Source organism: Amycolatopsis sp. WAC 01375 (genome assembly GCF_003947325.1).
GTDB lineage: Bacteria > Actinomycetota > Actinomycetes > Mycobacteriales > Pseudonocardiaceae > Amycolatopsis.
In genome coordinates this window covers 1-167,390 of record NZ_QHHW01000008.1, presented here as the reverse complement: position 1 = coordinate 167,390, position 167,390 = coordinate 1, and the positions used below count along the sequence as shown (strand labels likewise).

The 167,390-nt window shown below is 67.6% G+C and carries 170 protein-coding genes, 1 tRNA gene and 1 pseudogene; 80 read left to right on the top strand and 92 right to left on the bottom strand.

Features of this window, described 5'->3' with window-relative positions:
- Positions 1 to 244 precede the first annotated feature (244 nt).
- A complete protein-coding gene (locus tag DL991_RS01285; protein ID WP_199746192.1) occupies positions 245 to 1,438 on the bottom strand; it encodes an ROK family transcriptional regulator in 1,194 nt (397 codons plus the stop codon).
- A 91-nt stretch (positions 1,439 to 1,529) separates the two neighbouring features.
- On the opposite strand from DL991_RS01285, the gene DL991_RS01280 reads away from it, so the two are divergent.
- The gene (locus DL991_RS01280) at positions 1,530 to 2,696 is read left to right on the top strand and encodes an MFS transporter (protein ID WP_125780058.1); all 1,167 of its coding nucleotides are present in this window, start codon (positions 1,530 to 1,532) and stop codon (positions 2,694 to 2,696) included.
- Here the strand turns inward: DL991_RS01280 and DL991_RS01275 are convergent.
- Together DL991_RS01275 and DL991_RS01270 are read right to left on the bottom strand one after the other, a co-directional pair.
- A complete protein-coding gene (locus tag DL991_RS01275) occupies positions 2,693 to 3,499 on the bottom strand; it encodes a dioxygenase (protein WP_125780056.1) in 807 nt (268 codons plus the stop codon). The genes DL991_RS01280 and DL991_RS01275 overlap by 4 nt on opposite strands.
- A gap of 60 nt (positions 3,500 to 3,559) precedes the next feature.
- Positions 3,560 to 3,928, bottom strand: coding sequence for a MarR family transcriptional regulator (locus DL991_RS01270; RefSeq protein ID WP_125780054.1), 369 nt, complete (start codon positions 3,926 to 3,928; stop codon positions 3,560 to 3,562).
- A gap of 62 nt (positions 3,929 to 3,990) precedes the next feature.
- Here DL991_RS01270 and DL991_RS01265 point away from each other — a divergent pair, with 62 nt between their 5' ends.
- Positions 3,991 to 4,452, top strand: coding sequence for a MarR family winged helix-turn-helix transcriptional regulator (locus DL991_RS01265; protein ID WP_125780052.1), 462 nt, complete (start codon positions 3,991 to 3,993; stop codon positions 4,450 to 4,452).
- On the opposite strand, the gene DL991_RS01260 is transcribed toward DL991_RS01265, so the two are convergent.
- A complete protein-coding gene (locus tag DL991_RS01260) occupies positions 4,428 to 4,799 on the bottom strand; it encodes a VOC family protein (RefSeq protein WP_125780050.1) in 372 nt (123 codons plus the stop codon). The genes DL991_RS01265 and DL991_RS01260 overlap by 25 nt on opposite strands.
- A gap of 84 nt (positions 4,800 to 4,883) precedes the next feature.
- Between DL991_RS01260 and DL991_RS01255 the strand changes: the two genes are divergently transcribed.
- Entirely contained in the window at positions 4,884 to 5,837 is a 954-nt protein-coding gene (locus tag DL991_RS01255) for a YafY family protein (protein WP_125780048.1), read from the top strand.
- 9 nt (positions 5,838 to 5,846) lie between these two features.
- Here the strand turns inward: DL991_RS01255 and DL991_RS01250 are convergent, their stop codons facing one another.
- Together DL991_RS01250 and DL991_RS01245 are read right to left on the bottom strand one after the other, a co-directional pair.
- Positions 5,847 to 7,025: a serine hydrolase gene (locus DL991_RS01250; protein WP_125780045.1), complete on the bottom strand. Its 1,179-nt coding sequence runs from the start codon at positions 7,023 to 7,025 to the stop codon at positions 5,847 to 5,849.
- 63 nt (positions 7,026 to 7,088) lie between these two features.
- Positions 7,089 to 7,769 carry a TetR/AcrR family transcriptional regulator gene (locus DL991_RS01245; protein ID WP_125780043.1) on the bottom strand — a complete coding sequence of 227 codons (681 nt, stop codon included), beginning with the start codon at positions 7,767 to 7,769 and terminating at the stop codon, positions 7,089 to 7,091.
- Between the two features lie 75 nt (positions 7,770 to 7,844).
- On the opposite strand from DL991_RS01245, the gene DL991_RS01240 reads away from it, so the two are divergent.
- On the top strand, positions 7,845 to 8,975 hold the full coding sequence (locus tag DL991_RS01240) for an NAD(P)/FAD-dependent oxidoreductase (protein ID WP_125780092.1): 1,131 nt from the start codon (positions 7,845 to 7,847) through the stop codon (positions 8,973 to 8,975).
- A 3-nt stretch (positions 8,976 to 8,978) separates the two neighbouring features.
- On the opposite strand, the gene DL991_RS01235 is transcribed toward DL991_RS01240, so the two are convergent.
- Positions 8,979 to 9,368 (bottom strand): RidA family protein, encoded by a 390-nt coding sequence (locus DL991_RS01235; RefSeq protein WP_125780041.1) that lies wholly within the window; start codon positions 9,366 to 9,368, stop codon positions 8,979 to 8,981.
- 71 nt (positions 9,369 to 9,439) lie between these two features.
- On the opposite strand from DL991_RS01235, the gene DL991_RS01230 reads away from it, so the two are divergent.
- Complete coding sequence (locus tag DL991_RS01230) at positions 9,440 to 10,327, top strand: LysR family transcriptional regulator (RefSeq protein WP_125780039.1); 888 nt, start codon at positions 9,440 to 9,442, stop codon at positions 10,325 to 10,327.
- 10 nt (positions 10,328 to 10,337) lie between these two features.
- Here the strand turns inward: DL991_RS01230 and dnaB are convergent, their stop codons facing one another.
- The 12 genes from dnaB to DL991_RS01170 form a co-directional block, all read right to left on the bottom strand.
- Entirely contained in the window at positions 10,338 to 11,747 is a 1,410-nt protein-coding gene (gene dnaB, locus DL991_RS01225) for a replicative DNA helicase (protein ID WP_125780090.1), read from the bottom strand.
- Positions 11,748 to 12,222: 475 nt separating this feature from the next.
- Positions 12,223 to 13,020 carry an ESX secretion-associated protein EspG gene (locus DL991_RS01220; RefSeq protein WP_125780037.1) on the bottom strand — a complete coding sequence of 266 codons (798 nt, stop codon included), beginning with the start codon at positions 13,018 to 13,020 and terminating at the stop codon, positions 12,223 to 12,225.
- Positions 13,021 to 13,117: 97 nt separating this feature from the next.
- Complete coding sequence (locus DL991_RS01215) at positions 13,118 to 14,464, bottom strand: PPE domain-containing protein (RefSeq protein WP_125780035.1); 1,347 nt, start codon at positions 14,462 to 14,464, stop codon at positions 13,118 to 13,120.
- 3 nt (positions 14,465 to 14,467) lie between these two features.
- Positions 14,468 to 15,061 carry a DUF3558 domain-containing protein gene (locus DL991_RS01210; protein WP_125780032.1) on the bottom strand — a complete coding sequence of 198 codons (594 nt, stop codon included), beginning with the start codon at positions 15,059 to 15,061 and terminating at the stop codon, positions 14,468 to 14,470.
- Positions 15,061 to 15,465, bottom strand: coding sequence for a hypothetical protein (locus tag DL991_RS01205; protein ID WP_199746191.1), 405 nt, complete (start codon positions 15,463 to 15,465; stop codon positions 15,061 to 15,063). The genes DL991_RS01210 and DL991_RS01205 overlap by 1 nt, the downstream gene beginning before the upstream one ends.
- Positions 15,466 to 15,607: 142 nt before the next feature.
- Positions 15,608 to 16,063, bottom strand: coding sequence for a 50S ribosomal protein L9 (rplI, locus tag DL991_RS01200; RefSeq protein ID WP_005168124.1), 456 nt, complete (start codon positions 16,061 to 16,063; stop codon positions 15,608 to 15,610).
- 12 nt (positions 16,064 to 16,075) lie between these two features.
- Complete coding sequence (gene rpsR / locus DL991_RS01195; RefSeq protein ID WP_005168122.1) at positions 16,076 to 16,324, bottom strand: 30S ribosomal protein S18; 249 nt, start codon at positions 16,322 to 16,324, stop codon at positions 16,076 to 16,078.
- 77 nt (positions 16,325 to 16,401) lie between these two features.
- Positions 16,402 to 16,914 (bottom strand): single-stranded DNA-binding protein, encoded by a 513-nt coding sequence (locus DL991_RS01190; RefSeq protein ID WP_101611516.1) that lies wholly within the window; start codon positions 16,912 to 16,914, stop codon positions 16,402 to 16,404.
- Between the two features lie 17 nt (positions 16,915 to 16,931).
- Positions 16,932 to 17,252: a 30S ribosomal protein S6 gene (rpsF, locus tag DL991_RS01185; protein WP_177242327.1), complete on the bottom strand. Its 321-nt coding sequence runs from the start codon at positions 17,250 to 17,252 to the stop codon at positions 16,932 to 16,934.
- Positions 17,253 to 17,354: 102 nt separating this feature from the next.
- On the bottom strand, positions 17,355 to 18,242 hold the full coding sequence (locus DL991_RS01180) for a hypothetical protein (protein WP_125780030.1): 888 nt from the start codon (positions 18,240 to 18,242) through the stop codon (positions 17,355 to 17,357).
- Between the two features lie 101 nt (positions 18,243 to 18,343).
- The gene (locus tag DL991_RS01175) at positions 18,344 to 19,231 is read right to left on the bottom strand and encodes a hypothetical protein (protein WP_125780028.1); all 888 of its coding nucleotides are present in this window, start codon (positions 19,229 to 19,231) and stop codon (positions 18,344 to 18,346) included.
- Between the two features lie 124 nt (positions 19,232 to 19,355).
- A complete protein-coding gene (locus DL991_RS01170) occupies positions 19,356 to 20,159 on the bottom strand; it encodes a hypothetical protein (RefSeq protein ID WP_125780026.1) in 804 nt (267 codons plus the stop codon).
- Between the two features lie 119 nt (positions 20,160 to 20,278).
- Between DL991_RS01170 and DL991_RS01165 the strand changes: the two genes are divergently transcribed.
- Together DL991_RS01165 and DL991_RS01160 are read left to right on the top strand one after the other, a co-directional pair.
- Positions 20,279 to 21,058 (top strand): deoxyribonuclease IV, encoded by a 780-nt coding sequence (locus tag DL991_RS01165; protein WP_125780024.1) that lies wholly within the window; start codon positions 20,279 to 20,281, stop codon positions 21,056 to 21,058.
- A gap of 183 nt (positions 21,059 to 21,241) precedes the next feature.
- Positions 21,242 to 21,751 carry a hypothetical protein gene (locus DL991_RS01160; protein ID WP_125780022.1) on the top strand — a complete coding sequence of 170 codons (510 nt, stop codon included), beginning with the start codon at positions 21,242 to 21,244 and terminating at the stop codon, positions 21,749 to 21,751.
- Positions 21,752 to 21,884: 133 nt separating this feature from the next.
- Here the strand turns inward: DL991_RS01160 and DL991_RS01150 are convergent, their stop codons facing one another.
- Positions 21,885 to 23,462, bottom strand: coding sequence for a glycosyltransferase family 87 protein (locus DL991_RS01150; protein ID WP_233598631.1), 1,578 nt, complete (start codon positions 23,460 to 23,462; stop codon positions 21,885 to 21,887).
- Positions 23,463 to 23,591: 129 nt separating this feature from the next.
- Entirely contained in the window at positions 23,592 to 24,671 is a 1,080-nt protein-coding gene (locus tag DL991_RS01145; RefSeq protein WP_125780018.1) for an ROK family transcriptional regulator, read from the bottom strand.
- A 55-nt stretch (positions 24,672 to 24,726) separates the two neighbouring features.
- Between DL991_RS01145 and DL991_RS01140 the strand changes: the two genes are divergently transcribed.
- Positions 24,727 to 25,776: a Gfo/Idh/MocA family oxidoreductase gene (locus DL991_RS01140; protein ID WP_125780016.1), complete on the top strand. Its 1,050-nt coding sequence runs from the start codon at positions 24,727 to 24,729 to the stop codon at positions 25,774 to 25,776.
- A 360-nt stretch (positions 25,777 to 26,136) separates the two neighbouring features.
- Here DL991_RS01140 and DL991_RS01135 read toward each other — a convergent pair whose 3' ends face one another.
- The 3 genes from DL991_RS01135 to DL991_RS01125 form a co-directional block, all read right to left on the bottom strand.
- Positions 26,137 to 28,680 (bottom strand): transglycosylase domain-containing protein, encoded by a 2,544-nt coding sequence (locus tag DL991_RS01135; protein ID WP_125780014.1) that lies wholly within the window; start codon positions 28,678 to 28,680, stop codon positions 26,137 to 26,139.
- Positions 28,681 to 28,841: 161 nt separating this feature from the next.
- Positions 28,842 to 31,226, bottom strand: coding sequence for a transglycosylase domain-containing protein (locus DL991_RS01130; protein WP_125780086.1), 2,385 nt, complete (start codon positions 31,224 to 31,226; stop codon positions 28,842 to 28,844).
- Between the two features lie 508 nt (positions 31,227 to 31,734).
- Positions 31,735 to 32,148, bottom strand: coding sequence for a DUF5318 domain-containing protein (locus tag DL991_RS01125; protein ID WP_125780012.1), 414 nt, complete (start codon positions 32,146 to 32,148; stop codon positions 31,735 to 31,737).
- Positions 32,149 to 32,396: 248 nt separating this feature from the next.
- Between DL991_RS01125 and DL991_RS01120 the strand changes: the two genes are divergently transcribed.
- Together DL991_RS01120 and DL991_RS01115 are read left to right on the top strand one after the other, a co-directional pair.
- Complete coding sequence (locus tag DL991_RS01120) at positions 32,397 to 32,942, top strand: PadR family transcriptional regulator (protein WP_005168208.1); 546 nt, start codon at positions 32,397 to 32,399, stop codon at positions 32,940 to 32,942.
- Positions 32,943 to 33,005: 63 nt separating this feature from the next.
- Positions 33,006 to 34,088: an inositol-3-phosphate synthase gene (locus DL991_RS01115; RefSeq protein ID WP_125780011.1), complete on the top strand. Its 1,083-nt coding sequence runs from the start codon at positions 33,006 to 33,008 to the stop codon at positions 34,086 to 34,088.
- A gap of 105 nt (positions 34,089 to 34,193) precedes the next feature.
- Here DL991_RS01115 and DL991_RS01110 read toward each other — a convergent pair whose 3' ends face one another.
- Positions 34,194 to 34,835 carry an HAD family phosphatase gene (locus DL991_RS01110; RefSeq protein WP_125780009.1) on the bottom strand — a complete coding sequence of 214 codons (642 nt, stop codon included), beginning with the start codon at positions 34,833 to 34,835 and terminating at the stop codon, positions 34,194 to 34,196.
- A gap of 77 nt (positions 34,836 to 34,912) precedes the next feature.
- Here DL991_RS01110 and DL991_RS01105 point away from each other — a divergent pair, with 77 nt between their 5' ends.
- The 8 genes from DL991_RS01105 (at position 34,913) to DL991_RS01070 (ending at position 46,052) form a co-directional block, all read left to right on the top strand.
- Positions 34,913 to 35,371: a MarR family winged helix-turn-helix transcriptional regulator gene (locus DL991_RS01105; protein ID WP_125780007.1), complete on the top strand. Its 459-nt coding sequence runs from the start codon at positions 34,913 to 34,915 to the stop codon at positions 35,369 to 35,371.
- Complete coding sequence (locus DL991_RS01100; RefSeq protein WP_125780005.1) at positions 35,361 to 36,578, top strand: MFS transporter; 1,218 nt, start codon at positions 35,361 to 35,363, stop codon at positions 36,576 to 36,578. Before DL991_RS01105 ends, DL991_RS01100 begins: the two co-directional genes overlap by 11 nt.
- Positions 36,579 to 36,676: 98 nt before the next feature.
- Positions 36,677 to 38,719 carry a PhoX family phosphatase gene (locus DL991_RS01095; RefSeq protein ID WP_125780003.1) on the top strand — a complete coding sequence of 681 codons (2,043 nt, stop codon included), beginning with the start codon at positions 36,677 to 36,679 and terminating at the stop codon, positions 38,717 to 38,719.
- A 178-nt stretch (positions 38,720 to 38,897) separates the two neighbouring features.
- Entirely contained in the window at positions 38,898 to 41,000 is a 2,103-nt protein-coding gene (locus DL991_RS01090) for a PhoX family phosphatase (protein WP_125780001.1), read from the top strand.
- A gap of 125 nt (positions 41,001 to 41,125) precedes the next feature.
- Positions 41,126 to 42,730: an SdrD B-like domain-containing protein gene (locus tag DL991_RS01085; protein WP_125780084.1), complete on the top strand. Its 1,605-nt coding sequence runs from the start codon at positions 41,126 to 41,128 to the stop codon at positions 42,728 to 42,730.
- A gap of 188 nt (positions 42,731 to 42,918) precedes the next feature.
- Positions 42,919 to 43,542 (top strand): class I SAM-dependent methyltransferase, encoded by a 624-nt coding sequence (locus DL991_RS01080; RefSeq protein WP_233598629.1) that lies wholly within the window; start codon positions 42,919 to 42,921, stop codon positions 43,540 to 43,542.
- 53 nt (positions 43,543 to 43,595) lie between these two features.
- The gene (locus DL991_RS01075; RefSeq protein ID WP_125779997.1) at positions 43,596 to 45,323 is read left to right on the top strand and encodes a hypothetical protein; all 1,728 of its coding nucleotides are present in this window, start codon (positions 43,596 to 43,598) and stop codon (positions 45,321 to 45,323) included.
- 42 nt (positions 45,324 to 45,365) lie between these two features.
- On the top strand, positions 45,366 to 46,052 hold the full coding sequence (locus DL991_RS01070; protein WP_125779995.1) for an SDR family oxidoreductase: 687 nt from the start codon (positions 45,366 to 45,368) through the stop codon (positions 46,050 to 46,052).
- 294 nt (positions 46,053 to 46,346) lie between these two features.
- Here the strand turns inward: DL991_RS01070 and DL991_RS01065 are convergent, their stop codons facing one another.
- The 3 genes from DL991_RS01065 to DL991_RS01055 are packed head-to-tail and all read right to left on the bottom strand — an operon-like array spanning position 46,347 to position 50,091.
- Positions 46,347 to 47,654: an amidohydrolase family protein gene (locus tag DL991_RS01065; protein ID WP_125779993.1), complete on the bottom strand. Its 1,308-nt coding sequence runs from the start codon at positions 47,652 to 47,654 to the stop codon at positions 46,347 to 46,349.
- Between the two features lie 14 nt (positions 47,655 to 47,668).
- Positions 47,669 to 48,319, bottom strand: a complete 651-nt coding sequence (locus tag DL991_RS01060; RefSeq protein WP_125731249.1) for a response regulator transcription factor — start codon at positions 48,317 to 48,319, stop codon at positions 47,669 to 47,671.
- A complete protein-coding gene (locus DL991_RS01055) occupies positions 48,316 to 50,091 on the bottom strand; it encodes a sensor histidine kinase (protein WP_125779991.1) in 1,776 nt (591 codons plus the stop codon). Before DL991_RS01055 ends, DL991_RS01060 begins: the two co-directional genes overlap by 4 nt.
- Positions 50,092 to 50,271: 180 nt before the next feature.
- On the opposite strand from DL991_RS01055, the gene DL991_RS01050 reads away from it, so the two are divergent.
- Entirely contained in the window at positions 50,272 to 50,967 is a 696-nt protein-coding gene (locus DL991_RS01050; protein WP_125779989.1) for an ABC transporter ATP-binding protein, read from the top strand.
- Positions 50,967 to 53,216 (top strand): FtsX-like permease family protein, encoded by a 2,250-nt coding sequence (locus tag DL991_RS01045; RefSeq protein WP_125779987.1) that lies wholly within the window; start codon positions 50,967 to 50,969, stop codon positions 53,214 to 53,216. The genes DL991_RS01050 and DL991_RS01045 overlap by 1 nt, the downstream gene beginning before the upstream one ends.
- Positions 53,217 to 53,432: 216 nt before the next feature.
- Here DL991_RS01045 and trmB read toward each other — a convergent pair whose 3' ends face one another.
- The 6 genes from trmB to DL991_RS01015 all read right to left on the bottom strand — a co-directional run bounded on the left by trmB (position 53,433) and on the right by DL991_RS01015 (position 58,393).
- Complete coding sequence (trmB, locus tag DL991_RS01040; RefSeq protein ID WP_233598634.1) at positions 53,433 to 54,116, bottom strand: tRNA (guanosine(46)-N7)-methyltransferase TrmB; 684 nt, start codon at positions 54,114 to 54,116, stop codon at positions 53,433 to 53,435.
- Between the two features lie 44 nt (positions 54,117 to 54,160).
- Positions 54,161 to 54,676 carry a hypothetical protein gene (locus DL991_RS01035; protein WP_370305303.1) on the bottom strand — a complete coding sequence of 172 codons (516 nt, stop codon included), beginning with the start codon at positions 54,674 to 54,676 and terminating at the stop codon, positions 54,161 to 54,163.
- A 196-nt stretch (positions 54,677 to 54,872) separates the two neighbouring features.
- Positions 54,873 to 55,625, bottom strand: coding sequence for a hypothetical protein (locus DL991_RS01030; protein WP_125779983.1), 753 nt, complete (start codon positions 55,623 to 55,625; stop codon positions 54,873 to 54,875).
- On the bottom strand, positions 55,622 to 56,542 hold the full coding sequence (locus tag DL991_RS01025) for an ABC transporter ATP-binding protein (RefSeq protein ID WP_125779981.1): 921 nt from the start codon (positions 56,540 to 56,542) through the stop codon (positions 55,622 to 55,624). Before DL991_RS01025 ends, DL991_RS01030 begins: the two co-directional genes overlap by 4 nt.
- Before the next feature lie 149 nt (positions 56,543 to 56,691).
- Positions 56,692 to 57,423, bottom strand: a complete 732-nt coding sequence (locus tag DL991_RS01020) for an ABC transporter permease (RefSeq protein ID WP_125779979.1) — start codon at positions 57,421 to 57,423, stop codon at positions 56,692 to 56,694.
- Between the two features lie 28 nt (positions 57,424 to 57,451).
- Entirely contained in the window at positions 57,452 to 58,393 is a 942-nt protein-coding gene (locus DL991_RS01015) for an ABC transporter ATP-binding protein (protein WP_125779977.1), read from the bottom strand.
- A 190-nt stretch (positions 58,394 to 58,583) separates the two neighbouring features.
- Between DL991_RS01015 and DL991_RS01010 the strand changes: the two genes are divergently transcribed.
- A complete protein-coding gene (locus DL991_RS01010; protein ID WP_125779975.1) occupies positions 58,584 to 59,162 on the top strand; it encodes a TetR/AcrR family transcriptional regulator in 579 nt (192 codons plus the stop codon).
- Complete coding sequence (locus tag DL991_RS01005) at positions 59,163 to 60,074, top strand: SDR family NAD(P)-dependent oxidoreductase (protein ID WP_125779973.1); 912 nt, start codon at positions 59,163 to 59,165, stop codon at positions 60,072 to 60,074.
- A 232-nt stretch (positions 60,075 to 60,306) separates the two neighbouring features.
- Here DL991_RS01005 and DL991_RS01000 read toward each other — a convergent pair whose 3' ends face one another.
- The 3 genes from DL991_RS01000 to DL991_RS00990 all read right to left on the bottom strand — a co-directional run bounded on the left by DL991_RS01000 (position 60,307) and on the right by DL991_RS00990 (position 62,695).
- Positions 60,307 to 60,729 carry a VOC family protein gene (locus DL991_RS01000; protein WP_125779971.1) on the bottom strand — a complete coding sequence of 141 codons (423 nt, stop codon included), beginning with the start codon at positions 60,727 to 60,729 and terminating at the stop codon, positions 60,307 to 60,309.
- A gap of 116 nt (positions 60,730 to 60,845) precedes the next feature.
- On the bottom strand, positions 60,846 to 61,502 hold the full coding sequence (locus DL991_RS00995) for a response regulator transcription factor (protein ID WP_005167029.1): 657 nt from the start codon (positions 61,500 to 61,502) through the stop codon (positions 60,846 to 60,848).
- Positions 61,499 to 62,695, bottom strand: coding sequence for a sensor histidine kinase (locus DL991_RS00990; RefSeq protein WP_125780080.1), 1,197 nt, complete (start codon positions 62,693 to 62,695; stop codon positions 61,499 to 61,501). Before DL991_RS00990 ends, DL991_RS00995 begins: the two co-directional genes overlap by 4 nt.
- A gap of 165 nt (positions 62,696 to 62,860) precedes the next feature.
- On the opposite strand from DL991_RS00990, the gene DL991_RS00985 reads away from it, so the two are divergent.
- The 11 genes from DL991_RS00985 (at position 62,861) to DL991_RS00935 (ending at position 74,771) form a co-directional block, all read left to right on the top strand.
- On the top strand, positions 62,861 to 64,435 hold the full coding sequence (locus DL991_RS00985) for a dynamin family protein (RefSeq protein ID WP_125780078.1): 1,575 nt from the start codon (positions 62,861 to 62,863) through the stop codon (positions 64,433 to 64,435).
- Between the two features lie 125 nt (positions 64,436 to 64,560).
- On the top strand, positions 64,561 to 65,040 hold the full coding sequence (locus DL991_RS00980; protein ID WP_125779969.1) for a hypothetical protein: 480 nt from the start codon (positions 64,561 to 64,563) through the stop codon (positions 65,038 to 65,040).
- The gene (locus DL991_RS00975) at positions 65,037 to 65,693 is read left to right on the top strand and encodes a TetR/AcrR family transcriptional regulator (RefSeq protein WP_125779967.1); all 657 of its coding nucleotides are present in this window, start codon (positions 65,037 to 65,039) and stop codon (positions 65,691 to 65,693) included. The genes DL991_RS00980 and DL991_RS00975 overlap by 4 nt, the downstream gene beginning before the upstream one ends.
- A 39-nt stretch (positions 65,694 to 65,732) precedes the next feature.
- Positions 65,733 to 66,218: a nucleotide exchange factor GrpE gene (gene grpE, locus DL991_RS00970; protein ID WP_125779965.1), complete on the top strand. Its 486-nt coding sequence runs from the start codon at positions 65,733 to 65,735 to the stop codon at positions 66,216 to 66,218.
- The gene (locus tag DL991_RS00965; RefSeq protein WP_125779963.1) at positions 66,215 to 68,050 is read left to right on the top strand and encodes a dynamin family protein; all 1,836 of its coding nucleotides are present in this window, start codon (positions 66,215 to 66,217) and stop codon (positions 68,048 to 68,050) included. The genes grpE and DL991_RS00965 overlap by 4 nt, the downstream gene beginning before the upstream one ends.
- Positions 68,051 to 68,141: 91 nt before the next feature.
- Entirely contained in the window at positions 68,142 to 68,864 is a 723-nt protein-coding gene (locus DL991_RS00960) for a DUF6802 family protein (RefSeq protein ID WP_125779961.1), read from the top strand.
- A 396-nt stretch (positions 68,865 to 69,260) separates the two neighbouring features.
- Positions 69,261 to 71,087, top strand: coding sequence for a phosphoenolpyruvate carboxykinase (GTP) (locus tag DL991_RS00955; protein ID WP_125779959.1), 1,827 nt, complete (start codon positions 69,261 to 69,263; stop codon positions 71,085 to 71,087).
- 278 nt (positions 71,088 to 71,365) lie between these two features.
- Positions 71,366 to 72,238 carry a TIGR03621 family F420-dependent LLM class oxidoreductase gene (locus tag DL991_RS00950; protein ID WP_125779957.1) on the top strand — a complete coding sequence of 291 codons (873 nt, stop codon included), beginning with the start codon at positions 71,366 to 71,368 and terminating at the stop codon, positions 72,236 to 72,238.
- Positions 72,235 to 72,840: an ABC transporter ATP-binding protein gene (locus tag DL991_RS00945; protein WP_125779955.1), complete on the top strand. Its 606-nt coding sequence runs from the start codon at positions 72,235 to 72,237 to the stop codon at positions 72,838 to 72,840. Before DL991_RS00950 ends, DL991_RS00945 begins: the two co-directional genes overlap by 4 nt.
- 31 nt (positions 72,841 to 72,871) lie before the next feature.
- Positions 72,872 to 74,119, top strand: coding sequence for a DUF6297 family protein (locus DL991_RS00940; protein ID WP_125779953.1), 1,248 nt, complete (start codon positions 72,872 to 72,874; stop codon positions 74,117 to 74,119).
- Between the two features lie 76 nt (positions 74,120 to 74,195).
- Positions 74,196 to 74,771, top strand: a complete 576-nt coding sequence (locus DL991_RS00935; RefSeq protein WP_233598628.1) for an EndoU domain-containing protein — start codon at positions 74,196 to 74,198, stop codon at positions 74,769 to 74,771.
- Between the two features lie 4 nt (positions 74,772 to 74,775).
- Here the strand turns inward: DL991_RS00935 and DL991_RS00930 are convergent, their stop codons facing one another.
- Both DL991_RS00930 and DL991_RS00925 read right to left on the bottom strand, forming a co-directional pair.
- Positions 74,776 to 75,051, bottom strand: a complete 276-nt coding sequence (locus DL991_RS00930; RefSeq protein WP_125779950.1) for a helix-turn-helix domain-containing protein — start codon at positions 75,049 to 75,051, stop codon at positions 74,776 to 74,778.
- A gap of 420 nt (positions 75,052 to 75,471) precedes the next feature.
- Positions 75,472 to 77,088, bottom strand: a complete 1,617-nt coding sequence (locus DL991_RS00925; RefSeq protein ID WP_125779948.1) for an alpha/beta hydrolase — start codon at positions 77,086 to 77,088, stop codon at positions 75,472 to 75,474.
- Positions 77,089 to 77,293: 205 nt separating this feature from the next.
- On the opposite strand from DL991_RS00925, the gene DL991_RS00920 reads away from it, so the two are divergent.
- Positions 77,294 to 77,572 carry a DUF3311 domain-containing protein gene (locus DL991_RS00920; RefSeq protein ID WP_199746190.1) on the top strand — a complete coding sequence of 93 codons (279 nt, stop codon included), beginning with the start codon at positions 77,294 to 77,296 and terminating at the stop codon, positions 77,570 to 77,572.
- A complete protein-coding gene (gene mctP, locus DL991_RS00915) occupies positions 77,569 to 79,212 on the top strand; it encodes a monocarboxylate uptake permease MctP (RefSeq protein ID WP_125779944.1) in 1,644 nt (547 codons plus the stop codon). Before DL991_RS00920 ends, mctP begins: the two co-directional genes overlap by 4 nt.
- A 1-nt stretch (position 79,213) precedes the next feature.
- On the opposite strand, the gene DL991_RS00910 is transcribed toward mctP, so the two are convergent.
- From DL991_RS00910 to DL991_RS00885, 7 genes are all read right to left on the bottom strand, one after another.
- Positions 79,214 to 79,834, bottom strand: a complete 621-nt coding sequence (locus DL991_RS00910) for a hypothetical protein (RefSeq protein ID WP_125779942.1) — start codon at positions 79,832 to 79,834, stop codon at positions 79,214 to 79,216.
- A 43-nt stretch (positions 79,835 to 79,877) separates the two neighbouring features.
- Positions 79,878 to 81,083, bottom strand: coding sequence for an RNA polymerase sigma factor (locus DL991_RS00905; protein WP_125779940.1), 1,206 nt, complete (start codon positions 81,081 to 81,083; stop codon positions 79,878 to 79,880).
- Between the two features lie 19 nt (positions 81,084 to 81,102).
- Positions 81,103 to 81,459 carry a YciI family protein gene (locus tag DL991_RS00900; protein ID WP_125779938.1) on the bottom strand — a complete coding sequence of 119 codons (357 nt, stop codon included), beginning with the start codon at positions 81,457 to 81,459 and terminating at the stop codon, positions 81,103 to 81,105.
- 69 nt (positions 81,460 to 81,528) lie between these two features.
- Positions 81,529 to 82,452: a helix-turn-helix domain-containing GNAT family N-acetyltransferase gene (locus DL991_RS00895; RefSeq protein WP_125779936.1), complete on the bottom strand. Its 924-nt coding sequence runs from the start codon at positions 82,450 to 82,452 to the stop codon at positions 81,529 to 81,531.
- Positions 82,453 to 82,687: 235 nt separating this feature from the next.
- Positions 82,688 to 82,837, bottom strand: a complete 150-nt coding sequence (locus DL991_RS42850) for a hypothetical protein (RefSeq protein WP_007032374.1) — start codon at positions 82,835 to 82,837, stop codon at positions 82,688 to 82,690.
- A 586-nt stretch (positions 82,838 to 83,423) separates the two neighbouring features.
- A complete protein-coding gene (locus DL991_RS00890; protein ID WP_125779934.1) occupies positions 83,424 to 84,614 on the bottom strand; it encodes an ATP-binding protein in 1,191 nt (396 codons plus the stop codon).
- Positions 84,615 to 84,803: 189 nt separating this feature from the next.
- Positions 84,804 to 85,565: a MerR family transcriptional regulator gene (locus DL991_RS00885; RefSeq protein ID WP_199753779.1), complete on the bottom strand. Its 762-nt coding sequence runs from the start codon at positions 85,563 to 85,565 to the stop codon at positions 84,804 to 84,806.
- Positions 85,566 to 85,636: 71 nt separating this feature from the next.
- On the opposite strand from DL991_RS00885, the gene DL991_RS00880 reads away from it, so the two are divergent.
- Both DL991_RS00880 and DL991_RS00875 read left to right on the top strand, forming a co-directional pair.
- Positions 85,637 to 86,668, top strand: coding sequence for a glycerophosphodiester phosphodiesterase family protein (locus DL991_RS00880; RefSeq protein WP_125779930.1), 1,032 nt, complete (start codon positions 85,637 to 85,639; stop codon positions 86,666 to 86,668).
- Between the two features lie 129 nt (positions 86,669 to 86,797).
- Positions 86,798 to 87,304 (top strand): DoxX family membrane protein, encoded by a 507-nt coding sequence (locus DL991_RS00875; protein ID WP_125779928.1) that lies wholly within the window; start codon positions 86,798 to 86,800, stop codon positions 87,302 to 87,304.
- A 66-nt stretch (positions 87,305 to 87,370) separates the two neighbouring features.
- Here DL991_RS00875 and DL991_RS00870 read toward each other — a convergent pair whose 3' ends face one another.
- The 4 genes from DL991_RS00870 to DL991_RS00855 form a co-directional block, all read right to left on the bottom strand.
- Entirely contained in the window at positions 87,371 to 87,742 is a 372-nt protein-coding gene (locus tag DL991_RS00870) for a YciI family protein (protein WP_125779926.1), read from the bottom strand.
- Between the two features lie 119 nt (positions 87,743 to 87,861).
- Positions 87,862 to 88,665, bottom strand: a complete 804-nt coding sequence (locus DL991_RS00865) for an ABC transporter permease (RefSeq protein ID WP_125779924.1) — start codon at positions 88,663 to 88,665, stop codon at positions 87,862 to 87,864.
- Positions 88,662 to 89,615: an ATP-binding cassette domain-containing protein gene (locus DL991_RS00860; protein ID WP_125779922.1), complete on the bottom strand. Its 954-nt coding sequence runs from the start codon at positions 89,613 to 89,615 to the stop codon at positions 88,662 to 88,664. Before DL991_RS00860 ends, DL991_RS00865 begins: the two co-directional genes overlap by 4 nt.
- Before the next feature lie 69 nt (positions 89,616 to 89,684).
- Positions 89,685 to 90,974: an acetyl-CoA C-acetyltransferase gene (locus DL991_RS00855; protein ID WP_125779920.1), complete on the bottom strand. Its 1,290-nt coding sequence runs from the start codon at positions 90,972 to 90,974 to the stop codon at positions 89,685 to 89,687.
- 92 nt (positions 90,975 to 91,066) lie between these two features.
- On the opposite strand from DL991_RS00855, the gene DL991_RS00850 reads away from it, so the two are divergent.
- Entirely contained in the window at positions 91,067 to 92,401 is a 1,335-nt protein-coding gene (locus tag DL991_RS00850) for a 3-oxoacyl-ACP reductase (protein ID WP_125779918.1), read from the top strand.
- Between the two features lie 2 nt (positions 92,402 to 92,403).
- Positions 92,404 to 93,249, top strand: coding sequence for a MaoC/PaaZ C-terminal domain-containing protein (locus DL991_RS00845; protein WP_125779916.1), 846 nt, complete (start codon positions 92,404 to 92,406; stop codon positions 93,247 to 93,249).
- Here the strand turns inward: DL991_RS00845 and DL991_RS00840 are convergent.
- Positions 93,232 to 93,897: a TetR/AcrR family transcriptional regulator gene (locus DL991_RS00840; RefSeq protein WP_125779914.1), complete on the bottom strand. Its 666-nt coding sequence runs from the start codon at positions 93,895 to 93,897 to the stop codon at positions 93,232 to 93,234. The genes DL991_RS00845 and DL991_RS00840 overlap by 18 nt on opposite strands.
- A gap of 126 nt (positions 93,898 to 94,023) precedes the next feature.
- Between DL991_RS00840 and DL991_RS00835 the strand changes: the two genes are divergently transcribed.
- Both DL991_RS00835 and DL991_RS00830 read left to right on the top strand, forming a co-directional pair.
- On the top strand, positions 94,024 to 94,695 hold the full coding sequence (locus DL991_RS00835; RefSeq protein WP_125779912.1) for an SCP2 sterol-binding domain-containing protein: 672 nt from the start codon (positions 94,024 to 94,026) through the stop codon (positions 94,693 to 94,695).
- Positions 94,696 to 94,781: 86 nt separating this feature from the next.
- Positions 94,782 to 95,372 carry an SCP2 sterol-binding domain-containing protein gene (locus DL991_RS00830; RefSeq protein ID WP_125780076.1) on the top strand — a complete coding sequence of 197 codons (591 nt, stop codon included), beginning with the start codon at positions 94,782 to 94,784 and terminating at the stop codon, positions 95,370 to 95,372.
- 357 nt (positions 95,373 to 95,729) lie between these two features.
- Here DL991_RS00830 and DL991_RS00825 read toward each other — a convergent pair whose 3' ends face one another.
- From DL991_RS00825 to DL991_RS00810, 4 genes are read right to left on the bottom strand one after another with little or no spacing between them, the layout of a single operon-like run.
- Positions 95,730 to 96,212 (bottom strand): FxsA family protein, encoded by a 483-nt coding sequence (locus DL991_RS00825; RefSeq protein ID WP_125779909.1) that lies wholly within the window; start codon positions 96,210 to 96,212, stop codon positions 95,730 to 95,732.
- Positions 96,213 to 96,270: 58 nt separating this feature from the next.
- Entirely contained in the window at positions 96,271 to 96,771 is a 501-nt protein-coding gene (locus DL991_RS00820) for a DNA topology modulation protein FlaR (RefSeq protein WP_125779907.1), read from the bottom strand.
- A 2-nt stretch (positions 96,772 to 96,773) separates the two neighbouring features.
- Positions 96,774 to 98,717 (bottom strand): ABC transporter ATP-binding protein, encoded by a 1,944-nt coding sequence (locus tag DL991_RS00815; protein WP_125780074.1) that lies wholly within the window; start codon positions 98,715 to 98,717, stop codon positions 96,774 to 96,776.
- Positions 98,718 to 98,743: 26 nt separating this feature from the next.
- Positions 98,744 to 99,322 (bottom strand): TetR/AcrR family transcriptional regulator, encoded by a 579-nt coding sequence (locus tag DL991_RS00810; protein ID WP_125780072.1) that lies wholly within the window; start codon positions 99,320 to 99,322, stop codon positions 98,744 to 98,746.
- 215 nt (positions 99,323 to 99,537) lie between these two features.
- On the opposite strand from DL991_RS00810, the gene DL991_RS43175 reads away from it, so the two are divergent.
- On the top strand, positions 99,538 to 99,660 hold the full coding sequence (locus tag DL991_RS43175) for a DUF6191 domain-containing protein (RefSeq protein WP_255433218.1): 123 nt from the start codon (positions 99,538 to 99,540) through the stop codon (positions 99,658 to 99,660).
- A gap of 8 nt (positions 99,661 to 99,668) precedes the next feature.
- Here the strand turns inward: DL991_RS43175 and DL991_RS00805 are convergent, their stop codons facing one another.
- The 5 genes from DL991_RS00805 to pdhA form a co-directional block, all read right to left on the bottom strand.
- Complete coding sequence (locus DL991_RS00805) at positions 99,669 to 99,947, bottom strand: hypothetical protein (protein ID WP_125779905.1); 279 nt, start codon at positions 99,945 to 99,947, stop codon at positions 99,669 to 99,671.
- Between the two features lie 23 nt (positions 99,948 to 99,970).
- Positions 99,971 to 101,557 (bottom strand): hypothetical protein, encoded by a 1,587-nt coding sequence (locus tag DL991_RS00800; protein WP_125779903.1) that lies wholly within the window; start codon positions 101,555 to 101,557, stop codon positions 99,971 to 99,973.
- A gap of 243 nt (positions 101,558 to 101,800) precedes the next feature.
- The gene (locus tag DL991_RS00795; RefSeq protein WP_125779901.1) at positions 101,801 to 103,162 is read right to left on the bottom strand and encodes a dihydrolipoamide acetyltransferase family protein; all 1,362 of its coding nucleotides are present in this window, start codon (positions 103,160 to 103,162) and stop codon (positions 101,801 to 101,803) included.
- Positions 103,163 to 103,178: 16 nt separating this feature from the next.
- Complete coding sequence (locus DL991_RS00790) at positions 103,179 to 104,171, bottom strand: alpha-ketoacid dehydrogenase subunit beta (protein ID WP_125780070.1); 993 nt, start codon at positions 104,169 to 104,171, stop codon at positions 103,179 to 103,181.
- Position 104,172: 1 nt separating this feature from the next.
- The gene (gene pdhA, locus DL991_RS00785; protein ID WP_125779899.1) at positions 104,173 to 105,378 is read right to left on the bottom strand and encodes a pyruvate dehydrogenase (acetyl-transferring) E1 component subunit alpha; all 1,206 of its coding nucleotides are present in this window, start codon (positions 105,376 to 105,378) and stop codon (positions 104,173 to 104,175) included.
- Between the two features lie 373 nt (positions 105,379 to 105,751).
- Here pdhA and DL991_RS00780 point away from each other — a divergent pair, with 373 nt between their 5' ends.
- The gene (locus tag DL991_RS00780; RefSeq protein WP_199753777.1) at positions 105,752 to 107,164 is read left to right on the top strand and encodes a M20/M25/M40 family metallo-hydrolase; all 1,413 of its coding nucleotides are present in this window, start codon (positions 105,752 to 105,754) and stop codon (positions 107,162 to 107,164) included.
- 231 nt (positions 107,165 to 107,395) lie between these two features.
- On the opposite strand, the gene DL991_RS00775 is transcribed toward DL991_RS00780, so the two are convergent.
- A complete protein-coding gene (locus DL991_RS00775; protein WP_125779895.1) occupies positions 107,396 to 108,394 on the bottom strand; it encodes an ABC transporter substrate-binding protein in 999 nt (332 codons plus the stop codon).
- Positions 108,395 to 108,508: 114 nt separating this feature from the next.
- Here DL991_RS00775 and DL991_RS00770 point away from each other — a divergent pair, with 114 nt between their 5' ends.
- Positions 108,509 to 109,492 (top strand): iron ABC transporter permease, encoded by a 984-nt coding sequence (locus tag DL991_RS00770; protein ID WP_125779893.1) that lies wholly within the window; start codon positions 108,509 to 108,511, stop codon positions 109,490 to 109,492.
- Positions 109,489 to 110,493, top strand: a complete 1,005-nt coding sequence (locus DL991_RS00765) for an iron chelate uptake ABC transporter family permease subunit (RefSeq protein WP_125779891.1) — start codon at positions 109,489 to 109,491, stop codon at positions 110,491 to 110,493. The genes DL991_RS00770 and DL991_RS00765 overlap by 4 nt, the downstream gene beginning before the upstream one ends.
- Before the next feature lie 4 nt (positions 110,494 to 110,497).
- Here the strand turns inward: DL991_RS00765 and DL991_RS00760 are convergent, their stop codons facing one another.
- The 3 genes from DL991_RS00760 to DL991_RS00750 are packed head-to-tail and all read right to left on the bottom strand — an operon-like array spanning position 110,498 to position 113,958.
- Positions 110,498 to 111,340 (bottom strand): transglutaminase family protein, encoded by an 843-nt coding sequence (locus DL991_RS00760; RefSeq protein ID WP_125779889.1) that lies wholly within the window; start codon positions 111,338 to 111,340, stop codon positions 110,498 to 110,500.
- Entirely contained in the window at positions 111,337 to 112,284 is a 948-nt protein-coding gene (locus DL991_RS00755) for an alpha-E domain-containing protein (protein WP_125779887.1), read from the bottom strand. The genes DL991_RS00760 and DL991_RS00755 overlap by 4 nt, the downstream gene beginning before the upstream one ends.
- Before the next feature lie 12 nt (positions 112,285 to 112,296).
- Complete coding sequence (locus DL991_RS00750; RefSeq protein ID WP_125779885.1) at positions 112,297 to 113,958, bottom strand: circularly permuted type 2 ATP-grasp protein; 1,662 nt, start codon at positions 113,956 to 113,958, stop codon at positions 112,297 to 112,299.
- A 116-nt stretch (positions 113,959 to 114,074) separates the two neighbouring features.
- On the opposite strand from DL991_RS00750, the gene DL991_RS00745 reads away from it, so the two are divergent.
- The 4 genes from DL991_RS00745 to DL991_RS00730 all read left to right on the top strand — a co-directional run bounded on the left by DL991_RS00745 (position 114,075) and on the right by DL991_RS00730 (position 117,114).
- Positions 114,075 to 114,446 carry a hypothetical protein gene (locus DL991_RS00745; protein ID WP_125779883.1) on the top strand — a complete coding sequence of 124 codons (372 nt, stop codon included), beginning with the start codon at positions 114,075 to 114,077 and terminating at the stop codon, positions 114,444 to 114,446.
- Between the two features lie 217 nt (positions 114,447 to 114,663).
- Positions 114,664 to 115,485 (top strand): transporter substrate-binding domain-containing protein, encoded by an 822-nt coding sequence (locus DL991_RS00740; RefSeq protein ID WP_125779881.1) that lies wholly within the window; start codon positions 114,664 to 114,666, stop codon positions 115,483 to 115,485.
- 70 nt (positions 115,486 to 115,555) lie between these two features.
- Entirely contained in the window at positions 115,556 to 116,362 is an 807-nt protein-coding gene (locus DL991_RS00735) for an amino acid ABC transporter permease (protein ID WP_125779879.1), read from the top strand.
- The gene (locus DL991_RS00730; protein ID WP_125779877.1) at positions 116,359 to 117,114 is read left to right on the top strand and encodes an amino acid ABC transporter ATP-binding protein; all 756 of its coding nucleotides are present in this window, start codon (positions 116,359 to 116,361) and stop codon (positions 117,112 to 117,114) included. The genes DL991_RS00735 and DL991_RS00730 overlap by 4 nt, the downstream gene beginning before the upstream one ends.
- Here DL991_RS00730 and DL991_RS00725 read toward each other — a convergent pair.
- From DL991_RS00725 to DL991_RS00705, 5 genes are all read right to left on the bottom strand, one after another.
- Positions 117,111 to 117,854 carry an ESX secretion-associated protein EspG gene (locus DL991_RS00725; RefSeq protein WP_125779875.1) on the bottom strand — a complete coding sequence of 248 codons (744 nt, stop codon included), beginning with the start codon at positions 117,852 to 117,854 and terminating at the stop codon, positions 117,111 to 117,113. The two genes, DL991_RS00730 and DL991_RS00725, sit on opposite strands and share 4 nt — an antisense overlap.
- Position 117,855: 1 nt before the next feature.
- Positions 117,856 to 119,046 (bottom strand): hypothetical protein, encoded by a 1,191-nt coding sequence (locus DL991_RS00720; protein ID WP_125779873.1) that lies wholly within the window; start codon positions 119,044 to 119,046, stop codon positions 117,856 to 117,858.
- Positions 119,047 to 119,049: 3 nt separating this feature from the next.
- Positions 119,050 to 119,625: a DUF3558 domain-containing protein gene (locus DL991_RS00715; RefSeq protein ID WP_233598626.1), complete on the bottom strand. Its 576-nt coding sequence runs from the start codon at positions 119,623 to 119,625 to the stop codon at positions 119,050 to 119,052.
- Positions 119,626 to 119,660: 35 nt separating this feature from the next.
- Positions 119,661 to 120,164, bottom strand: coding sequence for a hypothetical protein (locus tag DL991_RS00710; RefSeq protein ID WP_125779869.1), 504 nt, complete (start codon positions 120,162 to 120,164; stop codon positions 119,661 to 119,663).
- A 172-nt stretch (positions 120,165 to 120,336) separates the two neighbouring features.
- A complete protein-coding gene (locus tag DL991_RS00705; RefSeq protein WP_125779867.1) occupies positions 120,337 to 120,927 on the bottom strand; it encodes a DUF3558 domain-containing protein in 591 nt (196 codons plus the stop codon).
- A gap of 276 nt (positions 120,928 to 121,203) precedes the next feature.
- Here DL991_RS00705 and DL991_RS00700 point away from each other — a divergent pair, with 276 nt between their 5' ends.
- Positions 121,204 to 123,549, top strand: coding sequence for an oxidoreductase (locus tag DL991_RS00700; protein WP_125779865.1), 2,346 nt, complete (start codon positions 121,204 to 121,206; stop codon positions 123,547 to 123,549).
- Positions 123,550 to 123,584: 35 nt separating this feature from the next.
- The gene (locus DL991_RS00695; RefSeq protein ID WP_125779863.1) at positions 123,585 to 124,082 is read left to right on the top strand and encodes an SRPBCC family protein; all 498 of its coding nucleotides are present in this window, start codon (positions 123,585 to 123,587) and stop codon (positions 124,080 to 124,082) included.
- Here the strand turns inward: DL991_RS00695 and DL991_RS00690 are convergent.
- Positions 124,049 to 124,618: a hypothetical protein gene (locus DL991_RS00690; protein ID WP_125779860.1), complete on the bottom strand. Its 570-nt coding sequence runs from the start codon at positions 124,616 to 124,618 to the stop codon at positions 124,049 to 124,051. The genes DL991_RS00695 and DL991_RS00690 overlap by 34 nt on opposite strands.
- 179 nt (positions 124,619 to 124,797) lie before the next feature.
- On the opposite strand from DL991_RS00690, the gene DL991_RS00685 reads away from it, so the two are divergent.
- The 3 genes from DL991_RS00685 to DL991_RS00675 are packed head-to-tail and all read left to right on the top strand — an operon-like array spanning position 124,798 to position 128,815.
- Complete coding sequence (locus tag DL991_RS00685; RefSeq protein WP_125780068.1) at positions 124,798 to 126,606, top strand: NHL domain-containing thioredoxin family protein; 1,809 nt, start codon at positions 124,798 to 124,800, stop codon at positions 126,604 to 126,606.
- Between the two features lie 40 nt (positions 126,607 to 126,646).
- The gene (locus DL991_RS00680) at positions 126,647 to 126,940 is read left to right on the top strand and encodes a co-chaperone GroES (protein ID WP_007032412.1); all 294 of its coding nucleotides are present in this window, start codon (positions 126,647 to 126,649) and stop codon (positions 126,938 to 126,940) included.
- A gap of 30 nt (positions 126,941 to 126,970) precedes the next feature.
- Positions 126,971 to 128,815, top strand: a complete 1,845-nt coding sequence (locus tag DL991_RS00675) for a VanW family protein (RefSeq protein WP_125779858.1) — start codon at positions 126,971 to 126,973, stop codon at positions 128,813 to 128,815.
- A 108-nt stretch (positions 128,816 to 128,923) separates the two neighbouring features.
- On the opposite strand, the gene DL991_RS00670 is transcribed toward DL991_RS00675, so the two are convergent.
- From DL991_RS00670 to mug, 6 genes are all read right to left on the bottom strand, one after another.
- A complete protein-coding gene (locus DL991_RS00670; protein WP_125779857.1) occupies positions 128,924 to 129,640 on the bottom strand; it encodes a leucine-rich repeat domain-containing protein in 717 nt (238 codons plus the stop codon).
- 32 nt (positions 129,641 to 129,672) lie between these two features.
- Entirely contained in the window at positions 129,673 to 129,972 is a 300-nt protein-coding gene (locus DL991_RS00665; RefSeq protein ID WP_125779855.1) for a GlsB/YeaQ/YmgE family stress response membrane protein, read from the bottom strand.
- Positions 129,973 to 130,043: 71 nt separating this feature from the next.
- Positions 130,044 to 130,319 (bottom strand): GlsB/YeaQ/YmgE family stress response membrane protein, encoded by a 276-nt coding sequence (locus tag DL991_RS00660; protein WP_125779853.1) that lies wholly within the window; start codon positions 130,317 to 130,319, stop codon positions 130,044 to 130,046.
- 123 nt (positions 130,320 to 130,442) lie between these two features.
- A complete protein-coding gene (locus tag DL991_RS00655) occupies positions 130,443 to 132,287 on the bottom strand; it encodes an acyl-CoA dehydrogenase (protein WP_125779851.1) in 1,845 nt (614 codons plus the stop codon).
- Positions 132,288 to 132,470: 183 nt separating this feature from the next.
- Positions 132,471 to 133,271, bottom strand: coding sequence for a response regulator transcription factor (locus tag DL991_RS00650; protein WP_125779849.1), 801 nt, complete (start codon positions 133,269 to 133,271; stop codon positions 132,471 to 132,473).
- Positions 133,272 to 133,553: 282 nt separating this feature from the next.
- Positions 133,554 to 134,120: a G/U mismatch-specific DNA glycosylase gene (gene mug, locus DL991_RS00645; RefSeq protein ID WP_125779847.1), complete on the bottom strand. Its 567-nt coding sequence runs from the start codon at positions 134,118 to 134,120 to the stop codon at positions 133,554 to 133,556.
- A 28-nt stretch (positions 134,121 to 134,148) separates the two neighbouring features.
- Between mug and DL991_RS00640 the strand changes: the two genes are divergently transcribed.
- Both DL991_RS00640 and DL991_RS42845 read left to right on the top strand, forming a co-directional pair.
- Positions 134,149 to 134,802, top strand: coding sequence for a bifunctional 2-polyprenyl-6-hydroxyphenol methylase/3-demethylubiquinol 3-O-methyltransferase UbiG (locus DL991_RS00640; RefSeq protein WP_125779845.1), 654 nt, complete (start codon positions 134,149 to 134,151; stop codon positions 134,800 to 134,802).
- Between the two features lie 97 nt (positions 134,803 to 134,899).
- Positions 134,900 to 135,076 (top strand): hypothetical protein, encoded by a 177-nt coding sequence (locus DL991_RS42845; protein ID WP_199753775.1) that lies wholly within the window; start codon positions 134,900 to 134,902, stop codon positions 135,074 to 135,076.
- Here DL991_RS42845 and DL991_RS00635 read toward each other — a convergent pair.
- On the bottom strand, positions 135,017 to 135,664 hold the full coding sequence (locus DL991_RS00635) for a VanZ family protein (RefSeq protein ID WP_125779843.1): 648 nt from the start codon (positions 135,662 to 135,664) through the stop codon (positions 135,017 to 135,019). The genes DL991_RS42845 and DL991_RS00635 overlap by 60 nt on opposite strands.
- Before the next feature lie 150 nt (positions 135,665 to 135,814).
- Between DL991_RS00635 and DL991_RS00630 the strand changes: the two genes are divergently transcribed.
- From DL991_RS00630 to DL991_RS00615, 4 genes are all read left to right on the top strand, one after another.
- Positions 135,815 to 136,300 (top strand): GNAT family N-acetyltransferase, encoded by a 486-nt coding sequence (locus tag DL991_RS00630; protein WP_125779842.1) that lies wholly within the window; start codon positions 135,815 to 135,817, stop codon positions 136,298 to 136,300.
- Positions 136,301 to 136,318: 18 nt separating this feature from the next.
- Positions 136,319 to 137,104, top strand: a complete 786-nt coding sequence (locus DL991_RS00625; protein ID WP_125779840.1) for an alpha/beta fold hydrolase — start codon at positions 136,319 to 136,321, stop codon at positions 137,102 to 137,104.
- Positions 137,105 to 137,210: 106 nt separating this feature from the next.
- The gene (locus DL991_RS00620) at positions 137,211 to 138,896 is read left to right on the top strand and encodes a bifunctional UDP-sugar hydrolase/5'-nucleotidase (RefSeq protein ID WP_125779838.1); all 1,686 of its coding nucleotides are present in this window, start codon (positions 137,211 to 137,213) and stop codon (positions 138,894 to 138,896) included.
- A 110-nt stretch (positions 138,897 to 139,006) separates the two neighbouring features.
- On the top strand, positions 139,007 to 139,345 hold the full coding sequence (locus tag DL991_RS00615; RefSeq protein ID WP_125779836.1) for an MmcQ/YjbR family DNA-binding protein: 339 nt from the start codon (positions 139,007 to 139,009) through the stop codon (positions 139,343 to 139,345).
- Here DL991_RS00615 and DL991_RS00610 read toward each other — a convergent pair.
- Positions 139,342 to 139,869: a GNAT family N-acetyltransferase gene (locus DL991_RS00610; RefSeq protein ID WP_125779834.1), complete on the bottom strand. Its 528-nt coding sequence runs from the start codon at positions 139,867 to 139,869 to the stop codon at positions 139,342 to 139,344. The two genes, DL991_RS00615 and DL991_RS00610, sit on opposite strands and share 4 nt — an antisense overlap.
- Positions 139,870 to 139,904: 35 nt before the next feature.
- Positions 139,905 to 140,297 carry a pyridoxamine 5'-phosphate oxidase family protein gene (locus tag DL991_RS00605; RefSeq protein ID WP_125779832.1) on the bottom strand — a complete coding sequence of 131 codons (393 nt, stop codon included), beginning with the start codon at positions 140,295 to 140,297 and terminating at the stop codon, positions 139,905 to 139,907.
- Positions 140,298 to 140,333: 36 nt separating this feature from the next.
- On the opposite strand from DL991_RS00605, the gene DL991_RS00600 reads away from it, so the two are divergent.
- From DL991_RS00600 to DL991_RS00590, 3 genes are all read left to right on the top strand, one after another.
- Entirely contained in the window at positions 140,334 to 140,735 is a 402-nt protein-coding gene (locus DL991_RS00600; RefSeq protein ID WP_125779830.1) for a DUF4279 domain-containing protein, read from the top strand.
- Positions 140,732 to 141,166: a GNAT family N-acetyltransferase gene (locus DL991_RS00595; RefSeq protein ID WP_125779828.1), complete on the top strand. Its 435-nt coding sequence runs from the start codon at positions 140,732 to 140,734 to the stop codon at positions 141,164 to 141,166. Before DL991_RS00600 ends, DL991_RS00595 begins: the two co-directional genes overlap by 4 nt.
- 74 nt (positions 141,167 to 141,240) lie before the next feature.
- Positions 141,241 to 141,894: a hypothetical protein gene (locus DL991_RS00590; RefSeq protein ID WP_125779826.1), complete on the top strand. Its 654-nt coding sequence runs from the start codon at positions 141,241 to 141,243 to the stop codon at positions 141,892 to 141,894.
- Here the strand turns inward: DL991_RS00590 and DL991_RS00585 are convergent.
- The 5 genes from DL991_RS00585 to DL991_RS00560 form a co-directional block, all read right to left on the bottom strand.
- A complete protein-coding gene (locus DL991_RS00585) occupies positions 141,891 to 142,256 on the bottom strand; it encodes a hypothetical protein (RefSeq protein WP_125779825.1) in 366 nt (121 codons plus the stop codon). The two genes, DL991_RS00590 and DL991_RS00585, sit on opposite strands and share 4 nt — an antisense overlap.
- Positions 142,257 to 142,273: 17 nt before the next feature.
- Positions 142,274 to 142,762, bottom strand: coding sequence for a GNAT family N-acetyltransferase (locus DL991_RS00580; RefSeq protein ID WP_125779822.1), 489 nt, complete (start codon positions 142,760 to 142,762; stop codon positions 142,274 to 142,276).
- A 14-nt stretch (positions 142,763 to 142,776) separates the two neighbouring features.
- Entirely contained in the window at positions 142,777 to 143,292 is a 516-nt protein-coding gene (locus DL991_RS00575; RefSeq protein WP_233598625.1) for a hypothetical protein, read from the bottom strand.
- Positions 143,293 to 144,000: 708 nt separating this feature from the next.
- Positions 144,001 to 144,228 carry a hypothetical protein gene (locus DL991_RS00565; RefSeq protein WP_125779820.1) on the bottom strand — a complete coding sequence of 76 codons (228 nt, stop codon included), beginning with the start codon at positions 144,226 to 144,228 and terminating at the stop codon, positions 144,001 to 144,003.
- Positions 144,229 to 144,461: 233 nt separating this feature from the next.
- Positions 144,462 to 145,778 carry a DNA cytosine methyltransferase gene (locus tag DL991_RS00560; RefSeq protein ID WP_125779818.1) on the bottom strand — a complete coding sequence of 439 codons (1,317 nt, stop codon included), beginning with the start codon at positions 145,776 to 145,778 and terminating at the stop codon, positions 144,462 to 144,464.
- A 171-nt stretch (positions 145,779 to 145,949) separates the two neighbouring features.
- Here DL991_RS00560 and DL991_RS00555 point away from each other — a divergent pair, with 171 nt between their 5' ends.
- Positions 145,950 to 147,335: an ATP-binding protein gene (locus DL991_RS00555; protein WP_233598632.1), complete on the top strand. Its 1,386-nt coding sequence runs from the start codon at positions 145,950 to 145,952 to the stop codon at positions 147,333 to 147,335.
- Complete coding sequence (locus DL991_RS00550; protein WP_125779814.1) at positions 147,332 to 148,237, top strand: O-methyltransferase; 906 nt, start codon at positions 147,332 to 147,334, stop codon at positions 148,235 to 148,237. The genes DL991_RS00555 and DL991_RS00550 overlap by 4 nt, the downstream gene beginning before the upstream one ends.
- Before the next feature lie 56 nt (positions 148,238 to 148,293).
- On the opposite strand, the gene DL991_RS00545 is transcribed toward DL991_RS00550, so the two are convergent.
- Both DL991_RS00545 and DL991_RS00540 read right to left on the bottom strand, forming a co-directional pair.
- Positions 148,294 to 148,956 (bottom strand): YdcF family protein, encoded by a 663-nt coding sequence (locus DL991_RS00545; protein ID WP_125779812.1) that lies wholly within the window; start codon positions 148,954 to 148,956, stop codon positions 148,294 to 148,296.
- A gap of 14 nt (positions 148,957 to 148,970) precedes the next feature.
- The gene (locus DL991_RS00540) at positions 148,971 to 149,738 is read right to left on the bottom strand and encodes a GntR family transcriptional regulator (RefSeq protein WP_125779809.1); all 768 of its coding nucleotides are present in this window, start codon (positions 149,736 to 149,738) and stop codon (positions 148,971 to 148,973) included.
- Positions 149,739 to 149,906: 168 nt separating this feature from the next.
- Here DL991_RS00540 and DL991_RS00535 point away from each other — a divergent pair, with 168 nt between their 5' ends.
- From DL991_RS00535 to DL991_RS00500, 8 genes and pseudogenes are all read left to right on the top strand, one after another.
- The gene (locus DL991_RS00535; protein ID WP_125779807.1) at positions 149,907 to 150,368 is read left to right on the top strand and encodes a hypothetical protein; all 462 of its coding nucleotides are present in this window, start codon (positions 149,907 to 149,909) and stop codon (positions 150,366 to 150,368) included.
- 303 nt (positions 150,369 to 150,671) lie between these two features.
- Entirely contained in the window at positions 150,672 to 150,920 is a 249-nt protein-coding gene (locus DL991_RS00530) for a hypothetical protein (protein ID WP_125779805.1), read from the top strand.
- On the top strand, positions 150,898 to 151,152 hold the full coding sequence (locus DL991_RS00525; RefSeq protein WP_199753773.1) for an AMED_5909 family protein: 255 nt from the start codon (positions 150,898 to 150,900) through the stop codon (positions 151,150 to 151,152). The genes DL991_RS00530 and DL991_RS00525 overlap by 23 nt, the downstream gene beginning before the upstream one ends.
- Positions 151,153 to 151,463: 311 nt before the next feature.
- Positions 151,464 to 153,038, top strand: coding sequence for an FtsK/SpoIIIE domain-containing protein (locus DL991_RS00520; protein ID WP_125779803.1), 1,575 nt, complete (start codon positions 151,464 to 151,466; stop codon positions 153,036 to 153,038).
- Complete coding sequence (locus DL991_RS00515; RefSeq protein ID WP_125779801.1) at positions 153,035 to 153,421, top strand: hypothetical protein; 387 nt, start codon at positions 153,035 to 153,037, stop codon at positions 153,419 to 153,421. The genes DL991_RS00520 and DL991_RS00515 overlap by 4 nt, the downstream gene beginning before the upstream one ends.
- Positions 153,421 to 155,042 (top strand): annotated as a pseudogene (locus tag DL991_RS00510) (replication initiator). Before DL991_RS00515 ends, DL991_RS00510 begins: the two are co-directional and overlap by 1 nt.
- 25 nt (positions 155,043 to 155,067) lie before the next feature.
- Positions 155,068 to 155,286 (top strand): excisionase family DNA-binding protein, encoded by a 219-nt coding sequence (locus DL991_RS00505; RefSeq protein WP_125779799.1) that lies wholly within the window; start codon positions 155,068 to 155,070, stop codon positions 155,284 to 155,286.
- A complete protein-coding gene (locus DL991_RS00500; RefSeq protein WP_233598624.1) occupies positions 155,264 to 156,466 on the top strand; it encodes a tyrosine-type recombinase/integrase in 1,203 nt (400 codons plus the stop codon). The genes DL991_RS00505 and DL991_RS00500 overlap by 23 nt, the downstream gene beginning before the upstream one ends.
- 94 nt (positions 156,467 to 156,560) lie before the next feature.
- Here DL991_RS00500 and DL991_RS00495 read toward each other — a convergent pair.
- A tRNA-Gly gene (locus DL991_RS00495) sits at positions 156,561 to 156,631 on the bottom strand.
- A 110-nt stretch (positions 156,632 to 156,741) separates the two neighbouring features.
- Here DL991_RS00495 and DL991_RS00490 point away from each other — a divergent pair.
- Positions 156,742 to 157,947: an oxygenase MpaB family protein gene (locus tag DL991_RS00490; protein ID WP_125779797.1), complete on the top strand. Its 1,206-nt coding sequence runs from the start codon at positions 156,742 to 156,744 to the stop codon at positions 157,945 to 157,947.
- 13 nt (positions 157,948 to 157,960) lie between these two features.
- Positions 157,961 to 158,542: a dCTP deaminase gene (gene dcd / locus DL991_RS00485; protein ID WP_125679521.1), complete on the top strand. Its 582-nt coding sequence runs from the start codon at positions 157,961 to 157,963 to the stop codon at positions 158,540 to 158,542.
- On the opposite strand, the gene DL991_RS00480 is transcribed toward dcd, so the two are convergent.
- A complete protein-coding gene (locus DL991_RS00480; RefSeq protein ID WP_125779795.1) occupies positions 158,539 to 159,723 on the bottom strand; it encodes an NAD(P)/FAD-dependent oxidoreductase in 1,185 nt (394 codons plus the stop codon). The two genes, dcd and DL991_RS00480, sit on opposite strands and share 4 nt — an antisense overlap.
- A 73-nt stretch (positions 159,724 to 159,796) precedes the next feature.
- On the opposite strand from DL991_RS00480, the gene DL991_RS00475 reads away from it, so the two are divergent.
- The gene (locus DL991_RS00475; RefSeq protein ID WP_125779793.1) at positions 159,797 to 160,264 is read left to right on the top strand and encodes a MarR family winged helix-turn-helix transcriptional regulator; all 468 of its coding nucleotides are present in this window, start codon (positions 159,797 to 159,799) and stop codon (positions 160,262 to 160,264) included.
- Positions 160,265 to 160,385: 121 nt separating this feature from the next.
- Positions 160,386 to 161,078, top strand: a complete 693-nt coding sequence (locus tag DL991_RS00470) for a CAP domain-containing protein (RefSeq protein ID WP_125780060.1) — start codon at positions 160,386 to 160,388, stop codon at positions 161,076 to 161,078.
- Here DL991_RS00470 and DL991_RS00465 read toward each other — a convergent pair.
- From DL991_RS00465 to DL991_RS00455, 3 genes are all read right to left on the bottom strand, one after another.
- On the bottom strand, positions 161,072 to 162,055 hold the full coding sequence (locus DL991_RS00465) for a cation diffusion facilitator family transporter (RefSeq protein WP_125779791.1): 984 nt from the start codon (positions 162,053 to 162,055) through the stop codon (positions 161,072 to 161,074). The two genes, DL991_RS00470 and DL991_RS00465, sit on opposite strands and share 7 nt — an antisense overlap.
- Positions 162,056 to 162,085: 30 nt before the next feature.
- Positions 162,086 to 162,487 carry a DUF742 domain-containing protein gene (locus tag DL991_RS00460; protein ID WP_233598623.1) on the bottom strand — a complete coding sequence of 134 codons (402 nt, stop codon included), beginning with the start codon at positions 162,485 to 162,487 and terminating at the stop codon, positions 162,086 to 162,088.
- A gap of 332 nt (positions 162,488 to 162,819) precedes the next feature.
- Complete coding sequence (locus tag DL991_RS00455; RefSeq protein ID WP_125779787.1) at positions 162,820 to 165,114, bottom strand: (Fe-S)-binding protein; 2,295 nt, start codon at positions 165,112 to 165,114, stop codon at positions 162,820 to 162,822.
- Between the two features lie 152 nt (positions 165,115 to 165,266).
- Here DL991_RS00455 and DL991_RS00450 point away from each other — a divergent pair, with 152 nt between their 5' ends.
- From DL991_RS00450 to DL991_RS00440, 3 genes are read left to right on the top strand one after another with little or no spacing between them, the layout of a single operon-like run.
- Positions 165,267 to 165,593 carry a multidrug efflux SMR transporter gene (locus DL991_RS00450; RefSeq protein WP_125779785.1) on the top strand — a complete coding sequence of 109 codons (327 nt, stop codon included), beginning with the start codon at positions 165,267 to 165,269 and terminating at the stop codon, positions 165,591 to 165,593.
- The gene (locus tag DL991_RS00445; RefSeq protein WP_125779783.1) at positions 165,594 to 166,154 is read left to right on the top strand and encodes a TetR/AcrR family transcriptional regulator; all 561 of its coding nucleotides are present in this window, start codon (positions 165,594 to 165,596) and stop codon (positions 166,152 to 166,154) included. It begins immediately after the preceding gene.
- A gap of 22 nt (positions 166,155 to 166,176) precedes the next feature.
- Positions 166,177 to 166,611: a GNAT family N-acetyltransferase gene (locus tag DL991_RS00440; protein WP_125779781.1), complete on the top strand. Its 435-nt coding sequence runs from the start codon at positions 166,177 to 166,179 to the stop codon at positions 166,609 to 166,611.
- Positions 166,612 to 166,692: 81 nt separating this feature from the next.
- Here DL991_RS00440 and DL991_RS00435 read toward each other — a convergent pair whose 3' ends face one another.
- Positions 166,693 to 167,232, bottom strand: a complete 540-nt coding sequence (locus DL991_RS00435) for a YbhB/YbcL family Raf kinase inhibitor-like protein (RefSeq protein ID WP_125779779.1) — start codon at positions 167,230 to 167,232, stop codon at positions 166,693 to 166,695.
- Positions 167,233 to 167,390 lie beyond the last annotated feature (158 nt).

Below are 167,390 nucleotides of genomic sequence, written 5' to 3'. Positions count from 1 at the left end.
CCTTTGAGACCTTCACCGTCTCAAAGGGGCCCTTCACGACATCCCCGCCGACCGGCGACTTCACGGACCGGGGCCTGGCATCAACCGCAGCCTGAACCACGTGGGTACCTAAGACACCCTTCGGGTTCTAACCGTCATTGCCACTCACGACCCCCACGCGAAACCGTGCCGGAAGTGATCCAGAGACACGGCACGAAGGCCTCCTGCCCACTCACGGCCACCTGTGCCGACGCCTCGCCGCGGCTCACTCGGAACCCGGGGTGAACAGCGCGTCCTGGGCGGCGCCCATCGCGGTGAGCACCGCGCCTTCCAGTACGCCGCTCCCGCCGACGGTCCCCGCCCGCACCTCGGTCCGCAGCGGTGAGATCTCCGCGAGCCGACGGCTCACCCGTGTGGCGAACGCATCGCCACCGGCACGGCCGATCTCCCCGCCCAGCACGAGACAACCCGGGTCCAGTACCGCCGTGACCGCGGCGGCGCCGATCGCGATCCGCTCCGCGGCGATCTCCAGAAACTCTTCGGACTCGGCGTCGATCGCGTAACCGACAGCCGCTGCGGCCGCTTCGGCGTTGTCGGCCGACGAAGCCGGGATGCCGTGTTCGCGGGCGAGTTCGCAGATCGCGCCGCTGCCCGCGAGGGTGTGGAAGCCGCCGTCGCAGTCGGTCGCCGTCGGGAGCCGTCCCGGGCCCAGCATCGGCAGGAACCCGATCTCCCCCGCGCCGCCCGACGCGCCCCGCCGCAGCGAACCGTCGAGGACGACGGCCGCGCCGACGCCGAAACCCAGCCACAGCAGGACGAACGTGTCCCGATCGCGGGCGGCGCCGAGCCGTTGCTCGGCGGCGGCCGCGAGGTTGACCTCGTTCTCCAGCAGCACCGGGACACCCAGCCGTCGCCGGAGTTCGTCGACGAGTTTCCCGTGCCACGCGGGCAAACCCCCGGCGGGCCGCAGACCGCCGGTCGCCGGGTCGACCAGGCCGGGAGCGCCGACGGCGATCGTGTGCAGCGCCGTCGCACCCGCTTCGGCGGTGGTGGCCGCCAGCAGGGCGATCGCGCGCTCCACGGCCACGTCGGTGTCGATGTCCAGTTCGAACGGCAGCGAGGCTTCCGCGCGGGTCCGGCCAAGGAGGTCCGCGACCGAAACGGCCATGCCGTGGGTGCGGACGTCGAGTCCGGCGAGGTACGCGCGTTCGGCGACGATGCCGTACAGCTTCGCGTTCGGGCCGCGGCGTTCCGCGCCCGCCTCGCCGACGATCTCGATCAGCCCCGCGTCCCGCAGGCGTTCGACGAGGTCGGCCACCGTCGGCCGGGAAAGCCCGGTCAACGTCTTGAGCTGGGCGGCCGTCAGCGAGCCCTCGCGTTGGAGCAGGTCGAGCGCGAGGCGGTCGTTGATGGCACGCGCGGTGGTCGGGGAGGCGGACGGCATCCGGATGACACTCACCGGCAGATCCTCCCAGAATTAATTATCAGGTTCCCTTCCTGATAGTTTACGCTGACGCCCGTCGAGTCGTTTCACGGACCTTGGGGGCCCAGTGACCAACACAGTGGAAACCGTCGGCGGGCCGACGCGGCGGGTGCGGCAGGCGCGGATCGCCATCGCCGCCGTCTTCGCCGTGCACGGCGCGGTGACCGGCAGTTTCGCCACCCGGATCCCGTGGATCCAGGAACACGCGGGGATCAGCGCGGGCCAGCTCGGGCTCGCACTCGCCTTCCCCGCCATCGGTGCCTCGCTCACCATGCCGCTCGCCGCGCGGATCGGACACCGGCTCGGCGGCAGGCTGGGGCTCCGGTTGCTTCTCGCCTACTGGACGCTGGCGCTGATCCTGCCGTCCCTGGCGGGAAACCTCTTCACCCTGTGCCTCGCACTGTTCGTCATGGGCACCGCGGCGGGCACCTCGGACGTGCTGATGAACGCCCTCGGCGTCGACGTCGAGGAGAAGATGGGCAAGTCGGTCATGTCGGGACTGCACGGCATGTGGACCACAGGTGCGCTCGTCGGTTCCGCGGCGGGCACGCTCGCCGCACACACGGCGCTGGACGCACGGATCCACTTCGCGATCGTGTCCGCCGTGCTCACCGTCGCCGGTGCCCTCATCTGCCAGGGCGTGTTCGACGTCCGCAGCGCACCCGACGAGCATCCGCCGCCGAGGTTCGCGCTGCCGCCGAAGTCGGCCGTGATCATCGGTGCCGTCGCGTTCTGCGCCGTTTTCGCCGAGGGCGCGAGCCTCGACTGGTCCGCCGTCTACCTGCGTGACGTCCTCGGCACCTCGCCGGGGATCGCGGCCGCGTCGACCACCGCGTTCACCTGCACGATGGCGGTTGCCCGCCTCTCGGGCGACGCGCTGGTGCGGCGCTTCGGCTCGGTCAAGACCGTCCGCGCGGGCGGTGTCTTCGCGACGGCGGGCGGTCTGCTGGTCGTCTTCGCCGCCCATCCGGTGATGGCGATGGGCGGCTTCGCGTTGATCGGGCTCGGCGTCTCCGTCGTCGTTCCGCTCGCCTTCGCGGCGGCCGGACGCAGCGGGCCGACGCCGAGTCAGTCGATCGCCGGCGTCGCGACCATCACCTACTCGTCGGGTCTCGTCGCGCCGTCGCTGATCGGCGGGATCGCCGACCTGACCTCGCTGACCGTGTCGTTCGGGGTGGTCACGCTGCTGGCGCTCGGCCTGGTGGCGGGCGCCGGAGTGCTCCGGTCCCGCTAATCGAACTGGAGGGAACGCTTGGCGAGGCCGTGCCAGTAGCCGTCGATGACAGTCCGAGGTACGTATTCCCGCCGAGGACTCATCGGCGGGGCCTCGCCATTTCCTGAAGAGCTCGCGCCGAGCGAGACGAACAGGGGCGCGAAGTGTTCGATCCTGGGGTGCGCGATGGCCGCGGCGGGGGCCTTGTGCTGGAAGTCCAGCAACGCGTCGAGGTCGCCCTCGCGCAGCGTTTCCGCACCCCAGTGGTCGAATTCGCTCGACCACGACGGCGGCGCCCCGTCGGTGCCGTCGGTCTGGCTCATCGCGCTCAGGTTGTGGGTGAAGAAGCCGCTGCCGATGATCAGCACGCCTTCGTCGCGCAGCGGCGCGAGCTTCCGGCCGAGGTCGAACAGTTCGCGCGGGTCCAGCGACGGCATGGACACCTGGAGCACGGGGATGTCGGCGTCCGGATACATCTCCACAAGCGGGACGTACGCGCCGTGGTCGAGGCCGCGGTCGGGGGCGTCGTGGACCGGCGTCTGGGACGAGCGCAGGAGTTTGCGCACCTTGTCCGCCAGCTCCGGAGCGCCGGGAGCGGCGTATTTCACCTGGTAGTAGCGATCCGGGAAGCCCCAGAAGTCGTAGACCAGTGGCACCGTGGTGGTGGCGCCGAGGGTCAGCGGTGCCTCTTCCCAGTGCGCGGAGACGACGAGGATCGCCTTCGGTTTTTCGAGGTCCGTGGACCAGCCGGCGAGCTGGCTGGTCCAGGTGGCGTCGTCGGCGAGCGGCGGCGCGCCGTGGCTGAGGTAGAGCACCGGCGTCATGTCAGCTCCAAGTGTTTGAACTTTCAACTACCAGGATAGACGACGCCGCCGGGTTCCGCCTTATTCCCGCGCGAGGTTCGCCGCCATGCGTTCGAGCACGCCGACCGCCGTCCGGTAGTCGTCGTCGCCGATGCCTTCGGTCGCGCGTGAGCGGAACTCGCCGACCTTGGCCTTCAGCCGGAGATGTGTCTCCCTGCCGGCTTCGGTCAAGGCGTCTTCGGCGTCGATCAAACCGCGAGCGCGCAGGTCGGCGACGGTTTTCCGCAGTTCTCCGAACGGTGACAGTGCCTCGTCGACAGAGGCTCCGCTGTCGATCGTGTTCAGAACCTGCCAGTGGCGACGGGTCAGCGCTTCGGCGGCGAGGACCTGTTCCAAGGAAGATTCGAGTGCCTGGTGAAGGTGGGCGAACCAGAATCCGATGGGCTTCATGGATACTCCTCATGTAGACGGCAACTACATGTAAAAGTACATGCATTTGGTGAGGACGGGCAATGACGGACGCCGTGGCCGAAGTGGAACGCGCGATGATCGCCATCCGGCGGAGCCAGGCGAGGCGATCGCTGTCGAAACTCGCGCGCGACCGCGCCGAAACGATGCCGGACCAGGCGATACAAGGACTCCTCGACGCCGTCGAAGCGGCCGAAGAGAGTGGTGAACCCGGCACCGTCACCAGCCTTGCCGCGGCGCTGGCCATCGACCAGCCGCGCGCGAGCCGTCTGGTCGCGCGCGCGGTCGAGGACGGTTTTCTCCGGCGTGAAGCCGATCAGCGCGACGGCCGCCGCGCCGTCCTCGTGCTCACCGAGGCAGGCCGCGCCGAAGTGACGCGCATGCACGAATTCCGCCGCTCGGTGTTCGCCGAGGCGATGGCGGACTGGCCGGACGAAGACCGCCGCGAGTTCGCCCGGCTGCTGACCGCGTTCGTCCGGAACTACGGCGCGCTCGGCGCGAAGTAGTTGACCAGGTTGCCGTCGGGGTCGCGGAACAGCATCGACCGGTTCCCCCACGGCATCGTGGTCGGCTTCTGCACGATCTCGGCCAGGTCCGCCAGCCGGTCGTACTCCCGGTCGACGTCCTCGACCCGGAACTCGAGGATCGCGGTCCGGTTCGACTCCGGCACCGCGGCGCCCGCGCCGAACAAGGTCATCGTCTCGGCGCTGCCGATCGCCAAGGTGCACGACGGGCCGACGAGTTCGGCGAACTGCTCGGAGCGCCACCGCGCTTCGATGCCGGTCGCCTTCTCGTAGAACCCGGCGAGGCGGGCGACGTCGTGGGTGATCACGCGGACGGATACGAACTGCACGATGGATCCTTTCGGTACCGGAAAGCGGAACACCGGCCACGCTAGGAGCGATACCGGACAGGATCCGCCCGGTATTCTCCGGCTGTGACCAGGCCCATCGCCCGCGTGCTCGCGTTGCTCGAGATCCTCCAGAGCGGCGGGACGCATACGGTCGCCGAGCTCGCCGGACGGCTCGACGTGGACGAACGCACCGTCCGCCGCTACGCCGAACACCTCGTCGACCTGGACATCCCGGTCCGTTCGGTGCGCGGCCGGTACGGCGGCTACCGGTTGGCACCCGGCTACCGCATGCCGCCGCTGATGCTGACCGACGAAGAGGCGCTGGCGGTCCTGCTCGGCCTGGTCGCGGGACGGCGGGCCGGGTTGATCACCACTTCGGTCGCGGCCGTCGAGAGCGCGGCCGCGAAGGTCCGCCGTGTCCTTCCCGAAGCACTGGGCCGGCGGCTGGACGCGCTGCTGGAGACCGCCGACTTCACCTCACCCGCCCGGAAAGCCCTCTCGGCCGAGGCCGAAGTGCTGCTCACCGTCGCGGAGGCGGCACGGGATCGGCATCCGGTCGGACTCGCGTACCTCGCCGGGCACGGCGGAGCCAGCGAACGTGTCGTCCATCCGTACGGCGTGGTGGCGCACTCCGGGCGGTGGTACCTGACCGGGTTCGACTCGGCCAGCGGCGAGGTGCGTACCTTCCGCGTCGACCGGATCAAGTCGGCCGAGGCGCGGGCCGGGACGTTCGAGGCGCCCGACGGCTTCGACCCGGCCGAGCGAGTGCTGACCGCGCTGGCCGAGACACCGCACCGGCACGACGTTTCCGTGCGGATCCAGGCGACACCCGACCAGATCCGCGTCGTCTTCCCGCCGTCCGTGGCCACCCTCGAGCCCGACGGCGACTGGGTGCGCACCCGGATCCGGGCACAGCGGCTCGACTGGATCCCACCGCTGCTCGCCGCGCTCGACCGGCCGTTCGTCATCGAACGGCCGGCCGAACTCCGCGACCTGGTCAGCGCGCTTGCGGCGCGGCTGACGGAGCGGGCGCGCTGACCAGGACGCTCACTTGCCGCAGAACGCCGTCTTGAGCAGCTTGTTCAGCGCTGCCGGGAACGAAGGCAGCGGGTCGGTCTCGGAGTCGCCCGCGGTGACCGACGCGGTCAGGGTCTTGCTGCCGTCGGGCGTGCTGTACATCAGTGCCGCGTAGCCGTTGAGGCCGCCGTTGTGGTTCAGGATGGGTCCGGCGCAGCCCGGCCCCAAGTCCTGCGTGAACTGTCCGAGACCGTAGAAGCCGTAGAGGCTTTCGCTGCCGGGGTGCGTCTTGCGCATCTCGGCCATCAGCCAGGCCGGGAGGAGCTTTCCGCTCTGCAGCGCGGAAAAGTACGTCTGGAGATCCTTGGTCGTCGAGATCATGTCGCCGGCGCTGGAGATCCAGGACGGGTTCTGGTGCGTGACGTCGATCGTCTTCCACTGGCCGGCGTCTTCGTAGCGGTAGTAGGCGTGGGCGTACGGCTTGGGCATCCCGGCCCACGCTCCCGGCGACAAGGTGTCGCGCAGCTTGAGCGGCCGCAGGATCCGCCGGTCCAGCTCCTCGGCGAAGGCGCGTCCGGTGAGCTTTTCGACCAGCAGCCTGGCCACCACGTAGTTGGTGTTGGAATAGCTCCAGCCCGCCCCCGGCTCGAAGACCGCGGGCTTGGACACCGCCAGCCGGACCAGGTCCTCCGGCTGGTAGGTGTGGAATCGCTTGTCCACCCACTCCTGGCCCGCCCACGGGATTCCCGGCGTGACCGTCCCGTCCGGGTTGACCTGGCCGGTGTGGTTGAACAGCCCGCTGGTGTGCTGCAACAGCATCCGCACGGTGATCCGCGAGTCCAGCCCGAGCCCGGGAAGGAGACCGGCGACCGGGGTGTCGAGCCCGATCCTGCCCTCGGCCACGAGCTGCAGCACCAGGGTCGCGGTGAAGTTCTTCGACGTGCTGCCGACGCGGAAGTGACCGTTGGTCGGCGGTTTCGCGGTTCCGCCCAGCTCACGCACCCCGGCGCTGCCGGTCCATTCGCCTCGCTCGTCGCGGACGCGCAGCTGCATCCCGCCGAACCCGGCGTCGACGAATTCCTGGACGGCTTGCCGCAGCTCCGGCCGGTCCTGCCCGGCGGAAGCCGTCGGCACGGCCACGCCCGTCAGCAGTGCGGCCGCCAGCGCGGTGAGGCCGATGCGGCGGAAGGTCTTCGATGTCTTGTTCATGGTGACCACGTTCGCGGGCCGCGCTGACACGGGACGGTCACGGCGCTGACACGGGAGTCTCGATCAGCTTGAGAGGCGGGCTTCGATGCCGTCGAGCAGGAAATCGAGGCCGATCCGAAAGGTCTCGTCGGCGTCCAGGTGGACGGCGTCGCGCACGACCGTGGCCAGCGCGGGGAGCTCGCCGGTCGCGAGAGTTCGCCGCAGGTAGGGCCCGAGCTCGGCCTGCCAGCGCTTCTCGTCCATCCCGGTGGCGCGTTCCGCGCGCCACTCGGCGATCTCCCGGCGCACCGCGCCGATCGTGTACGCGTTGACCGCGGAGACCACCGGCATCACGGCGTCCACGCCGAGCTCGCCGAGCTCGGCCATCACGGCCTCCCCGCCTGCCAGCGCGTTCGGCCCGAGCTGAGGGCGGCCACCGAGGAGGTCGGCGAGCCATTCGTGCTCGTGAACGGTGTGCCGCATGGCTTCGGCGAACGACCGCAGCGCTTCCCGCCAGCCGGTTCCGGTGGGCCGGATCCCGGCGTGGGCGGCGTCGACCATCAGGTCGAGCAGCTCCTCCTTGCTCGCGATGTAGCCGTACAGCCGCATCGGGCCGACGTCGAGCGCGGTGGCGATCTTGCGCAGCGACACCGCGTCCAGGCCGTCCGCGTCGGCGAGTTCGATCGCCGCCCGCACGATCCGCTCGCGGCTCAGCGGGGCCAGGGCGGGCCGATCCGGCGGCTCCGGCCGCTCCCACACCACCATGCCGCTGACAATACAACGCATCGTTCGATACAGTGTATCGATCAATACGGTGTATCGAAGGAGGACGACATGACCATGACCATCGCCATCGTCGGAGCAGGCCTCGGCGGGTTGGCGCTCGCTCGCGTTCTGCACGTCAACGGCATCGACGCCGTCGTCTACGAACGCGAACCGTCGCGCGACGCACGCGGCCAGGGCGGCATGCTCGACATCCACGCCGACACCGGTCAGCGGGCGTTGCGCGAAGCCGGGCTGATCGACGGGTTCCACGCGATCGCCCGCGGCGAGGGCCAGGACATGAAGCTTCTGGAGCCCGACGGCACCTTGCTGTTGCAGGAGGACACGCCCGAAGACGCGCCGTTCGCGCGGCCCGAGGTCGACCGAGCCGATCTGCGCGACCTGCTGTTGAGCTCGCTGCCCGAAGACACCGTGCGCTGGGGGCACGCGTTCGCTTCCGCCGCCGACGGCGTCCTGCACTTTGTTGATGGACGCAGCGTCGATGGGAGCAGTGCGGCGTACGACCTGCTGGTCGGCGCCGACGGGGCGAACTCCCGGGTCCGCGCGCTGCTCACCGACGCCAGCCCGGTGCATCTCGGCCACAACCTCGTCGAGCTCTGCGTTTCCGACATCGATCGCACACATCCCGATCTCGCGGAGATGGTCGGACGTGGCACCTATTGGGCGCTCGGCGACGGGAAATCCCTGGCCGCGCAGCGCAACGGTGACGGCCGCGTCCGTGTCGGCCTGAGCTTCTACAACACCGCCGAGGACTGGCTCGCCACGAGCGGGATCCCCTTCGACGACCCGGCCGCCGCCCGGACAAGGCTGATCGAGGAACTCGACGGCTGGGACGCCCGTTTCACCGCGCTCATCGCGGCCTGCGACGACACGGTCGTGCCCCGGCCCATCGCCGCTCTCCCGGTAGGCCTGACCTGGCAGGCGAATCCCGGTGTCACGCTGCTGGGCGATGCCGCGCACCTGATGCCCGCGGTGGGGGAAGGCGCCAACATGGCCCTGCTGGACGGCGCCCTGCTCGGCCTCGCGCTGGCCGTGCACCCCGGCGACTTCCCGACCGCCGTCAAGGAGTACGAACGCGAGATGTTCGAGCGCACGAGCGCCGCCGCCAGGATGTCCGCACGGGTCCACGAACTCATGACGGCGCCGGACGGCGCGCGGAAGATGCTCGCGTTCTTCCAGCCGGACTGAAACTCACGCGGTGGCCCGTCGCGCGTACACCTCGATCTCGATCTTCATCCGGGGGTCGGCGAGGCCGCACACGAGCATCGTGGCGGCGGGCCGGACCGCACCGAACGCTCGGCGCAGAACCGGCCAGCATGGCTCGAAATCCTCCCGGTCCGGCAGCAGGTAGCGCACTCGCACCACATCGGCGAAGCTGCATTCAGCCTCGTCCAGCGCGGCCTCGATGTTGCGCAGGCATTGCTCGGCCTGCGCCACGACGTCGTCGGAGATCGTCATGGCGCGGTAGTCGAACCCCGTCGTCCCGGACACGTGCACCCAGTCGCCGTCGACCACGGCCCGCGCGTACCCGATCTGTTCCTCGAACGTCGAGCCGCTGAGGATCGCGCGTCTTGCTGTCATACGCCGAACCTAAGTGGCCGACAACGATACGTCTAATACAGCTTTGAGCATCATCTGATATCTCTGGAAATATGGATCGCCCCGAGCTTCCCCTCGCCCAGCTGCACGCCTTCGTCGTGCTCGCCGAGGAGCTCCACTTCGGTCACGCGGCCACGCGCCTCGGCATCGCGCAACCGCCGCTGAGCCAGCAGATCCGCCGTCTGGAGGAGAAGGTCGGCCACGCGCTCTTCGACCGCGCCCCCGGACGCGTCGCCCTCACCCCGGCAGGCCGGGAACTGCTGCCCGCCGCCCGGCACGCCCTCGCCGGCCTCGCGGACGGCCTGGCCGCGGCTCGGGCCGTGGGCGGCGGTCTCGCCGGAAGTCTGCGGATCGGCTTCGCGGCCTCCCTCGCCCTGACCGTCCTTCCCGGTCTGCTGCGGACTTTTCGTGACCGGTTTTCCGACGTGCACCTGGACATCCACGAGATGACCACGGCGCCCCAGATCGCCGCCCTGCACGAAAGGAATATCGACATCGGCCTGCTGCGGGAACCACCCGCGGACGAGGCGGAGCTCGGGTTCAAGACCGTGTTGACCGAGCCCTTCGTGGCCGTCCTGCCGTCGGCCCATCCGCTCGCGGCACATCGGACGATCCGGGTCGAGCAGCTGGCGGGCTTGCCCTTCGTGCTCCTGCCCCGCGTTGTCGGTCCGGGGCTGCACGACCGGATCATCGACCTGTGCGGCGAGGCGGGCTTCACACCCCAGGTGGCTCAACGAGCGGTGGAATGGCAGACCGTCTGCGCACTGGTCGGTGCCGGACTCGGCGTTTCACTGGCCCCGGAAAGCATCCGGCGCATCCGCCTCGAAGAGGTCGCCTTCCGCACGATCACGCCCGCCACCGCGCGCACGCGAGTCGCCGTCGCCTGGCGGGTCGACGACCAGAATCCCCTGGTCGCCCGCTTCCTCGCGACGCTCGCGTAGGAGACACGCCCTAGTCGTGCGAAAGGTCCACGAAGCGGCTGTAGTGCAGCTGGTGCGCGACGGTGATGGTCGCCGTCGGCCCGGCACGGTGCTTCGCGATGATCAGGTCCGCCTCGCCGGCACGCGGGTCGTCCCGCTCCCAGGCGTCGGGGCGGTTCACCAGGATGACGAGGTCGGCGTCCTGCTCCAGTGAGCCGGACTCACGGAGGTCGGACAGCATCGGGCGTTTGTCGGTCCGCTGCTCGGGACCACGGTTCAGCTGGCTGATCGCGATCACCGGGACCTCGATCTCCTTGGCCAGCAGCTTCATCTGCCGCGAGAACTCCGAGACCTCCTGCTGCCGCGATTCGACGCGTTTGCCCGAGGTCATCAGCTGGAGGTAGTCGAGGACGACGAGTTTGAGATCGTTGCGCTGCTTGAGCCGCCGGGCCTTCGCGCGGATCTCCATCATCGTCATGTTCGGCGAGTCGTCGACGAACAGCGGCGCCTCGGAGACCTCGCTCATCCGGCGCGCGAGGCGCGTCCAGTCGTCGTCGGACATCTTGCCACCGCGCATATCCGCCAGCCGGATCCGAGCCTCGGCCGAGAGCATGCGCATGACGATCTCGGTCCTGCTCATTTCCAGCGAGAAGATCACGCTGGTCAGGCCGTGTTTGATGGACGCCGAACGCGCGAAATCCAATCCCAGGGTCGACTTCCCTACACCGGGACGCGCGGCGACGATGATCATCTGGCCGGGGTGCAGGCCGTTGGTCAGATCGTCGAAGTCGGCGAACCCGGTCGGGATGCCCTGCGACTGCCCGCCGCGGGAAGCGATCGCGTCGATTTCGTCCATGGTCGGCTGGAGCAGTTCTTCCAGCGCGACGTAGTCCTCGCTGGTGCGCCGCTCGGTGACGTCGTAGATCGCGGCCTGCGCGCGGTCGACGACCTCGTCGATGTTCGCGCCGTCGGCCGCGGCCGCGCCGTAGCCGTACTGCACGATCCGCGTGCCCGCCTCGACCAGTCGCCGCAGCACCGCCTTCTCGGAGACGATTTCGGCGTAGTACCCGGCGTTCGCCGCCGTGGGCACCGTCGCGATCAGGGTGTGCAGGTACGGGGCGCCGCCGACGCGGCCCAGTTCGCCGCGGCGTTCCAGTTCGGCGGAGACGGTGATCGGGTCGGCGGGTTCGCCGCGTCCGTAGAGGTCGAGGACGACGTCGTAGATGGCCTGGTGTGCGGGCCGGTAGAAGTCGTCGGGCCCGAGGGCTTCGATGACGTCGGCGACGGCGTCCTTCGACAACAGCATGCCGCCGAGCACGGACTGCTCGGCCGCGATGTCCTGCGGAGGCTGGCGGTCGTATTCGCCGCCACGCGGACCGGGGTCGCCGGGACCCGGGTCGGACTCCGCGTACATCGGATTGCGGTCGTCGGTCAGCGCCACCGCTGCTGCCACCTCCTCAAGACATCGAACACGCGTTCGATTATGCCAGAATTTCCCCGGTCGGTCCGCCCGTGTCCACCGGCCGCCCTCCCTCGGCTCCCGGTGCTCCCCTGCGCTCTTCCCCTGCCGGACGGCCACCACGGTGTGTACCGGCCCGACGGGCACGGTAGGCCCCCCGAAAGGACCAGCGCAATTTCGCCTGGGGACTGCCCTGTGGATAACCTGGGGATGACTGCGGGCATCCCTTCACAGGTGACCGAAAGCCTGTGTACAACTTGTGGGCAACGAGCGAATGGTCTGACAAAAGTGCTGGTCAGGGCCTGTGGAGACACTGTGGAGAACTTGATTCAACTCCGTCCGGCGTGTCGGGCGAAACTCGTCGTTCGGCGTGTCGCACGCGGGCGCACAGGGGTGCCCTGTGGATGAATACCACGGAGAGTAGAGGGGCCGCCCGCCCGGCTGACCGGAGCGGAATTCAGGACGCGAACAACCTGCCCTGTGCGCTCCGTAGTCGTTCCGCGAGAACCTGCTGGTCGGCGGGTGCGAAGGCGATCCTCGGCTCGCCACTCCCCGGTACCTCTTCGGTCAGCCACCGGCCCTCGGTCGTATCGATGTAGTTCACCGGGCGTTCGATCCGCTGCCGCGCGCCGCTCCGGCCGCGAGCCGCGACGTAGAGGCTGCCGCTCCCCAAACGGCGTAACGCGAGGATGCGGCGAAGCTCGTCGGCCTCCTGGCTGCCCGCGCTCTGCCGTCCGCTGCGAAGCACCTCGAAGCCCTCGTCCTGCGCCGTCGACGACGACCTCGGGGCCTCGACCTGACTCTTCGGCACGGCGATCGGGCGGCCGCGTCCCGGAGCGAGCTTCGGGATCTGGTCGAGGAACTCGGTGAGCAGTTCTTCGGGCCGCACCGACGCGAGCGCGATGCCGTCGTGCTCGCTGTGCCGGGCGAGGACGAAGCCCTCGCCGCCGGCGCTCCCCGCGAGCAGGCTGAAGCTCAGTGCCTTGCCCTCGAAGCCGCCGTCGACCCAGCCGTAGTACTCGAGTGACGGCCTGGCGATCGCTTCGAGCGCCGCCTTGAAGCCGGGGTGCAGCCCCCGCGCGCCGAAGAGGCCCTGGCTCGCCAGCTCCTCGTTGGTCCGCTCGTCCTCGGTCCGCTGCGCGTCCTCGTCGTACCAGGTCGGCGTTTCCGACAGGATCGTGTGCGGCTCGCCGCCCCGTCGGCGGATCAGCGTGATGAGGGTGCCGGTCGTGATCGTGACCTGCTTGTCCAGCACCGGAACTGCCCCCTAGTCGTTCTTGTTCGTCCAGCCCGGAACAAGACAAGCCGGGCGCCGCCCCAATCTTGGCACGCGCCCGGCCCGCTCGTGACGACTACTCGCCGATCACCGGCGGTGCGGTCAGTTCGTCGGTTCCGAAGATCTCGTTGGGATCGTCGCCGACGAGGAACTTGGCGCTGCGCTCCTCGTCCTCGCCGCCCTTCCCCTTGGCGCCACCGGCTCCCATACCGCCCATGCCGCCCATCATGCCGCCGGCGCCACGGCCCGCTCCGGAACCGGAACCGGAACCGGCCGCGCCGCCACCCATGCCGGCGCCGCCCATCGCACCCGCGTTGCCGGGCAAGGCCGCTCCGCTGCTGCCACCGGGACCGAACCCGGCGCCGAAACCACCGTCCGGACCGAAGCCGCCCGCACCGGGGATGTCGGTGCCGCCGAAGCCACCGCCACCGCCTCCCCCGCCGCCGGGGCCGAAGCCGCCTGCACCGGGGATCTTCGGCGGGGTGTAGCCGGACGCGCTCGTCCCGTCGTCCCAGGACGGCGGCTTGTAGTTGCTGCCGGGGATGTTCGGGTTGTACTGCCCGCCGGGCAGGTTGGACCCCGGCAGGTTCGATCCGGGAATGTTCGACCCGGGCATGTTGCTGCCCGGCAGGTTCGACCCTGGCAGGTTCGAACCCGGCGTGCCGATGCCCGGCATGTTCGAACCGGGGACGCTCGGCATCCCGCCGGGCGGCATCGAACCGGGCGGCGTCGAGATGCCCGGCATGCCGTTGTGCCCGTTCCGGTCGCCCTGACCGTTCCCGTTGCCGTCCTTGTCCTTGTCCTTGCCGTTGCCGCCGCCGTTGACGTCGACGTTCGTGTTCTGCCCCTCCATCTTGCTGTAGGTGGGCAGCTTCTTGCCGTTCTCGGAACTGGCCTTGAAGTACTCGTTGAACGCGTCGACGTTCGCTTGACCCTTTTGGTTGTAGTCCCGGATCGCGCGGTCGGTGTCGGTGGTCCACGGGGTGATGGAGTTGAGCAGGTTGTTCTTCGGCGGGTCCTTCGGGACCTGCTGCACCTTCGCCTTCACCGTGGTGAACGCGGTGTTCTGCTCGCCGAGGTACTTGTCGGAGTCCACCAGCTTCTTGCCGGAGTCCTCCATCCACGCCCGCAGCGGATGCGCGCCGGACTGCTGCGCGGCTTCGGCGCTCTTACCGGTCCAGGCGGCGTCCATCTCCTTCGACAGGGTGTCGATGGTGGTCAGCCTGTCCTGGTAGCCGGACTTGAGCCGGGTCGCCGCGGCCTGGCCCTCCTGGATCGACCCGGTGCCCGGACCGGTGACGATCTTCTCCCAGATGTTGTAGCAGTCGATCTTGCGATCGCCGCCCGACGCTTCGTAGTCGCCGGATTTCGTGGTCGCCAGGTTGTAGGCCGAATATCCGGCGATGATCGGCAGCAGGAACACGCGTCAGCCCTCCTTCAACGTCTCGATCATCGCTTCCCCCACTTTGAGCGCGACCGGACACGGCGCGCTCGCGCCGGGCCCGTTGTCGTACTGCACCAGGATGTTGACGGCCAGCTGGTCGGTCACGCCGACGAAGAGGCCGCATTTGCCCTTGTCACGGGCGTCGAGCGACGCGGCGTACACCGCCGGATACCCGGCGACCTCGGTCGGCTCGAAGTACTCGTTGTTGGCCTTCGTGTCGTAGACGTCGCTGAGGCCGTTCTTGTTCGCGAGCACCGGGCTGATCTCGATCTGGTTCAGCCGGTCGTCCGCGGCGAAGATCGAGCAGCCAGGCCCGACGCTCGTCGTGCGCTGCTCACCTTCGCCGAGGCCGAGCTCGGTGCGCTTCGCGGCGGAAAGCGCGGAGCAAGCGTTGCTCTCGATCGAGGCGGTGTTCACCGGGTTCGACACCTTGGGCGCGGAGCCGGACGAGCCGCTCGACGCGCCGGGGGAACCGGTCGTGTAGGTCGGCTCCGAGGAGGCCGTGCCGCTCTTGGGGCTCGAACAGCCCGCGACCAGCGCGGCGGCGGCGAAAACGAGTACGAGGGAACGTCGCATCACACGGCCTTGTGCTTGTTGAGCGAAGACTGCGTTTCGGCCTCGTTCGTGGCGATCTTCTGCTTCGCGGCGGTCAGCTGGTCGATGTAGTTCTTGACGTAGTCCTGCATCTTCTGGTTCTGCTCCAGAAACGCCTTGCCCGACGGGTTGGCCAGCTTCTCCCAGTCGCCGCTCGCGAACTCCTTGCCGGGCGCCTTGACGTTCGCCATCAGGTTCGCGTCGTTGTAGTCCCGCTTGAGCTCGGCCTGCAGGTCGGTCCACTTCTTGATGATGCCGTCGATCTTGTCCTTGTCGAAGGTGAACCCGCCACCGCCCCCGCCCGACGACGGCTTGTCAGGATTGGCAGGCGCGGACACCGTGACCTTCTCCTGCCGGTTCTGCTCGGCGTTGCTGTCGTAAGCCATTGGTTCCAGATCCCCTTTTTGAGTCCCCGTGCCTCGACGTCGAGTCAATCCTAAGACGTGACCCGGCGGGGTGGGGTTCCGCGCAAAGCAAAGGGCGGGACTTCTCCGCGATGGAGACGTCCCGCCCTCTGTCGAAGCGGTGCTACTTGGCCTTGACCTCGAGCCGCACGTCGACGCGGACGTCGGGGTGCAGACGGGCGCCGACCGAGTGCTTGCCCACGGTCTTGATGTGGTCCTTCAGCTCGATGACGCGCTTGTCGAGCAGCGGGCCACCCGCGGCCTTGATCGCGTCCACGATCTCGGCGGTGGTGATCGAACCGAAGAGCTTCTTCGAGCCCTCGGCCGCCTTGCCGCTCAGCTGGATGGCGCCGAGGCCTTCCAGGGTCGCCTTGATCTCCTTGGCGTGGTCGAGGTCGCGGATGCGACGGCTCTCCTGCGCCCGCTTGATCGTGCGCACGTTCTTCTCCGCGCCCTTGGTGGCCACGATGGCGTAGCCGCGGGGGAGCAGGTAGTTGCGCGCGTAGCCGTCCTTGACCTCGACGATGTCGCCGGGCCCACCGAGGTTGGCGACGTCGGTGGTGAGAATGATCTTCGCCATTGACGTGCCTCCTTAGCGTGCGGTCGAGGTGTAGGGCAGCAGCGCCATTTCGCGGGAGTTCTTGACCGCGATGGCGATGTCACGCTGGTGCTGGCTGCAGTTGCCGGTCACCCGGCGGGCACGGATCTTCCCGCGGTCGGAGATGTACTTCCGAAGCAGGTTGGTGTCCTTGTAGTCGATGTTCTCCGGGCGGCCCTTCTTCTCGGCCTTGCAGAACACGCAGACCTTCTTCTTGGGCTTGCGGATGGGTGGCTTGGCCACGGTATTTCTCCTGGATTTCTACGTAGTGGTTGTCACGAGGCGTCTCGCGGAGCTCTCGCCCGCGGTGGAGCGCCTGATCAGAAGGGCGGCTCGTCGGAGAAGCCGCCGCCACCGCCGCCGCCACCGGCGGGCGGGGCGGAGCCCCACGGGTCGTCGGCGGGCGGGCCGGACTGGCCGCCACCGCCGCCGCCACCGAAGCCGCCGCCTCCACCGCCACCGGTGCCACGGCTGACCTTGTTCACCTTGGCGGTGGCGTAGCGCAGCGACGGGCCGATCTCATCGACCTCGAGCTCGACGACCGTGCGCTTCTCGCCTTCCTTGGTCTCGAAAGACCGCTGCTTGAGGCGCCCCTGCACGACGACACGCGCGCCACGCGTCAGCGACTCGGCGACGTTCTCGGCCGCCTGACGCCAGATGTTGCAGCGCAGGAACAGGGCCTCGCCGTCCTTCCACTCACCGGACTGCTTGTCCAGTGTGCGCGGGGTGGACGCGACCGTGAAGTTCGCGACCGCCGCACCGGAAGGGGTGAAGCGAAGCTCCGGGTCGGACGTGAGGTTGCCGATCACCGTGATGACGGTGTCTCCAGCCATCGGAAAAGTCCTTCGGCTCAGGCCTTGGCGGCGACGGGCTTGGCCGGCTTGATCTCGCGGCGCATGACCTTGGTGCGGAGCACGGTCTCCTGCAGCGAGAGCTGACGGTCCAGCTCCTTGACCGCTTCCGAAGTCGAGTTCAGGTCGAGGAGCGCGTAGATGCCCTCGGCGTGCTTCTTGATCTCGTAGGACAGCCGGCGGCGTCCCCAGACGTCGACCTTCTCCACGCTTCCGCCAGAAGTGCGGATCACGTTGAGGAAGGTGTCCAGGGTCGGGGCCACCGTACGCTCGTCGAGCGTGGGGTCCAGGATGACCATTACCTCGTAATGGCGTGACACAACCACTCACCTCCTATGGGCTCGCGGCCACGGACTGTCCGTGGCAGGAGGGTTTGTCCAGGTAAGCGTACCTGGCGGCTTCGGCCGGGTCCCGGACGGGCGTCAGGAGACGCGGCGCAGGACCCAGGTGCGGACCAGCGCGGCGGTCACACCGGCGAGCACGAGCACCGCGAGCAGCATCGGCAGCTGGACGTCGCCGCCGGGCATGCCGTCGGTCGCGAGCGCTTCGGCGTTGCCCGCGTTGCGGACGTCGGGGCCACCCTGTCCGGCCTGGCCGTCGGTGCCGTACTGCGGGGCACCCTCGCCGGGAAGCGGGCTGTTGGCCGGGTACCGCACGCCCGGAGCCACCGCGACACCCGGCTGCGCGACCGGGAGGTTGCCGTAGTCGCGCGGCGGGGCGTAGCCGGTGCCGTTGCTGCCGCCGGGCAGCAGGCTCGGCGAGGACGGCAGCCCGTTGGTGCCGCCGCCGTTGCCGCCCTGCTGCGGGGCGTTGGTGCCCGGCGTCGGCAGGGTGGGTGCGACGTAGTTCGTCGCGACCGTGGTCAGGCCGCAGCTGCCGGTGACCTTGTGCTCGATGGAGTCGAGGGTCTTCTCGGGGTTGAGCCCGAGGCCCCAGGACTTCGTGTTCTTGACCGCCTGCCGCACGGCCGCGCCGATCGCCTTGCCCTCGACCGCGCCGCCCGCGGCGTTCGGGACCGCGCCGACGCTGATGGTGTTGACCTTGGCGATGTCGTTCGCGGCGACGTCGTAGAGGGCCAGCGTGCCCGCTTCCTTCGCACCGGCGCGCACCAGTTCCTTGACCGAGGTGCCGGTGATCGCGACGGTGTCGCCCATCCCGCCGTTGACGGTGCCGCTGCACGCGTTCGCCAGCGTGGTGGCCGCCGCCGATGCGGTGCCCGCCGTCAGGAGCGCGCCACCGGTGACCATGGTCGCGAGTGCGGTGACGGTGAGCGCCTTGCGGGTGGTCTGCCAGATGGTGGTCTTCCGCACGAGCGCGATCCTCCGGGTCGGTGGGGGCGTGTGGCAGTGCATGAGGAAGCACCGCAACGGGGATAACGAGGGAGTGACCAGAAAGATACTAGGCGGTAGGACTAACTTGTAGCGGCCATTCGGCGTAGGACCCAGGTGCGCACAAGGCCCGCGCTGACTCCGGAGAGTGCCAAAACGGCGATCAGCAGCGGCAGTTTCCCGTCCTGAGTGAATCCGTCGCTCACGTTCGGTAATGCCTCGGCCTGTCCCGCGGTTTGGACGTCGGGATTTCCGTTCTGGTTTTCGGTCGCGACGCCGAACTGCGGCGCGTAACCCGGGATCTGCCCGCCGTACCGGAGGCCGGGCGACGGGCTGAAGAGACCGGCGGTCGCCATCGGGATGGAGCTGTAGTCACGCATCGGGGCGTAGCCGGTGTTGACGCCCCACGGCAGGCCGCCGAAGTTCGGGGTGAAGGTGCCGGGCAGCAGCGGGCTGTTCGCCGCCGGGATACCGCCTTCCGGCGTGCCGCCCTGCGCCGGAGCACCGGGTCCGCCCGTCTGCGGGCCGCCGCTGCCGGGCGTTCCGGGGGCGGGTTTCCCGGGCTGGGGCTGGGTTCCAGGGGCGGGCTTGCCGCCGCCGGTCAACGCGTCGTGGGTGCCGGAGACGGCGCCGTTCAGCGCTTCCGCGGCGGGTTCGCCGATGACCGGGACCGGCGCGACGACGGCGTTCACCACGGTCACCGTCACCTTGCAGACCGTGCCGAGCAGCGCGTTGATCGTGCCCGTGAGTACCCCGGAGACCGGACCGGCCTGGCCGAGGTTGAGGGGAATGCCGAGCAGTGGCGTCTTGCCGAGGATCGTGTCACCGGTCTTCGCGGTCACCGATCCGCCGCAGGTAGCGGTCTTGGTCTCGGCGGCGGCGGCCGTGCCGGGCATGGCGAGGGCGGCCGAGCCCGCGAGAATGAAGGCCGACGCACCCAGGGCGGTCGCCCTCCGTGTCCGTTCGCGCATGCCTTCGACTCCTCCGTCGTCGGGGTCACCTACCGACATAACGACGCTAATGGAGACGAGTAACGCCCGCTCACTCGAAGAGGTCAGGCATTCGAGTGGAAGCGGGCGTCACTGAGGGTGAAGATCAGGCGGGCTTACCCCGCAGCCAAGCACGGACCAGAGCCGCGGCGACGACGGCCAGCGCCAGCACCGCGAGCAGCAGCGGCAGCTTGGCCGGGGCCACCGGCGACTGCACGGCCTGCGCGTTGCCGGTGTCCTTCTCGTCGACGGTGGGCGGCGGCACCTCGCCGGGGACGATCTCGGTGATCACCGGCGCTTGGACGAAGCTGCCGGGGAGCAGCGCCGCGTTGCTGATCACGCCGGCGATCGAGTCGCCGCCGATGCCGGTGGAGGAACCCGGGCCGGTCTGGACCGGGAGTTCGCTGCCCGGGCCGCCGGGCTGACCCGGCTTCGGGGGCTCAGGCTTCGGGGGTTCCGGGTTCGGCGGTTCGGGCTTGGGCGGTTTGGGGATTTCGGGGACTCCCGGAACCTCCTCGACGACGCCCTGCGTCAGGTTGCCGACGGCGTTCACCGCACCCTGCGCGGGCTTGCAGACACCCTGCGCGGCGAGGTCGCCGACCGCGTTGTCGGTCAGGCCGGTCGCCTTGACCACGTCGCCGACCGGAAGCGAAAGCAGCGGCTTCCGGCCTTCGGCTGTCCTGGCCTTCGAGTCCAAGCCGACCGTCACCACCTCGGATGAACCGAGTGGTGCCGCCGCGTCGAGGACGAGGCCGTCGCCGGACTTTCCGTTCTGCAGCGTCGAATCGCATTCGCCGGAAAGGGTCGGGCTCGGTTCCTCGGCGGCCGTCGCGGTCATCGGGAACGCTAATCCGGCCGTGACCGAAAGCGCGAATCCCCAAGCCGTGATCCGCCCGGCAGTCTTCCCCATCGAGTTCGTCCTCCGCCCCTCAAGACCCAACGCGGTTTAACGGAACGCGCTCACGCTACCCCACGAGCGTGACCGGCTGGGGCGCGCCGGGGAAAAACCGGCAAGGGTACTTTGCTGGCATGAAAATCGGTGCCCATGTCCGCGACGACGATCCGCTGGCCGCGGTCGCCGAGCGCGAAGCCGAAGTACTCCAGTTCTTCCTTTCCGACCCGCAGGGCTGGAAGGCTCCCAAACCCCACCCGCACGGCGAAGCGATCAAAGAATCGCCGGTCGAGGTGTTCATCCACTCGCCGTATCTGATCAATGTGGCGTCGATGAACAACCGCATCCGCATCCCGTCGCGGAAGAACGTGACGCAGCACGCGAACGGCGCCGCCGAAATCGGCGCGAAAGGGCTCGTCGTACACGGCGGCCACGTCGGTTCCGCGGACGACGTCGAAGAAGGCCTCGTCAACTGGCGCAAGCTTTTCGAGCGTGAACAGGAAAAGGGCGGCTTCGCCGTGCCGATCCTGATCGAGAACACCGCGGGCGGCGACAACGCCATGACCCGCGACCTCGACACGATCGCCCGGCTCTGGGACAAGGTCGGCGAATTCGGCGCGGGCTTCTGTTTCGACACCTGCCACGCGTACGCGGCGGGCTGGGACTTGACCGAGGCGGTCAAGAAGGTCAAGGCCATCACCGGCCGGATCGACCTGGTGCACCTCAACAACTCGCGCGACGAGTTCGGCTCCACGCGGGACCGGCACGCGAACGTCGTCGGCGGCGACGGCACGATCGATCCCGAGGTGCTGGCCGCCGTCGCGGCGGAGGCCGGCGCGCCCGTGATCGTCGAGACCCCGGCCGACGGCCAGGCCGCGGACATCGCCTACCTCCGGGAGCGCGTCGCCTCCGCCTGACTCCCCCCTTTCGCAATTCGTCACCTACTTGCCCGGACGACGGGCGCAAGTAGGTGACGAATTGCGTTTTCGGACCTGGGCTACCTGGGCGGGAGGTCGTTCCCTCTCGGGAGGGAGGGCCGGGCTCGCCGATCGCGAAAGGCTCGACCTCGACCGGGAAGCACCCGGTTCTGGAGGGAAGCCATGAACATCAAGTCGAAGATCGCCGCGGTCGCCGTGCTCGCCGTCGCGGCGGGAACGCTGGGGGCGACGCAGGCGAACGCGGCGTCGGGGCCGGGAGCGACCGTCATCGGGTCGGCGGGCGGACCGCTGACGTTCCCCGGCTACGGGGCCGACCCGGTCCGATTCGACTTCGCCGCCTTCGGGGAACCGGGGAAATCGTCGGGCCGGTTCCACGTGAATCACCTGACCGAGGACGGGAAGCTCGTCGCCGATTTCGACGGCAAGGTCGACTGCGTCTCGCGTGAAGGCGACCTCGCCATCTTGACCGGCGTGATCGAACGCGCCGACATCCCCGGGTTCCCGGTGAACGTGGTCGGCCGCCGCGTCGGCTTCTCGGTACGGGACGTGCCGCGCGGCCACGACCGGATCGGCTGGAGCTGGGCGTTCGGCTCGTTCGAGCACGACGTCCTGCCCTGCACCGGACCGATTCCGTTCTTCGAAACGAGCACGGGCGGCTACCTCGTACGCTGAATTCGCTTGACCCTCACACCACGGGAGGGTCGAGCCTGGGCCGTATGAAGAAGCGGACCGGGTACCGGGCGGAGGACGGCGTGCACGTCGTCCCCGCGCCGGAAACCCGTTGGCAGGTACTGACCGTTTTCGGCTACCCGCTCGGCGGGCCCGCCGCTTTCGACGGCTCCGCCGCCCTGCTGGAGGCCGAGAGGCTCGCCGAGCGCCGGTCGGCCGGATCGGGGGCGCCGTCGAGGAAACCGCCGATCGGATCGTCGTCCCCGGCGGCGCGGACCGGATCCCTGCGCGGCTGGTAGATCTCCCGGATCACCAACGCGCAGAGGCCGACCACCGCGAGGTCGCGGACGACGACGGCGCCGAGGAACCAGTCTTCGGGCAGTCCTTTGTTGTCGACGCCGAGGTAGTACATCATCCGCGGCGCCCAGACGAACGCGTCGAGGATCATCCAGCCGAGCAGCAGCCGCCAGCGCGGGATCGCGAGCACCGCCAGCGGCACCAGCCACAGCGAGTACTGCGGGCTCCACACCTTGTTGGTCAGCAGGAACGCGGCCACCACGAGGAACGCGAGCTGCCCGAGCCGCGGACGGCGCGGCGCCTTCAGCGCGACGTACCCGATGCCGGCGCAGGCGGCGAGGAACAGCACCGCGACGACGGTGTTGAGCACGACCGGTGTCTGGCCCGCGGTGAGTTTCCCGTCGAACCCGGCCCAGCCGGAAAGGTGGGAGATCACGTTGTAGAGCGAGTCCGGATCCATCGGGCGCATCGTGTTGAGCCGGAAGAACTCCCACCAGCCGGTCGGCGCCGCGAGCGCGAACGGGACGTTGACCACCACGAACGTCGCCGCGGCGAGTCCGGCGGTGAGCGCCCACTGTCTGACCTTGCCCGCGCGCAGGCACAGGAAGAACAGCGGGATCAGCAGGAACAACGGATACAGCTTCGCCGCCGCGCCGAGACCGAGCAGGAACCCCGCGACCTCGGGCCGCCGCCGGGCCCAGGCGAGCAGTGCGGTCGCGGTGAACGCGGTCGCGATGGCGTCGAAGTTCGTGAAGACGTGCACCAGCGCCAGCGGCGAGATCGCGACCAGCGCGGCGTCCCACGGACGGCGTTTCAGTGATCGGCCGGTCGCCCACACCGTGACGAGCCACGCCAGCGCGAGCCAGAGCGCAGAGATGTTGAAATAGACGGCCACCGGCAGCGCGCCGGGCAGCCAGCCCGCTTCCGCGACCGAAAGCCACGCTTCGGTGAGCTTCGCGTTGATCCACTGGAACAGCCCGGTCGCGACCGGGTACTCCATGTACCGCGTGGTCTCCTTCGCCGTCCCCGCGTCTTCGGTCCACGAAGTCACGTACGGGAAGGTGTCCGGATCGTTCAGCCGCTCGGAACTGTAGAGCGGGACGATGTCCGAGTAACACATCGCGACGAACGGGCGGCCCGCCCGCCAGTCGAGCTGATGGGTCCCGGAGTCGTCGGTGTACTGCTGAATGCAGGACGCCTTGCCGAACCATGAGAGCAGCAACGCGAGGCAGGCGAGCAGCAGCCCGACCCGTTGCGGTGACCAGAACCAGTGCCGTCCCACGGCGGCGTGCTCGCCGAGCGGGCCGCCGATCGGCCTCGTGGCCGCGGCCACGAGCGGTTCGTTCCAGCTCGGGATGACCCGCTCGCCGGGGGTGAGGGAGAGCGGAGCCTCGGGCTGGGTCGTCTGGTCGGACACGTGGCGGATGTTAGCGCCTATCCGGGTGACCACCCGGTGATGTCGCCGCTCGGCCATTCGGGCCTCTGCCGCGAGTCGTCCGTCTGGACACGCGAGTCGGCCGGCCAATCACGCGTGTCGTCCACTCGATCACGCGAAAGCGACGTCGCCGCTGTCGTAGAACCCGGCCAGCACCTCCGCGGCCGCGCCGAACGCGACGACGTCGTCGCCCATCTCGTCGAGGTCGACCTGGATCCGTTGCCAGTGCGGCAAAGGCAGGAGCTCCCGCAGTCGCGCGGCGACGGTGTCGCGGTACACCTCGGGTTCCGCGCGGACCGAACGGCCGGTCAGCACGACACGTTCGAGGTCGAGCACCTGGACGAGGTCGGCGAGCCCGATCCCCAGCAGGCCCGCCGCCTCCTCGGTGGTCGCCGCCGCGTTGTGCAGCACCTCGACGCAGCCGCGCCGGCCGCACGCGCAACGCGGTCCGTCGAAGGCGAGCGTGGTGTGCCCGAATTCGCCGGCGTTGGTCCGCGGCCCGCGGTACAGCCTGCCGTCGATCAGCAGGCCGACGCCGATCCCGGTGCCGACGAGGACGACGGCGGTCGCGGTCTGGTCGCCGCCGGTCCATTGCTGGGCGAAGGCGGCGGCGTTGGTGTTCTTGTCGAGCCGCACGGGCAGTCCGGTGCGTTTCGCGAGCAGGTCGCGCAGGGGGACGTGGTGCCAGCCCGGCATGTTGGTGGCGTCCCGGACCACTCCTTCGCGGTGGTCGAGCGGGCCGACGGAGCCGACGCCGAGGCCGAGGACGCGTTCACGCTCGACACTCTTCAGCAGCTCTTCGGTCGCCTCGCCCAGGGCGGAAACCGCCTGGTCTGGAGTGAAGCCGGGTGACAGCGGCCCGCCGCGCGACGCGGTGATCTTCCCGGTCAGGTCGGTCATGAGCACCCGGAACGAGTCCCGGTCGAGCTGGGCGCCGAGCGCGTGCCGGGCGTTCGCGCGGACGCGCAGGAGTGTGCGCGGTTTGCCGACGCCGGACGCGGGCTGGCGTTCTTCGTCCAGCAGGCCGGTTTCGAGCAGGTCGGGGACGATCTTCGAGACGGCCTGCTGCGTGAGCCGGGTGCGTTCGGCGAGTTCGACGCGGCTGAGGCCGCCCGCGCGCAGGATGTGCGTGAGCAGCAGCGCCCGGTTGTGCTGGCGCAGGCCACGCAGATTGACCCCGGTCTCCGGCATAGCGCGCATCCTGCCATGACTGGCTGATTACGCAACACTGTTGTTTAATGGGCGTATGGCTGACTTGCGAGTGGGGATCTTCGGATACGGCACCGGCGGGCGCGTCTTCCACGCCCCGCTGGTCAACGCGACGCCCGGGCTGACCCCGGCCGCCATCGTCACCTCGAACCCGGACCGGGTGGCGCAGGCAGGCGCCGACTATCCGGGCGCCGACGTGCTGCCGGACGCGGACGCGTTGTTCGCGAAGGCCGGCGAGCTGGACCTGGTCGTCGTCAGCACGCCGAACCGCACGCACGTCCCGCTCGCGCTTCGGGCGATCGAGGCAGGGCTGCCCGTCGTCGTCGACAAGCCCTTCGCGCCGACAGCGGCCGAGGCAGCGAAGGTCGTCGAAGCGGCGAAGGCCAAGGGCGTCGGCCTGACGGTGTTCCAGAACCGGCGGTTCGACTCGGACTTCCTCACCGTCCGGAAGATCCTCGACGCGGGCCGCCTCGGGGACGTCTTCCGCTTCGAGTCGCGCTACGACCGCTGGGTGCCGAAGCCGCGGGAAAACTGGCGCGAGTTCGGCGATCCCGCCGAGGCGGGCGGGCTCCTGTACGACCTCGGCGCGCATATCGTCGACCAGGCGCTCCAGCTGTTCGGCCCGGTCACCGAGGTCTACGCGGAGGTCGACAGGCGCCGTGCCGGGGTGTCGGTCGACGACGACGTCTTCGTCGCCCTCCAGCACGCGAACGGCGTGCGCTCGCACCTGTGGGCGTCCGCGCTCGCGGGAACCCGGAACCCGCGGTTCCGCGTGCTCGGCGACAAGGCGACCTTCACCAAATACGGCCTCGACGTGCAGGAACCCCAGATCAAGGACGGACTGCGGCCGGGCGACCCCGGCTGGGGCATCGAACCGTCGTCGGACGCCGGCGTGCTCGGCGTGAACGACGACGTCGAAACCGTGCCCACCGAGGTCGGCCGCTACGAGGACTTCTACGCGCAGGTGCGCGACGCGCTGCTCGGCAAGGGCGATTTCCCGGTCGATCCCGCCTCCTCCGTCGAGGCGCTCCGGGTCATCGAAGCCGCTCACCTTTCGGGTGCCGAACGGCGCGTGGTCACCCTCTAGCTCCGGGAGCTGAAGGGGACTTTCCCCGCATCAGATGAAGCGAAGGGGCCCTTCACCGCGTGCCATGCCAGGGTCCCGGCAAGTGGACCCGACGGGAGCAGGCTCCCGCAAGGAGCCTCACCCGGCTCTTGACTGTCCACAAGGGACACTTTGCGAGACAAAGGTGCCCGATGTGGGTGACTTGCGCGGTTTTGCGAGGGGGTCGTGAGTGATTTTTGTTGTTCTAACCCTCATTGCCACTCACGACCCCCGCCGGCGCCCGGAATCCGGCCTGCCGACAGTGCAGGAATAGTCGCCTGACGTGCAAGATCTCGACTTTGCCGGGACCCTGGCATGCCATGCGGTGAAGGGCCCCTTCAGCTACTCGTTGTCGCCTCTGCCGCCCCCGCGGCCGGGACCGTTGTTGCCGCCGCCTTCTTCGCCTTCGTTGTTCTCACTGGACGAAGGCGGGTTCCGCGAGCTGGACGGCGGTTCCTCCTCGTTGCGCGAAGACGATGGCCCGGTCGACGGTCCGGTCGACGGCGTGCCGGTCTCGGTCGAACCCTCGTCCTCGCCCGGCGGGGTCTGCGTCGACGGGACGGTGTTGTTGTCGTCCCCGCCGATGATCTTGACCTTGTCGAAGCGCTCCCCCGGTTTCCCGTTCAGGTACAGGGAAAGGAACTTCTGCCAGATCGGCCCGGCGATCGTCGAACCGAAGATCGCCTTGCCGTTCTTGCCCTTCAGCGGCTTGTCACCGTCGCCACCGACCCAGACCGCGGCCGAGATCGACGGTGTGTAGCCGACCATCCAGGTCTGCGAGTTGGAGTCCTTCGCCGACGCGGGCTCGCCCGGCCGGTAGGTGTGCTGCTGGGTTCCCGTCTTGCCCGCGCACTCATGGCCGTTGGGGCACTTGAGCTTCGAGAACGGGATGACACCCTTGAGCGACTCGGTGACGTTGCCGGCGATCTGCTTGCTCTTGTCGGAGTTGTCGGAGAACGCGGGCTTCGCCTCTTCCGGGGCCGAGTAAGCGGCCTCGTCCTGCGAGTTGGTCACCTTGGCGACGAAGTGCCTGGTCCGCCGCTGGCCATCGCCCGCGAACGTCGCATACGCGGCGGCCATGTCCTCCGGGCTCACGGCCGTCTTGCCACCGCCGAGCGCGATGTTGTTGTCGGCGAACAGTTCGGAGGCGCCCTCGGGGGCGGGTTTGATCCCGGCGTCCTTGGCGGCCTGCGCCACCGGCCCGGGCTTGGTCACGTTCACGACCATGTCGTAGAACACCGTGTTCGCGGAGCGCTGCATCGCTTCGGAAACCGTGCACTGCGCCGAACACGAGCTGCCGGGCCCCGCGTTCCGGATCGTCCACTTCCCGAACTGCCGGTTGTTGGACCCGTCGAACGTCGAGTTGATGCCGCCCTTGCCCATCTGCAGGTACGCGGTGAGGTCGAACGGCTTCATCGACGACCCGGGGTTCTGCGGCGTATTCGCCCAGTCCCGGCCCTTCTGGTCTTTGCCGTCGGGCCCCTTCACGATGGACGGCCCGCCGTAGTACGCCTTCACCCCGCCGGTCTTCGGGTCGATCGCGACGAGCGCGTTGAGCAGGTTCTCGTCGGTCTGGCCCTTCATCCCCTCGGCGACCGCTTGCTCGGCCGCGGCCTGCGCCTTCTGGTCGATGGTCGTGTAGACCTTGTAGCCGCCCCGGTAGTAGACGTCGTCGGTGATGCCGTTCGCGGCGAGCTCTTCCTTGACCTTGTCGCGGATGAACGGGTTGACCACGCCTGCCTGCTGCTTGTCCTCCTGCGGGATCGGCGTCGGGAACTGGAGGTTCGCGCGATCCGCGGCGGAGAGGAAACCGTTCTGCACCATGCGGTTCAGCGCGACGGTCCAGCGTTCGTTCGCGACCTTCGGGTTCTCCGAGCGGCCCGGCTGCTGGATGAGGCCGGCGAGGAGCGCCGCCTCGGAGGCGTTGAGCTCACCGGCGGGCTTGCCGAAGAACGCCTGTGCGGCCGACTCGATCCCGTACGCGCCACGCCCGAAGTAGATGATGTTCAGGTACGCCGAGATGATGTCCTTCTTCTCGTACGTTTGGTTCATCTTGAAGGATTTGGCGAGCTCGGTCCACTTACGGGCGAGCGACGATTCGTCGTCCCCGCTGGCGACCTTGATGTACTGCTGGGAGATGGTCGAACCACCGCCCTTGCCCGCGGTCACCTGGTTGTAGACCGCGCGCAGGATGCCGCCGATGTCGAAGCCCGAGTTCGTCTCGAACGAGGCGTCCTCGGTGGCGATGACGGCCTTCTTGACGATGTCCGGGATCTGCTCCGGCGTCAGGATCTGCCGGTTGCCACCCTTGGGGACGTCCTTGCCCATCTCGGTGTTGTCGGCGTAGTAGTACGTCACCGCCTGGCCCTGCGTGGCCGCGATGGCCTGCGGCGACGGGACGTCGACGGCGAAGTAGGTGATCACGAACGCGATCGCCGGGATGACGACGAACAGGCCGAACAGCGCGAGCAGCACTCGCCGGATGCGTCTCCACCGGCGCTTCTTGCGCTGCGCCGGGGTGAGGATCGGCTTCCCGTTCTCGTCGGTCTCCGGGGCGTACTGCTCGTCCTCGTACGGCTCTTCGTATTCACGACCGCCACGATCGACGGTGCCGTTGTGCTCGTGATGCGTGATGAGGTCCGGCTCGTGCTGCGGCGCGACCGGCGGCCGCTGCGAACGCCGCGGTGGCTGTTGGGGCGGCGGCTGCTGAGGCCCGCCCTGCCGCTGCCACGGTGCCTGCCCTTGGCCCTGCCTGCCGGGGCCCTGCTGCTGCCCGTATCCCGGAGGCGGTCCGGCGGGGCGGCGGGGTGGTCCGGCCGGGCGCTGCGGACGACGTGCGGGGTCAGGGTCCTGACCTGGCCATCCGCCGTGGGGATCGTCGTTCACTGGGACGTCCTCCGAACCTTCCGTGGGTGAGCGCGGTCCTGCGGTCGCAGGTCTCCTTCTAGTTAAGACGTATCGGATCGGTTCAGGTTCACCGGCGTGAAGAAAAAAGGTGTGCCGGGCGACCGCCCGGCACACCTTCCTTCATGCGTTTCGCCCGGTCATCACGGGTCTTCGGCGTTCGGGAACAACGGATCCGAAGTCCCCGGCCCCGGCCTTGTCGGTTTGGTGGGCTTGGTCGGCTTCGTCGGCCAGCCGCCGGTCTCCGTCGTCTCCGTCGGCGAGGTGGGCGTCGACGGTGTCGGGGTGGTCGACGGCGTCGAGGGCGGTGTCGACGTCTCCGGCGGCTTCTGTGCCGTCGTGGACGGCACGTACCGCGCGTCCTTGCCGATCGGTTTGACGCTCTCGAACTTCTCCGAAGGCTTGCCGGTCATGTACCGGGACATGAAGTCTTCCCAGATCGGACCGGCGATGGTCCGGCCGTAGATCGGCTTGCCGCTCTTGTCGTGCAGCGGCCTGTTGCCGTCGCCGCCGACCCACACCGACGTCGAGATGCTCGGCGTGTAGCCCACCATCCAGGTCTGCGCGTTGCGGTCGTTGTAGCTCGCGGGGTCCTTGCCTTGAGGGTCGTACTGGTGCGTCCCTGTCTTGCCCGCGCACTCGTGGCCCTTCGGGCACTTGAGCTTCGAGTACGGGATGACCTCTTCGAGCGCGTCGGTGACGTTGCCCGCGATCTGCTTGCTCTTGCCGGCGTCGTCACTGAAGGCGGGGGCTCCCTTGGGAGCCGTCTCGTCGAACTCGACCTCGTCCTGCGAGTTGGTCAGCTTGGCGACGAAGTGCTGCTTCTGCCGGACGCCGTCACCGGCGAAGGTGGCGAAACCGGCCGCCATGTCCTCCGCGGTGGTGACCGTGCCACCACCGCCGAGCGCGATGTTGATGTCGGGGCTCAGCTTCGCCTTGCCGCCGTCGGCCTCCACCATCACGCCGGCTTCCTTCGCGGCCTTCGCCACCGGGTCGATCTTCGTCTCGTTGCGGACCATGTCGTAGAACACGGTGTTCGCGGAGACCTTCATCGCCTCGGCGACCGTGCACTGCGCGCCGCAGCTGGAACTCTCGCCCGCGTTCCGGATCGTGCGACCGTCGAACTTCCGGTTGTTGGAGCCGTCGAAGGTCTCGCCGAGTCCCTTGCCCATCTTGAGGAACGCGGCGAGGTCGAAGGCCTTGAACGCCGAACCGGGGTTGTGCGGCACGTTCGCCCAGTCGATGGCCTGGACCTTCTGGCCCTGCGCGTTCTCGGTCCAGTCCGGACCGCCCCAGTACGCGACCACGCCGCCGGTCTTGGGGTCTATCGCGACCAGTGCGTTCAGGATGTTCTCGTCCGTCTGGCCCTTCATCCCCTCGGCGACGGACTCCTCGGCCATCTTCTGCGCCTTGGGGTCGATCGTCGTGGTGATCTTGAAGCCGCCCTGGTGTAACCGGTCCTGGTCGTAGCCGCGGGCTTCGAGTTCGTCGATCACCCGGTTGCGGATGTGCAGGCTCAGCGTTCCGGCGTCGTCGGCCTTCGCCTGCGCCTTCGGGATCGGCTTCGGGAACTGCGCGGCGGCGCGCTCACCCGGATCGAGCCACTTGTTCGCCACCATCTGGTCCATCACGAAGTTCCAGCGTCGCTGCGCGTACGCGTCGTTCTCGGACTTGCTCGGGCCCTGGATCAGCCCGGCGAGCAGAGCCGCCTCGGACGCGCCGAGCTCCTTGGCCGGCTTCTTGAAGTAGGCCTGCGCGGCCGCTTCGATGCCGTTCGCGCCGCGGCCGAAGTAGATGGTGTTGAGGTAGGCGGTGATGATCTCCTCTTTGGACATCTGGTTGTTCATCTTGAAGGACTTCGCCAGCTCGGTCCATTTACGCGTGAGCGTCGGTGCCTCGTTGGCCGTGGCCTTCTTGATGTACTGCTGGGAGATCGTCGAACCGCCGCCCTGACCGCCGGTGACGTTGTTGTAGACCGCGCGCAGGATGCCGCCGACGTCGAAGCCGGAGTTGGTCTCGAACGACGAGTCCTCGGCCGCGTACACGGCCTTCTTGACGGTGTCCGGGATATCGCCGGGCTGCAGCAGGTACCGGCTGCCGCCACTGGCGGGCGCGATCTTGCCCATCGGGCTGCCGTCGGCGTACATCAGCGTGATCGGCTGGCTCTGCAGGCTCGCGACGCTTTCCTGCGACGGGACGTCCACGAAGAAATAGGTGATGACGAACGCGATCGCGGGCACCACGACGAAGAGGCCGAACATCGCGTAGAGGACGCGGCGGATGATCCGCCAGCGTCGCTTTTTGCGCTGCTTCGGCGTGAGGACCTTCTTCTTGCCGTCCTCTTCGTCTTCGGCGGGCTCGTCGTACGGGTCTTCGCCCTCGGCGCCGAGCGCGGTGCTTTCGTGACGATCGTCATAGCGATCGTCGTACGGGTCGTAGCCGTACGGGTCTTCGGTGCCGTTGTGCGCGTGATGCGTGATGAGATCCGGCTCACGCTCGTACGGCTCCGGTTCGACCGGCCGGACCAGCGCGGTCGCCTGGTCGGCGGGAGCCGGGGGACGGCGGTTGCCGGGCGGAGGCGGCGGCGGGCGGTGGCCGGCGGCGCCCTGACGGACACGCTGGTCACCGGCGGGCCCACGGGCGGGCACCGGCGGCGGGGGCCCCTGCCTGCGCGGCGGCATGCCGTTGGGGCGGCGCGGGGCCGCGGGACGGCGCGGTTCGCCTGTGTCGTTGTCGGACGGCCACTCTGGGCCGCCACTGTCACCGCCAGGCCACTGCGGATTCGGCGGAGTCGCCGAGCGTGGCGGCGGAGTCGAGCGGGGAGTGCCGTTCGGAGGCGTCCGGCGCTGGGGGCGGCGCGGGGGTTCTTCGCTCGGCCAGCCGGGTTCGTCGGCTTCACCCGGCCACTGGGCACGGCGAGGTGCATCAGGCTCCTGGCCTGGCCAGGAGCGGTTGCGGTCGTCGTTCACGAATGGGCCTCCCAGACCGGCGCTTCGGGGGACGCCGCTCTGTGCTCAACTGCGTTTTCGATACCTGTCACTGACCCGCTGTCCTCTGCGAACGGGTCCGTGGCCGGGTGGTTCCCGGATCTCCTGTTCCGAGGACGTAGGAGCGCACCAGGTGGTTCCAGTGACAGCTCCCGCAGACCTCGACCTCGTAGACGGTGAACTCCGCGAAGAGCCCGTCCATCCGCACCAGTTCTTCCGGCGTCTTGGCCGATCCGGCGGCGTGCTTGAGCTCGTCGCCGTACACCCAGGACACCAGGGTCAGTTCCTCCCGGTGGCAGACCGGGCAGTCCTGCTCACCTGGTCGTCCGTGGAATTTCGCGGCCCGCAGGAGGTACGGGCCAGCGTCGCAGACGTCGTACGTGCCGACGCGTCCGGAGTGGACGCCCTTGAGCAGCGAGCGCCGCTGTAAGGCGTAGTCCACGACCTGCCGCTGGTTTCGCACGCCAACAGAGTACGGGCTATTGCTGTGTGGTCCACGCCCCGTTCGCGAGGGGACGGTCCGTGCGCGGTCGGACACGCCGAAGATTCGATAACTGTCCGATGAATTTCGGCCGGATTTCCGGGTGCTCGATCGGGGTTAGCTACACCACTTCGATGTATCGGCGCGATATAGTGGGCCGGTAGGTTGACCGAGCCGGTCTCGGTGGCCAACGCGACCGGTCGCGGTTTGTTCCCGGAAGGGGGTGCGGTGTGCTCGAGCTCGCGATCTTGGGGCTGCTGCACGAGACCCCCATGCACGGTTACGTGCTGCGCAAACGTTTGCATGAGACGCTCGGGATGTTCCGGACGTTCTCGTACGGCTCGCTGTACCCGACCTTGCGCCGGCTGCTTCGCGCCGGTTACCTCGTCGAGGAACTCGAAGAGGTGGAAGACCGGGCATGGGCACGCCGGGGCAAGCGCGTGTACAAGCTCACCGCCGAGGGCAAGGAACGGTTCGCCGAACTGCTCGGCGACGCCGGGCCGCAGACGTGGGACGACGAAGGCTTCGGCGTCCACCTGGCGTTCTTTTCGAGGACACCGGCCGACGTCAGGATGCGAATCCTGGAAGGCCGTCGTCGTCGGGTCGAGGAGCGCCGAGAAGGGCTTCGGACGGCAATGGCGCGGGCCGAGGAGAAGATCGACCGCTACACCCGTGAACTGCACCGGCTCGGGCTGGAGTCCAGTGAGCGGGAGGTGCGCTGGCTCAACGAGCTCATCGCGCACGAACAGGCCGAGCAGCGTGGACCGGAGACCTGAGGCGCTCCGGAGTGCTCGCTGCGCACCACCTACAACTGTTGAACTAATGAAGGAGAAACCGGCATGGGCGAGAACCGCCGCGTTCGGGTGGCCATCGTGGGCGTCGGCAACTGTGCGGCCTCGCTGGTCCAGGGCGTTCAGTACTACCGCGACGCAGATGCCGGCACTCGCGTGCCCGGTTTGATGCACGTCGTGTTCGGCGAGTACCACGTCCGCGACATCGAGTTCGTCGCCGCGTTCGACGTGGACGCCAAGAAGGTCAGCCGCGACCTGTCCGAGGCGATCTTCGCCTCCGAGAACAACACCATCAAGATCGCCGACGTGCCGCCGCTGGGCGTCACCGTGCAGCGCGGTCACACCTACGACGGACTCGGCCGCTTCTATCGCGAGACCATCGAGGAGTCCGACGAGACCCCGGTCGACATCGTCGCGGCACTGCGCGAGGCCGAGGTCGACGTGCTCGTCTCGTACTTGCCGGTGGGCTCCGAAGAGGCCGACAAGTTCTACGCGCAGGCGTGCATCGACGCCGGCGTGGCGTTCGTCAACGCGCTGCCGGTGTTCATCGCCTCCGACCCCGAGTGGGCGGAGAAGTTCCGCGCGGCCGGCGTCCCGATCGTCGGTGACGACATCAAGTCGCAGGTCGGCGCCACCATCACGCACCGTGTGCTGGCGAAGCTGTTCGAAGACCGCGGCGTCCAGCTCGACCGGACGATGCAGCTCAACGTGGGCGGGAACATGGACTTCCTGAACATGAAGGAGCTGGAGCGGCTCGAGTCGAAGAAGATCTCGAAGACCCAGTCGGTCACGTCGCAGGTCGACCGCGAGCTCGGCAAGGGCAACGTCCACATCGGGCCGTCCGACTACGTGCAGTGGCTCGACGACCGCAAGTGGGCCTACGTCCGGCTCGAGGGCCGCGCCTTCGGTGACGTGCCGCTGAACCTGGAGTACAAGCTCGAGGTGTGGGACTCGCCGAACTCGGCGGGCATCATCATCGACGCCGTGCGCGCCGCGAAGATCGCGCTGGACCGCGGCATCGGCGGCCCGATCCTGTCGGCTTCCTCGTACTTCATGAAGTCGCCGCCGGAGCAGTACGACGACGCCACCGCGCGTGACGAGGTGGAGAAGTTCATCGCCGGCGAGGCGTGACCCTCCCGTAGCGCGCTATGAAGGGGCCTTTCATTGCAAAATTTGCAATGAAAGGCCCCTTCATAGCATCGGGAGGCAGGGCGACCCCGCGTGACCGACCCGACTTCAGTCCTTCGCGTCCTGAAGCGCCGCAGGCAGGTCTGTGATCTTCCCGACCACCGTCGTCTCCGCCAGTACCGCCGGATCCGGCGGGAAGTGCGGATTCGGCACCGCGTACACCTTCATCCCCGCGGCCAGCGCCGCGCGCAGCCCGTTCGTCGTGTCCTCCACGGCCGCGCAGTTCTTGGGCTCCGCGCCCAGCAACTCTGCCGCCTTCAGGTACACGTCGGGCGCCGGTTTCCCCGCGCCGACCTGCTCCGAAGACACCGCCGTCGGCACCGGCAGCCGCGTGATGTCGAGGAACGCCTTGATCAGCAGCGGCGGTGAAGAGCTCGCGATCGCCACCGGCCAGTGCTTCGCGACTTCGCGGACGACACCCGGCGCGCCCGGGATGATCGGCGGTTTCTCCGCGTACCGCCGCGCCATCCGCTCGATCACCACCTGCGCGACGTCCGACGGCCGGAGTCGCACGCCGAGGTCGTGCGCCAGGTAGGCGGCCCATTCGGGGGTGCTCATCCCCTGCATCGCCCTGGTCGATTCCTCCCGCCAGGTGCCGTGGAACTCGTGGACGACGGATCGCCGGACCTCGTCCCACATCGTTTCCGAATCCACCAGGACACCGTCGAGATCGAAAATCACCGCTTCCACGCTTCCAAGCCTAGGCGGTGGAAACCTGTGCGGCATATTACTTAGCCATGCTCAGTAATATTAGTTAGCATGGCTAAGTGACCACGAAAGTCGCCGACCTCGCCCACCGGCTCCGCCCGCTGGTGTTCCGGCTGTACTACCTCGTCCGCCGGGAGACGCCGCAAGTTCAGCTCACCCTCACCCAGGGATCGGTGCTGTCGGAGCTGCTGAACGGCGGTCCGCGCCGGATGAGCACGCTCGCCGACCTGGAACGGGTCCGGATGCCGACGATGACCGACGTCGTCCGCCGTCTCGAACGGCTCGGCCTGGTCAGCCGTCGTCGCGATCCCGCCGACGGCCGGGCGGTGCTCGTCGAGGTCACCGAACAGGGGCAGCGCTTCCATCGGCGGTTGATCGTCGCCAGAGAGGAATTCCTCCGCGAGCGGCTCTTCGAGCTGGACGAGACCGACCGCACCGCGATCGAAGCCGCGCTCCCCGCTCTCACCAGGTTGCTGCACGAAGACAAGAAGGAGGAACTGATCCGCGATGAGCGCTGAGCACCACTCAAGCCTGTTGGACGCCGTCAAGGGACAGCCCAAACAGGTATGGATCACCGCGTTCGCCGCGGTCATCGCGTTCATGGGCATCGGGCTCGTCGACCCGATCCTGCTGTCGATCGCGGAGGGCCTGAAGGCGACGCCGTCCGAAGTGACGCTGCTGTTCTCCAGCTACCTCGGCGTCCAGGCGGTCGCCATGCTGGTGACCGGCGCGATGAGTGCCCGGTTCGGGGCCAAGCGGACCGTGATCGTCGGGCTGACGCTGGTCGTCGTCGCCACCGCGCTGTGCGCCGCGTCCGGGTCGATCGAGCAGCTCATCGGGCTGCGCGCGGTCTGGGGACTCGGCAACGCCTTCTTCATCGCGACCGCGCTTTCGGTCATCGTCGGCGCCGCGACCGGCGGCCAGGCGGGCGCGATCCTGCTGTACGAAGCCGCGCTCGGTGTCGGCCTCGCGGTCGGTCCGCTGCTGGGCGCCCTGCTCGGCAGCATCTCGTGGCGCGGCCCGTTCTTCGGTACTTCGCTGCTGATGCTGTGCGGTCTCGTGCTGTGCTCGATCTTCCTGACCGCCGACGCGAAGGAGCAGCGGCCCAAGATCCGCCTGCTCGACCCGTTCCGCGCGCTGAAGCACGGCGGCCTGCTGCGTACCTCGATCGGTTCCGCGCTCTACACCGCCGCGTTCTTCGTGGTGCTGGCCTGGTCGCCGTTCGTGCTGGAGTGGAGTGCCGTCGCCGTCGGCCTGATCTTCTGCGGCTGGGGCCTTTCGGTCGCCGTCGCGGGGGTGGTGCTGGCGCCGAAGCTCGCCGCGAAGCTCGGTGAGCGGCACGCGACCGTGGTCGCCGTCTTCGGCTACGCCGTGCTGCTGCTGATCATGGCGATCCCGAGCAAGCCGGTGCTGGTGGTCGGCATCATCCTGTCGGGGCTGGTGTCCGGTCTGCTCAACACGCTCTTCACCGGCACGGCCATGTCGATCAGCGGCGCCCCGCGTCCGGTCGCGAGCGCGGGCTACAACTTCTGCCGCTGGCTCGGTGGCGCGGTCGCCGCGACCGTCGTCGGTCACCTGGGCGAGTGGTTCGGCGCGAAGCAGGCGCCGTTCGTCATCGCCGCGATCCTGTGCGTGCTCGCCGGTGCCCTGCTGACGATCCGCGAGAAGACCGCCGATCCGCACACGATCCCGGCCGAAGCGGTCCTCGTGGGCGAAGAGATGTGAATCGGAACAAAAGGTGAACGCCGGACCAACGAGGGGTTTCCTCTCGTCGGTCCGGTGCCTTAGCGTCGACCTCCCGAACTGCCTGACCGGAGGTCCGAGTGAAGTTCCTTCCGTTGCTGGCCGGCCACTCACCAAGCCGGGCGTCAGTGACCTGTACCTACCGCTGTGGCGACGCGTGCTTCCACGACGCGCCGAACACTTCGGACAACCCCACCTTCGCCGACGTGCTCGGCGCGGTGAGCCGCCGCGGCGCGTTGAAGGCGACCGCCGTCGTCGCACTGGCCGCCGGTACGCCGCTCGCGCTCGCCGCGCCCGCGTCGGCCGCTCCCGAGGGGCGTCCGAAACCACCACCCGGCACCGACTACAAGCGGGTCAGCCCGAACACGCTCGACGCCGTTGTCGTGCCAGAGGGCTACGAGCAGGGCATCGTGATCCGCTGGGGTGACGCGGTGCTGCCCGGCGCGCCCGAGTTCGACTTCGACCACCAGACCGCCGAAGCGCAGGCGAAGCAGTTCGGCTACAACTGCGACTTCGCCGCGCTGCTGCCGCTCGACCACTGGGGGCTCTCCTCGCTGCTGGTCACGAACCACGAGTACACGTCGGAAGAGTTCATGTTCCGCGGTTACGACCGGGACAACCCGACCGAGGAACAGGTCAAGATCGCCTGGGCCGCCCACGGGCTGACCGTCGTCCAGGTGTCGCGCGGACGCGACACCGGGCATCTGCGGCCAAGGATGTCCCGCTACAACCGGCGGATCACGCTGCACACGCCGTTCAAGGTGACGGGTCCGGCGGCGGGCAGCGACCTGCTCAAGACCGCCGCCGACCCCACCGGAACTGTCGTGCTCGGCACGATGAACAACTGCGCGGGCGGCGTCACGCCCTGGGGCACGATCCTGTCGGGCGAAGAGAACATCAACCAGTACTTCGGCAACGCGGACACGGTGGCCGACCCCGTGAAGCGCAAGCGATACGCGCGCTACGGCATCAAGGGCACCGCGACCACCCGCAAGTGGGAGCGGTTCGACGCGCGCTGGGACATCGCCAGGGAGCCGAACGAGGCCCACCGCTTCGGCTGGGTGATCGAACTGGACCCGAACGATCCGGACAGCACCCCGGTCAAGCACACGCATCTGGGCCGGTTCAAACACGAGACGGCGAACATCCGGGTCGCCAAGGACGGCCGGGTGGTCGCCTACTCCGGCGACGACGAGCGCTTCGAGTACATCTACAAGTTCATCTCGAAGGGCCGCATGAAGCCGGGCGACAGCGCGCATGCCCGGCGGCACAACATGACCCTGCTCGACGACGGCACGCTCTACGTCGGCCGGTTCACTGGCGACAGCCCGGCCGCCGAGATCGACGGCACCGGGAAACTGCCCAGTGACGGCGAATTCGACGGCAGCGGCGAGTGGATCCCGCTGGCGTCGGGCAACAAGTCCTTTGTGGATGGAATGACCGCCGAAGAGGTGTACGTCTTCACCCGCGAGGCGGCCGACAAGGTGGGCGCCACCAAGATGGACCGCCCGGAGGACATCCAGGCGCATCCGCGCACCGGCCGCATCTACTGCGCGCTCAGCAACAACGTCGAACGAGGCAACCCCGGCAAGGAAGGTGCCACCGAGCCCAACCCGCGGCTGAACAACAAGCACGGTCAGGTGCTGGAGTTCGAGGAACGGCGCGGCGACGCGCTCGCGCTGACGTTCAGCTGGCGGCTGTTCCTGGTGTGCGGCGATCCCGCGTCGCCGGACACCTACTTCGCCGGTTTCCCCAAGGACCAGGTCTCGCCGATCTCCAGCCCGGACAACGTGGCCTTCGACGACCACGGCAACCTGTGGATCTCCACCGACTCGGCGGGCGCGCTCGGCATCAACGACGGCCTCTACTCGGTGCCGCTGGAGGGCCGCAACCGCGGGGAGCTGAAGCTGTTCCTCACCGTGCCCCGCGGCGCGGAGACCTGCGGGCCGATCGTCGAGCGGAAGATCGTCACGGTCTGTGTCCAGCATCCGGGTGAAGTCGACGGCGCGAACGCCGACAAACCGGCCTCCCATTGGCCGGACGGCGGGGAAACCCAGCCGCGTCCCTCGGTGGTGGCGGTCTGGAAACCCGGCAGGCATGGCCTGTCCGACATCGGTTCCTAGTCGAAAAGCAACGATCTAGCAGTGCTTTTGGTCGATGGCGCGCTGCCACTCCGGCAGCGCGCCATCGCTCGTTCGCGCGCTGTTCATCTTCTGGCCAGTGCCGGATCTCTTTGGTCGCTTACCGTCACGACGTTCCCCCGACTGGACTACGTGTACCCACCGCGACCATGGAGGCCCTGTGTCCTTCGAGCCTCAGCGGCTGCTGCCGTTGATCACCTCCCACCCCGGTGGCCGCTCCGCGGTCACCTGCGAGTACCGCTGCGGCAACGCGTGCGCCCACCCCGAGCCCAACACGTCGGACAACGAATACTTCGGCGACGTCGTCAAGAACATGCTGTCCCGCCGTGGCGCGCTGAAGGCCGGTGCCGTGATGGCCGCGGCCGCCGGTGGTTTCGCCGCGCTGTCCGGCACGGCCGCCGCCGAAACCCCGGCTGACGTCTCCGCCGCGGGGCACGGCAAGCCGGGCCGCCCCGGGCGTCCGGTGCCCGGCACCGACTTCGAAGCGGTGCCGCCGAACACGCTCGACGCGATCACCATCCCCGAGGGTTACGAGCAGCGCGTCGTCATCCGCTGGGGCGACGCCGTCGAGTGGGGCGCGCCGAAGTTCGATTTCCACAAGCAGACCGCGGCCGCGCAGGCGAAGCAGTTCGGCTACAACTGCGACTTCGTCGGCCTGATCCCGCAGGATCCGCTGGGCATCCGCAACCTCATGGTGGTGAACCACGAGTACACCACCGAGGTCCACATGTTCCCGGCCGACCAGTACGACCCGAAGAACCCGACCGAGGAGCAGGTCAAGATCGCGTGGGCCGCGCACGGCCTTTCGGTCGTCCAGGCCTTCCGCGACCCGATCGGTGGCGCGCTGCGCGTGACGCCGAGCCCGTTCAACCGCCGCATCACGCTGAACACCGCCTTCGAGGTGCGTGGCCCGGCCGCCGGTTCGAAGTACCTCAAGACCTCCGCGGACCCGACCGGCCGCAAGGTCTTCGGCACGCAGAACAACTGCGCCGGCGGCGTGACCCCTTGGGGCACCGTGCTTTCCGGTGAGGAGAACGTCAACCAGTACTTCGCCAACGCGGCCAAGGTCACCGACCCGGTCGCGGCGGCACGCCTGAAGCGATACGGCTTCTCCGGCACCGAAAGCACCCGCAGGTGGGAGCGGTTCGACAAGCGCTGGGACCTCGCGCAGGAGCCCAACGAGGCCAACCGGTTCGGCTGGGTCGTCGAAATCGACCCGAACGACCCGAACTCGACGCCGATCAAGCACACCGCGCTCGGCCGGTTCAAGCACGAGGCCGCGAACATCAAGATCACCAAGGACGGCCGCGTCGCCGTCTACTCCGGTGACGACGAGCGCTTCGAGTACATCTACAAGTTCGTCTCCAAGGGCAAGTACAAGCCGGGTAAGAGCGCGCACGCGCGTCGCCACAACTCCGCGCTGCTCGACGACGGCACGCTCTACGTCGGCCGGTTCACCGGCGACAGCCCGGCCGCCGAGATCGACGGCACCGGGAAACTGCCCAGCGACGGCGAATTCGACGGCGTCGGCGAGTGGATCCCGCTGGCCGCGGGCAACAAGTCCTTTGTGGACGGTTTCACCGCCGAAGAGGTCTACGTGTTCACCCGCGAGGCCGCGGACAAGGTCCAGCCGACCAAGATGGACCGGCCGGAGGACATCGAGGCGAACCCGGTCAACGGCCGGATCTACGCGGCGCTGACCAACAACAGCCAGCGTGGCCCCGCCGGCAAGGCCAACGTCGACGAGGCGAACCCGCGGCCGAACAACCGCAACGGGCACGTCCTCGAATGGGAGGAGAACGGCGGCGACGCCGCGGCCACGAAGTTCTCCTGGCGGTTGCTGCTCGTCTGCGGTGACCCGAAGACGGCGGACACCTACTTCGGCGGCTTCCCGAAGGAGCAGGTCAGCCCGATCTCCTGCCCGGACAACGTCGCGTTCGACCGGCACGGGAACCTGTGGATCTCCACCGACGGCAACGCGCTCGGCGCCCACGACGGCCTGTTCTCGGTGCCGGTCGACGGTCCGGAACGCGGGCACGTCAAGCAGTTCCTGTCGGTCCCGGTCGGCGCGGAATGCTGTGGCCCGGTGGTGACCGACCACCTGGTGCTCGTCGCCGTGCAGCACCCCGGTGAGGACGCGGCCAGCTCCGCGAACCCGACGTCGCACTGGCCGGACGGCGGCACGACGCAGCCGCGGCCGTCGATCGTGTCGGTGTGGAAGAAGGGCCGCTGGGGCCAGGTCGGCCGCATCGGCGTCAAGTAGTGCCTCCGGCGCCCCGATCACTCTCGGCGAGACTCTTCTGCCTGATCGGGGCGCCGGACGACACCGTTCGGTGATGACGGAACGGTGTCGCGCTCATTAGCTTCAGCCCTGTGAAAAGGGCACTGGTGTTCATGGCGGCAGGCGCACTCGTGGCGGGCATCGTTCCCGTGTCCGCGCAGGCCGCGACCGTTCCGTCCGGCTGCACCGGCGGCGCCGCGCCGAATCCGAGCGTGGAACAGGGCAGCCCGCCCGCCGGGTACACGTTCAACCCGGCCGCCCCGGTGCCCAACGGAACGCCGAGGAGCAAGCAGCCTCGGCTGTCGACGGCCGGCGGCTACCAGTCCGACGGCGGCAAATACGCCCTGATCTCGACGCCGGACAAGATGATCAGCACCGCTTACGCGGGGATGAAGTTCGTGCCCGGCGCCGTCTACACGCTGACCGACTGGACCGGCACGAACGACGGCAACCTCCGGCGCGCGGACGCCGTCCAGGAGACGGGGCTGCGGTTCTACGACGGCTCCGGCAAGGTCGTCCTGGAGAACAAGCTCAAGGTCGTGCACGCCGTCGAAACCGACGGCGAACTGGCCCGGCAGGACTTCCCGCCGTCGACCGCCCCGCCGTCGGCGAATTCGGTGAAGTTCTTCGCCGCCACCGACCGCAACTGGGTCATGTGGGACTGCGTCCACCTGCAGGTCGCCTCGTTCTCGGCCAAGGCCGAGGTGCGGGATCCGGCGAGCGGGGCCTGGGGCGCCACGGCCACCCTGGAGGCGGGCACCACCGCGAACTACCGGTTCACGGTCACCAACGACGGCACCACGACGCTGACCGACATCAAGGTCGAAGACCCGTATTGCGACGTGAAACCCGCCCCGATCGCGACCCTCGAAGGCGGCAAGTCCGCGACCGTCACCTGCGACCACAAGAACGTCACCGAAGCGGACAACGGCCACGTCAGCACCGTGACCGTCTCCAGCGGCACGGTGCCGAAGAAGACCGCGACCACGACCATCAAGGTCACCCCGCCGCCCGCCATCGACGAGATCGGCGAGTTCGTCTGGAACGACCTCGACCGCAACGGGCTGCAGGACTCCGGGGAACCGGGCGTTCAGGGCGTGAAAGTGACTTTGAAGGACGCGTCAGGCACTGCGCTCGGCACCCTCACGACGGACGCCGGCGGCAAGTACCGCTTCACCAAGCTGAAAGACGGCATCTACCAGGTCTGCTTCGACATCAGCGGGCTTCCCTTCATGTACACGGCGAAGGACGCGGGCGACGACGCGAAGGACTCGGACGCCGATCCGGCGACCGGATGCACGGCGACCACCACGGTCGGGCCTCGTAAACGCCTGGACTTGACGCTCGCGGCGGGGTTGACCGCGCCGACGAGCAAACTGGGCGACCTCGTGTGGCTGGACAAGGACAAAGACGGCCTCCAGAGCCGCGACGAGCTCGGTGTCCCGGACGTGAAGGTGACGCTGAAGGACGCTTCGGGCAAGGAAGCAGGCTCGACCTTGACCGGGCCCGACGGGCGATACGCCTTCGAAAGCCTGCGTCCGGGCTCGTACCAGGTGTGCTTCGGCGTCGGCTCCCGTCAGCTGACCCGGCCCGGTGCGGCGCGGTACAACGGCACCGATTCGGCGGCGGATCCCGCGACCGGCTGCACACTGGTGGCCGAACCGGCGGCGCCGGAGGACCTGACCAGGGACGCCGGACTGCTCGACCCGTGATCGCCGCCCAATCACGCGAGTTACGCCTCCAATCACGTGAGTTACGCCTCCAATCACGCGTGATCGTCGCCCAATCACGCGTGTTGCGCCTCCAATCACACGAGTGCGCCGTCTGATCACGCGAGTCGCCTCATCCCTCGCCGCTCACGAGCGCGAATTGTCGGTGGGTGCCGCTAACGTCGCCCATCGTGACCGAACCTTCGTTCCTGACCACCACCCGCGAGTCCTACGACACCGTCGCCGAGGACTACGTGGCGCGGATCGGCTCGCTCTTCGAGCAGGAGCCGATCAGTCGCGCGATGCTCGCCGCGTTCGCCGAGCAGGTGCGCGGCCCGGTCGCCGACGTCGGTTGCGGCCCTGGCCATGTCACCGCCCATCTGGCGTCGCTCGGCCTCGAGGTCACCGGTGTCGACTTGTCGCCGAAGATGATCGAGGTCGCTCGCCGTCAGCACCCTGAGCTGCGGTTCTTCGTCGGCTCGATGACCGCCCTCGATCTACCGGACGGCGAACTGGGCGGTCTCGTCGCCTGGTGGTCGATCTTCCATCTGCCGCCGGAGGTGCTGCCGGCGGTGTTCGCGGAGTTCCGCCGCGTGCTCGCGCCGGGCGGGCGGTTGCTGCTCGGGTTCCACGTCGGCGACGAGCGCCTGAGCCCGGAGACGGCGTACGGCCACCCGGTCACCTATGACGCGTACCTGCTGGAGCCCGGCAAGGTCGCCGACCTGCTGGGGAGGGCAGGCTTCGAGGTCACCGCGCGGCTGGCCATGGAAGGGAGGAAGCTGCCACAGTCCTGCCTCGCCGCCCGGGCGGTTTGACTCTTGGGCCGCGGACCTGATCTCCTGCGCACGCAACCGAGGCGGGCGGGGCCATGACGCAGACGAATACGACGACGGGTGAGAACACGCCCGACTGGCCTTCGCGCACCTGGTTCCGGCGGCCGTCGACCTGGACGTGGTTCGGGTTCGGCCTGGTGCTGATGGTCTACGCCGATCTGGCCTGGCGTCGCCGCTGGATGAGCGACGACGGGCTGATCGTGCTGCGGACGGTCCGCCAGATCCTGGCGGGCAACGGGCCGGTGTTCAACATCGGCGAGCGGGTCGAGGCGAACACCAGTCCTTTGTGGACAGCGGTGCTGAGCGTGCTCGGGCTGATCCCGGGAGTGCCGCTGGAGTGGATCTCCGTGGTCACCGGGCTGCTCTTCTCGGTCGCCGGGCTGTTCTTCGGTCTGGACGGCGCCCGGCGGCTCTATCAGCCGCTGGCGTTCCACGGGCTCGCACCCGCCGGCGCGCTGGTGGTGTGCGCGTTGCCGCCGTTCCGCGACTTCGCGACGTCCGGGCTCGAGACCGGCCTGATCACGTTGTGGCTGGGCGGTACCTGGTGGCTGCTCGTCCGCCGTACGTCCACAATGGACGATCTGCGCATCTGGCCGGTCGCGCTGGTCGCCGGGCTGGGGCCGTTGGTGCGGCCCGATCTCGCGCTCTTCAGCGCCGTCGCCTTGGCCGCGCTGTTCGTGCTCGCGCGACCGGGACGGCGTCGCGCGCTGGGTCTGCTGGTGGTGGCGGCCGCGCTCCCGTTGGTCTATCAGGTGTTCCGGATGGGCTACTACGGTCTGCTGACGCCGAACACCGCGCTGGTCAAAGAGGCGTCGGAGGCGAACTGGGCTCGCGGCTGGTCGTACCTGACCGACCTCGTCCAGCCGTACTGGCTGTGGCTCCCGTTGCTGGCGCTCGCCGCCGCCGTGGTCACCGTCGCGTCCACTGTGGACAAGACGTTCGCGGTGCTCACCGCGGTCCCGGTGGTCGGCGCGGTGCTGCTCGCGCTGTACGTGATCCGGGTCGGCGGGGATTTCATGCACGGGCGCATGCTGATCCCGGCGCTGTTCTGCCTGCTGTTGCCCGTGCTGGCCTTGCCGGTGACGAGGGTGACCGTGGTGCTTCTCGCCGTCGTAGGGATCTGGGCGGTCGTGGCCGCCGGGTCGCTTCGCCCGTCGTACTCGGCTTCTCCGCGCGCTGTCGGCGTCACGGATGAGCGCTCGTTCTGGTCGCGAGCGACCGGCCACGAGTACCCGATCCTGGCGGAGGATTACGCCGGCCATCCGTTGATGCCGTCGACGCTGGAAGCGATCCGCGGCGTGAGCGGTCCCGCGGTGCTGATTCAGGACTACGCGACCAGACGCTGGTACGCGTACCCGACGGACCGGCCGTACGTGACCGTCGCCGCGGACAGCATGGGCGCACTCGGCCTGCTGATCCCGCTCGACATGCGACTGCGTGACGGATACGGCCTCGCCAACCCGTTCGCCGCGCATTCGACTTCGCTCGTCAACGGCAGGCCCGGCCACCAGAAGTGGCTGCCCCCGGTGTGGGAGCTGGCGAATTCGGCGCGGCTCCCGATCGCCGAGGGCGGCCCGGCCCGCGGCGAGGACGTCGCCGCCGCACGAGCGGCGCTCGACTGCCCGGACATCGTGGAGATCGACGCGTCGGTGCGGGATCCGCTGACGGCCGGACGGCTCGCGGACAACTTCATCGGGTCGTTCACGCGCGGTTCCCTCCGGTTCCCCCGGGTGGCGACGCCGCCCGTCGTGTGCGGCGACTGAACACGCGTCAGTGGTTCAGACCCGAACCACTAGCGTGGCGTTATGGCTGATCTCCCCTTGGCTCTCGTCACCGGCGCCACCCGCGGTATCGGCGCCGCGGTCGCCCGCGCGCTCGCCCCGACACACCGGCTGCTGCTCGGCGGTCGCGACGCCGACGCGCTCGGCGCGCTGGCGGGCACGCTGCCCGACGCCCGGCCGTGGCCGATCGACCTGACCGACGTCGAGACGCTGGAGGCGGCGACCGCCGAATTCGGCGAGTTGGACGTGCTGGTGCACTCGGCGGGCGTCGCGCGGCTCGGCACGGTCGAGGCCGCGACCGACGCCGACTGGCGAGCGAACTTCGAGGTCAACGTCCTCGGAGTCGTCACGCTGACCAGGCAGTTGCTGCCCGCGCTGCGTGCCGCCAAGGGGCACGTCGTCGTGATCAACTCGGGTGCCGGGCAGAACGCACGCCCGGGCTGGGGTCCGTACGCGGCCAGCAAGTTCGCCGTCCGCGCCTTCGCCGACGCGCTGCGGGAGGAGGAGTCCGCGCTGCGGGTGACGTCGGTCTACCCCGGCCGCACGGACACCGAAATGCAGCAGGCGATCGTCGCCGACGAGGGCCGCGCGTACGAGCCGGAACGCTTCCTGCGCCCCGAATCCGTCGCGGCCGCCGTACTCGCCGCGGTCTCCGCCACCGATGACGCGCACCCCACCGAGGTGACCCTTCGGCCGCGCGGCCTGGTCTAGCCGCTCGCGCTTGCTTCGCCCTGCTCGCATGTTCCCCAAGGTCGCATTCGAGACACTCGGAACCCCGGACTCGGGTTCCACCGCCAGCCGCGTTCGCGCCCAATGTGGCATTGGGGTCGCTCAACGTCCCCAATGCCGCATTGGGCGCCCAGGCCCAGCGGCGAGTTGTCCACAGCCTCGCACCGTTGTGGACACCAGGCCCTGATCAGCGCTTTTACGCAGGTCCCAGCCCCAACCCCCGATAGACTGGCCTCGGGGTCGCCCCCCGGGATGGGCGGGGGCTGCGTAGGTGAGTTAAGAGCGCAGCCGCGCCGAGGTTTCCGCTACTTCGGCCTGCACCTTCGCGCGGTCGACGCGCAGGGATTCGCCGTCGCCGACGACCTGCTCGCCCGCCACCCACACGTCGCGGACACGCCGCGAGCCCGCGGCCCAGACGAGGTTCGAGAGCAGCTGCTCGTCCGGGACGTCGATGCCCGCCGCGAACGCCGGGTCGTCGAGGTCGACGTGCACCATGTCCGCCCATCGGCCGGTTTCCAGCGCGCCGATGTCGGTCCGGCCCAGCGCGTCCGCGCCGCCGCGGGTGCCGAGCAGGAACGCGTCGGCCGCGGTCAGCACGGTCGATTCGCCGGTCGCGAGCCGCGCGAACATCGCCGAGAGCTGCAGTTCCTCCCACAGGTCGATGTCGTCGTTAGACGCCGGGCCGTCCGTGCCGAGCCCGACGGCGACGCCTGCTTTCCGCAGCTCCGTCACGCGCGCGATGCCCGAAGCGAGCTTCGCGTTCGAGCCGGGGCAATGCGCCATTCCGACGCCGCGCGCGGCGAACAGCGCGATGTCCTCGTCGGACAGGTGGATGGCGTGCGCGGCGAGCGTCCGGCCCCGCAGCATCCCGACCTTCTCCAGCAGCGCGGGCACCGAGCCGTGCTCTTCACGCTGTTTGACGTCTTCGAGCGCCGCCTCGGCCACGTGGATCTGCACCAGCGCGCCGCGTTCGGCCGCCGATTCCGCGGTCGCGCGCAGGGCTTCGGCGTTCAGCATGTACGCCGAGTGCGGCCCGTAGCCGACCTCGATCCGCTCGCCGGGCCCGAACCGGAGGCCGTCGGTGTCGATCCAGCGTTCGATGCTCGTCAGCATCGCGCGCCAGTCCATCCCCGGCAGTTCCATGATCGGCGGACCCAGCACCACCCGGCCGCCGGTGGTGAGTACGGCGTCGGCGAGCTGCTCGCCTTCGAAGTACATCTCCGCGCTGGTCGTGACGCCGTGCCGCAGCATTTCCACCGAGCCCAGCATCATGCCGGTGCGGATGTCGGCGGGCTTCAACTTCGCCTCGGTCGGCCAGATGATCTCGGTCAGCCACCGCAGCAGCGGCAGGTCGCCGCCCATCCCGCGTAGCAGCGTCATCGGGCTGTGCGCGTGTGCGTTGACCAGGCCGGGCAGGAGAAGACCGCTCAACCGGGTCACGGGAGCGGACGTCTCGGGAGCCCCGGACGCGGGACCGACATGGGTGATACGCCCTGTTTCGTCCACGTCGACCACGGCGTCACGCAGCAACGAGCAACCGGGGTCGGCGGGGAGTACGACGGGAGCGTGGAAACGGCGTTGCATGTAAGGAGCTTAGGTCAGTCCACGACACCGCTCCGCCACGCCCAGGCCGCGATCTCCACCCGGTTCCGCGCGCCGACCTTGCCCTGCACCGACGCCAGATGTGTCTTCACCGTGGACAGCGAAAGGAACAGCTCGGCACCGATCTCGGTGTTCGTCAGCCCCTTCGCGGCGGCCTTGACCACGTCCAGCTCCCGCGCGGTCAACGGTTCCGAAGGCGGGCTGACGTCGCGTTTCACCGTCCCGCCGTCGAAATGCTTCAGCAGCCGGACGGTGATCTGCGGCGAGACCAGCGCGTCCCCGCGCGCGGCCGCGCGCACCGCCTCGATCAGCAGCGCGGGCCCGGCGTCCTTCAGCAGGAACCCGCTCGCGCCGTTCCGCAGCGCGGTGTGCACGTACTCGTCGAGATCGAACGTCGTGACCACCACCACCTTGAGCGGATCGGCGACGTCCGGCCCCGCCAGCTGTTTGGTGACCTCGAGCCCGTCGATCCCCGGCATGCGGATGTCCAGCAGGCAGACGTCCGGCCGCAGCTCGCGCGCCTTCGCGACCGCCGAGACGCCGTCCGCCACGTCGGCGACCACCTCGATGTCGTCCTGCGCGTCCAGGATCATCCGGAAGCCGATCCGCACCATGTCCTGGTCGTCGGCGATCAATACCCGGATCACTCTTCTCCTTCAAGTGGTAGCCACGCTTCGACGCGCCATCCGCCGCCCGGCGCCCGTCCGGCGGAGAGCCGGCCGTGCAGCAGGGCGACCCGTTCGCGCATGCCGATCAGACCGTAGCCGCCCGACCCGCCGGCCGGACGGCCGTGGGGCTCGCGTCCGTCATCGGTCACCTGGAGGTGCAGTTCGTTCTCGCTCACCTCGGCGATGACCAGCGCCTCCTTCGCGCCGGACGCGTGCTTGCCGACATTCGTCAGCGACTCCTGCACCAGCCGCAACGCCGACCGCCCGACCTCGTGCGGCACGTTCGGCGGCAGTTCGAGCTTCATCGACGTCTTCACGCCGTGGTTCGACCGTTCGATCAGCGTCCGCAGGTCGGCGGCGAGATCGGTGGTGGCCTGTTCGCTGAACTCGCTGCTCCCAGCAGGCGCGTCGCCGCGCATGCTCCGCACGAGCCGCCGCATCGCCGCGAGCGCCTCCACCCCGGCGTCCTCGATCCGGCCCATCGCCTCGACCGCGACCTGCGGATTCTTCTCACCCATCATCTTCGCCGCCTGCGCCTGCACGACGATCCCGGTGACGTGGTGGGCGACGACGTCGTGCAGTTCCCGCGCCAGCGCCATCCGCTCCGACGTCTGCGCGTCGCTGATCGCCGACTGGATGACCTGCGTGCGCTCCGAATCCCGCGACCGCAACGCCAGGCCGACCGCCACCGAGATACCGAGCAGTAGCAGCGCGATGACGGCGAAACCGGCGAGGTCGTCCGGGTCGGTCGTCAGGTTGGGGGTCGGCCGCCTGGCGTTGAGGACGCAGGCCAGGGCGACCACGACGGACAGTCCGGCGATCCGGGGCACAGCCTTGCTCAGCCCGACCGCGCGGACCAGGGTGACGACCAGGCCCATCCCCGCGACGACCTGTGTTCCCGGCACTCCGCCAGGTGTCGGGTAGTCGTAGCGGAGCCGGAGGAACGGCGTCACCAGCGCGGAAAGCAGCATGACCGCGGTGAGCGCGACCATCGCGTCGGCAGGTCGGCGCGGCGCGGCGACCGCGATGACCGCGGCCACGATCGAGCAGACCACGATGGGGAAGCCGTGTGCCCCGCTCTCGTAGGTGAAGCCGAATTCCAGGATCAGCGCGATGCCAAGCAAGCCGATGAGCGGCCATTGGCCCATCACCAGCTTGTTGAGCTTCTGCAGCTTCTCGTAGCGGTTCGGGTGCGCCGTGCGGTCGCGTCCCGGGATCGCGAAGACCAGCGTGCAACCCAGCAGGATGCCACCGAACAGCATCGCCTGCGCCATGGTGCCGTTCGAGTTGTCGCCGTAGTAGTAGCGGCCGGACACCGCGGTCAGCGTGGCCAGCACCAGACCGGAGATCACGGCGAACGCGACACCGGGCCGCGTCCGGCGCGCGGCGTAGAACAGGACCTCGACCCCCGCCACCACCTCGGTGATGGACAGATGGGCGAGCACACTCGAGTAGGTCGGGATGTCGAAGTACCGGACGACCAGCGTGTACGCCACCAGCACGACCGAGGCCGCGATGGCGGCGACGGCGGCCCGCTTCTGCGCCCAGAGCGCGCAGAACACCATCGCGAAGATGCCGGGGAAGAGCAGGAGATCGATCCCGCGGCGGCCTGTGTCGTCGAAAGCGGCGTCGGTCACGAAGACCAGGTCGAAGGCGAGCGCGGCCAGCAGGACGACGGCGGGCATGCCGATCCGGCGCGCGAGCGCACTCACCCGCGCGGAGAACCTGTTCTGGGAGGGACCTGCTGTCACACCGTGACGGTAGAGGATCCGGCGCCGTCCGCACCTTGGCCGACCGGCCCGAGCCGGGTCGGCCGATCGGCCGATGCGCGCGTGATCAGCACTGGCCGTCTGCCCGAAGTGGACACAGGTGGTCCACGGCGAAGCTCTTCCCCGAAGCCGAACACAAGTGACTGACTAGGGAGACTCGCGGTGGTAGATCCACAGTGGACAGGGCAGCCGGTACTCGCCGGGCGTGGACTGGTGAAGCGATACGGCACGCAGCACGCGCTGGCCGGGATCGACATCGACATCCAGGCGGGGGACGCGGTCGCCATCGTCGGGCCTTCCGGCTCCGGCAAGACCTCGCTGCTGCACGTGCTCGCCGGGATCCTCCGCGCCGACTCCGGGCAGATCTTCCTTGCCGGACAGCGGGTCGACCAGCTCAACGAACGTAAGCGCAGCGAACTGCGGCGCACCGAGTTCGGTTTCGTGTTCCAGTCCGGGATGCTCGTCGCCGAGCTGAGCGCCGAGGAGAACGTCGCGCTGCCTTCGCTGCTGAGCGGCAAGGGGCGCAAGGAATCCATCGAGGCCGGCCGCGAATGGCTGGCGAAGCTCGGCCTCGCGGGCAAAGAGAAGCGCCGCCCCGGCGAGCTCTCCGGCGGTGAGGCGCAGCGTGTCGCGATCGCGCGGGCGCTGACGCACCGGCCGAAGGTGATCTTCGCCGACGAGCCGACCGGCGCCCTCGACACCCGCACCGGCCGCGCCACCATGGACGCGCTGCTCGCCGCGGCCGCCGACAGCGGTGCCGCGGTGATCGTGGTGACCCACGACCGCGAGCTCGCCGAAGCCATGCCGCGCACCGTCTCCATCCGCGACGGCCTGATCGCGACGAGGCTGGCCGCGTAATGAACAGTTTCCAGCTGGCCATGCGGGTGCTCCGGGTCGACCGCCGGACCCGCACGTCGGCCATCCTCACCGCGGTCGGGGTCGCCGTCGCGACCAGTCTGGTGATCCTGCTCGCCTCTCTCCCGGGGGCCACGCAGGCCCGCGCCCAGCGCGCGATCTGGCAGGACATCCACAGCTACTACTCCGAGTCCGATCAGCCCCAGCGCGCGGCGCCGCTGCTGATGGCCGCGAACAAGGACTACTCGGGTGACCGCGAGATCACCCGAGTCGACATCGCCCAGACCGGCACGTCGCCGATGCTCAGCCTGCCGCCGGGCATCCCGCGGCTGCCCGCGCCCGGCGAGGCGATCGTCTCCCCGGCGCTCGGGAAACTGATCCAGTCGACGCCGCAGGCGCAGCTCGGGGACCGGTTCGGCAAACTCGTCGACTCGCTCGGACCCGATTCCCTGCTGTACCCGGAGCAGCTGGTCGCCGTCGTCGGCCACACCCCGGAGTCGATGCCGACCTCGGCGATGGCCGCGGACGGCTTCCCCGTCAAGGAAGCGAAGCCCGACCCGCTGCTCGCGCTGCTCGCCTGGGTCGGTGTCATCGTCCTGCTCGTGCCGAGCCTGGTACTCGTCGCGTCTTCGGCCCGGCTGACCGCCGCCCGGCGTGAGCTGCGGATGGCCGCGTTGCGGCTGGCGGGGGCGACCCCCGGCCAGGTGACGAAGATCGTCGCCGCCGAAACGGCGTTGTCCGCCAGTGTCGGTGCCCTGCTCGGCATCCTCGTGGCACCGGCGTTGCAAGGTCTCTCGACGTTCGTCCCGTGGGGCGGCGGCACGTGGCTCGCGTCGGACTTCAGTCTTTCGATCGGCTCGACCATCGCGATCGCCGTGGCGATTCCGCTGCTGGTCGTCTTCGCCGGGGTCCTCGGCATCCGCCGGGTGCTGAAGACGCCGCTGTTCGCTGCTTCGGCGCACGCTCGCAAACCGCTGCACTGGTGGCGTCTGCTCGCGGTGCCCGTGGCCGGTGCGTTCTTCCTCTTCGCGGTCAGCCAGGACAACGCCAGCTTGCCGATGGTGATGCTCGGACTGTTCCTGCTGGTCGGGTCGGCGGCCATCGTCGGACCGTGGGTCACCTCGGCGGTCGGCGGCACGTTCGTCCGGATCTGGCGCAAACCGGCGTCGCTGCTGGCCGGGCGCAGGCTCCGCGACGACCCGAAGAGCGCCTACCGCGCCACCGCCGGTGTCGTGCTCGCCGTCTTCACCGGCTCCATGGCGCTCACCCTGCTGCCCTCGTTCGAGTCGATGGCGGGTGGCGGCCGGACCTTCAAGGACAACGTCCTCTACGCCGAGTCGGACGCGGCCCACGCGGGGCAGGCCGTCGAGCAGACCAACGCCTCCCTCGCCCGCAACGGGATCACCGACAAGGCCATCGCGGTCGGTGAGGTCTACCTGGCCACCGGCGAGACGGGGACCCGCTCACAGACGTTGAACCGGGCGTTCGTGATGACCTGCGAGGACGCCACGAAACTGCTGCGGGTGAACATCGGCGGCTCCTGCGCGCAGGGCCCCGCGATCTACAGCAGGCAGAAGATCGACCCGGCGGTGTACCGCGTGACGTCGGAGTACGACAAGGCGGGCACGGCGCTGGATCCGAAGGCACCGGTGCAGCTCTTCCCGAACGGCGACGAGGACACGTCCAGCACGATCGTGCTCGACCCGGCCCTCCTGCCCGCGGGTGTCGAGCCGAAATACGTCAACGTGGTCGTGCCGACCACCCCGGCGAACGCCGAGGTCGTCCGGACCGCGCTGGTCGGCGCGGCCCCCGGCCAGGAGGTCGGTAGCCGCGGCCTGCACCTGATCGGCCAGCAGCAGGAACTCGGCGACCTGCGCCGGGTCACCGTGATCGGCCTGATCGCCGCCGGTGTGCTCGCCGGATGCAGCGCGGCCGTGGCGACCGCGGGTTCGGTGATGGACCGCCGCCGCACCTTCGGGGCACTCATCGCGGCCGGGACACCGGTCCGGGTGCTGGCGAGGGCGCTGCGGATGGAAGCGGCCCTGCCCGCGATGGTGGCCACCATCGGCGCGGGTGTGGTCGGGATCGGAGTCGGCATGGGGCTCTACAGCATGGTCGAGAAGGACGCGGTCGTGCTGAGCCCCTGGCTGCTGGCACCCGTGGTGCTGGGAATCGGGGTGGCGTTGCTCGGGGCATCCGTCTCGACCCCGGCGCTCAAGCGGGTGCAGTCGGAGCCACTGGCCGACGAGTGAGAAAAGTTCGCCCGAATGGCGTCATGGCATCCGGGCGGGCAGGTCTCGTGGGTGGAGTCGGTGGTGATCCACCCACGGGCCGGGTGCCCGGTCGTCCCTCTGTCGGGGGAGGGATGAACGGGCACCGGGGATACGCAGGGGGTATCCCGAGGTGCGGGGTGTGAGAAAGGGCCGGTCAGGGACGTGGGGACGTCCTGACCGGCCCTTTCTGTCGGGCTAGACCCGCTCGAAGATCAGGTCGTGCGAGATCCGGCCTTCGACGTCGGCGCGGTTCTCGAACTTCGTGACCGGCCGCCACTCCGGACGCGGCGCCCAGCCACCGGGCTCGCCGGCGTGACGGTTGCGCAGGAGCGGCTCGGCCGAGCAGACCTCCATCATCTGTTCGGCGTAGTTCTCCCAGTCGGTCGCCATGTGGAAGGTTCCGCCCGGCGCGAGCCGTGAGGCGACCAGCGACACGAACTCCGGCTGCACGATCCGCCGCTTGTGGTGCCGCTTCTTCGGCCACGGGTCCGGGAAGAACAGCCGGACCCCGGACAGCGAGCCCGGTTCGACGTGCGAGGTCAGCAGCACGACGGCGTCACCGTGCATCAGCCGCAGGTTCTTCACCCCGAGCTTCTCGGCACGCAACATCAGCTGGCCGAGGCCCGGTTCGTACACCTCGACCGCGACGTAGTTGAGCTCCGGGGCGGCGGCCGCGAGCTGGGACGTGGTCTCGCCCATGCCCGAACCGATCTCCACCATGACCGGGGCCCGCCTGCCGAACCACTCCTCGAAGTCCACCTGGCCCTCGGGCAGTTCGCCGACGGTGCGGCCGAGCGACGGCCAGAGTTCGTCCCAGGCTCGCTGCTGCCCGACGGTCATCCGGCCGCCGCGGTTGACATAACTGACCACGCTGCGCATCCGTGGCTGGTCCTCGTTTTCCACCCACCCATTAAACGTGGGGGTTACCGGACCGCTTCGAACTCCCCCAGTCGCGAGCGCAGGCCCGCGAATCCGGCGACCGGGATCGGCGACGGCGTCGTACTGGAATGGGCGGGGAGGACGTCGATCCAGCCGTCGTGACGGCTGGTGTTCAGCACGGTGGTCGGGATCGAATGTCCGGACGCTCCGCGTTCGGAAGGCATGAACTCCCAGTAACCGGATTCTCCGTCCGCGGCCCACGGGACGAATTCCCAACCTGGACGCCTGCCGAGCAAGCCCGCGATGCGATCTTCGATGCGGAAACCGAGTTCTCGCGATTCGAGCCTGCCGTCCACGACGGCGCGGAGCCACCACGGCGCGGGAATTTCGCCGTGCATTCCACTGGACGCGCGGTACAGCGCGACAACGAGATCTTCGGGTGCGCGGTGCACCCACGCGCGGCGGATATCGGATGGCCGCGTCGCGGACGCGACCGTGCGGGGCAGTTCGATCGCCTGTGACCATTCCAGGTCGAGCATGGGCTCGAGCCGGGGCTGCATACTTTCCGTGCGGGCTTGCGGGATCTTGCGTTCCACTCCCTGACCGGAATCCACCGTCAAGGATCACCTCCGGGGCCGACGAGCCGAAATAGGCTCACTCCCGAGCATCGCCCGGTCGGGAACAGTATGTCCGCTTCCTGTGAGAGAAGCCACAGCCTCTTAACGTGGACTTAACTCCTTTGGAGGCGGTAAAAGCTCACGCGTCCCGTCGGTGGGTGATCATCAGCCCGGCCGCATACACAATCACGCAGATGCCGCCGAAATAAGCCAAATATCCCCACGGCCCCAACGGCGGCTCGAGTTTCAACATCGCCACCGTGAGATCCGGCCCGGAAAACTGATTGGCCGCGAAGAACGGCATCCACTGGTAGATGTCGCCGCCCACTTTCGGAATCAGCACGACCAGGCCCTCGATCAACTGCGTCCAGACCAGCGCGAACCCGAGGGCGAACGCGGGGTTGCGGAACAGCAGCCCCAGACCGACGCCGAGCAACCCGGTCAGGAGGAAGGTCAGGCCCTGGCTCGCCACCGCGCGCCAGTCGGCTCCCGAGGCGATGCCCAGGCCGGCGGCCGGTTCGATCAGATACGCGACCGCCCACGAGCCGAAGCCCACCAGCAGCCCGATCAGCCCCGAGAACACCCCGACGACGGCGCCCTTCGCCAGCAGCGCGGGCACCCGCGAGGGCACCGCCTGGAAGGTGAGCTTCATCGTGCCCCAGTTGAACTCCGTCGCCGCCGCGAGGATGGCGAGGACCAGCACCACGGTGCGGCCGAGCGCGCTGGCGACCTGGGTCGAGTTGACGCCCGTCTGGCCTTCGAGCGGCACGAAGCCGAAGAAGAGCGCGGTGTAGGCGAGCGCGACCGCGACCGCGATACCCGCGCACCACCAGGGCGCGCGGGTGCTCAGCAGTTTGATCCGCTCCGCGCGGAGCATGTTCGCCGCGGTCATCGGACGACCTCCGGAACCGGGCCGGTGCCGTATTCGACGGCTCCGGCGGTGAGCTGCATGTACGCCTGTTCGAGCGAGCCGGTGAGCGGCTTCAGCTCGTGGAGGGTCGCGCCGGCGGCGAACGCGAGTTCGCCGATGTCGTCGCTGTCCATTTCGGACACGATGAGCGCGCCGTCCTCCTCGCGGAATCCGGCGCCCTTCTCGGTCAGCGCCGTCCGCAGTTCGGGCAGATGCGGGCTGCGGACCCGGACGCCGAGGCCCTTCGCGCGGCCGATGAAGTCCTCCATCGTGCCCTGGTAGATCAGCTTTCCGCGGCCGATCACGACGAGGTCCTGCGCGGTCTGCGCCATCTCCGGCAGCAGATGGCTGGACACGAACACGGTGCGGCCCTCGGCGGCGAGCGCGTGCATCAGCTTCCGGATCCACACGATGCCCTCGGGGTCGAGCCCGTTGACCGGCTCGTCGAACAGCAGCACGCGAGGGTCGCCCAGCAACGCCGTGGCGATCCCGAGCCGTTGCGACATCCCGAGCGAGAACTGCCCGGCCCGTTTGCGGGCGACCGATTCCAGCCCGACCAGCCGGAGCACCTCGTCGACGCGCTTGTCGGGCAGGCCGTTGGTCGCGGCGATCCACCGGAGGTGCTCGCGCGCGGTGCGGCCGGGATGCCGCCAGGTGGCGTCGATCATGCCGCCGACCGTCCGAAGTGGATCACGCAGTTCGCGGTAGGCCTTGCCGTCGATCGTCACCGTGCCCGACGTCGGGTTGTCGAGCCCGAGCATCATCCGCATGGTGGTGGACTTCCCCGCCCCGTTGGGGCCGAGGAATCCCGTCACGCGCCCCGCTTCGGCGGTGAAGGAAAGGTCGTCGACGGCGAGCTTGTCGCCGTAGCGTTTCGTGAGTCCGGTGGCCTCGATCATCAGCCCTCCCTCCGGTGGATTCCGACATTACGCGGGAAAGGACCGGGCTGCCCCCCGATTAGGCGGCCCGGTCCTTGTTCCCCTTTTTCTCCCCGGCCGGACGTCTCGCTCCCCCGAGTGAGGCGTCCGGCTTTCCCCTGTGGAAGTCCTTACGCGTCGCGTTTGTTCGCGACGACCAGCGAGATGACCAGCAGCACCAGCGCGAAGCCCGCGAAGTAGGCCAGCGAACCGGCCTGGCTCAACGGTGCGTTCGCCGCGGCGGGGCCCGAACCGCCGAGGAACCTGTCGGCGACGTGGAACGGCATCCAGTCGTAGATGTCCTTGCCGATCTTCGGGATGAGCTGGATCAGGTTCTCCACCGCGAGGGCGTAGATCAGCACGAGCGAGATGGCGCCGGCACTGTGCCGGATCAGGATGCCGATGGCGATCGCGATCACCGAGGCGAGTGCGAACACCACGCCCACCCCGGCGACACTGGTCCACTCCGCGGCGGTGTTCAGTGCGAGGTCTTCCGGCCGCATGACCGAAGCGAGGCCCCAGGCGCCGAACGCGGCGACTTCGCCGATCACGAGCGACAGGGTCGCGACCACGCCGGTCTTGGCCAGCAGCGCCGCGGTGCGATTCGGGACGGCCTGGAAGGTGGTCCGGATGGTGCTGAAGCGGTATTCGGTGGTCACCGAAAGCGCGGCGAGCACCATGATCACGGCCATGCCGAAGCCGTAACCGAACTGGGTCAGGCTGACGTCGGTGAGTTCCCCTTCGGGTGCGGCACCGGAGACGATGGCGGCGAAACCGATCACGACAGCGAGTGCGGCCAGCGCGCACCACCAGGGTGAGCGTGTGGTGAACAGCTTGATGCGTTCCACGGCGAGCAGAGTCATGGCTTTTCTTTCCTCGGAAGGTGAGCGGCTACTGGGCGGCGGAGAACGCGGCTTCGGCAGTGTCGTCCCTGAGACCCGTGTGGTACTCGACCGAATCGCCGGTGATCTGCATGAAGGCCTGCTCCAGGGAGCCGGTCTGCGGGCTGAGCTCGTGCAGCACGATCTGGTTGGCCGCGGCGATCTCGCCGATCTTGTCACTGTCCAAACCGGACACGACGAGCGATCGGTCGGCGTCGGTGACCTGTGCGCTCGCCTGAGTCAGCGCGGCGCGCAGGGCGGGCAGCTGAGGCGAGCGGACCTTGACCGTGTTCTCGGCCGCCCGCGAGACGAAGTCCTCGGTGGAGGACTGGGAGATCAGCTGCCCCTTGCCGATCACGACCAGGTGGCTCGCGGTCAGCGCCATCTCCGAAAGCAGGTGCGAGGAAACGAATACCGTGCGGCCTTCGTCGGCGAGCCGGTGCATGAACTTCCGGATCCAGAGGATGCCCTCGGGGTCGAGGCCGTTCACGGGCTCGTCGAAGAGGAGGACCTCCGGGTCGCCAAGCAGTGCCGCCGCGATCCCCAGCCGCTGCGACATGCCGAGGGAGAAACCACCGGCGCGCTTTCCGGCGACGCTGGTGAGCCCGACGGTCTCGAGCACCTCGTCGACCCGGCTCTCCGCGATCTTGTTGGACTTCGCCATCCACCGCAGATGCGCTCGCGCCGACCGGTTGGGGTGCACCCACTTGGCGTCCAGCAGCGCGCCGACCGTCCGCAGCGGTTCCTTCAGCTCGCGGTACAGCTTGCCCCCGATGCGCACCTGGCCCGCGGTCGGATTGTCCAGGCCGAGGATCATCCGCATGGTCGTCGACTTCCCCGCCCCGTTGGGGCCGAGGAATCCGGTGACCTCCCCGCCCGCGACGGAAAAGGACAGGTCGTTCACCGCCAGTGTCCTGCCGTACCGCTTGGTGAGGCCCACTGCCTCGATCATGTCTGCTCCCCTCGGCGACTGCGAGAACAATCGTCGTCCATGTGGGTGGTCGAGCGCGTCATCCTGAGGTGCCAACCTGATACCCGACCTGAGACGTAGCTTGCCGTCTCCGGGCGGCGTACGCGATCGGTGATACCCCTGAGAACGACCCTGATTCGCCAGGGTTAATGAACCGTGGTTCAATAATCGCATGGCGAGGCCTCGCACCATCACCGACGAACGACTGCTGACCGCGGCGGAGACCGTGATCGGCATGGTGGGCCCGGGTTTCACGCTCGCCCAGGTGGCGGCCGAAGCCGGGGTCGCGGTCGGCACCGTCGCCCAGCGATTCGGTTCGAAGAACGGCCTCTTGCAGGCATTGAGCCGGTTGAACACGCGGTCGGTCGTAGGGCGGATGCGGGAGTGCGGCGAGCTCGCCGATCCTGTCGAGGCGCTGCGGGCGGCGATCGTCGTGGTCTACGAGGGGTTGGGCACCCCGGCGACGGCGGCGAACCATCTCGGGCAGCTGGGGGTGGACATCGGGGATCCGGAACTCCGCGCCCTGCTGGGTGAACATTTCACCGCCGTGGAGGCGGAATTGCGGCGGCTGACGCGCGTCGCGGCACAGGACCTGCCGGGCGCGCCCGGGGTCGTCAGTGCGGCGCGGGTGCTGCTGGGGGTGGCGAACGGGGCCGCGCTGGACTGGTCGATCCGGCCGAAGGGCCGATTCGTCGACCGGATGGGGCAAGACGTGGACGCGGTGCTGACCGCGTGGAAAGGAGTGTCCTGAATGGACCGGAAAGTGGCCGTGGTCGCGGGGGCGACCAGGGGATGTGGCCGCGCGATCGCGGTGGAGCTCGGCAGGCTCGGCTGGACGGTGTTCGTCACCGGCCGTACGACGCGCGAGCACCAGTCGCCGATGAAGCGGTCGGAGACGATCGAAGACACCGCGGAGCTCGTGGACGCGGCGGGCGGCAGGGGGATCGCCGTCCGGACCGACTTCACCAAAGTGTCCGATGTGGACGCCTTGCGAGCGCGGATCGAGTCCGAAGTGGACGGCCGGATCGACGTACTGGTCGACGACGTCTGGGGCGGCGACCAGTACGCGGACTTCGAGGGGGCGTACTGGGACTCCAGCCTCGACGACGCGCTCACGCTGGTGCACAACGCGATCGACACGCACCTGATCGCGCTGCACCGGCTTCTCCCGCTGGTCGTGCGGCGGGAAGGCGGTCTCGTCATCGAGGTCACCGACGGCGACCACGACGAGTACGTCGGCGCGGGGATCCCGTACTTCCTCGCGAAATGCGGCATCCGCGCGATCGGCAGGGCGCTCGGCGCCGAACTGAAGAAGTACGGCTGTGTCGGCATGACCGTCACGCCGGGCTTCCTGCGTTCGGAAGCCATGCTCGACCACTTCGGGGTCACCGAGGAGACGTGGCGGGACGCGGTCGGCAAGTCCGCTCCGGTCGACTTCGCCATCTCGGAGACCCCGGCGCTGCTCGGGCGGGGTGTCGCGAAGCTGGCGACCGACCCGGAGGTCGAGCGGTTCGCGGGCAAAACGCTGGCCTCGTGGACGTTGATGAACGAGTACGGCCTGATCGACGTCGATGGCTCACGTCCCGACTTCGGCAAGTGGATGGCCGAAGTCCGGGACGCGGGCAAGGATGCCGAGACGGCGGACCACGCCCTGTACCGCTGAGAGCAGGCAGGCCGCGCCCTCAAGTGTCCACAAGGGACGCTTGAGGAAGTGATCGTGCCCGATTGGGCAGTTTGCGCGGTGTTGCGGGGTCGTGAGTGGCGATTCGGGTTAGAACACGAATCGCCACTCACGACCGGTGCGCCTCACCCCGCCACCATCCCCATCCCCCGAAAGCGTCCCTTGTGGACTCTCGGGCACGTCTGGCTACCGTCGACCGTCCGGAACCAGGCCTTCACGGACGCGCCACGTTCCCGGCCAACACGTCCAGGTAGTGCTGGTTGAACATGACGCCGAGGACATTGCCGAACGGGTCGACGACGGCCGCGGTCACAAAGCCCGGCCCGCGCTCGATGATCGGCTCGTACTCCTTCGCGCCCTTCGCGAGCAGCTTCGCGAAGGCGTCCTCGACGTTGTCGACGGCCCAGTTCACGATGGCGCCACCGGGGCCGGGCTGGGCCATCGACGGCCGGAAGTCGCCGCGGACCAGGCCGAACTCGTGCTGGTAGTCGCCGATCCGGAACTCGACGTAGGCCGGCGCGCCGTCGGGACCGTTGCGGACGAAGTACGGCTCGATCCCGAAGAGATCGGAGTACCACTCGATCGCGGCGGCCATGTCGTCGGCGTAGAACGTGGTGGTGGTGAGACCTCGCAGCATTTCCTTCTCCTCCATCAAGTGGTTCTGGAGGCAAGGATCCACCGCAAAGTGCTCACCGAATGACCACTTTTCCGGCCCGGTTCCGCAAGTAGTCACCTACTTGCGTCGATCCGGCCTCAGGTGACCCCGGGGCGCGCCAGCCCGGTTTCGTAGGCGAGCACCACGGCCTGCACCCGGTCGCGCAGGTCGAGCTTCGACAGGATCCGCCCGACGTGCGTTTTCACCGTCGCCTCGGACAGGAACAGCGTCTCGGCGATCTCCAGGTTCGAGAGGCCCTTCGCGATCAGCACGAGCACCTCGCGCTCGCGTTCGGTGAGGACGTCGAGTTCGGCCGCGTCCCGCATCGGCTTCCCGCCGCCGCCGACAAAACGGTCGAGCAGCCGCCTGGTCACCGAAGGCGAGACCACGGCGTCGCCCGAAGCGACCGCTCGCAGCGCGGACACCAGGTGATCCGGCTGGGTGTCCTTCAGCAGGAACCCGCTCGCGCCGCCCTGCAACGCCGAATAGACGTACTCGTCCAGGTCGAACGTCGTCATCACGAGCACCCGCGCCGTCCCGGCCTCGACGATCCGTTTCGTCGCCTCGACCCCGTCCAGCACCGGCATCCGGACGTCCATCAGCACGACGTCCGGCCGCAGTTCCTCGGCGAGGCGGATGGCCTGCGCCCCGTCGCCCGCCTCGCCGACGACATCGATGTCGGCCTGCGCGCCCAGGACCATCCGGAACCCGACGCGCATCAATTCCTGGTCGTCGACGACCACCACCCGTATCACGTCGCCAACCTAACCGGGAGCCTCGCGTGCACCTGCCACCCTCCACCGGGAGCGGGTCCGACCTCCAGCGTGCCGCCGAAGACGTTCGCCCGTTCCTTCATTCCGATCAATCCGTTCCCACCGGGGACGGTGAGTCTCCGCGGCCCCGACGGAGCGCCGTGCGACCCCGTCTTCGTCGCGGCGGGCACCAGCTGTTTCGCGCGGCCGGCGCCGTCGTCGGTGATCCGGACGTCGATCACGTCGGCCTCGCGGCGCACCAGCACCTCCGCCTGCGCACCCTGTCCGGCGTGTTTCAGCGTGTTCGTCAGCGACTCCTGGACGATCCGGTACACGCCGAGCGAGACACCGGCGGGCAGCCCTGCCAGCGCGTCGGAACCGATCGCCAGCGTCACCGGCACACCGGCCTGGCGGATCCGGTCCGCGAGGTCGGTCAGCGCGCTGGCGTCCGGCTGCGGCACCCGCGGCTCGTCGTCGCCGTCACTGCGGAGCACGTCCAGCAGCCGTCGCAGCTCGGCGAGCGCGCCGCGACCGGTTTCCGAAATCGTCTGCAAGGCCCGTTTCGCCATCTCGGGATTCCCGTCGACCGCGTAGGACGCGCCGTCGGCCTGCACGACCATCACGCTCACCGCGTGCGCGACGACGTCGTGCAGCTCACGGGCGATCCGTCCGCGTTCCTCACCGACGGCGATCCTGGTCGCCTGGTCTCGTTCCGTCTCAAGCAGATGCAACCTGGCTTCCACCTCCTCGTGATAGGCGCGCCTCGCGCCGGCGAACTCGCCGAGCGTCCAGCACAGTGCGCTGGAGAAGATGCCGATGATCGCCAGCACCCACACGTCCTCCGGCGGGTCGGCCCACAGCTGGAGCCCCGAGGTGACCAGCGTCGCCAGCAGATACAGCAGTCCCTGTTTGCGTCCGACGTAGACCAGCACCGAGTAGATGCTGATCATCACCGCGAACGCGCTGGCCGCGCCCAGCTCCAGCGCCCCGTGCGGGATGCCGACCAGCAGCACCAGATACGCCGACCACAGCGTCGCCTTCCGCCGGAAGACCAGCGGCGCGACCATCGCGATGTCCAGCGGCACCGCCACGTACCAGGGCGGCATCGACTGGACTTCCGGCGTCTCGGCGGCGGCGACGTAAAGCAGCAGGTCGGTCAGCAGCAGGATGACGGCGATGGAACTGTCGCCCGCCATGGGGTGGGCACGCATCCAGAGGCTCAACCGTCGCACCTGGTAACACTATGTCGGCCTGTGTCGTTCGCGCGTCGGTCGCCGGTACCACCTTCGGTGCGACCCGAGGATGAGCGGCATGGCACGATTCTCCTCGGCAGGCTCGACGACTGGGAGGGGCAGGGCGCCGTGACGTCACCTTCGGAGCAGGGACGGCTCGCCGGTCCGCTGTCGATGTCGGTGGCCAATCTCTGCCATCGCCTGCAACCGCAGGTGTCCGCGCGGACCGCCGCCGGCTTCGCCGAAGTGCTGCGCAGGCTGGGCGGACCGCTGCAGGTCGCCGTCGCCGGCCGGATCAAATCGGGTAAGTCCACCCTGGTCAACGCCCTGATCGGGCGCCGGGTCGCGCCGACCGACGTCGGCGAGTGCACCCGGCTGGTGACCAGGTTCCAGTACGGCACCGTCGACCGCGTCGAGATCGTCTTCAACGACGGCCGCAAACAGGTGCTGCCCTTCTCCGCCGACGGGATGATCCCGGCGGAACTGGGCATCGACATCGACAAGGTCTCGCATATCGAGGCGTACCTCACCAACGCGGTCCTGCAGGGCATGACCGTCATCGACACCCCCGGCCTCGGCTCGCTCGACGCCGCTTCGGTGTCGCGGACCGAGGAGCTACTGGGCGCGGCGAAGCACCGCAAGCCCGACGGTGACGAGGACGAGGACGAGGAAGAAGGCTCCGACGAGCTGGACGACACCTCGCGCAACGCCGTCGCGGGTGCCGAGGCCGTGCTCTACGTGGTCACGCAGGGCGTCCGCGCCGACGACCAGCAGGCCTTGGCCGCGTTCACCGCCGCGACCGCGAGCCGCGAGGCGGGTCCGGTCAACGCGATCGCGGTGCTCAACAAGGCGGACACCATCGCGCCGGAGTCGGTCGAAGGCTCGGGCGGCGACGTGTGGAAGGCCGCCACGCTCCTGTCGGAGAAGCAGGCCTCGACGCTGAAGCCCCGCGTCGCGGACGTGCTGCCGGTGATCGGGCTGATCGCGGAATCGGCCGAGTCCGGCGGCTTCACCTCCCCCGACGCCGAAGCGCTGCGCCAGCTGGCCGAGATGGACGACGACATCCTCGAGACCATGCTGATCTCGGCGGACATCTTCACCAGCTGGGAATGCGACGTCGCGGCGGGCACCCGGCTGCGGCTGCTGGAGAAGCTGGACCTGTTCGGCGTCCGGTACGCCGTCGAGGCGATCCGCAAGGAACCCGAGATCACCGCGGGCTCGCTGCGGCGGAAGCTGCTCGACGCCTCCGGGCTCGAAGCCGTCCGTCAGCGGCTGAGCATCGTCTTCGCCGCCCGCGCCGACGGCATCAAGGCCGCCGCCGCGCTGGCTTCGGTCACCGCGCTGGCCCACGCGTCCGGCGACCCGGCGGAACGGCAGCGCGTCCACGACGCGATCGAGGTCCTGCTCGCCAAGCCCGAGGCACACCAGCTCCGGCTGCTCGAAGCGCTCACGCTGGTCGCTTCCGGCGCGGTCGACATGCCAGAGGACCTGTCCGAGGAGGTCCTGCGGGTCGGCAGCAACGCCGACATCGGCGCCCAGCTCGGCAAGCCGGGCGCTCCGCGCGCCGAGCTGGCGGCCCACGCCCTGGAACGCGCCGGCTGGTGGCGTTCCTTCGCGTCCTTCGGCGCGACGCCCGCCCAGAGCCGCGTCGCGCACGTCGTGCACCGGGCGTACTTCCTCATCTGGCAGCAGATCCGCGACTGACCCCTCCGCAATTAGTCACCTACTTGCCCCGGTACGCCTCCCGCGCGCGTATACGACCAGGGCAAGTAGGTGACTAATTGCGGGGTCGGATTGATAAACCGAGCGCTCGGTCTAATAATGGGCGCATGGAAACGATCGTCGACGAGCCCCAGTGGCTGCGCACGGCCTCCTGGCTCGGCTGTCCGCTGGTCGGCGCCGCGCTCGGCTGGTTCCTCCAGTCGATTTCGGGCTGGGTGGCGTCCCTGAGCTGGGTCCCGTTCAAGGGCCCCTTCCAGCTCGTCTCGGATATGCCGCGGCCATGGGGCGTGGTCACCGGGATCGGCGTCGGCCTGGCCCTCGGCCTGTTCTTCGCCGCGGTCTGGGCGCACGAGCGGCTGATCGTCAAGGTGACGCCGACCCGCATCACGCTGACCACCAAGGGCCGCAGTCGCGCGTACGAAGCACAGCTCGAGGCCGTCTTCCTCGACGGCAAGGAACTGGTCCTGCTCGCCGCGGACGGCCGGGAACTGGTGCGGCAGAAGGGCGACGTCGACCGCGAAGCCGTCGCCAAGGCCTTCCTCGACCACGGCTACCCGTGGCTCGACGAGCCGCCGGCGGTGAAATGAGGACGGTCGACCCGGCCAAGCACGAGGCGAAACGCCGCGCCATCCTCGACGCCGCCGCGGGCTGTTTCGCGATGAAGGGCTTCGAGAAGACGACGACGGCGGAGATCTGCCGCGCCGCGGGGATCAGCACCGGCAGCCTGTTCCACTACTTTCCGAACAAGCGCGCGGTGTTCGTCGGCATCTTCGAGCAGGACGCCGACGAGACCGCGGCCCTGCTCGCGGCCGCCGAAGAGATCGAGGATCCGGGGGAAGCCATCCTCCAGGTCATCACCCATGTGTCGGAACAGCTTCTGCACCCTGTCATCGCCAAGCTCGTCCTCGAGGTCGCCGCGCAGTGTTCCCGTGACGGCGATCTGGCCAGGCTCATCCAGCGCAACGACCGTGCACTGCGCGACGGTCTCGTCGGCCTGGTGACACGGGCGGTGGACACGGGCCGGATCGATCCCGGTTTCGATCCGAAGACGGTGGCGAGCTGGCTGGTCGCGTTGGTCGATGCGCCGCTTTCACGCGTGATTCTGGAGCCGGACCTCGATCCGAAAGCGGAACTCGCGGTGATGAAGGAGCTGATCAGCAGATTCCTTCGTCCTGTTCTGCCGATTTCGCCCCCGGCCGACGGGCGTTTGGTCGACACTGGTGAAATCTCCCCGGGCTGATCAGCAGGCCCGGGACACCAGTTACGGGGGTCGATTCGGGTGGGTGCTTGGCTGCGCAAGAAGGCGGTCGACGAGGTGGACCCGGACGAAGTGCCGACAGGCCAGATCTCGGCGGCGATCATCGCCGAAGCGGATGGCGCGACTTCGCCGTCCGAGGGAACCGTGGCCGTCGAAGCCACGTCGAAGACCGATGTGGAGTCCACGACCACGGGTCCGGCCGACCTCGAACAGGCTCTCGCCGACCGGCAGGCGCTGATCCAGCTCTGCCTGTACGCCCTCGATCGCGCCCGCAGCGGCGGCGTCGTCGAGCGGCTGGAACACGGTCTCGCCGGGATCGGTGTCCGTGCCCTGCGCCCGGACGGTGAGCGGTTCGACCCCGCCGTGCACGAGGCGGGTGGCGCGGTCGCGACCGAAGATCCCGCGCTCGAAGGGCTCGTCGCGGAGACCGAGGTCGTCGGGTTCGCCGATCACGACCGGGTCCTGCGCGCGCCGATCGTCATCGTCTACGCGAAGAAGGCCCAGTGACCGCTCCGAGCGCGGCGACCAATCTGCCGGCGGTCGTGAAGAGCACGCGCGAGCAGCTGCTCACCGTCGTCCGCGAAGCGGATCCTCAGGCCGCGAAATGGGTCGAGGACATCCGGAAGGCGCGGCCGAAGAAGCCGTCGGTCGTGGTGGTCGGCGAGACCAACCGCGGTAAGAGCTCGCTCGTGAACGCGCTCCTGTCCATGCCGGGACTGTCCCCTGTGGACGCCGACGTCGCCACGGCGACGTATCTGGTCTTCGAGCACGCCGAGCAGTGGTCCGCGCAGGCCTGTTATCCGGGCCAGCTGGCGTCGGTGCCGATCAACCTCAACGACCTGATCCACTGGGTTTCGGCCGCGCACGAACTGCCGGAAGGGCAGATCCCGCCGCGTTACGTCGAGGTCTCCGGTCCGGTCCCGCTGCTCGAACGAGTGTCCATTGTGGATACCCCAGGGGTCGGCGGGCTCGACTCGATGCACGGCGAACTGGCGAAGGAGGCCGCCGCGGGCGCCACCGCGCTGCTGTTCGTCGTCGACGCATCCTCTCCCTTCACCGCGCAGGAGCTGCATTTCCTGCAGGACATGGGCGAGCGCGTCGAAACCGTGCTGTTCGCGCTGACCAAGACCGACCAGTTCCGCGGCTGGCGCGAGGTCCTCGAAGCCGACCGGCGGCTGCTCGCCGAGCACGCTCCCCGGTTCGCCGACGCGGTGTTCCATCCGGTGTCCGCGCGGATGTTCGAGACGGCGGCCAAGGCCCCGAACGAGCAGATGGCCATGATGCTGCGGGAAAAGGCCGGGATCGGCGCGCTGCAGGGCGCGTTGCAGGAGATGCTGGTCGGCCGCTCGGCGATGCTGGGCGAGGCCAACACCCTGCGCGCGCTGTCGAGCGCCCTCGCCGAGCTCAAGGCGAAGTCGCAGGCGGAAAGCCGTGCGCTGTCCGCCGGGGAGGCCGAGGCGGAACAGCTCCGCCAGCGCCGCGACGACCTGACCACCGAACGGCGCTCGTCGACGCGGGGCTGGCAGCTGAAACTGCGCGCGGAGATCCAGCGGACCCGCGTCGAGGTCGGACACGAGACCAGCAGGCAGATGCGCGACGCGTCGACGCATTTCCGGCAGCAGATCGACGGCGCGAAACGGGACGCCCTCGCCGCGTTGCCCCAGCAGGTCGACATCGCGTTGCAGACGACCTCGCAGCGGATCTCGATGCTGCTCTCCCAGCGGCTCAACCAGGTCACCAACGTCGCGCTTTCGGAGCTGTTCTCGGCCGAAGAGCTCGCCATCATCCGCGGCCAGTTCGCCAGGGCGGGCGGCCCGCCGGTCGTGCTGCGCCCGCCGGACAAGAAACCGCCGACGGCCGAGGACAAACTGCTCATCTTCATGGGTGTTTCCGGTGGTCTCGGCGCCGGAAAGGTCGCCGCGCTGCCGCTGGCGGGTGTCGCGATCCTGAATCCGGTGATCCTGCCCGCCACGATCATCATCGGCCTCGGCGCCGGCTGGTGGATGGCGCGCACCCGCAAACACGCCTCGGACAAGCAGCATATGAAGCAGTGGCTGGTCGAGGCGATCGCGGACGCGCGTTCCACGCTGGACCAGCTCGTCGCGGAGCAGCTGATCGAGGCCGAACAGCAGCTGTCGATGGCGCTCGACGAGGCCCTCGGCCGCCGCATCGACGCGATCGAGGCGGAGCTGAAGGAAGTCGACAAGACGATCAAGATGGGCGCGCAGGAACGGGCGAAGAAGATCTCGGTGGTCGCGAAGCGCCTGAAGGACGTCTCGGACGGTCGCGATCGCGCTGAGGCACTGCTCGGTCGCATTCGGTCACTGCGCGACGCCTGACCAGGGTGGTCCTGTTGTGGACCGGAACCGAACCGGCCTACGGTGAGTCCTAAGCTTCGACACACCAGCAGGTCAACGAGGGGGTTATCCCATGTGGGTCGACGAGAGCGGCGGCACGGACACCGAGACGGGCTCCACGGAGGCGGTCACGGTCCACGTTGACGGCGAGGAGTACCAGGCCGAGCTCAACTACGACCTCGACAAGGACGGCGTGAACGACGCCGCGGTCATCCAGCACGAAGACGGCACCGGCCAGGCGTTCGTCGACACCGACGGCGACGGCGAGGCCGACCAGTACGCGGTGCTGGACGAGAACGGCAAGGTCGTCCAGGAAGCCGTCTACGACGAGGCGTCCGGCGCCTGGGTCGAGGCCGGTGGCGGTAGCGACGACGGCGGTTCCGACGCGGGCACCAGCGGCACCATGCACGCCGACATGCCCAGCGGCGACGTCGAGATCGGCCCGCCGACGATCGACACCAACGGTGACGGGACTCCCGACACCGCCGTCGTCCAGACGGAGGACGGCCGCACCATCGCCTTCACCGACAAGGACGGCGACGGCAACGCCGACATCGCGGTGGAGACCGACGCCTCCGGCAACTCCAAGACCTACGAGCACACCGGCCCCGGCCAGTGGACCGAGGTCAGCAGCGGCGTGGTCAACGACGACATCGGCTCGGCCTTCGCGAGCACTCCGGCCGCCGTCGAGGGCGACCCCGCGGGTGACGCGGCGTGGGGCGGCGCGGGCACCGAAACACTCGAAGGTGTGGCGAAGATCGATTCTTCGACCGGCCAGTGGATCAGCCTGAACTGATTCCGGAAATGGTTTAAACCATCGTCAGAATGGTCTAGGCCATTTTAGAACCCGAATTCGTGTAATCCTGGTCACAGAACAGCCCGGTACGAAACCTCGTGCCGGGCTTTCTCATGTCCGATTCGCCCCATCGCCGTGCCGTCGATCACCGGAAGAATTTCTGCGTATGGCCCATTCCGGTGATACTGAATCGATTCCCTTATCGTTCTTGTGAGAGAACCGACAGGTCAGCTCTCGGTTACCTGCCGGTCATCCGGCTACTCTCGGGGAATCCCAAAACCTGCACACCGGCCTTCCCGCCGGTGTGCGAAGCCATTCGGTCGCCGGCATCGAAGCCCGCATCGGAACAGCGTCGTTCCCGGTGTGGGCTTCTGCCGTCGGAAGTCAGGAGAAGAGATGACCGCAGTCGCCATCCCCGGACTGGAAAATGCGCCGACGACGCACAGTGGCGTGCTGTCCTGGGTCCGGGAGGTCGCCGAACTGACCACTCCGGACCGCGTGGTGTGGGTCGACGGGTCCGACGAAGAGGCCGCGCGCATCAACGCCGAGCTGGTCTCCGCCGGCACGTTCGTGCAGCTCGACGCGAAGCCCAACTCGTACTGGGCCGCTTCCGACCCGAATGACGTCGCCCGCGTCGAAGAGCGCACCTTCATCTGTTCGGATAACGAAGCCGACGCCGGTCCCACCAACAACTGGATGGACCCGGCCGAGATGAAGGCCACGATGACGGAGCTGTACCGCGGATGCATGCGCGGTCGCACGATGTACGTCATCCCCTTCTGCATGGGCCCCCTCGGAGCCGAAGACCCCAAGCTCGGCATCGAGATCACCGACTTCGCCTACGTCGTCGCCTCCATGCGCGTGATGACCCGCGCCGGCAAGGCCGCGCTGGACAAGTTCGTCACCGAGGACGGCACCGAGCGCGCGTTCGTCCCCGCCCTGCACTCCGTCGGCGCGCCGCTGGAGCCGGGTCAGGAGGACGTCTCCTGGCCGTGCAACACCACCAAGTACATCTCGCACTTCCCCGAGACCCGCGAGATCTGGAGCTACGGCTCCGGCTACGGCGGCAACTCGCTGCTCGGCAAGAAGTGCTACTCGCTGCGCATCGGCTCGGTCATCGCCCGCGACGAGGGCTGGCTGGCCGAGCACATGCTGATCCTCAAGCTGATCTCGCCCGAGGACAAGGTCCACTACGTCGCGGCGGCGTTCCCGAGCGCCTGCGGCAAGACCAACCTCGCCATGCTGCAGCCGACCATCCCCGGCTGGCGCGCCGAGACCCTCGGTGACGACATCGCGTGGATGCGGTTCGGCGAGGACGGCCGTCTGTACGCGGTGAACCCCGAGTTCGGCTTCTTCGGCGTCGCGCCGGGCACCGACTGGCACACCAACCCCAACGCGATGCGCACCATCGAAAAGGGCAACACGGTCTACACGAACGTCGCGCTCACCGACGACGGCGACGTCTGGTGGGAGGGCATGGGCGAGAAGCCCGCCCACGTCACCTCCTGGAAGAAGCAGGACTGGACGCCGGAGTCGGAAGAGAAGGCCGCGCACCCGAACTCGCGGTACTGCACGCCGATGTCGCAGTGCCCGATCCTCGCGCCCGAGTGGGACGACCCGCAGGGTGTGCCGATCTCGGCGATCCTGTTCGGCGGCCGCCGAAAGACCACGGTCCCGCTGGTGAACGAGGCCCGCGACTGGCAGCACGGCGTGTTCATGGGCGCCACCATGTCGTCGGAGACCACCGCGGCCGCCGCCGGCGCGGTCGGCAACGTGCGCCGCGACCCGATGGCCATGCTGCCGTTCCTCGGCTACCACGCCGGTGACTACTTCAAGCACTGGCTGGACCTCGGCAAGAACGCCGACGCGGACAAGCTGCCGAAGATCTTCTACGTCAACTGGTTCCGCCGCGGCGACGACGGCCGCTTCCTGTGGCCGGGCTTCGGCGAGAACTCGCGGATCCTGAAGTGGGTCATCGAGCGCGTCGAGGGCAAGGGCAACGCGAACGAGACCCCGGTCGGCTTCGTGCCGAAGGCCGAGGACCTCGACACCGAGGGCCTCAAGGAGCCGCTGGCCGACATCCAGGCCGCGCTGGACGTCTCCGCCGAGGAGTGGCGCCAGGAACTGCCGCTCATCGAGGAGTGGTTCGAGAAGATCGGCGACAAGGTCCCGGCTTCGCTGCGTGACGAGCTGGACGCGCTCAAGTCTCGGCTCGAGCGCTGACGCAAACGTGCCGAAGGGGCGCCCGTGCCGTCTCCACCTCACGGTGGGAGCGGAGGGCGCCCCTTCATCACGTTTCCGGGGGCCTTCGGCCCGAAAGAGGGCGCTCGAGCGGTGAAGTCTCCGTCGGGCGCGGGGCGCCCTTGGGGAGACCTTTCGGTGCCGGGGGGATTGCTCGGGTTCGGGCTCGGGTTCGGGTTGGGCGGCTTGGTGTGAGCCTCATCCTCGGAGTCATTCCCGGGGATGAGGCCGTCTTCTTTCGCGCTCGGTACCGTGGCCGCATGGTCAAATTCGGCGTCAACATGGTCGTCCCGGAGACCCGCGCGGCGTGGGTCGGCAAGTGCCGCAAGGCCGAAGACCTCGGGTTCGACGTGATCGGCGCGGCGGACCACCTCGGCATGGCACCGCCCTTCCCGGCGCTCGTGCTCGCCGCCGAGGTGACGAGCCGCCCCAGGCTCAACACCTTCGTCATCAACACGGCCTTCTACAACCCGGTGCTGCTCGCCCGTGACGTCACCGGCACCGACCAGTTCACCGAGGGCAGGCTGGAGCTCGGCCTGGGGGCCGGTTACGTGAAGGCCGAATTCGAAGCGATGGGAATGGAGTTCCCCCGCGCCGGACAGCGCGTCGCCCACCTCGAAAAAACGATCAAAGAACTCAACCGGCTCTATGCCGACGAAAAGCACAAACCGGCCACGGTGCAGAAACCGGGACCCCCGCTGATGATCGCCGGCCGCGGCGACAGGCTGCTCACGCTCGCCGCCGAACACGCCGACATCATCGGGTTCACCGGCACGGCCGCCGTTCCCGACGGAGGAGCACTCGCCGTCGACGACGCCACCGGGATCGCGGAGCGGGCGGACTTCGTCCGCGGAAAACTGAAGGGCCGCGCCGCCGAATTCAATATTCTCGCGCATTTCGTCGCCGTGGTCGAAGACCGGCGAGAGGGTTTGGAGAGCCTGCGAGAGCTGCTCGAAGGCAAGCTCACCGTCGAACAACTCGCCGAGCTGCCGACGGCTCTGGTCGGCACGCACGAGCAGATCGCCGAACAGATCCTGGCGCATCGCGAGCGGTTCGGGTTCACCTACTTCACCGTGCTGGAGCACAACATGGACGCGCTCGCACCGGTGATCGAGTTGTTGCGCGACAAATGATCGACGTACGCGGGCTCGGCGTCCAGGCCGGGGATCTCTGGTTGTTCGACGGCCTCGACTTCGAGGTCGATGCGGGCGAATGCGCGGTCATCGTCGGCCCCAACGGGGTGGGCAAATCGACCCTGTTGCGGTGTCTGTACGGCACGCAGACGCCGCAGCGCGGACGCGTCGTCGTTGCGGGCGGGAAACCCGACGAACGCGACGTTTCCTTTCGCCGCAAGGTTTCCGTGTTGTTCGACGATTCCGATTTCTTCGCCGAACTGACTCCGCTTCAGCATCTCGAACTGCTGGAGGGCTCGTTCGGGGCCGACCTCGGCGATGTCGACGCGTTGCTGGCGGACGCGGGGCTCTCGGAACGCGCGAAGGTCACCGCGGGCAAGTTCTCCGCCGGGCAACGCCGTCGCCTGTTGCTGCTCGGCGCGACCGCGCGGCCGCACGACGTCCTGCTGCTCGACGAGCCCGAGCGGGCGCTCGACGTCGCAGGGAAGGAATGGCTGACGTCGTTGATCAAGCGTTCGACCGACGCCGGGGCGGCCGTCGTCGTGGCCACGCATCATCCTCCGCTGCTCGAAGCGGCCGACTCCACCCTCGAGTTGTGGTGATGCCTTCTCGGCGGAAAGGAGTACCTCGAAGGTGGTGACCACGAAAGCCCCCACGCACGTCCCGGGACGGCAGCGATTCGGCGGGTTGCTCAACGGGGATTACCAGACCTTCCTGGCACTGTTCGGCTTCGGCGCGCTGTTCACCGCCTTCCAGAACCTGCCGAAGCTCCGCGACTTCCTTTTTGGACAGTTCGTTGTGGACTTCCCGGCGGTGTTCGGCCTGCTGGTGGTGCTGTGCGCGATGTTCTGGCGCAGCCTGCTTCGCCGCGGCTTCGTCTGGGCCGAGCCGGCGGCGCTGACCTGGATGGATTTCGCCCGCGTCGACAGACGCCGTGTCGTCGTGAAGCGGATGTGGGCGCTCTGGTCCGGGCTGGTCGTCGTGGTCGGCTACACCGGGGCGCTGGTCACCGCGATCGGTGGCGGGTCGAAGGACGTGTGGATCGCGATGTCGGCGCTGACCGCCTCCGGCGCGATCCTGGCCGCCGTCACCGCGCGGCGGACGGCGATCCGCGGGGAAACGGCGGGTCCGGTCGTGCTCGCGCTGGCCGGTCTGGCGACGGCGGCCGCGGGGCTGGGCCCGATCGCGATCGAGGTGCTGGCCGGCGGGCTGTTCGCGGTGGCGGTGGCGGTGGCCTTCGGCGGCGAGCCGATGTCCGGGGTCGGGCGCCAGGAACTCGTCGACGGCTGGAACGCGCGGCTCCTGCGGGCGATGGCCGCGGTCTTCATGGACCCCATGCTGCTGATCCCGGAATCGAAGCCGGTGCCGTGGCTGACGCTGCGGCGTCCGACGACGCTGCGGCTCGCGTGGGCGGGTGTGCTCGGCCGGATGCGCTACGCGGCGGCCGGCGTGGTGATCGCTTGCCTGGTCGGTCTCGGGCACCTGGCCTTCCCCGCCGTCCCCGTGGTGCCGCTGTTCGCGCTCGGCGCGTACGCGGCGCTCGTGCCGTTCGTCGGCGGGCTCGGCGAACTGTGGCGCAATCCTGGCCGCAGGCGATGGCTCGGCGCCTCCGACTGGGAACTGCGGCTGGTCAACGGCCTGGTCTTCGCCCTGCTCGGCCTCGGCTGGGGAGTGCTGCTCGGCCTGGTGACGCTGACCCTCGGGGTGATCCCGGCCTGGCCGGTGTGGCTCGCGATCCCGCTCGCCGTGGTCGCCGCGCTGCGGACGGCGACCCGGCCGCCGATGAACTACGACGTCGGCGGCGGGGCCGCCGGCTTCCAAGCCCTGCGAGGCGTGGACGTACTGGCCGTCGGCGCCGTCTTGCTCAGCGTGATCGCCTGAGGTCACCCGTTCCCGCGTTCGGATCATCCGGATACTCCGAACGCGGGTTACCCTCGATGCGACGAAAGGAGCACGAGTGGGCGGCGGGCACGCACCGGGTAAGGGGCGGCGGGCGACCAGCGAGTTCCCCGCGAGCTGGACCGACGAGCAGATCATCGCGGTCATCAAGGACGTCGCCAACGATCCGAGCGAACCCCGCGTCAGAATGCACAACGGCCGCTGGCGCTGTGCCGGCGAGCGCTACGGCGTGCATCTGATCGTGCTGGTCGAGGACAACGGCCACGTCAAAACGGGCTATCCGGTGGCAGGCCCCGGCGTGGTCCGCAATCCCGACACCGCGGCCGACCCGGCGAACCCGACCGTCGCCGACCTCGCCGCCGGCCGCATCAGCTTCTTCGGCGACAGCCTGCTCGACCAGATCGCCGACCGGATCACGCCGGACGTCCTGGCCTTCTACCGCACGCTGCACTGGTCGGGTGAGTGGGAAGAGCTGGCCGACGTCCTCGTCGCACACGCGATGAAGGAGAACCTGCGGCTCGGCGTGGACGAATACGCCACCCTGGAAAGCCTGCTGAGCAGCTTCGACCTGCCGATCGACGGCTTCCTCTACCTGAACGACCGGGCACACGCCCTGGCCGCACTCCGCCCCTAGGCGCCTAGCTCGCTTCGGCGACCTGCTCGGCGCCGCCCTCCGCGGCCGCCCGCAGCGAGTCCAGCGGCAGCCCGACGGCGTCCGCGATCGCCATCACCGTGAAGAAGGCGGGCGTCGGGATCCGGCCGGTCTCGATCTTGCGGAGCGTCTCCACCGAGATCCCGGCCTCCGCGGCGACCTCGACCATGCTCCGCGACGCCGACGCGCGCGCGTCCCGGAGCGCCAGCCCCAGCCGCTCGCCGCGTTCGCGTTCCTCGTCCGTCAACGGCACTCGCACCATGGCGCCAATACTAATACCGGATCTGAGGGAGTCGAGGTCGCGGACAGGCGTCGGTCGAGTGGGTCGTGAGTGGCTGAAGTACATGAAGGTCTCCTTCCTGTACGTAGTCGCAAGGATGGGGGCTTCACGCACTGTCGCTGTAGCGCCGAACTCTCATGTCGTGAAGGGCACCTTTGAGACGATCATCGTCTCAAAGGTGCCCTTCACGACATCCCCACGAACTGGGGCCTAAGACACCTTCGGGTTAGAACCCGAATCGCCACTCACGACCCACCCGACCCACGCCCTACCGCCACCCGCTGAGTTGTCCCCACCGAGTTACCCCCAGCCTGTGGATAACTCTGTGCACAGGTCGTGGACAACCCCGAGAAAAGGGCCCCGCCGAGCCGGAGCTCGACGGGGCCACAATCCCTAGTGGCTTCAGGCGCCCGCGGGCACCGGAAGTGGGAGTCCGGGGAGGCTCTGGTCGTTCGGCACCTTGCCGTCGACGAGGAAGTCCTCCACGACCTTGTCCACACCCGCGTTGCCGCCGGCGTAGATACCGTGGTCGCCTTCACCGGTCACCGTGATCATCCGCGAGCCGGCGAACGCGCGGTGCGCACGGGTCGCACCCTCGATCGGGGTCGCGGGGTCGTTCACCGACTGGACGATCAGCACCGGCGGGACGCCGCGGCCGTCGAGCTTCGGCAGGTCGACCGGCTTGTTCTTCCAGAAGATGCACGGCTGGATCAGCCAGCCGGCGCCGAGCAGCGGCAGGTCGCGGTCGATCAGCTTCTGCGACTGGCGGATGACACTCTGCCGGTTGCCGGTCCACTTGCCCTCGTTGCAGGGGATGGTCCAGAAGCTGGCGTTGTAGGAGTCGCCGTCGGTCGGGACGAACAGCGGCTGCGGGCCGATGACGCCGTCACCGTCCACCGTCTCCGCCTTGACCTTCTGCGCGGCGGCCGACTTCTGCTGCTGCGTCGAGGTGCCCTCGGTCAGCGTCTTCAGGTTGACCAGGTAGTCGGCCAGCGCGGGGAAGTTGCGCTTCGAGTAGAGGTACCCCGCGATGGTCGAGTCGAGGGCGTTGGCCGAAACCGGGACGCCGTCCACCTCGACCGGGTTCTGCGTCAGCGCGAAGCGGACCTTCTCGTACGTCTGGCGAGCGGCTTCACCGGTCTTGCCGAAGCCGTAGACCTTGTCGTACTTGCCGATCCACGGCAGGAAGTCCTGACGCCAGCGGCGCTCGAAGCCGAGCGGCTGCCCGTCGAACGAGTTCTGCCAGGTGGTGGTGAACTCGGTCGAGGAGTCGAGCAGGAACTTGCCGGTCCGGGTGGGGAACTGCTGCGCGTAGTGCGCGCCCATCCAGGTGCCCGCCGAGTAGCCGACCCAGTTGATCTTGTCGCGGCCGAGGAGGACGCGCAGCAGGTCGATGTCGCGGATGGTCTGCGCGGTGTTGATGAGCGGGCCCAGCTCGCCGGACTTCACCTGGCAGGAGTCCGCCGCGTACTTGGTGGCGTCCAGGATCAGGTTCAGGTTCGCCCGGCTGCGGTCGCGCGGGTCGAGGTCGGAGCCGGTGCCGATCGCGTTGCCGCAGGTGATGTTGGTGCTCTTGCCGGTGCCGCGCGGGTCGAGACCGATGATCTCCTGGTTCGCGCGGAGCTTCGTCTGGTTACGCAGACGGGCCGGGAAGTTACGGCCCGGAGCGCCGGGGCCACCCGGGTTCGTGATCACGCTGGCGGTCGCGTTGCCGCTGGTGGCGGCGAGGCGGCTGACGGCGATCGTCAGGTCGATGGCCTCGTTCGTCTTGTACCAGTTGCGCGGTGCGCGGTAGGTCGCGCACTCGATGTTTTCGGCCCCCGGAGGCGGCGCGGACGGCAGCTCACTGGCGGTGCACTTGTGCCAGTCCAGCTTCTGGTCCGCGTACTTCGCCGGAATGTTGGTGGAGTTCAGCGGCTGCTGCCGAGCAGCCTCCGGTCCTGCGAACGCAGGAGTGAACCCGGCCAGCATGGTGCCGGCGACAGCCGGGATCACCACCGCATAGCGGAGTTTCTTCATCCGATGCCCCTTTGATCTTGCGTGCGAAGTTCCTGTTCGCGACTTGCGGCTATTGATATCCGGCGGGGAGCGGGACGGCAACCGCCCTTCGTCGTATGGGGCGTCGCTGATCAAATCGATATCGGGCACGCGTGACCCGGGTGGGGGAGAGGTCTTAGGGTCATCGGGACCATCCGGGGGTACGGGAAACGTTAGGTGAGGTCCGATGGCGTCAGGTAAGGCAGACGGGAAGGTGAGGGGCTTTCAGTTCAGCCCCTGGAACCTCCTGTTGATCATCCCGTTGCTGGTGCTGATCACATCCTTGTTCAATTCGGACGGGCCGCGAGTGTTCGGGATGCCGTTCTTCTACTGGTTCCAATTCGTGTTCGTGGCCGTCGGCGTCCTGTGCACCTGGATCGTCTTCGTGATGACCAAGGACAAGCCGACCAGTGAGCGTCCCGACCGGCTGTCCGTGGACGAGCTCGACGAGGGGGACGCCAAGTGAGCAACATCCAATGGCCAGAGCTGATCATCTTCACGATCCTCTTCGCGGTGGTCACCGTGCTCGGCTTCGTCGCTTCCCGCTGGAAGGCCGGCAACACCCTCGACCACCTGGACGAATGGGGCCTCGGCGGCCGCAAGTTCGGTTCGTGGATCACCTGGTTCCTGCTCGGCGGTGACCTCTACACGGCGTACACGTTCGTCGCCGTCCCCGCGCTGATGTTCAGCGCCGGCGCGATGGGCATGTTCGCGCTGCCGTACACGATCATCGTCTACCCGATCGTGTTGATGCCGGCGCTGCGCATGTGGTCGGTTTCGCGCGTCCGCGGCTACGTCACCCCCGCCGACTTCGTCCGCGGCCGCTTCGGCTCACCGACGCTGGCGCTGCTGATCGCGATCACCGGCATCATCGCGACGATGCCGTACATCGCGCTGCAGCTCGTCGGCCTCGAAGCGGTGCTGCGGACCATGGGCATCAACGGCTCCGGCGTCATCGGTCACCTGCCGCTGCTGGTCGCCTTCGTCATCCTGGCGGTCTACACCTACCAGTCCGGCCTTCGCGCGCCCGCGCTGATCGCGTTCGTCAAGGACATCCTGATCTACCTCGTGATCATCGTGGCGATCATCTACCTGCCCTCGAAGCTCGGCGGCTGGTCGGCGATCTTCGACGCGGCCGACGCCAAATTCGACAAGACGCCGTCCCAGGCGGACGGCATCCTGCTCAACGCCAACAACCAGTTGCAGTACGCGACACTGGCGCTCGGTTCGGCGCTCGCGCTTTTCCTGTACCCGCACTCGCTCACCAGCGTGCTCGCTTCGCGTGGCCGCAGCGTGATCAAGCGGAACATGGTCGCGCTCCCGGCGTACTCGCTGGTGCTGGGCCTGCTGGCGCTGCTCGGCTACGTCGCGATCAGCGCGTCGGTCTCGCCGATCACCAACAACGCCACCGGCAAGCCCGACACGAACACCGTCGTCCCGGTGCTGTTCGACTCGCAGTTCTCGTCGTGGTTCGCCGGGATCGCGTTCGCCGCGATCGGCATCGGTGCGCTGGTGCCCGCGGCGATCATGTCGATCGCGGCGGCCAACCTGTGGACCCGCAACATCTACAAGGAGTACATCAAGAAGGACGCGACGCCGGGCCAGGAGGCGAAGCAGGCCAAGCTCGCTTCGCTGATCGTGAAGTTCGGCGCGGTGGCGTTCATCCTGTTCATCGACCCGCAGTTCTCGATCGACCTCCAGCTCATCGGCGGCGTGCTGATCCTGCAGACGCTGCCGGCGGTCGCGATCTCGCTCTACACGCGGTGGTTCCACCGCTGGGGCCTGATCGCCGGCTGGGTGGTCGGCATCGGCTGGGGCCTGGTCATGCTCTACAACATCCCGAACGCGGCGACCGGCAAGGCGCACTTCGGTGGCTCGGCGCTGAAGCTCGGCGACCTGTCTATCTTCGGCTGGCACCCGCTCAGCGGCTCGCAGCTGCAGATCTACGTCGGTTTCGTGGCGCTGGCCGCGAACCTGCTGATCGCCGTGATCTTCACGCTGATCGCGCGGCAGCTGAAGGTCTTCAACGGCACGGACGACACCGAGGCCGAGGACTACCACGCCGACGAGCACGACAAGGATCTCCGCGAGATCGGCGTCCACTGAGTCAGCTGTGAGAAGGGGCCGCGTCCTGCCGGGACGCGGCCTTTCTCGTGGCCGCGGTCGCCGTCAGGTAGAGGACGAGGCCGTTCAGCAGGTGCCACAGGAAGTGCGTCCCGGCGGGGAAGCTCCCGCAGACCGTGTGGTCGGCCGTGCGGAACGAAAGCGACACTCCGAAGACGCCGGCGGCCACGGCGAACCTGCGGCGATCTTCACCCCGGAGAATGACCGCGAAGACGACGAGGCCGATCAGCGCCGAGAGGTACAGCCCACCGCCCAGCGACGCGACAAGGGCGGTGAACGCGAGGAACACGGGGACGCCGATCCAGGACAGCCTGCGGCTGACGCCGAAGAACACGTGCGGGAACACGGCGGCGTAGTACAGGACGAACACCAGGATGAAGCCGGTGTCGGCGGCCGCGGACCAGCGGGTGGCGAGCAGGTGGAAGGCCGTGCTGCCGAGGAACACCAGTCCGATGAGGACCGCGAGGACACGGCCGTTCGGTCGCCGCCAGACGGCGATCGCGGCGACCAGAAACGCGAGATTGCTGAGGCTGTTGAGCGGCTCACCCCAGAGTCCGGGGGCCAGACGTTCGCAGTAGCCGTCGATGTACGCGGTCCAGTTCACCTCTCCAGATAACCGTGCCCACGTGAACTGCGGGTGTCGCCGGTCAGCAGGCCTCCAGGCGCCGGGTCAGGAAGCGGCGTCGCGGTTCCGAGCAGGGCAGTGCGAGCGCTCGCCGATAGTGCTCGGCGGCTCGCACAGGGTCGCCGGCCCGCAGCCACAGCGCGCCGAGGACGGCGGGCAGCAGGGTGTAGTCCGGCAGGTCGGCCTCGATGGCTTCGAGTTCGGCGATCCCGGCGACGGCACCGTCCACCATGGACAGCGCGATCGCGCGGTTCAGCCGCGCCACCGGCGACGGGCGCAGCGCCAGCAGGTCGTCGTACAGCCCGACGATCCGGCGCCAATCGGGCGGCTGAGCCGTGCTGTGACACAACGCGATCGCGGCTTCGACGTGGTACGCCGACATCTCCGGCCCGGTGCACGCCCGCTCGAACTGCCGCGTCCCCTCGGCGATCATCGCGTGGTCCCAGCGGTCGCGGTCCTGTTCGTCGAGCAGCAGCAGATCACCGTCCCGGTCGACCCGCGCGGGCAGCCTGCTCCCCTGCAACAGCATCAGCGCCACCAGCGCCCGCACCCTCGGCAGAGCCGTCTTCGGCTCGGCGAGCAGCAGCCGTCCCAGCCGGATCGCCTCACCGCACAGTTCGCCGCGCACCGCGACGTCTCCGGTCGTCGCGTCGTAACCTTCGTTGAACAGCAGGTACAGCACGGCCAGCACACTGTCTACTCTGGACTCCAGCGCGTCCGGCCCCGGCAGGCCGAGCGGTTTCCCCGACGCGCGCAACCACTTCTTCGCCCGCACGAGCCGCTGCGCCACCGTCGCCGGTTTCGTCAGCAAGGCCGCCGCGATCTCGTTCACCCCGAGCCCGCCGACGGTCTTCAAGGTCAGCGCCACCTGCGACACCATCGGCAGCGCGGGATGGCAGCACAGCAACATCAGCACGAGTTCGTCGTCCGTGCGCCGATCGGCTTCGTAGCCGTCGAGCTCCACGAGCCGCGGCAGCAGCGCGCGCAGGGTCTGCTCGCGCCGGACGACGTCCATCGCCCGGTTCCGCGCGGCCCGGAACAGCCAGCCCCGCGGATTGTCCGGGATCCCGCACCGCGGCCAGGTGCGCAGCGCCTGTTCCAGCGCGTCGGCGACGGCTTCCTCGGCCAGGTCCAGCCGTTCGGGGCCGAGCGCCCTGGCCAGCGTGGCGACGATCCGCCCGGCACTGTGCCGGAACAGATGCTCCACCACGCCGGCCGGACGGCTCATGACAGCGCGACCTTCCGCATCAGTCCTCGCAACCGCGTTCGCCGACCTTGCGTACTTCGATCGGCCCGAACTCCAGATGCGGATGCGTCGCGAAGATCTTCTCCGCCTGGTCGAGGTCCGCGGCCTCGATCACCTGGTAGCCGCCGACGATCTCGGTGGCCTCGGTGTGCGGCCCGTCGGTCACGCCGACCTCGCCACCGGAACCGCGCAGCACCCGGCCGCTCTTCGACAGCCCGCCGCCGTCGACGAAGCGGCCTTCCTTCGTGCGCTCCTCCGCCCAGGCCATGTAGTTCTCGAGCACGCGTTGCGCTTCGTCAGGGCCGAGGTGGTCGTGCGAGTCCTTCGTGGCACGGATGAAACCGATGTAGTGGGGCATGGCGTCCTCCTTGGGATCGATGGTCCCTAGACGAACAAGCGCTCCGCGAATCGACATCGTCCGAACAGGTCACAGCTCCAGCCGCCAGGTCTGGCCGGTCAGCTCGTAACCGAAGCCCTCGATCGTCTCTTCGCTCACCAGCCGGAAGCCCGCCTTCCGGTAGACCGCCCTCGCCGCGTCCAGCACCGAGACCGTCCAGAGTTCGATCGCGGGGTAGCCGGACGCCCTCGCGAACTCGACGCACTCGGTGACCAGGCGTTTCCCGACGCCGCGGCCACGCGCGGCCGGTTCGAGGAGCAGCATCCGCAGCTTCGCGGTGATGCCGTCCTCGGCGGGCATGCAGAAGATGCTGCCGACGCGTTCCCCGTCGAGTTCGGCGATCCAGCCCGCTTGGCGAGGGTCGCCGCGCCTGTCGACGTACTCGGCGACGACGCGGGCGACGAGTGCTTCGAAGCGTTCGTCCCAGCCGTATTCGCGGGAGTAGAGGGCGCCGTGGCGGTGGACCACCCAGCCGAAGTCACCGGGCCGGGGCGGGCGCAGGACCAGCGTGGGGTTCGGGGCGCGCTCGCCGACCAGCGAGGTGATCGTGTCCATGGCGCCGAGCAGCCGCTCTTGCTCGTCTTCGCCGAACTTGCCGAGCAGCGAGCCGATCCTGCCCACCGACCGCTGGTCGAGGACGGCGAAGGCCTTGCGGCCGTCCTCGGTCAGCCGGACGAGCTGACGGCGGGCGTCCTCGTCGCTGCGCTCGCGGGTGAGGAGGCCTCGCCCTTCGAGCCTCGCGAGCAGCCTGCTCGCGTATCCGGCGTCGAGGTCGAGACGTTTGCGCAGGTCGGTGACCTGGGTGGGGTCCTGCTGCGCGAGTTCGAAGAGGACCCTGGCTTCGCTCAGCGAGTATTCGGCGTCGGCCGGTCCTTCGTCGAGGACGCCGATCACGCCGGTGTACAGACGGTTGAAGGCCCGGACGGTCGCCACCCGGTCCGCGGAACGATTCATTTGACCACCTCAACAGATTCGTTGACTAGGTCAAGTGTTACTCCACCAGGCGGTGAAGGCAAGAAATCTTTCCGGGGGTGGACATATGGAAACCCCGTGATGCTGCCAGGTCGGGGGTCCGCCAGCATCACGGGGTCGTAGTGGGTATCGACGCCACGTTCCGCGGCGTTACACCTCACGCACTATGTGTCGTAGGTCACTCGAACGGGCGACACCTACAACGGTTGTTGTCGGGTCAGCGCATGTGCGTGTGACGCGCCTGGGAGATAGCGATGAGCTCCTGACGAACGGTCGCGGTGGCCGCGGTGTCGATCGCCCGGTTCAGGGCCCGGCGAGTGCGAGCCTCGGCGCGACGGGCACGGAGCTTGGCGGCGATGTTGTTCATCGGTTTGTGTCATCCCCTTGGGAGTAGATCTTGCGTCTTCGTGGCTGTGCTTCTAGTATGCACCCTTTTTCACAAGGAAGCCAACGATTATCCGGTGACTTGGCACACCTGCCGATGAATCATCGGCAACAAGAGCGTAAAACCGGAGAGATTTGGTGGTGCCGGTCACTTCTTGGTAACGCTGAAGGTCTCTAGCATCTGGCCTATACGGCGGAAGAGGGCGCGATGAAGCGACGGTAGGGATCTCTACCGCTTTCTAGCGCTGAGACGATAAAGCCGCAGAGAGGCTTAGTCGCTGTCCTGCCTGTAAGTCATGTTCGCCGTGATGCTGTGGACGGGCCGGGTGGACCGACCCGGAGGCGAGAGCAAAGGTCCCTTGCTCTCTTGCGCGGTGACCGTGTGGATTTCGGGACATCTGACGCCCCAAAATCCACACAGTCAGCGATGGTCCTGACAGTGAGTGAGGGGTGTGTGGATATAGGGACACTCAACGTCCCTATATCCACACACCCCCTCCCGTGGGAGCAAAGGTCCCCCGCTCCCTTTCTGCAGGTCAGCACACCCGGCGATAATTACAGGACAGCGCTTAGTCCCGGCCGAGCAAGTAGTGGCCGAAGTGCGGGACGGTGAAGGCGATGTGACCGCGTTCGGCGGAGTACACCAGGCCCTTCTTCATCAGGCTGTCCCGCGCCGGCGACAGCGACGAAGGCTTCCGCCCCAGGTAGACGGCCACATCGGCGGTGCCGGCGGACTCGTCCCTGCCCTGGGTCAGCTCGGCCATCGCGAGCAGGTACTCGCGCTCGGCGGGCGTCGCGCGTTCGTACCGGGAGCCGAAGAAGCCGACCGCGAGTTCCGATTCGGCCTCCGGGGCGGCGACCTGGACATCCTTCACGGTGATGGGGTCGGCGGGCGCGGCATCCCAGGCGGCCTTGCCGTACGCCTGGATGAAGTAGGGATAGCCGCCCGACGCGTCGAACAGGGCGTCCAGCGCCTCCGGTTCGATGCCCGCGTCTTCGCGTTCGATGGGCGCCATCACCGCGAGGTCGGCGTCTTCGCGATCGAGCCTGTCGATGCGCGCGTAGCGGAAGAGGCGTTCCGAGTACGACTTCGACGCCGAAAGGACCGCAGGCACGTGCGGCAGCCCCGCACCGACCACGACCAGCGGCGCCCCCGACTGCGAAAGCTCGTGGCAGGCGGCGCAGAGCGCGGAGACGTCCTCGGGCAGCAGGTCCTGGATCTCGTCGATCAGCAGCGCGACCCCGGTGCCGACGTCGGCCGCCAGCTCCGCGACCTCGGTGAACAACTCGACCAGGTCGATCTCGATGTCGCCCGAATCGGCGCGACCCTGCGCGGCGGGCACGTCGATGCCGGGTTGCCAGCGGTCGCGGAGCTTCGCGTCCGGTTTGTTGGCGCGCAGCGCGAACGCCTTGAGCACGCCGAGCACCTGCTCGACCCGGTCCGGCGCGCGATGGCGCACGGCGAGGTCGCGGATCGCGCGATGCAACGCGGCCGAAAGCGGCCGCCTGAGTTCGGTGTCCGGGCGGGCTTCGATCTTGCCGGCGCCCCAGCCGTGCTTGATGGCCCGCGAGCGCAGTTCGCCCAGCAGCACGGTCTTCCCCACGCCACGCAGGCCGGTCAGCATCAGGCTGCGTTCGGGTCTCCCCCGCGCGACCCGTTCGAGCACGACCTCGAAGGCCTGGAGCTCGCGCACGCGGCCTGCCAGCTCGGGCGGCCGTTGACCGGCGCCCGGGGCGAAGGGGTTGCGGATGGGATCCACTCTCACACGCTATCGGCGTTTCTAGCGTGGAGCCGATATTCCGCCATAGAGGGATAGGCGTGTCGCGCCGGGTTACGCCGACCGGCGTGAGATGAAGGGGCCTTTCATAGCAAATTTTGCAATGAAAGCGTCCTTCATAGCGTCCTGGTGGCTCCGAATGGACGGGTCTGCAGCCCCGCCCCTCGGTCATCAGTCGCGCAGGTTGCGCTCGGCGTAGACCGCCATCGCGTCACGGATGTACTCCGCGGTGCCCGCGCCGTGCTTCTCGTCGTACTGCCCGTAGCGCGGGTCGTCGACGTACAGCTGCCCGAGACCGGCGAAGTAGCCCTTCGACACGGCCCGCACGGCCGGCCGGAGCCACTCGTACAGCCGCTGCGTGATCGCCTGGGCCTCGTCGCCGTCGGCGGGCAGGCTCTTGGCGTGCGCCTCGCCGAAGGCCGCCGCGATGTCCTTCTGTTCCTGCTGGTGCGCCTTCTTGTCCTCGGCGCTCAGCGACTTCCACCATCGGTCGCCCTGCTTGTAGGCGTCGGCGCCCCAGCGTTCGGTGACCTCCTTCTCGTACTTCGTGTGGTCGAAGCCGTCGAACACTTCCGTTGCCATCAGTTGTTCACCTCTTTCTGTCTTCTTCAAGGTCGTCCTGACCGATTCGATCTGCCGTCCGAGCCGCTGTCGCTCCTGCTCCAGCCACTTCAGGTGCGTGCGTAGCGCCGCTGTCGTGTCCTGCTCCCCTTCGAGCACTTCGCCGATCGCGGGCAGGCTCAGCCCGAGTTCACGAAGCAGCAGGATCCGTTGCAGCCGCACCAGCGCGTCCTGGTCGTAGTAGCGGTATCCGTTGTTCCCCACCCGGCTCGGTTCGAGCAGTCCGATGTCGCCGTAGTGGCGCAGCGTGCGGCTCGTGGTCCCGGCCGAGCGGGCGATGTCCTGGATCGACCACTCCTTCTCGTTCGGCATGTCCACGAAGGTAGAGGTTGACGTCGCGTCAAAGTCAATCGAAGTTCACCCGGCCGTGGCATGGTTCACGAATGAAGACATTCGCGCTGGTCATGGCCGCTGCGCTGACCTTGACGACGGCCGGGGTCGCTGACGCGCACCCGCGTCGCGCCTTCGACATCCAGGCCCACCGCGGCGGGCTCGGCCTCACGGTCGAGAGCACGCTCGCGTCGTTCGGCAAGGCGATGGAGCTGGGGGTGACCACGCTCGAACTCGACCTCCAGATCACCAAGGACGGTCGCGAGGTGATCACCCACGACCGCAAGACGACACCCGCGAAGTGCCGCGACACCGCGCCCGCGACGCCTGGCGACCCGGCGTACCCGTATGTCGGGAAATACGTGAAGGACCTGACGTTCGCGCAGGTCCGCACGCTGGACTGCGGGTCCATCCGCCAGCCGGCGCATCCCGGCCAGACGCTCTCCCCCGGCGCCAAGATGCCGACGCTCGCCGAGCTGTTCCAGCTGGCCAGGGACCACCGGGCCTGGGGAATCAAGTTCAACATCGAGACGAAGGTCGAGGCCGCCGCGCCGCACGAGACGGCGCCGCGTGAGCAGTTCGTCCAGCGGGCGGTGCGTGAGATCGTGCGTGGAGGGTTCGCGCACAACGTCTCGATCCAGAGCTTCGACTGGGGCGCGCTGATGCGGTTTCGCGAGGTGGCGCCGTGGCTTCCGACGGTCGCGCTGACCCAGCCCGAGTTCCTGCAGGTGGGGCAGCCCGGCAAGTCGCCGTGGCTCGGCGGGCTCGACATCGACGACTTCGGCGGCAGCCCCGTCCGCGCGGTGAAGTCGTTCGGCGCGAAGGCGCTCTCACCGGTGCACGGCAACCCGCAGGGCGGCAAGGTCGGCGACCCCGACTACCGGCCGTTCACGACGAAGGCGCTGGTCATCGAGGCGCATCGGGCGGGGATCAAGGTCGTGCCCTGGACGATCGACGACCCGGCCACCATGCACAAACTGATCGATGACGGGGTCGACGGCATCATCACCGACTATCCCGACCGCCTGCGGGAGGTCGCGGCCGACCGCGGCTTCAAGCTGCCGAGGGCGTATCGGGACCGCTAGGGAAATCTAGAACCGTCTAGTGCCAGAGAAATATTCCCGGATACTCCGTTAGCGCGGTTCGGCGATGTGGCGGGCGGGAAGACTGGGGATAGGTTTGTTTCCCGGGTCCGGATCAGAAAGGTTACGACCGTGATTCTCCGTCGCGTCGCACGTCCGCTCCTCGCCGCGATCTTCATCTCCGGTGGGATCGGCGCGCTGAGGGACACCCAGGGGCACGCCAAGGCAGCGGAGCCGTTCCTCACCGAGTCCTTCGACAGGCTGGAAGGCGTGGTGCCGGAGTCGGTGCCGCGCGACCCCGCCACCCTCGTCCGGATCGACGCCGCGGTGAAGGTCGGCGCCGGGGTCGCGCTCGCCGCGGGCAAGGCGCCGCGCCTGGCCTCGCTGCTGCTGCTCGGCAGCCTCGTCCCGACGACGCTCGCCGCGCACCGGTTCTGGGAGATCAAGGAACCGGCCGAGCGTCAGCAGCAGCAGATCCAGTTCATCAAGAACGCCGGTCTCGCCGGTGGCCTGTTGCTGGCCGCCGCCGACACCGCCGGCAAGCCGTCGCTCGGCTGGCGTGCGCGCCGCGCCGCGTCGAAGACGGAGAAGCGCGCCGAGAAGCTGGCGAAGAAGGCCGAGAAGGCGATCACGAAGTAGAACTCCGCAATTAGTCACCTACTTGCGCCGGGAAGAGGCCGCAAGTAGGTGACTGATTGCGTGGGGTCATGAGGTGAAGGCGGCGATGTCCTCTTCCTCGACGACGGTCCGCACCTCGACCTCGATCTCGTCGAACAACGCGGCGTAGGACTCGGCGAAAGCGACGGCCTCGGCCAGGTCCTTGGCGTTGATCAGCGCGAACCCGCCGATGACCTCCTTGGCCTCGGTGAACGGGCCGTCGGTCGCGGTGATCTTGCCGCCGCGCCCCTTGCGGACCTTCGCACCCTTCTCCGACGGGTGCACGCCCTCCGCCGTGATCAAGATGCCCTTCTCGAACGAGTCCTGGATGAAGGCGCCCATCTGCTCGATGAACTCCTTGCTCGGGTTCCAGGCTTCCGGGGCGCTCTCGTCGAGCCGGTGCATCATCAGAAACCGCATCGCTGCTCCTCAGTGTCTTGGCGGGGCTGTTTCTACCCCGCCTTCACCGACGCGTCGAGCGGCTCGACGGCGGTTCGACATTTCGTTCAGAAAGAATGTTTCAGCGACACGAAAGTTTTCTAGCGGCTCGCGACCTTCTTGTACTGGGCCGTCGCGAGCGGCGCGAAGATCGCGATGATGGCGACGCAGCACAGGATCGCGTACAGCGAAGCGTTCTCGGCCGGCCAGCCCGTCGGTGCCGCGCCGAAGCGGTTCCCGAACAGGTCACGGGCCGAGTTGATCACCGCGGTGAACGGGTTCCAGTCGGCGATCGCCTTCAGCACCCCCGGCAGCTTGTCCGCCGGGACGAACGCCGTCGAGATGAAGCTCAGCGGGAACATCCACATCAGCCCGGCGCTCTGCGCGACCTCGACACTGCGCGCGACGAGCCCGATCCACGCGCCGACCCAGGACAGCGCCCAGGCGAACATCAGCATCACGAGGTAGCCGAGCACGGCGTCGAGGAAGCTGCCGCGGATCCGCCAGCCGACGAGCAGCCCGCACAGCGACATGACGACCAGCGCGACCACGCTGATCACCAGATCCGACGTCGTCCGGCCGAAGATCACCGCGAGGCGGGAGATCGGCAGCGAACGGAACCGGTCGATGATGCCCTTCTGCAGGTCGTTCGCGAACCCGATCACGGTGAACGCCGAGTTGAACGCGACGGTCTGCGCGAAGATGCCCGCGATCAGGAACTCCCGGTACGCGAGACCGCCTGCCTCACCGCCGATCGCGTCGCCGAAGACGTACGCGAACAACAGCACGAACATGATCGGCTGCAGGGTCGCCGCCATCAGCCAGTCCGGGTTGCGCTGGACGTTCTTCAGGTTCCGCCAGGTGATCACGCCACCGTCGGAAAAGGCCTTCGCGACCGCGCTCACTTCTTGTCCCCCTCGTCCGTCGCGTGCCCCGTCAGCGAAAGGAACACGTCGTCGAGCGTCGGCCGGTGCAGCGCGACGTCCTGAATGGCGACTCCCTGCGCGTCCAGCCGCCGCAGCGCCTCGATCAACGCCTTCGGCCCGCCCTCGACCAGGACGTCGACCCTGCGGGTGTGCTCGTCGACCGACGGTGTCCCCGAGCCGACATCGGCCAGCACCTGCGTGGTGACGGCGAGGTCGTTCGCGCTCGCCACGACCAGCTCCAGCCGCTCACCGCCGATCTCCTGTTTGAGCTCGTCGGCCGTGCCGCGCGCGATGACCTTCCCCTTGTCGATCACCACGATCGAGTCGGCGAGCTGATCGGCCTCCTCCAGGTACTGCGTGGTCAGCAGGACCGTGGTGCCGTCGGCGACCAGTTCCTTGATGACCTCCCAGGTCTCGATCCGGCCGCGCGGGTCGAGCCCGGTGGTCGGTTCGTCGAGGATCACCACGGTCGGCTCGGCGACCAGCGCCCCCGCGAGGTCGAGCCGTCGCCGCATACCGCCGGAGTACGTCTTGGCGGGGCGATCCGCCGCGTCCTCCAGCCGGAACCGGGCGAGCAGTTCACGTGCCCGAGTTTTCGCCGCGGCCTTCTTGCTCCCGTACAGCCTGCCGACCATGTACAGGTTCTCGAACCCCGTGAGGTTCTCGTCCACGGCGGCGTACTGCCCGGACAACCCGATCGACCGCCGGACGGCGTCGGGCTGGGCCAGCACGTCGTGCCCGGCCACCTCCGCCTCACCCGAATCCGGGCGGAGCAGGGTGGTCAGGATGCGGACCGTCGTCGTTTTGCCGGCACCGTTCGGCCCCAGCAGGCCCAGCACCTTGCCCTTCGGGATCGACAGGTCGACCCCGTCGAGCGCCCGTGTGGACCCATAGGTCTTGACCAGCGCTTTCGCCTGAACTGCGAACATGCGGTCAACCTAGACCCCGGCACCGACAAAGGCACCGGGGTTTTTCCCCCGATCCGCTGCGGGCGAACGTTACTTTTCGAGGATCGCGGTGACGCCCTGGCCGCCCGCCGCGCAGATCGAGATGAGTCCGCGGCCGGATCCCTTCTCGCCCAACAGCTTCGCGAGCGTGGCGACGATACGGCCGCCGGTCGCGGCGAACGGGTGCCCGGCCGCCAGCGACGAGCCGTTGACGTTCAGCTTCGCCCGATCGATGGCGCCGAGGGGCTCGTCGAGGCCGAGCTTCTCCTTGGCGAAGGCCGGGTCCTCCCACGCCTTGAGGGTGGCGAGCACCTGCGACGCGAAGGCCTCGTGGATCTCGTAGAAGTCGAAGTCCTGCAAGGTGAGCCCGGCGCGGTCGAGCATCCTCGGGACGGCGTACGCGGGCGCCATGAGCAAGCCTTCATCGCCGTGGACGTAGTCGACGGCCGCGGTCTGCGAGAACGTCAGGTACGCCAGCACCGGCAGCTTCCGCGCCTTCGCCCACTGCTCGGTCGCGAGCAGGACGGTCGACGCGCCGTCGGACAGCGGCGTCGAGTTGCCCGCGGTCATCGTGCCGTCAGGACCACCGAAGGCGGGCTTCAGCTTCGCGAGCTTCTCTACGCTGGAGTCCGGCCGCAGGTTCTGGTCGCGGGCCAGCTTCAGGTACGGCGTCACCAGGTCGTCGAAGAAACCCTTGTCGTACGCGGCGCCGAGGCGCTGGTGGCTGGTCGCGGCGAGTTCGTCCTGCGCCTCGCGCGTGATCTCCCAGACCTTCGCGGTCAGCGCCGCGTGCTCGCCCATGGACAGGCCGGTGCGCGGCTCGGAGTTGCGCGGGATCTCGGGGACGATGTGGCCGGGGCGCAGCTTCGCGGCGAGCTTCAGCCGGTCGGGGAGCGTCTTGGCGGCGTTGAGCTGCACGAGGATCTGGCGCAGGTCGTCGTTGACCGCCAGCGGCGCGTCGGACGTGGTGTCGACGCCGCCCGCGATGGCCGAGTCGATCTGACCGAGCGCGATCTTGTTGGCGACGTTGATGATCGCCTGGAGACCGGTGCCGCACGCCATCTGCACGTCGGAGGCCGGGGTGGCGGGGTTCAGCCTGCTGCCGAGGACGCTTTCGCGGGCGAGGTTGAAGTCGCGGGCGTGCTTGAGCACGGCGCCGGCGGCGACCTCGCCGATCACCTCGTCCTGGAGGGAGAATCGGCTGACCAGGCCGTCGAGGGCGGCCGTGAACATGTCCTGGTTCGACGCTTGCGCGTACGGGCCGTTCGAGCGGGCGAAGGGGATCCGGTTGCCGCCGATGATCGCGACCTTGCGCACGGGTGCCGTCCTTTTCGTGGCCATTTTTTCCACTCCTCCGTAGGCTCTCTCACACTGTAACCTACTAGCGAGTAGGTTAGAATGCGACGTGACGCAAACTGCACGGGAGGAACGCGATGGCTGACAGGTACCAGCAGTTCACGAAATCCCCGGTGGGGAAGTTCGTGGTGCCGAAGCTCGGCCTGCCGAATCCCGCGACGCTCCGCCGGTACAAGCCCGGTCAGCCCCCTCTCGAGGGTCCCGCACTTCTCGGTGCCGCGCCGGGCGGTCGCCTCGAAAAGGTGATCGAGGCGCAGCTGCACCGCGCGGGCATCGAGGTCATCTCCGCGGCCGCCGACAAGCACGCCGCGCTCGTCTTCGACGCGACAGGTGTGAAGGACCCGAAGCAGCTTCGCGAGGTCTACTCCTTCTTTCACCCGGTGATCCGGAGCGTCGGGCAGTCGGGCCGCGTCGTCGTCCTCGGAACGCCGCCGGAGCTGGCCGAAGGACACGAGAGGATCGCGCAGCGCGCCCTCGAAGGCTTCGTGCGCTCCGTCGGTAAGGAACTGAAGCGGGGCGCGACCGCCCAGCTCGTGTACGTCGCCGAAGGTGCCGAAGAGGCCACTGAGTCCACGCTCCGGTTCCTGCTGTCGTCGAAGTCCGCCTTCGTCGACGCCCAGGTCATCCGCGTCGGCACCGAGACCAAGACCGCCTCCGCCCCGGCCGACTGGACGAAGCCCCTCGAAGGCAAGGTCGCCCTGGTCACCGGCGCTTCCCGCGGTATCGGCGCCGCCATCGCCGAGGTGCTGGGCCGCGACGGCGCCCACGTCGTCGCGCTCGACATCCCCGCGCAGGGCGCGGACCTGTCCAAGGTGGCCAACAAGGTCGGCGGCTCGTCGCTGCAGCTGGACATCACCGCCGCCGACGCGCCGGAGAAGCTCGCCGAGTACCTGACCACGCGCCACGGCGGCGTCGACATCGTCGTGCACAACGCGGGCATCACGCGCGACAAGACGCTCGGCAACATGACCGAAGGCGGCTGGGACTCGGTCATCGCGGTCAACCTCGCATCGCAGCTCGCGGTGAACGAAAAGCTCGTGGCCGACAAGGTGCTGCACGAGAACGGCCGGATCATCGGCGTCTCCTCGATCGCCGGGATCGCGGGCAACGTCGGCCAGACCAACTACGCCACCAGCAAGGCGGGCGTCATCGGCATGGTGAACGACGGCGCGCCGAAGCTCGCCGAATACGGCGGCACGATCAACGCCGTCGCGCCCGGTTTCATCGAGACCAAGATGACCGCCGCCGTTCCGCTGTTCATCCGCGAGGCAGGGCGGCGGCTCTCCAGCCTCGGCCAGGGCGGGCTCCCGGTCGACGTCGCCGAGACGATCGCCTGGTACGCGAACCCGGCTTCGGCCGCGGTCAACGGCAACGTGGTCCGCGTCTGCGGCCAGGCACTGCTGGGGGCGTGATCATGGCGGTCAAGGAACTCCGTGAATCGCCGAGCCTGTCTTCGCTGTACCCCAAGGCGTTGCTCGGCTCGCTGCGCAAGAGCGGCGGGAACACGCTGCCGGGCACCGAGTTCGTCCGCGAGGGCGTCGTCGTCGACCCGGCGCATCTCGCCGCGTACAACCAGGTGTGCGGATTCCGGCTGGACGACGTCCTCCCGGCGACGTATCCGCACATCCTCGCGTTCCCGTTGCAGATGGCGCTGATGACCGAGGCCGACTTCCCGTTCCCGCTGCTGGGCATGGTGCACGTCGCGAACCGGATCACCCAGCACCGGCAGCTGCGGCTCGACGAGACGTTCACCCTGCGCGTACGCGCCGAGGACCTGCGCCCGCACGAGAAGGGCAAGCAGTTCGACGTGATCAGCGAGCTGCTCGTCAGCGACAGTCCGGTGTGGACGGACGTCAGCACGTACCTGCGACGCGGTGGCGGCAGCGGCGAGAAGACCTCGCGCGGGCAGCTCTCCCAGCCGTCGCCCACCGCGATCTGGCAGGTGCCCGGCGACATCGGCCGCCGCTACGCCGAGGTCTCCGGCGACCGTAACCCGATCCACCTGCACTCGATCACCGCGAAGGCGTTCGGCTTCCCGTCCGCGATCGCGCACGGCATGTGGACGAAGGCGCACGCGCTCGCGGCGTTCGAAGGCAGGCTTCCGGAGGCGTTCACCGTCGATGTGAAGTTCAAGCAGCCGGTGTTGTTGCCGGCGAAGGCGGCGTTCACGACGTGGAGTGAAGGCGAGGGCTGGGCGTTCGAGCTCTGGAACGCACGCAAGCCGAAGCCGCACCTGGAGGGCTCAGTCGTCGCTCTCTGACGGCTTCCAGATCTCGCCCTCGACGAGGTCGTTGAACCCGAGCCACACCAGGTTCATCAGCCACGAGGCGAGTACGCCGTCGGAGACATCGGGGTGGTCGAGGGCCCAGTCGGCCAGCGACTCGGCCGCCCCGACCAGTGCGGCGGACAGTCCGGCGCCGGAGAACTCGGCCTGCTCGCCGAGCCCCTTGCGGGTGCCCGCGGAGACGACGAGCGCGGCGACCAGCTCGATCGCGCGGGTGCGCATGTCGGTGATCTCCGCGGCGAAGGTGCCGCCGACGGTCATGGCCTGGCGATGCAGCACCGTCCAGGACTCGCGGTAGTCGGCGACGAACCGGTAGAACGCGCGGAGCCCGTGCCAAAGCTGCATGTCGGGCGGCAGATCGGGTTTGATCCCGTCCTGCACCGCCTCCAGCAGGCGGGTGGCTTCGCGGCGGATGCACGCGCCGAAGAGGTCTTCCTTCGAGCCGAGATAGGTGTAGATCATCGGCTTGGACACGCCGGCGACCTCGGAGATCTCGTCCATCGACGCGGAGTGATAGCCGTAGCGCGAGAACACCGAGACCGCCGCGTCCAGGATCTGGCGTTCCCGCACCGCTCTCGGCAGCCTTTTGGCGCGTTCGGCGGGACGCGATACTTCCTCGGACACTCAGGACCTCCCCTTAGTTCGCGTAAGACGCTACCGGGCTGCCACCGGCAAGGGTGATTTCGGCACGCTTGCCCGCCTACCTACTGGCGGGTAGCCTTACGCTCGGGTAGGCGAGCTGGAGGGCAGATGACCGAGACCGTGGGGCTGACCGGCCGCGCGCTGGTCGACGCGCTGGAACGGATCGAGCCGGATTCGGCCGAAGCACACTCTCTCGACGTCAACGAGGTCGCGGGCGCCATCGACCCGAAGGACCTCGGCAAGGACGACGTCCGGCGGCTGCTGGCCGCACTCGGGCGGCTCGCCGAGTCCGCGCCCGCGTTCGACCTCCGCAAGGTCGACCCGGCCCGCTTCGCGAACCTCGTCGCGCGCGCCTCGCGTACGCAACTCGAGAGCGTCGTCGCCGAACGGCCGCTCCGGGACCGGGTGCTGCGCGAGATCTTCGACCGCATGGGCGCGCACATCCGGCAGGACCGCGCGAAGACCCTGCACGCCGTCGTCCACTGGCGGCTGTCCGGTGGCACCGGCGACGGCGGGTACGACCGCTACGAGACGGTGATCTCGCACGGCGAGTGCACCGTGAGCAGGCCCGAGGTACGTCTTCCCGCCGAGGGCCCATCGGCGCCCATGAGGGAGAAGCCGAGGGTGACGATCACGATCGCGCCCGTCGATTTCTTCCGGCTCATCACCCATCAGGCGACGCCGGCTGTGCTATTCGTCACCGGAAAGATCAAAGTAAAAGGTGACCTGGCATTCGCGGCCGGTCTGATCGGTTTCTTCGACCTGCCGAAGCCGTCCTGAACCCGGCCGAGCAGATACACTTCCGTGCCGTGCCCCGAAATTCTCCGATCCGGCGCTGGCGGGACAAGGTACGCCTTTCCCGTCCGTTGCGGCTGCACAAGACGCGCACCGGTGGCGAGCACGTCGTCAACGCTTTCGCGGAGAAGCTCGAGCTCGCCAAACTGAGCCCCGAGCAGTTCACCCAGGTCCTGGAAACCCTGCACATGCTGGGCGAAACCGGTGCGGGCATCGAGCTGAGCTCGCTGGAGACCGAGGTGCTCGTCGACGTCGTGCAACGGGCGTCCCGCGAACAACTCAAGGCGATCGCCGATCATCCGGAACTGCGTGCGGCGTTCCTCGACGAGATTTTCCGCAGAATGTCGGATCATTTCGCACCGGAACGCGCACGGCATGTCGACTTCGTCGTCGCATGGCGTTTTACCGACGGTCACGGCGAAGACGGTTTCGATCGCTTTCAAACGGTCATCGAAGACGGCGTCTGCGTTTCCAGCACCGATCTCGCGCGCACTCCGGACACCACCATCACGCTCTCCGTGGACGACTTCATCCGGATGGCCACCGGCAACGCGGCCGTGGCGGCGATGTTCGTGACCGGCAAGGTGAAGGTGAAGGGCGAGTACGCGCCGGCGGTGCGGTTCAGCGGGTATTTCGACATTCCGAAGCCGAGCGGCTCGTGAGTGGCGATTCGGGTCAGAACCCGAATCGCCACTCGGGTGGGACGGGATCGCAGGTCCGTGAAGGACTCCTTCCCTACTCTGAGGGTAGGGAAGGGGCCCTTCACTGCATGCCGGGCTGAGCTCAGCCCGAGCCGAGGCTGCACGCAAGAAGCGCCGCAGGAGATACCTGAGCGGAGGCTAGCCGAAACCCGGATCGACCCCCTCGTGCCTGATCAGGGCCGAAGGCGTCCTTCGTCGCATCAGACCCGGCGAGGGGAGCCTTCGCCCCACCACCAGCCTCAACACTCGCGAGGGCTCGCCCCTCGGCACCTGCCTCGATGAGAGTTCGCTGATGGGTGCGGCGAAGCCGAGCGGCACTCAGCCCTCGACGATGCGGCCCTCGATCACCGGCGGCTGCTTCTTGGCGGCCTCGGTGGGCGGGGTGTCCGCGACGACCTCGCTGTCCACCACCATCACCGGCCCGCGCGTGCGGTTGGCGAACTTGACCGCCCGGCGCGCCATCCGCTTCTGCCAGACCTTGCGCGCGACACTCCGTGTCGGCGGCAGGATGAACAGCAGGCCGATGACGTCGCTGACGAAACCGGGCAGCAGGATCAGCAGACCGCCGAGCCCGATCAGCATCCCGTCGGTGAGTTCCTTCTCCGCGTCGGCCGGTCGCCCGAGCCGCGCGGACTCGGCGAACGCGCGGAAGGCGCGGCCGCCTTCGCGGCGGGCGAGCCAGGAGCCGACGAACGCACCGGCGAAGAGCAGCGCGATCGTGCCGAGCACGCCAACGGCCGAGCCCACCGCCCACACGGCGGCGATCTCGGCGACGACATAGAGCAGGAACGCGACAGCCATACTTGGACAACGTACGGCTTGCCCGTTTTGCTCCCAACCCCCGATACGGTGACCGAGGTCAACCGATCCGGCGCAGGAACTCCGCTGCCTCACGCGGCCTGGTCAGCACGATCCGCCGCGCGTGCGCGCCCTGGTCCGCAAGCCGCCGCACCGTCCGTTCCCGGTGGTCCTTCGGCCAGCGCCAGACGTAGGAGTAGAACTCCCGGTCGAAGCGCTCGGGGCAGCCGGGCGCCTGGTTGTCCTGCCCGTGCTCGCGCAGACACCGCACCAGCACCCGCCGGAGGCAGATGCGGCGCGGGAAGTCGAGGAACACGATCGCGTCGGCCCGCGGCAGCCGCAGATGCATCGACGCCCCGTAGTTCCCGTCGATCACCCAGGCGTCCGACGAGACGATCTCCTGCTGCGCGGCGTGGAAATCCTCCTCGGGCGCCCGGGTCCACCCCGGCCGCCAGAAGAGCCGATCGAGATGGGTGACCGGCAGGCCGAGAGCGGCGCCCAGCCGACGCGAGAACGTCGACTTCCCGGCGCCGCTGCAGCCGACGACCATGATCCGCCGCATCGTCAGGCCTCGTCGAGATAGGCGGCGGCCTGCAACGTGAACAGCTCCGCGTAGCCCGCCTTCGCCGCCATCAGCTCGTCGTGTGTTCCGTATTCGGCGACCTTTCCGTTCTCCAGCAACAGAATCCGCTCCGCCTGCCGGACCGTGGAGAACCGGTGCGAGATGTACAGCGTCGTGCGCCCCTCCGAAAGCTCCCGCAGCCGCGAGAAGAGGTCGTGCTCGGCCTGGGCGTCCAGCGCGGACGTCGGTTCGTCGAGGATCAGGATCGGCGCTTCCCGCAGGAACGCCCTGGCCAGCGCGATCTTCTGCCATTCGCCGCCGGAGAGGCTGACACCCTGGTCGAACCAACGGCCGAGTGGAGTGTCGTAGCCGCTGGGCAGGCGCTCGATCCGCTCGTCGGCGCCGGCCCGTTTCGCCGACGTCTCGATCTGTTCGCGGTCGACTAGGTGTGTCAGGTCGCCGAGCCCGATGTTCTCGGCCGCGGTGCCCTGGTAGGTCACGTAATCCTGGAACATCGCGCTGATCCGCCGCCGCAGTTCCACCGGGTCGTATTCGCGGATGTCGACGTCGTCGAGCAGGATCCGCCCGCCCGTCGGGTCGTACAGCCGGCACAGCAGTTTGAACAGCGTCGACTTCCCGGCTCCGTTGCGGCCGACGACGGCGACCGTCTCGCCCGGCCGGATCTCGAAGCTCACACCGTCGAGGGCTGGGTCGGGTGCTCCGGGATAGGTGAAGGACACTTCCTCGAAGCGGATGTGTCCCTCCACAGTGGACGGAAGGGGTCGCGGCTCCGGCGGCGCGACGATCTCCGGTTTCGTCCCGAGGAAGCGATACAGCGTGTCGAGGTAGAGATTGTTCTCGTACATCCCGGAAAACGCGGTGAACAGGCCCTGGACGGACGTCTGCACCGACGCCGCCGCGGCCGTGTACAGCGCGAGATCGCCCAGGGTGAGCCTGCCGCCGACGGCCTCCAGTGCGATGTACAACGCGATCGCGGATCCGGCGGCGGTGCTGAGCAACCCCCACGACGTCGAGCTGACGCTGCGTTTGCGGGTCAGTGTCCGTTGACGGTCGTAGGAGACCTGGCCGAGCCGCTGGAACCGGTCGGCGAAGTACGGGCCGAGCCCGAAGAGCTTGGTCTCCTTGGCGTAGGTGTCCGTGGTGACCAAAGAGGACAGATAGTCCATGCGTCGTTTCAGCGGGGACATCATCAACGTCAGCCAGAACGCGCGGGCGCCGTACTTCGACTGCGAGATGAACGCGGGGATCGGCGCCACCAGCGCGACGAGCGCCAGCAGCGGGCTGATCGAGACGAGCAGCACGATCATGCTGCTGAAGGTGATCAACGTCCGGATCAGGCCGAGCGCCGAGTTCATCATCGACAGCGGCCGCGTCGGCGCCTCCTGCGCGGCTTGGCGCAGCATGTCGTAGGACGCGGAACCCTCGAAGTACGCAAGCTGCAGTTCGCTCGCGTGGCTCATCACCTGGTGGCGGATGGTCAGCGTCATCCGTTCCTGCAGCAGTGTCTGGCCGTAGGTGGTCAGGGCCTGCGAAACCGCGGTGAGCACGAGGACGCCGAACTGGAAGAGGGCGACGCCGACGATCGCGCTCTTCGTCCCGTGTCCCTGGATCGCCGCGACCACCGAATCGATCAGCAGCTTCGCGATGTACGCGGTCGCCGTCGGGAGGAGACCGGAAAGCAGGGTCACCAGGGTGATCACGATGGTCAGCGCCGGGCTCGCCTGCCAGGTCAGCTTCGCGACCTTCGGCAGGCCGCGGACCGTGCCCGCGATGTTGATCCACATGCGGTTGAGCCGGGACTTCAGGTCTTTCGGGAGTACTTCGGGCTCGGGCTCCGGGATGTCGACCGGGCCGGTCAGACCGCTGTCGGGCACCGTCGACGGCGGGCGACGACGTCTGCCGCCGCGCGCCATGAACAGTTCCAGGCCGCCTCCCCCACCGGGCGGGCCGATCACGCGGCCCCCAAGGCGCCGTTGAGGAACACGTCGACGAGTTCCATCGTGGTCGGTTCGTCGCCGGTCTCGCTGAACCGGATCCGGCCGCTGAACAGCAACGACAGGAACAGCGCCGCGGACTGCGTCGGCGGCAGCCGGAGACGGTCCTTCTCCGGCTCGAACAGTTCGGCCATGGCGTCGCGCATCGCGCTCATCGACTCCTTTCGCCGGTCGCTGTGGTCACGGTGTTCGTTGCGGCGATGCTCCGGCCGCTTGCCGGAGCCGTGCATGACCGCCATCAGCGCGCCCATCCGCTGGAGATGCGCGCTGAGCGCGTCGGCCGCCTCGATGAGCCTGTCGTCGAGGGGCTGGTCGAGGTCGATGACCGCGATCGCGTCGAGTACCTGGTCGGGCTTCAGTGCCTCGGCGAAGCAGGTGGCGAACAGTTCGTCCTTGTCCTTGAACACGCGGAAGACGGTGCCCTCACCGATGCCCGCGGCCCGGGCGATCTGGCTGGACGTGACACCGGCGCCGTACTCCACCAGCAAGGGCAGCACGGATTGGACGATCATCCGGCGCCGCTCGTCGGCACTCATTCCCGGCGCTCTCCGCCGGGAGGCGGTCTCTGTCATGTTTCCAGTGTGCGGAGTGAGCGCTCACTCCGTCAAGCGAATATGGCTGAGGTCCGTGAAGGCCTCCTTGGCGACACGAAGCCGCCGTGGCAGCGGAAGAAGTCCGAGGGCGAGAACCGCACGGCTACGGCACTCGGCATGGAGGAGCTGTTCGCGTTCTAACTACGCGAGCAAGCGTGATGGAGCAGAAGCGCGTCGAGATCATGATGCGCGACGAAGACGTCGACGGCGCTCCGTCGCGTAGGCGCGTCGACCTCGACGCCGGTGCCGCACGCATCCAGCTGCCGCCCAAGGAGAGCTGAAGGACGCTCTAATCTTCGTCGTCAACCGCGCGTAAGACCAACTCAGTGAAGTAGGGGAGCCATGTGTCTGGCACCAGGTTGGGCAGCCGGGCTGCGGAAGCCGCGTCGGTGGCGACGATAAAGGGTTGTCGGGCACCTGCTGAGAAGATGGCCTTGTCTCGACGGTCATCGCTTAGGAGCACCTGCTGGGCCTTGAGGCTGAAGGTATCGGGGCCGGCCTTGGCGGCCAGGTCCCGGATCTCTTCGACCTGCGGTCTCATGAAGTCCATGTCTGCGTCTCCGGACACCTTTGGCAACCTTTCCTGAGATGCTAGCGCGAGTACCGCTCGATGATCTTCTTCTGAAGCTGTCGGTAACTCTTTTGGAAGCGGAATCTTCGCCCGATCAGCCACAAAGTGATTGCGGTGAGTGAGGTGGCTACACCAAAGAGCACGTCGTGGGAGAATGTGGAGGTCAGTACCGAGGGGCAAGGATTTGTCAACTCTGCATTGCAAACCCCCCGCTGAACGACAACCCCGAGCAGTGCGTAAAAAGCTGACATGCCCACGGCGAGTAACCCAATCCTGCTCACCAGGGGGATTCGCGGTCGTATATCATCCTTGAACGCGCGTGCGAACCAGATCGACGCCAGTCCTGGGAGTGCTACGAACAAGGCGGCCACGTCGATCCCCTTGGTGTCATCGGCGACCAGTCGATCCCAGATGAGCCAGTAAAACCAGAAGAATATACTGGCAAACAAGGTTAGCCACATGACGAGGGCCGTTGTTCCAGGCGGCCTTTCCCGAAGTAACGTGTAGGCATAAATTTGATCACCCACCGTGCTTGGAAGGTTGCGCACATAGAGGTGAGCGACGGGCCCTCCCGCTTCATTCTTACCTTGAAGGCCAGCGTTGTCAAACTTTCGCAATGTCTCGTCGAAGTTGTCGATCTGTTGACTCTTGGGCATGGTCAATGTTCGTTCCTGGGCGAATCTTTGCTCCAGGAAGAAGGTGCCAGGTGGGGCAGTCTGAGTGAAGTGATAGCTGGCACACACACTGTGCATCGCAAGCGGGATCCTGAATTCGTATGGCTCCTGGCCTACTGCCCGGCGAACCCACTCGTCGAACCGCCGGTATGTGCTTCTCGGTTGATAGTGACCGTTTCTCGGCTTAGGTAGGTAGTCGGCAGAGAATCTTGTTCGATACGAGACGTTAAGCCGAACTGCCTGCCCTGGCCTCCTGGTCAGATGTAGCCAAATCAAGTGCCGCTTGGCCATGTACCTCCCGACGTACCTTAGTCTGCCGAGTACTCCTGGATAGAAGGGGACGCCGATTGTCTTCAGCTCATCGACCACGGATTCGACTCGTGCGGTGGCTGCATTCGAATCCATTGTTGGAAGCTCGAGGTATCTCCGCTTCAGATCGGCCAGTCGGCCTTCGATGTAAGAGCCGTGCTCTACTTGCTCTACTGGAACAAGGTCGACCAGTTCCCAGAAGAAGCGAAGCATTAGTCGAGTTCGCTCCTGCCACTCGTCGGTTCCGCATAAGTATAGGTTCTCGTCCGACGGGTCTTTAACGCAGAAGTTATTCATCAGCCTCCCCTTGCGGGCGATGAAGATCGGTATGACCAGCACGGGGTTTAGTTCATTGAATTTTTGGATGAAACGAGCATTGATCGTGAATTCATTGTTGGGTAGCGCTTCGGTCAGGGAGGGTAAATGCCAGTCAATGGTCAACCGTCTTCGACATTCGCCATGGTCGATCTCAACATCCTCTGCAACTCGTGCGAAAGGTTTGTCGGTCCCATTGATCATGGATAACGCAAGAGTCGTGGAGTATGCCTTTGCGATGCGCTTCACCTGCGCTTGGAGACGCTGATCGTCGGCTAGGACATCGTCCAGGTTTAGTTCTGCGCTCACGGGCTTCAACCTCTGTTCGCATGAAAGCTCAATACGACATTTGCCTCACTGTCGCGCGGATCATCGATACTGTTACAGTCAGTGATCGGTTTCCGAAGCAGGTGACTGGGTAGTCGAGACACAACGTTAGGTAATCGGTTCGTTGTGCATTTGTTGCTGAGGAGCGAGCTGAAAGAGCTTGGAACGTAATAAGGACGCTTTCCCCGCATCGCATGCGGGGAAAGCGTCCTTCAGCTCGGTGGCTTAGTAGGTGATCGCGACCGCGGGGTCGGCCAGCAGAGCGCCGACGTCGGCCAGGAACTCCGAACCCTGCTGCCCGTCGACCACGCGGTGGTCGAAGCTCAGCGAAAGCTGGAGCACCTTGCGCACCTTGATCTCGCCGTCGACCACCCACGGGGTGTCCTTGATCGCGCCGAGGCACAGGATCGCGGACTCGCCGGGGTTGATGATCGGCGTCCCGGTGTCGACGCCGAAAACGCCGACGTTGGTGATGGTGATCGTGCCGCCGAGCATGGCCGCCGGGGTGGTCTTGCCCTCACGGGCGACGTCGGTCAGCTCGGTGAGCGCGATCGCGAGTTCCTTGAGGGACATCGAATCCGCGTCACGGACCTTGGGCACGACGAGCCCGCGCGGGGTGGCCGCGGCGATCCCGAGGTGCACGTAGTCCTTGTAGACGATCTCCTGCGCCGCCTCGTCCCACACCGCGTTGACGTCCGGAGTGCGCTTGGCCGCCAGGCAGACGGCCTTCGCCGCGAAGGTCAGCGGGGTGACCTTGACCCCGGCGAACTCGCGCGACTTCTTCAGCTTCTCCCGGAATTCCATCATCGGCGTGACGTCGATGGTGAGGAATTCCGTGACGTGCGGGGCGGTGTAGGCGCTCTGCACCATCGCGGCGGCGGTGGCCTTGCGGACGCCCTTGATCGGCACCCGGCGTTCCCGTGTCGCCGGGTCGTAACCACTGTCCGAATTGGACACAGCGGCGGCCGGTACCGCGGAACCGTTGGCGGCCGCCTGTACGTCGTCACGGGTGATGACGCCGCCCTCGGCGGTGCCGGTGAGCGCGTGGAGGTCGACGCCGAGGTCCTTGGCGAGTTTGCGCACCGGCGGCTTCGCCAGCGGCACGTACCCACCCTTCGGCTTCGAAGGCGCGACAGGCTTGGCGGGTTTGGCGGGTTTGGCAGGAGCGGGCGCCACGGCCACCGGGGCGACGGCAGGAGCGGCCGGTGCCGCGCCCTTCCGCGCACGCCGCTGCGTGACGACGGCCTTGGAGCCGTAGCCGACCAGCGGCTTCATCTCCTCTTCCGCCGGCTCTTCCGCCACGGGGGCGGCAGCGGCGGGCGCGGGGGCCGCCTTGCCGTCCGGGTCGACGTCGATGGTGAGGATCGGCGCGCCGACCTCCACCGTCTGGCCCGGTTCGACGAGCAGTTCGGTGACCACGCCCGCCCACGGGATGGGCAGTTCGACGGCGGCCTTCGCGGTCTCGACCTCGACCACGATCTGGTTCACCGTCACGGTGTCACCCGGTTTGACCTGCCAGGCGATGATGTCGGCTTCGGTCAGCCCCTCCGCCGTGTCGGCGAGGGGGAATTGTTTGTACTCGGGCATTTCAGGAACTTCCCCCTTACCAGGCGAGTGAACGGTCGACGGTGTGCAGGACCCGGTCCAGATCGGGGAGGTAGTGCTCCTCGAGTTTGGCCGGCGGGTACGGCGTGTCGAATCCGGTCACCCGCAGCACGGGGGCTTCCAGCGAGTAGAAGCATTCCTGCTGCACACGCGCGGCGATCTCCGAGGTCAGCGACGACTCCGACGGCGCCTCGCTCAACGCGATGAGCCGTCCGGTCTTGCGCACCGACTCGAACACCGGCTCCAGGTCGAGCGGGGACAGCGTCCGCAGGTCGATGACTTCCAGGGACTTGCCCTCGTCCTCGGCGGCGGCCGCCGCGTCGAGCGCGACCTTCACCGACGGGCCGTACGCGACGACGGTCGCCGTCGTGCCTTCGCGGATGACGCGGGACTTGAACAGCGGGTCCGGCGTGGCGTCGGTGTCGATCTCGGCCTTCAAAGCACCCGAGTGGTACAGCTTCTTCGGTTCGAAGAACAGGATCGGGTCGTCGGACTTGATCGCCTGCTGGATGCCCCAGTAGGCGTCGACGGCGTTCGAAACCGACACGACCTTGAGCCCGGGGATGTGCGCGAACAGCGATTCCGGCGACTCCGAGTGGTGCTCGACCGCGCCGATGCCGCCGCCGAACGGCACCCGGATCACGATGGGCATCTTGATCTTGCCCTGCGTCCGGTAGTGCAGCTTCGCGACCTGGCTGGAGATCTGGTCGAAGCCCGGGAAGATGAAGCCCTCGAACTGGATCTCGCACACCGGGCGGAAACCGCGGACGGCGAGGCCGACCGCGGTGCCGATAATGCCCGATTCGGCCAGCGGCGTGTCCAGGACGCGCTGCTCGCCGAAGTCCTTCTGCAGGCCGTCGGTGATGCGGAAGACGCCGCCGAGCTTGCCGACGTCTTCACCCATGACCAGGACCTTGGGGTCCTCTTCCATGGCGCGCCGGAGGCCGAGGTTGATCGCCTTGCCGATGGTGAGTTTCTGGAGGTCGGCCATTTCAGTGCTCACCCGCCCCGACGAAACCGTCCATGTAGGACAGGAACTCTTCGCGCTGCGCGTCCAGCAGCGGCGTCGATTCCGCGTACACGTTGGAGAAGATCCGCTCGGGTGGCGGTTCGGGCATGTTGAAGCAGTACTCGCGCAACTCGGCCGCGAACGCGTCCGAATCGGCCTGCACCTGGTCGAAGAACGCCTGGTCGGCGCCGCCACCGCGGGCGAGATACGCCCGGACGCGCTCGATCGGGTCCTTCAGCTTCCACTCCTCCAGCTCGTCGGAGAGGCGGTAGCGGGTGGGGTCGTCGGTGGTGGTGTGCGCGTCCATCCGATAGGTGAACGCCTCGATCAGCACCGGGCCGTTGCCGTGGCGGCACTCCTCCAGCGCCCAGCGGGAGACCGCGAGGCAGGCGAGGACGTCGTTGCCGTCCACGCGGATGCCGGGGAAGCCGTAACCGCGGGCGCGCTGGTACAGCGGCAGCCGCGACTGGCGTTCGGTGGGCTCCGAGATCGCCCACTGGTTGTTCTGGCAGAAGAACACGAGCGGCGCGTCGTAGACGGCGGCCCAGACGAAGCCTTCGTGCACGTCGCCCTGCGAAGTCGCTCCGTCACCGAAGTAACAGATGGTCGCTTCGCCGTCGTCGTCGCCGACCTTGCCTTCGAACTTCTGGCCCATCGCGTAACCGGCGGCGTTGAGCACCTGGTTGCCGATCACGATGGTGTACGGGTGGAAGCCGTGGGCCTTGTAGTCCCAGCCGCTGTGGTCGGTGCAGCGGAAGATGCCGAGCACCTCTTTGAGGTCGACGCCGCGGGCGTACGCGACACCGTGCTCGCGGTAGCTGGGGAACGCCATGTCCGTCTTCCGCAGCGCGCGGCCGGAGCCGATCTGCGCGGCCTCCTGCCCCAGCAGCGGGACCCAGATGCCGAGCTGGCCCTGGCGCTGCATCGCGTTGGCCTCGCGGTCCGCGCGGCGGACCAGGACCATGTCGCGGTACAGGCCCTTGAGGGCTTCGGTGTCGACGTCGTCGACGTAGCGGTCGAATTGCGGCGAGGCGACTCGTTCGCCTTCGGGGGTGAGCAGCTGAGTCAGCTCAGCGCCACCTTCGCTCGTTGCTCGCAAACCGGCGATCACCTGTTCGGGGGAAGGTTGCGCCGCTACGGCGGCGGGACCATCTCCAGGCTCCGGGTGCGTCCAGTGTTCGGACGGCATGCGCTGCTCTCCTTGATGTCGGCGCCTCTGGCGGCCACTTGTGGCGGCCACAGTGACTGCGCCGGCGGGGACCAGCGCGTCGGATCTGAAGCGCTGGGTCACCATCGGCGTTGACGGTTCGTGCGCACATCCTGGCATGCCGGACGCCGTTTTGGTCAGTGGCGGATGCTGATTTGTTGCTGAGAAAGGGTGTCTGATCAGGGAAAATGCTAGGAAGCCCGAGTGTGGGGCCGCCGAAAGTAGGGAATTCACCCGCGGGCCGACCAGCGGACGACTCGTCCGGACGGGTGTCCTGCCGGGCTTGATCGATGACGATCCGTGCCCGCCGCTGTGACCCATCCCACCCTCCCCGACCCGTGGCAGGATGGCGGACGTGGAGCAGAAATCTGTACGCGAAACCGTGGTTTCGAACTGGACGAACGACGTCCTTCCCAGCCTGTCCGGCCTGGTGGCGATCCCCGCCTTGTCGCCGGCGTTCGACTCCGAGTGGGCGAAGACCGGTCATCTGGCCGCCGCCGTCGAGCACGTCCGTTCCTGGATCGCCGCACGGGAGGTCCCCGGCGCGACGCTCGAGGTCGTGGAGCTCGAAGGTCGCAGCCCGCTGCTGGTCGTCGACATCCCGGCGACGTCCGCGGCGGCCGACAAGGGCACCGTGCTGATGTACGGGCACCTCGACAAGCAGCCCCCGGTCGGCGGCTGGTCCGAGGGGCTCGACCCGTGGACGCCGGTGATCCGCGACGGGCGGCTGTACGGCCGCGGCGCGGTCGACGACGGCTACTCGGGCTACGCGGCGACGACGGCGATCGAGGCCGTGCGCGCCGCCGGTGGCGAGCACTCCCGCGCGGTCGTGCTGCTGGAGACCGGTGAGGAATCCGGCAGCCCGGACCTGCCCGCCTACGTCGAGCACCTGAAGGAGAAGCTCGGCGAGGTCTCGCTGGTCGTCTGCCTCGACGCCGGCGGCACCGACTACAAGCGCCTCTGGCTGACGACCAGCCTGCGCGGCATGCTGCACGTCAACGTCACCGTGAAGGTGCTCGAGTCCGCGCAGCACTCGGGGATGGCCAGCGGCATCGTCGCGAGCTCGTTCCGTGTCCTGCGTGTCCTGCTCGACCGGATCGAGAACGCCGAGACCGGCGAGATCAAGCTCGCCGAGCTGAGCGTCGACATCCCGGAGAACCGCGTCGAGGACGCTCGCGGTGTCGTCGAGATCGCGCCCGGCGCGGCGAAGACGCTCTTCCCGGTGGTCGGCCGGACGGTGTCCGACGACGACCTGGAGCTGCTGCTCAACAACTCGTGGCGGCCGACGCTTTCGGTGATCGGCGCGGAGGGCTTCCCGCTCCCGGCCGACGCGGGCAACGTGCTGCGGGACAGCACCACGCTCACCCTGAGCTTCCGCCTCCCGCCGACGGCCGACGCGCAGGCCGCGATGGAGGCGGTCCGCCGCGTGCTCACCACCGACGTGCCGTACGACGCTTCGGTGGAGCTCGGTGACTTCCAGGCCGAGAACGGCTGGAACGCGCCGGTCACCGCGTCGTGGCTCGACGACGTCCTGCACCACGTGAGCGGCGAGGTCTTCGGCGCGCCGCACAAGAGCTTCGGCATGGGCGGGTCGATCCCGTTCATGGGGCTGCTCGGCGAGAAGTACCCGGAGGCGCAGTTCGTGGTCACCGGCGCCTGCGGGCCGGACTCGAACATCCACGTGCCGGACGAGTGGCTGAACATCGACTTCGCGCAGCGGGTCACCGAAGCGGTCGCGCACATCCTGGACGCGCACGCGCGGAGCTGATCTCCTCCGCTCACGCTGCAATGAAGGGGCCTTTCATAGCAAAATTTGCTATGAAAGGCCCCTTCATTGCAGCTCCGGGAGGAACCGCACCCACACCACCTGGTACGACGTCGCGCTCATGAGTCACCTCGGGCACGAACGGTTCGCCGTCGCCGGGCACGATCGCGGCAGCGCCGTCGCCTATCGCCACTCACGACCACCTGTACCGAACGGCCACCGCCGCCCTCGTCGCTAGGCGAACTTGTTCAGCGCGGCGGCGAGTTCCGTCAGCTGCGGCGTGAAGCGCTGGTACGAGAACGGTGTCTCGTTGTTCCAAGGGATCAGCTTTCCCGCCTTGACCGCGGGCAGCCGGCCCCAGGTCGGCACGCCGCCGAGCCCGTCCGGGCCGAGGGAGAGTGAGCCGCCGCGGTTGTCGTACATGATCACGTCGGCGGTGTACTTGCCGATGTTCTCCCAGCTGATCTGCTGGTAGTAGCCGCCCTGGCTCTCGTCGGGCGCCTCGGGGAGGACGAAGTTCAGCCCCTTGTTCTGGTAGTGCTTCGAGGTCGCGAACGACGGCGGGTTCGCGATGTAGACGGTGTCCTTCTGCGCGGAGATCAGGAGGACCTTCAGTCCGGATGCCTTCTTGATCGCGTCGCCCAGCGCGGCGTCGGCCTTCTCGTACTCGGCCTTCGCGGCCTGGATCGCCGGAGTGTCCGTGTCGGCCCCGAGTGCCTTCGCCAGCGCGATGAACTTCGCGATCCCCTCCGGCATCGCGAGCCCCTGAAGCCGGACGCCGACGCTCGGCGCGGCCTTGTCGATCTTCTCCGTCTGCGTGTCCGGGATGTACCACATCTGGTCCTTGAGGTACATCACGCTGACCAGCAGCTGCGGGTTCAGCGAGACGAACTTGTCGAAGTTGAACTCGTTGTAGACGTTCCCGAGCGAGGTCACCGCATTCAGGTCGACGCCGCCCGCCTGCGGATCCGGTTTGCCGTCGGCGAACTTCGACGGGCCGAAGATCCCGGCCGACTTCACGCCGAGGTCCCACAGTGCCGCCGCGGCGGTCACCTGCGCGACGATCCGGGTCGGCCGCTCGCCTTCGAGTTTCCGGCCGCGATCGTCGGTGAAGGACCAGGTCGCGCCCGCTCCCGTGGCGGGCGCCTCTTCCTGATAGCCGCAGGCGGTCAGGAGGCCGGTGGCGCCGAGCGCCGCGGTGCCGGCGAGGAAGCCGCGTCGAGAGAGGTGCATGGAGATCTTCTTTCACCGAGGGACCGAAGTTCGGCGTTAGGCTAGCCTTCCCTTATCGTGAACGCCATGGTCCAGGTCACGGAGCGCGTCAGATCACCGAGGACCAGCGTTTCCGTGCGAACGCTGGTCCTGACGGGGTCGCTCGTAGCGCTCGCCGCGGTCGTCCTGCTTTCGATCGGCTTCGGCTCGAACCGCCTTTCCCTCGGCGAAGTGCTGCACGCTCTCTTCGCTTACGACGGCAGCTACAACGACGTCGTCGTCCGCGACGATCGTCTGCCCCGCACGGTGCTCGGCGTCCTGGTCGGGATGGCGCTCGGGCTGGCGGGTTCGCTCATGCAGGCGATCACCCGCAACCCGGTGGCGGAACCCGGTCTGCTCGGCATCAACCACGGGGCCGCCGTCGCGATCGTGCTCGGCTCGGCCGTGTTCTCGGTGACTTCGCCCAGTGAGTACGTCTGGTTCGCCTTCGCCGGAGCGCTCACGGGAACCGCGCTGGTCTCGGTGATCGGCGGCACGCGGGGCGCCACGAGCCCGCTGCGGCTGGTGCTGGCCGGGGTCGCGGTGCAGGCGGTGTTCGTCGGGATCAACCAGGGCATGCAGATGATCAACACGCACAACCTGGAAGCGATGCGGTTCTGGCTGGTCGGCTCGCTGGTCAACCGGAACGCGGACCAGTTGTCCGTACTGCTGCCGTTCTTCGTCGCGGGCGTGGTGATCGCGATCGTGCTGGCCCGCGCGCTGAACGCGCTGGCGCTCGGCGAGGACACCGCCCGCGGTCTCGGCGCGAATCCGGCGCTCGTCCGCGTCGCCGGGATGGTCGCCGTCGGGTTGCTGTCGGCGGCGGCGACCGCGGCCTGCGGGCCGATCGCCTTCGTCGGCCTGATGATCCCGCACGTCGTCCGGTCGCTGGTCGGCCAGGACGAGCGCTGGGTGATGCTGCTTTCGGCGCTTCTCGGGCCGGTGCTGCTGCTCGGCTGCGACGTCCTCGGCCGCCTTCTCGGCGCGCCGGGTGAGATCCAGGTCGGCGTGATGACCGACGTGGTCGGCGGGATCGCGTTCGTGATCGTGGCCAGGCGACTGAAGGCGGTGCGCCGATGACCGCCCCCGTCCGCCGTGAGTCCGGTTTGGACAGACGATCGCTGGTCGTCATCGCCGCGCTGGCCCTGGTGGTCTTGGCGCTCGTCGTGCTCTCGGTCGGCACGGGCGACTACGAGATGAGCCCCGGCGAGGTGCTCGCGACCCTGGCGGGCCAAGGGACGAAGGCGCAGTACCTGGTCGTCATGGGACGGCTTCCACGTGTGCTGGTCGCGATCCTCGTCGGCGCCGCGCTCGCACTGGCCGGGGCGATCTTCCAGACGATCACCCGCAATCCGCTGGGCAGCCCGGACATCATCGGATTCACCACGGGTTCCGCGACCGGCGGCATCGTGACGTTCCTGGTCTTCGGCGGCAGCCCCGCGGTCGTCTCGTTCGGCGCTCTGGCGGGCGGGTTGCTGACCGCGCTGGTCGTCATGGCGCTGTGCGCGCCGCACGGCCTGCTGAGTTCACGGCTGGTGCTGCTCGGGATCGCGGTCAGCGCGGTGCTGGCCGGCGTGAACTCGTACCTGCTGGTGAGGGCGAACCTCGAAGCCGCCGCGCAGGCCGTCGGCTGGCTGGTCGGGGACCTGTCGGGCCGCGACTGGAGCTATTTCGTGCCGCTGGCGGTCGCGATGGCGGTGTTCGTCCCGGTCGTCTTCGCGAACGGCCGCGCGCTGCGCATGCTGGAGATGGGCGACGACACCGCCACCGGCATCGGCGTCGACGTCCACCGCGTGCGGCTGACCCTGGTGCTCGTCGCCGTCGCGCTGGTCGCCGCCGCCACCGCGGCGACCGGCCCGCTCCCGTTCATCGCCCTCGCCGCACCACAGCTGGCGCGCCGGATGACGCGGCTGCCGGGGCCCAACCTGGTGGCGTCGGTGTTCGCCGGGGCGACGCTGGTCGTCGCGGCGGACTTCCTCGGCCAGCGCCTTCTGGCGTCTTCGCTGCTGCCCGCGGGCGTCGTCGCGGCGGCCCTCGGTGGCGCCTACCTGCTCTGGCTGTTGCTGCGGCGCCGGGCCTGACGGCTCACGTCAGCCGGGTCAGCTGCACCGAGACGTCCAAAGTGGACTGACCGCCACCGGTGAAGATGCCCTTGAGCGGTGGCACGTCGGCGTAGTCGCGGCCGTACGCGACCCAGACGTGGCGCGGTCCGACCGGGATCGCGTTCGTCGGGTCGTAGGCCCACCAGCCGCCGGTCCACACGTCGACCCAGGCGTGGCTCTCGCCCTCGACCGTCTCGCCGAGCTTCGCCTCCGGTTTCGTGTGCAGGTACCCGGAGACATACCGCGCCGGGACGCCGATCGCGCGCAGCATCACCAGCGTCACATGCGCGAAGTCCTGGCAAACCCCTTCGCGCGCACGCCAAGCGTCGGTCGCCGTGCTGTGCACGCCGGTCGTCCCCGGCTGGTACTTGAGCTGCTGGTTGACCCATTCGCAGACGGCGAGCACGGCCTCCGCCGGGTCGAGCCCCTTCCGCAGTTCGCGCGCGACCTTCGTCAGTTCCGGATCGCGCGGCGTGTACGGCGTCGGCGTCAGGTACTCGGTGCGGTGGTCGACCACCGTGTCTCCGCGCAGGTCCTTCCACGACGCCGAGCGGATCGGCTCGCCCTCGTCGGCGGTCTCGACCACCGACGTCGCGAGCACGGTGAACTCGGTGTGCGGCGCGTGAAGGTCGAACGAGGTCACGACGGTGCCCCAGTAGTCCGTGTACCGGTAGGCGCGGGTCGCGGGCGTCGTCTCGACCCGGTTCACGACCGTGGTCTGCCGCCGATCGGACCGCGGGGTCAGCCGCGCCTCGTTGTACGACTGCGTGGCAGGCGTCGCGTACCGGTATCCCGTGCGGTGAGCCACCCGAAGTTGCCAGGTCACAGCGAAACCTCCGCACCGCTCCAGGCCACCCAAGGCGACGAATGGAAGTACTGCACCGAAACCGCGTCGCCGATGTCCTTGATCGACGTCTGGAGCGCGCCGAGCCGTTTCGGCAGGTCCTCCAGCAGATCGGACTGCCGCAGGAACTCCAGCTCACTGCGGGCGCGGCCGAGTTGCCGCAGCGCTTCGGACTTCTCGTTGGCCCGCGAGTTGACGCCGGGATCCAGCCTTTCCAGGCATTCCTCCGCCTGGCGCAGCGCGTGGAACACCGAACGGGGGAACAGCGTGTCGCGCATCAGGAACTGCACGACCCGGGCCGCGTCGAGTGCGCCGCGATAGGTCCGCAGGTAGGTGTCCTGCGCGCCGGCCGAACGGAGCACGGTGATCCAGCCAGGTGAGGACGCGCTGTCCTGTACCCGCGAAAGCAGCAGCCGCACCACCATGTCCGCACGTTCGATCGAACGGCCGAGCACCAGGAACAGCCAGCCGTCGTCGCGGCTCATCGTCGAATCCGCGAGCCCGGCGAACATCGCCGCGCGTTCCTCCACAAAGGACAGAAAGGCGTGCGGTCCGGCGCGGCGCGCGTACCGTTGCCTGTCCGGCACCGCGTTCCAGGTCGCGTTCAGGCATTCCCACAGCTCGGTCGAGACGACCTCGCGGGCGCCGCGCGTGTTTTCGCGGGCGGAATTGATCGAACCGACGATCGACGCCGGATTGTCCTTGGCGTAGGCGACCAGTTCGGTCAGCTTCCACACGTCGAGCGAATCCATCCCCTCCGGCGAGATGCCGAGGACGGCGAGCAGCTGGCGGCTCGCGTGGTCCGGGTCGACGCTCGCGTCTTCGAGCAGCTGGTGCACGGAGACGTTGAGGATGCGGGAGGTGTCGTCGGCGCGTTCGACGTAGCGGCCGATCCAGTACAGCGATTCCGCGTTACGGGCTAGCACATCAACCTCCCTTTAGGCCTGTTGCTGCTGTTGCTGCTGGGTCGTGGTCAGCTCGGGGCCCTGTTCGGCGACCAGTCCGTCCACTTCGGACAGTGCGCCGAGCGCCGGGCGTTCCAGCTCCCGTTCCGCCGTCGAAGACCGCGGCGCCAGCACCCAGGTGTCCTTGGAACCGCCGCCCTGCGACGAGTTGACCACCAGGCTGCCCTCCGGGAGCGCGACCCTGGTCAGTCCGCCCGGCAGCACGAAGATCTCCTTGCCGTCGTTGACCGCGAACGGGCGGAGGTCGACGTGCCGCGGCGCCAGCCTTTCGTCGACTTTGGACGGCACGGTGGACAGCTGGACCACCGGCTGCGCGATCCAGCCGCGTTTGTGCGCCCGGACCTTCCGCTTCAGCGCGGCCAGCTCGGCCTGCGACGCCTCCGGGCCGAACACGATGCCGTATCCGCCCGAGCCTTCGACCGGTTTGATCACCAGCTCGTCCATATGCTGCATGACGTGGTCGAACTCGTCCGGCAGCCAGCACCGGAAGGTGTCCACGTTGGGCAGCAGCGGCTTCTCGTTGAGGTAGTACTTCACCATCTCTGGCACGTAGGTGTAGACGAGCTTGTCGTCACCGACACCGTTGCCGACCGCGTTCGAGATCACCACGTTGCCCGCGCGCGCCGCGTTGAGGATCCCGGCGACCCCCAGCACGGAATCGGGCCGGTAGTGCACCGGGTCGAGGAACTCGTCGTCGATCCGGCGGTAGATGACGTCGACCTGCCGTTCGCCCTCGGTGGTGCGCAGGTAGACGACGTTGTCACGGCAGAACATGTCGCGGCCTTCGACCAGCTCGACCCCCATCAGCCGGGCCAGCAGCGAATGCTCGAAGTACGCGGAGTTGTGCACTCCCGGCGTGAGCACGACGACCATCGGATCGGCGACGTTCGCCGCGGCCGCCGCCCGCAGCGCGCGCAACAGATGCGAGGCGTAGTCGCCGACCGGGCGGACCCGGTGCTGGGCGAACAGATCCGGGAACACGCGCGCCATCGTGCGGCGGTTCTCCATCACGTACGAAACACCCGAGGGATTGCGGAGATTGTCCTCCAGCACCCGGAAGGTGCCCTCCTCGTCACGCACCAGGTCCACACCGGACACGTGGATGCGGACGCCGTTGGGCGGGTTGATCCCGAACGCCTCGCGCTGGAAATGCTCACACGAGGTGATCAGCCGGCGCGGGAGCACACCGTCCCGCAGGATCTGCCGATCGCCGTACACGTCGGCGAGGAAGGCCTCCAGCGCGCGGACCCGTTGCGCCACACCGCGTTCGAGTTTGGTCCATTCGGCCGAAGTGATCACCCTCGGCACCAGGTCGAGCGGGAACGGGCGTTCCTGGCCGGACAGCGAGAACGTGATGCCCTGATCCACCATCGCCCGGTCGATCGCCGCCGACCGCGACGAAAGATCCGCCGACGTCAGCGAGGAGATCGACTCGTACAACGCCCGATACGGCTGGCGGACCGTGCCGTCGGCGGTGAACATCTCGTCGTACGCGCCCGCGTGCGGCCGGGACGGTGAGAGATAGCCGTCGAACTGCGCCCCGGGCCTCGCCGCGCGCCGCGCCGACGTCGTCGTCCGCGGGCGGCGGCCCGCAGGTGGGAGGCGCGGCGCCGGGTTGTTGTTCATGGGGGCCATCGTGACCCATGGACCCCGTCCGGCGCGAGTCACCGGGGTTGGCTTGTTGTAATGATCAACCTGATGCTAGCCTCCCCGGGCGTATTCAAACCTGACTGGGGAAGGTTGGATTCTGTTTGGCGTTTCGCCATGTGATAAATCGCGCATTATCTGCTGGACAAGCAGAATCTGAATTTTCGATGCAATTTTCAAGGGGAATTGTGAAGAATCTTGTAAAGGCGTTCATCGTGGCCGGTGCCGCAGTGGCGGCGTTGGCTGTCCCGGGTGTCGCGATGGCTGCTCAGGACGGTGCCGCAGCACCGTCGACCAGTGTCGGCGTAGCGGATGTCAACAGTCGTTGGTGCGGCCATAACTACAATAGCTGTGTCAGTGAGCGGAGCGAATTCGCCCGATATTACAACGTTGGGCCGCTCCGGTACTTTCCTGTTGACCCCAGTTGTGCGGGTATCTGCTACAACGGCTACGTGTTCGATTATTGGAACAAGTAGTAAGGCGGCGGTGGGGCGCTTCGGCGCCCCACCGTGTTTCACGTGCTGGGCCGGTTGAACCCCCTGTCGTGACCCATCGGGACCGAGGTCGGCTCGATCCCGTCGTCGGGACGGTCGTCGGTGGAAACAGCGCTGTAACGTCTCGGTGCTGTGATTGCCGCCGGATGAGTGGCAATATGCGTGCTCTCGACACATGGGAACTACAAGGAGTGACGACGTGGCCCGATTGAAAGCGCTCGCCCTGATCCCGGCGCTCGCCCTAGCCGCGGGTGCGCTGACCGCGTGTGGCGAAGAAGGTGGGCAGAGCACCGCGGCCGGTGGCGTCCAGCTCGTCGCTTCCGGCAAGCTCACCACCTGCACGCACCTGCCCTACCAGCCGTTCCAGGTCAAGCAGGGCGACAAGATCGTCGGCTTCGACGTCGACCTGGTCGACCTCGTCGCGAAGAAGCTCGGCGTCGAGCAGAGCATCGTCGACATCGCCTTCGAGAACATCGAGTCCGGCGAGGCGATGAACACCGGTCAGTGCGACCTCGCCGCCGCGGGTATGACGATCAACGACAAGCGCAAGGCGAAGTTCGTCTTCTCCGACCCGTACTTCGAGGCGTCGCAGGCGCTGCTGGTCAAGACCGGTTCGCCGATCAAGGACCTGAGCAACGTCGCGGGCAAGAAGATCGGCGTCCAGTCGGCCACCACCGGTGCCGACTACGCCAAGGAGAAGGCCGTCGGCGCCGAGATCGTCACCTTCGACGACCTCGCGCTGCTGGAGCAGGCGGTCAAGAGCGGCCAGGTCGACGCGGGTGTCAACGACAACGGCGTGCTCTACGACTTCGTGAAGACGAACCCGGACACCACCGTCGTCACCGAGTTCAAGACCAACGAGTTCTACGGAATCGGCATGAAGACGGGCAACACCGCCCTCCTCAACCAGGTCAACGAGGTCCTCAAGGCCTCGGCCGCAGACGGCTCGTACGCGCAGATCTACCAGAAGTGGTTCGGCAAGGCGCCGACCTGGCAGCCGGGCAGCCCGGCCGCCGGTTGATAATCCGTCCTCTGTGGCCGGTGCCCAGCGCACCGGCCACAGGCTTGTCACCACCTGTTTGAGGAGAGAAATGGCTCTGAGCCGCCGCCAGCGACGATCGGCGTTCCGGTGGGCGCAGTACGGTCTGCTGCTGGTGATCGTCGTGGTGTTCGCGCTGCTGGCCGACTGGGGACGGCTGGGCAAGGCGTTCTTCGACCTCGAAGTCGCCGCGAAGCAGTTCCCGGACGTCATCACCGTCGCACTGAAGAACACCATCATCTTCACCGCGCTGGGCTTCGCGCTCGGTCTCGGGCTCGGTCTCCTGCTCGCGCTGATGAGACTGTCCTCGGTCGCCCCGTACCGCTGGTTCGCGCGCGGGTACATCGAATTCTTCCGCGGCCTGCCCGCGCTGCTGATCTTCCTGGCGGTCGGTGTCGGGGTGCCGATCGCCTTCCCGAACGTGTTCCTGCCGCGGAACATTTCGATCATGCTGGCGCTGGGCATCGTGTCCTCGGCCTACATGGCGGAGACCATCCGCGCCGGTATCCAGGCGGTGCCGCGCGGACAGGTCGAGGCCGCGCGGTCGCTCGGCATGTCGCCCGCGCGCACGATGATCACCGTCGTGATCCCGCAGGCGTTCCGGATCATCCTGCCGCCGCTGGCCAACGAGCTGATCATGCTGACGAAGGACTCTTCGCTGGCGTTCCTGCTCGGCACCACGCCGGCGCAGCAGGAACTCGCGCAGTTCAGCCGTCAGGCGCTGCTGGAGGCCAAGGGCCTGACACCGATCGTCGTCGCCGGTCTGTGTTATCTGGTCATCACCATTCCGCTGTCGATCCTGCAGCAGCGGCTAGAGAAGAAATACGGAGCCGGAGTGCCCGGCGGAGGAACGGTATGAGCGCCCAGACGATCATCGAGGTTTCAGGACTGCACAAGGCGTTCGGCGAACTCGAAGTGCTCAAGGGCATCGACCTGCACGTCGAGCGCGGCCAGGTCGTCTGCATCATCGGCCCGTCGGGCTCCGGCAAGTCGACGTTGTTGCGCTGCGTCAACCTCCTCGAGGAACCGCAGCAGGGCAAGATCGTGGTCAACGGCAGCGAGATCACCGACTCGGACGTCGACATCGACGGCGCCCGCACGAAGATCGGCATGGTCTTCCAGTCGTTCAACCTCTTCTCGCACCTGAGCGTGCTCGACAACCTCACCGTCGCGCAGCGCAAGGTGTTGAAGCGCGGCAAGGACGAGGCGGAGCGAATCGCGCGGGAGAACCTCGCGAAGGTCGGGTTGGCGGAGAAGGAATCTTCGCTGCCGACACAGCTCTCCGGCGGGCAGCAGCAGCGCGTCGCGATCGCCAGGGCGCTGTCGATGGACCCCGACGTCATGCTGTTCGACGAACCGACGTCGGCGCTCGACCCCGAACTGGTCGGCGACGTCCTCGCGGTCATGCGGCAACTCGCGCAGGAGGGCATGACGATGCTCGTCGTCACGCACGAGATGCAGTTCGCCCGCGAGGTGGCCGACACCGTGCTGTTCATGGACGGCGGTGTCGTCGTCGAGCAGGGTTCGCCGGCCCAGGTGATCGGCGACCCGCAGGAGGAACGCACGAAGACGTTCCTTTCGCGGGTGTTGAACCCGAACCACCAGGGCTAACGCCCCCGGAGCTGCGACTCCAGCTGGACCACCTTGGAGACGATTTCGTGCGGCCCGGCGCCCATGAGGCTCACCCAGCCCTTGGCGTCCGGGCCGAACACGACGCGGCCCTGATCGGTGTCCATCCAGCCCGGTGGCCTTTCGACGCGTTTCCGGTTGCCGCCGCCGTCACGGATGGCGACGTACAGCCTGCCGAAGAAGGTGTGCGGCGACCGGATCCACTGGATGATCTTCTTGGCGTCGCGGATGCTCGGGCCACCGCCCGTCAGCGTTTCGCCCTTCATCAGGACCTGCAGATCGGCTTCCGCGCAGTTCAACGACGGTGTGCGCGCGGCGGGAGCCTCCGGGAGCAGACCGGTGAAATCCTGCGCGAGCGTGTCCGGTCTGGTCGGCTTCAGGTACACGACCTTGTCGACCAAGACGACCGTGGCCGCTTCCCGGCCACTGCCCGCGGCGCGAACGGTCCGCTCACGCCCCTCGGACTTCACCCACGAGTAGTACTCCACCGCAGGCCGCTGCAGGAAACGCAAGGCGTCGAGGAATTCGTCGTCGATCCGGCCATGCCTGAGCAGACCCTGTCCGTCCAATTCGGACTGTGCGGTCGCGGCGAGCTCGCGACGTTCCTCGGGCAGGTACCACTGCGCGCCACGGACGAGCGTCGGGTGGATGTCGCCCAGATTGTGCTGGTCCAGCAGGGTTTCGTAAGTCTGGAGCGTCAGTTCGACGGGTTTCCGCAGCACGTTACGCGCCGATCACCGGCGGAACCGGCTTGTCCCCGTCGTAGCCGCCGAAGAGGGAGTCGCCGTCCTCTTCCTGCAGCATGATCTTGCGCTGGTGCTCCTCGTCCTCGCCGCCCTTGCCCTTGGCGCCGCCCATCCCGCCGCCGCCCATCCCCGGCGCGCCGGTACGACCCGCCGCCGCGGGGCCTCCCGCCGGTGTACCGCGCATCGCGGCTTCACCAGGCATCCCGGCGCCGACACCGCGACCGGGCCCCATGCTCCCCGGCCCACCCGTCGACCCACCCGGCCCGAACCCGCCACCAGGCCCGAATCCGCCGCTGAACCCACCCGACCCCGGGCCGAATCCAGTGCCGCCACCGGGTCCACCCGGCCCGAGGTTTGGCGGTGGGAAGTTGCCTGGACGTCCCTGCACCTTGTCGTCCGCCTTGGAGGACAGGTCGGTCCGATCGTTCGGCCGTGGGGACGGCAGTGGCCTCGGCATTTGCGGCATCCTCGGCGGCTGCGGAACCTGCGGCGGCCTCGGCGCCTGATATCCCTCGGCCCCCGGAGGCGCGCTGTACGAACTCGGCCCGCCGGTGTACCCGCCGGGTCCACCATGCCGCCCCGAGTCACCGGGTCCACCGGTGAACCCGCTGACCTTGGTCTGACCAGGGTCGACCGGATCCGGCGTGATCGGCCCGGATGAAACGTTCGGATCGTGCGCGGCCGGATACGCCGGCGCGAGCGACTGCTGCCGAGGCTGCGTGTCCTGGTAGTACGGCTCGTAGATCTCGACGTTGTGCTTGGTGTCCGCGTCGAACTTCGCGGCCGCGATCTCGTCGTCACTCGCGCCGATGGACAGAACGTCCTCCGGCCCGCTGTCCCCCGCGCGCTCCTTCTCGACCGGCCGGACATTGCCGCGCGTGTAATGGAAAGAGGCGTTCTGGTCGTACATCGACTGCCGGGCGCGATCCATGTTCTCGCCCGCGATCTTGGAAGTCGCGATGAGCGGAGCAAGGCCTGCTACGCCGCTGTCGGCGGCTTTGCCCTTCCAGAACGTGCTGAGCGCCGTTTGGCTGTTCTCCATCGCCGTGCTGAAGTTTTCGTGGAAGACCATCAACTTGTGCGAGGCGACCTGCGCTTTGTCGAGAGTTTCCGTCGTGGAGGGATTGGCGTTGAGTTTGGTGAAGATCTCCCAGCCGCTATAGGTCATGGCCTAAGCTCCTTTGAGCTTCTTGATCGCCGCAGCAGCGACCTTGGTTGCCAAACCACAGGGATCTGACAGCATTGGGTTCCCTGTGGTCAGGAGCGGTGTGACCGTATAAGTAAGGTCATCACGCACGCCTACTGCGAGTACGCACCGCCCCTTGCCTTCTCCGCCGTTGTCGTAGATGACGCCTGGATACCCCTCGATCGAGTCGATCGGCTTGAATGTGGAGAGCCCGCCCTGCGCGTGTTTTGCGTAGAGGCTGCTCAGCCCATCTTTATTGCCAGGTAGAAGGCCCGCGGTGACGCTGCTAGGCCCTGCTTCGAAGATCCAGCCGCAGCTTTTTCCGAACGTTCCGTCGTCGACCTCGGTCTTCTCGACTTTTCCGCCGAGTTCCTCGATCTGAGCGGTGGCTACCGTGCTACACGGGTCCGATTCGGCTTGGGCGGTATTCAGAATCGGGTTTGTCACAGCAGGAGCGCCGTTCGCCGGTAGCCGTGCCGTGGTAGGCGCAGTCGGGGCGGCTGAGGTGGCATTTCCCGTCTTCGGGTCGCTGCATCCGCTCACCAGCAGCAAACCGCTCACCGCGGCTATGGACACGAACTTCCTGGCGTGGAGCATCAGTCGGCCTTCCCGATCTGGCGGAGTGCGTCGATGGCTGCTTGATCCTGGTTCTGATACGCAGTCCGGATTTGCCTCAAAGTGTCCAGGTATGAGTTCGTGTAGTCCCAGGCCCCCTGCATAAAGGCCTGGTAGGAGCTTCCCGAGTTGTTCGCGGCGACCGTGTATCCCTCGCTGCCGATTTCATGGCCCGGTGGCTGGATCTGATTCAGTACGTCGGCCTCGCGACGCGCCTTCCGGAAGTCGCTCTCGAGACAGTCTTCGAGGGACTTGATCACGGCGTCCATGGCGACTGGGTCGAACTCCCAGCCACCGTTCGCTGACGCCGTCGCGAAGTCGGCCTTCGCCTGGCCGCTCCCCAGTTCACCGTAGTTGGGCGGCGGGGGTGGGGGTAGCGCTGCGGCGGCACCCGGAATCAACCCCGAGTTCGGCGGCGGCGCCTGCGGCCCCGGCCCGTTGATCTGGTCATAGACCCCTTGAGGGCCGCGTCCCGGTCCTGTCATGACGTGCCTCCCCGCACGGGCCGCAATGGGGCGCGACCTACCCGTAGTTCCCTGCTGACTCCAACCGGTGACGATAGCAGCAGGTAAACCGTTGATCAGCCACTTCGAGGAAGATCACCATCGAAAGGTGGGGGGCCGGGCGTCATTTGTCCCGAACGGCGGTTTTGCCTGATCAGGGCTTCTTGATGTGGTTGATCGCCGCGGCCGCCACCTTGGTCGCCATGCCGCATGGGTCTGAGAAGGAAGGGTGATGGTCGGTCAGGCGCGGGATAACGGTGTAGACCAGGTCATCTCGAACACCGACGGCGAGAGTGCAGTTTCCTTCGCCCTCGCCGCCGTTGGCGAAGATCACTGCTGGGTACCCGTTGATCGGATCGACCGGTTTAAAGGTGGTCAGGCCGGAAGTTGCGTTCTGTGCATAGAGGGCGCTCAGACCGTCCTTGTTTCCAGTGACAAGTCCGGCGCTGACGGTGTTAGGCGATTCTTGGAAGACCCAGACGCAGTTGTTTCCCATGGTCAAATCATCAAGGCGGGAGTTCTTGACCCTGCCGCCGATCGCCTCGATCTCGGCCGTCGGGATGGCGCTGCACGGATCCGCCTCGACGCTCGCGGTCGCGGCGATCGGGTCTGTCACTGCCGGCGCTCCATCGGACGGAAGTCGCGCCGAGGACGGTGCGCTGGTCGTCGCGGTGCCGGTCACCTGCGCGCCGCAACCACCGGTCAAAAGTGATGCTGCCGCTGCCAAGAGCAAGAAACGCTTCATCTCGTGCCTCCCCGCACGGGCCGCGAAGGGCGCGACCTACCCCTAGCCCACCACCGACTCCGCTGAGTGACCGTAGCAGCGAACTGTCGCCCCGAACCCGAATCCGGCCAAGATCACCAACGCCCAAAGAAAGACCCTGGTCCGGAACCCGGGGCGGCTGTTCTGCCGTCGTGGTCCTGTGGCAGGTTCCGGTCTACTGTCCTGGGCCACTTGCGAATCCCGTGCGTGATCGGCTTCGCTGGTGGCCGAGGAACGACGGGGGAGGGAAGCGAGACGATGCCGGGTTTTCGGCGCAACAACGGGCCGCGCGATCCGGGGGAAGGTGACCAGAACGGCGACACGTCCCTGCCGCCGCTCGACCCGTTCGATCCCAACCCCGACAAGCGGTACGAGGTCCCGGCGTCCGAGCTGATGAAGCCGGGGACGACGGGGCTGCTCCGGTGGCGTCGTCAGGCGACCAACGCGCCGATCGTGCAGGTCGAGGACGCGTACATCACCGGGACGTTGGATCTGCGCGCGGCCGACATCAAGTATCTGTTCCGGTTCGAGCGGTGCCGGTTCGAGCATCCGCCGGACGTCCGTGAGGCGCATCTGCTCGGGCTTGTGTTCCGCAAGTGCTGGCTGCCCGGGCTCAAGGCGCGCAATCTCCGTACCCGCAACGACGTCCGCCTGATCCGCAGTGTCGTGCACGTCGACGCCGAGCACGAGATCGAGGAGACCACGGTCCAGCGCGGCGACGATCGCGAGCGCGGGATGCCGAACGCGGCGGTCAACCTCACCGACGCGGTCATCGAGGGTTCGGTCGTGTTGACCCGCACGGTGATCACCCATCCGCGCGGCAAGGCGATCCAGGCCGACCGGGTCAACATCGTGGGCGCGCTGCTGGCGTATCGGTTGGTGGCTAACGGAGAAGTCCGCCTCCCGGGGATGCGGGCCGGCGGTAATGTCAACTTCTCCGGCGCGACGCTGAACAACCGGGACGGCTTCGCGCTCAACGGGAACGGGATCCACATCGGCGGCAGCCTGCTGTGCGAGGTGGACAACTACGGGCCCGCTGCGCAGCGGAAACGCTTCTCCGCCAGTGGGATCATGTTCCTGCCGAGCGCCACTGTGGACAGTGACATCATTTTCCGCGAGGCCAAGCTCTCGGTGAACCAGTCCGGGCCGATCGTCGTCGACGCGTGGAAGTCGAACGATCCGTACATCGATCCGCGGCCGGCGCTGGTCGCGGATCGATGTACGGTCAACGGAAACCTCGAGCTCAGCGACGGTATGCAGGTGACCGGGACGTTGCGGATGGTCAACGCCCGGATCGGTGGTTCGCTGCGGTTGGCGGGCGCGGAGGTCCAGGTCGTCCGCGGGCAGAGCATTCCCTACTACGACCGCGCGATCCATCTCGACGGGACCACCATCGGCGGCGATCTCGAGGCGACGAGCCTGCGCGTGCCGTCCGGGCAGCTGCGCATGGCCGACATCACCGTCGGCGGCAACGTGCTGGCGTGGAACTCGATGTTCCTGCACCCGCGCCGTGACGTCTTTTCCGCGCGGCGCGCCAAGATCGCGGGCAACTTCCAGCTCACCGACGCGACCGTCCAGGGCACCTTGCGGTTGCAGGGCGCCGAGGTCGGCGGCAGCGTGAACCTCTTCGGCACGAGCCTGACCGAGCCCGGCGCGCGCACGCGCACCAGTTACTCGCTGGACGTCCGCACCGCGCGGATCGGCCGGGATCTGATCCTCACCGAGAACAAGGAGCGTCCGTTCGTCGCGCAGGGCGGGGTCAACCTCGACGGCGCGCAGGTCGCGCGGCGCGTCGACTTCCGCGGCGCGCGGCTCGGTTCCCTTCCGCAGCACGGGATCGCGCTCGACGGCAGTGACGTTTCGGCCGACGAGTTCCTGCTCACGCCCGCCACTCCGCCGGACGGCCGGATCGTGTTGCGGCGTGCGCATTGCGGGACGATGGGCGACAACGAGGCGTTCTGGGCGTCGGCGACGGGGATCGAGCTGGAGGATTTCCGGTACGACGCACTGCAAGAGGACATCGCGCTCGACGACGACCGGGCGATCGACCATCGGATCGTGTTGCTGCGCAAGGCGATGGACGGTTACCGCCCGGGACCGTACGACCAGCTGGCGGCGACGCTGCGCGCGTCCGGTAATGAAGAGCACGCGTCCACGGTGCTGCTGAAGAAGCAGCAGTTCCGGTACGAAGCGCTCGCGAAGGGCTTCAAGTTCTTCGGTCCAGGCGTGCACGTGTGGAGCTGGTTGCAGCGGTCGATGGTCGGTTACGGCTTCCGTCCGGTGCGCGCGCTCGGCTGGCTGCTGACGCTGCTCGTGCTGGGCAGTCTGTGGTTCGGGCTCGGCGTCGACGACTGCATCACGAATCCGAAGCTCACGGTGAGCGGGCCGCGGTGCCTGGTCAACCAGGACGACACCGGGCTGCAGTGGAACCCGGTGCTCTACACGATCGACCTTCTGGTGCCGATCGTCGACTTCGGCAACAAGTCGCGCTGGTACATGCACGGGATGGACAACTGGGTCGCGGCCGGGTTCACCGCCTCGGGCTGGGTGCTGGCGACGACGGTGGCGGCCGGGATAAGCCGCATGCTCCGCCGCGACAACTGAGGGTATTTCACATACCCTCAGTACGGAGGTATGTCATGACGGAGCCCAGCGCCACCGGCAAGATCGCGATCGCCGCCCCGCCCGAGAAGGTGTACGCCCTGGTCAGCGACCCGGGCGCGCTCGCGGGCATGGCCGAAGAGTACGAGGGGCATCGTTGGGTGGGTGCGGCGAAGGAGCCCGCCGTCGGCGCCAAGTTCCGCGGCCGCAATCGTCACGGGATCCGTCGTTGGAGCACCCTTTCGACGATCACCGACGCCGACGAGGGCAAGCGGTTCGCGTTCGAGGTGACCACCGTCGCCGGACTCCCCGTGGCGCGCTGGCAGTACGACATCGAGTCCACCGGCGACGGTTGCGTGGCCGTCGAAAGCACGTGGGACCGGCGGCCGGGCTGGCTACGCGGGCCGACGTCGCTGTTCACCGGGGTCTGGAAGCGGGACGACGCCAACCGGGCGAACATCGCGGCGACGCTGGCCCGGTTGAAGGCCACCGCCGAGTCCGTTCACTCCACGAACCGCGACCAGAACTCGATCTGACGCGGCCCGCCGGGCGGCGGCGGGCCCAAGGGCTGGTCGCAGAAGTCGTGCCGCAGGTATCCCCGCAGGTCGTAGCCGTAATAGACGATGTCGGTCTGATACACCGACAGCACCGGATATCCCGTGCTCCCGGCGATCCCTGGCAGGTACCGATGCCCGCAGACGGGCACGAGCTGAGGGGCGCGCGCGAGATGCGAGCGGGCCCGCGAAAGCGCGTCGTCGAGGTCGATCGGGCGCATGCCCCAGCCGGGCAGCCAGAAGCCGTTGTGTTCGACGTCGTAAAGCACCCCGTCGACCGGCCAGTCCAGGCGTTTCCGCAGCTGGTCGGGGTTGCCGCAACGCCAGTCCGGCCAGCGGTCGCCGATCGGCACCCCGGCGGACAGGAACGTGCGGTGATCGGCGGCGAACCGGAAGCCGAAACGGGCTTCGACGTCGTCGAGCTCGGCCTCGCTCAACCCGGGACGCACGGGTTCGGCCAAGCTCGCCTGGAGGTCGTGTGCCTCCTCGATGGTGAAGGCGTGCTCAACAGTGGACATGTGTTCGAGCCTAAATTGCGTACCGCGCGGGCGCCTTCTCTTTTAACGCCACGCCCTCATCACCCACATGAGGCTCCTCCCCCGGGGTGAGCTCGCCCTCTCAACGCCTGGACCTCGGAACAGAGCGGCCATCGGTGTAGTTCACTCATGTCGTGACTTCCCCACGAACGCAGTCCCGCGTGCGGGCGCCCGAGCTCGCCGGTGACGTGTGGCTCAACACCGGCGGCGAGCGGATCACGCTCGCCGGGCTGCGCGGCCGTGTCGTCCTGCTGGACTTCTGGACCAGCGGCTGCGTCAACTGCCTGCATGTGCTGGACGAGCTGCGGCCGCTGGAGGCCGAGTTCGCCGACGTCCTGGTGACCATCGGCGTGCATTCGCCGAAGTTCCTGCACGAGGGCGAGGCGGCCGCGATCGAGGCCGCCGTGCGGCGCTACGAGGTGCACCATCCGGTGCTGAACGACCCGAAGATGACCACCTGGTCGCAGTACGCGGTCAAGGCGTGGCCGACGCTGGTCGTCGTCGACCCCGAGGGGTATGTCGTCCACGTCGCCGCCGGTGAGGGGCATGCCGAGGCGTTGCGCCGGGTGATCGCCGATCTCGTCGCGACCCACGAGGCCAAGGGCACGCTGCGCCGCGGCGGCAGCCCGTACGTGCCCGCCGAGGAGCAGCGCACCGAGCTGCGCTTCCCGAGCAAGGCCGTCACCACCGCCGAAGGCCGCATCCTGGTCGCCGACACCGGCAACCACTCCATCGTCGAGTTCGCGTCCGACGGCGAGACGATCATCCGCCGCTTCGGCAGCGGTGAGCGCGGCGCGCAGGACGGTCCGTTCGATCTGGCGAGTTTCACCGAGCCGGCCGGAATCACCCTTTTGCCGTACGAGGTCGCCGAGCGCGCGGGTTACCACGCGGTCGTCGCCGACACGGCCGGTCACCGGCTGCGCGGTATCGACCTGATCACCGGTGAGGTCTCCACGGTGGCCGGCACCGGCCGCCAGTGGCGCGACGGCGTCGACACCGGCAAGGCGCTCGACATCGACCTCACCAGCCCTTGGGATGTCGCCTGGTGGGGTCCCGCGGGCGGCGTCGTGGTGGCCATGGCGGGCAACCACACGCTGAGCGTGTTCGAGCCGGTCTCGGGCTCCATCCGCCGCTTCGCCGGTACGACCGTCGAGGGCCTGCGTGACGGCGACGTCCACGAGGCGTTCTTCGCGCAGACGTCCGGTCTCACGCCCCACGGGCAGAAGCTGTGGCTCGCGGACGCGGAGACGTCGGCGCTGCGCTGGATCGAGCCCGACGGCGAGACGTTCACCGTGCACACCGCGGTCGGTGTCGACCTGTTCTCCTTCGGTCACGTCGACGGCCCCGCGGACAAGGCGCTCCTGCAGCATCCGCTCGGCCTCGCCGTGCTGCCCGGCGACACCATCGCGATCGCCGACACCTACAACGGCGCCGTCCGCCGCTACGACCCCCTCACCCGCCAGGTGACCACGCTCGCGTCCGGTCTCGCGGAGCCGTCCGGTCTGCTGGTGCACGACGGCGAACTGCTGGTCGTCGAGTCCGCGGGCGGCCGGATCGGGCCGGTGCCGCTCGGTGAGCAGGCCGTGGCAGGCGACGCGCACGCGGTCCGCCGCCCGCCGACCGTGCTGGCGCCGGGCCGGCTGGAGTTCTCCGTCGTCTTCACTCCGCCTCCCGGCGAGAAGCTCGACGACCGTTACGGGCCCTCGACACGGCTGGAGATCAGCGCGTCGCCGCCGGAACTGCTCGCCGACGGCGCGGGCGTGGGCACGGACCTGTTCCGCAAGCTCCGCTTCGCCGAAGGAGTCACCGCGGGCGTCTTGCAGGTCGTCGCGCAGGCCGCGAGCTGTGATGACGGCGGCGAACACCCGGCCTGCCGCATCACCCGGCAGGACTGGGGCGTGCCCGTGCGGTTCGAAACCGGTGGAGAAAGCGTGCTGAGCCTGGTCATGGCCGGCGATCCGGGTAAGTAGAGTCGTACTCGTGTCAGACGGGCCGAAACTCGAGATTCAGATGCTGCAGGACAGGGTGCTCGTGAAGCTGTCCCCCGAGGACGGAGAGCGCCGGAGTTCCGGCGGCATCGTCATCCCCGCCACCGCGCAGGTCGCGCGGCGGCTCGCCTGGGGTGATGTACTGGGCGTTGGCAACAGTGTGCGCAACGTGAAGACCGGCGATCGGGTGCTGTTCAACCCGGATGACCAGCACGAGGTCGAGATCCAGGGTGAGGGGCACCTGGTGATGCGGGAGCGGGACATCCACGCCGTGGCGACCGAACGGACCGAACACGGCACGGGGTTGTACCTGTAGCTCGAGCCGCGGGAGGGGTGGTGAGGGAAGGTGCGCGATGACCACGAGGAGCCGGGCACCGATCTGTTCACCGACGACCTCCTGCCCCCCGCGGACACCGACGAAGACCTGGTCGACGAGCTCTTCGAGGGCGACAGGGTGGCCCTGCCGCCACCGACACCCGCGTCGAAGTTCCGCCGGGGCCTCGGCAAGGCCCTCATGGTCACCGGGGTCCTCATGGGCCTGTTCGTGCTCGTGTACGCGGTCGATCTCATCGTCAGCGCCGGGGACGTCCCGCGCGGCGTCACGGTCGCCGGGATCGACGTCGGCGGCCTGACGCACAAAGAGGCGGAGTCGAAGCTGCGCCGTGAGCTGGAACCGAGGCTGATCGAGCCGGTCCGCGTCCGGGCGGGAGACGTTCGCACGGTGCTGTACCCGACGTCGTCCGGCCTCGGCCTGGATTGGCCGCAGACGCTGGGCCGCGCCGGCCACCAGCCGCTGAGCCCGTACACGCGGGTGATGTCGTTCTTCACCAGTCGTGAGGTCGGCGTCGTCACCTGGACCGACGCGCCGAAGCTCGAAAAGACCGTCTCGGATCTCGCCGCCGCGCAGCTGAACCGCCCGCCGATCGAAGGGAACATCACCTTCCGGACGATCGCGGGCACCGACGGCGGAGTCGTTCCGGCGGCGGTCGAACCGCGGGCCGGTCAGTCGCTCGCCGACGTCAAAGCGGCGGTCGCCGCGGTCATCGACGGTTGGCTGAGCGACGACGGCGTGGAGTTGAAGGTGAACGTCTCGCCGGTGAAGGCGACTTCGCCGGGGGTGCACGCGGCGCTCGCCAAGATCGTCGTCCCGGCGGTCGCGAAGCCGCTCGTGATCCGCGGCGAAGGCAAGGACGCGACGCTGAAACCGGACACGATCGCGGGGGCGTTCCAGTTCGCCGCGCGCGACGACGGCAACCTCGAAGTCCGGATCGACCAGGGGAAACTGCGGGCCGCGGCGCAGCCGCAGCTCAAGGAGACCGAGACCGACGGGGCGAACGCCCAGATCGTCTTCGTCGGCGACAGGCCGGCCGTCCAGCCGTCGAAGGACGCGCGGAAGGTCAACTGGGGCCTCACGTTCTCCGCGCTGACCTCGACGCTCGCCAAAAGCCAGGACAGGGAGCTGAAAGCGGTCTACGACGCCAGCAGCCCGGCCGTCAGCACCGACGCGGCGAACGTCCTCGGGATCAACGAGGTCATCGGCGAGTTCACCACGTCGGGCCTGAGCGGACCGGCGATGACGAACGTGCAGGCGCTGGCCGCCAGGGTCTCCGGCGCCATCGTGAAGCCGAACGAGACGTTCAGCCTCGGCGCGCGATCCGGGCCGAGGACGGCGGAAGCGGGCTACGTTCCCGCCCCGGTGAACGAGGACGGCACCGGCCCGGTGGTGGTCGGCGGCGGCGTTTCACAGCTCGCGACGACGCTCTACAACGCCGCGTACCTGGCAGGCATGGCCGACGGCGGACATCTGGAGCACGACCACTACCTCGACCGTTATCCGGTCGCGCGAGACGTGAAGGCGATCGACGACAACGGTTCACCGGTCGAGATGCAGATCGTCAACGACGCCCCGACCGGGGTCGCGATCCAGGTGCTCCCCGCCAACGGCTCGGTGACGGTGCGGATCTGGGGCACGAAACGGTTTTCCGTACAGAGCGTCGGCGGCGAACGGCACTCCTTCGTCCCGCAGCCGGTGCAGGCCGGTTCGGGTCCCGGCTGTGTGCCGGATCCCGGCGCGGCCGGTTTCAGCACCTCGGACACGCGGGTGCTGGTCGACGTCGTCACCGGCACAGAGGTCCGCCGGGAGACCCGCAACGCGACCTACTCGCCGCGCGCCACCGTCATCTGCGCCTGAGCGGTAAGGCGACGTGGCGCGTTGCGAAAGCCACTTTCGCAACCTTCAACGTTGCGAAAGTGGCTTTCGCAACGACGCGGAGGCGGGGTCGTGCGGTATGGGGGCTCGTCACCGCAGCACCATGCAGCCGCGGGCTTCGAAGTCCGCGAGCCACGACGGTTCCCGGAGTTCCTTGTTCCATCGCAGATCCAGTTTGTCCAATTTGGGCAACTGGGCGATCGACTCCGGCAGCGAGGTGAGCTTGTTCTCGCGCAGGTCCAGCTGACGCAACTCGCTCAGCTCCCCGATGGAGGGCGGCAACGCCGTCAGCCGGTTGCGCCGCAGATGCAGCTCGCGTAACGCGGACAGTGTCCCGATCGACTCCGGCAGTGCGGTCAACCCGTTGCCGTACAAGCGAAATTCGCGCAACGAAGCCAGCCCGGAGAGGTCGTCCGGGAGGGTGGAGATGCGATTGTCCGTACACCCCAGGTATTTCAGCCGTCCGAGCGAGCACAGCGCGACGGGGAACTCGGTCAGCCGGTTGTCGCTCACGTAGAGGTATTCCGTCAGCCCCGAAAGCTCGCCGAGTTCGTCCGGCAGGGTCGAAAGCTCGTTGTGCCCCAGATCGAGCGTGTGCAGATTCCGCAGGCCGCCGATCGACGGCGAGATGGCGGTCAGCCGGTTGGTCGCCAGATTCAGCACGCGTAGCCCGGAAAGCGACCACAGCTCGTCGGGAACCGATGTCAGCCGGTTGTCGTACAGATCCAGGTATTCGAGCGAGGTCGGAAAGGGAAGTCCGCGCAGGGAGGTCAGCCCCTGGCCACTGAGTTCGAGCCGAGTGGTCACAGGGGCCGACCGTAGGCGATGGACCAGTGGGCTCAGGTCACGGCCCGGTGCCCGCCGCCGCCCTTGATCTTCGCGTAGATCGCCGCCGCGCCGATCACGCCGACGATGGCCGCGCCGACCTGGAAGGCGTGCCGGATCCAGTCGATGCCCGCGGTGTCGCGGACCCCGAACACCCCGGCCAGCCAATTGCCGATGAACGCGGCGATGATGCCGACGATGATCGTCAGCCACATCGGGATCTTCTGATCGCCCGGTGCGATCATCCGACCGATGACACCGAGGATCAGGCCGACCACGATCGTGGTGATGATGCCCCAAAGGCCACCCAACATGGTTCCTCCTTAGCTGGATATCGATGAGCCCACGGTGACACCGATTCGGGCTCGTCGCGCCTCAAGACCCCTTACCGGGTGACACTGCGGCGTCCGTAGAGGTTCGCGGCCAGGGTGACCCCGAGACCGGCGATGACGATCTGGGTGATGAGTTCGAGCCAGTCGAAGCCCTTCGTGTCCGCGTAGCCGAGTCCACGGGCGATCGCCGTACCGATGAAGGCGGCGGCGATACCGACGATGATGGTCAACCAGATCGGGATTGACTGCTTGCCGGGTGCGAAGAACCTGCCGAGCACCCCGAGGATCAAACCGACCACGATCGCCGTGATGATGCCGGTGACTGTCATTGAGACTCCTTTGCCGAGGTCTCCGCCCGGAGGCGGACTCAGCACGGTGATGCCCGCCCGAAACCCCCTCGAAACCAGAAAGGCCCTCTCCACGAGGGAGAGGGCCTTTCCTCACGAAACCGTTTAGAACGCGGCTTCGGAGATCTCCATGAGGCTGTTGTCCGCGGCCTCGACGATCGCGCGGCGCGCGGTCAGTTCCGGCAGCACGCTCTTCGCGAAGAACGACGCCACGGCGAGCTTGCCCTCGTAGAACGGGGTGTCCTTCGCCGACGCGCCCGCGTCGAGCCTGCCGATGGCGACCTCGGCGTGCTTGATGAGCTGCCAGCCGATGAGCAGGTCGCCGACCGACATCAGCAGGCGGACCGTGTGCTGGCCGACCTTGTTGATGTTCTGCGGGTCTTCCTGCGACGAGGTCAGGTAGCCGATCAGCGAGCCGAGCATGCCCTGGGTGTCCTCGAGCGCCTGCTTGAGCAGACCGCGCTCGTTCTTGAGCCGCCCGTTGCCGATCTCCGACTCGATGGTCTTCGTGATCTCCCCGGCGACGTAGGCCAGCGAAGCACCCTTGTCGCGGACGATCTTGCGGAAGAAGAAGTCCAGCGACTGGATGGCCGTGGTGCCTTCGTACAACGAGTCGATCTTCGCGTCACGGATGTACTGCTCGATCGGGTAGTCCTGCAGGAAGCCGGACCCGCCGAGGGTCTGCAGCGACTGCACGAGCTGCTCGGTCGCACGCTCGGAACCGACTCCCTTGACGATCGGGAGCAGCAGGTCGTTGACGCCGTGCGCGACCTTCAGCGACGCCTCGTCGCCCTCGCCGGTCCAAACCTGGTCCTGGAAGGTCGCCGTGTAGAGGTACACCGCGCGCAGGCCTTCGGCGTACGCCTTCTGCAGCATCAGCGAACGGCGGACGTCCGGGTGGTTGGTGATCGTGACGCGCGGCGCCGCCTTGTTCAGCATGTTCGGCAGGTCGGCGCCCTGGACGCGCTCCTTGGCGTACTCGAGCGCGTTGAGGTAACCGGTCGACAGCGTCGCGATGGCCTTCGTGCCGACCATCATGCGGGCGTACTCGATGACCTGGAACATCTGCGCGATGCCGTCGTGCACCTCGCCGAGCAGCCAGCCCTTGGCGGGGGTGCCGTGCTGGCCGAAGGTCAGCTCGCAGGTGGTGGAGGCCTTGATGCCCATCTTGTGCTCGACGTTGGTGACGAAGGCGCCGTTGCGCTCGCCCAGCTCACCGGTCTCACTGTCGAAGTGGAACTTCGGCACGAGGAAGAGCGAAAGGCCCTTGGTGCCGGGCCTGGTCTCGATGCCGGGGCCCTCGGGACGGGCCAGCACCAGGTGCATGATGTTCTCGACCATGTCGTTCTCGGCCGAGGTGATGAACCGCTTCACGCCGTCGATGTGCCAGGAGCCGTCCTCCTGCTTGACGGCCTTGGCGCGACCGGCGCCGACGTCGGAACCGGCGTCGGGCTCGGTGAGCACCATCGTGGCGCCCCAGCCGCGGTCGATCATGATCTGCGCCCAGCGCTTCTGCTCGGCGGTGCCGTTCTTGTCGACGATGCCGGCGAAGTTCGGACCCGCCATGTACATGAACAGCGGCGCGTTGGCGCCGAGGATCAGCTCGGCCGCGGCCCACTGCACGGTCGGGGGCAGGCCGAAGCCGCCCAGCTCGTTCGGCAGGCCCAGCCGCCACCATTCGCCGTCCATCAGCGCCTGGTAGCTCTTCTTGAACGACTCGGGGATCTTCACCGAGAAGGTCTTCGGGTCGTACACCGGCGGGTTGCGGTCCGCGTCGGCGTACGAATCGGCGAGGGGACCGGAAGCCAGCTTGTTCAGCTCGGTCAGCACGCCGCGGGCGGTCTCCTCGTCGGACTCCGCGAGGACGCCCTTTCCGAGGCGGTCCTGCACGCCGAGTACCTCGAAGAGGTTGAACTCCAGGTCTCGGACGTTGCTCTTGTAGTGGCCCATGTCGTCACTCCAATGTGTTCGGCTCCCCGGCCGGGCACATGTTCCCTACTCGCCGGTAACATCAGGATATTACCTGTGGGTAACCGGCGGCAAGTGAATGGCCACTGTTGTGATGTGTAAATCAGCAATATGGGGGTCTCGGCGTCCGTCGACCGCGATAGCGGAGCCTACGGCCGGGCGGGTTCAGCGGGTCGACGGCGCGATCGAAGTGGCCGGGGTCGTATCGGCCGGGGTGTGCGCGTCGTCGGGGGTGGCGATCAGGATGCCGGAGCGGAACGCGATGGTCACCGCGTGCGTCCGGTCCCTGGCCGAAAGCTTGCGCAGGATGCTCTTGACGTGGGTCCGCACGGTTTCCACGGACAGGAACAGGATCTTCGCGATCCCGGAGTTCTCCAGCCCCTCGGCGACCAGTTGCAGGACCTGGTACTCGCGGCGGGACAGCGGCATCAGGCCGCGCGCGGCCGCGGGCTTGGGGGCGTCGCCCGGCTTCGGGAGCACGGGCTGGCGTTTCGGCCGGGCGGTCAGTGCCGCCAGCGTCGGGTCGATGTACCGGCGGTCGCTGTGCGCGCGCCGGATCGCCTCGGTCAGATGCCGTCCGTCGGTCGCCCTCGGCACGATCGCGTGCACGCCGGCCGCGATCGCCGCGGCGAGGTATTGCTGCGTGCGGTTGCTGTCTCTGACCAGCGTGATGATGACCAGCGCCGGATCGCCGCCGCTGAGCAGCCGGGACAGATGGCAGTTCGGGTCGAGCGCCGAATCCAGCACGATGACGTCCGGTTTGAGCTGCTCGCACAGCTGGAGCGCGGCGTGGTGGCTCGACGCGTGCCCGAGCCACTGCAACCCCGGCGTGCGGTGGACCAGCGAACTCAGTCCCTCGCAGAAGACCGGGATCGGATCGACGGCGGCCACGCCGAGGCCTCGGCCGCCTGGTGACAGGCCACCAGGCCTCCCGGCCTGCGTTCGGTTCGGCTCGATGCTTCGCATCACGGACCCCTCCGTTTTCCTGCCCGCCATCTCCGGACGAGAGGACTCGAAAGCCCATTCGGTGACCACCGCCCCCCGGCGTGGTCACCCTCGTCAACCGGTCCCCCCTGCGGGACCGGACAGAGATGACACCTCGTAACTATTACGAGTCAGCAGGTCGGTGCACGTGACGCGATATCCCCCTCATAGATGTATCGACTCGTCGCAGCAAACTCTGCGTATCAGCTGGTCGTGGATCTCTGCCTCGAACGAGCGTGACGAGGGTAGATCTTGGCGTGTTCGCTACTCAGAGTGGACTTCGGGGCACCGTGCTTGATCAAAGAGCCGGCCGAACTCGTCCCCGAGCGCCGCGGGCGTCCAATGCGCGTTCAGCCCGCTCGGATTGGGCAGTACCCAGACCCGCGCCCCGCCGATCTCGGCGTCCTGCGGGCCGACCTTCGCCTTCGGCAGGCCGAACGCGGCCCGGAACGCCGTGATCCCCACGACGGCCAGCCAGCGCGGCCGGTATTCGGCGACCCTCGCCACGAGAAGCCGTCCGCCTTCGCGGAACTCGTCCGGAGTCAGCTCGTCGGCCCGCGCCGTCGTCCGCGCGACGACGTTGGTGATGCCGAGGCCGAGTTCGAGCAACTCCTCCTGCTCGCTGGGGTCGAGCAGGCGCGGGGTGAAACCGCCGCGGTACAGCGCGGGCCAGAACCGGTTCCCCGGCCTGGCGAAGTGCAGGCCGAGCGCGCCGGAGTAGAGGCCGGGGTTGATCCCGCAGAACAGCACGTCCAGATCCGGTGCGATGACGTCGTCGATGGTCCTGCCGTAGGCGGCGGCCAGCTCGTCCTTGGTCGGTTTCGTCCTCACCCGGCCAGTTTCCGGCACGCTGGCGGGTATGGGCGAAGGGGCGTTCACGGTCGACGGCTGTCCGGTGGAGGCGTACCGGCTGCTGCCGCCCGCCGGCGAGCCCGGGATCGTGCACGAGACGGTCGCGGAGGGCGCCTCGATCCTGGAGCTCGGCAGCGGCGTCGGGCGGGTCACGCACGCGCTGCTGGACCTGGGGCATCCGGTGGTCGCGGTGGACGATTCACCGGAGATGCTCGCCCATGTCCGCGCCGAAAAGGTGTGTTCGAAGATCGAGGAGCTGCGGCTCGATCGGGTCTTCGACGTGGTGCTGCTCGGCAGCCATCTGGTCAACACCGCCGCCGACGCCGATCGCGCGGCCTTCCTGGCCACCGCCCGCGCGCATCTCGCGCCCGGTGGGCGGGTGCTCGTCGAGTGGCATCCGCCGGAGTGGTTCGAGTCGGTCCGCGACGCGCGGGGCGGCAGGCTCGGCGAGGTCGATGTCCGGCTCGAACAGGTCGTCCACCAGGGAGATCTGCTGTCGGCGGTCGTCCGATACTCGGCCGGGGGCCGCTCGTGGACGCAGGCCTTCACCTGCCGCCGGCTGGAACTCCCGGCACTGGAGGCCGCGCTCGCCGAGGCCGGGCTGGTCTTCGAGCGCTGGTGCACCGGAGGCCGGACGTGGTTCGCGGCCGTCCCCGCGTGATCCACGGCACCCACTTTCGTCGCAAGGGGTGGCCAAGTCACCACGACGTGCGTACTGTTTGTGATCTCGCACACAAGGTCGTATTCGAGGAGGCGTCTTGCAGTTCTCGCTCATCCTCGGCGTGGTCGCGTTGATCTTCGTGGTGGCGACCGTGCTGGTGATCGCGGAAGACCGGCGGTCCGCGCGGCGCGCGGCCCAGCGACGGCAGGCGAGGCTAGCGGATCTGGGCGAGGTCGACCCGCTCGCGGCGCGGAAGCTGAAGCTCGACCGTTGACGGAACGGGCTTCCGCACGAGGCTGAGCAGCAGCGCCCCGGCGATCCAGCCGAGCATCGCGCCGCCGGTGTTGTTGAGCAGATCGTCGACGTCGAAGATCCGGTACACGTAGGGCGCGGTGCCGAAGTTCGCGGTGAGCTGCGTGATCTCGATCAGCAGCGAAGCGGCGAGACCGATCAGCGTCGTGCCGATGAGGCCGCGCTTCCAGAGCGTCCTGGCGAAGAACCCGAGCGGCACGAACAGCAGCACGTTCATGGTGGCCTGCTGGAAAGTCTGCGTGGTGAACCAGTCGGCGGCGGGCAGCCCGTGCTTGAGCAGTTCGGTGTGGATGTCGGCGATCCACTGGAACGGGTTCAGCTGCACGGTCTGGCTCAGCGGTTTGACGCCGGGGCCGGGCATCGGCAGGAAGGTCACCGCCAGCGTCATGCTGCCGTAGAGCAGCACGGCGGCCATGGTCAGAACCGGACGAAGGCGCACCCGGCCGTGCCGCGAATGCAGGATGATCAGCTGCGGGATCAGCGCCGTCGCCCAGAGTGCGAAGAAGCCGATCAAGCCGTACTGCAGGGCGGTGACCTGTGCGTTCGTCATGCCGTTGACGTTATGGATCCGGCAGGCCCCGCCACTTCGGTCGAAGGGCCGCGACAGCCGGGACGGGATCGGCCGAGTGGCCGACCCCGATCTTGGCCGATCGGCGATATTCGTTCCGCGCTTCGCCCGCCGACATGGGAGTCTGCCCGGATGCTGCTCGTTCGACGGCTCACTCCCGCGGACCTCGACGTCTTCCGCGAGATCCGCCTGCGCGCCTTGATGGACACCCCCGAGAACTACGGCTCGATCGCCGCGGCCGAGCGGGCGCAGTCCGACGAGGAATGGCTCGCGAAGCTGGCGGGTGACGCCTGGTTCGCGGCGTTCGACGAAGACCGTCCGGTGGGCCTCGTCGCCGGGCGGGCGCGTGACGACGGCTGGATCCTCTATTCGATGTGGGTCGCGCCCGAAACGCGCGGTCGCGGGCTGGCCACGAAGCTGATGGATGAGGTGCGGTCGGCCGCCGAGGCCGACGGCGCGCGTGAAGTGTGGTTGCACGTCGCGGAGGACAACGACCGGGCGCGGCGGCTGTATTTGAAACTCGGGTTCATCGCGACGGGCGAACTGGAGCCGATGCCGAACGACGTCACCCGTCGGCGCGAACGCCTTTATTTACCTGTTACCGGAGGTAGCAGGTAAATAGCTTAATCTCGCGGGATGGACAACGTCGTCTTCGACCGCGCGGGTAAGGGTGAGCCGTTGGTGCTGATCCACGGGGTCGGCCACCGGCGCCAAGCCTGGTCGCCCGTGCTCGGCCTGCTCACCCCGCACCGCGACGTCATCACCGTCGACCTGCCCGGCTTCGGCGAATCCGCACCGCACTCCGGCGGGTACGGCGTCGAGGCCGCTGTCGAGATGTTCGCGAAGTTCTTCGGCGAACTCGGCCTCGGCAAACCGCACGTCGCGGGCAACTCGCTCGGCGGCCTGCTCTCGCTCGCGCTCGGGGAAGCGGGTCTCGTCCGCAGCGTGACGGCGTTGTCCCCGGCCGGGTTGTGGACGCCGCGGCAGCAGCGATACGCGCTGAGCATGCTGCGCACCCACCGACTGCTGGCCGAGCGCATCCCCGAACGCACCGCCCGGCGCCTCGCCGCGACACCGGCGGGCCGGTCGATGCTGACCGGCATGATCGTCGGCCGCCCGGACCGGCTCACCACGCAGGTCGTGCTGGAGGACATCCGCGCGCTCGCCGGCTGCCCCGGCTTCCGGCCGACGCTGGCGCAGGCCCGCGGCGGCTTCCGGTTCGACGGCGTCGTCCAGGACGTCCCGGTGACCATCGCGTGGGCGGAACGCGATCGCATCCTCGCCCGTCCGAAGGCCGCAGAGCTGCGCCGCATCGCGCCGAAGGCCGAGCTGCTGGTGTTGCGCGGCTGCGGGCACGTGCCGATGAACGACGAGCCCGAGCTGGTGGCGCGGGTACTTCTGAACGGTTCACGCGCCATGTGACGTTTGCCTATCGTCCGACTATTTCCTCTGGTGATCGTCAAACTCGCCAGGCAGACTCCTCCGCCGTGCGCCCGATGGGGACGTTCGGGCGCGAATCGGAGGAAGAATGAAGCTCTCTACCCGGCTGGCCGTCGTCACCGGTGCCGCGCTGACCGCGCTGGCCGCTGTCGCCGCGCCCGCGTCCGCCGCGTCGGCGACCACCGACGTCCGGATCATCACGTTCAACGACCTGCACGGCAACCTCGAACCGCCGTCCGGTTCGAGCGGCAGGGTCACGCTGCCCGGCGGCGGGACCGTCAACGCGGGCGGTGCCGCCTACCTCGCGACGCACCTGAAGAAGCTCCGCGGCGAAGCGGCCAACTCGGTTGTCCTCTCGGCCGGTGACAGCATCGGCGCGTCGCCGGTGATCTCGGCGTTGTTCCACGACGAGCCGACCGTCGAACTGCTGAACCAGCTCGGCGTGCGGGCTTCCGTGGTCGGCAACCACGAATTCGACGAGGGGCTGAAGGAGCTCCGCCGGATGCAGCACGGCGGCTGCCACGAAACCGACGGCTGCCAGTTCCGGAAGTCCTTCAAGGGCGCGAACTTCCCCTTCCTCGGGTCCAATGTGTACTACGAGAACGGCATCCCGGCTTTGCTGCCGTTCAGCATCGAGTTCTCCGGCGGTGTCCCGATCGGCGTCATCGGCGCGACGCTGAAGGATCTGCCGCAGGTCGTCACCCCGGAGGCGATCAAGGGCCTGAAGTTCGGCGAAGAGGTCGAGGCGATCGACCGCACCGCGAAGCTGCTCGACCTCTTCGGCGTCAAGGCGCAGGTCGTGCTGCTGCACCAGGGCGACAACTCCGAGACCGCCGGTCCGGACGAATGCAAGGTCAAGCCGGGCGCGGCGACCGCGATCGCGCGGCAGGTGACGTCCAAAGTGGACGCCATCTTCACCGGGCACAGCCACCAGCAGTACAACTGCGCGCTCGCCGACCCCGACGGCAAACCCCGCCCGGTGATCCAGGGCGCGTCGTTCGGCCGCCTGCTTTCGGTCGTCGACCTGAAGATCGACCGCCGGACCCGCGACGTCGTGCGTGACGAGACCAAGGCGCACAACCAGATCGTCACCCGCGACGTCACGCCCGACCGCGCCGTGCAGGACCTGATCGACGAGGCGAAGACCAAGGCCGCGCCGATCGCGAACAAGGCCGTCGGCACGATCACCGCCGACCTGGTCGCCAAGGGCGCGGCCTCCGGTGAGTCCCCGCTGGGCGACGTCATCGCCGACGCCCAGCTCGAGGCCACGCAGTCGAACGGCGCGCAGATCGCCATGACGAACCCGGGCGGCATCCGCACGGACTTCACCCACCTGTCCTCGCCCGCCGGCGAAGGCGACGGCGTGGTGACCTACGGCGAGGCGTTCGCCGTGCAACCGTTCGCGAACATCATGCAGACGATCACGCTCACCGGGGCGGACCTGAAGAACGTGCTCGAACAGCAGTGGCAGGCCAACGGTGTCGTGCGGATCCTGCAGATCTCGAGGTCGCTGAAGTACTCGTACTCGGCGTCGGCCGCCCAGGGTGCGCGTATCTCGAACCTGACGCTCAACGGCACGCCGATCGACCCGGCGGCGTCGTACCGCGTCTCGGTGAACAACTTCCTCGCCGCCGGCGGGGACGGCTTCACCGAGTTCACCAAGGGGACCAATCTTTCAGGTGGTCCGGTGGACCTGGACGCGCTGATCGCGTACTTCGGGGCGCACCCGGGCATCGCGCCGCCCGCCGCGGACCGGATCACCGTGCTGCCGTAGCTCCCGCGAGTGCCATGAACGGTCCGTTCCTTGCAAATTTCGCAAGGAACGGACCGTTCCTTGCGTCTACAGGGGTGGTTTTGTCAGTGACCCAGGGCACAATGGCCGCCATGACGACCTGGGAAGAAGTCGTGGCACTGGCGGGCAGGCTGCCGGAGGTCGAGGAGTCCACTTCGTACCGCACGCCGTCGCTCAAGGTCGCGGGCAAGAGCTTTGCCCGCCTGCGCACCGAGGCCGAGGGCGGGCTGATGCTGCTGTGCGAGCACGCGGAGAAGGAGGCACTGCTGGCCTCCGGCGACCCCGCGTACTTCACCACGCCGCATTACGACGGCTACGGCGCGATCCTCGTCGATCTGGAGAAGGTCGAGAAGACGCAGCTGCGTGAGCTCATCGAAGAAGCCTGGCGGATGAAGGCACCCGCCAGGCTCACGAAAGGACTGAACGACTAGCGGAGTTCCCCTTTGAGCAGGCTCATCAGGTACTCGTCGTGCCACTGGCCGTTCTGGCCGCGGAACGACTGCCGATGCCTGCCGTCCACCTGGAACCCGAGCTTCTTGTAGACGTGGATCGCGGCCTCGTTGTCGACCACCACCCACAGCGCGATCAGGTGCAGCCGCATCATGTCGAAGCCGTAGCGGCAGAGCGTGCGCATGGCGTCGGTGCCGTAGCCGCCGCCCCAGTGGTCCTTCTCGCCGAGATAGATGTCGAGCTCGGCGCGGCCCCCTTCCGGCGTGGCGTCGCGCAGCGTGCAGGTGCCGATCAACGTGCCGACGGCGAGGCTCTCGATCGCGAAGTCCACTTGGCTGAAGCTGTTGGGCTTCCGGCGGGCGAAGCGCTCGCGGATCTGGGCGAGGGATTCCGGATGGTCCGCGGACAGCCAGCGGGTGACCTCCGGGTCGTTGTGCCAGCGCCACAGCGTGTCCGCGTCCTCGGGTTCCAGCGGCCGCAAGCGGATCAGTTCACCGGTCAGCATCGTCCATCCCAAGATCGGTATCCGGACTTTCCAGACTATTGGGCGACACCCGCGAGCAGCCACCGCTTAACGGGGACTTCCAGCAGCACCCTGGCACCGAACGGCTCGATCTTCTCGCCTGCCGCCCAGCCGTCGTACTTCGCCGCCAACGCCGCGAGAACGTCTTCGCGGAGAGCCCCGCGATGGACGCGTGCCACGCCTTCGGCGACAGCGGGGGCGTCGCCGTCTTCCAGCGCGAGGCTGACGCGCGGATCGGTGCCGATGTTGCGCACCTTCACGTTCCGCTCGCCGCTGCCGATCCAGAAGACGTCGTCGAGATATACGAACCACACCGGCGTGACGTGCGGCGAACCGTCCGCGCGGAGCGTGCACAACCACGTGTTGCGCTCCCGCGCGAGACGTTCGATAAGCGATTGATCACGTTTCACCTGGTCAGCCTGCCCGAAAGCTAGGGTGCCGGGCGTATGAAGGTCCACCAGTACTGCTACTTCGCCTTGAAGAGCGAAACCGTGTCCGCCGGGGAGATCACCGCGCGGCTCGGCATGGCGCCCGACGAGGTACTGGTGCTGGGTTCGCGGTCCGCCGAACACCGCTTGCCGCGGATGCACGCCTGGAAGGTGACGCATCGCGGTTCGGAACCGGTCGACGACCAGATCGAGAGCGTGATCGGCAGGCTCGCCCCGGTCCGCCCGGGGATCCGGAAACTGGTGGACGAAGGAGCGAGCGCGGTGCTGCAAGTGGTGCGCTACTTCCACCACCGCGACGGCGGCGAGGAATTCGGCTGGCACCTCTCGCCCGCCGTGCTCGCGTTCCTCACCGAAGCCGCCGCCGCGCTCGACGTCGACGAGTACGACCTCAGCGAATGATCCGCCCCGCGGTCGAAGCCGACCTACCCGCGTTGCTCGCGCTGTACGCGGAACTGCATCCGGACGATCCACCGTTGCCCGTCGAGCGAGGACTCGCCATCTGGCGGCGAATCGAGAATCAGCAGGGGCGCACGATCCTGGTGGCCGAGACCGGCGGCGTGGTCACCGGCACGACCGACTGCTCGGTCCTCCACAACCTCACTCGCGGTGGACGGCCGTTCATGCTGGTGGAGAACGTGGTCGTGGCGGCTTCGTGGCGCAGGACCGGTGTGGCCTCGCGGTTGTTCGAAGCGGTGATCGACCTCGCCGTGCGGGAAGACTGCTACAAGGTGCAGCTGATCTCCCGTTCCGACCGCGTCGACGCGCACTCCTTCTACGAGTCGTGCGGATTCGAAGCCCTGGCGGAGGGCTACCGTCGGTACTTCCGCTGAGCCGGTGCGCGGCGGGATCGCCGGAGATGGTGGGATGGGGCCCCACAGCCGGACAACCCCGTTGGGAGCCCAGCATGTCGAGCGAGAACTGGCCGCTGCGTCAGGATCCCGAATCGCCGGTGATCATCTCCCGGTCGCTGGTGGACGATCCGTCGAACCTCGCGTTCGTCGTGCTGGACGACGACGGTGACTGGTTCATCAGCGACGGCAACGAGTTCTCCGAGGACATGGACCTCAACCGCGACGCGTTCGGTGCGCTGCCGCTGCGGGAAGCGGTGGAGCTCATCCCCGAACTCGTCGCGCTCGCCGGCCTCCCCACCGGCATGGCCGCCGACTGGGACCAGGAACGGCGCACGTGGCTGCTGAGCTCTGTCGCCGATTCGGATGACGACGAGGAAGACCTCTTGGTGCGCGCCGCCCGCCTCGCCGCGTGGACGCATCCGGGCTCGCCGCTGGAAGAAGTCCAGGTGAGCACCGAACTCGCCGAGATCTCCGCCGACCCCGCCGCCCCGGCCCGCGCCGTGCGCCAGGTCGTGCGCGAGGCCGACGGCAGCTGGCTGCTCGTCGGCTTCGAGGTGCCGGAGAACGAGGATTTCGAGGTCGAAGCCCTCGAAATGGAGCACGCCGTCACCCTGTACCCGGACGTCGCGCTGGTGCTGAGCGCCGCGCCCGGCCAGGTCTACGACCGGCCGAGCGCCGATGCCCCTTGGGAACTCGTCGAAGGCTAGAGGCAGCGAAGCCAGACGGCGTGGCGCCACGACATCCCGTCGGCTTGGACATCGACAACTCCGAGGCGGACATGGGTGGCGGCCATGGTGTTCGTGCCGACGCAGGTAGGCCCTGATGAACCATCACGCCAGAGGTTGTCGGCGCTGGTCCACCGGGCGCCCGCCAGGATGAAGCCGTCGCCCTTCGAGTTGCCGTCGGGTGTCTCGGTGAGCCAGACCGTGTTTCCGGCCGAGTTCGGCCACGCCCAGCCTTCGACGGTGGTTGGCCGGACGTCGCGGTTCAGCAGCCAGGTCGCCGTGACGGCGACCGCTACTCCGGCGACTATCGCTGTGGTCGCGCGTCTCTTGACCTTCTCGTTCACGGCTCTCCCCATGGTCTTCAGCCGAAGTCGCAGTACATGACGTGCAGCCCGATGCGCCCCAGCGTCGGATGCTCGAACGCGCCCGGCACCGTCCCGACGATCTTGAACCCGAGCCGCTCGTAGACCCGGATCCCGGCGACGTTCGATTCGGCGACCGCGTTGAACTGCATACCCGCGAAACCCTGTTCCTTGGCCCATTCCAGGACATGCGCGCACAGCGCACTGCCGACACCCTTGCCGCGCAAGTCCTTGTCCACCATGAAACTGGCCGTCGCGATATGCGACCCAGGTCCGCCGTGGTTCGGACCGGTCTTGGCCGTGCCGAGCACGCGACCGTCCTCGACCGCCACCACTGTCCGGCCCGGCGGCGTCTGCACCCAGGTCCCGCGAGCAGCTTCTTCAGTGAGGTTCGGGTCGTAGGTGTACGTGTCCGCCGCCCGCACGACTTCACGCACGATCGGCCAGATCTGTACCCAGTCGTCTTCGGTGAACTCCCGGATCTCCATGTCCGGCACCGTAGTCAAAAACCGGCCCGGCGGTTCCGGTGCCATCGCCAGGCGAAGCCGGAACCCAAGACCAGTCCGGCCCCGGTCAAGGCCGCGCCGATCCCAACCTCCGTCGAGCGGGATTCCCGCTCGACCCGCGTTCCCGGCGGCAATCCGGCCGCGATCCCGTCGATCCTGGCCTGGACCGACCGGTGGTCGAAGACGCTCAGATCGCCATCCTCCGCCAACGTGGTCAGCCAACGGCGAACCTCGTCGTTCTGCTCAGCGGAGAAACCGGGAAACTCCACTGCGGACGTCCGGAGCAGCCCAGGACCCATGCACCTCAACGGCTCGCCGGTGGACGCGTCGAGATACTGCCCGGTCGCCCCGCATTCCTCGCCCGCCTTGGCGAACACGACGGTGTACGGCCCCGGCCCGCTGCCCGCGTTCAAGCCGATGAGGAGGAAGACCACGCCGACCAGCACCAGCGGGAGGATCAGCGCCGCCAACAGACCGGTCAACACGACGGCCGCCGTACTGTCGCTCGACATTCTCCGCACGCTTCGGAAGGTAACAGCGGGGTTGGGGAGGAGTCCCGAACCGATCGGCGCATGCCCTGACTGAGACAGGATGACGGTATGACGACTGGCGAAAGCCCGAGACCGGCTTCGCCTCGCGAGGAGGCTCGCCGCCTTCTCCGCGGTCCTCGATGAGCGGCTATCCGTTGCGTTGGCAGCGCTCAGGCGGCTGGCTGCTGGGCAACCGCGTCGCCGTTTTCGCACCGTCGGCGTGTTCGACGGTGAACCCGATCTCGGCCGGTCTTGCACGCAAACAGCCCGTCAGGAACGCGAATGACGACGGTCTGAGCGGCAGACCCGTACCGATCGGCTGATGGCCCAGCCGGAAGATTGATCTGCCAAAGCGAAAGCCCCAGGTCTAAAGTGGACATCCATTGACCTGGGGCTTTCGCATGAGAGCGGATGACGGGAATCGAACCCGCGTATTCAGCTTGGGAACCAGGGTGATCATGCTGGAAAGTGGCTCTGACCTGGGGATGAGCCTGTCTTGCTGTGCCCGCCGTCGACCTTGGTTGACCGGCCTTAATGGCACGCTAATGGCATGACCTGGGCTCCGCCCACACCCCCCGTCATCCCGATACGAAGCCAGCACGCGGACGGTAGTGCCGGGTCAAGGTACGCTTTCCCGCCTTGACGCGGTGCTACCGGCCGTAGTCATGATCCGGCTTCGGGGTGGCGGCTCTAGCGTTCGGACAGCTTGTGGCTGAGCTTGTCCATGGCGTCGGCGAGGTCAGCTGCTCCTCGGAGGGTGATCGACTCGTCTTGCATGTGTTTCAGCTGGTGATACACCGCCAAGATGCCCTCAACGCCGGCCAGCTGGATCGGGTCCGCGTTGTCCCGGCCCTGTTCGAGTGCTTCGCGTGCTGCGGCGGCGTGTGCTTCTGCTGCGGAGCGGTCTGAAGTCGGCATGAGGTCGACCCTGCCAGCGGTGCTGGACTGCGTAACTAGGCCGATGAGCTGATCGCCGTCAGCGGCGGCGCGCTGTGCGGTCTATCGGTCCGGCGAGCCCACCCGGCGGGCGGCGGCCGGAGCGGAGCGGCAGGCCGACCGTCCCGCGTGCGGGTGGGTCGCCGAACGGGAGGTGACGTGCGCGCCGCCGCTGACGGCGCCTTGATCCCATAGAGCCAAGTTCGGCAGCATAACTAGCTAGCTACTGCATCACTAGAAACGTTCTTTCGAATTCTCTTTGCGGGTAGCTCTACTTGCACTGCATTTGACAGCCTGGCCGCGACGAACGGACGAATATTGAGCCACTGCGCATCGCCAAGGTTTTGTGCCGCGCGCAACTTGCGAGGTTTCAATCCGAGAGCACGTAATACTGCTTCTCCGGCAGCTCTTGCTAATGGCGGAGGAACACTGTTTCCAACTTGCCTGTGACCATGCCAATTGGTAGCTGCCAAACGAAACCAGTCTGGATAACCATGTATTCGAGCTGCTTCTCGCACGGTAATGACGCGTGGAATAATCGGATGAATGGGCCTCGGTGACGTGTGTGCACCGCGCTCACTGCCGGTTCCAGCTCGCAAAGTCCTGGCAGGTAGATCTAACGCAAGTCGAAATAGTCGACTGACAGGTTCTTCAGTCCCCTGCGCGGTGGCCGCGAAACGTCTTATGCTCTCGGGCCCATGTACCGTTCGAAGGGAGTTTGTGAGGAGATTAATATTCGAAGTCCTGGGCCGCCCGAAGTAGTCTTGCTTGTCAACTCCCGAAAGAATTCGTGCATAACTAGAAGTCGCTGAAAGTCTGCGCAAACGATCTCGCTGCTCTATTTCTACCCAGTCGAGTCGAAGTAGCTCGTCGTAACTCTCGATTTCAGGGAGACCTTCAAGCGCGTTAGATACAGTTGGCAGCTTCTCTTTCCAGCTCGACGTAAGGGGGCTTGGGCTGCCATCAAGAATTCCGACTATTACGACACGCTTACGAACCTGGGCGACACCAAATTGGTTGGCGTCAACCCAGCCTTCGGTTCCACCCAGTTGGTAACCAGCCCTTTTTAGCTTTGCGAAGACTTTCTTCCTGAAATCGGAAAACCTTGGCTCAAGCAGGCCGGGAACGTTTTCTAGAACGAACGCTCTTGGCTTGATCTCCCTGACTAGTCGCGCAAACTCCAGAAGGAGGTCATTGCGATCGTCTTCTTCATCCCGACGCCCAATGCTGGAAAATCCCTGACATGATGGACCGCCGATTAGGACATCGATCTTCGGCGGCGCGTTGCTTGGCCGTCGAAGTCGGCGCATGCCTTTCTGGGCGGCGGAGAGTACGTCCGCGGCAGACAGGCTGCGAACATCGCGACACAGCACTTCACACTCTGGAAAGTTGAACCTGTGAACCATCGCGTGTATCGGGTCATACTCAACCGCGGCTACGACATCGAAGCCAGCTTGCTCGAATCCAAGGCTGAGTCCTCCTGCACCCGCAAAGAGGTCGACCGCTACCGGCCTCATCGCTCCCGAGCCCACCCGATCGCCTTCCTAAATCCGCAGGTCACAGCACTTCTGTGATCACGGTTGACGATCGCACACCGGTCCCCGTAGACCAAGCCGCCACGCGGAGCAAATTGTGCTGTTCCAAAGTGTGACGCCGAGTGGCAGCATAGACCATGCTGTCACATGAGGGAGGGTGAGGTGAGTATGGCTGCGTCCCATGCGGACCCATACAGGGTCGAGGCCAACGCTGACAAGGCTCTGTTCGTGTCAATGCTCATCAAGGACATTGAGCTACAGCCGGCTGTTCTAGATCTCGTCGATAACTCTGTCGACAGCGCCAGGTCGGTATCTCCCGAAGACTTATCGAAATTTGAGATTGACCTAGAAGTCAGTGGTGACCATTTTATCGTAAAAGATAATTGTGGCGGTATTGATCTCGAAACGGCGCGAAACTACGCCTTTCGATTCGGTCGCCCAAAGGAGTATGCGGGAGTCCCTGGCTCCGTTGGTCAGTTCGGTGTCGGCATGAAGCGCGCCTTGTTCAAGCTCGGCAGGAAATTTGAAGTAGAATCCCGCAGTAAAAACAGCTATTTTCAGCTGTCGGTGGACGTCGAAAAATGGGCCCTCGATACTGCTAATGACTGGCATTTCACAATGACTGAAGTTGACGATAAATATGACCCCGCTACCGAGGGTACTGGAACGATAGTCAAGGTCTCCAACCTTCATGGTAACGTTATTGAAGACTTCTCGTCAGCTCTAATTCTAGGGCAACTTCGCGAACAACTTCGTCTTCGCCACCAGGGTGTGCTGCAACAAGGTTTAACGATTCGACTCAATGGAGAGAAGCTTCGCGGGTTGGCGCCATCGCTACTTTCGGGTCCCGGATTTTCTCCCTTCAATAAAAAGATTACAATACCGGCAGGCGAAGACGACGTGCATGTCACAATTGTTGCTGGAATTGTCGCTCGCAGCGTTGAGGATCTCGCTGATGACGGCGAAGCGGAGGCATTTAGCGGCAACAAGGATAACAAAGAGGCTGGCTGGTGGGTTTTCTGCAACGATCGACTGCTGATTTACGCTGACCGAACCTCAACGACCGGGTGGGGGGCAAGTGGGCCTGCATATCACCCTCAGTATCGGGAGTTTCGCGGGTATGTTTACTTCGAATCCCGTAATACTTCCTTGCTGCCTTGGAATACCACCAAGACCGGTGTAGACCAGGACTCAAAGATTTGGCGTCAAGTTCTCGGTGAGATGAAGAGTGCCCTCTCGGAAGTGCTGTCTGTAATCAGTCGCATTAAATCCGAGAAGCGAGACGGATCAACTGACGAAGATAAGCCTGTGTCGCGAGCCGCTGACGACGCCAAGCCGACGCCGATCCGCAAACTGCCGTTGTCGCCCAGAATGATCTCTCCTCCCCTTCGGTCAGCCAAGCGTCCCTTGCCGCGTAAGACGACGCAGAAGGTTCAGTATGATGTCGACTATCAGCGATATCGGGACGTCCGACAGGTGCTCGGTGTCTCTTCGACGGCCGAAGTCGGAAGGCGCACGTTTGACTACTTCTACGACCGCGAAGTAGAGGAATGATGCCTGCTATTAAGTCTTACGAGGCTCGTCCTGCAAAGGCAATAACCAGAAAGATACTGGTTGAACTCTTGCGGCACCTAAAGCCACTTGCGCCGTTGTCAAAATTTCAGTATGTCGGGTTTGGTGCTTTAGAGTTTCTCGACTTCGAGATTATACATCGAAGTCTTGGCATTGACCGCATGATTAGCATTGAAGGCGACGTGGATAAAGTTGAGCGATACACTTGGAATAGACCTTTCAAGGGTATCGATGTACTTCCTGGGCGCACTTCAGTCGTTCTGCCGTCTCTCGACTGGTCTGGTCTTTCCATAGTGTGGCTAGACTATGTCAGCACTCTTGATTCGGAAGTCTTGATGGATGTCGAGCTGATAAGTCGAAAACTCCGGCCTGGCAGCGTACTGGCGGTCACAATTAATGCCCATCCGCAAAAACTGGACTCACGAGTCGCAGCGTTAGAGGCATTCGTTGGACCGGAAAGGGTTCCGCCGGGGGTTAACGATAGCAAGCTTGGCGGGTGGGGCCTGGCGGACGTGCAACGTCAGATCTTAAGCTCTTCAATAACGTCGACTATAAGTAACCGTACGGATGAAGCTAGCTGGCATCAACTTTTGAATATCTATTATCAAGATAGCGCTAAGATGCAGCTCTTGGTTGGCATTGTTGGAGGTGTCAGCATGGACAGTATGATTAAGATCTGCAAATTTGAAGATCTCGCCGAATATCGGGATTCTGAAGCTGCGTTGACAATAAAGGTTCCGCTATTGACAAATCGTGAGCAGGATTGGATAAATCAAAGGGTTGCGGATGGCGTATATGAATCGGGTTGTCAAATTCCAGGTGTACCAAAAAGCGATGTGGACGACTATAGGCAAATATACAGATGGCTGGAATCGACGGCATAGACTGCTTGTCGAATCTTCATTACTTAGGCTTCAGTGACCTATCGTGCTGGGAATCGTCAAAGTAGTCGCTCTTGAAAGCCCAATCTCACTAGCCGGTCATAGGCCTTGGCTACCTCGATTGGAACGTCTTGAGGGGTAGCAAAGCCGCGTTGGGCGTAGACGCTGATGCGCTGGGTGTCACCGACGAGCATGTTGATGACGCGGTCTACGTCGCCGATGCTCTCGATGTACTCGTCTAGCGGAAGCGGTCGGGAAGCGCAGATAACGTCCACTTCGGGCCAGAGCTTCTTACAGGTCGCGTATGCGCGTCGCTGCTGGTACGGCCGCGAGATGAGGATGACCGACCCGACCTCGATGCCGCGTGACTCCAGCAGCTTCCGGGTGAGCGTGATGTTGTCCCCGGTGTTCCGCGCCTCGGGTTCGACCAGGATGGCGTCATCGGGTACGCCCAGCTCAAGCGCGTGTTCGCGGTAGTGCACTGCCTCGCCGCGCGGGAAGCGTTCGACAGTCGTCGGCGCGTTGGCCCCAGTGAAGACGATGAGCGGGAACATGCCAGCGTGGAACAGTTCCGCGGTGAAGGTCGCGACCCCGAGATCGTGACTGCCAAGTCCGATCCCGACGTCGGCGGGCCGGAGTTCGTGGTGCATGTCGTGGTAGTCCCAGAGTGTTTGGACGTCGGCGCGGAGTTCGTCCCGCAGGGTGGTCGAACGCTCGGGCATCTGGGTCTCCGGGGTCAGTCGGGGATCTTGAAAGTGTAGGTCCAGGAGAAGCGGCTTGCGGCGTGCACGCCACGTGCGAACTCGACCACGCGGCCGTCATCGGTATAGGTGCGTCGTTGCAACACCATGACGGGTTCGCCTGCGGGGAGTTCGAGCTGCTCGGCCTCGTCGGGTGTCGGCATCCTGGCGTAGAAGGTCTCGGTCATGGTGTCCGGCTCAAGACCTTGCAAGGTGAGGACCAGGAACCCGCCACCTCGTCCCGCTGGACCGGGGGTCGCGTCAACGATGGGGGTGCCTTCGACGTCGGCGGGCCGGTAGTAGCTCGTCAGCATGTGGGTGGGCTGGCCGGCGTCCTTGACCAGTCGTGCCCGCTCGTAGACCGGTGATCCGACCATGACGCCGAGAGCGTCGGCGACTTCTCGGTCAGCTTCGACCTTGGCGACGGTCTGCGTCTGGTCGGTCGGCTTCCAGTCTCGACCGGAGGCTTCGCGGTCTGCGACGAAGGCGACGGTATCGCCGTACTTCCACTTGCTCTTCGCGTACCGGTCTTTGCCCAAGCGCTTCATGGGCGGCCGAGCTCGGACGACGGTCCCGCGTCTCCTGATCGGCGTGACCAGCCCTTCGGCTTCGAGGACTCCGACGGCCTTGCGGACGGTGTTGACGTTGACGTCGTACTCGTCGGCAAGCTCGTCTTGCTTGGGCAGCGTGGTGTCCGGGGCGTAGTCGCCCCGCTGGATCGCGTCTCGCAGGATCGCGGCCAGCTCGCGGTAGCCAGTGCCCACCTGGTCCTCCTTCGTCGGTCGATAACGCTAGCGGTATCACCCCATCATGGTCTACGGAGCCCGATAGAGATAGTTCTATTGACAACTCGCGCAACGGAGCGCTTAATAGAACTACCTCTAACAGGTGCAAGCCCGCTAGGGCTCCAGAGACGACAGGAGACAGACGACATGGCGATCGCCAAGGGGCACCGTTTCGAGATCGACTTTGATGCCGCGTTCCCGCTGGGGCTGGTGATGGTCGGAGAGGTCGCGCCGGACAACGAGTACCAGTCGCGGGAAGACCGCTCCGCAGGCCGACCTGTTCGTCAGCGGGTCGACGAAGTGACGGGCAAGCGGCAGTGGAAGGCCACGGTCACCGACCCGAGCGAGACCAACTCCAAGCGTGCGTCTTATGACGTCACGTTCCTGGCCGATGTGCAGCCAGTGCCGACGACGTCGGAGGTGCTGCCGGGGATGCGGCCGATCGAGCTGGAGGGTCTGACGGCAGAGCCGAAGGTGGCTGGTCAGGGCGAGTTCAGGTACCAGTCCTACGTATTCCGCGCGACCGGTTTCAAGGCTGTCGCATCGGGTGGCGCATCCAAGTCAGGCCGTGCCTCCAACACTGCCGAGTCCACGCCCAAGGCGGCGTGATGACGGGCCGGGTGCCTGGCAGTCAGGGCGTGGCCGTGGTTCCACCGCACCTGGTCCAGAGCTGGGAGGCGGCGTATCGCCACTACGGCGCGATGACGCAGCGGAGCGCGCAAGGCGGGGACGCCCTGGTGGCGCATGACATGGCCGTCGCTTCCTTCGCGGTGGCCTCGGCGTGGCGGGAGCTGGCAACGCAGGGCCAGTTGCCGTGGTGGGTGCTGGCTGCGGTGACGGCGGCGGCTGAGGGGTTCGAGGAGAACGCGCGGTCGTGGGAGGTACGCGCTTATAGCGAGGGAGGACAGGTTCGTGGCGTTCAACGCGATGTGGAAGCCGGGACGGCGGGCGGTCGCGGGGATGCAGGGCAATGGTTCGGCGAACCCGGCGCTGGTGATCTATCTGGATCCGGACAGTTTGGCGATCCTGCCGCCGTCCGACCCGGCCGCGTGGCCGGAGTTCATCCGGCTCCTTCGTCAAATCCGCGACAGCGCGGACGAACTGGCCGTCTTCCTCGACAAGCACAAGGCGGTGCGTGATGACGACACCGGGCCGGAATGAGCCACAGACGCTGAAGGATGCGCACCTGGTCGCCTCGGCTCATCGTCCGAAGCCGGGGTCGAATCTGACGGCCTGGTTGAAGTTCCATCAGGCCAATGCCCGCATGTACCGCGCGGTGTCCGATGTGGACCGAGGGCATCACCACGAACTTCGTTACTGGGTGGGTTATGAGGAGCGGAAGGCGGAGGAGGTGGCCGCGCAGATTCAGAAGAACAAGTCGGAAGCTAGCTGAGAACTGAATAGCTGTAGGGAAAACGTGCGTGGGGACGTGCGGCGTACAAACACGTCCTCACGCGCTTCCCGAGTCTCGTAAGGCGCAGAACCGGTACCTGGCCTAGGAAACCTCGCCGGTCCTGCGCTGTCCACAACCACTGGGAAGTGAACAATGACAACGCTAAACGATGGCAACAAGCGACCGCTAGACGGGGTCACCCGAACGCGCTGCACAGTCTGTAAGCGGTTCGCCAAGCTCCTGCCCGGCGAAACGGAATGCGCTCCCTGCCGGGGAATGCTGCCGCTGGACCTGACCGGCGGTGGTCGCCGATGAACACGAACGTGATCGGTTTTCTTCTCGTCGGTGGCGGGGTGCTGGGTGTGGTGGTGTGGCTGCTGCACAAGCTCGGCCGCGCGCTCGCCACGATCGCGGAAGTCCTCGCCGCCGCTGCGGTGGTCTTCATCGCCTTGTGGTCGGCCGTAAAACTGTTGGGGTGGCTAGGAAAGCAGATCATCACGCACTGGCGGACCAGTCTCGGCGTGATCGCTGTGGCGGCTTGGTGGCAGTGGCTCGGCTGGCCGTCGCTGGCTATCACGGCGGGTTCGGTCGGTGTGGTGCTGGTGGTGTGGCGGCTGCTCGACGTGGTGTCGTTCGACCGGTGCTGTGGCCGGTTCCTGCGGGCGTGGTGGCTGCACTGGTTCACCTACGCCCGGAAACTGCCCGGCTGGCTGCACGCCTGCGGCCTGTCCATCTCCGACGGCACCGTGCCCGTGGAAGTGACGGTCAACCTGGTCGGCCGTCACCGGAAGGCAGATTCTCGTACTGCGGGCGGTGCTGCGGTGCAGGTACCGAAGGTGCTGGGCGTGAGGTCGGGACCGTCCTGGGATGAAGTCCGCGTCCGGCTCGTGCCAGGGCAGAAGCCGGAAGACTTCGACGACGCCGCCCGCGCGCTGGCCGTTGCCCGCAAAGTCACGCGGTGCCAGGTGCGGGAGCGTGAACCCAACGTCGTCTCGCTCGACTTCCAGCGCCGGGAACTCCTCCAAGTGCCTGTGGATTGTGCGGAGCTGCCCGACCTGGCGGCGGTCGACGGTGTGGATTTGCGGCGGGTATTCGCCGGACGGACTGAGTACGGCAAGGACTGGCGGCTGCCGCTGACCGGCCCAGGCGCGCACATGCTCGTTGCCGGTGCCACCGGGGCTGGGAAGAACTCTGTCATGTGGTCTCCGCTCGTGTCGGCGGCGTCGGCGATCCGGGCTGGGACGGTGCGTGTCTCGGGGTTCGACCCGAAGGGGATGGAACTCGCCTACGGGCGCGGGATCTTCGCTCGCTACGGGGTCACGGGTAAGGAAGCGATCGAGGTCTTGGACGACCTGCTTGACGGTCTTGAGTCCCGTAAGCGCGAGTTCGCTGGGGTCACCCGTGAGGTTCCGATTTCCACGGAGAACCCGTTGGAGGTGCTGGAGTTCGACGAAATCGGCGCACTGACCAAGTACACCGATCGCAAGACCCGCGAAGCCATCGTCGAACGGGTCGCCATCCTGACCACGCAAGGCCGGGCACTCGGCTACACGGTGCGCGGGTATGTGCAGGAGCCGACGAAGGACACCGTTCCAGTTCGTGAGCTGTTCCCCCGGCGGGTCTGTCTACGGGTCACCTCGAAGACGCACGTCGGGATGGTCCTCGGTGACGGGGCCTATGAGCGCGGGGCGTGGGCGAATCGGATCGAGGAGTCGGCTGCGGGTGTCGGCTACATCTGGGGCGAAGGCATCCGCGAACCGCTGCGGGTCCGCGCGGGCTGGGTCCCGGACGAGACCGTCAAAGCCTTGGAGAACTACGTCACCAACGGCGGCGCCCACGTGATCGACCTTCCTGTCCGTCGAAGTGGAGAGGAGGTGGCGGCGTGAACCGCGTTCTGGTGTTCCTCGACGCGATCCGCGATCACCTCGACTCCTACGCCTTTCCGCCGGTCGCGTCCGTGCGGGTCGGGTTCGGCCCGAACCCGGTGTCTGTCCAGCTCGATACCGATGGTCTGACGGACGTGGCACGGAGCTTGATCGTCTGGGCGGATTCCCTGGAGAACGTGACCGCCTCGATCTGGCGGGTGTCCCACGGCGGAAGCGTGCACCTGGAGATCCAGGGTCGGACTCCCTGCGGCATCCCGGTCGCGGTCTACGGCGGTGTCCAGTTCGACGAAGCCACGTTCCCGGATCTGCCTGCGGGGATGCGGCAGGAGATGCCGGTGTTCGTGCTGCGGCAGTGGAACACCCCTGGGGAGGTGGCTGCCTGATGAGCGCGAAGGAAGCCGCGGTGAGCACGCCGGCCACCTCTCGGGCCGCTCGGATGCGGGAACCTCTCGCGTCGGACGTGGTGAAAGCGACCGCTGAGAAGCACGGGGTCTGTGTTCGGCCGTTCACGATGGAGGTTGGCGACACCGAGACCGGCGAACTTCGCTACGTCCCGGTTCCGTGTGGCTCGACAGTCGAATCGGTGTGCTTGCCGTGTGCGCGGAAAGCGAAAGCGCTGCGGCAGGTTCAGTGCCGCGAGGGCTGGCACATGGAGACCGAGCCGGACTTCACCCCGAAGCAACCCTCCGAGACACAGACGGAGCTGTTGGCGTTCCGGGCTGACCTCGTCGCCGCTTACCGGCTAAAGACGAACCAGGCCGAAGCGGAGGAGCTGCGGGAGGAGATTCAGGGAGTCGACGACGAACTTCGGCAACTCGGGATGCGGGCCGCCTCCCGTCGATCGACCTGCCCACGAAGAAGACGGTGAAGCGCTCGACCAAGCGGCGGCAGGACGCACCGAACCTCCCCCGGCGCAAGGTCGCCAAGACCACCGTGGGCCGCGAGTACGCGGGACGGTTCCGGCCGTCGATGTTCGTCACCCTCACCTGCGACACCTACGGCCCCGTCCGCGCCGATGGTGCACCGGTCGATCCGTCCACTTATGACTACCGGCGGGCTGCTCGGGACGCGGTCCACTTCTCAGCGCTAATCGACAGGTGGTGGCAGAACCTCCGGCGGGTCGTGGGCTGGGAGGCGCAGTACTTCGCCACCGTCGAACCCCAACGGCGCGCGGCACCGCACCTGCACGCGGCTATCCGGGGATCGATCCCGCATGACGTGATCCGCCAAGTCACCGAAGCCACGTATCACCAGGTCTGGTGGCCTGCGCACGACCAGGTCGTTTACGTCGACCGGATGCCGCTGTGGGACGGCGACCGCAGAGTGTTCGTCGACCCGGACACACGAGAGCCGCTGACCGACTGGGACGACGCGGTAGAGGCCGTGGAAGACCCGGCGCACGTGGTCAGCTTCGGACGACAGGTCCACTCCAAGGGCATCCTCGGCGGCTCCGAAGAAGCCGGGCGGCACATCGGCTACCTGACCAAGTACCTCACCAAATCCACCGGTGAGGTCATCGAAGCCGACACCACGCGGCAGAAGGATCACCACGACCGACTGCACGCTGAACTGTCCGTGACGCCCTGCTCTCCTCGCTGCGCGTTGTGGCTGCTGTACGGCATCAACCCCAAGGGAGCCAACGGGAAAACGACTCCGGGGCACTGCAAGGGAAGGGCTCATCGGCGGACCACACTCGGCCTGCCGGGACGCCGGGTGCTCGTGTCACGAAGGTGGTCCGGGAAGACGCTCGTCGACCACAAGGCCGACCGCAAAGCCTTCGTCCTGGAAGCGCTGGCGGCAGTCGGGATCGAGAAACCCGCACCGGACCCGGCACGGCTGGTCTGGCGCAAGGTCGACTCCGGCGACGCGAACGTGCCTCCTCGGGATCACCTGGTGATGCACGCGATCTCTGAACGGATCACCTGGAAAGCCGAGTACGACAGGGCGCTACTCGCCGCGCAGAGTCCGCCGGATCTTTCGGCAACTCAGGGTGTGGCTGCTTAGGAACTGGGGGGGGGGGAGGGAACACATGGAAGCCAAGTATCTGACGGTCGAAGAGGCGGCTGCCTACCTCAATACCGGCGTCCGGTTTGTGCGTCGACTGATCGCCGAACGCCGGATCGCCTTTCACAAGGCAGGGGTTCATGTCCGTCTCGCTCTCGGGGATCTGGAGAGCTTCATGCAGGCAGGGCGGGTAGAGCCGATCACGCGCGCATCGGTCCGTCGTGACCTGGGAAGGGCGGCCTGATATGGCTAGAAAGCGGGGACGTCGCGGTTTCGGGACCGTTCGGCAACTTCCGTCCAAGCGTTGGCAGGCTCGCTATCCCGGTCCGGACGGAGTCATGCGACCAGCGCCTGAAACCTTCGATACGAAGCGGGCCGCTGAACGCTGGTTGTCGTTGACGGAAACGCAGGTCACACAAGGCGAGTGGATCGACCCAGAGCGAGCAAAGCGCAAGCTCGGCGACTACGCGGACCAGTGGATCACCCAACGGCCGGGGCTTCGTCCGCGTACGGTCGAGCTGTACAAATGGTTGCTGCGTAAGCACATTGCGCCAGACCTCGGCGGGGTCGAGCTGGGCAAGCTGTCCACGGCGATCATTCGTCAGTGGCGTGCTGACCGGCTGACAGTTGGTGTCTCGGAGTCTGTGACGGCTAAGTCCTATCGGTTGCTGCGGGCGATCTTGAACACGGCGGTTGAGGAGGACAAGATCCTGCCTCGCAACCCGTGTCGAGTCCGCGGTGCCGATCGCGAGAATCCGGACGAACGGCCGGTGATCACCGTGGCCCAAGTGTTCGATCTGGCCAGCCGGATGCCGGAGCGTTTCCGGGCGCTTGTGCTCCTCGCCGCGTTCGGTTCGCTGCGGTGGGGTGAGGTGACCGCGTTGCGCCGATGTGACGTCGCTGAGGACGCGGGCTGGGTAAGGGTGTCGCGTGCGATGGTCGAGGTTCCCGGACGCGGGCTCATCGTCGGACCACCCAAGTCGCGGGCGGGTGTTCGGACGCTGATCATTCCAGCGGCGGTCCGGCCTGACCTCCTGCATCACCTGGAGACCTGGGTCAAGCCCGAGCAAGACGCGCTCCTCTTCACCGGTGAGCGAGGTGGGAACGCGGTACGTCGGCCGAACTTCAGTCAGCGGACGAAGTGGGTCGAGGTCGTGGAGAAGATGGGCTTGAAGGGGCTGCACTTCCACGACCTGCGCCACGCCGGGAACATCTGGGCGTCGAAGGCGGGCACATCGACCAAAGACCTCATGGCGCGGATGGGGCATGACGACATGCGGGCGGCCCTCATCTACCAGCGGGCGACGAGTGAGGCCGACGCGCAGATCGCGGACCGGCTGTCCAAGCTCGTCGACCGTCACCGGAAGGGCACGACGCCAGACGACGACGAAGATCAGGACGGCCAGCCGGTCCCGGTCGGCTAATGGCCCATCAATGGCACGCGAGAGCCGATGCGCAGACAAAGCGAAAGTCCCAGGTCCTAAGTGGACATCCACTGACCTGGGGCTTTCGTATGAGAGCGGATGACGGGAATCGAACCCGCGTATTCAGCTTGGGAAGCTGATGTTCTACCATTGAACTACATCCGCAGTGCTCGGCCAGCATACATGGTCCGGATCTCCCCTTGCCAAGCCCTACCCCACCTTGACGTCGCCCTCGAATGTGACAACACTTGTTGTCTATATCGGAGGTGAGCCGGATGGACGAGAGGCTGCCCGACCCCGAGCTGTTCCGCCAAGGCGGGTTCCGGGTCGCGTCGAGGTTGTTCATCGAGGGCGACATCAGGGGTGACGAGCGCCAGGTGGCCCGGTTGCGGGGGTTCGCGCAGCGGGAGGATCCGGCGGCCGACGTGCTGGTGCCGTTGCTGCGAAAAGGCGCCCAAGGACAGTTCGAACTGGCGCTGCGGCAAGGCATCGAGAGTGTCGAGAGTCCGCCGGAGGAGCTCGAAGCCTTCTTTCGTGACGTCGAGGCGACGCCGTACTGGGTCGATCAGGATCGGTTGGAGCGCGGAGCGCGGGCGATCACGCGTGCCGGGTTGCTCGGGCTCTTTCCGCTCGGCGACGTTTCGTTGATGGGCGGCTATCTCGCGTCGCGTGCCACGAAGTCGCTCGTCGGCACGGGCGAGATCGAGTACAAGGCGGCGCGGCGCCTCGTCGAGACGGCGACTTGGTGGATCCACGTGACGACGCCGGGTGCGCTGGTGCCCGGCGGGCGCGGGTACGAGGCCGCGTTGCGGGTGCGGATCGTGCACGCGCATGTCCGCGCCGCGATGAACCGCCGCAAGGATTGGGATTACGCCGCTTGGGACAGGCCGGTCAATCAGGTCCAGACCGCGGGCACGCTCCTTCTCTTCTCCCTCGTCTACGTGTTCGGCACGCAACTGCTCGGCCTTCGCTACAGCGCCCGCGAGCGCGCCGACATCCTGCACCTTTGGCGTTACGTCGGTTGGCTGATGGGCGTCGACGAGGAGCTCCTGCCCGCCGGCGAGGACGACGCCTGGCGGCTGCTGTGGCTGCTCGCCACCACCGAGTTCATCCCCGACGACGATTCCAAACGGCTCGCCGCGGCGCTCATGAAGTCCCACGCCGCGATCGGCGAGGGCCGGGGCGCGGTGGGCAAGGTCCTCTCGCATGTGTCGGTCGCGGCGCACGGGTCGATCAGCAGACTCCTTCTCGGCAAGACCAACGCCGACTTCCTGGAGTTGCCGGACGATCCGATCGCGCAGGCCGCCGTGGTCGCGGTGGCGGGCGTCAACTTCGCCGCCGAGACGGTCCGGCGGGTGGTGCCCGGCGCGACGGCGCTCCAAGAGCTGATCGGGGCCGCCGGCCGTCGCCACTACCTCCGGCAGGTCACCAAGGTGTTCGGGCTCGACCCCACCTACGGCAGGCACATGAAGGCCGCTTGACTACGCTGACCGCGTGCTCCTCAGCGACCGTGACCTCCGTAAAGAGCTCGACGCCGGCCGTCTCGGTGTCGACCCGTTCGACCCGACGATGGTCCAGCCGTCGAGCATCGACGTGCGACTCGACCGCTATTTCCGCGTGTTCGACAACAGCAAGTACACGCACATCGACCCGCAGCTCCAGCAGGACGAGCTGACCTCGCTGGTCGAGAAGGAGGGCGAAGACCCCTTCGTCCTCCACCCCGGCGAGTTCGTCCTGGGCTCCACGTACGAGACCGTCACGCTCGCCGACGACCTCGCCGGCCGTCTGGAGGGCAAGTCCTCCCTCGGCCGTCTCGGCCTGCTCACGCACTCCACCGCGGGCTTCATCGACCCGGGCTTCTCGGGTCACATCACGCTGGAGCTGTCGAACGTCGCGAACCTGCCGATCACACTGTGGCCGGGTATGAAGATCGGCCAGCTCTGCATCTTCCGCCTGTCCAGCGCGGCGGAGTTCCCGTACGGCTCGAACGAGGCCGGCTCGCGCTACCAGGGGCAGCGGGGACCGACCCCCAGCCGCGCGTACAAGAACTTCCACCGCGTCGACACCTGGCGCTAGCTCGCTGGCGTTTCCCACTCGATCCGGTGCCGCCACATGAAGGCGTTCGGATCCTCCTTCGGCGGGTTCTTGAACGCCCGCGTGAGGAAGAAATCGCGGATCACCCGCCCGACGGGGCCGGCCGCCTTCGCGTCGCCGTTGCGCTTGCCGCGCTCGACGACGGCCTCGACGCGTTCGCGTCGCAGGCCTTCGTAGGCGGCGAGCGCTTTCGGGATCGAGGGCACGTCGCGCAGGCATCGCGCCAGCGTGACGGCGTCCTCGACGGCCATCGCCGCGCCCTGTCCCGCGGCCGGTGAGGTCGCGTGGGCGGCGTCGCCGATGATGACCATCCGGTCCGTCCGCCAGGTCGGCACGCTCGGGAAGTCGTACGTCGCCCACGGCCGGTAGATCTCCCGGGTCGCTCGCACGATCTCGACGGCCGGAGTGCGGTCCACCGCGAGTTCCCGGATCAGGTCCTCGCGCCAGGTGCACGTCTCGGGGAGGTCGGCCGGAGACGGCTCATGCTTCCGGGGCACGTTCGCGAACCACCAGACGCCGCCGTCCGGGTGGACGACGTGGGCGAAGAACAGCCGCTTGCCGAAGGTCATGTGCATGACGCCGGGTTCGTCGTCCAGCCGCAGGCCCTCGGCCAGCCCGCCGGTGTTCAGCAGGGGCACGTAGCGCGGTGACGGCGCCCGCGGGTCGATGATCGTCCGCACCCGCGAGCGGAGCCCGTCCGCGCCGATCAGCAGGTCGCCCTCGGCCGACGAGCCGTCCTCGAACGCCGCGTGTACGCCGGAAGCGGTCTCGCGAGCGTCGGCCAGGCGCCTGCCGTAGCGGACCTCGATGCCGCGTCTGACGGCTTCGTCGCGAAGGCCGATGTAGAGGTCGGAGCGCAGCACGGTCTGGCTCGTGGTGCCGTCCTCCAGCCTGCCGCCGAGCGCGAGGTCCGCCAGTTCGCGCCCGTTCCCCAGCCGCATCTTGATCCGCGGCGTGTCGAATCCCAGGTCTTTGACCAGGTCTTTCAGGCCCAGCGGTGCCAGCGCGTCGAGTCCGTTCACCGCAAGGGTCAAGAACGCGCCGACGCCTTCCGCGGTCCGGTCGTACGCCTCGTGGATCACCGGTTCGTGGCCGATCTCGTGCAGTGCGATCGCCGTGACCGTGCCCGCGATACCCCCACCGGCGATCAGTACTTTCGCCATGTTGTTCACCTCATCAAATATCTTAGAAACTAATTCGTTCTATCGAACTAAAGACTCCGCTAGGCTGGTCGACGTGTCAAGTGAGCGGGCGGAACTGGTCGAACGGGTCCTCGGCGGATCGCGGGCGCTGTCGACGGAGACGGTCATGTTCCATACGGCGATCGCCGAGCAGCGAGGCCTTTCGGCCGTCGAAAGCAAGGTGACCGACTACCTCGCCCGCCTCGGGCCGCAGACGCCGAAGGCGCTTTCGCAGCTCTCGGGGCTCGCGCCGGCGTCGATCACCGCGCTCATCGACAGGCTCGAGGGCAAGGGGATCGTCGCGCGGAAGCCGCATCCCGACGACCGGCGCAAGGTGCTCATCGAGATCGACGGGGCGGCGATGGCCTCGGCCGCGCCGTTGTGGGACCACCTGGTGAAGTCGGTCCGCGAAGCCTGCGAGAACTACACGAACGGTGAGCTCAAGGCGGTGGTCCGGTTCCTCGCGGACGCCGCGGCGATCACGCACGACTCGACTCAAACGATCACTAAGGGCGACCGCTGACCGGTATTACTACTTTCGGGGGTATTGCCGTAACCGGTTCGTGATAGTTTTCGGCCCCGTGTCCCCCAATAGAACACGAAGCCGGTTACTACTGGTCACGCTCAGCGTCCTGCTGGGCGGGGTGATCGCCAGTGCGAGCTACCTGATGGTGACCGATCGGTTCCAGGGTACTGCGCTGAGTAATCTGTCACTGAGTGTTCCCGACACCAAGGGCAGACCCGGCGAGGCCCTCGCGAAGCCTCCCTCTTACTTCGGCCAGACGTCCGCTCCGGCTCCTGGTGGCCCCGCGTCCGACTCCGCGGCCCCGACGTCGTCTTCGGCCGCCCCCACGTCTTCCTCCGCGCCGCCCAGCTCGTCGTCCGCCCCGGCCGAGTCGCCCGCCCCTACCTCGGAAGCCTCGAAGCCGACGAGCAGCAAGGCTCCGGAGCCGCCTCGTTCGCAGGACAGCTCGCTCGCCGCTCAGGTCGTCGACCTCGTCAACGCCGAGCGTGCCGACGCGGGCTGCTCACCGGTGAGCAACGAGTCGCGTCTCGCCGCCGCCGCGCAGGGCCACAGCGACGACATGTCCGCCCGGAACTACTTCTCGCACACCACGCCGGAAGGCGTCACGTTCGACCAGCGCATCCGTGCCGCCGGCTACGACAAGCCCGGCGCCGAGAACATCGCCAAGGGCCAGTCGAACGCCGCGAAGGTGATGGACGCCTGGATGAACTCCGAGGGTCACCGCGCGAACATCCTCAACTGCAAGCTGAAGAAGATCGGCGTCGGCGTCAACACCAAGGGCATGTACTGGACGCAGAACTTCGGCTACTGACCCTTGTCCCAGTCGCCGTAGCGGGCCAGCACGGCCGCGCGCAGTTCGGCGTCCGTGCGCGGGACCGGTTCGATGAACACCTCGGTGACGTCGCCGAACGTCTCCGCCAGTTCGGCGGCCATCCGGACGCAGGCGCGTTCGACGTCCGCGGCGCCGAGTGCGTCGTCGAAGTCGACGCGGGCGCAGACGAGCACCTGATCGGTGCCCATGAGCATGGTCTGCAGGTCGACGACGGCCTCGATCTCGGGCGCGCCCATCAAGTGGTCGCGTACCGCGCGCACCAGCCTCGGATCCGCCTGCCTGCCGATCAGCAGGCCGCGGTTGGTGCGCCCGAGCACGTACGCGACGAGCGCCAGCAGCACCCCGATCGCGATCGACGCCGCGCCGTCCCAGACGTGCGATCCGGTGAGCTGGTGCAGCCCGATACCGGCGAACGCGAGCAGCAGGCCGATCAGCGCGGCCGAGTCCTCGAACAGGACGGTCTTCGGGGCCGGGTCGTCGATCATCCGCAGGTAGACCGAGACCTTCTGGTCCGATTCCGCGGCGTCGCGCCGCACCTGCCGCACGGCCTGGAACCACGAGACGGACTCGAGGACGAACGCGATCGCGAGGACGACGTAGCCGACGATCGGATCGGTCTGCTCGGTCGCTTCGCCGAACACCGTCGAGAAGCCTTCGTAGAGCGCGAACATCGCGCCGGAGGCGAAGATCGACACCGCCGCGAGCAGCGACCAGAAGTAGCGTTCCTTGCCGTAGCCGAAGGGGTGGACGCGGTCGGCGGGGCGGTCCGACCGTTTCAGCGCGGTCAGCAGGAGGACTTCGGTGATCGTGTCGGCCACCGAGTGCGCGGCCTCCGACAGCATCGCGCCGGAGCCGGTGATGATCCCGGCGATCAGTTTCAGCACGGCGATGGCGAGGTTGACCCCACCCGCCAGCACCACGGTCAGGGTGCTTTCGTCACCGGATTCTTCACTCACCTCGCGTAGCGTAGTGCGAGTGAGTCGATCTCACAGGCGACGCAAACCCTGCAGTACACGTTCCATCAAGGCGAGTGCCGGATGACCGTCGAATTCAGCCTGCGTTTCATGAACGGTGACCAAACCGAGTTCGGCCATATCACCCAAAAGGACCTTTGCAACGCCGAGTGGAACGCTTAGTGACGCCGCTACTTCGGCGACGGAAGTCGGACGACGGCACAGTGTTCTCACGGAATGGAATTCGACGCTGAACCCTGGCGCGTTCCACGGCGCGTCGCTCCGGACGGAAATCATCGCTTCGATGGCGAAGTTCCGTTTGGACTGTGTGCGTCCGCCCGTGCGGACGTACGGGCGGACGCGCGTGCGGCGGCGTTCCTGTCGCGGCGGTCGCCTGGCGGCCGGGATGCTGGGGATGGTCGCTTCCTGGGCCATTCTGGCGAGCGCCGCGGTCGAGGGGACGCGAGCGGGCGGGCGGACGGTCGGTGACCCCGGCATCGCGAGCCGGTGTTCTTTGACCGTGCGGAGTTCGTGCCGGTTGCCCATCGTTTCTCGCCCCCCTGTTTTTCGAGCGCACTGCCCGGACCCGATGCCGGCATCGCCGAAAGGAAACCTCGTGGACGACAACGGCAACGAGGAAACGTCAGCCTATCGCTGCCGTGTACCGCCGAACGGGTAACGGGACGGAATGGTCTGGACCGGATAAAACAAGAGGGAACATTCTCTCGCATTATGTGCGAGAGAATGTTCCCTCCGGCCTCGGGTTTCTACTTGTCTTCCTCGGGAAGCGGTGTCCCGGTGGCTGTTTCGTCGGTGGGCACGTCGGCCTTTCCGTCGAGTTCGGCATCCGAGACGCCGTCCAGGGACGGCGCTCCCGCCGGGACCAGTTGCGGCTCCGGCTTCCGCTTGACAGCGGTCAGCAGCAGCTGGGCGACGTCGACTATCTCGACCTTCTCGCTCGCCTGACCGTCGCTCTGACGCGCGGTGAGGCCGTCGTTGAGCATCACCTTGCAGAACGGGCAGCCGGTCGCGATCTTCGACGGCGCGGTGCCGAGCGCTTCGTCGACTCGCTCGACGTTGATGCGCTTGCCGATCTTCTCTTCCATCCACATCCGCGCGCCACCGGCACCACAGCACATCGAGCGGTCGCCGTGCCGCGGCATCTCGCGCAGCTGCGCGCCCGAAGCACTGACGAGCTCACGCGGAGCGTCGTAGACCTTGTTGTGGCGGCCCAGGTAGCACGGGTCGTGGTAGGTGACGTCCTCGGCGACGGGGGCGACCGGGGTCAGGTGCTTCTCCCGCACCAGGCGGTTGAGCAGCTGCGTGTGGTGCACGACGTCGAACTGGCCGCCCAGCTCCGGGTACTCGTTCGCGAGCGTGTTGAAGCAGTGGGCACAGGTGACGACCACCTTGCGCGCCTTGCGTTCGCGGCCCTCGAACACCGAGTTCAGGATCTCGACGTTCTGCTGCGCCAGCATCTGGAACAGGAACTCGTTGCCCGCGCGGCGGGCCGGGTCACCGGTGCAGGACTCCTCGGAGCCGAGCACGGTGTACTTCACGCCCGCGATGTGCAGCAGTTCCGCGACAGCGCGCGTGGTCTTCTTCGCGCGGTCCTCGAACGCGCCGGCGCAGCCGACCCAGAAGAGGTACTCGGTGTCGCCGAGGTCGCCGTCGAACACCGGCACCTCGAACTCCAGGTCCTCGGTCCAGGCCAGCCGGTCCTTGGCGTTCTGGCCCCACGGGTTGCCCTTGTTCTCCAGGTTCTTGAACATCCCGTTGAGCTCGCTGGGGAACGAGGACTCGATCATCACCTGGTAGCGGCGCATGTCGACGATGTGGTCGACGTGCTCGATGTCCACCGGGCACTGCTCGACGCACGCGCCGCAGGAGGTGCAGGACCACAGCACCTCGGGGTCGATCACGCCGCCGTCGTCGCCGATGAGGGCCTTCTGCGACTCCGCGATCGCGAGGACGTCGATGCCCGCGTACATGTCGTCGCCGGACAAACCGACCTCGTCGCCGGCCATGTCGCGCTTGCCGCCTGCGAGCAGGTACGGCGCCTTCGCGTAGGCGTGGTCGCGAAGCTGCGTGATGAGCAGCTTCGGCGACAGCGGCTTGCCGGTGTTCCACGCGGGGCACTGCGACTGGCAGCGGCCGCATTCGGTGCAGGTGGAGAAGTCCAGCCAGCCCTTCCAGCTGAAGTCCTCGATCTTGCCGACACCGAAGGTGTCCTCGTCCGGGTCGGCCTCTTCGAGGTCGAGCACCTTGCCGTTGCTCATCATCGGCTTGAGCGCGCCCAGCGCGACGCCGCCGTCGGCCTCGCGCTTGAAGTAGATGTTGAAGAAGGCGCTGAACCGGTGCCAGGCGATGCCCATGGTCATGGTGCGCGCGATGACGATCAGCCAGATCGTGGCGCTCATCAGCTTGACGAACGCGAACACCGAGACCAGGTTCGGGCTCGCGGGCAGCAGCTCACCGATCGGATGCGAAACGAACGCGGCCCAGACCGGGGTCTCGTGGACGTTCAGCGCGGACTTCGCGGCGCGCACGCCGATGATGCCGATGCCCTCGATGAGCACGACGGCCTCGATGAAGTACGCCCACTTGAAGTTGGAGCCCTGGAAGCGGGACTGCCGGTCCGCGCGGCGCGGGTGGTTCTTCTGGCGGACCCAGATCAGCACCAGGATGCCGACGATGGTGCCGACCCCCAGCAGTTCCATGAGCAGCTGGAACAGCGACCAGTCGTCGAGGATGGGCCAGCCCCAGGTCGGGACGAAGACCTCGCCGTACGCCTCGAAGAGGGCGAGCGACCCGATCAGGAAGCCCCACATGACCAGCCAGTGCGCCGGTCCGACGCTCTTGACCTTGTTCATCCGGGTGTGCGCGGCGAATTCCTTGATCAGGGTCTTCATGCGCGGGATGAACGGGCCGTTGCGGGTCGAGTCCGGCTGACCGAGGCGGATCACCCGCACGAAGCGGGCGATGGTCGCGAAGAACATTCCCCAGGCGACGACGCCGAGCAGGACCGCGATCCCGCCGAGCGTCAGCTGTACAGCGCCCATCGTCGGGTGCCTTTCGTCCGAGTGAAGCTGTGGTGGTTCGGGCAGACTAATGCTTCTTACTGATGGGTAACCCACTGGCCGCGCCCAAGTCCCACCGATGTGGTGTACGCCTCTCTTGGTTTTAAGACGATCGTCCAGGTAGTTTTTGTGACATGGGTGCGTACCTTCTCCTCGCTTTGGCCATCGCCGCTGAGGTATCCGCGACGGTGTCGTTGAAACTTTCCGAGGGCTTCAGCAAGGTGGGCCCGTCGATCGTCGTGGTCCTCGGATACGCCGTCGCGTTCGTCGCACTGGCGTACGTGCTGAAGGCGGGCGTGCCGGTGAGCGTCGCCTACGCGATCTGGGCCGCGGCCGGTGTCGCGCTGGTGGCCGCCGTCGGCATCGTGTTCTTCAAAGAACCCGTCAACTTTTCCGTGATCGCCGGATTGGTGCTGGTGATCGGCGGCGTCGTGCTGATCGAAGCAGGGGGCGCGCACTAAGTGAAGATCCAGATCGACGGCCGGAAGGCCCGGGGCGAGAAGCGGCGCGACGAGATCATCGCGGCCGCGTTGCGGGTGATCGAACGCGACGGCGTCGCCGGCGTCACCCACCGGACGGTCGCCGCCGAGGCAGGCGTGCCGACGGCTTCGACGACGTATCACTTCTCCAGCCTCGACGACCTGCTGATCGCCACCCTCATCTCGTGCGCGCGGGATATGGCGACCGAGGTCTACTGGATGATCGACCGCGCCCGTTCGCGCGGCAGCCGCGGCGCGGAAGAGGTCGCCGGACTCCTCGCGGAGGCACTGGGCCCGCAGCGCGGGCGGACGATGGCGGAGTACGAGCTGTACCTGCTGGCCGCGCGCAAACCCGAGCTGCGGCCCGCCGCCCGGCGCTGGCTGGACGTGCTGACCTCGATGGTCCGGCACGACGACGAGGTCGCGTTCCGGGTGTTCCTCGCCGGTATCGACGGCCTCCTGATCCAGGGCCTCATCGACGACGAGCCGCCGTCCGCGGAGGAGCTGCGGCCGGTGGTCGACTACCTGCTGAAACCCCGTTGACCTGACGGGTAACTTTCGGATCATGAGGACTGTCGGCGCATACGAACTGGACGACGACCCGGCTCGGGTGGACCTCGACATGGTGTGGAAGTACTTGTCCACCAGCGTTTACTGGGGCAAGTGGCGAGACCGCGAGCTGATCGAGAAGGTCTTCAGGAACGCGTGGCGAGTCGTCGGCGCGTACGAGAGCTCGACAGGCCGTCAGGTCGGCTTCGCGCGGGCGTTCTCGGACACCATCGGCAGCGCGTACCTCGCGGACGTCTTCGTCGTCGACGAGGCGCGCGGCGCGGGGCTCGGCAAGGAACTGGTCCGGGAGATGATCGACAACGGGCCGGGCGCGGAGTTCCGGTGGATGCTGCACACCGCCGACGCGCACGGGCTGTACCGGCCGTTCGGCTTCGGTGACCCGCCCGAGGGGCAGTACATGGAGCGGAGCCGGGCCAACGGGCAGGTTTAGGGAGCGTCTCCGGCGCCCCCGATGTGGCATTGGGGGCATTGGGCGTCCCCAATGCCACATCGGGAACCTGAGTAAGCCGCCTCAGGCCTTGTTCTCGTGCAGGGCCGTAAGCGTCGCCCGGCCGATGGCGTGGCCGAAGAGGTTGAAGCCGAGGAAAGCCGGCGTAGCGTCTTCGCCGACCTCAAGCTTTTCGACGTCGACAGCGTGCACCGCGAAGATGTACCGGTGCGGCCCGTGTCCGGGCGGCGGGGCGGCGCCGAGGAACTGCTTCACACCCCCGTCCCCCTTCAGGGTGACAGCGCCCGCCGGCAGACCGGAGCCCGTCTCGTCGCCCGCGTTCGCGGCCAGCGCCGTCACCGACGCGGGGATGTCGAAGACCGCCCAGTGCCAGAAACCGCTCGCCGTCGGGGCGTCGGGGTCGTAGCAGGTCACGGCGAAACTCTTGGTCCCCTCAGGGAAGCCCTCCCAGGACAGTTGCGGGGAACGGTCTTCGCCGCCCGCGCCGAAGATCCCGGAAAGCTGGGCTGTCGGCAGGAAGCCGCCTTCTTCGATGTCGGTGCTGCTCAAGGTGAAGGCAGGCAGATCGGGCAGAAAGTCGTACGGATCGGGTGCCTGCGGCATGCGTCCTCCTGATCGTGGAACCGATGACGAAGCCAGGCTAGGTGCTGTCCTGTGAGTCTGTTCGATGGGCTTCGTGATCCAGGTGGTTCCTGGCGGTGCGGGTGGATCGGCCTCGTACCGGGTCGTACTCGGCCGCGTCCGCCCGTGCCGTCAGGGGC

Coding starts and splice junctions, on each gene's coding strand:
- DL991_RS00660 (WP_125779853.1), bottom strand. CDS start 130,319: ATGACAGTCACCGGCATCATCACGGCGATCGTGGTCGGTTTGATCCTC.
- DL991_RS01235 (WP_125780041.1), bottom strand. CDS start 9,368: ATGACAGCAAGACGCGCGATCCTCAGCGGCTCGACGTTCGAGGAACAG.
- DL991_RS00790 (WP_125780070.1), bottom strand. CDS start 104,171: ATGGCCGACCTCCAGAAACTCACCATCGGCAAGGCGATCAACCTCGGC.
- DL991_RS00975 (WP_125779967.1), top strand. CDS start 65,037: ATGAGGACGGTCGACCCGGCCAAGCACGAGGCGAAACGCCGCGCCATC.
- DL991_RS00795 (WP_125779901.1), bottom strand. CDS start 103,162: ATGCCCGAGTACAAACAATTCCCCCTCGCCGACACGGCGGAGGGGCTG.
- DL991_RS00775 (WP_125779895.1), bottom strand. CDS start 108,394: ATGCACCTCTCTCGACGCGGCTTCCTCGCCGGCACCGCGGCGCTCGGC.
- DL991_RS01210 (WP_125780032.1), bottom strand. CDS start 15,061: ATGCGACGTTCCCTCGTACTCGTTTTCGCCGCCGCCGCGCTGGTCGCG.
- DL991_RS00860 (WP_125779922.1), bottom strand. CDS start 89,615: ATGTTCGCAGTTCAGGCGAAAGCGCTGGTCAAGACCTATGGGTCCACA.
- DL991_RS00930 (WP_125779950.1), bottom strand. CDS start 75,051: ATGGTGCGAGTGCCGTTGACGGACGAGGAACGCGAACGCGGCGAGCGG.
- DL991_RS00580 (WP_125779822.1), bottom strand. CDS start 142,762: ATGGAGATCCGGGAGTTCACCGAAGACGACTGGGTACAGATCTGGCCG.
- DL991_RS00600 (WP_125779830.1), top strand. CDS start 140,334: ATGAAGGTCCACCAGTACTGCTACTTCGCCTTGAAGAGCGAAACCGTG.
- DL991_RS01245 (WP_125780043.1), bottom strand. CDS start 7,769: ATGGTGGTGTGGGAGCGGCCGGAGCCGCCGGATCGGCCCGCCCTGGCC.
- DL991_RS00900 (WP_125779938.1), bottom strand. CDS start 81,459: ATGCCCCACTACATCGGTTTCATCCGTGCCACGAAGGACTCGCACGAC.
- DL991_RS01075 (WP_125779997.1), top strand. CDS start 43,596: ATGACGCAGACGAATACGACGACGGGTGAGAACACGCCCGACTGGCCT.
- DL991_RS00705 (WP_125779867.1), bottom strand. CDS start 120,927: ATGAAGCGTTTCTTGCTCTTGGCAGCGGCAGCATCACTTTTGACCGGT.
- DL991_RS01010 (WP_125779975.1), top strand. CDS start 58,584: ATGGCGAGGCCTCGCACCATCACCGACGAACGACTGCTGACCGCGGCG.
- DL991_RS00845 (WP_125779916.1), top strand. CDS start 92,404: ATGGCGGTCAAGGAACTCCGTGAATCGCCGAGCCTGTCTTCGCTGTAC.
- DL991_RS00610 (WP_125779834.1), bottom strand. CDS start 139,869: ATGCTGACCGGTGAACTGATCCGCTTGCGGCCGCTGGAACCCGAGGAC.
- DL991_RS01230 (WP_125780039.1), top strand. CDS start 9,440: ATGGATCGCCCCGAGCTTCCCCTCGCCCAGCTGCACGCCTTCGTCGTG.
- DL991_RS00750 (WP_125779885.1), bottom strand. CDS start 113,958: ATGGCCCCCATGAACAACAACCCGGCGCCGCGCCTCCCACCTGCGGGC.
- DL991_RS01100 (WP_125780005.1), top strand. CDS start 35,361: ATGAGCGCTGAGCACCACTCAAGCCTGTTGGACGCCGTCAAGGGACAG.
- DL991_RS01070 (WP_125779995.1), top strand. CDS start 45,366: ATGGCTGATCTCCCCTTGGCTCTCGTCACCGGCGCCACCCGCGGTATC.
- DL991_RS00945 (WP_125779955.1), top strand. CDS start 72,235: ATGATCGACGTACGCGGGCTCGGCGTCCAGGCCGGGGATCTCTGGTTG.
- DL991_RS01240 (WP_125780092.1), top strand. CDS start 7,845: ATGACCATCGCCATCGTCGGAGCAGGCCTCGGCGGGTTGGCGCTCGCT.
- DL991_RS00630 (WP_125779842.1), top strand. CDS start 135,815: ATGCTGCTCGTTCGACGGCTCACTCCCGCGGACCTCGACGTCTTCCGC.
- DL991_RS00590 (WP_125779826.1), top strand. CDS start 141,241: ATGTCGAGCGAGAACTGGCCGCTGCGTCAGGATCCCGAATCGCCGGTG.
- DL991_RS00730 (WP_125779877.1), top strand. CDS start 116,359: ATGAGCGCCCAGACGATCATCGAGGTTTCAGGACTGCACAAGGCGTTC.
- DL991_RS00980 (WP_125779969.1), top strand. CDS start 64,561: ATGGAAACGATCGTCGACGAGCCCCAGTGGCTGCGCACGGCCTCCTGG.
- DL991_RS43175 (WP_255433218.1), top strand. CDS start 99,538: ATGGAGCAGAAGCGCGTCGAGATCATGATGCGCGACGAAGACGTCGAC.
- DL991_RS01045 (WP_125779987.1), top strand. CDS start 50,967: ATGAACAGTTTCCAGCTGGCCATGCGGGTGCTCCGGGTCGACCGCCGG.
- DL991_RS01165 (WP_125780024.1), top strand. CDS start 20,279: ATGAAAATCGGTGCCCATGTCCGCGACGACGATCCGCTGGCCGCGGTC.
- DL991_RS00880 (WP_125779930.1), top strand. CDS start 85,637: ATGAAGACATTCGCGCTGGTCATGGCCGCTGCGCTGACCTTGACGACG.
- DL991_RS00565 (WP_125779820.1), bottom strand. CDS start 144,228: ATGCCGACTTCAGACCGCTCCGCAGCAGAAGCACACGCCGCCGCAGCA.
- DL991_RS00825 (WP_125779909.1), bottom strand. CDS start 96,212: ATGGCTGTCGCGTTCCTGCTCTATGTCGTCGCCGAGATCGCCGCCGTG.
- DL991_RS00440 (WP_125779781.1), top strand. CDS start 166,177: ATGAGGACTGTCGGCGCATACGAACTGGACGACGACCCGGCTCGGGTG.
- DL991_RS00575 (WP_233598625.1), bottom strand. CDS start 143,292: ATGTCGAGCGACAGTACGGCGGCCGTCGTGTTGACCGGTCTGTTGGCG.
- DL991_RS42850 (WP_007032374.1), bottom strand. CDS start 82,837: ATGAACAACATCGCCGCCAAGCTCCGTGCCCGTCGCGCCGAGGCTCGC.
- DL991_RS00895 (WP_125779936.1), bottom strand. CDS start 82,452: ATGAATCGTTCCGCGGACCGGGTGGCGACCGTCCGGGCCTTCAACCGT.
- DL991_RS01025 (WP_125779981.1), bottom strand. CDS start 56,542: ATGATCGAGGCCACCGGACTCACGAAACGCTACGGCGACAAGCTCGCC.
- DL991_RS00905 (WP_125779940.1), bottom strand. CDS start 81,083: ATGAGCCGTCCGGCCGGCGTGGTGGAGCATCTGTTCCGGCACAGTGCC.
- DL991_RS01275 (WP_125780056.1), bottom strand. CDS start 3,499: ATGACGCCGGTGCTCTACCTCAGCCACGGCGCGCCGCCGCTCGCCGAC.
- DL991_RS01170 (WP_125780026.1), bottom strand. CDS start 20,159: ATGGGGAAGACTGCCGGGCGGATCACGGCTTGGGGATTCGCGCTTTCG.
- DL991_RS00635 (WP_125779843.1), bottom strand. CDS start 135,664: ATGACGAACGCACAGGTCACCGCCCTGCAGTACGGCTTGATCGGCTTC.
- DL991_RS01000 (WP_125779971.1), bottom strand. CDS start 60,729: ATGCTGCGAGGTCTCACCACCACCACGTTCTACGCCGACGACATGGCC.
- DL991_RS00710 (WP_125779869.1), bottom strand. CDS start 120,164: ATGACAGGACCGGGACGCGGCCCTCAAGGGGTCTATGACCAGATCAAC.
- DL991_RS00555 (WP_233598632.1), top strand. CDS start 145,950: ATGGCTGCGTCCCATGCGGACCCATACAGGGTCGAGGCCAACGCTGAC.
- DL991_RS01035 (WP_370305303.1), bottom strand. CDS start 54,676: ATGCAGCCCCGGCTCGAGCCCATGCTCGACCTGGAATGGTCACAGGCG.
- DL991_RS00620 (WP_125779838.1), top strand. CDS start 137,211: ATGAAGCTCTCTACCCGGCTGGCCGTCGTCACCGGTGCCGCGCTGACC.
- DL991_RS01160 (WP_125780022.1), top strand. CDS start 21,242: ATGAACATCAAGTCGAAGATCGCCGCGGTCGCCGTGCTCGCCGTCGCG.
- DL991_RS00695 (WP_125779863.1), top strand. CDS start 123,585: ATGACGGAGCCCAGCGCCACCGGCAAGATCGCGATCGCCGCCCCGCCC.
- DL991_RS01065 (WP_125779993.1), bottom strand. CDS start 47,654: ATGCAACGCCGTTTCCACGCTCCCGTCGTACTCCCCGCCGACCCCGGT.
- DL991_RS00990 (WP_125780080.1), bottom strand. CDS start 62,695: ATGGCGGGCGACAGTTCCATCGCCGTCATCCTGCTGCTGACCGACCTG.
- DL991_RS01175 (WP_125780028.1), bottom strand. CDS start 19,231: ATGCGCGAACGGACACGGAGGGCGACCGCCCTGGGTGCGTCGGCCTTC.
- DL991_RS00700 (WP_125779865.1), top strand. CDS start 121,204: ATGCCGGGTTTTCGGCGCAACAACGGGCCGCGCGATCCGGGGGAAGGT.
- DL991_RS00955 (WP_125779959.1), top strand. CDS start 69,261: ATGACCGCAGTCGCCATCCCCGGACTGGAAAATGCGCCGACGACGCAC.
- DL991_RS00870 (WP_125779926.1), bottom strand. CDS start 87,742: ATGCGGTTTCTGATGATGCACCGGCTCGACGAGAGCGCCCCGGAAGCC.
- trmB (WP_233598634.1), bottom strand. CDS start 54,116: ATGCGCAGCGTGGTCAGTTATGTCAACCGCGGCGGCCGGATGACCGTC.
- DL991_RS00885 (WP_199753779.1), bottom strand. CDS start 85,565: ATGCCGAACGAGAAGGAGTGGTCGATCCAGGACATCGCCCGCTCGGCC.
- DL991_RS00490 (WP_125779797.1), top strand. CDS start 156,742: ATGGACGAGAGGCTGCCCGACCCCGAGCTGTTCCGCCAAGGCGGGTTC.
- DL991_RS01205 (WP_199746191.1), bottom strand. CDS start 15,465: ATGGCTTACGACAGCAACGCCGAGCAGAACCGGCAGGAGAAGGTCACG.
- DL991_RS00850 (WP_125779918.1), top strand. CDS start 91,067: ATGGCTGACAGGTACCAGCAGTTCACGAAATCCCCGGTGGGGAAGTTC.
- DL991_RS01020 (WP_125779979.1), bottom strand. CDS start 57,423: ATGACTCTGCTCGCCGTGGAACGCATCAAGCTGTTCACCACACGCTCA.
- DL991_RS01265 (WP_125780052.1), top strand. CDS start 3,991: ATGACGGACGCCGTGGCCGAAGTGGAACGCGCGATGATCGCCATCCGG.
- DL991_RS00520 (WP_125779803.1), top strand. CDS start 151,464: ATGAACACGAACGTGATCGGTTTTCTTCTCGTCGGTGGCGGGGTGCTG.
- DL991_RS01145 (WP_125780018.1), bottom strand. CDS start 24,671: ATGCCGGAGACCGGGGTCAATCTGCGTGGCCTGCGCCAGCACAACCGG.
- DL991_RS00435 (WP_125779779.1), bottom strand. CDS start 167,232: ATGCCGCAGGCACCCGATCCGTACGACTTTCTGCCCGATCTGCCTGCC.
- DL991_RS00450 (WP_125779785.1), top strand. CDS start 165,267: ATGGGTGCGTACCTTCTCCTCGCTTTGGCCATCGCCGCTGAGGTATCC.
- DL991_RS00820 (WP_125779907.1), bottom strand. CDS start 96,771: ATGCGGCGGATCATGGTCGTCGGCTGCAGCGGCGCCGGGAAGTCGACG.
- DL991_RS00545 (WP_125779812.1), bottom strand. CDS start 148,956: ATGCCCGAGCGTTCGACCACCCTGCGGGACGAACTCCGCGCCGACGTC.
- DL991_RS00960 (WP_125779961.1), top strand. CDS start 68,142: ATGTGGGTCGACGAGAGCGGCGGCACGGACACCGAGACGGGCTCCACG.
- DL991_RS01015 (WP_125779977.1), bottom strand. CDS start 58,393: ATGATCGAGGCAGTGGGCCTCACCAAGCGGTACGGCAGGACACTGGCG.
- DL991_RS00615 (WP_125779836.1), top strand. CDS start 139,007: ATGACGACCTGGGAAGAAGTCGTGGCACTGGCGGGCAGGCTGCCGGAG.
- DL991_RS00925 (WP_125779948.1), bottom strand. CDS start 77,088: ATGAAGAAACTCCGCTATGCGGTGGTGATCCCGGCTGTCGCCGGCACC.
- pdhA (WP_125779899.1), bottom strand. CDS start 105,378: ATGCCGTCCGAACACTGGACGCACCCGGAGCCTGGAGATGGTCCCGCC.
- DL991_RS00655 (WP_125779851.1), bottom strand. CDS start 132,287: ATGGGCCACTACAAGAGCAACGTCCGAGACCTGGAGTTCAACCTCTTC.
- DL991_RS00525 (WP_199753773.1), top strand. CDS start 150,898: ATGACGACACCGGGCCGGAATGAGCCACAGACGCTGAAGGATGCGCAC.
- DL991_RS01030 (WP_125779983.1), bottom strand. CDS start 55,625: ATGACCGCGGCGAACATGCTCCGCGCGGAGCGGATCAAACTGCTGAGC.
- DL991_RS00665 (WP_125779855.1), bottom strand. CDS start 129,972: ATGTTGGGTGGCCTTTGGGGCATCATCACCACGATCGTGGTCGGCCTG.
- DL991_RS01250 (WP_125780045.1), bottom strand. CDS start 7,025: ATGAACAAGACATCGAAGACCTTCCGCCGCATCGGCCTCACCGCGCTG.
- DL991_RS00640 (WP_125779845.1), top strand. CDS start 134,149: ATGGGCGAAGGGGCGTTCACGGTCGACGGCTGTCCGGTGGAGGCGTAC.
- DL991_RS00550 (WP_125779814.1), top strand. CDS start 147,332: ATGATGCCTGCTATTAAGTCTTACGAGGCTCGTCCTGCAAAGGCAATA.
- DL991_RS00720 (WP_125779873.1), bottom strand. CDS start 119,046: ATGACCTATAGCGGCTGGGAGATCTTCACCAAACTCAACGCCAATCCC.
- DL991_RS00855 (WP_125779920.1), bottom strand. CDS start 90,974: ATGGCCACGAAAAGGACGGCACCCGTGCGCAAGGTCGCGATCATCGGC.
- DL991_RS00480 (WP_125779795.1), bottom strand. CDS start 159,723: ATGGCGAAAGTACTGATCGCCGGTGGGGGTATCGCGGGCACGGTCACG.
- DL991_RS00505 (WP_125779799.1), top strand. CDS start 155,068: ATGGAAGCCAAGTATCTGACGGTCGAAGAGGCGGCTGCCTACCTCAAT.
- DL991_RS00535 (WP_125779807.1), top strand. CDS start 149,907: ATGGCGATCGCCAAGGGGCACCGTTTCGAGATCGACTTTGATGCCGCG.
- DL991_RS01005 (WP_125779973.1), top strand. CDS start 59,163: ATGGACCGGAAAGTGGCCGTGGTCGCGGGGGCGACCAGGGGATGTGGC.
- rplI (WP_005168124.1), bottom strand. CDS start 16,063: ATGGCGAAGATCATTCTCACCACCGACGTCGCCAACCTCGGTGGGCCC.
- DL991_RS00690 (WP_125779860.1), bottom strand. CDS start 124,618: ATGTCCACTGTTGAGCACGCCTTCACCATCGAGGAGGCACACGACCTC.
- DL991_RS00810 (WP_125780072.1), bottom strand. CDS start 99,322: ATGAGTGCCGACGAGCGGCGCCGGATGATCGTCCAATCCGTGCTGCCC.
- DL991_RS00680 (WP_007032412.1), top strand. CDS start 126,647: ATGCTGCAGGACAGGGTGCTCGTGAAGCTGTCCCCCGAGGACGGAGAG.
- DL991_RS00650 (WP_125779849.1), bottom strand. CDS start 133,271: ATGCGAAGCATCGAGCCGAACCGAACGCAGGCCGGGAGGCCTGGTGGC.
- DL991_RS01270 (WP_125780054.1), bottom strand. CDS start 3,928: ATGAAGCCCATCGGATTCTGGTTCGCCCACCTTCACCAGGCACTCGAA.
- DL991_RS00920 (WP_199746190.1), top strand. CDS start 77,294: ATGGCGTCAGGTAAGGCAGACGGGAAGGTGAGGGGCTTTCAGTTCAGC.
- DL991_RS00735 (WP_125779879.1), top strand. CDS start 115,556: ATGGCTCTGAGCCGCCGCCAGCGACGATCGGCGTTCCGGTGGGCGCAG.
- DL991_RS01190 (WP_101611516.1), bottom strand. CDS start 16,914: ATGGCTGGAGACACCGTCATCACGGTGATCGGCAACCTCACGTCCGAC.
- DL991_RS00835 (WP_125779912.1), top strand. CDS start 94,024: ATGACCGAGACCGTGGGGCTGACCGGCCGCGCGCTGGTCGACGCGCTG.
- DL991_RS00765 (WP_125779891.1), top strand. CDS start 109,489: ATGACCGCCCCCGTCCGCCGTGAGTCCGGTTTGGACAGACGATCGCTG.
- DL991_RS00455 (WP_125779787.1), bottom strand. CDS start 165,114: ATGGGCGCTGTACAGCTGACGCTCGGCGGGATCGCGGTCCTGCTCGGC.
- DL991_RS00625 (WP_125779840.1), top strand. CDS start 136,319: ATGGACAACGTCGTCTTCGACCGCGCGGGTAAGGGTGAGCCGTTGGTG.
- DL991_RS00460 (WP_233598623.1), bottom strand. CDS start 162,487: ATGGCCCAGGAAGCGACCATCCCCAGCATCCCGGCCGCCAGGCGACCG.
- DL991_RS01140 (WP_125780016.1), top strand. CDS start 24,727: ATGGCTGACTTGCGAGTGGGGATCTTCGGATACGGCACCGGCGGGCGC.
- DL991_RS00595 (WP_125779828.1), top strand. CDS start 140,732: ATGATCCGCCCCGCGGTCGAAGCCGACCTACCCGCGTTGCTCGCGCTG.
- DL991_RS00950 (WP_125779957.1), top strand. CDS start 71,366: ATGGTCAAATTCGGCGTCAACATGGTCGTCCCGGAGACCCGCGCGGCG.
- DL991_RS01115 (WP_125780011.1), top strand. CDS start 33,006: ATGGGCGAGAACCGCCGCGTTCGGGTGGCCATCGTGGGCGTCGGCAAC.